145 protein-coding genes and 2 riboswitches are annotated in these 192,596 nt (G+C 37.9%); of the genes, 88 read left to right on the top strand and 57 right to left on the bottom strand.

The annotated features are described in order from the left end of the window. Positions 1 to 523 precede the first annotated feature (523 nt). Positions 524 to 862 (top strand): hypothetical protein, encoded by a 339-nt coding sequence (locus QM524_RS20405; protein ID WP_095161463.1) that lies wholly within the window; start codon positions 524 to 526, stop codon positions 860 to 862. Positions 863 to 968: 106 nt separating this feature from the next. On the opposite strand, the gene QM524_RS20400 is transcribed toward QM524_RS20405, so the two are convergent. The 3 genes from QM524_RS20400 to QM524_RS20390 all read right to left on the bottom strand — a co-directional run bounded on the left by QM524_RS20400 (position 969) and on the right by QM524_RS20390 (position 5,963). Then, complete coding sequence (locus QM524_RS20400) at positions 969 to 2,966, bottom strand: c-type cytochrome (RefSeq protein ID WP_283345968.1); 1,998 nt, start codon at positions 2,964 to 2,966, stop codon at positions 969 to 971. Positions 2,967 to 3,083: 117 nt separating this feature from the next. After that, positions 3,084 to 4,880, bottom strand: coding sequence for a 3-keto-disaccharide hydrolase (locus tag QM524_RS20395; protein ID WP_283345967.1), 1,797 nt, complete (start codon positions 4,878 to 4,880; stop codon positions 3,084 to 3,086). Between the two features lie 351 nt (positions 4,881 to 5,231). Beyond that, positions 5,232 to 5,963 carry a hypothetical protein gene (locus tag QM524_RS20390; RefSeq protein ID WP_283345966.1) on the bottom strand — a complete coding sequence of 244 codons (732 nt, stop codon included), beginning with the start codon at positions 5,961 to 5,963 and terminating at the stop codon, positions 5,232 to 5,234. 338 nt (positions 5,964 to 6,301) lie between these two features. Between QM524_RS20390 and QM524_RS20385 the strand changes: the two genes are divergently transcribed. Next, positions 6,302 to 6,799, top strand: a complete 498-nt coding sequence (locus QM524_RS20385; RefSeq protein ID WP_283345965.1) for a gamma carbonic anhydrase family protein — start codon at positions 6,302 to 6,304, stop codon at positions 6,797 to 6,799. A 206-nt stretch (positions 6,800 to 7,005) separates the two neighbouring features. Here the strand turns inward: QM524_RS20385 and QM524_RS20380 are convergent, their stop codons facing one another. After that, positions 7,006 to 8,244 (bottom strand): NupC/NupG family nucleoside CNT transporter, encoded by a 1,239-nt coding sequence (locus QM524_RS20380; RefSeq protein ID WP_095161466.1) that lies wholly within the window; start codon positions 8,242 to 8,244, stop codon positions 7,006 to 7,008. A 178-nt stretch (positions 8,245 to 8,422) separates the two neighbouring features. Further along, complete coding sequence (locus QM524_RS20375; protein WP_283345964.1) at positions 8,423 to 8,965, bottom strand: YfiT family bacillithiol transferase; 543 nt, start codon at positions 8,963 to 8,965, stop codon at positions 8,423 to 8,425. A gap of 1,780 nt (positions 8,966 to 10,745) precedes the next feature. Between QM524_RS20375 and QM524_RS20370 the strand changes: the two genes are divergently transcribed. The 3 genes from QM524_RS20370 (at position 10,746) to QM524_RS20360 (ending at position 14,810) form a co-directional block, all read left to right on the top strand. After that, complete coding sequence (locus tag QM524_RS20370) at positions 10,746 to 11,918, top strand: pyridoxal phosphate-dependent aminotransferase (protein ID WP_283345963.1); 1,173 nt, start codon at positions 10,746 to 10,748, stop codon at positions 11,916 to 11,918. A 141-nt stretch (positions 11,919 to 12,059) separates the two neighbouring features. Continuing rightward, entirely contained in the window at positions 12,060 to 13,607 is a 1,548-nt protein-coding gene (locus QM524_RS20365) for a flavin monoamine oxidase family protein (protein WP_283345962.1), read from the top strand. Positions 13,608 to 13,853: 246 nt separating this feature from the next. Next, complete coding sequence (locus QM524_RS20360; RefSeq protein WP_095161469.1) at positions 13,854 to 14,810, top strand: Hint domain-containing protein; 957 nt, start codon at positions 13,854 to 13,856, stop codon at positions 14,808 to 14,810. A gap of 696 nt (positions 14,811 to 15,506) precedes the next feature. On the opposite strand, the gene QM524_RS20355 is transcribed toward QM524_RS20360, so the two are convergent. Further along, a complete protein-coding gene (locus QM524_RS20355; protein ID WP_283345961.1) occupies positions 15,507 to 16,484 on the bottom strand; it encodes a GSCFA domain-containing protein in 978 nt (325 codons plus the stop codon). Positions 16,485 to 16,643: 159 nt separating this feature from the next. Then, a riboswitch (cobalamin riboswitch) is annotated at positions 16,644 to 16,850 on the top strand. 133 nt (positions 16,851 to 16,983) lie between these two features. Here QM524_RS20355 and QM524_RS20350 point away from each other — a divergent pair. From QM524_RS20350 to QM524_RS20340, 4 genes are all read left to right on the top strand, one after another. After that, positions 16,984 to 18,945 (top strand): TonB-dependent receptor plug domain-containing protein, encoded by a 1,962-nt coding sequence (locus QM524_RS20350; RefSeq protein ID WP_283345960.1) that lies wholly within the window; start codon positions 16,984 to 16,986, stop codon positions 18,943 to 18,945. A 357-nt stretch (positions 18,946 to 19,302) separates the two neighbouring features. Continuing rightward, positions 19,303 to 19,947 carry a Dph6-related ATP pyrophosphatase gene (locus QM524_RS20345; protein WP_095161671.1) on the top strand — a complete coding sequence of 215 codons (645 nt, stop codon included), beginning with the start codon at positions 19,303 to 19,305 and terminating at the stop codon, positions 19,945 to 19,947. Further along, the gene (locus QM524_RS26040; protein WP_388047023.1) at positions 19,941 to 20,159 is read left to right on the top strand and encodes a cysteine-rich CWC family protein; all 219 of its coding nucleotides are present in this window, start codon (positions 19,941 to 19,943) and stop codon (positions 20,157 to 20,159) included. The genes QM524_RS20345 and QM524_RS26040 overlap by 7 nt, the downstream gene beginning before the upstream one ends. Next, positions 20,146 to 20,664, top strand: coding sequence for a PAS domain-containing protein (locus QM524_RS20340; RefSeq protein WP_095161474.1), 519 nt, complete (start codon positions 20,146 to 20,148; stop codon positions 20,662 to 20,664). Before QM524_RS26040 ends, QM524_RS20340 begins: the two co-directional genes overlap by 14 nt. A 147-nt stretch (positions 20,665 to 20,811) precedes the next feature. Here QM524_RS20340 and QM524_RS20335 read toward each other — a convergent pair whose 3' ends face one another. Then, positions 20,812 to 21,204, bottom strand: a complete 393-nt coding sequence (locus QM524_RS20335) for a hypothetical protein (RefSeq protein ID WP_283345959.1) — start codon at positions 21,202 to 21,204, stop codon at positions 20,812 to 20,814. 472 nt (positions 21,205 to 21,676) lie between these two features. Here QM524_RS20335 and QM524_RS20330 point away from each other — a divergent pair, with 472 nt between their 5' ends. Together QM524_RS20330 and QM524_RS20325 are read left to right on the top strand one after the other, a co-directional pair. Beyond that, a complete protein-coding gene (locus QM524_RS20330) occupies positions 21,677 to 22,048 on the top strand; it encodes a hypothetical protein (protein WP_095161476.1) in 372 nt (123 codons plus the stop codon). 224 nt (positions 22,049 to 22,272) lie between these two features. Continuing rightward, a complete protein-coding gene (locus QM524_RS20325; protein WP_283345958.1) occupies positions 22,273 to 24,945 on the top strand; it encodes an MGH1-like glycoside hydrolase domain-containing protein in 2,673 nt (890 codons plus the stop codon). Between the two features lie 264 nt (positions 24,946 to 25,209). Here the strand turns inward: QM524_RS20325 and QM524_RS20320 are convergent, their stop codons facing one another. Beyond that, positions 25,210 to 26,436 (bottom strand): MFS transporter, encoded by a 1,227-nt coding sequence (locus tag QM524_RS20320; protein WP_166579440.1) that lies wholly within the window; start codon positions 26,434 to 26,436, stop codon positions 25,210 to 25,212. Between the two features lie 747 nt (positions 26,437 to 27,183). Between QM524_RS20320 and QM524_RS20315 the strand changes: the two genes are divergently transcribed. From QM524_RS20315 to QM524_RS20290, 6 genes are all read left to right on the top strand, one after another. After that, positions 27,184 to 28,371 (top strand): Gfo/Idh/MocA family protein, encoded by a 1,188-nt coding sequence (locus tag QM524_RS20315; protein WP_318532848.1) that lies wholly within the window; start codon positions 27,184 to 27,186, stop codon positions 28,369 to 28,371. 160 nt (positions 28,372 to 28,531) lie between these two features. Beyond that, the gene (locus QM524_RS20310) at positions 28,532 to 29,467 is read left to right on the top strand and encodes a polysaccharide deacetylase family protein (protein WP_283345956.1); all 936 of its coding nucleotides are present in this window, start codon (positions 28,532 to 28,534) and stop codon (positions 29,465 to 29,467) included. A 54-nt stretch (positions 29,468 to 29,521) separates the two neighbouring features. Then, complete coding sequence (locus tag QM524_RS20305) at positions 29,522 to 30,667, top strand: Gfo/Idh/MocA family protein (RefSeq protein WP_095161481.1); 1,146 nt, start codon at positions 29,522 to 29,524, stop codon at positions 30,665 to 30,667. A 16-nt stretch (positions 30,668 to 30,683) separates the two neighbouring features. After that, on the top strand, positions 30,684 to 31,154 hold the full coding sequence (locus QM524_RS20300; RefSeq protein WP_283345955.1) for a four helix bundle protein: 471 nt from the start codon (positions 30,684 to 30,686) through the stop codon (positions 31,152 to 31,154). A 55-nt stretch (positions 31,155 to 31,209) separates the two neighbouring features. Further along, entirely contained in the window at positions 31,210 to 32,262 is a 1,053-nt protein-coding gene (locus QM524_RS20295) for a sugar phosphate isomerase/epimerase family protein (RefSeq protein WP_283345954.1), read from the top strand. 296 nt (positions 32,263 to 32,558) lie between these two features. Continuing rightward, on the top strand, positions 32,559 to 32,993 hold the full coding sequence (locus tag QM524_RS20290; protein ID WP_283345953.1) for a hypothetical protein: 435 nt from the start codon (positions 32,559 to 32,561) through the stop codon (positions 32,991 to 32,993). Here QM524_RS20290 and QM524_RS20285 read toward each other — a convergent pair. Continuing rightward, the gene (locus tag QM524_RS20285; protein WP_283345952.1) at positions 32,968 to 33,726 is read right to left on the bottom strand and encodes a glycosyltransferase family 2 protein; all 759 of its coding nucleotides are present in this window, start codon (positions 33,724 to 33,726) and stop codon (positions 32,968 to 32,970) included. The two genes, QM524_RS20290 and QM524_RS20285, sit on opposite strands and share 26 nt — an antisense overlap. A 14-nt stretch (positions 33,727 to 33,740) precedes the next feature. Continuing rightward, positions 33,741 to 35,003, bottom strand: a complete 1,263-nt coding sequence (locus tag QM524_RS20280) for a glycosyltransferase family 4 protein (RefSeq protein WP_283345951.1) — start codon at positions 35,001 to 35,003, stop codon at positions 33,741 to 33,743. 674 nt (positions 35,004 to 35,677) lie between these two features. Here QM524_RS20280 and QM524_RS20275 point away from each other — a divergent pair. The 7 genes from QM524_RS20275 to QM524_RS20245 all read left to right on the top strand — a co-directional run bounded on the left by QM524_RS20275 (position 35,678) and on the right by QM524_RS20245 (position 42,552). Continuing rightward, positions 35,678 to 36,622 carry a 3-oxoacyl-ACP synthase III family protein gene (locus QM524_RS20275; RefSeq protein WP_095161486.1) on the top strand — a complete coding sequence of 315 codons (945 nt, stop codon included), beginning with the start codon at positions 35,678 to 35,680 and terminating at the stop codon, positions 36,620 to 36,622. Positions 36,623 to 36,884: 262 nt separating this feature from the next. Then, the gene (locus tag QM524_RS20270; RefSeq protein WP_166579446.1) at positions 36,885 to 38,639 is read left to right on the top strand and encodes a phospho-sugar mutase; all 1,755 of its coding nucleotides are present in this window, start codon (positions 36,885 to 36,887) and stop codon (positions 38,637 to 38,639) included. Positions 38,640 to 39,085: 446 nt separating this feature from the next. Next, positions 39,086 to 39,616: a hypothetical protein gene (locus QM524_RS20265; RefSeq protein WP_095161488.1), complete on the top strand. Its 531-nt coding sequence runs from the start codon at positions 39,086 to 39,088 to the stop codon at positions 39,614 to 39,616. A 90-nt stretch (positions 39,617 to 39,706) separates the two neighbouring features. Beyond that, positions 39,707 to 40,426: a LolA family protein gene (locus QM524_RS20260; RefSeq protein ID WP_283345950.1), complete on the top strand. Its 720-nt coding sequence runs from the start codon at positions 39,707 to 39,709 to the stop codon at positions 40,424 to 40,426. Next, the gene (gene yidD, locus QM524_RS20255) at positions 40,407 to 40,826 is read left to right on the top strand and encodes a membrane protein insertion efficiency factor YidD (RefSeq protein ID WP_283345949.1); all 420 of its coding nucleotides are present in this window, start codon (positions 40,407 to 40,409) and stop codon (positions 40,824 to 40,826) included. The genes QM524_RS20260 and yidD overlap by 20 nt, the downstream gene beginning before the upstream one ends. A 24-nt stretch (positions 40,827 to 40,850) precedes the next feature. After that, the gene (locus tag QM524_RS20250) at positions 40,851 to 41,726 is read left to right on the top strand and encodes a tetratricopeptide repeat protein (protein WP_283345948.1); all 876 of its coding nucleotides are present in this window, start codon (positions 40,851 to 40,853) and stop codon (positions 41,724 to 41,726) included. 40 nt (positions 41,727 to 41,766) lie between these two features. Then, positions 41,767 to 42,552, top strand: a complete 786-nt coding sequence (locus tag QM524_RS20245) for a hypothetical protein (protein WP_283345947.1) — start codon at positions 41,767 to 41,769, stop codon at positions 42,550 to 42,552. Between the two features lie 67 nt (positions 42,553 to 42,619). Here QM524_RS20245 and QM524_RS20240 read toward each other — a convergent pair whose 3' ends face one another. The 5 genes from QM524_RS20240 to QM524_RS20220 form a co-directional block, all read right to left on the bottom strand. Continuing rightward, a complete protein-coding gene (locus tag QM524_RS20240; RefSeq protein ID WP_229242194.1) occupies positions 42,620 to 43,078 on the bottom strand; it encodes a TM2 domain-containing protein in 459 nt (152 codons plus the stop codon). Positions 43,079 to 43,374: 296 nt separating this feature from the next. After that, positions 43,375 to 44,976, bottom strand: coding sequence for a peptide chain release factor 3 (locus tag QM524_RS20235; protein ID WP_283345946.1), 1,602 nt, complete (start codon positions 44,974 to 44,976; stop codon positions 43,375 to 43,377). Between the two features lie 191 nt (positions 44,977 to 45,167). After that, on the bottom strand, positions 45,168 to 46,646 hold the full coding sequence (locus QM524_RS20230; protein ID WP_166579451.1) for an APC family permease: 1,479 nt from the start codon (positions 46,644 to 46,646) through the stop codon (positions 45,168 to 45,170). A 147-nt stretch (positions 46,647 to 46,793) separates the two neighbouring features. Beyond that, on the bottom strand, positions 46,794 to 49,751 hold the full coding sequence (gene secDF / locus QM524_RS20225) for a protein translocase subunit SecDF (protein ID WP_283345945.1): 2,958 nt from the start codon (positions 49,749 to 49,751) through the stop codon (positions 46,794 to 46,796). 200 nt (positions 49,752 to 49,951) lie between these two features. Continuing rightward, positions 49,952 to 50,317 (bottom strand): hypothetical protein, encoded by a 366-nt coding sequence (locus QM524_RS20220; protein ID WP_283345944.1) that lies wholly within the window; start codon positions 50,315 to 50,317, stop codon positions 49,952 to 49,954. 194 nt (positions 50,318 to 50,511) lie between these two features. On the opposite strand from QM524_RS20220, the gene nadC reads away from it, so the two are divergent. From nadC to QM524_RS20190, 6 genes are all read left to right on the top strand, one after another. Next, positions 50,512 to 51,366: a carboxylating nicotinate-nucleotide diphosphorylase gene (gene nadC / locus QM524_RS20215; protein WP_095161498.1), complete on the top strand. Its 855-nt coding sequence runs from the start codon at positions 50,512 to 50,514 to the stop codon at positions 51,364 to 51,366. 317 nt (positions 51,367 to 51,683) lie between these two features. Further along, positions 51,684 to 52,673: a quinolinate synthase NadA gene (gene nadA, locus QM524_RS20210; protein ID WP_095161500.1), complete on the top strand. Its 990-nt coding sequence runs from the start codon at positions 51,684 to 51,686 to the stop codon at positions 52,671 to 52,673. 444 nt (positions 52,674 to 53,117) lie between these two features. Next, a complete protein-coding gene (locus QM524_RS20205) occupies positions 53,118 to 54,746 on the top strand; it encodes a tetratricopeptide repeat protein (protein ID WP_283345943.1) in 1,629 nt (542 codons plus the stop codon). A gap of 283 nt (positions 54,747 to 55,029) precedes the next feature. Then, positions 55,030 to 57,738 (top strand): TonB-dependent receptor, encoded by a 2,709-nt coding sequence (locus QM524_RS20200; RefSeq protein WP_283345942.1) that lies wholly within the window; start codon positions 55,030 to 55,032, stop codon positions 57,736 to 57,738. 20 nt (positions 57,739 to 57,758) lie between these two features. Next, complete coding sequence (locus QM524_RS20195) at positions 57,759 to 59,006, top strand: right-handed parallel beta-helix repeat-containing protein (RefSeq protein ID WP_283345941.1); 1,248 nt, start codon at positions 57,759 to 57,761, stop codon at positions 59,004 to 59,006. Positions 59,007 to 59,144: 138 nt separating this feature from the next. Beyond that, positions 59,145 to 60,191 (top strand): phytase, encoded by a 1,047-nt coding sequence (locus QM524_RS20190; RefSeq protein WP_283345940.1) that lies wholly within the window; start codon positions 59,145 to 59,147, stop codon positions 60,189 to 60,191. A 354-nt stretch (positions 60,192 to 60,545) separates the two neighbouring features. On the opposite strand, the gene QM524_RS20185 is transcribed toward QM524_RS20190, so the two are convergent. From QM524_RS20185 to QM524_RS20170, 4 genes are all read right to left on the bottom strand, one after another. Further along, positions 60,546 to 61,769 (bottom strand): Na+/H+ antiporter NhaA, encoded by a 1,224-nt coding sequence (locus QM524_RS20185; RefSeq protein ID WP_283345939.1) that lies wholly within the window; start codon positions 61,767 to 61,769, stop codon positions 60,546 to 60,548. Between the two features lie 575 nt (positions 61,770 to 62,344). Continuing rightward, the gene (locus QM524_RS20180) at positions 62,345 to 63,721 is read right to left on the bottom strand and encodes a sensor histidine kinase (RefSeq protein WP_283345938.1); all 1,377 of its coding nucleotides are present in this window, start codon (positions 63,719 to 63,721) and stop codon (positions 62,345 to 62,347) included. A gap of 1 nt (position 63,722) precedes the next feature. Continuing rightward, positions 63,723 to 64,400 (bottom strand): response regulator, encoded by a 678-nt coding sequence (locus tag QM524_RS20175; RefSeq protein WP_283345937.1) that lies wholly within the window; start codon positions 64,398 to 64,400, stop codon positions 63,723 to 63,725. Positions 64,401 to 64,814: 414 nt separating this feature from the next. Continuing rightward, positions 64,815 to 66,032 (bottom strand): cation:proton antiporter domain-containing protein, encoded by a 1,218-nt coding sequence (locus tag QM524_RS20170; RefSeq protein WP_095161520.1) that lies wholly within the window; start codon positions 66,030 to 66,032, stop codon positions 64,815 to 64,817. 411 nt (positions 66,033 to 66,443) lie between these two features. Here QM524_RS20170 and QM524_RS20165 point away from each other — a divergent pair, with 411 nt between their 5' ends. Next, the gene (locus tag QM524_RS20165) at positions 66,444 to 67,043 is read left to right on the top strand and encodes a peptidylprolyl isomerase (RefSeq protein WP_283345936.1); all 600 of its coding nucleotides are present in this window, start codon (positions 66,444 to 66,446) and stop codon (positions 67,041 to 67,043) included. Positions 67,044 to 67,395: 352 nt separating this feature from the next. Here the strand turns inward: QM524_RS20165 and QM524_RS20160 are convergent, their stop codons facing one another. Continuing rightward, complete coding sequence (locus QM524_RS20160) at positions 67,396 to 67,773, bottom strand: helix-turn-helix domain-containing protein (RefSeq protein WP_283345935.1); 378 nt, start codon at positions 67,771 to 67,773, stop codon at positions 67,396 to 67,398. Between the two features lie 375 nt (positions 67,774 to 68,148). On the opposite strand from QM524_RS20160, the gene QM524_RS20155 reads away from it, so the two are divergent. From QM524_RS20155 to QM524_RS20145, 3 genes are all read left to right on the top strand, one after another. Then, the gene (locus tag QM524_RS20155; RefSeq protein WP_166578986.1) at positions 68,149 to 68,850 is read left to right on the top strand and encodes an ATP-dependent Clp protease proteolytic subunit; all 702 of its coding nucleotides are present in this window, start codon (positions 68,149 to 68,151) and stop codon (positions 68,848 to 68,850) included. Between the two features lie 257 nt (positions 68,851 to 69,107). Continuing rightward, entirely contained in the window at positions 69,108 to 70,367 is a 1,260-nt protein-coding gene (gene clpX, locus QM524_RS20150) for an ATP-dependent Clp protease ATP-binding subunit ClpX (RefSeq protein WP_283345934.1), read from the top strand. Between the two features lie 235 nt (positions 70,368 to 70,602). Continuing rightward, positions 70,603 to 71,328 (top strand): alpha/beta fold hydrolase, encoded by a 726-nt coding sequence (locus tag QM524_RS20145; protein WP_283345933.1) that lies wholly within the window; start codon positions 70,603 to 70,605, stop codon positions 71,326 to 71,328. Positions 71,329 to 71,660: 332 nt separating this feature from the next. On the opposite strand, the gene QM524_RS20140 is transcribed toward QM524_RS20145, so the two are convergent. The 3 genes from QM524_RS20140 to ade all read right to left on the bottom strand — a co-directional run bounded on the left by QM524_RS20140 (position 71,661) and on the right by ade (position 78,528). Next, positions 71,661 to 73,100 (bottom strand): SusD/RagB family nutrient-binding outer membrane lipoprotein, encoded by a 1,440-nt coding sequence (locus tag QM524_RS20140; protein ID WP_283345932.1) that lies wholly within the window; start codon positions 73,098 to 73,100, stop codon positions 71,661 to 71,663. 61 nt (positions 73,101 to 73,161) lie between these two features. Further along, entirely contained in the window at positions 73,162 to 76,407 is a 3,246-nt protein-coding gene (locus QM524_RS20135) for a SusC/RagA family TonB-linked outer membrane protein (RefSeq protein ID WP_283345931.1), read from the bottom strand. A gap of 474 nt (positions 76,408 to 76,881) precedes the next feature. Continuing rightward, a complete protein-coding gene (gene ade / locus QM524_RS20130; RefSeq protein WP_283345930.1) occupies positions 76,882 to 78,528 on the bottom strand; it encodes an adenine deaminase in 1,647 nt (548 codons plus the stop codon). A gap of 112 nt (positions 78,529 to 78,640) precedes the next feature. Between ade and cmk the strand changes: the two genes are divergently transcribed. The 3 genes from cmk to QM524_RS20115 all read left to right on the top strand — a co-directional run bounded on the left by cmk (position 78,641) and on the right by QM524_RS20115 (position 83,993). Beyond that, positions 78,641 to 79,327: a (d)CMP kinase gene (gene cmk / locus QM524_RS20125; RefSeq protein WP_283345929.1), complete on the top strand. Its 687-nt coding sequence runs from the start codon at positions 78,641 to 78,643 to the stop codon at positions 79,325 to 79,327. Between the two features lie 184 nt (positions 79,328 to 79,511). Further along, on the top strand, positions 79,512 to 80,606 hold the full coding sequence (locus QM524_RS20120; protein WP_283345928.1) for an NAD(P)/FAD-dependent oxidoreductase: 1,095 nt from the start codon (positions 79,512 to 79,514) through the stop codon (positions 80,604 to 80,606). 129 nt (positions 80,607 to 80,735) lie between these two features. Then, positions 80,736 to 83,993 (top strand): hypothetical protein, encoded by a 3,258-nt coding sequence (locus QM524_RS20115; RefSeq protein ID WP_283345927.1) that lies wholly within the window; start codon positions 80,736 to 80,738, stop codon positions 83,991 to 83,993. A gap of 64 nt (positions 83,994 to 84,057) precedes the next feature. On the opposite strand, the gene QM524_RS20110 is transcribed toward QM524_RS20115, so the two are convergent. Then, the gene (locus QM524_RS20110; RefSeq protein ID WP_283345926.1) at positions 84,058 to 85,686 is read right to left on the bottom strand and encodes an ArnT family glycosyltransferase; all 1,629 of its coding nucleotides are present in this window, start codon (positions 85,684 to 85,686) and stop codon (positions 84,058 to 84,060) included. A 283-nt stretch (positions 85,687 to 85,969) separates the two neighbouring features. Here QM524_RS20110 and QM524_RS20105 point away from each other — a divergent pair, with 283 nt between their 5' ends. The 7 genes from QM524_RS20105 (at position 85,970) to QM524_RS20075 (ending at position 94,322) form a co-directional block, all read left to right on the top strand. Beyond that, positions 85,970 to 87,241: a glutamate-5-semialdehyde dehydrogenase gene (locus QM524_RS20105; protein WP_283345925.1), complete on the top strand. Its 1,272-nt coding sequence runs from the start codon at positions 85,970 to 85,972 to the stop codon at positions 87,239 to 87,241. 378 nt (positions 87,242 to 87,619) lie between these two features. After that, entirely contained in the window at positions 87,620 to 89,395 is a 1,776-nt protein-coding gene (locus QM524_RS20100) for a DNA polymerase III subunit gamma/tau (protein ID WP_283345924.1), read from the top strand. 507 nt (positions 89,396 to 89,902) lie between these two features. Then, positions 89,903 to 90,277, top strand: coding sequence for a BlaI/MecI/CopY family transcriptional regulator (locus tag QM524_RS20095; protein WP_095161546.1), 375 nt, complete (start codon positions 89,903 to 89,905; stop codon positions 90,275 to 90,277). A gap of 85 nt (positions 90,278 to 90,362) precedes the next feature. Continuing rightward, positions 90,363 to 90,878 carry an ExbD/TolR family protein gene (locus tag QM524_RS20090; RefSeq protein ID WP_283345923.1) on the top strand — a complete coding sequence of 172 codons (516 nt, stop codon included), beginning with the start codon at positions 90,363 to 90,365 and terminating at the stop codon, positions 90,876 to 90,878. 12 nt (positions 90,879 to 90,890) lie between these two features. Continuing rightward, on the top strand, positions 90,891 to 92,222 hold the full coding sequence (locus QM524_RS20085; RefSeq protein WP_283345922.1) for a M56 family metallopeptidase: 1,332 nt from the start codon (positions 90,891 to 90,893) through the stop codon (positions 92,220 to 92,222). 678 nt (positions 92,223 to 92,900) lie between these two features. Next, positions 92,901 to 93,737 carry an energy transducer TonB gene (locus tag QM524_RS20080; RefSeq protein ID WP_283345921.1) on the top strand — a complete coding sequence of 279 codons (837 nt, stop codon included), beginning with the start codon at positions 92,901 to 92,903 and terminating at the stop codon, positions 93,735 to 93,737. A gap of 276 nt (positions 93,738 to 94,013) precedes the next feature. Continuing rightward, positions 94,014 to 94,322 carry an isoamylase early set domain-containing protein gene (locus QM524_RS20075; protein ID WP_283345920.1) on the top strand — a complete coding sequence of 103 codons (309 nt, stop codon included), beginning with the start codon at positions 94,014 to 94,016 and terminating at the stop codon, positions 94,320 to 94,322. Between the two features lie 114 nt (positions 94,323 to 94,436). Here QM524_RS20075 and QM524_RS20070 read toward each other — a convergent pair whose 3' ends face one another. The 3 genes from QM524_RS20070 to QM524_RS20060 all read right to left on the bottom strand — a co-directional run bounded on the left by QM524_RS20070 (position 94,437) and on the right by QM524_RS20060 (position 97,090). Then, positions 94,437 to 95,546, bottom strand: a complete 1,110-nt coding sequence (locus QM524_RS20070; RefSeq protein WP_283345919.1) for an acyltransferase family protein — start codon at positions 95,544 to 95,546, stop codon at positions 94,437 to 94,439. 272 nt (positions 95,547 to 95,818) lie between these two features. After that, a complete protein-coding gene (locus tag QM524_RS20065) occupies positions 95,819 to 96,115 on the bottom strand; it encodes an autorepressor SdpR family transcription factor (protein WP_166578975.1) in 297 nt (98 codons plus the stop codon). A gap of 12 nt (positions 96,116 to 96,127) precedes the next feature. Beyond that, positions 96,128 to 97,090: an alpha/beta hydrolase gene (locus QM524_RS20060; RefSeq protein ID WP_283345918.1), complete on the bottom strand. Its 963-nt coding sequence runs from the start codon at positions 97,088 to 97,090 to the stop codon at positions 96,128 to 96,130. 344 nt (positions 97,091 to 97,434) lie between these two features. Between QM524_RS20060 and QM524_RS20055 the strand changes: the two genes are divergently transcribed. Then, positions 97,435 to 98,352 carry a hydroxypyruvate isomerase family protein gene (locus QM524_RS20055; protein ID WP_095161563.1) on the top strand — a complete coding sequence of 306 codons (918 nt, stop codon included), beginning with the start codon at positions 97,435 to 97,437 and terminating at the stop codon, positions 98,350 to 98,352. A gap of 291 nt (positions 98,353 to 98,643) precedes the next feature. On the opposite strand, the gene QM524_RS20050 is transcribed toward QM524_RS20055, so the two are convergent. Then, entirely contained in the window at positions 98,644 to 101,055 is a 2,412-nt protein-coding gene (locus tag QM524_RS20050) for a TonB-dependent receptor domain-containing protein (protein ID WP_283345917.1), read from the bottom strand. Between the two features lie 232 nt (positions 101,056 to 101,287). After that, complete coding sequence (locus tag QM524_RS20045; RefSeq protein WP_283345916.1) at positions 101,288 to 102,112, bottom strand: DUF5694 domain-containing protein; 825 nt, start codon at positions 102,110 to 102,112, stop codon at positions 101,288 to 101,290. 370 nt (positions 102,113 to 102,482) lie between these two features. On the opposite strand from QM524_RS20045, the gene QM524_RS20040 reads away from it, so the two are divergent. Beyond that, positions 102,483 to 103,694, top strand: a complete 1,212-nt coding sequence (locus QM524_RS20040; RefSeq protein ID WP_283345915.1) for a peroxiredoxin family protein — start codon at positions 102,483 to 102,485, stop codon at positions 103,692 to 103,694. Between the two features lie 321 nt (positions 103,695 to 104,015). Here the strand turns inward: QM524_RS20040 and QM524_RS20035 are convergent, their stop codons facing one another. The 4 genes from QM524_RS20035 to QM524_RS20020 all read right to left on the bottom strand — a co-directional run bounded on the left by QM524_RS20035 (position 104,016) and on the right by QM524_RS20020 (position 110,837). Further along, positions 104,016 to 104,525 (bottom strand): YMGG-like glycine zipper-containing protein, encoded by a 510-nt coding sequence (locus tag QM524_RS20035; RefSeq protein ID WP_283345914.1) that lies wholly within the window; start codon positions 104,523 to 104,525, stop codon positions 104,016 to 104,018. 495 nt (positions 104,526 to 105,020) lie between these two features. Then, on the bottom strand, positions 105,021 to 108,080 hold the full coding sequence (locus QM524_RS20030) for a PVC-type heme-binding CxxCH protein (protein WP_283345913.1): 3,060 nt from the start codon (positions 108,078 to 108,080) through the stop codon (positions 105,021 to 105,023). Between the two features lie 478 nt (positions 108,081 to 108,558). Then, entirely contained in the window at positions 108,559 to 109,812 is a 1,254-nt protein-coding gene (locus tag QM524_RS20025) for a tetratricopeptide repeat protein (RefSeq protein ID WP_283345912.1), read from the bottom strand. Between the two features lie 221 nt (positions 109,813 to 110,033). Then, positions 110,034 to 110,837, bottom strand: a complete 804-nt coding sequence (locus QM524_RS20020; protein WP_283345911.1) for a M48 family metalloprotease — start codon at positions 110,835 to 110,837, stop codon at positions 110,034 to 110,036. 522 nt (positions 110,838 to 111,359) lie between these two features. Here QM524_RS20020 and QM524_RS20015 point away from each other — a divergent pair. The 8 genes from QM524_RS20015 (at position 111,360) to QM524_RS19980 (ending at position 118,563) form a co-directional block, all read left to right on the top strand. Beyond that, on the top strand, positions 111,360 to 112,250 hold the full coding sequence (locus QM524_RS20015; protein WP_095161577.1) for an outer membrane protein assembly factor BamD: 891 nt from the start codon (positions 111,360 to 111,362) through the stop codon (positions 112,248 to 112,250). Between the two features lie 74 nt (positions 112,251 to 112,324). Next, positions 112,325 to 112,648 carry a DNA-directed RNA polymerase subunit omega gene (locus QM524_RS20010; RefSeq protein ID WP_095161579.1) on the top strand — a complete coding sequence of 108 codons (324 nt, stop codon included), beginning with the start codon at positions 112,325 to 112,327 and terminating at the stop codon, positions 112,646 to 112,648. Positions 112,649 to 112,781: 133 nt separating this feature from the next. Next, on the top strand, positions 112,782 to 113,984 hold the full coding sequence (gene coaBC, locus QM524_RS20005; protein ID WP_283345910.1) for a bifunctional phosphopantothenoylcysteine decarboxylase/phosphopantothenate--cysteine ligase CoaBC: 1,203 nt from the start codon (positions 112,782 to 112,784) through the stop codon (positions 113,982 to 113,984). A 35-nt stretch (positions 113,985 to 114,019) separates the two neighbouring features. Next, positions 114,020 to 114,931 carry a type IX secretion system protein PorD gene (porD, locus tag QM524_RS20000; RefSeq protein ID WP_283345909.1) on the top strand — a complete coding sequence of 304 codons (912 nt, stop codon included), beginning with the start codon at positions 114,020 to 114,022 and terminating at the stop codon, positions 114,929 to 114,931. A gap of 118 nt (positions 114,932 to 115,049) precedes the next feature. Next, complete coding sequence (locus QM524_RS19995) at positions 115,050 to 116,162, top strand: glycoside hydrolase family 130 protein (RefSeq protein WP_283345908.1); 1,113 nt, start codon at positions 115,050 to 115,052, stop codon at positions 116,160 to 116,162. 434 nt (positions 116,163 to 116,596) lie between these two features. Next, positions 116,597 to 117,142, top strand: a complete 546-nt coding sequence (locus tag QM524_RS19990) for a YceI family protein (protein ID WP_283345907.1) — start codon at positions 116,597 to 116,599, stop codon at positions 117,140 to 117,142. A gap of 186 nt (positions 117,143 to 117,328) precedes the next feature. Further along, positions 117,329 to 117,820: a DinB family protein gene (locus QM524_RS19985; protein ID WP_283345906.1), complete on the top strand. Its 492-nt coding sequence runs from the start codon at positions 117,329 to 117,331 to the stop codon at positions 117,818 to 117,820. Between the two features lie 56 nt (positions 117,821 to 117,876). After that, on the top strand, positions 117,877 to 118,563 hold the full coding sequence (locus QM524_RS19980) for an NRDE family protein (RefSeq protein WP_283345905.1): 687 nt from the start codon (positions 117,877 to 117,879) through the stop codon (positions 118,561 to 118,563). A gap of 218 nt (positions 118,564 to 118,781) precedes the next feature. Here QM524_RS19980 and QM524_RS19975 read toward each other — a convergent pair whose 3' ends face one another. After that, positions 118,782 to 119,810 carry an ATP-grasp domain-containing protein gene (locus tag QM524_RS19975; protein WP_283345904.1) on the bottom strand — a complete coding sequence of 343 codons (1,029 nt, stop codon included), beginning with the start codon at positions 119,808 to 119,810 and terminating at the stop codon, positions 118,782 to 118,784. 471 nt (positions 119,811 to 120,281) lie between these two features. Beyond that, a complete protein-coding gene (locus QM524_RS19970; RefSeq protein WP_283345903.1) occupies positions 120,282 to 120,905 on the bottom strand; it encodes a LysE family translocator in 624 nt (207 codons plus the stop codon). A 418-nt stretch (positions 120,906 to 121,323) separates the two neighbouring features. Here QM524_RS19970 and priA point away from each other — a divergent pair, with 418 nt between their 5' ends. The 9 genes from priA to QM524_RS19925 all read left to right on the top strand — a co-directional run bounded on the left by priA (position 121,324) and on the right by QM524_RS19925 (position 132,501). Beyond that, positions 121,324 to 123,828 carry a replication restart helicase PriA gene (priA, locus tag QM524_RS19965; RefSeq protein WP_283345902.1) on the top strand — a complete coding sequence of 835 codons (2,505 nt, stop codon included), beginning with the start codon at positions 121,324 to 121,326 and terminating at the stop codon, positions 123,826 to 123,828. A 153-nt stretch (positions 123,829 to 123,981) separates the two neighbouring features. Beyond that, the gene (locus QM524_RS19960) at positions 123,982 to 124,815 is read left to right on the top strand and encodes a DUF1295 domain-containing protein (RefSeq protein WP_283345901.1); all 834 of its coding nucleotides are present in this window, start codon (positions 123,982 to 123,984) and stop codon (positions 124,813 to 124,815) included. 183 nt (positions 124,816 to 124,998) lie between these two features. Further along, on the top strand, positions 124,999 to 125,385 hold the full coding sequence (locus QM524_RS19955) for a hypothetical protein (protein ID WP_283345900.1): 387 nt from the start codon (positions 124,999 to 125,001) through the stop codon (positions 125,383 to 125,385). Positions 125,386 to 125,765: 380 nt separating this feature from the next. Further along, positions 125,766 to 126,200, top strand: coding sequence for a hypothetical protein (locus QM524_RS19950; RefSeq protein WP_283345899.1), 435 nt, complete (start codon positions 125,766 to 125,768; stop codon positions 126,198 to 126,200). Positions 126,201 to 126,274: 74 nt separating this feature from the next. Continuing rightward, the gene (locus tag QM524_RS19945; RefSeq protein ID WP_283345898.1) at positions 126,275 to 126,802 is read left to right on the top strand and encodes a DinB family protein; all 528 of its coding nucleotides are present in this window, start codon (positions 126,275 to 126,277) and stop codon (positions 126,800 to 126,802) included. A gap of 440 nt (positions 126,803 to 127,242) precedes the next feature. After that, complete coding sequence (locus QM524_RS19940) at positions 127,243 to 127,938, top strand: CPBP family glutamic-type intramembrane protease (RefSeq protein WP_283345897.1); 696 nt, start codon at positions 127,243 to 127,245, stop codon at positions 127,936 to 127,938. Between the two features lie 59 nt (positions 127,939 to 127,997). Further along, the gene (locus QM524_RS19935) at positions 127,998 to 128,759 is read left to right on the top strand and encodes a DUF4262 domain-containing protein (protein ID WP_283345896.1); all 762 of its coding nucleotides are present in this window, start codon (positions 127,998 to 128,000) and stop codon (positions 128,757 to 128,759) included. Positions 128,760 to 128,943: 184 nt separating this feature from the next. Continuing rightward, entirely contained in the window at positions 128,944 to 130,299 is a 1,356-nt protein-coding gene (locus QM524_RS19930; RefSeq protein ID WP_283345895.1) for a M24 family metallopeptidase, read from the top strand. A gap of 255 nt (positions 130,300 to 130,554) precedes the next feature. Continuing rightward, positions 130,555 to 132,501, top strand: coding sequence for a tetratricopeptide repeat-containing sensor histidine kinase (locus QM524_RS19925; protein WP_283345894.1), 1,947 nt, complete (start codon positions 130,555 to 130,557; stop codon positions 132,499 to 132,501). Here QM524_RS19925 and QM524_RS19920 read toward each other — a convergent pair. Continuing rightward, entirely contained in the window at positions 132,498 to 134,552 is a 2,055-nt protein-coding gene (locus tag QM524_RS19920; protein WP_283345893.1) for a M48 family metallopeptidase, read from the bottom strand. The two genes, QM524_RS19925 and QM524_RS19920, sit on opposite strands and share 4 nt — an antisense overlap. A gap of 296 nt (positions 134,553 to 134,848) precedes the next feature. Between QM524_RS19920 and QM524_RS19915 the strand changes: the two genes are divergently transcribed. The 4 genes from QM524_RS19915 to pheT all read left to right on the top strand — a co-directional run bounded on the left by QM524_RS19915 (position 134,849) and on the right by pheT (position 143,563). Next, entirely contained in the window at positions 134,849 to 136,822 is a 1,974-nt protein-coding gene (locus QM524_RS19915; RefSeq protein ID WP_283345892.1) for a hypothetical protein, read from the top strand. A gap of 200 nt (positions 136,823 to 137,022) precedes the next feature. After that, a complete protein-coding gene (locus tag QM524_RS19910; protein ID WP_283345891.1) occupies positions 137,023 to 138,987 on the top strand; it encodes a transglutaminase domain-containing protein in 1,965 nt (654 codons plus the stop codon). A 4-nt stretch (positions 138,988 to 138,991) separates the two neighbouring features. Next, complete coding sequence (locus QM524_RS19905) at positions 138,992 to 140,908, top strand: DUF3857 domain-containing transglutaminase family protein (RefSeq protein WP_283345890.1); 1,917 nt, start codon at positions 138,992 to 138,994, stop codon at positions 140,906 to 140,908. Positions 140,909 to 141,139: 231 nt separating this feature from the next. Continuing rightward, positions 141,140 to 143,563, top strand: coding sequence for a phenylalanine--tRNA ligase subunit beta (pheT, locus tag QM524_RS19900; protein ID WP_283345889.1), 2,424 nt, complete (start codon positions 141,140 to 141,142; stop codon positions 143,561 to 143,563). A 191-nt stretch (positions 143,564 to 143,754) separates the two neighbouring features. Here pheT and QM524_RS19895 read toward each other — a convergent pair whose 3' ends face one another. The 4 genes from QM524_RS19895 to QM524_RS19880 form a co-directional block, all read right to left on the bottom strand. Continuing rightward, complete coding sequence (locus tag QM524_RS19895; protein WP_166550354.1) at positions 143,755 to 144,021, bottom strand: hypothetical protein; 267 nt, start codon at positions 144,019 to 144,021, stop codon at positions 143,755 to 143,757. 97 nt (positions 144,022 to 144,118) lie between these two features. Continuing rightward, a complete protein-coding gene (locus tag QM524_RS19890) occupies positions 144,119 to 145,060 on the bottom strand; it encodes a metallophosphoesterase (protein WP_283345888.1) in 942 nt (313 codons plus the stop codon). Between the two features lie 419 nt (positions 145,061 to 145,479). Then, on the bottom strand, positions 145,480 to 146,295 hold the full coding sequence (locus QM524_RS19885) for an aldo/keto reductase (protein ID WP_283345887.1): 816 nt from the start codon (positions 146,293 to 146,295) through the stop codon (positions 145,480 to 145,482). An 88-nt stretch (positions 146,296 to 146,383) separates the two neighbouring features. Then, a complete protein-coding gene (locus QM524_RS19880; protein ID WP_283345886.1) occupies positions 146,384 to 147,364 on the bottom strand; it encodes a phytanoyl-CoA dioxygenase family protein in 981 nt (326 codons plus the stop codon). 244 nt (positions 147,365 to 147,608) lie between these two features. Between QM524_RS19880 and QM524_RS19875 the strand changes: the two genes are divergently transcribed. From QM524_RS19875 to QM524_RS19840, 8 genes are all read left to right on the top strand, one after another. Next, complete coding sequence (locus tag QM524_RS19875) at positions 147,609 to 148,454, top strand: AraC family transcriptional regulator (protein ID WP_283345885.1); 846 nt, start codon at positions 147,609 to 147,611, stop codon at positions 148,452 to 148,454. 40 nt (positions 148,455 to 148,494) lie between these two features. Further along, positions 148,495 to 149,973 carry an ATP-binding cassette domain-containing protein gene (locus QM524_RS19870; RefSeq protein WP_283345884.1) on the top strand — a complete coding sequence of 493 codons (1,479 nt, stop codon included), beginning with the start codon at positions 148,495 to 148,497 and terminating at the stop codon, positions 149,971 to 149,973. A 123-nt stretch (positions 149,974 to 150,096) separates the two neighbouring features. Beyond that, on the top strand, positions 150,097 to 150,588 hold the full coding sequence (locus QM524_RS19865; protein ID WP_166579506.1) for a MarR family winged helix-turn-helix transcriptional regulator: 492 nt from the start codon (positions 150,097 to 150,099) through the stop codon (positions 150,586 to 150,588). A 182-nt stretch (positions 150,589 to 150,770) separates the two neighbouring features. Next, complete coding sequence (locus tag QM524_RS19860; RefSeq protein WP_283345883.1) at positions 150,771 to 151,556, top strand: PhzF family phenazine biosynthesis protein; 786 nt, start codon at positions 150,771 to 150,773, stop codon at positions 151,554 to 151,556. A 215-nt stretch (positions 151,557 to 151,771) separates the two neighbouring features. Next, positions 151,772 to 152,239 (top strand): GNAT family N-acetyltransferase, encoded by a 468-nt coding sequence (locus QM524_RS19855; protein WP_283345882.1) that lies wholly within the window; start codon positions 151,772 to 151,774, stop codon positions 152,237 to 152,239. Positions 152,240 to 152,465: 226 nt separating this feature from the next. Then, positions 152,466 to 153,347, top strand: a complete 882-nt coding sequence (locus QM524_RS19850; RefSeq protein WP_283345881.1) for an NUDIX hydrolase — start codon at positions 152,466 to 152,468, stop codon at positions 153,345 to 153,347. Between the two features lie 259 nt (positions 153,348 to 153,606). Then, positions 153,607 to 154,977, top strand: coding sequence for a nicotinate phosphoribosyltransferase (locus QM524_RS19845; protein ID WP_283345880.1), 1,371 nt, complete (start codon positions 153,607 to 153,609; stop codon positions 154,975 to 154,977). Positions 154,978 to 155,147: 170 nt separating this feature from the next. After that, a complete protein-coding gene (locus tag QM524_RS19840; protein ID WP_283345879.1) occupies positions 155,148 to 155,546 on the top strand; it encodes an NUDIX hydrolase in 399 nt (132 codons plus the stop codon). A 79-nt stretch (positions 155,547 to 155,625) separates the two neighbouring features. Here the strand turns inward: QM524_RS19840 and mgrA are convergent, their stop codons facing one another. The 5 genes from mgrA to QM524_RS19815 form a co-directional block, all read right to left on the bottom strand. Then, on the bottom strand, positions 155,626 to 156,615 hold the full coding sequence (mgrA, locus tag QM524_RS19835; protein ID WP_283345878.1) for an L-glyceraldehyde 3-phosphate reductase: 990 nt from the start codon (positions 156,613 to 156,615) through the stop codon (positions 155,626 to 155,628). A gap of 37 nt (positions 156,616 to 156,652) precedes the next feature. Beyond that, positions 156,653 to 157,654 (bottom strand): Gfo/Idh/MocA family protein, encoded by a 1,002-nt coding sequence (locus QM524_RS19830; protein ID WP_283345877.1) that lies wholly within the window; start codon positions 157,652 to 157,654, stop codon positions 156,653 to 156,655. Positions 157,655 to 158,099: 445 nt separating this feature from the next. Next, a complete protein-coding gene (locus QM524_RS19825; RefSeq protein WP_283345876.1) occupies positions 158,100 to 159,182 on the bottom strand; it encodes an aminotransferase class V-fold PLP-dependent enzyme in 1,083 nt (360 codons plus the stop codon). Between the two features lie 198 nt (positions 159,183 to 159,380). Further along, on the bottom strand, positions 159,381 to 161,294 hold the full coding sequence (serA, locus tag QM524_RS19820) for a phosphoglycerate dehydrogenase (RefSeq protein WP_283345875.1): 1,914 nt from the start codon (positions 161,292 to 161,294) through the stop codon (positions 159,381 to 159,383). A gap of 98 nt (positions 161,295 to 161,392) precedes the next feature. Continuing rightward, positions 161,393 to 162,370, bottom strand: a complete 978-nt coding sequence (locus QM524_RS19815; protein ID WP_283345874.1) for a YheT family hydrolase — start codon at positions 162,368 to 162,370, stop codon at positions 161,393 to 161,395. 283 nt (positions 162,371 to 162,653) lie between these two features. Here QM524_RS19815 and QM524_RS19810 point away from each other — a divergent pair, with 283 nt between their 5' ends. Then, positions 162,654 to 163,670 carry an Rpn family recombination-promoting nuclease/putative transposase gene (locus tag QM524_RS19810; RefSeq protein ID WP_283345873.1) on the top strand — a complete coding sequence of 339 codons (1,017 nt, stop codon included), beginning with the start codon at positions 162,654 to 162,656 and terminating at the stop codon, positions 163,668 to 163,670. A 74-nt stretch (positions 163,671 to 163,744) separates the two neighbouring features. On the opposite strand, the gene QM524_RS19805 is transcribed toward QM524_RS19810, so the two are convergent. Continuing rightward, a complete protein-coding gene (locus tag QM524_RS19805; RefSeq protein ID WP_283345872.1) occupies positions 163,745 to 165,097 on the bottom strand; it encodes a M28 family metallopeptidase in 1,353 nt (450 codons plus the stop codon). A 219-nt stretch (positions 165,098 to 165,316) separates the two neighbouring features. Next, complete coding sequence (locus QM524_RS19800) at positions 165,317 to 166,549, bottom strand: isocitrate dehydrogenase (NADP(+)) (protein ID WP_166550332.1); 1,233 nt, start codon at positions 166,547 to 166,549, stop codon at positions 165,317 to 165,319. Positions 166,550 to 166,979: 430 nt separating this feature from the next. Here QM524_RS19800 and QM524_RS19795 point away from each other — a divergent pair, with 430 nt between their 5' ends. Together QM524_RS19795 and purU are read left to right on the top strand one after the other, a co-directional pair. Continuing rightward, on the top strand, positions 166,980 to 167,390 hold the full coding sequence (locus QM524_RS19795) for a GNAT family N-acetyltransferase (RefSeq protein WP_283345871.1): 411 nt from the start codon (positions 166,980 to 166,982) through the stop codon (positions 167,388 to 167,390). A gap of 225 nt (positions 167,391 to 167,615) precedes the next feature. After that, the gene (purU, locus tag QM524_RS19790) at positions 167,616 to 168,461 is read left to right on the top strand and encodes a formyltetrahydrofolate deformylase (protein WP_166579776.1); all 846 of its coding nucleotides are present in this window, start codon (positions 167,616 to 167,618) and stop codon (positions 168,459 to 168,461) included. Between the two features lie 93 nt (positions 168,462 to 168,554). On the opposite strand, the gene QM524_RS19785 is transcribed toward purU, so the two are convergent. Continuing rightward, positions 168,555 to 169,010 carry a hypothetical protein gene (locus QM524_RS19785; RefSeq protein ID WP_166579777.1) on the bottom strand — a complete coding sequence of 152 codons (456 nt, stop codon included), beginning with the start codon at positions 169,008 to 169,010 and terminating at the stop codon, positions 168,555 to 168,557. 352 nt (positions 169,011 to 169,362) lie between these two features. Here QM524_RS19785 and ffh point away from each other — a divergent pair, with 352 nt between their 5' ends. Together ffh and QM524_RS19775 are read left to right on the top strand one after the other, a co-directional pair. Beyond that, a complete protein-coding gene (gene ffh / locus QM524_RS19780; protein WP_283345870.1) occupies positions 169,363 to 170,688 on the top strand; it encodes a signal recognition particle protein in 1,326 nt (441 codons plus the stop codon). A 75-nt stretch (positions 170,689 to 170,763) separates the two neighbouring features. Next, positions 170,764 to 171,123, top strand: coding sequence for a VOC family protein (locus tag QM524_RS19775; protein ID WP_095162051.1), 360 nt, complete (start codon positions 170,764 to 170,766; stop codon positions 171,121 to 171,123). Positions 171,124 to 171,184: 61 nt separating this feature from the next. Here QM524_RS19775 and QM524_RS19770 read toward each other — a convergent pair whose 3' ends face one another. Then, the gene (locus QM524_RS19770) at positions 171,185 to 171,700 is read right to left on the bottom strand and encodes a hypothetical protein (RefSeq protein ID WP_283345869.1); all 516 of its coding nucleotides are present in this window, start codon (positions 171,698 to 171,700) and stop codon (positions 171,185 to 171,187) included. A 567-nt stretch (positions 171,701 to 172,267) separates the two neighbouring features. On the opposite strand from QM524_RS19770, the gene rhaT reads away from it, so the two are divergent. The 5 genes from rhaT (at position 172,268) to QM524_RS19745 (ending at position 177,846) form a co-directional block, all read left to right on the top strand. Next, on the top strand, positions 172,268 to 173,320 hold the full coding sequence (gene rhaT, locus QM524_RS19765) for an L-rhamnose/proton symporter RhaT (RefSeq protein ID WP_095162058.1): 1,053 nt from the start codon (positions 172,268 to 172,270) through the stop codon (positions 173,318 to 173,320). After that, entirely contained in the window at positions 173,317 to 174,348 is a 1,032-nt protein-coding gene (locus tag QM524_RS19760) for a GntR family transcriptional regulator (protein WP_095162060.1), read from the top strand. Before rhaT ends, QM524_RS19760 begins: the two co-directional genes overlap by 4 nt. 142 nt (positions 174,349 to 174,490) lie before the next feature. Beyond that, entirely contained in the window at positions 174,491 to 175,351 is an 861-nt protein-coding gene (locus tag QM524_RS19755) for a LysR family transcriptional regulator (RefSeq protein ID WP_283345868.1), read from the top strand. 272 nt (positions 175,352 to 175,623) lie between these two features. Beyond that, entirely contained in the window at positions 175,624 to 176,481 is an 858-nt protein-coding gene (locus QM524_RS19750) for a shikimate dehydrogenase family protein (RefSeq protein WP_283345867.1), read from the top strand. A 108-nt stretch (positions 176,482 to 176,589) separates the two neighbouring features. Continuing rightward, the gene (locus QM524_RS19745; protein WP_283345866.1) at positions 176,590 to 177,846 is read left to right on the top strand and encodes an MFS transporter; all 1,257 of its coding nucleotides are present in this window, start codon (positions 176,590 to 176,592) and stop codon (positions 177,844 to 177,846) included. Positions 177,847 to 178,209: 363 nt separating this feature from the next. On the opposite strand, the gene QM524_RS19740 is transcribed toward QM524_RS19745, so the two are convergent. Continuing rightward, on the bottom strand, positions 178,210 to 180,129 hold the full coding sequence (locus QM524_RS19740) for a tetratricopeptide repeat protein (RefSeq protein ID WP_283345865.1): 1,920 nt from the start codon (positions 180,127 to 180,129) through the stop codon (positions 178,210 to 178,212). A gap of 487 nt (positions 180,130 to 180,616) precedes the next feature. Here QM524_RS19740 and QM524_RS19735 point away from each other — a divergent pair, with 487 nt between their 5' ends. Together QM524_RS19735 and QM524_RS19730 are read left to right on the top strand one after the other, a co-directional pair. Next, a complete protein-coding gene (locus tag QM524_RS19735; protein WP_283345864.1) occupies positions 180,617 to 183,433 on the top strand; it encodes a TonB-dependent receptor in 2,817 nt (938 codons plus the stop codon). A gap of 129 nt (positions 183,434 to 183,562) precedes the next feature. Continuing rightward, positions 183,563 to 184,885, top strand: a complete 1,323-nt coding sequence (locus tag QM524_RS19730; protein ID WP_283345863.1) for a T9SS C-terminal target domain-containing protein — start codon at positions 183,563 to 183,565, stop codon at positions 184,883 to 184,885. A gap of 172 nt (positions 184,886 to 185,057) precedes the next feature. Here QM524_RS19730 and thiH read toward each other — a convergent pair whose 3' ends face one another. The 7 genes from thiH to QM524_RS19695 form a co-directional block, all read right to left on the bottom strand. Continuing rightward, positions 185,058 to 186,170 (bottom strand): 2-iminoacetate synthase ThiH, encoded by a 1,113-nt coding sequence (gene thiH / locus QM524_RS19725; RefSeq protein ID WP_283345862.1) that lies wholly within the window; start codon positions 186,168 to 186,170, stop codon positions 185,058 to 185,060. Positions 186,171 to 186,178: 8 nt separating this feature from the next. Next, complete coding sequence (locus QM524_RS19720) at positions 186,179 to 186,943, bottom strand: thiazole synthase (RefSeq protein WP_283345861.1); 765 nt, start codon at positions 186,941 to 186,943, stop codon at positions 186,179 to 186,181. A gap of 132 nt (positions 186,944 to 187,075) precedes the next feature. Then, entirely contained in the window at positions 187,076 to 187,720 is a 645-nt protein-coding gene (locus tag QM524_RS19715) for a thiamine phosphate synthase (RefSeq protein ID WP_283345860.1), read from the bottom strand. A 27-nt stretch (positions 187,721 to 187,747) separates the two neighbouring features. Then, positions 187,748 to 188,371, bottom strand: coding sequence for a thiamine phosphate synthase (locus QM524_RS19710; protein WP_283345859.1), 624 nt, complete (start codon positions 188,369 to 188,371; stop codon positions 187,748 to 187,750). 361 nt (positions 188,372 to 188,732) lie between these two features. Beyond that, the gene (gene thiC, locus QM524_RS19705) at positions 188,733 to 190,592 is read right to left on the bottom strand and encodes a phosphomethylpyrimidine synthase ThiC (protein ID WP_283345858.1); all 1,860 of its coding nucleotides are present in this window, start codon (positions 190,590 to 190,592) and stop codon (positions 188,733 to 188,735) included. Between the two features lie 55 nt (positions 190,593 to 190,647). Next, positions 190,648 to 190,851 carry a sulfur carrier protein ThiS gene (gene thiS / locus QM524_RS19700; RefSeq protein ID WP_283345857.1) on the bottom strand — a complete coding sequence of 68 codons (204 nt, stop codon included), beginning with the start codon at positions 190,849 to 190,851 and terminating at the stop codon, positions 190,648 to 190,650. 62 nt (positions 190,852 to 190,913) lie between these two features. Next, positions 190,914 to 191,129, bottom strand: coding sequence for a hypothetical protein (locus QM524_RS19695; protein ID WP_283345856.1), 216 nt, complete (start codon positions 191,127 to 191,129; stop codon positions 190,914 to 190,916). Continuing rightward, positions 191,098 to 191,193: riboswitch (TPP riboswitch) on the bottom strand. Its footprint overlaps the gene before it by 32 nt. Positions 191,194 to 191,385: 192 nt before the next feature. Here QM524_RS19695 and QM524_RS19690 point away from each other — a divergent pair. Then, on the top strand, positions 191,386 to 192,405 hold the full coding sequence (locus QM524_RS19690; RefSeq protein ID WP_283345855.1) for a 2-hydroxyacid dehydrogenase: 1,020 nt from the start codon (positions 191,386 to 191,388) through the stop codon (positions 192,403 to 192,405). The last annotated feature ends 191 nt before the right edge of the window (positions 192,406 to 192,596 follow it).

Here is a 192,596-nt window from a genome sequence, read left to right as displayed (position 1 = left end):
TTCTATTATATCTTTGCTGAGTACGTAGTACATAAAAGGTTGCTTGGTATGGTTCGCAAAACAAATATCAGCAACCTTTTTTATTTTTAAGCAATTCTACCAAAAGTCAAGATGACTTCAAAAAGAATAACTGTTAATGTGAATATTTTTATATAAAATTAGAAAAATTATATTTTATAGGTGTTATTTTGCATAATTTCTTGGATTTTAACCGTAAAATTCCTATATTTATTTTAGGAGTTTAGATAATTATAATAATCAAAAACATACTCAATCATTCTAACTCCCTTTCTTTCGGACTACTAACACACAGAATCAAAGAATGCTCTCTAAAGTCCGAAACGCCTTAATTGTAATTTGCTCAGTATATTCTTTCCTTACTTGATTAACGTAGTTACCGTCTTGTAAATAAACTATGTTATAGTCAGAATCGATAATTGCTTTCTAGAAATTACCTCCATAGTCTCTCCCAACCGAGAGGCCTAAATTTATATTGTTTAATTTTAAACCTTAATACAGAGCCATGATTGATATTCACGATTTTTTCAAACGCACCTTTCCAGATGCTTTAATTGCTAATCCAAGCGTAGCTTCTTTGCATCCAATGAAACTTCGTTTGATTATCCACGGCGAGCGCGAAGGAGAGTGGATTGTTGATACGACAGGCGTACCAACGTGTTATGTAGATGCTGCTGAGCATTGTGAAAACTCGATTAAGATGTCCTATTCGGCATTTCAGAATTTTATCAAAGACCCAATAGGTTTGGCATCATCGTATGCTTCAGAGGGGCTAATAAAAGTGAATGGTCGTTTGAATTTGCTTCCTCATTTCTCTAAGTTATTTAAAGTAGTTAGAGGATAGCAATAACTCACATTTGTGACTGAGACCCATTGAATACCTTTAAAAACAAACGCGGCTACTCCAAAGGGGTAGCCGCGTTTGCTTGATTTATACTTTGGGTTACAATCTATTTCTTATTAAGATTGTTGATCCAAGCAGCAATTTTCTGAATATCCTTTTTAGGAACATGACTCATTGGTGCCATTGGCGTTGCAAAATCTGGCCAGTTTTCTGGTTTTGGTTCTGCAATCAAAGCTTCCAATTGAGCATTGGTATATTTACGTTTTGCTACTTCCGAATAAGCAGGACCTACAGCACGCTCATTTACTTTGTGACAAGCCAAACAAGTATGTTTTGTCAACAATGCCATAGCTTCTTTGTCAGAAATAATTGACGATACCGCAGCAGTTTTAGCACCAGCTTTTGGTTTAGCGCTACCTTTCATACCTTCAGTACTTGGAGCTGCTTCTTTCATCTGATTATCTGGTGTATTGGCAGCCGCACCCGCATCTACTCTTTCACGTTGAGCTCTTGTTTTTGGAGTTACCAACGTAATATTTGCTTTTGGACCAGTAGGAATACTATTCAAAGTATAGTAAGCGCTTCCGTGTAACAATGCCAAGCCATCTTTCGCAGATTTAACACCTTCTGGCTTGATATCGTGAATATAACCTTCACGAAGACCGTCTACTACGATTCTTACTTTCAAACCATCTTCCGATGCTTTTGCACCACGTACAGCATTATCTTTACGATCTACAATTGGGCTACCATACACTGGGTGGTATTTATAAGTATAGCTCGATACATCGTAGTTGTTTACATCCTCTGCTGTCTTTTTATCAACTGGCATAGTAAATTCGATTTCAAAACCATCTGGCATAGCGCGAACAGCTTTCATCTCGAAAGGAGTTTTTCCTGTGTAAACCAATCTTTCCAAACCGAAATCTTCTTTACCTACAGAACCCCAACCACGGTTGGTTCCACCTACATACATACCTTTGTCTGTACCCCATGACATACGCAATACACCCGAACGGAAGCCAGAGCGGAAGTCGAAAGAAGCACCTTGGTATTGTCCATTTACTTTTTCAAGAAATACACGAGCAATTTTTGACATACCTTGGTCACCTACAAAGATTTGACCAGCAAATGGACCAAATGCACCACTCGTTTCGTCAGCGATGATTTCAGAAGTAGACACTCCTAATACCCCGTGAGGCAACCATACTGCTGGTGATTTGATATTCATGTTTGGATATGTCTTATGAGCCATTTCATAAATGGTAGTCATTGGCTCATTTTTCACATATTCAGGTTTTACTTTCGGATCGTCGCGAGGATCAACTTTTGAGAAAATCATATCCGCACGCATCTTCACTGGCGATTCAGGACGGCTAGCCCATTGCAATGAAGCAGGGTGACCCAAGAAATCTCCTTTTTCAACATGAGTGATAAAACCAGAACCCATCCAGTCACCTTGGTTATCACCATAGAAAAATTCGCCATTCAACATACCAATACCGCAAGGAGAGCGCATACCAGCCGCATAAGGTTGCATATTGCCATCTTCGGTAATACGCATAGTCCATCCACGCCAAGGTACAAGAGATTTTCCTGCCCACCAGTCTGAGTTACCAAAACCAACGTTACCAGTTACATAGAATGCACCATCTGGACCAACTTTTGGACCAAATGAGTACTCATGATAGTGACCAGAAATAGGCCAAGCATATACCGTTTCATAGCGTTCTGCCTTGCCATCGCCGTTTTTGTCAACCAATTTCGTCAACTCACCACGTTGTGCGCAGTAAAGGCTTCCGTCTTTGTAAGCTAAACCCAAAATTTCGTGCAAACCACTTGCAAATTTACGATAAACAGGCTTGGTTGAAGTTGGGTTTTCGATGATATACACATCTCCACGACGTGTTGACACTGCAACATCGCCATTAGGTAAAGTTACCAAACCTCCCACTTCAAGAACGATACCTTCAGGGATAGGTACTTTTACGATTTTGTAATAATCATTTTCAGTTGGGCCATCTTGAGCAAAAGCCCCAGCACTCATACATCCTGCCAATAGGAGTGCCTTAGATACTGAGTTGAATACAGATTTTATTTTCATTGTTTTGAAAGTCAAAATTGATGTTTTTCATGCCAAAAGGTTTTCTTTTAGCTTAAAAAAGTAGTGAATCTACGTCCTATGTAAGCATTTATTTTATCAGCTTACCTAGACCAATTATTACCACATAATTGCGTACTGTACTTTTTCTGAAGCTGGTACAGTCAATACTTTCTGAGCACCTACCGATTCGATCGTAGCACCCGAAGCCTTGATATAGTAGCTTTTGCCGTCTACTGTATAAGTATCGTCAGCTACTTTGCTGATTTCGTTGCCCAAAGCCAAACGAACTACTTGTCCCGCTGGATTTTTGATATTCAAAGTACGAGTCAAATATTTATTTTCAGTAACACGAATCTGGTCTTCAACATCGCTACCCAACATTTTGTAACGGAAAGTAGGAAGGTCATTCGCATCTAAGTCATATCCTAATGGACGGTATGCTGCTGCTTCGGCAGGAGTATCTGTAGAAGTACCCTTGTCTGCACTAGCAACTAATACTGGACTATCAGGCAAAGTCAACAAGGCTCCACGAGCACGTGAAGAACCATCACCACGGTCATCCCACATTGGAGATGTATCCAAGAAATCACCTTTCCAGATTTGAACGATAGCACCGTTGTCTAGGTCATAAGTGTAGTGCAAGTTGCTTGGGTTACCTACATTTACTGAGTGAACCACACGCTTCAATTTTTTACCTTCTTTGAAAAGGTCTGTAAACGAACGGAATACGATTGGTTCTTTGGCATCTAACAAAATTGGATCTGCTGGAGGTCCTGCCAAGGTAGAAGCTAAGCTATGATAAGCCGTTGAGCGGAAACTTGGGCCTTGTACCCACATACCCAAGATTGGAGGCATCCAACCATCTGTTTTATATACAGTAATCTCTACTGGAACTTTACCCGCAGGTAAGTCCATTTCTGCAAAACGTTTATCTCTTGAGAAAGTCCACGCATCTGGCAACAATTCTTTACCATTTACATTGACATAATATTTGCCCGCAAGTTGGAATTCGAAAGAATGTTTTCCTGCTTTCGGAACATCAAGGGTTGTTGTGAAGATTTGAGCAAAATCATTGGTTTGCTTACTTACATCCCAAGACAAAGTATTGATAGTACCTGTAGCATCTGGTTTTTTCGAAAGGAAATCTTTTGGCTCCTTAAATTTGCCATAGAATACTTTGTAAGCGATAGGTGCCATTACAGCAGGTTTACCACTTAGGTCAGCTACTTTGAAGTTACGGAAAGCTACCGCACCGTGGTCACCTTGAATCATAAATGGACCAAGTGGAGCTTCATCTTCAGAGATAGGGCCGCCTGTAGGACCAGTCAATTCTACATTTTCATGTAGAACATAACCGTTTAACTTAATAGAAATCACCTTAGCATTTGCGATTTTTTTACCAGCAGCATCAAAACGAGGTGCTTGGAAAGAAATCTGCATATGTTGCCACAAACCTGGTGCTAAACAAGCATTGATACGTGGTGCATGACCTTCATAAAGGTATTCTTGTGGAATAAATTTGCGACGCTTATAGATACCACCGCAGTCACCATAAGCAGGCTTTTTTACGCCCCAACTGTCAAGCAATTGGATTTCGTAACGTCCTTGTAAATAAAATCCAGAGTTAGAATGAGATGCCATCATAAAGTCAAACTCTACATCTACGTCTCCGTATTCGGCAGCAGACAATAAATTTGCACGGTTGTTGGCGTCAGGGAGGTTGACCAAAATGCCTTTTCCAGCCTGAGTGGTCATTGTTTCATTTTTTGTGAGGTCGGCAGTTACGTCACCAGCGATTTGCCAGTTGGCTTTACCCGTTGGCTTCCAGAATGATAAATCATTCAAAGAAACAGTCTCTTGTGCGAAGCTTCCTAATGGCAAACACAAAGACATGACCAAAAGTAATTTTTTCATAAAAAGAGTTTTTGATATGAATAAAAATAGAAATTGGGAATTTGCCCTTAAATTTAACACTATACTTGGTATTTGTTATCCTGAAAAGCAAGAATCGGTAATAGGTTGTCGATTTCTCATAATTTCTGAAATGTAAAATGTACATTATGAGTACAAAACATATTTTACTGTGTAGAATACGGAGAAAATGATCTTTTATGCTTTTTGGTGAAGATTGTCTTGTGTATTGGCACTCGAGATGTACAACATAATATCGAATGTTCTGGGTGCTGTAATTGAAAACAGAGAAAAGAATACTTTAATAAACATAGGTGATACTTGACCTTAAGTCTTAAATCAGTTGTGAAAACTTTAATAGTAACTGTTAAAATATGTTTGTAGTAACTTGTTTTGCTTGATATCTACCAGATAAATAGTCTTCCGTTCTTCTGTTGTCGTATCTAAGCACTGGAATACAAAGCACTGTTGATTGATAGTTTTGCCGATTACTTTTGTCAACGGATTTTTATAATGCTCAAAACTCTGAAGTCTTTCAATGTTCGAGGCATCGAGTTCTACATTCTGTCTATCAGAAAGAAAGCGTAAAAATTGACCATGCTCTTGGACATCGATGGTATCAGCAGATTCAATTATTTTGATGGCCTCATCCTCTGATGGGAAAAAGCCCTTATATGAGCCTTTTTGAAATCCCAAAAGATTCGTCCAAAGTCTAATGGCAGTATTGTTGGCAGGGAAAACAAAAAGCTCAAAGCCTATGGGAATACAACCAGATGAAACGGATTCTACCCTTGTTTCTCGATCAATACCATAAAACAATTTTGGGCCACCAATGCTTAGCAAGCAGGCCGTTCCAGAGAAGTATTGGAAAGTGCTAAAAAGAAAAGCAAAGAGTGGTACAATAAACCAAGCGGAGAGTATCAGATACCATTTCGGTACCTTTTTTTTTATGATTAGATAAACTAAAATGGCAAGCCAAGCAAGCAGTCCGAAAGGAGATAAAAGGAATAACCAAAATGTTGCCCATGAAATAATTACTCCTACGGTTGCCCAATCGATTATAGTATTTTTTTCTTGTGTAGTCATTGAATAATAGGTTAAGATGAGAGAGGTGCAATATACCGAAAACTTACCATCTGTGACCCACGAGTATGGTTCTTTGGTTAATTTTCTAAGTTCATTAACCAAAATCAATTACCATATATTGTGTGTTAGAGGATAGGACATACCGGGTTGAGAGTATAATCTTGTGAACAATTAGACGATTTATTAAATCTCTGTAGGAAAATCTAGCTACAAATCTTCTACATAATGAATGTACTTTTCAAGCTAGAGGTTCTAGGAAGCGATTATTTCTAGTTCGTGTTAAGAAAGTTAAAAAAACTAAGAGAAGCTTGATTATAAAGTATTTAAAACAAAAAACTATGGAAAAAGTATTTATAGCTCCTAATGCTTCGGTGATGGGAGATGTTACCTTCGGGAAGGGCGTTTCGGTTTGGTATGGCGCTGTGATTCGTGCCGATGTTGAAAAAATTATTATTGGCGATAATACCAATATTCAAGATACCGCAGTGTTACATGCCGACCCAGGTGATCCCACTATCATAGGCGAGTCGGTTACAGTTGGTCATGGCGCTATTGTACATGGTGCAATAGTTGGCGATGGCTCGCTGATTGGTATGCGGGCTACGGTGTTGAATAAAGCCAAAATAGGAAAAGGCTGTATCATTGGTGCTCACGCACTTGTGACCGAAAAAATGGAAATTCCTGATTATTCTTTGGCTGTCGGGGCGCCAGCTAAGGTTATTCGTCAGCTTACTCCTGAGCAAGCTGAAAAGATGAAGCTTGGTGCTCAACATTATGTTGATATGGCCGAGCGCCATGATAGAGGGGAGTTTCCTCTAGTATCTATAACTGAATGAATTGTGTGAATATTTTTAATATGAATTTTACTAGTAGAGACGCAATGCGTTGCGTCTAAAGAGGTGTGATTCTGAGATATAGTATCAAAAAAGGCGTTCGAAAATCTTATTTCGAACGCCTTTTTTGATACTGTATCTATTAATTGTATCCTTCTGATTATGAGTTTATTCAAGTAACTGATATACTGTTAACTAATAACTTTCTTTTACAATAAAAGTCCTGCTAGAGTTGCCGACAAATAACTTGCTAATGTTCCACAAATTAGAGCCTTGAAACCTAGTTTTGCTAAATCAGCACGACGGCTAGGCGCTAGCTCACTAATACCTCCAATTTGGATAGCTACCGAGCTAAAGTTGGCAAAACCACAAAGCGCAAAGCTGGTAATAGCAATCGTTTTTGGTGCTAACGTATGCTGTTGCTTAATCAAGTCGAGATACGCGACAAATTCATTTACCACCATTTTAGTACCCATCAAGGCGCCTGCTGCTTCAATGTCTTTAGAAGGAACACCCATAGCCCAAGCAAAAATGGCAAATAATTTACCCAAAATAAAGTTGAAGCTTAGCTCTGGCAAACCAATCATAAAGCCAACTTTACCCAAAATCAAGTCTAACAATGCGATTAAAGCAATAAAACCAATCAACATCGCGATAACATTCATACCTACTTTCAAACCGTCACTAGCACCGCCAGCAATAGCATCTACTAAGTTAACGTGAGCTTTTTCAACTTTGAGTTTTACTGTCCCTTGAGTTTCTGATTCTTCTGTTTCAGGCATTACGATTTTCGAAATCACCAAAGCGCCCGGTGCTGCCATAATACTTGCTGCCAAAAGATACTGTGCAGGTACACCCAAAGCAATGTAGGTCGCCATTACACCGCCTGCAATACAAGCAAAACTACCTGTCATCGAAGCTAAAAGCTCCGAATTGGTCATTCCTTTGAGGTAAGGTTTAATCATAATTTGAGCTTCTACCTGTCCAACAAATGTACTTGCTACGTTTGATACCGCTTCAGCACCACTTACTCCCATCAACCACTTCATACCTTTGGCCATTACCGCAACTACACGTTGCATCAAACCAATATGATAGAGGATGTTTACCAATACTGCCACAAAGATGATTGTAGGTACAACTTTAAAAAAGAAAATAAATCCATTTTCTGGACCGAATACTTTACCCAAAAGCTCTTGCTTTACTAATGGACTAAATACAAACTCGGCACCTTTGTCTGACATTTCTAATAGGCGCTTGATTTTTTCACCTAACCATTGAAAAATGTTTTGACCAAGGTCAGTTTTTAAAATAAAAATAGCTAGTGAGGCTTGTAAACCTAGTCCCACACCAACTGTACGGTAGTTGATTGCCTTTCGGTTGTTCGACATCAAATAGGCGATTCCTAGTATCAATACAACTCCGATTAGTCCTGTAAAGCGTTCCATGTTTTATGTAATTAGACCGAGATTAGTGCTTAGTTTTATAGTTGATGAATTTTGCAAAAACAGGTAAAGATAGGAAAAAACTTCTAATTCTATACGAATAAATAGGCGATAGAGCTCAAATGACCTTTTTGAACAGAAAATCCCTGAAGAAATAATTTGTATTGCCCTTATTCTGTTTTTACCAATTCATCCGTTTGCGTAGTTCTATAATATGCGCTACATGGTGTCGCCCATGCCACGAATACATACCTGCCATTACGTTCAATGGATTGGTGTGGCGTGTAGCTGGATGAAATAATTGTTTATTAAAATCGGCCCTTGTCATATTTTCAAGCAACATTCCCCATCTCAGGTGTAGGGCTTCCAATAAAGTCAATGACCATTCGATAGGGGCATTTTTGCCATCAGATAGCTCTGCCCAAAGTTGTTCTTCATAGGGTCTTATCGTAGGAATACTCTCGGTGAGAGCTAATTTGAATCTGGTATAAGCATTGATATGTGAGTCGGCTACATGGTGTACGGTTTGTCTGACTGTCCAGCCGTCAGGTCGGTAAGGTGTTGCCAATTGTTCTTTGTTGAGACCTTCAACCGCATCCGTAAGCTGTTGAGGCAATCTTTTAATGTCAAGAATCCACTCTGCTAGTATAGATTCTGTTATTTCATGGGGTTTTTCAAACTGTCCAATCGGATATTTTAGTAATTCTATATCGTCTTTTTGCATAAGGTAAAAGTTGTTTATAACGAATTGATAGTCTTCTAGGATAGAAGGTTTCTCTAATATATCGATTTCAGTTGTAAAATAGCTAAACTAAAAGCAAAAATTAAGTAACAGGTCATTTGAAGATTAATTTGTTAAAACCAAAGCCTCAAGCCCCAAGGCTTTTACTTTAGTGGTATTACCTCTGCAAGATAACTCGTTTAAGTACAAATGCTTACTGCTATTTTGAAGACTGTATTACTTCAAAGTATCTTTAAGAAAATACTCGTCAGATGAATATGTTTTATAAATTCTTTGAATAGTTAAATTTATAAAAATGATACCTCTATTTATCTCAAAAAAGCACGGATAAACATCGAAAACTTTAGAATTATATTTTGATTTTTAGAATTTATTCGTAAAATAGTGTAAGCTTTTTCCAAAAACACAAAATATAATACTGATTTAAGTAGAGCTAAAAAGAGTGTAAACAGACCTACTAAGTAGTATTCCCTAGATTAGTTTAGTTCCTCAAACAATCCCAAAATCGCTTCAATTTATAAAAGTTTTAGGCTAGTCGGTAGGAGTCCATCTCTGACTATATTGATACGAATTTTATAGAACATCCTATAAATAGATACCCTTATTAAACTCAGTATTCACCCTTTAAAAAAAGACAGGTTATGAAACATTTAGACAAGTTACCTCCAGTGGTGTTAATTATGTTATTTGTTTTGTTGACATTGGTTAGTGCTTAATAAGTAATGCCATCGTCTTCTAAACACAGCGATATTTCATCGCTTACAACATGTAACGCCTTGCCTACGACAGGTGATTGGGGCAATCATCTGGACTCGTACCCATTTTGTAGAATTGACTTGATTACAATCTTATCAGCTTTTGCCGAGCTACATAGTTAATAGACCTGTGAAGTTGTATTTTACAGGTCTTTTTCTTTCCGAAATGTTTCATTCTTTTATAGCCTAAAAAATCCACTCAAATTCATTGCTACAATTACCTTCGGATATCACACCATGTTGATAGCTTGATTTAGACTTAGTTTTAGCGCTTAAAGCATTGCAAGTAAAAAAAATATTAAAATAATACAATTTTGTGTTTTGCGCATATCTTAAAATATCTTCTCTTTGATGCTTTGATTTAATCCTATTTTTGTTAATTTTACACAAATGAAATGCATTATGTGATTTTTCAAAACCTATTTTTTTAATTTTTGTAAAAATTTATTAAAAATTAAACAGTTTTTAATGTTGTTTTTGTAATTATTGATAAATTTGTCTTATTGAAAAAGTGCTATATGCTGTTTCATTTTTTTCCCTTAACTATCAAATTATAATCAACAAGCTAGAGCCGTACTTCATCCTTTGTTTCACTACTAACTAAGACGTGTTATGAAAACAGTACTCAAACTCTCAGACTACCTTAAAATGTTGTTGGCTGCCATTGGCGCATATTTTGGCGCATGGATTTTAGCCTAATGCTTGTTCATGTTGTTTGTGAGTATTCTAGAAGGGCGTCCTTCGCACATTTCTGCTCATTCGACTTTCTAGAATTCTCTCGCAACAAGTTTCTCAATTTTGACGAATAGGATATAAAACCCTAAAATAACCATATCAAGCTGCAGAATTTCATACTAGGTATGAGGTTTTGTTTTAAAGTAAAACAAGGTAATAATGACAGTCCTGCGTTAAAGATTATTGTGATCACATCGACAAACTCAACTGCATTATGCTTATCGATAAATAGACTATCATTACTCAAATCACTTCAAAAACAACGTCTTACCATGTCATTCAATATCAATCGCCGTGATTGGCTCAAAAAAAGTCTTATAGCTACCGCAGGTTTGAGCGCAGCCTCAACCTATATCCAACGTGCACAAGCAAATCCAACTGTAAGAAGAGAGTTGCAAATGAGTTTGTCGCCTGATTTTCAGTTAGAAAATTCGATTGTAGGAATCAATCCTCCTGTGGTAATGAAGGCTCGCTTGGGTGCGAATGAAAACCCTTGGGGGCCGTCGGCAAAAACTAAAGAGGCATTAATTGAGGCTGTTGGGGTATCAAATCGCTACGGTATGCAAAGCCGTGCGGCGTTGGTGAAGTTGATTGCAGAAAAAGAAGGTGTTCCTGAAAATTATATCTTATTGGGTGCTGGTTCTTCAGAGTTGTTGACAGCCTCTATGGTGGCTTATGGTTTGAAAGGAAAGATTATCTGTGGCGACCCATGCTATATTTCAGGTAATGAAGAAAAAATCCCAATGGAAAAAGTGCCATTGACTAAGGATTATCAATATGATTTAGATGCTATTGCGGGTCGCTTGAATGGCTCACAAAGTTTGGTATATATTACGAATCCTAATAACCCGACTGGCGCTATGTTGCCAGCAGATCAGCTTACTGCGTTTATCAACAAAGTTTCTGACAAAACTCCTGTGCTGGTTGATGAGGCTTATATTGATTACGCCAAAAATCCTAAGACGGACTGTATGGTGGCATCGATTAATGCAGGTAAAAATGTATTGATTTTGCGTACTATGTCTAAGCTATACGCTTTTGCTGGTTTGCGTGTGGGTTATGCTATTGCTAAGCCAGAAATTTTAAAAACAATTGCACCGTATTGCTCTGGAGGTTTTGATATTTCAGTTCCTTCTTTTGCAGCAGCAGTTGCGGCTTTGAAAGATACAGATTTCCAACACTTGACCTTAACGAATACTGCGGAATCAAAGAAATACCTTTATGATTTCTTGACAAAAGCAGGTTATTCTTATATTCCATCCTCAGCAAATTTTGTGTTGTTCCCAATCAAAATGAAAGGACAAGACCTTATGAGTAAGCTTATGGCAGAGGGCGTTATGGTAAGAAGATGGGAGTTTGACCGCCAACACTGGTGCCGTGTTTCTATTGGAACCATGGACGAAATGAAGGCATTTGCTGAAGCTTTCTCGAAAATCGCCTCTTAGATAATTGATAAAAGTCATCGATTTGGATTGTTGAGTAACCAATTGATTTTCTTATTTTTAATATTTTTTTCTAATAAAAAATCAAAGTTTGTTTATCAGCAAAGTACAAATCAAGCATTTCAATTATTAAGACACAACATTATGACGCGAAGAGATTTTATAGAAAGAACAGGTGCTACGAGCTATTTGACTTTGTTAGGATTAGGAATGATTCCAGAAGCAAATTCACAACCCTTGGATTTGCAAAGAGGAAAGGCCGATAAAAAAATTATTATCCTAGGAGCAGGTTTAGCTGGATTATGTTCGGCTTATGAGTTAACAAAATTAGGCTATCAAGTTACAGTACTAGAAGCACGCAGTCGCCCAGGTGGACGTGTTTGGACTGTAAGAGGTGGCACCACAGAAACTGAAATTGGAGGTCCCTCACAAACGGCACAATTCGATAAGGGACTTTATTTAAACGGTGGTGCGGCACGTATTCCGCACAATCACGAAACGACGCTCCATTATTGTCGTGAATTTAATATTCCGCTCGAAATATTCATGAATATGAACGAGGGTGCTTATTACTACAGCGATAATGGAACAGGTCCTTTGGCAAGCAAACGAGTAAAAATTCGTGAAATTCATGCCGACGTTCGTGGATACACAGGAGAATTATTGGCAAAGGCGGCTGACCAAAAAGCCCTAGACCAAGATTTGACCAAAGAGGATATCGACAAACTCATTGCATATCTGAAAGAGGAATGTGATTTGGATATTACCAAAAAATACAAAGGCTCAGAACGACACGGGTATTTGCGTCAGGGTGGGTATGGTGACCAAATCCCACAATTGGCAGAACCTCACTCGTTACATGACATTATTGCTGGCGGGTTGTTTCACCCTGCATTTTCGAATGTAAGTGAATATACTTTCAATCAGCAACCAGTTATGTTACAGCCCGTAGGAGGAATGGATGCTATCCCGTATGAGTTTGCAAAGCGTCTTGATGGAAAAATACAATATCAAACTGAAGTAAAAGAAATTCGAAAAACACAGCCAGGTGTTCGGATAGTGTATAAAGATAAAGCTGGACAAGAAAAAGAACTCAAGGCAGATTATTGTATTTGTACAATTCCTTTACCTGTATTACGCAATATACAAACAGACCTTTCATCAGATATTCGTCGTGCAATAGACTTTACGGCTTACATGAATACTGGTAAAATTGGGTTGCAGTTCAAGCGTAGATTCTGGGAGGAAGACGATAAAATATTTGGAGGTATTTCTCGTACCAATATGGATATTACCCAAATTTTTTATCCTTCCTACAACTTTATGGGTAAGAAAGGTTTACTGAAAGGCTATTACAATTTCCATGATCGAGCCGTTAAAATGGGTAATTTATCCATTGCCGAACGAGAAAAGGCAGCCTTAGAACAAGGAAGTAAAATTCACCCGCAATATGCTACCGAATTTGAAAGTTCCTTTTCGTTGGCATGGCAAAAAATTCCTTATTCGCAAGGAGGCTGGGCAGAATATACCGATGCACAACGCAAAAGATTGTATCCAGCCTTGATTAAGCCTGATGATGAGATTTACATGGCAGGAGAACATACCACACACCTTACCGCTTGGATGGCAGGAGCGTTAGAATCGGCCAAAGCTGTGGTAGATCAAATTCACCGCCGTGTCAATGCATCGTAAGAATTTTTGACCTTGTGTTTTTACTTTTTAATTAAAATTATTTTAAAAAATTTGAGATACTATTATTTGATAATCAATAATTTATTATATTTATAATTGTAAGATAATTTTGATTTAATAATGCTGTATTTCAAATAACTATTACACAAGTTTTCAGTAGTGATGAGTTATTTTCGAGGTTCAAAACCCCTCAACCACTTGTTACAATATCAAGTGCTTCATTATTGAAGACCAAAATTATTCAGTATGAAAAAAGTATTATTAGTATTTGGTTTAGTTTGCTCAACTCTTTTCGCCAAGGCTCAAGAAGTAGCTAAAGTGGGAATCAAAAATGCTGATTATGATGCGCTTAAGAAAATTGCAGTCAAAAATCCTGACAAGGATACATATATTAAAGAGGGAGCTTACGTATTGGATAACAGCAACCCACCATACATCTTCAAATTTTCAGATGGAAAAGAGCGTCGTATATATTTATACAAAGTCTTAGAAACTGCCGAAATGAAGGAAATGGGCTCCTTAATGGTTTTTACAACGCCAAAGGACGGTAAAAAAATCAGTTTAGTAGTTCCTAATCCAATGGCAGAAAAAGAAGTTTGGGGCAAATACATTGATGACCTAAAAGATGGCGAAAAAGCTGTTTCTGGATTTTCTTCATGTGTAGCTTTTGTATTGGCAAAAGAGTTTACAGGTGGCGCTTCAGGTGCTGAGCATGGCGCAGAAGACAAATACGAATATTGTTTTCCTGAGACGGCTGTCGTAACAATGGCCGATGGTTCACAAAAGTCTATTGCAGAAGTAAAAGCGGGTGAAGTTGTGATGTCTTATAACACTATAACAAACCAAGCTGAAACAACGCTTGTCGATGAAGTAATCGAGCACGATAATAAGTCTTTTGGAATCGTAAAAGTATTATTGAGCGATGCCGAAGACCAAGCGTTTGCTTCGACACAACCACTTTTCCAACTAACGGAATTGGAAGGTACAGCCAACCATCCAGTAATGACAACTACTGGTCACGCTAAACTAGGTAAGTTGAAAGTGGGCGAACAAGTTTTGATGTACAATAGCGATACGCATACTTTTAATCGCTATAAAGTATTTTCAACTAATTCAGACTATCGTACGGTCGAAAAGGTATATAACCTTCGTACCGCTAATGATAAATACCTCGTAAATTCTATCGTGGTATTAGAAAAATAAGTGAAATGGTTTAATGCACATCGAAGGTTTCGACCTTCAACCTAAATATTAGGCCTACCGAAAGGGACTTAATTTTTTTGAGATTGTTTTTGGATAATTTTTAAATCCTTTCTCTTCTAGGGAAAGGATTTATTTTTTTTATATGGGGTAATATCTGCTTTTTGAGGGTGTTTTAAGCGAAATTCATGACTTAAAGGGCATTTTCTCTAAAAGAATATTTTAGTACTAATCCAAGATTAGTTTTTGGTAAAAAAAGAGAGTGTAGAATTTTTTGTTCATTTTGTTTAAAAAAAAATTGTTAAAATTATATTTTATTCAAAAAATGCTATTACATTTGTAACGCTAAACAGTTAGCAATATTCAAAAACAATCTCGACAAAATATAAAGTGATTCTCTAGCTTAGAGAAAACAATTTGATTTAACAAAAGATTTGAATCCTGAAACGGATAGAAGCTTTTAAAGATATTTTCAGAGCGAATTTTAAAATGATAAAATTTTAGGGTCACCACAAGTGACAAACTATGAAAGTACCAATTTGATTAATTTACTAAACTCAAAACAACTATTTAACTTTGAAGCTCTGATAAGCCCCAGCTAACCACTGGGGCTTTTTTATTGAGTGATTTAGTGATTTTTTATTGAGTGAGTGTTTATATTTCTCTTCAAATTTTTCAATACAAATAACGAATATACAGTTAACTATTAACCCCTTTCGAGATTTGCGATAAAATCTGCTGTTGCTCTGCCGACACATCTACTTGGCTTTCTATTGCCTCTAATTGTTTTAAGACATTTTTTAAAAACTTCTGATGTGCTTCTGATGTAATATCGAAAGGTTTGTGAGTCAAAGCTTTTTTAATTTGTTGCCATTTGGGCAAAAAAGCTTGTAAATCATCTGAGAAATAGGTTTTTACGAACTGCTCAAAAATATATTGCTCCGCCACTTCATTCGGATGAATCATATCGGCTTTATAAAAACGATAATCACGGAGGTCGTCTATCATAATTTCGTAGGACGGGAAATACGTAACATTTTCATAATCAGCGCTTAAGTAATGACAGGCAGTTCGGAGAATTGATTTAGATAATTGATTTTCGGCTAGTCCTTCTTTGGTGTGTCGCACTGGCGAAACGGTAATAATGATTTTTAAGGAAGGGTTTAGTTCGCTTATTGCTTTGTGTACCTCGGCGAATTTTTTACAAATATCCTTCACACTCAACAAGTCCTTTTCGAATAAACTTGCAGGCATTTTATGACAATTGGCTACATAGCTTGGCGTAGCTTTGAGCTGATGTACAAATGCAGTTCCGAAAGTCAAAACCAAGAAATCATATTGCTGAATCTGAATTTTTGCTAGGTTATGATTCAATAATTCCTTTAAAGACGCTTGTTGAGTTGCAAAAAACTGTGAGTGAAAATCATAATGAAACCATGTTTGCTGGTGTTGTACAAACAGCCGCTCGTCGACGTTTTGATAGCTAGGATTCAAAAGTTTGAAAATCGACATGGGGTTAAACAAAGTACCAAAAGGGTTGACTTCGGTAGCAATTTTGTTTTCTTCAAGCTTTTGTCCAATAACTTGCGCAAAGCATGAACCGACCGTCAATACTTTGGACTGAAGTTGTATCTGAAAGGGCGATTTTTCTATCTTTATTGGCGTTCTGAATTCCATAAGGCAATTTTGACTGAATATTTTATAAAGGTAAAGTTAAGCAATTTAGGCTATGATAATTTCTAAAACCTGTTTAACCAATGCGCTAGTAGCCATAAAATGAGATTCTAAAATTGAAAAGAATTCAAGAATCTCTAATTCCCTCAATCACAATTCACTACCTTTGTGGCAGATATAGGTGCTTTATGCTTCAAATCTAGGAAGTGTCAAAGCTTAATAGGGAATTAGGTGAAAAACCTAAACTGTCCCCGCAACTGTAAGTTTCGTTTTGTGTCGAATTCAATCTTCATGGCCACTGCCCTTGCGGCGGGAAGGCTCGGAGTCGATGAAACAAGTCAGGAGACCTGCCTTTTTATCTATTCTTGGTACAATTTACGGTGGATGAATTGTTGCTGAGCGTTCGCTTTTCTGTTCATTTTCTATTCTTTTATATCCAATCATCAAACCTATTTTATAGGTTTAGGAATTGATATTTAGCTAGAAAACAATTATCAAATCAATGTTTAAATCTTTATTTTTCTGTTCGGGATTACTTTGTGTGGCAAGCCTGAGTATGGCTCAAAACAACGTAACAAACCTTAACGAAGTTGTAGTTACTGCCAATAAAGTACCCCAAAAGCAATTACAGACAGGAAAAGTTTTAACCGTTATTTCCAAAGAAATTTTGGAGCGGAATGTAGGCAAATCACTTGGAGAGATCCTCAATCAGCAAGTAGGTATGCAGGTAGTAGGCTCTCAACTAACACTTGGCGCAAACCAAGAAGTTAGTATTAGAGGCTTAAGTAATGGCTATGCTTTGTTGTTGATGGATGGCATTCCATTAAATGACCCTTCTACGATTGGTAATTATTTTGACTTAAACGTTATTTCAATCGACCAAATCGAAAGAATTGAGATTTTGAAAGGAGGGCAATCCACCCTTTACGGTTCGGATGCTGTAGGTGGAGTAATAAATATTATTCGTAAAAAAGCGAGTGCTAAGCCATTTAGCGCACAAGCTAATCTTTCGGGTGGAAGTTATGGTACATGGAAAGGTGCATTGAATTTGAGTGGTACGTTGAGTAAAAATTCAAGTTATGCCGTAGCATATACCAAGTTGTACTCAAAAGGTATTTCGCAAGCGGCCAATAAAAAAGATGATAATCTGAACGAAAAAGATGCTTTTAATCAAGATGCGTTTCGTGCTCAGTTTCAGCAAAAATTTGGTGCCAATCTTACAACCAAAGTTTTTGTAACAAACGAAACTTATCGTGCCGACATTGATAATGGTGCATTTAGTGATGATAAAGACTTTGTCGCAAATAGCCGAAGCACACAGATAGGAGTAGGCGCGGAGTATTTTGTAGGAGGAGGAAAATTAGTGGCCAATTATCACTACAACGACCTCAAACGTAGCTATATCAACGATTCTAACTATGTGGCTCCTGATGCGTATGACAAGTATTCGGCAAGTAATTATGGTGCTAAAACCAACTATGCTGAATTATATGGTAGTTGGAGTTTGGGTAAAAATATAACGTGGCTGGTCGGTGCAGAATATCGTGCTCAGAAAATGAACCAAACCTATTTATCTATCAGTGATTGGGGTCCTTATGAAGATGCACCACTAAGTGATGCCTTAGCCAATGTAAATCAAGTGAGTGGTTATACCTCGTTTACCCTGAATAATTTGGGTGGTTTTGGCGCTGAAGCAGGTGGTCGTTACAATCATCATTCTTTGTACGGAAATAATTTTACCTACACGCTCAATCCTTATTATTTATTGGGTAAAAACTTAAAAGTATTAGCTAACTTTTACTCAAGTTTCAAGTCGCCAACGTTGTATCAATTGTATTCTCCTTACGGCAATACAGCCTTGAATCCCGAAAAATCATTTACACAAGAAGGCGGACTCCAATTGTTTAGCAATAACCAACAATCCTATTTCCGTGCGGTGTATTTCAATACAACCATCAACGATGTGATTATTTTCCAGTCAATCAATACTGCGCCGTATGGCAAGTATGTTAATTTCAACAAGCAAGCAAGTAAAGGTTTGGAATTAGACGCTCAAGCACAGCTAGGCAAGTTTAATCTTTCGGCTACCTATACGCATCAAATTGGCGAGCTAACAACCAAAGTGGCAGGAAAAGACACGACTTACAAAAATTTGATTCGTCGTCCTGAAAATGCTTTTACCTTGAGTTTGGGATATCAGGCTAGTTCAAAATTGTATGTGAGTTCAACTTTGAGAGGCGTAGGTGCTCGTAAAGATACTTACTATGATAACGACCAATTCAAATCTATCAATGTAGACTTGGATGCGTATCAGTTATTAGATGTATATGGTGAATATCGCATCAATTCAAAAATTAAAGCGTACGCTGATTTGAGAAACATTTTGAATACCAAATTTGTAGAAATCACAGGCTATCAAACCCGCCAATTCAATGCAAGTATTGGTTTGAGTTTGCAGTTTTAAAATAGGTATTAAAGTGAACAGGCACAAAGGCACAAAGTGGCATAGTGAAAAGAGTTTACTTTGAAGTTTCTGAATTGAATATCCAATTTTAAAATAGGCATTAAAGAGAACAGGCACAAAGTGGCAAAGTGAAAAGAGTTTACTTTGAAGTATCTGAATTGAATATCTAGTTTTAAAAAAGGCATTAAATTGAACAGGCTCAGAGGCACAAAGTGGTAAAGTGAAAAGACTCCTTGTACTTGTTTCTGAATTGAATATCCAGTTTTAAAGATAATAGAGTGAACAGGCGCAAAGGTGCCAAGTGGCATAGTGAAAAAACTCTGTGCCTTTGTGCCTGTTCACTATGTCACTTTACTTATGAACCTCCTTTGCTCTTGGTCTGGTGGAAAAGATTCTTGTTTTGCTTTGATGCAAATGAATCAACGACCTACCGTAATTTTTACAACACTCAACGAATGGGGCGATCGCTCGCGTTCGCATGGTTTGAGCCCTGCTATTCTGGAAGCGCAAGCCAAAGCTATTGGTTGTCCAAGTGTTACAATTAGTACATCTTGGGAAAATTATACCGAAAAATATATCGCTCGTCTCAAGTCGCTGACTGAAGAATACCAATTGACAGATGCCGTTTTTGGAGATATAGACCTGCAGCCACATCGTGAATGGGAAGAAAAGGTTTGTGCCGAGGCACAGCTCAACTGTCACTTGCCGCTTTGGCAACAGGACCGTAAAGCATTGGTTTTTGCCATGATTTCTGCTGGTATCAAAACCATGATTGTATCTTGTAATGATACGTTGGGCGCATCTTTTTTAGGAAGAATCATCGATGCCAAGACAGTGGAAGATTTGGAGCAAAAAGGAGTAGATGTTTGTGGCGAAAACGGAGAGTTTCATACAGTAGTATTAGATTGTCCTTTGTTTCAACAGTCAATTGAAGTAACTCAGGGAGAAAAATTAGTTCATAACAATTATCATTTTTTAGAGTTATCATTGGTAGAATGTTGAAGATACATACCCATTGTCCACGTTGCCAACAACCATTTCAATGTAAAGCTGACGATATAACGCATTGCGATTGTCAACAATTAACATTGAACTACGAACAAACCCAACAATTGAGACAGTTGAGTTTGAAAAAATACGATGGACAATGTTTGTGCAACACTTGTATAAAGTCTCTAATCAAAAACCATTTTGAAGACCATGATGCAACTTAGTCCTAAAACCTTCTGCGACACTTTTTCAAGTGTAAACACCTCTATGCCAATTTTGACTGGCATGGAATTTATGCGTCGCCCTGCAAGACTCAGCGATGCATTATTGCATGAATATGAGTGCGTAAGTCGAATGGCGCACGTGCGAAAATGGGATTTTGATTTGTATCATTTCCGAGAGTTTATTCAAGACCCTCAACATGCTGTAGTAATTACCAATGGGCAACAAACCATTCAATGGGTAAATCATGGTTTTGCTAATATGACTGGCTATCAGATACAAGAAGCTTTAGGAAAGAAACCTAGTTTTTTGCAAGGAAAAGAAACCGACCCACTTACAAGGTCAGCTATTAAGGCCTGCTTATTGGAAGAAAAAAAGTTTGAAGGAAAACTCATCAACTATCGAAAAGATGGCGAACCTTATTGGTGTGATGTTCGCATAGAGCCTATTTTTAACGAGCAACAAAAACTCGTTAATTTCATAGCCTTTGAGGAAGAGATTGTTTGATATAAAGTTTAACGATTTAGTGATTATTTTAAAATTTTTATTCTCGCAATATAGGCGCAAACATTGCGTCTCTACTGGTTTCTTATTAAAAATAATCACTCATTCACTCAATAGTAAATCACTAAATTATGATAGATGGCTCCTGTTTTATATGGTAGCCACTTTTATCACCAAATGCCCTTTTTTGACACCATACGGCTTGTACGATATCCTTAAAAAGCCTCTTCCGTAGTAATCAATACTATAATCTAGGACTGTTTTTCCCTTTTTCAAGTTGAATCTATGTACAATATAGTTTGGATTATCATAATCACGAATCTCGATATAGGCTGGCGCATCTAGCTCACCTTCTATTTTTAGGGGTAAACTCACAAAGTCATGAAAAGTAGCAGCGGTGTCAACGTAAAATTGAGGTTTTTGAACGTCCTTGACCGAGATCGCTAAGTAATCGGGCTTTTTGAACAGAAGCATCCAAATACCAATGAAAAGAGCAGCATTAAGCACAATAGGCGCTATGTTACGTTTGATTTTTTGTAGCATGTAGATAAAGGTTAATAGATGAAGATTATGATAAAGATACACATTTGAGCAAACTTTGACAAAAGCTCCTTTTTTCAGAAACTATATTCTTGTTTTCTTTTTCTAGTAATAAACCACTAAATTGAGTAGTAATACTTATTTTATTTATGAGTAATTATTACCAATTTTGTAATAAGTTAATAATTCATCTCATGCTATCGAATTGTAAACTTTAACAGAGAAAAGACCGAACGCCCCCCGAAAAACGTTCGGTCTTTTATTTTTACATCTTATTCGCCCTTCAAACCAACTAAAATGATAAATTTTCTTGTAAAAACTGAAGAATCCTCTAACTTGTAAGTTGATTCATTTCATGTCCATTTGAGGTTTTAGAAGCCTAGCTCATAGAAATATTACCTAAGAAATAACGAGTTTTCAGCATCTTCCTCATATACTTTTTCGTAAACCATTAATCGTAATAACCCTACCTGCAATGAAAAAAATTATGCTTGCCCTTTGCTTTTGGCTTTTAGGAATCGTGTTTGCCAAGGCTCAGACAATCTATGTAAACGGTCAATCATTGAATGCTATTCGAAATGTGAATTATATCACAATTAAAGCCGAAAAAGCCTGGCTTGCAACCAAATTATCTGTTTTTCTTGATTATGGACAAGGTAATTCACCAAGAGAACAAGAAGTAACAGACGCCAACAGAAAACCTTTATTTTTTAATAGTAAAGTCGAAATATTCAATTTGATGGATCGCCAAGGATGGGAATTAGTGGATACTTACGAAGAGATAAAAGAAGGCAAAACCTTCATTTTACATATATTTAAACGAAAAATTTTACCACGTGTAAAATAAGCATATCTACCTAAAAGTCAGTAGTGATAGCTACTTAAAGAGATTAAAAAGCCTCAACTTTTAAAAGGTTGAGGCATTTTTTTTATCTTTGAAAAGATTTGCAATGTTTTGTATAACATGAGCAAGTTTTTGCAGAAAACCTTGAACTAATCAAATTAATTATACCACAACACCACTAGCTTTTAGCGAGATAGAAGTTAGTTATATCCCGAAATTGAGAATTTATGAGTAAAGTAGTAGTAAGTGCCGAAAAATTAAGGTTAAAAACTCGTGCCGACAACAAAGGATGGAAAAAATGGGGCCCATATCTATCTGACCGTCAATGGGGAACGGTGCGAGAAGATTATTCTCCTAATCAAGATGCTTGGAATAACGTAACGCACGACATGGCTCGCTCAAAAGCCTATCGTTGGGGCGAAGAAGGTATCGGTGGTATTTCGGATAACAAATCGTATATCTGTTTTGCACTTGCTTTGTGGAACCATAATGACCACATTTTGAAAGAAAGGTTCTTCGGACTAACAGGGAATGAGTCGAACCACGGCGAGGATGTAAAAGAGCTCTATTACTATCTTGACTCGACACCTACGCACTCGTACATGAAAATGCTGTACAAATATCCTATAGCAGCATTTCCCTATTCAAAACTGGTAGACGAAAGCCGTAAACGATCAAGATTAGAACCTGAATATGAACTGCTAGACACAGGTATTTTTGATAATGATGAATATTTCGATGTATTTATCGAGTACGCAAAATCGGATGAACAAGATATTTTGATAAAAATTACGGCACATAACCGTAGTAATAAACCTGCTCCAATTACTTTATTACCTACTATTTGGTTTAGAAATACTTGGTGTTGGGGGTACGAAAACTTCAAATACAAACCGATGTTGACAGGTGTGTCAAATAAGGTGATTGAAGTAGATAACAAAAGCGTAGGACACTATAAGTTGTATTGTGAAAAAGCAGATGAATTATTATTCTGTGATAACGAAACCAACTTCCAACGCTTGCATGGTGTAGCCAATAATGTACCCTATACCAAAGATGGTATCAACGAGTACATTGTTAATAAAAATAAAGCGGCTGTCAATCCTAACAATATCGGTACCAAAGCTTCAGGACGCTATACCAGAGTGGTAAAAGCAGGTGAAAGTGTAACGATTCGTTTGCGTTTATCCGACCATTCTATTATTGAACCATTCGGTGGTTTTGAAGATATTATGGATAAGCGTATTCGTGAAGCAAATCAGTTTTACGATGAATTGCAAGGAACTGTACAAGACCCAGAGTTACGTTCAATTCAGCGTCAGGCTTATGCAGGGATGCTTTGGACCAAACAATGGTATTATTACAATGTCAACGAATGGATTAAAGGTGACCCTTCGATGCCTAAGCCTTCGGACAATCGGAAGTTTGGTCGAAATTCAGGCTGGCGACACATGTATGCCGCCAACATTCTTTCGATGCCCGACAAATGGGAATACCCATGGTTTGCGGCATGGGATTTGGCCTTCCATACGATTCCATTGGCACGACTCGACCCTGACTTTGCCAAACGTCAGTTAGCCGTAGTATTGCGTGAATATTATATGCACCCGAATGGACAAATTCCTGCCTATGAATGGTCATTTTCGGATGTAAACCCTCCTGTGCATGCTTGGGCAACGTGGCGTGTATATGAGATAGATAAAGAAATGAATGGGGTAGGGGATGTCAAATTCCTAGAGCGTGTTTTCCATAAATTACTCCTCAACTTTACATGGTGGGTAAACCTTAAAGACGAAGGTGGCAATAACATCTTTGGTGGAGGTTTCCTTGGTATGGATAATATTGGGGTATTTGACCGCTCGGCTACTTTACCAACTGGAGGACGTCTTGAGCAAGCTGATGGTACAGGCTGGATGGCGATGTACAGCTTGAATATGCTTCGTATTGCCTGTGAAATTGCTGTTGAACGACCAGTGTATCAAGATATGGCATCCAAGTTTTTTGAACACTTCTTACATATTGCTGGTGCGATGCAAATGTTGGGTGGTTCAGAAATTAGTCTTTGGGATGAAGAAGATCAGTTCTATTATGATATGCTTCACATGCCAAATTCGCAGAGTATGTTGCTCAAAATCCGTTCGATGGTAGGATTAATTCCTCTTTTTGCTGTAGAAATTCTTACACCAGAAATGTTGGAAAAATTGCCAGATTTCAAACGTCGAGTGGATTGGGTTTTGGCTAATAGACCAGATTTGGCAGGTTTGATTTCGCGTTGGTACGAGCCAGGAAAAGGAGAAAACCGTTTGTTGGCGATTTTGCGTGGTCACCGTATGAAGATGATTATGAAAAAGATGTTTGATGAAAACGAATTCTTGTCAGAACATGGCGTTCGTTCATTATCAAAATATCACCTCGAAAATCCTTATCAGTTCCGAGTACATAACGAGGTCTTCAGAGTCGATTATACCCCAGCCGAATCTACAGGAAGTATGTTTGGTGGGAACTCCAATTGGCGTGGACCTATCTGGATGCCAATGAATTTCTTGTTGATTGACTCCTTGTTGAAATTCCAGTCGTATTATGGCAATGATTACGAAGTAGAATATCCTACCAATTCGGGTAATATGGTGAGCATCAAGCAGGCTGCTTTAAGTTTGGCAGAACGTTTAATCAAAATCTTTAGAACAGATGAAAACGGTAAACGCCCAATGTATGCCAATTACGAAAAAATGCAGACTGACCCACATTTCAAGGATTTGGTGTTATTCTACGAATATTTCCATGGTGATGATGGTAAAGGACTAGGTGCTGCTCACCAAACAGGTTGGACGGGTCTAGTAGCAGAATTGATTTTGATGGTGAATGAGGCGAATAAGGCAGAGATAAAAGAAATCTTATAAATGCTGAATTCTGAGTAGTGAATTAGAGCTGTACGTTCAGATATCGGATGTTGGATTTCGGAAGCCTAAGTTTCTATATTTTGCAAAAATCAAGATATTTTACTTTTTTCCGAAATCAGAAAGCCCAATAATTCAATCTTATTCTACCAAAAATGTATCAATAAAAAAGCCTTAAGCAATCTGCTTAAGGCTTTTTTATTGATACTGGCATTCAGAAACTTTAAACATGTTAAAAGAATCTAAGAGCAACTCATCAAAATATGCTTAGTGCGCTTTTGCTCCAGCTGGAGTTTGCTTACGCATAATGAAATACAATACTGCAAATGCGATAATCAAGATGAAAGGGAATACCGCCATATTGTCTAGTGTTGCTTGCCCAGCAGCTAAGTCAAGTTCTTGACCTGTTAAACCTTTGGCAGCAGCAGCAGCTTTTTCGTCATCTAACCATTTACCAATGATTGGTTGGAAAATTGAGGTAGAGAACATACCCATACCACCAATAATTGACATACCAAAAGCACCAGTACGAGGTAGGTATTCAGCCACAAAACCAATCATAGTTGGCCAGAAATAACATACCCCAATCGCAAAAATTACGGCAGATACATATACCATTGCACCTTCAGCTTGGCTCATCAAAACCACACCGATTGTTGCAAAAATAGCCGAACCTAGCAATACCCCCGTTGGGTTTAGGTTATGCACAATTGGACCAGCAAAATAACGACCTACCGCCATCAAACCAGTTACCAAAGCCAAAATCAACATTGGACTTGCACCTGCATGACCCAATACTGGACCGATCCATTGCTCAGGACCAAATTCAGAAATAGCAGTCAATGCCATACATGCCAACATGAATAGGTACAATGGCGAAAGCATCGCTTTGAAGTTTTGACCCGTTGATGCAGCACCTTCATCTTGACTTTCAGGAAACGCTTGTCCTAAAATCAAAGCAGCGTAAGCTACCGCAGGAATCAAAATGATACCAATTTGCAACTGCCAGCCCATACCAGCCGAAGTCATAAATTCAGAAATCAAACTCGCAATAACGATACCTCCAGGGAACCACATGTGGAAACGGTTCAACATTTTGGTTTTTTGATTGCCTTCGTACATATCAGAAATCATTGGATTACAAGCCGCTTCTACGGTACCATTGCCAAATCCAACGAAGAAAGTCGAAATCAATAAAGTCCAGAAACCACTTGCGAAAATGGTCATTACTAAACCTAATACGTGTGTAACAAATGCTACCCACATGATTTTTTTAGGACCTAATACATTGTAAAGAGGACCACCAACAATCATTGCGATAGGGAAGCCTAGAAATGCCATCTGGTTGACGTATCCGAGGTGCTCTGCATCAAGGTTAAAGGCTGTACCTAACTGCGTGAGGACACCTGCACGAATACCAAAAGCCATTGAAGTAGTGATTAGTGCAAAGCAACTCGCCAAAAACAATCGATTATTATTAACTGTTTGGGACATAATTGATTAAAGGGTTTAAGATTAATAAAAGGGACAGTGTTCTTATTTTATTATAATTCGTACTAAAAAAAATCCATGCCAAAAAAACAAAAAGATTTCCGTATTTACTAAATGACTTTGTAATAATTTTAATTAAAATTTGCAATCAAACGGTACAGAGCGGGCTAAATGTAGTATTTTCAAGTGTTTTTTTAGATTGCTTTTTCAAAAAGCATATTTTGGTGTTATTCCTCAAATCATTTCATGATTACGCTTCAGACAATAAACCATACTTATTAGAAGCAAATATTTGTATTCAATTATCAGAAATACAATTCCAACATTTAGCCTATGGCATAAAGCATATAGCTCTCAGCCGATAAAATTATATTACTTTTGTGCAATATTGTATCAAAAAGATACAGAAAGAGGAAGTAGTCTTATTTTTCAAATATCAATATTAGCTTTAGGCAAAAAATGTATGCCTGATTTTATTAGAATACTTTTATACTTTTGGCTTAGTGCACATAGCTTAATGCCTATTGCAAGTAAAATTGAAGTAGTTGTGGATATGAAATACTGATAAACTTTACATTCATCATTCACAACTCAGCATTAATTAATGATCCATTATTCTAATTATATATATCAATTATTATTTCAACCTAAAACTGTTGAGCCTTTAGAACAAGCTGACCTTGATTAGTCAGCCGAGCCGTTCAGAAGCTCGATATTTAATTAACGAAAAAAATGGCTAGAAAAATCAGAATGGGCATGATTGGAGGAAGTTTGGATGCCTTCATCGGAGCAGTTCACCGCAGAGGAGCCGCCTTAGATGGCGAAATCGAACTTGTTTGCGGAGCGTTTAGTTCAAATCCTGAAAAATCTAAAGCTACTGGCGAAGCGCTTTATTTACCTGCCAACCGTGTGTATGACTCGTACGAGGAAATGATTTTGAAAGAAAAAGAACTTCCTGAAGGCGAGCGTATGGATTTCGTTTCAATCGTTACGCCAAATCACGTACATTTTCCTGCTGCAAAGTTTGCTATCGAAAATGGTTTCCATGTAGTGATGGACAAACCGCTTACTTTGACGATGGAAGAGGCTAAAGAATTGACCGAAATTGTCAAAAATTCTGGCTTACTATTCGCATTGACGCATAATTATACAGCCTATCCAATGGTGAAAGAAGCACGTCAATTGATAAAATCGGGTGCTATCGGACAAATCCGTAAGGTAATTGTTGAATATCCACAAGGATGGTTATCGCAATTGGTGGAGGCTTCGGGTCAAAAACAGGCTTCATGGCGTACCGACCCCGCTCGTAGTGGGGCTGCAGGTGGTGTAGGCGACATTGGTACACATGCCGAAAACTTAGCTGAATATATCACTGGTTTACAAATTACAGAACTTTCGGCTGACCTTACGATTTTTGTGGAAGGTCGTATGCTCGACGATGACGCCAACATCTTACTTCATTTTGATAATGGTGCCAAAGGTATTTTGCACAATAGCCAAATCTGTAATGGCGAAGAAAATGACCTTAACATTCGTGTCTATGGTGAGTTTGGTGGATTGAAATGGCGCCAAATGGAGCCAAATACCTTGATTATGACAAATCAGGAAAATGGCTCGAAAATTATCCGTACTGGAGTTGGTAATTTATCTCCTCACGCACAGGCACATACGCGTCAGCCAGCAGGTCACCCAGAAGGCTATATCGAGACCTTTGCGAGTATTTACCGAAACTTTACTTATGCCCTACGTGCACACTGGGGTGCCGAAAGCAAATCAGGCACAGGTGGTGGCTTAGGAAAAGGTACTGGAGTAGACGGTTACGACCCAGATATTTATGATTTTCCAAGTATCGAAGACGGTTTGCGTGGTATGGCTTTCATCCAAACGGTTGTAAAGTCTGCCAACTCAGCAGAGAGATGGACAAAATTTGAGATCTAAAAAGAACTATCTCCAAGTCACAGATTTATGCTTGATGGCTTGGAGATATTCTGTAAATTTGAAGGCTGTTAAAAGGGTTAAGCCCACAGAAAACCATCTTTTTCTTTCATCCTTCATTACTTTTGTACAAAAAGTTTGGAAAAACTCGCTTGAGATTGTTATGAAATACTTCTTAACATTCCTGTTATTGGGACTTCTTTCTACCCGTTCATTGGCACAAATATCTCAGTATGAGGTATTTTTTGCTCAATATCAAAATGAGTTAGTCATTAGAAAATGGAAGGAAGCAGATGCTATCAAGTATTTAGTGGTAAATCCAGAAAATCTTAAAACGCATATTCTCAATAATATCGAAGTGCAGACTGTGACATGGAATAATGTTTTAAATCTTTTTGAAAAAACACCCTATATTCATGACTGGCAATTTGAAAAGCATAGAGACTATGAGCTACAAGATGCAGGAATCACCAAAGCAGATAGTACGCTACAAGGCTTTAGTTTGACGATAGACTTATGCCCATCGAGCAAACCATTGACTCGAAGTTTTTTCCAAAATGTAATTAAAAGTTTTGAAATCAGTGAACGCCCAGTACCGCTTACGATTACTATAACAGGTATTTGGATGCAAAAACATCAAGATGACCTTGACTGGCTCAAGCAACAAGAAAAAGTAGGTAATTTGCGTATTACGTGGGTCAACCACAGTTATACGCATCGTTACGACCCCAAGTTACCGCTAACTAATAATTTCTTGTTGGAACATGGTACTAATATCCTTTCGGAAGTTTTATTGAATGAACAAGCTATGTTATCAAATGGTCTAGTTCCTTCTATTTACTTTAGATTTCCAGGTTTGGTGTCCGACAAAAGCATTTTCGATGAAGTTTTGGCGCTTGGGCTTTTGCCACTCGGAAGCGATGCTTGGCTAGCCAAAGGCGAGGCCATCAAAAATGGAAGTGTAGTATTGGTACACGCCAACGGCAACGAACCTTTAGGCTTGGCGCTTTTTCAAAAAATGCTTCGAAAAAATGAAGGAAATATTAAAAGTAAAAAGTGGCTTTTATGGGATATTTCAAACTTACTATCCAAAGAGTGACCCTTTTCAAAAACAATAATTAATTATATCCCCAAAAAACAAATCGATTAACTCATGTCAAAAATCAAAGTAGGTGTCGTTGGTACAGGCTTTATTGGACCAGCTCACATCGAGGCCCTCAGAAGACTACCAAATGTAGAAGTTGTAGCACTTTGTGAAGTGAATATAGAATTGGCTACGGCTAAAGCTGCACAATTAGGTATCGAACGTCCTTGTACATTCGATCAATTGTTAGCTATGGAAGATATCGCTTGTGTACATATCTGTACGCCAAACTTCTTGCACTATTCTCAATCAAAGGCCGCTTTGTTGGCAGGTAAGCACGTTGTTTGCGAAAAACCATTGGCAAAAGACTTACATGAGGCTGAAGAATTAGTAGCACTTGCTAAAGAAACAGGTTTGGTAAATGCTGTTCACTTCAACTTACGTTATTATCCATTGGTACGCCAAATGAAAACAATGCGTGAGAAAGGTGATTTAGGAGAAATTTACTCAATCATTGGTTCATATCTACAAGACTGGTTGTTCTACAACACAGACTATAACTGGCGCTTAGAACCAGACAAATCTGGTGATTCTCGTGCTATTGCTGATATTGGTTCACACCTGATGGATATCATTGAGTATATCACTGGTTTGAAAACAGTGGAGGTAATGGCTGATTTTAATACAGTTCACAAAACTCGTAAGAAGCCATTAAAACCAGTAGAAACTTATTCTGGTAAAATGTTACAACCAGAGGATTATGCAGACGTTGAAATCAACACAGAGGATACTGCCAACGTATTGTTACGTTTCGATAACGGAAATAAAGGCTTAGTAACAGTTTCTCAGGTTTCAGCAGGTCGCAAAAACCAATTAAAATTGGAGATTTCTGGTTCAAATAAAACATTTGCTTGGAACTCAGAAGCTCCAAACGAATTGTGGTTAGGTAACCGTGATGCTGCCAACCAAGTGTTGATGCGTGACCCATCGTTGGCGTATGCAGAAGCAAGAGATATTATGACATTCCCTGGTGGTCACAACGAAGGCTTTCCAGATACTTCAAAACAATTGTTTAAAGAAGTATATGCTGCTGTAGCGGCTGGCAAACAACCAGAAAATCCAACGTTCCCAACCTTTGCGGATGGTTACAGAGAATTGCTTATCTGTGAAAGAATCCTAGACAGTCACAGAAGCCAAAGCTGGACGAAGGTATAGTGATGAATGGTGAATTGTGAATGAAGAATTGATTCCAACTTCACAATTCACTTTCTATTTACCACCTATTTTTGATATAAATATGCCATCAGATTCTACGGCATCAAATGCAAATGCATTTGGTGAAATACTATTTCAAAGAATAAAAGATTTTGGATTGAGATGTATTCCTGTCTGTGACAAGCTTTTCTCATCATCATTTTCTCCTTCTTGCACTAATATGGCCAAACAATTGGCTAGATCATCTTCCTCAAGTGTAGCTAACTACAGAGCTGTCAGAAGAGCAAGAAGTCATCGAGAGTTTTACTCCAAACTTTGTATAGTAATAGAGGAGCTAGATGAAAGTTTATTTTGGATAGAATATGCTATTGATGCCAAATTTATTCATTTTGAAAGAGCCGAATCTCTATTATCTGAGGGTAATGAAATATTAAAAATACTCGTTACTTCTCGAAAGACAAGTTCCCGATTACTTAAAGAAAAATAGTCTTTTGTGTTATAATTCATTCACAATTCACTCATTCACAATTCATAATTCGAAGATGAAAACAATCAAAGGACCTGCTATATTTTTAGCACAATTTTTAGATAACGCTGAGCCATTCAACTCGCTTGATTCTATTACTTCTTGGGTAGCTGATTTAGGTTATAAAGGTGTACAGATTCCTACTTGGGATGCTCGTGCGATTGACCTTCAATTGGCTGCGGAGTCAAAAACATATTGCGACGAATTGAAAGGTAAATTAGCCGATAAAGGTATCCAAATCACTGAATTGTCGACACACTTACAAGGACAGTTGGTAGCAGTAAACCCTGCCTACGACGTAATGTTCGATGGCTTTGCGCCAGATGCAGTAAAAGGTAATCCAAAAGCTCGTACCGAATGGGCTGTGCAGCAATTGAAATGGGCAGCGCAAGCTTCGCAAAACCTTGGTTTGAAGGCTCACGCTACATTCTCGGGTGCTTTAATGTGGCATACGGTATATCCTTGGCCACAACGCCCTGCTGGTTTGGTAGAACAAGGCTTCACAGAATTGGCAAACCGTTGGTTACCTATCTTGAATGCTTTCGACGAAGCTGGTGTTGATCTTTGCTATGAAATTCACCCAGGTGAAGACTTACACGATGGCGTTACATTCGAAATGTTCCTAGAAAAAGTAGGCGGTCACAAACGTGCTAACTTGCTTTATGACCCGTCTCACTTTGTATTACAATGTCTTGACTACTTACAATACATCGATTTCTACCATGAGCGTATCAAAATGTTCCACGTAAAAGATGCGGAGTTTAATCCAACAGGTAAGCAAGGTGTATACGGTGGTTATCAGTCATGGGTAAATCGTGCTGGTCGATTCCGTTCATTAGGTGATGGACAGGTAGACTTTGGTTCGGTATTCTCCAAATTAACACAATATGGTTACGATGGTTGGGCTGTATTGGAATGGGAATGTGCTATCAAAGATCCAGTTCAAGGTGCAACAGAAGGAGCTCCATTTATTGATTCACACATTATCCAAGCAACGTCAAAAGTATTTGATGACTTTGCAGGTGGTGGTGCTGATATCGAATTGAATAAGAAGATTTTAGGAATTTAATTCCTCATGTTTAGCAGGCGAATGCATTCGCCTGCTTTTTTATTTATTATGCCTGCATAATCGTTTTAGAGAATACACTTCCTTTCATACCCATGTTTCTTGGATAATAGCATATTGAAAGCCTTTCTACACAAATTTTGAAAGAAGCACAGAGGTAGAAAATAAAAATCAAATATTTGATTAAGGAAAATCAGGTTGCTTTTAATAAGGAATTATCAAATTTTGTATATTTTTATTGTAAAATAATTAATGAAATGCAATTTTTATTGACAATTCAATAATTAAACTATATGTATATGCAACTATTCCAATCCAACCAAGAAATCGAAACGTTAATCGAAAAATTCAATACTTGTAGCCTTCCCGCGGAGGCTTGGACGCATGAAGCGCATTTGGCTATGGGCGTTTGGTATTTGCGACAATACACGCTTACTCAGGCGATGTTATTGGTGCGTCAACGCATTATTTTGTTCAATAGCTCTGTTGGTGGACCCGTGAGTTTTGAGCGAGGGTATCACGAAACACTTACTTGGTTTTGGCTCAAGACGATTGAGGCCTTTCTTAACGAGTATGGACGTGAAAAAGCCCTATTAGATACCTACAACGCATTTCTCGAAAGTCCACGTGCCGATCGTAATAGGGCTTTGTTATTTTATCAAAAAGAAGAAGTCATGTCTTTAGAAGCCAGAGCTATGTTGGTATATCCTACCAATACTTCCCACCCTTGGTAATAATCAGTTTGATACCTCTAAAAAGGATTTGAACATGTGCCCCAATCGCTCCAAACACACCAAAATGCTTTTGTAATACTTTATAACGGTCAATTAGTGAACGTTTGAGCTGTTTATTCGAAATTCCTCCTGTTAAGTACTTTGCTACAACAAAATCCAAATAAACCACTTGTTGAGCTTTTTTGAGACAGGTAATTTCCCAATCTACATCAGCACTTAAGTTTTCTTGCCAATACACAGGTGCCACTCTTTTACTCGCAATAAAAGATTGATGACACACCAACATTCCCAAATTCATATCTCGCCACTGTAGGTCTTTCGGTAACCTATGTGGAGTTATCACCGAACGCAATCCTTGGATTTCGCCTTCATTATTCACAAAATAGGTATCCCCGTATAAAACATCCGTTTCTGGAGTAATTTGTTGATACATTTTTTCCACAACCGAAGGATCATTGATTTCATCTCCTGCGTTGACAAACCACACAAAATCGCCAGTTGCCATACGTTGTCCTTTATTCATGGCATCATATAAGCCTTTGTCGGGTTCCGAAACTAATAAGTCAACTCTCGAACGATACTTTTCCGCTATGGCAAGTGTACCATCTTTTGATTTGCCATCAATGATAATGTATTCAAAGTCTTGGCAGGTTTGTGCCAAAATACTTTTGATCGTTCGTTCCAAAAATGCCTCAGCATTGTAGGTTATGGTTATTATTGATATTTTTCTCACAATCAAAAAACGGATTAAAGAAGAGATTGATAAAGTGTTTCATAACGCTTGGCTACGACAGCCTCTGCATACTCGGATTCTACTTTTGAGCGAGCATTTTTACATAAATCCTCATAGTTGGGATGTTGTAAAATATGCGCTATTCCATTGGCTAAATCTTCAGCAGAAGGAGCTTTTGCCACATATCCTGTTTGAAGATGTTCTATCATTTCGGGAATACCTCCTGTTTCAAATCCTACCACTGGCGTACCACATGCCATAGCCTCCATGATGGTATTCGGAAGGTTTTCTTCCAAAGAAGGAATCACAAATACATCCGCAGCGGCATAGGTAGTCGCTATTTTCGAAAGATCAGATAGGCGACCTAAAACATTTACTTTGCAGGGAATATTTACAAAATCTGCTTCTTGGGCTTGTCCCATCACCAATAATTCTACACTATCTTTTAACGAGGGATTTTGTGATATTAAATGCTGAATTGCTTTTTCAAAATATTGAAAGCCTTTGCGCGCATCGCTGATTTTCATGGCAGCAAACAAGATATATTGTTTATCCTGTGCCAAATTAAGCTGTTGGCGAGCTTCTCGTTTATGTTGAGGATAAAAAAGCTTGGTATCTATCGGATTAGGAATCGAAATGACTTTTTTACCTTGTAATAAACTACTTTGTCGAGCTTTTTCAGCCAACCATTCGCTACAAGCCACGAGCGTCAAGTCCATTTGTTGGAATAATTCCTTTTTCCGAAGCCATACTTGATGCGATAGGTCATCGGAAGACGGTTTTCGCAAAAAGTGTTCACAATTGCCACAAGCTTGTTGATAACTTTCGCAAGTACCGCTATAATGACAACCTCCTGTAAACGCCCACATATCATGCAAGGTCCACACAAAGGGGCGATTGAGTTTGGCTAATTGGGTTAAGGATTGTACCGATAAAAAACCAAAATTTACCCAATGCAGGTGAAAAACTTCAGCATCCTTCACAACAGACTCAGAGGTGACATCTATGCCTATTTTAGCTTGCGAAAACACAAAGCGAACTGCTTTTGATTTTTCGTAAAAAGCAAACTGATATCGGTCGGCTGCAAAACGTGCCAAAGCAATATTTTGTTGCACCCAATTATTGGCAACAGAATATACCTCTGGCGCTTTTCCTTTTTTGTCTTGTACAAGCATACGTGACTGCACACCATGACGCCCAAGCGCCTGATGTAATCGAGAAGCAGCAATCGAGGCTCCTCCAAAAGTATCAAATGTGCTAAAAATAGTTACCCTCACAAACGTTTACTTCTTTTTGTGTTAATAAACTGAAAAGAGAATTGCCAAGGCTTAATAAATGTCTCTTTTATCCGTAAACCGTAAAACGGTTTACAAATATCCTTCGAGTTTATGTAAAAGCCTTAGCTATCCTGATATTTCTCTAAAAAGCACCCAAATGTCATGGTTTTGAGGGCTATTTTTGATTGCGAACAATGACAATCTATAGCAAACGGAATGATATTACCTTCTTTTTCTGACATTTATAAGTATTATCCAAAAAACATCAAAATAATACAAAAAATTATTGGATTTAAAGAAGTATAAATTATATTTATCCAATAATTTCTTGTACTATGCTGAAACATTAATTTCCTTTGTATAAAAATTCAATTCATAGTTTTTGCTTTTTGCTGTAATGAATTGAACTAAAATTCCCAACCATCTGTAGTTCAAAGGTATTGTATTAGTGATAAGCCTTGATAATCAGCTAGTCACATAATATTTACTAGGTAATGGAAATACGTGAGTATCAGTGCAAAATAGATGATTAAATGAGGCATTCAGCGATTGAAAATCTTTGATGTTTGTACCAATATGTAAACTTTCCCCTATCTAGCAAAGCCCAAAGTTAGCATCAACCTTGCAACGAAGTTGGACTGTATTTCATAATTAATATCTTAAACTAACACGTAATGTTCATTAACGCAATTGCAAGTTACCTGCCCGAACAAGTTGTTACGAATGCCTATTTTCAAGAACTCAATGGATTGACCGATGAATGGATTGTTGAGCGTACTGGAATTCGTGAGCGTCGCAAAGCATCGTCTGAGGAGAATACGCATACAATGGCATTGGAGGCAGCCAAAAAGATTACTGAAAGTTTACCTTACGACATTTCTGAAGTTGACCTAATTGTAGGTGCTACCTACACTCCACACGATAATATATTCACACTAGGCCACGCATTACAACACGCATTAAATATTTCTGAAATTCCAGTAGTAACCATTTCTTCTGCTTGTTCTTCATTACTCAATGCAATCGAAATAGTTCAGGGATATTTTGCTATGAACAAAGCCAGCAAGGCACTCGTAGTTGTTTCGGAGCATAACACTGCTTATAACAACGAAGACGATACCAAAGCTGGACACCTTTGGGGCGACGGCGCAGCAGTATTATCTATCTCTAAAGAAAAAGCGGGAGCGCAAAACTGGGAAATCAAAGATTTGATTACTGGTGGTGCTGCCAACGTAGGGAAAGCGTCGGAAGGTGTAACTCTGAAGCCACTTCACCGTGGTTTGATTATGCCTTATGGAAAGGATGTATTCATCAACGCTTGTACTTATATGCCAAAAGTAAGTAAGCAAGTAATGGAGAAAAATGGGTTGACTGTGGAGGATATCTCGTTTGTCATTCCTCACCAAGCCAACTATCGTATCACTAAAAACGTAGCTGGAACTTTGGGTGTTCCTGACGAAAAAATGATTTCAAATATCCATTATTTAGGCAACACAGGTTGTGCTGGCTGCGCTATTGCGATGGATGAAAATAAAGGCAAGTTCGAAAAAGGTAACAAAATCATCGTAACAGTATTTGGTGGTGGTTACTCTTATGGAGCTATGCTTGTTGAGATTTAAACTAAAAAATCGAAAAATATTTCAATTTTTTAAAGATTTCATGCAAAAATTAAAACCACTAAGTTGCTTAGTGGTTTTTTTATTGGACAAAAGAAAGACATATTACGGTTTTTGACCGAAATTATTAAATGGGGCTTCTCCTATTCAGAATAATTTTTATATTTGCTTTGATGTCAACCAAAAATTTTGCCTCAAAAATCTTATTGGCCTCAATTTTTAAACCAGATTATTCATTTCTAAATATTCTCAAATAGATAAAACTATGTCAACAGGTTTAGACGCTCTTACCAAGAAAAACATTGATACTTGGCTAACTGGTAACTATGATGAAGAAACAAAAGCTAAAATCCAGCAGTTGGTAGACGAAGGAAAAGAAACAGAACTTTCGGATTCGTTCTATAAATCGTTGGAGTTTGGTACTGGCGGTATGCGTGGAGAAATGGGTGTGGGTTCGAACCGTATGAATAAATACACCGTAGGAGCTGCTACACAGGGTTTTTCAAACTATCTTAAACAAAGTCTTCCAGACAAAGAAATCAAAGTTGCTATTGCTCACGATTCTCGTAACAATTCTCCTTTCTTTGCTCGTATTTGTGCTGATATTTTCTCGGCAAACGGAATTAAAGTATATCTTTTCTCGGCACTTCGTCCTACTCCAGAGTTATCATTTACGATACGTCATTTGGGTTGCGATGCAGGTTTGGTAATTACAGCATCTCACAACCCTCGTGAATACAATGGTTACAAAGCATATTGGAACGATGGTTCACAAGTGGTTGCTCCTCACGATAAAAATATCGTAACAGAGGTAAATAACATTACTTCGGTAGACGATATCAATTTCAATGGCAACGAAGCGTTAATTACGTTTATTGGTGAAGAAGTAGATAAAGAATACTTAAAAACTATTCAGCATAATAGTATCAATCCAGACGTAATTGCTCGTCAGAAGGATTTGAAAATTGTATATTCTTCTATTCACGGTACAGGTATTACTTTGGTGCCTCAAGCTTTGGCTTTGTTAGGTTTCGAAAATGTAAACGTGGTAGAAGCACAAGCCGAACCAAATGGAGACTTCCCAACGGTAGTATATCCAAACCCAGAAGAAACCGAAGCAATGACTTTGGCGGTAAACTTGGCTAAGGATATTGATGCTGACTTGGTAATTGCTACCGACCCAGATGCTGACCGTGTAGGTGCTGCCGTAAAAAATCCTCATGGCGAATGGGTATTGTTGAACGGTAACCAAATGGCTAGCTTAATTATCTATTATTTGTTGGGTGCTTGGGAAAAAGCTGGCAAACTAACAGGTAAAGAGTTTGTCGCTAAAACTATTGTAACTACTGAAATCATCGCAAAAATGTGTGCTAGCAAAGGCGTAAAATGCTACGATACTTTGACGGGCTTTAAATACATCGCTGCGGTAATTCGTGAATTAGAAGGCAAAGAGCAATTCATCGGTGGTGGTGAAGAATCTTATGGTTACTTGATTGGTGATGCCGTTCGTGACAAAGATGCTGTAGCTTCTTGTGCAATGATTGCAGAATTGACAGCTTATGCAAAAGATAATGGTAAGTCATTGTTTGACTTCTTGACAGAAATGTACCAAGAAAACAATTTCTACTACGAAGGCTTGATTTCTTTGACTAAAAAAGGAAAAGCTGGTGCTGAAGAAATTCAACAAATGATGGCAAATCTTCGTGCCAACTTGCCAACTTCTGTAGCTGGTTCGGAACCAGTAACGGTATTAGATTACAAAAACTTAACTTCGAAAGACCTTAAAACAGGCGAAATCACTGCAATTCCTGAAGGTTTGGGTATGGAGTCATCTAACGTAATTCAGTTGATTTTGGCAGATGGTTCAAAAGTTTCGGCACGTCCATCAGGAACAGAGCCAAAAATCAAATTCTACGTTTCGGTAAATGCGCCATTAGCAAATCCTGCTGACTTTGACGATACACTGGCAGCCCTAAAAGCGAAGGTTTCAGCAATTCAAGAAGATTTAGGATTGAAATAATGATATAAGTTAGTACGCAAAATAAAGCTTAAGATTGTGCTTTAAGCTTTCAGGTATCGGCTTTCGGCGGTGGGCTATGACAAAAATGCATGTCCGTGGTCGTTAAAACATTTTAACACTCTTTGCCTTGTGCCTGTTGCCTTGTCCCTAAAACACAAAACTTAAACGATTACTTAAGTTACTTTCGGTAAAAAGCGATGTTATCTTCATTGGTAACATCGCTTTTTTTTGACCATTTACTCATTAAATCATTCACTTTTCCAAGAATTATTCAGTAATTAGCACCAGAAGTCACTGCCAAACTTTTGGTTTGAATATCGTTTTTACTCTTTAAACTTATCTATCGTCGTTATTCGCCCTAAGTTCTACGGGCTTCAAATGTTGTTTTATTTTCATTAAAACCCATAAAACATTCATTTTGGTTTTATTCTAAACATTTCAAAATCATGAAAAAATTAAAGTTTTCAGCCCTTCTTTTTGCTCTTGTAGTATTGGTTAGCTTTTCTTCGCAAGCACAAACATTCAAGCGTGGTGACAAAATTTTGAATGCGGGTATTGGATTGCTACATTTTGGTGCGTACGCAAATGCCGAGTTCGCAATAGAGGACAATATTGGTATTGGTCCAATGGTAGGTTATACTTATTATAATTCGGGTTTTTTGACAGGTTATTCGGGAGATTATAGCTACGGGCAATTTAGAGTAGGTGCTAGAGGCGCATATCACTTGGGGGATGTACTTAATCTAGGCGATGACTCCATCGACCCTTATGTAGCAGTAGGAGCAGGCTTACTCTTCGATCGTAACAATTATACTTACAATACAAATACGGGTAATGTTACGTATGGAACAAGGACAACGATATTTATTAATCCACGAGCTGGCGCTCGTTTTCCATTGAGCAATAATCTTTCAGGTTTTGGAGAGGTGGGTTGGGGTGCCTCGTGGGTAACAGCAGGTGTCTCTTTTGGATTTTAGTATTTTCAACTATAGCTAAAGGTTAAAAGCCAAGTTTACTTTCATTTATATCAAGAAGAAAGTAAATTTGGCTTTTATTATATCTCGACTATGAATCAAAAAAAACGTTTTTATCTAGTTTTAGGCTTACTGTCGGTTATGTCGTTAGCCTTTTCTTTTTCTGCAAATACCGTTAAGAAAATCAGTATGATAATGGTTGCTCGTTCCAATAAAAATGGAAAAACTGCCACCATCAAATCAGAAATTGCCTATCAGGTAGCAGGAGGGAAGATGGTCAGTCACTTCACCCAACCCAATAATCAGTACATTATCAACAATGCCAAAGGTGAGGTAAGTATTTATGACCCTGCCAAGAATACCGTTATTCAACAAGTAAATTATATATTTAGTACAGAAACCACCCAGTTTTATTATTTCTTGAATAACCAAAAATCTGATTTGGGTTTAAGAAATATGGGTTTTACCAATAAGGCGACCAAATTTGAGAAAAACCTCATGATTAGTACTTGGATAGCGCCTGCTAAATTGAGTAAAAGTATTCGTTCGGTAGAATTGGTACATAATGGTGGAAATCCAATCTATACCAAATATATTGACGGAGAAGGTAAGGTGATGAAAAAGGTATATTATTATAATTTCCAGAAAGTAGGGGATATCGAATTTCCTTTAGCAGTAACACAAATTGATTTTTTTACAGCAAAAGATTCAGTTATTACCAAAACTTCCTACGCTGAGGTGAAAATTAACGAGGCTATCAATAATGAACTTCTCAATTTTACGATACCACTCAATGCCAAAGCACTTAAATAAGCTATTTTTCTTGGTATTAGGGCTTCTTATTGGCAATTCTCTTAAAGCACAGAGTTTAGATACAGACTTACAGCTTTTGGAGAAAAAAGAACAAGCCGAGCAAATACAAGCATCTATCATTGGAGGGAAGAAAGGTTTTCACCCTATTTCTTTTGTAATGAATGGTACTTTGACTTTTTATCAGAAAGTTATTTCTCCGCAATTTTCGGCCAATTGTCTCTACGAACTATCCTGTTCACGCTTTAGTCGGGAGGCTATTCGTATGTATGGACCGCTCAAAGGAGTAGCGCTTAGTGCTGACCGTTTGGCACGCTGTAACCGAATTAGTGGTACTACTATCAATCCTTTCAGGGTAAATGAGCAAGGCAAAGTCATAGACTCGCCTCAAATGTACAAGTAAGCGAACACTGTATTTTATTCCACTATGTCTGATAAGCTCTATATCCGATTTTGCTTTTGTCTTGGCTTATTGCTTTGCTCTAAATCGGGTATTTCTCAAATCACGAAAGATAGCCTCTTTTTACAACATTTGATTGGGAAAGAGCAATATAATGATGCAATTACCTTTACCAATCAACTTGAACGAAAATACCCTATCTCAACACAAGCCCAATTACAATTGGCTTATCAGAAAGGATTTGCCTTCTATTCGCTCAAACAGCTCGATTCGGCAAGTGTCTACTTCGCTAAAGTTTCTTCAGAAAGTCCCTTTTTCTCAAAATCTCAATTTTGGGCAGGATTATCAGATAGTTATTTGAGAGATTTTACAAAAGCAGAAAAATACTTTAAGGCTATCAACTCAAAAGATAGTCTCAATCGTTCGTTACAAACCTTTGAACTTGCAGGATTGGCACTTTTACAAAGAAATCAGCAACGTTTTGACTCTTTGTACAAGCATCTCGATCCCAATCTTTATGCTTTACAAAAACAACAAGCCAATTATTTGCTTTACCGAGATGATATTTTGAAACAACAAAAAAAATCAGGTTTCAAGGCAGGACTATTGTCAGCTATTATTCCAGGAGCGGGTAAGATTTATGCAGGTGGACAATTAGGACAAGGAATTTCTGCCTTTTTACAAAATACCATTCTTGGTTTACAGGCCTACGAAGGCCTGCGTAAAGATGGCGTTTCGAGTCCTAGGTTTATTATTTATGGAAGCTTATTTAGCCTTTTTTATATCGGGAATATTTGGGGAAGTGCTTTAAGTGTCAAAATAAAAAGACAAGAATTTAATGAAAAAATCGACGAGCAAATTCTATTTGATATGCATATTCCTTTGCGCACCCTTTTTAATTAAGGCGCAAAATAGCAATACAATTGTATCAAAAGCCGATAGTTTGTTTCGTCAACGACAATACGACGAAGCTATGTTGGGCTACGAACAGGCTTTTTTTGAACTCAGCGAATGGCCTGATTCAAGTCTTAGTGCAAAGCAGGTACAAGACATGAAAAATGCTTTTTTACTGAAAAAACTCTATTGTCAAAAAGCGGCACAAAAGTTTACGATGGCACTACAAACTAGTCAAAGGTTTGATTTGAGTAACCTTGACGATAAAGAACAAATACCGCTTCGATACGAAACGGTAGTGTGTAGTTTTTTGGCAGGACTTTATGATGACTGCTTTAATAATATCCAGCAGTTTAAGTATTTCGTGAAAGACAGTACACAACATACGCCAACCTTGCTTTGGGAGATACTCTCACTTACCCAACTAGCACGTTATGATGAAGCAAAAGTGCTTATTCCAGCTTATAATCAAGCTTTTCATACACAAATTAATGCAGAGGAGTTATTTGCTTTTGCCCAAAAACCAAAGTTTAGAAGTGTCAAAAAAGCAGAAGCTTTGGCCACTTTTGTTCCAGGCGCAGGAATGATTTATGCTGGAAATACGACTCAGGGAATTGTTTCGCTGGTGTTACAGCTTGGAACGCTCGGTTATGGTGCTTATAGTATCGTCAATGGCTATTACTTTACAGGTATATTCACAGGATTAGGACTTTTTCAAGCCTTTTATTTTGGTGGGGTTCGCAGGAGTGCCTATTTGGCTGAACAGAAGAATATAGCGTTAAAAAATCAGTATTATCAGCAAGTGAAAAAAGGACTTTTAGTAAATAGGAATTAGCCGTAAAAGAAAAAGCTGAAGGAGAACCCTTCAGCTTTTTTATTATTTTTGAATCAACCGATTCTTCTTATTTTCCTCCCCACATAAAGAATTTAGGGTTGTCTGTGTATTTGCCAATACCTTCGTCTTGTACCAAAGCGATTAACAATACTACCCAGTCAACAAATGCTACGATACCGCAACCACCCAAAGTAAGGATATAACCTACTCCAGTCAATGTAGCTGTACCCATGTAGAAACGGTGGATACCCAAGCCGCCTAAAAATGTTGATAAAATGAATGCTACAACAGGGTCTTTGCTTGCTGCAACAGAACTAGCTGGCATAGACGCTGAAGCTGCCAACATGTTGTTTTGAGTAGAAACTTCAGCATTTGAAGTAGGAGTAAGGTAGTTAACCTCTACACCTTCATTCAAAGTTGTTTCGATAGCAGCGTCATCCACAAAATACTCAGACGATGATGAAGCAAATGACTTAGTGCATACAGAAGCAAAAAGCATTGCTGATAAAATGATAGATTTTTTCATAATTAAGAAAGCTTTGTAATTGAACGATAATTAATAAAGCACTGCAATATATAGATAAATTCTCAAGAAAAATCAAAGAATTGTCATCTCTGAATAAACGGTAAAATAATAGTTTTTAAAGAAAGATTAACATCAATGATTTTCAGGGGTTTAAAAGTTTAAAATACAATTTTATTAACAAATTAGCAAGAATCCACAGTCATAGTTTATTTTGCATTTATACAAAAAGGCTCAAATTAACTTTTGCATTTGCCTAAATTAATCTGAGCCTTTTTATTGAAAATCTAATATATATTTTATGCTTCAGCAGCCAACTTAAATTCTGAAGTAAAGTGGAACTGAATATCAGGGTTATTCTGGATATTCATTCTCAAAATCCAATCAGATTCGGCTAAGAATACATAATTACCATCTTTATCTGTAGCAATTTGTTGTCCTTTCAAACGCACAAACTCTGCTAATTTTTTAGGGTCTTCAGAGGTAATCCAACATGCTTTAGCGATGTCACGATGATCGAAGCGACATTTTGCTCCATATTCATGTTCCAAACGATATTGAATTACTTCGTACTGGAGTTCTCCTACTGTACCTACAATCTTACGATTACCCAAATGGGTTTGTGTAAACAATTGGGCTACCCCTTCATCTGTCAACTGTTCAATCCCTTTTTCCAATTGTTTGGCTTTCATTGGATCAAGGTTGATAAGTTCTTTAAAGATTTCAGGAGAAAAACTTGGAATACCTTGGTAAAACATGCTTTCACCTTCTGTAAGCGTATCGCCAATCTTAAAGTTACCTGTATCATACAAACCTACTACGTCGCCAGGGAAGCCTTCGTCGATGACTTCCTTATCTTGCGCCATAAAGTTGTAAGGGTTGTTGAAACGCACGTTTTTGTCTAAACGCACATGCTTATAAAACTTATTACGCTCAAATACGCCCGAACAAATACGCAAGAAAGCGATTCTATCACGGTGTTTAGGGTCTAAGTTTGCGTGGATTTTGAAGATAAAACCAGAGAATTTTTTCTCATCTGGTTCTACAATACGTGTATCTGTTTGACGCTTCTGAGTCGATGGCGCGATTTGAGTAAATGTATCCAACAATTCTTGTACGCCAAAGTTATTAACAGCTGAACCAAAAAACACAGGAGCTACCTCTCCCGATAAATATGCAGCACGGTCGAAGTCGTTATAAACACCTTCGATAAGTTCGACATCTTCACGAAGCTGATTGGCATCACGTTCGCCAACGCGTTTGTCTAGTTCCTCAGACCAAATATCTACAGAAACAACTTCTTTTTCAATTTTGGTTTTGTTGGCACTAAACAAGTTCAATGACTTCTCGTAAAGGTTATATACCCCTTTAAAGTTAGCCCCAATATTGATAGGCCATGTCAATGGACGAACTTTGATACCGAGTTTTTGTTCTAACTCATCTAGTAGGTCAAAAGCATATTGACCTTCACGGTCCATTTTATTGATGAAAATGATTACTGGCGTATTGCGCATACGACAAACTTCCATCAATTTTTCAGTTTGTTCCTCAACCCCTTTCACACAGTCGATTACCAAGATTACGGAGTCTACCGCCGTAAGCGTACGGTAAGTATCTTCGGCAAAGTCTTTGTGACCTGGTGTATCGAGGATATTGATTTTTACATCATTATATTCAAAAGTCATTACCGAGGTTGCCACAGAGATACCTCTTTGGCGCTCGATTTCCATAAAATCGGAGGTTGCACCCTTTTTGATTTTATTTGATTTTACAGCCCCCGCTGTTTGGATAGCTCCCCCGAACAAAAGTAATTTTTCGGTAAGCGTAGTTTTACCCGCATCGGGGTGGGAAATGATACCGAATGTACGGCGTTTTTGTATTTCTTCTTGTAACGTTGCCATATTTAATAATCGACTGTCAAAATCGAAATGCAAAATTACAGATAAAAAAACAAAACCCACAGGTTTTTTGGGATTGAGTGCTTTGAATTTGAGTGAATTAAACGTCTTACTAAAATCAAAAGGCTCTAACAAATCAATGTTAGAGCCTTTTGAGTATATATAGACTCAAGCTCGAAGCTTAATTTTTATACCTACTTTTCATTCAAGTTACTGTTTGGTTTACCGTACAAGAAGTAAACAACCAAACCGATTAGCAACCATCCGAATGCTAGTTTTTGAGCCAAACCATCCAAGTTTAAAATCAAGAAAAGGTTTGTTAAGATACCAAGTGGAGCAACGATTTTCAAAGCTGGAGCTTTGAAGTCACGCTCTAAGTTAGGCTCTTTGTAACGCAATAATAATACTGCCAAACATACCATAGCAAAAGCAAACAAAGTACCGAATGAACACATATCGCTCAATACACCAATTGGAGTAAACGCAGATACAACTGATACTAAGAAACCTACCAAGATAGTACTTTTCCAAGGAGTACGGAAAGTTGGGTGAACCTGACGGAAGAAGTTTGGCAACAAACCATCTTTAGCCATACCTAAGAATACACGTGTTTGACCTAACATCATTACCAACATTACCGAAATCAAACCAGCCGTTGCAGCAGCAGTGATAATAAATACCGCCCAAGGTTGACCTACTTTGTCGAATGCGTAAGCTACAGGCGCTTTCAAAGCATCACCTACGATGTCTTTGTAGTTAATCATACCTGTCAATACCAACGAAACTAAGATATAAAGGATTGTACAAATTACCAATGAAGCGATAATGGCAAAAGGCATATCTTTCTTAGGATTGATTGCTTCACCAGCTTGTGTAGATACAGCATCAAAACCAATATAAGCAAAGAAAATAGCCGCAGCACCACTAGCAATACCACCCCAACCATAAGCTTCTTTCATAGAACCATCAGCGTGTTCTACCAATTCAGGAGCAGGGATAAATGGAGTCCAGTTAGCAGTATTTACAAAAAAGGCACCTACAATGATTACGAACAAAATCGCAGCCACTTTCAAGATTACAATAATGTTATTTGCACTGGCAGCTTCTTTGATACCTTTTACCAAAATATAAGTTACTACCCAAGTAATAATGAAAGCAGGTAGGTTTACACCCCAACCTACGTGTTCAAGCCCAGCAGACTTTGCGTAAGTTGCAGCAGAGAATGGGTCATTTTTTAAGTAATAAGGAATTTCGATACCAAATAAGTGGAGTAGCTTATTGAAGTACCCGGACCAACTCACAGCTACAGTCATTGCCCCCATGGCATATTCTAACACAAGTCCCCAACCAATAATCCAAGCAAAGAATTCACCGATTGTACCATAAGCGTAGGCATAAGCTGAGCCTTCTACTGGAAGTAGAGCTGCAAACTCAGCATAGCAAAGAGCTGCAAAAATACAGCCGATACCTGCTAATACGAATGATAATGCCAAAGCCGGGCCAGCATGATAGTGAGCGCCCGTACCAGTTAATACGAAGATACCCCCACCGATAATCGCACCGATACCAATAGCAGTCAAACTCCATTTACCAAGGACGCGCTTCAGCTCACTGTTTTTAATATCTGCCTCGTAAGCTGACATAGGCTTTTTGCGCCAAATACTGTTACTCATAAAGAAAAGGTTTTAGTTTATTTTATTGTGATTGAAGGTAATTACAGAACAGAATTGTATAAACTGTGTTTCAAGATAGTTAATATTTTGTCGTGAAACAAAAAAAGACCTCATAGCTTTTGGGTGCTATGAGGTCTTTGAGAGTAATTACTTAGAAGGGTTTGCAGCTGGCGCTACAGCTTTCTTCTTTCCTGTTCCAAGGTCAATAACGATTGGAGCAGCTACGAAGATAGATGAGTATGCACCAAATACTACCCCGATAAACATCGCAAATGAGAATCCACGTAGGATATCGCCACCGAAGAACAACAATACTGATACTACCAAGAATACAGTTGTTGCTGTCATTACGGTACGGCTCATTGTATGGTTAATAGACGTGTTGATAGTTTTGATAATCAACTCTTTGTCTGACAAGTCTGCATTAACACCGATTTCTTCACGGATACGGTCAAATACTACCACTGTATCGTTAATTGAATAACCAATAACCGTCAATACTGCAGCAATAAAGATTTGGTCAACTTCTAGATCCAAACCAAAGATACGAACGATACCTACCATACCCAATACTACTAAAGTATCGTGTAACAAAGCGATAACGCTACCCAATGAATACTGCCATTTACGGAAACGAATCAAGATATAGATAAAGATAGCAATTAAAGCATATGCGATAGATACAAATGACTGAGTCAAGATATCATCGGCAATAGTTGCTCCTACTTTAGATTCTGAAAGAATTACTGGTTTGTCAGCCGCAAATTGTGTCAAACCTTTTTCCAAAGCCGTACGAACTTTTTGGTTAGCAGCAGCAGATTCATCTTCTACCAAATAAGAAGTGGTAACTTTCATCTTAGTTGGTCCGTTGAATGTTTTTACTTCAACACCTTTTTCTTCGAAATCATCTTTCAATGCCTCTTTAATATCTGTTGCATCTACTGGTTTAGCAAACTCAACTACATAAGAACGACCACCTTTGAAGTCAACACCTAAGTTGAATCCACCTTGAGCAATCAATACACCCATACCCAAAGCAATTAAGCCCCATGAGAACCAGTAAGAGTATTTACGTTTGCCAATAAAGTCGAAATTCATTCCTTTGAATAGGTCTTTCGAGATAAATGTTTCGAATGTTACTTCTTTCTCTTTACCAGCAGCAATTTTACGTTGTACCATCCAGTCTACTAATACGTGCGACACGAATACTGACGTAAATACTGAGGTAACCAAACCAATACAAAGTGTTACACCAAATCCTTTTACTGAACCAGAACCGAAGATAATCAAGATAATACCAATCAAAATAGTTGTAATGTTACCATCCAAGATAGCAGAAAGCGCTTTCTCATATCCTAACTTAACTGATTCTAAAAGCCCAACACCACGGTGTAATTCTTCACGAATACGTTCGTTAATCAATACGTTGGCATCTACCGCCATACCCAAAGTCAATACGATACCTGCAATACCTGGCAATGTCAAAGCCGCTTGGATTTGAACTGTGATACCAGCAATAAAGAATACGTTGAACAACAAGGCAGCGTTAGCCATCCATCCTGGGTTACCATAGTAACCAATCATAAAGATGATTACTAAACCTAAACCGATAGCCATTGATAAATAACCTTGGTTGATTGCTTCCTGACCCAATGATGGACCGATAAAAGCATCTTCAACGATACGAGTTGGAGCTGGCAATTTACCTGCTTTCAATACGTTTGCTAAGTCTTTTGCTTCTTCTACAGTGAATGAACCAGAGATAGATGAACGACCGTTAGGAATTTCACCATTAATTACTGGAGCAGAATATACATAGTTATCTAATACGATTGCTACACGTTTACCAATGCTAGCAGCAGTTAAGTTTTTCCAAATACGAGCACCAGTACCGTTCATTACCATCGTAACTTCTGGGCGTTGGTTTTGATCGTAGTCGTTTGTAGCATCTACAATTACATCACCTTCCAAAGGAGCTGGTTGGTTTTCAGTTTTCTTGATTGCTTCCAATTGGATAATTTCGTCACCAGTTGTCGATGGAATACCTTTAGCATACCATACAAAAGTCAAGTTTGATGGGAACATCATTTTAACTTCTGGACGACGGAACAATTCGTTTACACGAGCCGTGTCTTTGCGCATTACACCCCAGTTTCTTCCTTGGTTGTCCAAAGGCAAGAATAATTTTGTCAATGCAGCACCTGCTGTAGTATCAGCTTTAGCAGTATCTTTCTTAGCAGCCTTTGGAGCCGACAGCTGACTTGCCAAACCTCCTTTTGTAGTATCTGCAGAAGCAGTTGCAGTAGCTACTGTAGCTTTGTTTGCTTTTGATTCAGCAGCTAAATATTCGCCTAACGCGTTTAAACCTTGTCCCCATTCGTTGATTTCAGCAACCTCAACAAACTCCAATTTAGCAGCACCTGCCAATAATTTACGAGCACGCTCAGGGTTGTCTACGCCTGGTAATTCTACTTGAATACGGTTTGTTCCTGGCAAACGTTGAATGTTAGGGTTAGCTACACCGAATTTGTCAATACGAGCTTGAATAATTTTGTAAACGCGATCTACCGCACCATCGATTTCTGAGTTAACCACTTTCTTTACTTGAGCATCAGTAGAACCTGAGTTCAATTTATCGCGGTTAATTGAGTTGGCAAAAATCGTAGCCAAACGTTGATTTGGAGCAACTTTAGCAAATTCTTCGAAGAAAATCTCATTGAAAGGCTTAGTCGAAGTTGCTTGTAATTTTGAAGCGTTTTCTAATGCTTTTTCAAAATTCGGGTCGTTGCTTTTTCCAGATAATGCACGTAGAATTTCTACAGGAGAAACTTCCAATACCGCACTGAAACCACCTTCCAAGTCAAGACCTTTGTGAAGAGCATAAGTAGTTACATCTTGCAATGTGAAGCCCAAATAAACTGGTTGCTTCCACAATGAATCGATATAACGAGTTTTTTTAGCTGGGTCGAGTTTACCATCTTTCGATGTTGCATACGCAATTGCATCTTCACGAACCGCATTAGCCTTCCATGTAAACGAAAGGAAGAACAAACATAGGGCTGAAATAATACCAGTCAGCCACACAATGGCACCTTTGTAACGCATTTGTTTTTAGTTATTTGAAAAATGAATGTGAATTACTTGTGTGTAACAGTTGCCTATTACAAGAATGGAAAAGGGTTTGGTAAGGGTGGAGTAAATGTTGAGCCTGAAGCTTGGGGAAATTGTGATACAAATGACCAATAAATTGCCCATGAAGCCTATAATGTTAGACTTTCAATCATTTAAACCAAGAAAAAAGGGAATCAGGGAGCATTGGTAGCAATAAAATGCTCAAATAGAATTTCGTAAAGAATATTAGGAGAAGTAACCTTCAATTGCTGACCCAGAGCATGAACCGCCACAGGAATCGCAACGCTAGGAATTGAAAAAACAAAGTCGCTAACAGTATCAAAACTAATACTTGGACTAGCGTGCATTACTGATAACTCACTAACCGAACATTCAGGAGTAGCTCCTTTTTGCTTTTTAGACTGCTCAGTTTTCGCTTTTTTTACACCAGAATAGTGTACCTGTGATACCGAAAATGTTTTACCAAATACGGTAAACATCAGCATCAAGCACACAAAAAAAGTGCTGAATAAACGCGATATGTGAGATGTTTTTTTCATTGTTGAACACAAAAGTAGCAAGTTTTATAGAAGTATCGCAAACTTTACACCAAATTTTACGTCTGTATAAAAAGAGACTTACCCAATTTTCTTGGGATTTTTATAATAATTTAGAGGTATTGCTTACAAAAAATTTCAAAAGTACAATTGAATAATTTTCTTACTTTTGGGGCATAAAACAATCTGTATCTAGCATGTTTAATTATTTAGAACCAACTTATATCAAAAACTTCATTCAAAATGCTTTGACTGAAGACGTCGGTGATGGCGACCATACTTCGCTCTCGACTGTACCGCATGATGCCATTGGACGTGCCAGATTATTGGTAAAAGATAAAGGAATTTTGGCTGGGGTCGAACTCGCCAAAATGATTTTTGCAGAAGTTGACCCTGAGCTTCAGGTTACAACTATCCTCGAAGATGGTACCGCCATCGACCGTGGACAAATCGTATTAACCGTAGAGGGTCGTTCGCAGTCGATATTGAAGGCCGAGCGCTTGGTACTCAATTGTATGCAACGTATGTCGGGTATTGCAACCTACACACGCTCGATGGTTAATTTGATTGAGGGAACTAATACCAAGTTATTAGATACCCGTAAAACAACGCCAAATTTTAGACTTTGTGAAAAATGGGCTTGTAAAATTGGAGGTGCCGTAAACCATCGCTACGCACTTTTTGATATGATCTTAATCAAAGATAATCACGTAGATTATGCGGGAGGCATTGCCAATGCGATTCGTCAGGCAAATGAATATTTAGTACAAACAGGAAAAAATCTTCAAATTGAAATAGAAGTACGTAACCTCGATGAACTACAACAAGTTTTAGCGATTGGTCAAGTTAATAGAATCATGTTGGATAACTTCAGTTTTGAAAACCTTCGTGAAGCAGTTCGCTTAATCGATGGCAAATACTTAACTGAGGCTTCAGGAGGTATCAACGAAACTACCATTCGCCAATATGCCGAATGTGGCGTAGATTATATTTCGAGTGGCGCATTGACACACCAAATCAAAAGCTTAGATTTAAGCTTGAAAGCGTACTAAGGAATAATGAAGAATTGTGAGTTGTGAATGTTTTCAGCGATTGTGGATTTGGGATTGCTGATTTCGGAAAAAATAGAAAAATGCATTCATTTTCATAAAAGTAGCTAAAGATGCATGTCTCAACTTCGCTTGGTATAGCTCACAACTCTATAATACTGGGTAGCATGAAAAATAAAGTATAGTATTTATCGGTTAGATTCTTCCGATTATGAATAGATACTAATAACGAATATATGGTTAACAAATAACCTACTTTCATCTATCTATCAAAGTCCGATATAATTTTTAACTAGACAACAATTCACCGATTAATAAAGATGAACTTACTAGACGAAGTAAATAAAGTAGGCTATGTGAGCCGTTCGGTACCTTTTAAGGGCACTGACTTAAAAGAAGAAATTTTAAAGCTTAAAAAGGAAAAAAATGCTGTAATCTTGGCTCACTATTATGTAGATGCTGAAATTCAAGATTTGGCTGACTTTTTGGGAGATAGCCTTGCATTGGCACAAGCAGCCGAAAAAACAGATGCCGACATGATTGTATTTTGTGGCGTGCATTTTATGGGTGAGACAGCCAAAATTTTGAACCCTAACAAAAAAGTCGTTATCCCCGATTTTAATGCAGGTTGTTCATTAGCAGATTCTGCTCCAAAAGAAGAATTCGCTGCTTTCAAGGCGCAATATCCTGAAGCTGTTGTGGTAAGTTATATCAACTGTACAGCTGACGTAAAAGCCATGACGGATATTATTTGTACTTCGTCGAACGCCCTTAAAGTAGTTGAATCAATTCCTGCTGATAAGCAAATTATTTTTGCGCCAGACGCCAACTTAGGAAGATATGTAGCGAAAAAAACAGGTCGTGATCTTATCCTTTGGGATGGAGCTTGTATCGTTCACATCGATATTTCATTAGAGAAATTGAAAAAAGTAAAGGAAGAAAATCCTAATGCTTTACTAATTGCTCACCCAGAATGTAAAGAAGTGATTCTTTCTCAAGCTGATTTTGTAGGCTCAACTACTGCTCTTTTGAATTTTGTGAAAGACTCTGATTGCCAAGAATTTATCGTAGCTACCGAAGCAGGTATTTTACATAAAATGAAGGAGTCTGTTCCAAACAAAAAGATTATTCCAGCCCCTGCCAACGAGAAAAACACTTGCGCATGCTCAGAATGTCCATATATGAAAATGAATACCTTGGAAAAACTCTACAACGCGATGTTTTATGAGTTACCAGAAATTCAGGTAGCAGAAGACGTTCGTGAACCAGCACTTAAGGCTTTGAAAGCTATGTTGGATATTAGTAAATAGAAATACTTTAGGACTTAGTCTATACAAGAATAGGGGCGCAGATGTGTCCCTATTCTTGTATAGACTAATATGGATTATGCCGTTGGAATTTGCAGATTTATCTGATTACTGGACAAAATTGAATATACTAGTTCAAGACTTAGTCTTGGACTCATTTTTTTAACAGTTTGAAACTGTTTTTATAAAATTCAGTAGAAAAGTATAAAAACCTGAATCATACTTTATCGTTTTATCCAGTAATCAACAGATTTCTATAAATACCACACAATTCTAAGAACTCTTTCAACAAGTTACGACTTTTCAACCCCTAACCCCACTTTGTGCCTCTGTGCCTTTGCCCCTAAACACCCCTCTTCATTAAATAATCATTAACAATATTATCTAGCTATTACGCTTTAGGAATCTTGGGGCAACTTTGTGCTGATTTTCAAATTCCCCTTTGATATGTTGTCTATAAAATCGCACACCAAATTTCTGCTAGTCCTTTGGGCTTTGGGTATTGTACTTCATGGTTCGGCTCAAACCCTCGATAAAGATACTTTTTACAGCGAAATACCTCATCCAGATACTAAACTACTGAAGCTAAAAGCCCAATACAACTCGGCTGTCGAAAAGCAACAAATGCTTGAGGCTGGGCTGTATCTGCAACAGATGGGGCAATTATGTTTTCATTTTGGGCATTATCCTCAAGCCTTAGAGCTTCATTTACAGGCCAATAAGGTGTTGAAAAGCCAACAAAAACCTCTTCTCTTGGCTGACAATCTTTGCGACCTTGGACTTTTGTATTATTACCTTCGCAATCCCAATGCGGCTCAGCAACAGTATCAGGAAGCTTTACAGATTTTTCAAAAACAAAAAGAGCCAAGCGGTATTGCTAAAACCTATGGCCGTTTGGGACATTTGTATGAAAAGCAAGGGAAATATCCTTTGGCACTTGACTTTCAGCGTAAAGCTATTAATGAATATCAAAAAGCTGGTAATCAGAGTGGTATTGCTAAAATTTATGAAAACCTAGGAAGTATTTTTGAAGATTTATCTCGGTATGACTCAGCCTATTTCTATTTCAACAAAGCCCTATCTGTCAACCAAGTAGCCAAAGATGAACTATCCCAAATAGAAGTTATCAACAACTTAGGAGATGTATTGCGCAAAACGGGAAAAACCCAAGAGGGACTTAATTATTCGAGAAAAGCGCTATTGCTTTCACAATCACTTAAAGAAAAATATCAGGAAGCTAGTGCCTACCGAGATATATCGAGAGCCCTGCACGATTTAGGACGTAACGATAGCGCATATTACTATCTTGAACTGAGTCGTAAAATGACCATGGATATTTACTCCGAAAAAAGTATGCAGCAAATGGCTGTGCTACAAGTGATGTATGATATTGCCAAAAAAAATGCCGAAATAGAACGTCTCGACCATGCCACCAAAACCAATCAAATAGTGGGTATCGCTGTAGCTGTGGTATTGGTTTTGTTAGGAAGTTTGGGCTTTGTGATTATGAGTCGCCAACGTATGAAAATTGCTAATGAATTACATCTTAACCAACAAAATCAAAAGGTATCCGAAACCGAACAGGCGTTGATGCAAGCGGCTTTGCGTAATCAGCAATTGGAGGAAGAGTATCTGAAAAATCAACTCGAGATAAAAACTCAAGAATTGAGCGCACACACTTTGCACGTCATTCAAAAAAATCAGCTTTTGCAAAAACTGTATTTGCGTTTGGAAGAAACCCTCAAAGATGACCGAAAAAATGTTTCGAAAAATCTGAAACAAATCATGCAGGAAATCCATCAAAGTTTTACCCATGACCACGATTGGGAACACTTCCGTCATGTGTTCGAACAAGTACACCAAAGATTTTTAGAAAAACTAAAATCTCATACCGAACAACTTACCTCCAACGATATTCGCTTGATTGCTTTACTCAAAATGAATCTTAATTCTGCCGAAATTGCCTCCTTATTAGGTGTATCACAAGATAGCTTGCGAGTGCTCAGATACCGTCTTCGCAAGAAACTCAATTTGGCTCAAGGAGAGAATCTTTCTTCCTTTATTCAGTCTTTATAATTCAGAAACGTAACGTTAACAATTTGATAATGTAACGTTTTTAAAATGAAAATATGTTGAATATCAGTTTGTTAGTGGCTTTTAATTCACGCTGTTGCTTTTTTGTTAACGCTCATTGTAACGCTGTTTCCTTTTTGTAACGGCACAAATTTGCAAATCAAAATAGACTTGTCGCACCTTTGTCACAGCAAAAACAACGAGGCTCTCGATGCTCATCCGTATTCAAGGTAAGTCTCAATCGACAATTATGTGCAAATATTTTATAATGCTTTGGTGTTGCCTAATGGCGCACATTGGATTTTCACAAAACTTTCAACTTCATGGCTCAGTTGCCGACCAACAAACAGGCGAACCGCTCGTTGGTGCTGTCGTAAGGGCTGTTCCACAAGGAGTTTATGATGTGGTTGGATTAGACGGAAACTTTCGTATCAAAGGACTCAAAAAAGGAACTCATACTATCAAAGTAAGCTATGTGGGTTATCAGTCTTTTGAGGAAACTATCGAAATTTCGCAACATACCAACCGCAAAATTCAACTTAAACCTCATGCTAATCAGACACTCGAAGAAGTAGTGGTGTCGGCTAATAGTGATAAATCTTCTGAACTTGCCGCTCGCTCCGCCGAACGCAATGCGCTACAGTTGATGAATATCGTTTCGGGAAAAGCCATCGAAATTTCACCTGATTTAACGGTTGCCAACTTGGTACAACGTGTTTCGGGTATCTCAATCGAACGAAATAGTAACGGCGATGGGCAATACGCCATTATGCGTGGTATGGACAAACGCTATAATTATACTTTGGTCAATGGTATCAAAATCCCAAGTCCAGACAATAAATATCGTTATGTACCTTTAGATATATTCCCTTCCGAACTGTTAGGTCGCTTAGAAGTAAGTAAATCACTTACGCCTGACAAAGAAGGTGATGCCGTTGGTGGTGTAATCAACATGGTGATGAAAGAAGCGCCAACACAACTAGAGCTAAAAGCCAATTTGGCTACAGGATACAGCGAGTTGTTTATGAATCGCTCATTTGACTCGATGAACAAAAGTTTGATTCATACCCAGTCCCCTTATGAGGCCTATGGAAAAACGTATTCGGCTACTATACAGGATTTTGCGAAAGGATTTTTAGATACAAAATCGGCTTCGCCTATGCCGAATGTCATTGCTGGTTTGTCGGTAGGCAACCGCTATATGCACAATCGTTTGGGGGTAATTTTGGCAGGAAGTTTCCAAAATACTTTTCGTGGTAGCAATAGTGATTTTTATAATTCGACAGTCTACGATACTGAAACTACGTCTCGAATTACCAGTTTGGCACAACGTAATTATTCAGAACAACAACAACGTTTGGGACTGCATGCCAAACTAGATTTTGCCCTCAACTCACGTACTAAATTACAGTGGTACAATGCGTTTATGAATTTGCAAAACTGGCAGGTTCGCCAAACCAAAACTACTGATTTTTCTTCTGGTGGCTATGACCCTGTGGCAGGCAATGCTGGTCTAGGATTTTCGACTCGTTTGAGATATACTCGACAAAGTATTTTTAATTCAACTTTACAAGCCAAACATCAGCTAAAACCTAATCTTTCGGTGAATTGGTCGGCGGTTTATTCCTTGGCAACCAACGCTTTACCTGAAAACACTTCTGTGAATTTTTTAGGAAAAAGAGAAAAATTTGTTGAAACACTTACCTATCCAACTGAAAGCGCTCGTCGTTGGGAGCATAATAACGACCAAGATATAGCGCTTTATGCCAATGTAAATTACCTATTCAAAGGCATTGATTGGAGTGCGGGTGGTTTGTTTAGAACTAAGCAAAGAGATAATTTTTATAACAACTATATCTTTAAACCTATTAATCCTTTTGCCCTTTATCAAACAGATTATAAGCAATATAGCGATTTGTCTTGGTCGTTAGAAAATCCTCGTGGGACAGTGGCTTCGGCACTCAATTACAAAGCTTCTGAACAAATTGGCGCAGCGTATATCATGGGAAAATGGAGCTCAAAAGAGTGGCAAATCATCACAGGAGTTCGTGCCGAGCATACTTCGCAAGGATATGATATGTTGTATCCATTGGGCGAGCTTCGTCCATCTGGCACGCAAGATTACTGGGATATTTTGCCAAGTATTCACACAAAATATGCTTTGGAGCATAATCAAAACTTACGTTTCTCTTATTTCCGTTCTATCAATCGCCCAGGATTTTTTGAAATTGTGCCAGGGAAAATTGTCAACGAAGAATACCAAGAACGTGGTAATCCAGACCTAAAACGTGCTGTTGCCGACAACATTGATTTCCGTTATGAGTATTTTCCTAATGCCTCAGATCAATTAATGGCTGGTATTTTTTATAAAAATATTCAGAATCCTATTGAATATACTTTGCAAGTGGACGAAACCCGTGGACAAGATGTGTTTTATACCCCAGGCAATTTTGGAACGGCACAAAACTATGGTCTGGAATTGGATGTGATTAAATACTTCCAAAACTTTGGTTTCAAAGCGAACTATACCTATACCAACTCTAATATTACGACGAAGAAGATGATTCGTATTCGTAATGCCCAAGGCAACCTAGAACCTCGTAGCGTTGACCAAACTCGTCCGATGTATGGACAGTCGGCACACGTAGGAAATCTATCTATTTTTTATAAAGATGGTAAAAAAGGCATTGATGCACAATTGGCAGCTTCGTATACAGGCGAGCGTATCAACACCGTATCTCAATTTTTGAACAATGACCTTTGGCAAGAAGCTTTTATCCAAATGGATGCGTCCATCGAAAAGAATATAGGGAAACATTGGACGATTTTTGCCAAGGCTAATAACCTTTTAAACACTCCAATGCGTGTTTTTATCAAAAATAGCAACCCTGTCAACTCGTCTATTCCAGAACAATCAAACCTTAGTAACAAAACTTTAATTCGACAAGACTATTATCAACGCAGCTATTTATTGGGCTTGCGCTTCAAACTTTAATTCTAATTTTTACAAAAAACATGAAAACTTCAAGCATTTTAGCAAGTGTCTTGTTGCTGGCATCGCTATGCACAAGCTGTACAAAAGACAACTCAGATCCTAAGCCAGAAGAACAAACTGTAGCGGGTGAAGTATCGGGTACATGGAAAAAAGGAAGCATTATTCAAGTAACTGGCGACATTATTGTTCCTGCTGGAAAAACGCTAAGCATTGAAGAAGGAGTAACCGTAGTGATGGACACAACGGCAAAACCAGAAATTATCGTTAATGGTAATTTATATGCTACAGGTAATGCGAGTAATCCAGTCAAATTTACGGTTCCAGAAACGGCTCGTACCACAAAATATAAATTCGGTAAGCTTTGGGGTGGAATTTTGGCTAGCAAAACTTGTACTGAATTAGTGTTAGACAATGTTATCTTAGAATATGGTGGTGCTACCACTACAGAAGCTTCTACTTCGGTAAAATTAGGTTTGTATAAAGCGGCTAGTGGCGAAAACGTACCAGCGCTTTGGTATTCAAATGTATCAGGTAAATTGGTGGTGGTTAATAGCATTTTCCGCAACTTCAATGAAGACTGTACTTATTTGGAAGGTGGTAACATTATTTTCTCAAATAATAAATTCTATACTACGGGTGTTACAGGTGGCGAAGCCATCAATATCAAATCGGGCTGTATTGCTGATGTAGCGTATAATTTGGTTTATAGCACTAATACCAACGCACTTAAACTATCCAATGCAGGTGACCGTACACCGCAAGCTTATGTGGTAGCATACAACAATACCTTGTTAAACACAGGCTGGAGACGCCCAACCATCAAAGGTGGTTCTATTTGGATTGAGGCTAGTGTACGTGCTGATTTGTACAACAACCTATTGACTAATTGTCGTTTCGGTATCAAACGTGATGTGAAAAAACCAGAAGATTCTCGTTCGGTGATTCAAAACAACTTGTACTATGGCTACAACCAGACGACGGTAGATCAGTTCCAACCAACAGCCGAAATCGCATCGGGCACAAACGAAGTTCGTGGTACAAAGGCGGGAGATAATGATCCTAAATTTGCTAACTATCCATTATCAACTGACGTCATGAATGCCGATTACAATAGCTCATGGGACTTCTCGTTATTATCTGGCTCGGCTGCTTTGAATAAGGGTATCACTACCTTTACGCGTAATTTCAAAACAGGTATTACTGCCAACGGCAAAACATACACTTCCCCAGAACCAGCTAATTATATTGGTGCATTTGGAGGGAAGTAGATTAATAATGAAGTGAACAGGCACATAGGTGCAAAGGCACAAAGGGTTTGGAGTTTTATAAAAGCTTCATTGAGTTAAAAATACTTTGTCACTTTATGCCTTTGTGCCTGTTCACTTTGAACAAAACCAACTTATTTCATGAAACTTCTCTTTAAATTATTATCCTTGAGCTTGATTGTTTCGACTGTTGAAAATGCTTGTGCTCAAACGATTATTAAACCCATTGTCATTACCGATTCTGTTAAACATGATACCGACGATCCTGCTATTTGGATTAACCCTCAGAACCCAAGCAAAAGCTTAATTATTGGTACCGATAAAAATCAAGATGGAGCGCTATTTGTCTTTGATTTACAGGGAAAAATCCAGTCAGACAAGGTAGTGAGAGGACTGAAGCGTCCTAATAATGTAGATATAGAATACGGTCTAAAAATTGGAGGTAAAAAAGTAGATATCGCCGTTACCACCGAGCGAATGAACCATCAGTTGCGTATTTATTCATTGCCCGACATGAAGCCTATCGACAATGGTGGAATTCCAATGTTTGAAGGAGAAACAGGAACAGAATTCCGTGATTTGATGGGGATAGCTTTGTACAAAAATCCTAAAGGGAAAATCTATGCTATGGTAGGTCGTAAAAACGGTCCTACAACAGGCGGATATATCTGGCAATATGAATTGTCGGATAATGGTAAAGGGCAAGTAAAGGCTACTTTTATTCGAAAATTTGGTACGTACAGTGGCAAAAAAGAAATAGAATCTATTGCGGTTGATGATGCCTTAGGATATGTCTATTATTCGGACGAAGGTATCGGCGTAAGAAAATACTATGCCGAGCCTTCAAAAGGCGATCAAGAATTAGCTTTGTTTGCTACAACAGGTTTCTCAGAAGACCACGAAGGAATTTCGATTTATCAAACATCAGTTCGTAAAGGCTATATTCTTGTCTCTGATCAAGGAGCCAATCAATTTCATATTTTCCCAAGAGAAGGTTCTGCTCAAAATCCTCACGAGCATCCAGAGCTCAAGGTAGTAAAAGTCGAGGCCAAACAAAGTGATGGTTCTGACGTTACAGCAGTACCCTTAAATAAAACCTTCAAAAAAGGATTATTCGTCGTGATGAGCGATGATAAAACTTTTCATTTTTATCGTTGGGAAGATATTGCTGGAAAGGATTTGAAATAAAAGCTTAAAACAATTGCGGATTGCGGATTTCGGAAGTAGGAGAGTATTCCTTCCTTTTTTCTAACATCTGAGTCAAAAAAGTAGGCTATCCTTCCGAAACTCAACATTTGGCATCCGATATGGATGATGCTTAAAATCCTTAGTACACTAATCACTCAATCATTCAATCACCAATCACTCAATAAAAAAAGAAACCCCACCAATATCGTATCGGTGGGGTTATCTGTGCTAACAATCGCAATATTTAAGAGTAGTTTGTTTTATGCCTAGTTTAGAAGTAAGCCAAACTCGAAACGGTATTAAATAATCAAATAAAGCCTGAAAATAGTACTCACTGTTTTCAAGAAAATCCTTTTAACTTCTTACATTTTTAGCAAAAAGTCTTGGTAAAGACCAATGAAATAAGTTCGCAATACTACTGGTTTTAAGAAAAATCAAAGTGCTCAAAATACCTGAGGTAAGTGATGCTATAATAACCCCAATTTTAATAAAATCTTTTATTTGTGTTTGGAGGTAGGAATGCTCTGTCATAAAAATCGCTATGGTAACTCCACTACCTGCCAAAATTCCCATTCCTAAAATATGTACCCAATTGATATGGTTGGGAAGCTGTGCTATGTTCAATCTAACAGCAAGCCATGTCGCTATCACAATTCCTAAGGGTTTACCTAGTAGCAGTCCAATCAAAACTCCAGTAACATGAGATTCCTGAAGGAATTCCAGACTTTCTACGTTGATAGTAACTGCTACATTAGCCAAGACGAATAGCGGAACTATCAGATAGTTTACTGGCATGTAAAGCCACCTTTTTAGTTCTTCTATTCGATGAATAGGGATAGAAAGGGCTGTAAAGATTCCTGACAAAGCGGGAGGTAATCCTGCCTGTACCATATTCCACCATATAAATGCTCCTATTAAAAGATTAGGAAAAATATGGGTGGTTTTAAAATATTTTAATCCAATTAATGCTAGAACACTTAGTAGGATAAGAACGATTTTTAGGCTTGCAACGGTTGGTAAATAAAAGGCCACTAATAATGAAATGGCTAATAAATCATCTATAATAACAAGAGCAACAAAAAAAACTTTAATAAAATTGGGTACTTTATTTCCCAATAACTTTAATATACCTAACGAAAATGCAATATCTGTAGTCGTAGGAATAATCCAACCTGTATAATTATTTTGCTTTTGGTTAAAAAAACAAAAAATGAAAACTGGCACCACCAAACCTCCAATAGCAGCTATTAATGGTAAGTGTGCCCGTTTGTAAGTTTGTAGTTCACCATAAACAAACTCTTTTTTCAAATCGAGACCAACTTCCAACATAAACAGCGTCATCAACCCTTTGTTGATAATATCTAGTGAAGATATATGCCCCAACTCTGGTATTAATGGCGACGACCAGAATTTGATATAGGCTGTTCCACTGAGAGGTATATTGGCAAATAAAAGGGTTAAAAACAAAGCGTTGAGTAGCAAAAATCCACTTAGTTGACCCGTCTGCTCAATCTCAACGATTGGGCTTGACACATCCTTGATAGGCTCAACTAAAACTTTGTGGATACGCTTTTTCATTTATACTTGGCATGCAACTAAAACATGCCTTTAAAGATGACTAGCTCGGAAGTAATCGTGCCTCGACCGACCTGAATACTTGTAAAATTATATGAGAATAGAGTGATGCAAAGTGTTTTAAACACCATCTCTTCAAAATCACTAATTGTTCGGTTGTACATTCTTGTAAACCTTTCTGTAATTCTTTTTTAAATAATAGAGGCGAAAAACTTACCTTTTTTAGAATTAACTTAATATAGTTTAAGCGAGAAATTTTCGTTCTCTTTACAGTTACTTCCATAAGTCAATAAATTAAGTAAATTGATTTTAGGAGAATTTCCTAGTAAGACAAATAGGTAGAGTCATTGCATAGGCGACACAGAATCAATAGCATGGTTTGTTGAGGGAAGTCCATAAAAAAAGCTTAACAAAGAAGTAAGGGGGCAACTGAGATATCAGACGAGAGCCAGTCAGTAAGCTAATGCCTCATATCTGCCTGCCCCACAACTTCGTTAAACTTCAACATATATTTCTCTTTCCGCTACAAAGTTGTCACTATAAAGTTAAAACTTTCTTAGACAGATATTAGAAAATGCTTAGAATGTGATGTTGCTTGGTAAAACGAGTGTAAATGTGGTGCCAATATTAGGAGATGACTTGACATCAACAGTTCCGCCATGCATACGAGCGATGCGTTCTACTAGCGAAAGCCCAATGCCATAGCCTTTGATGTCGGCGGTTTGACTGCTGCGATAAAATGGTTGGAAAATATAAGATAATTCTGATTCTTGAATGCCAATGCCTTTGTCTTCAATGGCAATTTGAATTTCATCTGGAAGGCAGCGTAAGCGTATAATCGCTTTTTTGTCAAACGAAAACTTACAGGCATTTTCTGCCAAGTTGACAATGGCCGTTTTTAATAAGGCTGAATTTCCTAACATACATAATCCGTCAGGATCTTCTGGAAGTTCATCAAAAAGAATTTCGATTTGATATAAAGCATTACTCTTGGTCAAAAGTCCACGCACTTCCCATAGGAGTTCATCTACTCGAACTTTGTCTACCAACAAATCTTGCTTAACGCCATCGACTTTGGTAAGTTTCAATAAATTTTGGGTAAGAGCAATGAGTTCTTGAATATCATCCAAAACTGAATACATGGTTTTCTGATATTCTTGAGGAGTACGAGTTTTGATGAGGCTTACCTCTAATTGCGATGACATTTTGGTCAAAGGATTGCGAAGCTCATGAGATACATTCGATACAAACATCCTTTGGAGCTTGAAGGTATCTTCAACACGATCGAGTAGCTGGTTAATGGTATGTGTTAACCTATCTATTTCATCTTGATTATCTTGCTGGTTAAGCCGTAGGTGCATGTTTTTGGGCACAATACTGTTGAGCTTTTGTCCCATGTCATCAATGGGGGCAATGGCTTTGCCTGCATAATACCAGCCTGCCGCCGAAACCCAAAGTATCACTATCAAAAACAATAAGACCATAATGAGTCTCATTTGTGCCAAAAAAGCCCTTCCATAATCATCAACCGCACTGGCTACTATAAAATAAGGCTCTGGTGTTTGGGTGTAATACAACCCCACACCATGATATTTCCCGTCTCGAAAACGATACTTTTTCTCCAACTGAATTTTGGTCATTAAGTCTTCTGTGAGAGGTAACCCTTTGCGGTCGTTGGTGGTAAATACCTTTTTCTTGTTTTGATTATAAATCGTGATGTTTTCGCTATGAAGAACGTTTTTGTTACGGTCTGTAATCGTTCTCAAAAGGGTAGAGTCCACATCGTCTACCACAAAATAGAGCTCGGCGGTAGTTTCGGTACGGTTTGAAAGTCGGCGATAAAAACTTTCGCTCAGGTAATATTGCGTATAAAGGTATATCGACAACAATACCGCTAGCAGTATTGTTGAAACAATAAAAATAAATCTTATGGTAAGACTAACCCTTATTTGCATATTATTCTTTTTTCAGTACATAACCCATTCCAAATACAGTATGAATAAGTTTTGTATCGAAGTTTTTATCGATTTTTTTACGTAAATAGTTAATATAAACCTCTACAAAATTGGTGCCTGTATCAAAGCCAATGTCCCAAACATTTTCGGCCAATTGTACTTTTGATAATACTCTGCCTTGATTGCGCATCATATATTCCAATAAAGTGAATTCTCTTGCAGTAAGTTCAATTACTTGCTCATCTCGAGTCACTACCTTGGTATCAAGGTTCATTTCTAGCCCCTCAAATTTAAGGGTTTGGTGAGTCATTAAAGTACTTGAGCCTCGTTTTGTGAGTGAGCGGACACGTGCTAACAGTTCTACAAATTGAAAAGGTTTTACTAAGTATTGGTCTGCCCCAGAGTCGAACCCATTGACTTTATCTTCCGTTTCGCCCAAAGCGGTCAGCATCAAAATAGGCGTTTGGATGCCCGATTCACGAAGCTCGCGCGACAATACAAAGCCATTGAGCCCAGGCATGATAATGTCTGTGATGATTAATGAATAATTGTTACGCATAGCCAACTGTCTGGCAATGAGCCCATCATAGGCTATATCTACCTCATAGAGGTTTTCTTCAAGACCTTGCTGAATAGCGTGTAAGGTTTTTGGTTCGTCTTCAACTACTAAAATTCTCATAGTTTTAAAATTTGATTGACATTAAGTAAAAGAAGTTAAGTTTCAGTGCTGATTTATGAATGTCAATTTGTCCTTGCCTAAAATATTTTGTACTCAAAATAAGATTTAAGATTGTGCTTTGGGCTATCAGGTAAGGGCATTCGGCTGGGGGGGGCATAAAAAGCATTTTAACACTCTATGCCTTGTGCCTTGTCCCTAAAATAAAAAACTTAAATCATATTCTGCACGATTACTTATACTCAAACAGAAATGAATTGCGAAAAATAGCCTTGCTAAAGGTTTTATTAATAGCACTTTGTGCCTCTGTGCCTTTGCAACTCTGTGCCTTTTGTGCATAATTACGCAGCTAAAATGTTGCTATTCTTTCAAAAGAACCACTTTTAGCCTACGGCATAAAGCCTAATGCAAACAAAATTATACAATTTCGCCTATGGCTTCATCATTGAGACTTCCCGAACTTCCCTTTTTCTCAGCCGTCATAATACCCAGCATCATCAACACACTGGTAATCAGAATGACAAAAAATAAAATACCATTATTAAATGTATTGAGCTTAAATTGTTGAGGAATCCCATAAAACAATAATATGGTAATCAAACCTCGTGGCATCAATAATAACTCTGGCATAGTATTTTTTTGTGACTGAATAAATCGAAGAAAAATAAATCGAATGACAAGTAAGGCCAAGACTACCATCGAGCCTGTTATCCACACTTCTTCTTGACTAAAAATTCCGACATTCATCGAATACCCAAAAAGTATAAAAAAGAAGGTTCTTATCAAAAAAGCTGTTTCTGCCGTAATTGATTTAAGGTTGTTTTCTACTTCATCAAACATATGCTGAGGAACACCTTCTACAATTATTTTGGGACGAATGACTTTTCTATTATTGATAAATAGTCCGAAAAATAAGATAATTAACAAAGAAGGTAAGTGTAATAATTTACCCGCCGCATATAGTACCAATAATACCGCAAACAATAGGAAATACTTCAAATGCAACGTAATTCTTGATAAAAGATAAATCAGACCGAGTGCTACTACTACCGACAATAATAAAGACCAAACAATATTGAAACCATAAAGTATACCTGACTCGATCGAAATACCTTCGTCGGCGATAAGGTAATTGAAAAATAGAATCCCAAAAATATCAGAAAAAGAGGCCTCATAAATGATAAATTCTCTTTTGTGTGGGAGCAAATTTTCAACACTCGGAATCACAATGGCACTACTGATAATCGACATGGGAGTGGCATATACCAGACAGTTACGAAATGTTTCGCCTGTTGCTTGCTGGATAATCAAAGCAATAGAAAAAGAAGATGCCAGTAAGATAAGTAAGGCCGCAAAAAATGCCTGTGCAATCATTTTAGACTTGTCTCGGCTCAACTCCAAATCAAGACTCGCCTCCAAAATAATCATAATCAACCCTACTACGCCCAGAATCTCAACCGTTTTGTTGACAAACGTTGCTGGTAGTAAGTTTTGTCCAAAAACTTGTCCTAGCAAAATCCCTGTTCCCAGCAATAATAGCACCGATGGAATCGCAAATTTTTTGGCAATGAGGTTGAATATATAAGATATAATGACACCGCCCGAAAGCAATAAAACAATTTCATAAGTATTCATAAATGTAAATGGTTAATGGTGAAGTGAAGTGGTAATTAGATGTTAATCGCCAACAGTATATCAGAACTCTACGAAGGAATTCTAACTATTGCGGATTGGGGATTTCTGATTTCGGAAATAAAGTGAAATACCTTTCTTATTATTTAACATCATTGTTTACTACGAAAAAATAATACCTTAAGCTTGTGTTCAAGAATGTCGACATACTTCATAGCATGCAAGAAATCCACGTTTGTTTTAAAAATCGTTAAGAAAAAATTAGAAATTGCTTAGAGAGGTTTAGGGATATGGGTTACTATAAATTTATTAAATCTTTATGAAAGACATACACAAAGATTGGTAAATTTGGTATCTTGAAGGTTAAAATAATGACTCTTGTGGCATCACTAAGCCTTATCAAATAGCAATAGAATGAAAAGAAAATTATATCAATATGGGATTTTGTTGGGACTTCTTATGAGTGTAAGTGCTTGCCGAAAAGATATGCGCTTATTCGACAAAGATGTACGCTCAACTTTAGAAGAGTTTGGTAAACAAAATCCTGAAACTAAGCTACAAGTAACTACACGTTTAGGAAACTTTACGATACAGCTATACGAAGGCACGCCATTACACCGAGCCAACTTTGTTCGTCTGGTAAAAGGTGGGTATTATACCGATTTATTCTTTTATCGAGTTGTCTATGAAACAGCTATTCAAGGAGGTGCCGAATGGATGTATCGTCTCGACTATGATTTGCCTACCGAAGTAGATACCTCCAAGTTTAGACACAAACGTGGAGCAGTAGCCATGGCACAATACGACCCAAGTATGAACCCCGAAGGCAACACTTCAGCAAGTGAGTTTTTTATTATCACAAATGCGGAGGAAGCTCGCAAATTTGATGGCATTTATACGGTAGTAGGAGAGGTGACAGAGGGAATGGATGTGGTCGATAAAATTAAGGAAGCAAGAGCTTTCAACGAAAAACCTGTTGATCCCGTAAAGTTTTCTATTCGTATTCTTGAATAAGAAACAATTGGGAGTTAGGGCTGTACGAAGGATTTCAAACTATTGCAGATTTGGGATTTCTGATTTCGGAAATACAGTAAAATACCTTTGTTTTTTGCAAAATATAGAAGATTATACTTCCGAAATCCAACATCCGATATCCGAAACAATTTTTATAATCCTTCGTACAGTACTAATTGGGAGTTGTGAATGTAGGATTTTGATTATCAGTTTTTTAGATTGTTAATCTGCAATTCAGTAATAATGCCTTAGGCTGTAGTCCGAAGGCAATTAGTCCAAAAGCTCATAAAAATCTATGAGTAATATTTTGCTGAGATCTGAAAGCTGAATGCCACATAGTTGAATTTGGCTATTAAAAACCAATCGGCTCTCGTTGTTTTTGCTGAAGAATACGATAGGCTTCTAAATACATTTGTTGTTCAAATTTTTCTTTCCAAAACTTGAGTTCTATTTCTAAGCGGAGGTTTTCGGCTTTGAGATGTTTGTTTTCTTCCAACAAATTATCTATTTGTGGCGATATGGCCAATTCTTTTTCTCCCCAAAGTACAGGTAGGTCCAACACTTTGGATAAATCTTGAGCACGCTTGATACTAAGCTCAGTTTTGCCACGCTCGATGTCGCCATAAGCAGTGGTCGAAATACCCAGCATATCGGCTACGTTTTCTTGTGAAAGCCCTTTGAGTACACGAGCTTTTCGGATTTTATCAGGAATAGAATCTTGTTGTTTCATATACCTTATTAGGTTGAGTTGGTTACGATGGACTAAGAAATAAATTTGGTTAGTCGAGTAAAATTTTATGAAAAAATATCCACTTTACCTTCGACTAATTAATCTAATAGCTCAATTTATATAATCCTTTGATTTACAAGAAGGTATTTTAAATACTTTTTGAGATACAAAAAAAAATAGCATGCGAAATCGTATTTTCCGAGAATTTATCTGAAAATCTGATTAGGATTTTTTCATAGATTTTGCATCTTTGTTTAAAAGAACTACCTCTTAGTTGCAAAACACTGTAAGATGACTTGAAAGTTCAACGACTATTTGCCTCGAACCATTTTACAGATTTTGAAGTTTACAGTTTAAAATAACGGTTATAAAATTATGTTTCACAAAGATTTAAGTTCAGAAGAATTCAGAAAATATGCTGTTCATCACAGAGGTTTGAATGGCTTAGCAGTAGATCAGTACATGAATCAGATAGGTGGGCAGAGCCGTCCATTTATTGAAGACATGACTCAATATATCATTGAAGAGCGCCCAATGCGTTTTGCTCAAATCGACGTATTCTCACGTTTGATTATGGACCGTATCATTTTTATGGGCGTACCTGTAGATGATTATATGGCAAATATCATTGTTGCTCAAATGTTGTTTATGGAGTCGACAGACGCTCGTAAAGACATTATGATGTATATCAACAGCCCAGGTGGTTCGGTATATGCTGGTTTGGGTATTTATGATACTATGCAGTATATCCGCCCAGAAGTAGCTACAATTTGTACATCATTGGCGGCTTCTATGGGTGCTGTATTGTTGGCTGGTGGTGCAGCAGGTAAGCGCTCGGCTCTTCCTCACGCTCGTATCATGATTCACCAACCATCGGGTGGAGCTCAAGGTCAGTCTCGTGATATTGAAATCACTGCTCGCGAAATCGTGAAAATCCGTAAGGAGTTGTACGAAATTTTGGCACATCACTCAGGAAAATCATTCGAAGAAATCGAACGTGATTCTGATCGTGACTACTGGATGCGTTCGGAAGAAGCGAAAGAATATGGTTTGATTGATGAGATTTTAACTCGTTAATCTTCGAAAACTTAAAGTACTAAGTGATTTATAGAAATTTTGTTATTCCTTTAAATCACCATATAAATGCTTACTCCTTTAAGATAGGGGTAAGCATTTTTAGTATAAATTCAGTACTTTTGTGAATGGTTGAACCAAACAGTTGCCTGAAGTACGTTGAAACAACTGCCATTGCGGGAACCCTTCTTTTTCAAATTGTATTTTACAAGAGTTGAGATATAGTAACAATCACACAACTCTCTTATTTTTTACATAGAATGAAACAACAACAACAGCCTCATTGTACGCTATGTGGTCGTGGCCAAAAAGATGTGCCATTGCTATTACAAGGTATGGAGGGTCATGTATGTAGTGAATGTGTCACTCAGGCTTATCAGGTAGTGCAGCAAGAAGCTAATCCTTCGTCACGTAGCTTTAAGGGTGACAAAAAGAAAGGTGGAGCTCGCTTCGAATTGGTAAAGCCGATTGAGATGAAAAAGTATCTTGACCAATATGTAATTGGACAAGATGATGCAAAAAAACACCTTTGCGTAGCTGTTTATAACCACTACAAAAGATTGATGCAACCTAAAACGGATGATGATGTACAGATTGAAAAATCTAATATCATCATGGTAGGTGAAACAGGAACAGGGAAAACGTATTTGGCTCGTACGATTGCCAAAATGCTTCAAGTACCTTTCTGCATTGCCGATGCTACTGTGATTACCGAAGCAGGTTATGTAGGTGAAGACGTAGAAAGTATCCTAACTCGTTTGTTGCAAGCAGCAGATTATGATGTTGCCAAAGCCGAAATGGGTATTGTCTTCATTGACGAAATAGATAAAATTGCACGTAAGTCTGACAACCCATCAATTACACGTGATGTATCGGGTGAAGGAGTACAGCAAGCCTTATTGAAATTGTTGGAAGGTGCTGTTGTAAACTGCCCGCCACAAGGAGGTCGTAAGCACCCAGAGCAAAAAATGATTGCGGTAAATACCGAGAATATCTTGTTTATCTGTGGTGGTGCATTTGACGGTATCCAACGCCATATTGCTAATCGCTTGAATACTCAGCCAGTAGGCTTCAAGAAAGGTGCTAATTTTGTGGATGAATTTGACGAACAGAATTTGTTACGTTATGTTTCTTCTCAAGATTTGAAATCATTTGGTCTAATTCCTGAATTGCTAGGACGTTTGCCAGTGCTTACTTCTTTGAATCCATTGGATGCAGAAACATTACTTTCGATTTTGAAAGAGCCTAAAAATGCAATTACAAAGCAATACGAAAAGCTTTTCAAAATGGAAGATATCGATATTCATTTTGATGACGACGCTTTGTTGTATATTGTCGAACAAGCGATGGAGTTCAAATTAGGGGCTCGTGGTTTGCGCTCGATTTGTGAAGCAATTATCACCGATGCGATGTTTGAGCTACCTTCGCAAGATGAAATTAAAGAATTTAATGTAACACTAGAATATGCGCGCTCGAAGTTTGAAAAAGCGGCTTTGCATAGAATGAAGAAGGTTGCATAAAATAAATTACGAATCCCCGAACACATTGTTTGGGGATTTTTTGTTATATAGTAATATTAGCTTTGGGCTTTTGGGAAAAAAAATAGGATTGAGTTTTTTTCAAATTCATAGTCTCTTTATAGCATTTCAAATGCTACTTTATGAAGAGTGAAGGTATTTTCCATATTTCTGAAATCAGAAATCGCCAATCCACAATAGCTAATCGCCATTCAATTATTCTCAAAACATTACGGATATGATACAGAAAAAAGTAGTAGTATTATTACATGGGTTTGGTGAGGACTCGACCGTATGGTTGGGAATAGTCCCTTACTTACAAAAGAGCTTACTGGTATTTACACCTGATTATGCCAAGGAGACTACCCTGAAAACAATGGATGATTATGCCGATTTTGTAGCAAAACAGTTACAAGAAGCAGGGGTAAGTCAATGCACTGTGATTGGGCACTCGATGGGAGGGTATATCGCTTTGGCGTTTGCTGAGAAGTATCCTGACATGATTACTGGACTTGGCTTATTTCACTCCACAGCTTATGGCGATTCGGAAGAACGAAAAGCATTACGTTTGAAAAATGTTGATTTCTTGAAAACGCATGGGACGGAAGTTTTTATCAAAAACTTCACCCCAAATCTCTATAGCGAAGAGTTTAATGCTCAGAACCCAGAGGTAGTACAAAAGCATATCGACTATTCGTCTCAATTACCAGTGGAAGCCTTGATGATGGCTATGGATGCAATGCGTATTCGCCCAGACCGCAGAGCGGTATTAACCAATGCCAAGTATCCTGTGATGATGATTATTGGCAAAAAAGATAAAAGTATTCCTGTGGCAGATGCACTTGAGCAATTGGCTTTGGCTAGTAATACTAGCTCATTGGTACTTGATACTGTTGGACACATGGGTATGTATGAAGAGCCAGAAGAATGTGTAAGGTTTATCAAGAAGTTCTTGTTGAGGTAAGCTAGTGCGCAAAATAGAATTTAACTTTTGTGCTTAAGGCTTTCAGGTATCGGCTTTTGGCGGTGGGCTTAGGGAAAAAGCATGTCTTTGTTTATTCAAAACATTTTAGAACTCTTTGCCGAGTGCCTAGGCATATAACTTGAACTATTACTTAAGCTATATATTACAAGTATATTTGTTATTCGACAGAGCATTAGGCAGAATAGCATCAATGAATTCGTGAGAAATTTATTGCCGATAGCTCATAGCTGAAAGCCAATAGCCCAATAATTCCCAAACAAAAAAGCTGGCTCGAAAGAGCCAGCTTTTTCTGTTACTATACTTATATGAGATTAGAATTTATCCCAGAAAAGTTTGGTGTTTACTTTATCCGCACCGATTGCAGCAGAAGCAGCTTTCCAGTTTAACTCATTAAGAGTTTGTTCTCCTACAGGGTAAGTAAAACGAGTTGGAATATCAGCATAAGTTTTGTTGGCAGGAACGTTAAAGATTGGGAAATCCAAACGTCTCCACTCAGTCCAAGATTCAAAACCGCGGTTATACAAAGCGATGTACTTTTGAGTAGCAATTTTTTGCTTGTAAGTACCAGTTGCAGTAGCATAAGCCACCGAACTTTTGGCAAGATATGCTGTAATATCTGCATCACTCACACCCCAGTAGCTCATCGAAGCTTTGATACCTTGGTTGTAGAATTGTTCTGCAGTTCCACCAACGTTGTATCCACGAGCAGCCGCTTCAGCAAGGTCGAAAGAGATTTCAGCATAGTCCATAATCAAACCTTCTAAGTCTGGCTTTTGGAATACATCACCAATGGCCGAGAAGTTAGTATAGTTACCACCTGCTGCATATGGACCACCTACATATTTACCATTCAATTGACCGAAGAATACCGAACGACGTGGGTCTGAAAGGTTATTCATTAAGTCAACCACTGTGTTTGCAGGAACATAGTCCTTACGTCCACTTTGAATCAAGTCAACCCAGATAGGGTTTGTATTTGGTACATTGCTGTAGTAAGTTAAGGCAGTGTTGTCACTGTTTGAAGAGAATACTCCTTTCGCAGCAGCTTCAACCATTGTTTTTGAGGTAGCAGCATCAACGTCAGCTAACATCAAACCCATTTTCAATTTTAAGCCATAAGCAAACTTCAACCATTTTGCCATGTCACCACCATATACCAAGTCAGCCGAACCAAAAGAACCAGCCGAAGTATTAACACCTGCGATAACGGCATCCAAACGCTTCGCTAAGTCAGCGTAGATTGTTTTGGCGTCGTCATATTTAGGGTTTACATTTTGTGGGTCTAAAGACTCAGAGTATGGGATATTACCAAATGTATCTACTAATTTTTGGTAAGAGTAGATGTTCAACAACTCGATAAGCGCCAACTTGTTTGTTTTTTCAATAGCCTGCTGAGTACCGATAGGTTTTTCAGCATTAACTAAAGCTTTAGCATCTTTCAAGTTGTTCAAGATATTGAAATAGAAACGCAACCATACAGCATCAGCAACTTTACGAGTTGTAATATCGTAGTTACTTTCGTCAGTATAAGTAGTTTGAGTCCATTGTTGAGCAAGCAAACGGAACACGTTACGGTTCACGTTTGTGTTTACCATTTGGTCAATAAGGTTTGTTTCTGCTGCGGCAAACACAGTAGAAGATGGCACAGAACCCGAGCTAGGGTGTTTTTTGTCGGTATTCAAATCTTCAAGATTACTCTCGCAAGACATCGACAACAGTGCTATAGATAGGAATGTTACAATTTTTTTCATTGGAATAATATCTTTTTTCGTTTGACAAAAACCTTCAATTAGTGTGTAATAAAGGTTTCGATTAGAACGAGAATTTAAGGCTTGCTCCGATTTCTCTAACTGAAGGATAAACACCTGATTGGAAACCTGAAAGGTTACCCGATGTCAAACCATCTTCTGGGTCAGCATAAGGTAAGTTTTTGTGGATAATCCAAAGGTTACGACCTACTGCAGATAATGTAGCACCTTTGATGAAGTTGCTTCCGCCGAATAGATTTGCAGGTAATTTATAAGAAACAGTTACCTCTCTCAATTTAACGTAGCTAGCATCATAAACGAAAGCAGCAGCAGGGTTTCTTACATATCCTAATAATCCGTAGTTTTCAGCACTTACACGTTTAGTGTTGGCAGTTCCGTCAGCTAATACACCTGGAACGATGTAACCACCGCCATTATCGATTTTTTCACGGATAGAAACACCGTTGTCGTTTAAGAATACAGTTTCTGCATATAAACCTGTAGCTCTACCGTAGTATTGGTCAAGAGAGAATACGCTACCACCTTTTTGGATATCAATTAAGAAGCTAAATGAAAGGGCTTTGTAGTTGAATGAGTTAGTAATACCCATTTTCCAATCTGGAGTAATGTTACCGATTACACTAGTTGCATCAGATTGTGAATAATAACCAGTAGTAGCAACTACTTTTTGACCATTTAGGTAAACAAAGTTAGTTCCTTTCAATACACCGTAAGGCTCACCTACAGTAGCGTTCAACGTAACACCACCTTGGAAAGAACCTAATTGCAAGTTGCTTACGCCATCATACAATTCAACCACTTTGTTGCGGTTCATGGTAAAGTTAGCATTCAATTTCCATGAGAAGTCGCCAGTTTGAACTGGGATAGCAAATGCAGACAATTCAATACCTTTGTTTTCGATGGTACCAGCGTTTACATATTTTTTGTCATAACCTGTAGCTTTTGAGATAGATACAGGCATGATTTGGTCAACTGATAACGTACGATACGCAGTGATGTCAAATCCTACTCTGTTTTTCAAGAACTTCATTTCTAAACCAATCTCAGCACTTTTTGTACGTTCTGGCTTCAAGTTCGGATTGTTCAAAATCGAACCTGTCGCGAATAATGTTTGTCCACCAAATGCATCTCTAGTATCACCGTTTAAGTTAGTTGGTTTTACATAAGTATTCAACAAACTCAAAGCAGGTGCAGTGTTACCCACTTCAGCGTAGTTTACACGAACTTTACCAAAGCTTAATGCAGGCCAGCTTTCTCCTAATTTGTTAGAGAAAATATAGCTCAAAGAAGCAGATGGATAGAAATAAGTATTGTTTGATACTGGTAAAGAAGAAGAAACATCACGACGAGCAGTAAGGTCTAAGAACAATTCGTTGTTATAACCCAAAGACGCATTAGCAAAAATACCTTCTTGGTAGATAGCACTTACGTTTTCTGAAGGAGCACTTGCAGCAGAAGCTGAGTTTGCCAAAGAGTAAATACCTGGTACAACCAAGCCACCTACTGTAGTAGCATACATAGAGCTAACTTCTGTTTTACGGATGTTTCCACCAACCATACCTTTCAAGTTGAAATTCTCAGACAAATCTTTGTGATAGTTGGCAAAGAAGTCATAGTTCATTTCTCTGAAAGTACGATCATAACGAGAGTATTTAGCAGTACCATTGTTGTTGATAGAACCAACTGCTACGCGTTCCTCTTGTTGCTCTGTATAAGTATCCATTGAGATACGACCCAATACATCAAAATCATTTGTGATTTTGTAAGTAGCAGTCACATTACCGAAAACACGGTTTCTCCAGTCAGTTTCGTAGTTGTTAGCGCGTTGCCAGTAAGGGTTATCCCAGAAAATAGGCTTGATTTCGCTTGGGTCTGTCCAGTTCCAAGTGATGTTTTGGCCAGTTCTTTCAAATGCTGATTTCAAATCTAAGATATCAACGTTTGTTTGGTACCACTGACGGAAACTAGACATAATGTTGTCTGAATAACCGTTGCTATAACGACCTTTAGCATCTTGACGAGCAAAGTTGATGTTGGTTGTAACAGTGAACTTTTTGCTAAAATCGTGGCTACCAGCAAACGAGAAGTTATTTTTCTGAATGCTAGAGTTTGGAAGAATACCAGTTTGGTCAAAACGAGTATATGATACACGGTAAGAACCGTTTTCGCTACCACCATCCAAAGAGATAGTTCCGTTGAATGTTTTTGCGTCGTTGAAGAATTTAGCAGGAGAGTTTGCTGCTGCTTGCCATGCGCTAGTTTTACCATACAGTGGTGAAGATGGGTCGAATGAACGCCAGTCATACACTTGTTTGTTAGGGTCAAATTTAGCACCCCAAGAAGCATCTTCTGACATTGGAACAACTAAATCATCTTTGCCATCACCATTGATATCTCTGTACAAAAACTTGTGAGAAGGGTCTTCGTAGTAGTTACCATAACCACCACCGTAGCTAGATTGGTATTTAGGGAAGGTAGATTTGTCGATAGAACCTACAGAATATCCCATGCTAACGTTTACACCTAAGCCTTGGTTTTTTCTACCTTTTTTAGTCGTAACCATTACAACACCATTGGCAGCTCTTGAACCATAAAGCGCAGTTGCCGCAGCACCTTTCAATACGTTGATTGACTCAATGTCGTCTGGGTTGATATCCGAAGCAGCGTTACCGTAGTCATAACCACCACCACCTTGAGCTGTCGAAGAGCTAGTAGTGTTTGAGTTATCGATAGGTACACCATCCACTACGAATAATGCTTGGTTGTTACCAGTCAAAGATTTGAAACCACGAACAACGATGTTTGTCGATGCACCCATGTTGTTGTTACGTTTGATTTCAACCCCTGATACTTTACCAGACAATGAGTTGATGAAGTTACTTTCCTTGGCAGTACTTACTTGGTCGCCTTTAACTTCTTGAGTTGCATAACCCAAAGATTTTTTGTCACGAGATACACCAAGGGCAGTTACTACAACCTCTGAGAGGGTAGAAGTACTTGGAACTAACTTCACATCAATCATAGATTGAGAACCAACCGCTACTGTTTGCGAAGTAAAGCCAACAGAAGAGAAAATAAGCGTTGTTCCGTTTCCTACAGAAATACGGTAAGAACCGTCAGCTACCGAAGTGGTACCTTTTGAAGTACCTTTTACTGAAATACTTACACCTGGAATAGGAGAACCATCTTCCGACGAGGTTACCTTTCCTGTAATTTGCCTGTCTTGAGCAAATGTGCTACCTAGCTGTGCCAATAATAGCAAAGCTGTTAGCAGTAAGAGTTTTCTCATAATAATTATTGGTTAAATTGTTGGTAAAATTTTCATAAACACGCACCTAAAAGGCGTATGAATAGTGGTTCATGCATATAATCATCACCATAGTACAAAATCGTACATGGCGAATATTATTCGTTTTATTAATAATTTATATAAGAGTGGTAAAGCTTGAGCTTAAGCTCAACTTGCAGATAAGAGGAATATGCAAATAGTTTAGTGCTAGCAAAAATTTGCTAGAAACGACGCTAATGATGCGTTAAATCCTGAAAAGCGTTAGGAAATTTGTTGTATGAAATTACATGAGGGTTGAAGTCGAACCCTATTCCATAAGATTCTTTAGCCCCAAGAGACGTACCGTCTGATTTTAGTTTGGTTGATTCTAGTGTAAAATTTTTCAAAATAATAGACTATTTAGTTAATCTAGCATTTTCAAATAATGTAGGTTATTCGAAAATGCTATGGTTTTTTAGTTTTGTTTCGATGAAGTTATATCTCCAAAGATGTCAACTCAAAGCGCTCGCCATCAAAAAGGCCAAGGTTTGAAAGCTTCAAATTTGGAATAACTAGGAGTGCCATAAATGAAAGACTCATAAAGGGTGATTTCAGGTTGGTTCCTAATTGTTTTGCAAATTTATCAATTTCCGAATAATTATTTGCTATATCATAGCCATTTTCTCCTGACATAAGTCCGGCAATCGGTAATGGAAGTATTTTATTTTGTCCGTCACCCGACACTGCTGATACTCCACCTTGTACCTCAATAATTAGGTTTACGGCATCAGATATGGCTTGTTCGTCGACGCCAACTACCACAATATTATGCGAATCGTGTGCCACAGACGAGGCAATAGCGCCTGATTTTAATCCGAAATTTTTTATAAAACCAATCGCTGGAGAGGCATCTTTATAGCGATTTACTACCGCAATTTTCAAAATATCTCGCTCAACATCCGAAACAATCGCACCATTTACGACCTTCGCTTGGTGCTCAGACTTCAAAGTTATCAATTGTCCATCTAGTACTTCTATGACTTTAATCATAGCATTATCAGGATTTTGCGCATTTACTACAAAATCTTCAGAAGTCTTTAACGAACAACTAAATTGGTTTTGTATTTCACTACTAAGATTTTGAATAAATGACTCTCCATGCTCTGCAATTTTTTCACCATTCAAATAGGTCGCCAAAATGTTAAAAGCAATAGGGTTGTCTATCAACACAAAATCGGCTGGGTCGTTTGCTCGCAACAGACCTACTGGCAATTGGTAATGCAACACAGGATTGACACAAGCTACTTGCAAAATCTCAAACAATAAATCTGGATATAATGCTAATGCTCGCTTTACTAGCTCGTTGATATGCCCTTCCACTAAATTGTCGGGATGTTTATCATCAGAACAAAACATCATATTGTTGTAGTGTTCGGGTAATAGTCCAATTAAGGCATCAAAATTTTTGGCAGCAGACCCTTCACGAATTAGGATTTTCATGCCGTATTTGAGCTTGTCGAGCGCTTCTTCGGCTGTAAAACATTCATGGTCTGTTTGACAACCAGCTTCTATATAGCGTTTGGCTGCTTCTCCTCTCAAGCCAGGGGCGTGACCATCTACGGGTTTGTTGTATTGTTGTGCCAAGCTAATTTTAGACAACATATCGAGGTCTCCGTTTAATACCCCAGGAAAATTCATGACTTCAGCTAAATAGCCAACTTCTGGATAGTTATCAAATAAATAGGCAATATCTTCGGGCGTTATAGTTGCTCCTGCAGTTTCAAAAGTGGTAGCTGGAACGCATGAGGGTGCCCCAAAACAAAACTTAAAAGGTACTTGGCGGGCATTTTCAATCATGTATTCCACGCCTTTTACTCCTAAGACATTACCAATTTCGTGTGGGTCCGAGATTGTCGAAACAGTACCGTGTACCACCGCCAGTCTGGCAAACTGTACTGGTGTAAGCATTGAGCTTTCGATATGCACGTGTGCATCCACAAAACCTGGGAGAATATAAGGTGTATTGGGTTGGGGAGTCGAAGCTAATTCAATGATTTCTTTGATATAACCACCTTCAATCGTAATTTGACAGTATGAAATATTTTTATCAAGTATGTTGATGAGGTTTGCTTGAATCTGCATAAGAGTATGGTTTTGATATTCAGATGTTTACAGAGTAAATGAGTTTAATCAACTTTTGTGATTCTCTCAACTCTGGTTCAAGTTACTTATCTTTGTACAAAATATCTATTCAATGAAGAAAATCATTATTGCTCTCGACGGCTATTCAAGTTGTGGAAAAAGCACCACCGCAAAGCGCGTGGCAGCTCAATTAGGATACGCTTTTATTGACACAGGTGCGATGTATCGTGCCGTTAGTTTGTATTTTCATGAGCATCATATTAGCCTTACAAATCCCAAGGAAATTGAAAAGGCACTGAGCGAGATTCATATTTCATTTCAGTTCAACGAGCACCGTGGCGCAAGCGATGTGTACCTCAATGGGTTGAATGTGGAAGGTGAAATTCGTAAGATGTATATTTCGCAAATGGTAAGCGAAGTAAGCGCTATCACAATCGTACGAAAAGCTATGGTTGCCCAACAACAAAAAATGGGAAAAAGTCGTGGTGTAGTAATGGACGGTCGTGATATTGGAACAAAAGTATTTCCTGATGCCGAAGTAAAAGTATTTATGACTGCCGATCCTGTGATTCGTGCCGAAAGACGTCAGTTGGAGCTTTTGCAAAAAGGAGAGATGATTGACCTCGAGGAGATTTTGGAGAACCTCAAGAAAAGAGATATTATCGATTCTACTCGTGAAGAGGGACCATTGGTACAAGCGGAGGATGCTATTTTGATGGATACCTCCTTTATGACTTTAGAAGAACAGGTTGATTTTGTGATTCAGTTGCACGATGCAAAAGTGGCATTGTTAGATTAATAGTAAAATATTGAACAATGTAATCTTTTAAAACCAAACAATACGATTGATAGTTAGTATTTTAAATAATAAAACCATTGATGCTGAATAATTAAGAAGTTATCAGCATCAATGGTTTTTAGTTTTTGAAAGAAGGCGACTATCTATATTGTAAAAAACTTTTTCTAGGTCAAATACTTTAGAAATGACAACAAAACATTACGATTATTTATTGGTAGGACAAGGACTTGCGGGGTCTTTATTAGGGTATAGCTTGGCAAAGCGTGGATATTCAATCATGGTATTGGACAATTACGAACAACCTTCATCTTCTCGAGTTGCCGCTGGTATTTATAATCCTGTTACGGGACGTAAACTCGTAAAAACATGGTTGGCGGATACGATTTTTCCTTTTCTCAAAACATATTATACTGAACTGGAAAAAGAGCTAGGGAAAAACTTCTTTCATCCGATGCCGATGTTTCGCCCGTTTCCCAATCAAGAGGTAAAGGATTTTCTTTTGCAGGAATCCGCTGTAGCCAACTATGGCGATTTTGGAAAATATCATACACCCGAGGAATCTCTCAAAAGTGTTGTAAAAAGCGAACTCGGAGGAGTAATGACAGATCATTCGGGTTGGGTAGAACTGCCTCTGATGTTGGATGCTTTTCGAGAATATTTTGAAAAAAAACAATGTTTGCTGCAACACTTATTCGATAATCAGGGTCTTCATCTTGAAAACAATACTTACCAAGTAAATAGCGAATTGACGCTGACCTTCAACAAATTGATTTTTTGTGAAGGTTTTTACGGACGTAATAACCCTTATTTTTCGTGGTTGCCGTTCAACCCCGTAAAAGGAGAAGTGCTTCGAGTAAAGTTTAAAGAAGACATTTCCTTGAAAGAAATGGTTAACCAAGGTGTCTTTGTGATACCACTTCCCAACGGACGAGCAAGGGTTGGCGCTACTTACAGTTGGCACGACTTGGATTGGATACCAACCGAAAAAGGAAGAGCCGACCTATTGGAAAAATACAATAAGCTCATGTTGGCAGACATTGAAGTGGAGGAGCAACTCGCAGGGGTACGTCCTGCTACCAAAGACCGTCGTCCCATTGTGGGTTTACATCCAGTACATACCAATTTGGGGGTATTTAACGGATTAGGTTCAAAAGGTGTTTCATTAGCGCCATATTTTGCCGAACAATTTGTTGACTTTTTGGTCAATAAAAAAGAACTTGACCCAGAAGTCAATATAAATCGTTTTGGTTCGTTATATTTAGGCCAAAAGCAATCTTAAGAAGTTACTCTAGGCGATAAGCAATAGGCGCTAAGCTTGGATTTGTGAAGGATAATCCAATAAGTTTGGTTCTCTAATACCACATAATTTAAAGCTTTTCGTAGCAACAATACCCAAGCTGAATCAACAATGAAAAAAACTATACTAGTACTATCTCTGCTAGCCTCGTTTTATGCTGATGCCCAAACTACTTTTCCTACACAGGAGCAGTTTGGGAAAAATAGAATTCAATACCGCCCATTTCACTGGAAAGTTTTAAGTACACAAAACTTTGAAGTGTATTATTATGAAGGCGGTCAGCAGAATGCAACATTAGCGATTCAAATGGCCGAATCAGAATTCGATCGTATTACCGACGTTTTGGGCTATTCTCCTTTTAACCGCACAAAGATTTTTGTGTATAACGCTACTTCTGACCTTAATCAAAGTAATGTGGGATTGAGCTTGTCTAGCGAAAAAGAGATTCGTGAAGAGAATTTGGCAAAATCTCGTATCGAAATTGCGTATTCGGGAAGTGCAACTATGTTTAGGAAAGAACTAACTCGTGAGATTTCAAGGGTGTTTATCCATGATATGTTGTATGGTGGAAGTATCAAAGAATCTTTGCAAAACTCCTTGTTGTTGAGCGTACCAGAGTGGTTTATTTCAGGTATTTCTCAATATATTGCTGAGGGTTGGAGTACCGAGTTGGACTCGTACATGAGCGACGCCATTATCAATAAGTTTATCAAACGCCCTAACCAAACTGCTGGGCGTGAAGCTGGTCTGATAGGACAGTCGGTGTGGAACTATATTGCAGAGCGCTATGGGCGTGAAAATATTTCTAATATTCTCAACCTTACCCGTATTATTCGTAATGAACAAACCTCTATTTCGAGTACTTTGGGAATGCCTTTTTCTAGATTTCTTAAAGAATGGAGAGAGTTTTATACGAGTAATGCCGAAGCTACAATCGCCAATTATACGCTTCCACAGTATGACTTCAAGATAGGACAACAAGCGCTGAATGCTCCCAATCGCCTTAATCAATTTAAAATCAGTCCAGACGGTAACTTTTTGGCTTTGACCCGCAATGATTTGGGCCGTTCGAGTGTGGAGGTGGTTAACCTCAAAACAAAACGTACCGAAACCATCCTGTCAAGTGGCTTCAAAACACTCAACCAGTCGATTGACCATACTTTGCCATTAGTATCTTGGACAAAAGGTGGTTCGTTGGCGGTAATTTTTGAAGACCGTGGAGACATGGTGTTGTATTTGTTTTCGGACATTAGTGAAAAAGATTTATCAGGTAAATTACAAACCAAAAGAGTCTTAAAGAATTTTGCCCAAATCAGTGATTTTGATATTTCGGATGCTGGAACTCAAATCGTGTTTAGTGCTGAAAGTAAAGGGCAAAATGACTTGTTTTTGCTAGATGTAGCCCGTTCTTCAGTTAGCCAATTGACCAATGACCTGTATGACGATTTGAATCCTCAATTTGTTGGAAGTGCAGGAAAAGTCGTATTTGTATCCAATCGTTTGAAGGACTCATTGGAGGTAGATAAAGGCACGCATAAGTCTGTTACAAATCCTTTCAAGTTGTTTTTGCATGAAGGAAAACCTAAAGCTGAGACTGTAAAGGTACTCGTTGATTCATTAGGTAATATCTCTCACCCAGTAGTTGCCGATGGCAATACGATATATTTTCTGAGTGATGAAAAAGGTATTCGTAACATCTATAAATTGATTGCAGGAGAAAATGAGCCTAATTTAGTTAGTACTTTCCGTACTGATATTATAAGTTTTGATTATGCTTTGTCAAGTAATAGCTTGGTGTATCGCTTTATCGATAATAATCAAGATATAATCGCTTATCAGAAAAATGCTGACTTGGGAATAAAGTCCAATATTCCATTTACCAATCGTAACGTCAGGCTGTTTGGTGCACCAATTGTAAATGCAGTAAAGCCTAATAATAACGCAACCAAACCGACAGAAACACCCAAAGAAAATTCAAGTCAGCCAAGTATCAAACTTTTACCTGGCGAAATAGATACGGATAATTATCAGTTTGATGATAATGCAACAGCCAAAGCGCCTGCTTCTAATACAGCCGACAAGAAGAATGATAGAAAAACTCGTACTGAACGGATTTTGTCATCAAAACAGGCCAGAAAAGATAACATAAAAATCAAAGGACCTACCGACTACAATAATGCTTTTGTGGTAAATGGTACAGAAACTGATTTTGTCGTTGACCCACTACCACAAAGAGGATTTGGATTGAATGCCAACCTAAAGATGAATGATTTGTTGGAAAATCATTTGTTGAAAACAGGGTTGTTCTTAACCCCAAATCTAAAAAATTCAGATTTGTGGGCAGAATATTCTTACTTGGCACAGAAAATAGATTACTCAGTAAGATTCGATAGAAGAACTACCAGCGACGATGGCGAAGTTCAGGATACCAAATATCGTTTAAATAAAGTCACTTTTAGTGCTGCATACCCAATCAATACCAACTCTAGAGTATCGATATCGACTAACTTTATTACGACGCGCTATTATGAGTTTGACCTAAACACAAGTGTGATTGCACCATATTTGCCAACAATCAATGCTGATTATGTTGGCGCCAGAGCTGAGTATGTGTATGATAACACGATTAGTCATGGGTTGAATCAATTAGAAGGAACACGTTTCAAAGTTCGCTATGATCATTACACAGGTGTAACGTCGGCTTCTGATGGTTTTGAAAAAATCAATGTAGATATTCGTCATTATATCCGCCTTGGCAAAGGAACGATTTTGGCATTTCGTGGAGCAGGAGGGCATTCTTTTGGAAATGCACCAAAGGCAACAGTCATGGGTGGTGCTGACAACTGGATTGGTCGTACCTATGAGGCTACCAACAATAAAAACAATCCATTTAATTCAAGTACTATCGAAAAAGATTTATTCTTCCTCGATTACGCAACACCTCTGAGAGGTTTTAATATGAACAAAATTGCAGGAAATAGCTTTATGGCTTTGAATGCAGAGGTTCGTTTCCCAATTGCGAAATACTTGTATTCGGGACCAATCTATTCTAATTTCTTTAAAAATTTACAGCTAACAGGCTTTACCGATGTGGGTACTGCTTGGACAGGAGTTGGTCCTTTTTCTCGTAGAAATGCTTTTAATACGTATGTATTACCAAACCTTACGCCTGCCCAAATCGCTAATGGTGAAAACATTCCATTTAGAGCAACTATTACCGACTTCCGTAGTCCGTTCTTAGTGGGCTATGGTATCGGAGCACGAACTACGATTTTGGGATACTTTGTGAAGTTTGATATTGGCTGGGGCTTAGAAAACAAAGAGGTAAAAGCACCAATTTCGTATCTGACCTTAGGGTATGATTTCTAGTAATAAAGAGCATAAAAAAGGGACTTCAATCTGATTGAAGTCCCTTTTTTATGCTCTTTATTACTTAAATGTCCTTAGGAACTCTCGCTTCATAAATCTGAAACAATCTATCTCCACAGGAGTTTTTGATAAGCTTCGTAGGCCAAATCTTGACTCCTTTTTGTTCTAAATAATGTAGAAAATCTTCCGTTTTTTTCTCTTCCATAGTCACATTATAGTCATAACGTGTTTTTTTAGCAATATCTGTTGCTATGGCTTGTACAATAATCACTGGTTTGGTACCATTGAAAAACTTTTGATTTTTGCCCCACCATTTCGAGAGTTCAGAAGGATATGGAAACAGTCGATAAGGCTCTGAAAACGTATTTCTTTTGTTGTCAACACCCAATAGCTGGGTATGTGTACCCCAATCTGTAGAGATAACCAAGCGATGCTCGTCTTGAGCAACATATTCAATCACTTGGTTGATTTCAGGAATAAAAATTTCAGTAACGCAGCTTTCATGATTGATATTTTGGAAAAACAACACATTCGTGAAAATATTCCAACCCACAGCAAGCGTTGTTATTCCAACAAAGGGGACTAATCCACCTACGTATTTTCCCAATTCATAAAAACTACTGAGTATGACGATAGGAAGCATAGGGTACATCACAAAACTATGCCAAACGTGAGTGGCAGCGGAGGTAATAATATATTGTAGAAAAATCAATAATATCAACAAAAGAGCTTGAGTATGTGACGAATGAAAGGATATATGTCCTTTCAAATACAACCAAACATTAATCAGCACACAGCTGAGAATAACAAGGTTCATGATTGTAGAAGAAAGAACTCCTGCGATACTCCAGCCAAAAACCTTGAAAATACTGTTTTGTAAAAGCAAATACTTGGTTTCTTTGAAACAGAATATTAGGCGTTCTTTTAAAAAACTGAGTGTTAATCCTCCTCCTTGCCCGTCGATATGAAGTTGTTTTAAGGTAAATAAAAAAAGAAAAACAAAGATCATATATCCTGCACCATAACGGAAAAAGTTAGATTGAAACAGACTTTTGAAGTCTAACTTTTTTAAGATAGGCATAACACTCGGAAGTTGCTGGAGAGCATACACCCCGAACACGGCGTTGGTAAACCAGATAAAATTAAATTTATTATAGACCCCAACAAACATCAAGGAAAATACCGTCAGGCCGTAGCGAAACCAATGACTGTTCGGATACGTTAACCATAGTAAGATGATCAGCTTGATAAACATTTCGATACAAGAAGGACCTTTGTCAAATCTTTGTAGCGTCAGAAAGGTTAAATCGAGAGACAGTACCAATAGTGTGGCAAGAGCGATACTTTTGTTGAAATACTTTGCCGTAATTTTATAACTAAGCCATAAATTGACACAGGCTAATAAAAGCATTGGAAGCCTAACACTTAGTACGTTTACGCCAAAAATCTTAAATATTGGCATATAAATCCATGCTTTCAACGCACCAATATAGAGGTAACAAAGCACCACCCAATCTTTAATCTTATAGATCACAAAGGTCTCTCCATCAAGGTCACCGAGTGAGGCATTAATGAATAGTGTTTCGTCGTATTCCAATCCGAAATACTGCAACTTGTAGAGCCCTAAAAAGATAAAAATAAGACTTGATAAAGCGATAATAGACTTACTTAGTGTCGTATGATTTTTTAGCATAAAAGTGTAAGTATATAGACTGATCCTACGAATTACTTGGTTCTAAAGTGGAAGATTCTTGCTCCCAAATATATCGTACTGATATTAAGATTTACGAATTGCAAAGATATTATACGTTGAGACTATTACTACAATCAAGTGAACAAAACACTTGAAAATAAAGGAGATTATGAATGCTTCCTAAACTAGTCTAACGATGTTGGTACTCGCTTATTTCTAGATTTTAAGAGGAGTTTTAGAAAATCTTTACGAAATTTGATTTAAAATTAATGTTAACCAATTTATGCAACTTGAAACCATCGAACTAACGTCTATTGTGCCAATTTTGGCCAAGACGCATGCGGCTTCGGCAGAAATCCGAAGACTTAGCGATCAACAAAAAAAGGATATTCTCTATCGTTTGGCAGAGGTATTGGTAGCCAATACAACGCAAATTATTGCAGAAAATGCCAAAGACTTGTTACGCATGGACCCCGCAGACCCCAAGTACGATCGTTTGATGCTTACCAAAAAACGTATTGCCGATTTGGCTGAAAGTATGAAGGATGTCGCTAATCTAAACGACCCTACTGGTGAATTACTTTTGTCAAAAGAACTTCAAAATGGCTTAAAAATTAAAAAAATAGCAGTGCCAATGGGCGTTGTTGGGGTGATTTTCGAATCCCGTCCAAATGTAACCGTTGATGTAACTGCACTTTGTATCCGCTCAGGTAATGCCGTGGTGTTGCGTGGGGGCTCTGATGCTTTTGATACCAATACCTATTTGGTAAGTCTTATTCATGATGTATTGCGTGAATTTGGAGTAAATACAGACGCTATTACGTTATTGCCAACCGACCGTGCATTTGTCAAAGAACTATTGACTGCTACTCGATTTGTCGATTTAATTATTCCTCGTGGATCGGAGTCATTGATTCAGTTTGTACGTCAAAATTCTTTAGTACCAACTATCGAAACGGGTGCTGGCGTATGTCACACCTATGTGGAAAAAACAGCTGATTTAGCCAAAGCAACCGAAATAGTAGTTAATGCCAAAGTATCTCGTCCTTCGGTATGTAACTCATTGGATACCGTGTTGGTAGATGAAGCGATAGCTGAAACATTTTTACCAAGCTTAATAGAAGGCTTTAACAAATGGAATGTAGAAGTTTTTGCCGATAATACAGCTTATGAAATTTTGGCAGAAGCAGGCTTCAAATCTTTACAAAAAGCAACAGAAGCAGATTTTGGCCGTGAATTTTTAGACTATAAATGTTCTATCAAAGTCGTTTCAGGCTTAGAGGAGGCATTAGACCATATTAGTAAATACTCTTCACGTCACTCGGAGGCGATTCTTTCAAAAGATACCGACCTTTGTAAGCGATTTGTACAGGAAGTAGATGCAGCGGCAGTATATACTAACGCTTCTACACGCTTCACCGATGGAGGACAGTTTGGATTAGGAGCCGAAATAGGTATTTCAACTCAAAAACTCCATGCCAGAGGACCATTTGCACTTGAGAAGCTTGTGACTGAAAAATGGATTGTAGAAGGGGATGGTCAAGTAAGATGGTAAGCATTTAAGGCTTTCGGCATTGGGCATTCGGCAAAAATGTATCTATTATAAAAAACATTTTAACACTCTTTGCCTTGTGCCTGTTGCCATATCCCTAAAATAAAAAACGCACGGTTACTTAATATCGACCATGAATTATCTTGAAATTAGGATGATTCTATAAATTTTAAAAAAGGCGTTCGAAATTAGCTTTTCGAACGCCTTTTTTAATTCTGTAAGACAAAAAATAACTAGGCTCCAGACGTGAAGTATTACGTCTCTACAAGTAAAATTAGCATAATCACTCATGCACTCAATCACAGTTCACTCAATTAAAGATGACGCATGTTTTTGATTCCCTCGTTTGTCAAATCGTCTTACAATTCCTAACTTGCATCTATGGAAAACTTCGTAGTCTCGGCTCGGAAATATCGCCCTGCTTTGTTTGATTCCGTAGTGGGTCAATCTCATATTACAACTACTCTCAAAAATGCTATCCGAACCAACCACTTGGCTCAGGCTTTTTTGTTTTGTGGACCACGTGGTGTTGGTAAAACTACTTGTGCAAGAATTCTTGCAAAAACTATTAACTGTCAGAATCTTACGCATGAAGCGGAGGCTTGTGGCGAGTGTGAATCGTGTAAAAGCTTTCAAAATAACGCATCTTTCAATATTCATGAACTAGATGCGGCTTCAAATAACTCAGTCGATGATATTCGTAATCTAATCGACCAAGTGCGCTATCCACCTCAATCTGGACGATATAAAATTTATATCATAGATGAGGTTCATATGCTGTCGACAAGTGCCTTCAATGCTTTTCTGAAAACCCTAGAGGAGCCTCCAACATATGCTATTTTTATTTTGGCAACGACCGAAAAGCATAAAATCCTCCCAACGATTTTATCGAGATGTCAAATTTTTGACTTTAATCGTATTCAAATCGGAGATATGACACAACATTTGGCCAATATTGCGGCCAAAGAAGGGATCATTGCCGAATGGAGCGCCCTCGAGTTGATTTCACAAAAAGCCGATGGTGGTTTGCGTGATGCGCTTTCGATGTTCGACCTTAATGTGACTTTTTCTAAGGACAATACTTTGCACTATGCCGAAGTATTAGAAAACTTACACATTTTGGATTATGATTATTATTTCAAAATGACCGACGCCCTCATGGAGTCGAAGGTGGCGGAGGCTTATCTACTTTTTGACGAAATATTGAAAAAGGGATTTGATGGGCATCAATTTGTGGTGGGCTTGTTGGAGCATTTCCGCAACTTATTGGTTTGTAAAGATCCTGTAACGGTAAAATTATTACAGGTTTCAGAGAGTGTTCAGCAAAAATATTTGGAGCAGTCGGCTAAAGCTAATTTTTCATTTTTGGCATCTGGATTGAGTATCGGTTCTCAATGTGATTTGAATTATAAATCAGCCAAAAACCAAAAATTACACGTAGAAATCACTTTACTTAAATTGGCTCATATTCCGCATGTGCTTAATTTGAGTGCACTCCCTACTGTGGAGGGTGGGGCTGGGGGAAAGCCTAGTATCGATAGTCCTGCTGTAGCTCAGCAGCCTATCAGTGCGCCAACGGCTACGTCTCAGGTGCCTAGCGCTGTGCCTTCTCAACCAAATAATGCTTCGGCTGGTTCTGTTTCGACTAATCCTGCACCTGTAGGTGCTATTCCAAAAGTAAATCTTGGGGGACTAAAAAGTACTGCTAATCTAGGAAAACCCGTTGGAGAAACGCCTAAAGTATCTTCGGCACCCATACCTGTATTAGAAGAAAAGCAGGTTGTTCAAAATAAAATTTTTACCAAAGAACAACTCAAAGTGCAATGGGATTCATTCGTGAAATGGCTCGAATCTCGTGAACGCTTCAGCGAGTTTGTAATTCTTAATAGGGATTTTACGCTAGAAGGAACCACAATTCATTTGGCTGTTGATAATGAAATTCAGGTAGAACTATTGACCACGGCATTACGTACAGAAGTACTTACGCATTTGCGTAAAGCCATGCAAAATAGTACGATTCATATTGAGGTATCGATTTTGAAAGAGGAGGAGAAACCTATGATTTATACCCAAGCCGAAAAGTTTAAGTTTCTAGCGAATAAGAACCCTGCACTCAATGATTTGAGAAATGCTTTAGGTTTAGATTATGATTATTAAGGATTAATACAAAAAATTACTAGTTCAAAGCTTAGTCTTGGACTAATTTTTTTAAACAGTTTAGAACCTGAAACAAACGATAGTCCGATACCTAGTATCGGACTATACAATTTTTTAAAAGATAAGAAACAGAATAGAGCTACACTACAAATTGATTATTCTCTTCTGATGATAAGTCTATTCTAATAACTTCCTTTTATTTCTATTTGTACCGTTCTAAGATTACCCACTAAAAAACAACCACCATTTCATTCCTAATTTCCTATTCTTTCTTCTTTTTTGAAAAAAAAACTAATCAAATAGTTGTTTAACTAAAATTTTAGTTTTAACTTCAACTCATTAAAACATGAGTACTCAAACAACAGGTATCTAATTATAAGTCATAAAGCAAAAAGAAAATATCTTTTGGCAGGCGGGTATCAGCTATGAGCCTTTGGTGGCTCTATATCAATTTGCTCGTTTCCAGAATACTAAATTGATTTTGCATACAACTTATAAACTACAATTATGCAAGAAATAGACAAAGAGTTAACTCGTGCCGAAGAGCAGATTATGCAGGTGCTTTGGCAAATCGAAAAAGGCTTTGTGAAAGATATTCTAGACTATCTACCAGAGCCCAAACCTGCTTATAATACCGTTTCAACAATTGTTAGAATTCTTCAGGAAAAAGGCTTTGTGAGCCATAAGGCCTATGGCAAATCACATGAGTATTTTCCTGTCGTGAGCAAAGAACAATACAGTACGTTTGCAACCGAAAAACTGGTTGAAGGCTATTTCGAAAATTCGTTTTCAAGTTTATTTTCTTTCTTTTCTAAAAAAGGAAAAATTGATGTGAAAGAAGCTGATGAGATTTTGAATTTGATTAATAGCATGAAAAAATAGGAGTTGAGATTATCACAACACTAAGGTTTCGACCATTGTTGCTATGATGCACTAACGGTCGAAACCTGATAACCAAACACTAGCTATGGCTGAAATTTCTACATCCGACAAAGGGGGCTCGCGACGCTCCCGACAATCTACGCGTGTTGATATGACACCGATGGTTGACCTAGGTTTTTTGTTGATTACCTTTTTTATGTTGACTACTACCTTATTGAAACCTGTTACCATGCAGTTGAGTATGCCTGATAAAACCACAGATAATTCTTCGGATATTCGAGAAAGCGAAACGTTAACGGTGATTTTGGACAAAGAAAATAAGGTGTATTACTATCAAGGTATCCCAACAGATCCTAATGTAATCCTTAAAACAACTAATTTTTCTGACAAAGGAATCCGACAAATATTATTTAATTACAAAGCTAAAATTGGAAGGCGCTTCACAGTAGTGATAAAGGCAACCGACCAAGCTCATTATCGAAACATGGTAGATTTGTTAGACGAACTGGCTATTACCAATAATAAGCAATATGCCATCGTTAATACATTGACAACCAACGAACAGAATTTATTATCGCTTCAATCTCGACCATCAATTTAACATTAACTGCGTATGAACTGGCTGCACTATTTACTCCAAGTGAATCTGTATCTGATTCTATTTTATGGATTTTATCATATTGTCTTGCGTAAAGAGACTTTCTTTTATCTCAACAGAGCTTATTTGTTGGCAACCTCTGCTTTGGCGTTTTTTATCCCAATGCTGCAGTTTACTTGGGTGCGTGAGCAATTAGTGAGTGATAGTGTGTATCATACTATGAAATATATCTACGACCCACAAATGTATTACACTCCAACCGAGGGTTTTGTACAACAAGGCTGGACTTGGGGCGATATGATTGCCGTCGTATATATAACTGGCGTTCTTATTGGTATTGGTCGAATGGGACTTCAAATGGCTTATTTGGGAAATTTACTTCGTGGAAAATCTCAAAAGAAGAACGTTAATAAAAGTGCATTTTCCTTTTTCAACTTCTTATTTGTAAGCAAGGATATGCCTATGCGAGATGTGATTATGCGCCATGAGCAAGTACATATTCGTCAGTTACATTCGGCAGATATTATGTTGTTTGAGCTTTTGGCAATATTTAATTGGTTCAACCCCGTTATTTATTTATACAAAAAAGCAGTTCGCTATATCCATGAGTTTATTGCTGATGAAATCACAAGTCAATGGGAGGAATCTAAGGAGGAATATGCGATGCTGCTGTTTCACGAGCAATTTGGTGTGCAAACCATACCGCTAACCAATAACTTTTTTAATGACTCTATGCTAAAACAACGTATTCAGATGCTGATGAAGGACCGTTCTGAAGACGATGTTCAGTGGAAATATCTATTAGTTTTACCTTTGTTGGGAGCTATGCTGATTTTGGCATCATCTAATTTGAGAGGTTCAGAAATGGAACAACGTCTCAATGTAAAATGGAGAGCCATTGTAGAAAAAGGAGGACAGGCTGTAGTACCAAGTAAATCTGGGAGACAAGTATTAGCCGAGTCAGGAATCAGTATTTCTAGTGCGACGATTATCAGTCCTGCTTTAGCCGAAGAACTACAAATGGAAGCCGATTCTATTATGAATGGCGTTGACCATCAGCCAGAGTTTAATGGGGGTATGCCTGCTTTTGTGGAATACTTACGTGCCAATTTGAAGTATCCAGAAGAAGCTCAAAAGGCAAATATGGAAGGGAAGGTGTATATCCAATTTGTGGTAAACAAAGATGGCTCAGCTGAAGATTTTAAAGTGCTAAAGTCGGCTGGAGAACCCCTTGATAATGAAGCTTTAAGGGTATTGAGGTCTGTCCCAAAATGGGTGCCAGGCACACATCAGGACAAATTAGTAAGATGTACTTTCGTCGTCCCTATTTCATTCAAAAAAGCATAAACATAGTAAGTTGTTTTACACCAATTCCAATAGCAATCAGCATTGAGCTTTCGGCTTTCGGTAAAAAGATAAGTATATATCAGCTATTACCTAATATTATTAGCTGATATATCCGAAAGCTGATAGCTCATACCTGATAGCCAATACTGAGTCCAACTTCCTACCTCTTTTGAGGTATTTTTTTACTAAATAACAACTAAAGAGTTAGTTCTACTATTGAAATGGCTACACCTTATAGACAAAGTGTGTAAATGACCAATAACTAGTTCGAGACTTTATCTCGGACTAGCTATTGCTTCAGTTTTCAAACTGTTTAAAAAATGAGTCCAGTACAAAGTCTTGAACTAGGCATTTCGAATAAAGGCATTTTTCATATTCTTAAAATCAGAAATCTGTAATAGTTGGGAAAGTACTAATTCTACATTAGTACTGGACGAAGGTTTAGCATTGTCTTTAAGATAAAATTGATGTAGTGGCAACTGCAAGAGTTGCACTACATCAAAAAATGCTAATGATAAGAATTCTTTTGAACAAAAGAAAATCCTTCATACAATCCTAATTCTACATTCACAATTCAATCATTCATAATTCGCCATTACCCCAACCTCATCTGAGGTAATTTTTTTTAACACAATAACTAAAAATTTAGTTTTAAATTCTTTTAAACTTCTCAATATCATGAACAGCAACTTATCAAATCAACAGCACGAGACTTTAGATGATATTATCTTCGAAGGTCGTAATAAGCTCTATGGTGCTTATTTTCTAAGACAAGAGTACAAACAAATTGTTAAAAGAGCCACTTTGATAGGCGTAGGGGCATTTGGATTGGCTTTATCGACTCCTTTTATTTGGGCCTCACAGAACTCACGAGATAAACGGGAGGTAGAAATTACCCTACAAGATGTAAAACTACCACCTGCGGAGGAAAAGAAAATAGAATTACCAGAGCCACCCAAACCTGAAACACCCGTTGAGCCAGTAAAACAAATTAAGTATCTAGCTCCTGAGATAGTAACCGATGAAAGAGAAATTGAATTGCCTCCAACACAAGAGGAGTTAGCTGAGAGTACAGCAGTGATTGGTACTGAAAATGTGGACGGAGCCGAAATCGAAATACCTCCAATTGACCCTGACCTTGCCAATACTAAGCCTGCCATAGAGGCGCCTGTGCATGTAGAAAAAGCGGAGGAAACGATTTTTACCGCAGTCGAAAGTATGCCAGAATATAAGGGTGGAATTCGTGCCTTGGGCGAGTATCTCAATAAGAATTTGAAGTTCCCGTCACAGGCGCAACGTGCAGGCGTAGGAGGAAAAGTATTTGTATCATTTGTGGTAACTGGCGATGGAAGCATCTCTCAACTGTCTGTAGCTAAGGGGATTGGCTTTGGGTGCGATGAAGAGGCGCTAAGAGTGGTGTCGAAAATGCCTAAATGGATACCCGGAAAACAGTCGGGAAGACCTGTCTCGGTTCGGTTTACTTTACCAATTACTTTTCAGATTATGGAGGAATAGTTCTAATTTAAAAATGTATGAGTTTCACACCTTCAAAATACCAGTTCTATACTGTTTTTAGTAGAGAGATTAGTTAAATTATAATTATTTTAATATAATTAATAATTAATTGTCTGGTTGTTAGGTTTTTATGGGAATATTTTTTGAATATTTGCGATAAATTTTTATCTTAGTTAAATAGATAAAGTACAATTTGAGTGTTTGGTAAAGACCATTTCACTCATTGGCAAATGAAAAAAGAAATCTAGCAATAACTCCTAAAAACTTATTATCATTATGGCAATTACAAAACAGTATTTGAAATCAAAACCAGTATGTAAAGTAACATTTGCAGTTCCTGCTGACGTAACAAACGGTGCAAAAGCAGTGAACGTGGTAGGAGAGTTCAATAATTGGGATGCCTCGGCTACAGCCTTGAAAAAACAAAAAGATGGTACTTTTAAAGGTACGCTTGAATTAGAAGCTGGAAAAGAATTTCAATTCCGTTATTTATTTGATAGCGCTATTTGGGCAAACGAAACAGAAGCTGATAAGTTTGTTCCAAACGGTATCACGTCTGACGAGAATTCTGTAGTTGTATTGTAATCATTCGAGCAGTAAGAAGGCGCCTCTTACTGCTCGAGTTGTTTATAGAAATGTATAAAGTAAATACTTGAAAGCCACAACCTCACTTTTGGTGTTGCTCTTTCAGTTTATTTACTAGACTTTGACAAAGATTTTTTTATTGTGCATGATCCAAAGTATGCCACACCATAAGCTTACGAGGATAATTGCTCCTGCAAGGGAAGCATTATAAGGGCTATCAAACCATGGCGTAATCCATGATTTGTATAACCAGACTTGAAGATTGACTTCTTCGCCTTCGGCATTCTGTAGTTTTATCATTCGTAAAATGCGCGGAATCAGACCCGATAAGAAGAATACTGTGATAGCGTTGACACCATATACCACGAATGGCTTGGTCCATCGTTGGTAGCCTTTGACATCAATAAGCCAGTACAATCCCACCCAAAAGCAAGTTGCCATACCAGCAGTCCAACACACGTATGAACTTGTCCACAAGGACTTATTGATGGGAAATCCCGCACTATCCCAAGCCCATCCGACTAGCATGCCCATGCATCCTATTAAACAGAGATTAAGAAGTTTTTTATGAACTTCTTGATCTCTGTTTTGCATATAATACCCTGCCAACATTCCTGCAATACCATTGCCAATTGCTGGTAAACTACTCAATAACCCTTCGGGGTCCCAAACTTTTGCTGCTTTATAAAGATGTGGAATCCCCAAAATCATACGGTCAAAATAAGCTCCAAGGTTAGTTTCGGCATATAAATTGGCCGCGCCAATGCCTGGTACAGGTACCACTGTCATAAGGATATAATACAAAATCAGTATGCCAGCTAGTATGCCTATTTGAGTACGAGGTTTAGTATAAAGGAAGAGGATAGAGCAACAGAAAAAGACTAGACTTATGCGTTGCAAAACACCCATGATGCGTACTACCGATATATCAAATTTTGGGAAAAGAGATAGAAAAAGCCCTAAGCCAAAGAGCTTTAAACTACGCTCTAATATTTTAAGAAGCGTTTTCGAGTCGGGTTGTTTATCTTTAAATGCATAAGAAATAGAAACCCCAACGATAAAAAGAAAGAAAGGAAATACCAAATCTGTAGGAGTACAGCCATCCCAAGCGGCGTGTTCGAGAGGCCAATAGATATGTCCCCAATCGCCTGGGTTATTGACCAAAATCATCATGGCTACTGTGAGCCCTCGAAAGGTATCGAGCGAGAGTAAGCGTTGTTTCATAAGTTGTTGTTAGAAGTGCAATTCTAAGATAGTTGTTATTGAGTGATTTAGCGAATTGTGGTTTAGTGATTTTTGAAAAAAATCTAGTTTTTCAAACTGATTACTGGACAAAACTGAATATCCTAGTTCAAGACTTAGTCTTGGACTCATTCTTTTAACAGTTTAAAACTGTTCTTAAAAAAATCATTGAAAAAGTCGATACACCTGAATCACACTTTCTCGTTTTGTCCAGTAATTAGCTTTTTAAAATCACTCAATCACAACTCGCTCATTCACAATTTATTGGGTGCTATTTCAACCTTCGAAATCTGTACCTCTGGCTTAAACTGCAATATCCATGCAAGCACTTCGTCCATCACGGTCATATTGAGCGAGTATTCGATAAACTGCCCTTTTTTGATAGCGACGACCAATTCGGCCTGTTTGAGCAGGTCGAGATGATGCGAAATACTGGGTTTCGACATATTGAATTGCTCGGCGATTTCACCAGCATTGAGGTCTTTGTCTTTGAGGAGCTCTAAAATTTCACGACGGGTGGGGTCGTTGAGCGCTTTGAATAAGGTATTCATAACTTAAATATTTTATCGGAGTTTCTTTATCCAGTTAACGATTCCTTCCATAAGTTGAGGTGCTAAAGGTAAATCTGGATTTTGATAATTTTGTTGTGATTCCTGTGGGTCTAGCGTGCCTAATTTGAGTACATGATTCATTTGTGGAATCATCAGATAAGTAGACTTTGGAGCAGCCTGATGCAAGGCTTGTCCTTCTTTTTCAGTAACTTGAATATCGGCATTGCCTTGAACAATCAAAATTGGGTTTGTGATTTTAGTAATTTCTTGGCTAGGATTATACCGCAACCACGAAATCATATAGGGCTGAATACTCGTGCGAAACAAGCTGAAAATTACCATATTTTGCATGAGTTTGGGAATAGTTTTACCTTGTTTGAGTGTTGCCAAATAATTTTTAACAGTATCCTTTACCGAATCAGGAATGGCTTGTGGACGAAGTTGCTCGTTGATTACCTCATCTATGCCTTGGGCAATACCAGATACCGAAATATAGCCATCTACCTTTCTTTTTTGTGCCAAAAGCATTCCTAATAACGAGCCTTCCGAATGTCCAAGAACAAGTACTTTACTAAATCGAGGGTCTTTGCGAAGTGTATCCAAAAATTGAGCTGCATCGTCGGCACCTGTCTCAAAACGCATATCTATTTCTTTGACAGCGGTATTACTACTTTTTCCAATACCTCTCTTGTCATATCTCAAGCTTGCTATTTGATTTTTTGCCAAGCCTTCTGCCAACAATTTGTAGGATTGAGCTTTTACTCCGAGAGGATTATTGCCGTCGCGGTCTGTCGGACCCGAACCAGCAATAATCAATACAACTGGCATAGGCTTAGTTGTTTGAGGTACTAATAAGGTTCCTTCAAGATTACCTTTGGTTTGTGGTAAAACCACGATTTGTTCTTGATTTTGAGCAAAAAGGTTGAACTGTGTAAATGCAACAGCCAGCCATAGATAGATAAGTTTTTTTGTCATGATAGGAAAAGGGGGAAATTTTTCTGAATATTAAGTATTTATCCGATGTTGAAAAGCTTAAAGATAGCTATCGTCAGAAGTATCTCTAGTCTCAAATAGTGTAGATTTTTGCATACTCAGCAGCGTTTGGGTAAAAATACATGAATCGGTAGTTTTAAAACACGAAACATAAATCTCTAAAGCCATTGAAAATTTGACAAGTTTAGCATTAAAAAAGGACAATCATCACACTTACATTTTCAAATTATCAAATCTTCAAATTACACAAATCCCCCAAAGCCCCGTCAGGATACAATAAGTTTTTCTGTATATTAGAACCCTCAACTATTTAACGCCCTTTTACCATGCAAAGACGTGATTTTACCAAAAATCTATTAGCAGCTTCTGCCGTAAGTACGCTTTCGAGCGGTGTGTTGGAAGCAAAAAATACTTCAGCTCAACCTGCTTTTAAACTCAAATATGCGCCTCATTTTGGAATGTTCGAAAATTCCGCAGGCAAAGATCCTATCGATCAACTTAAGTTTATGCACGAAATGGGTTTTCGTGCGCTTGAGGATAATGGTATGATGGACAGATCTGTGGAGGTACAAACAAAAGTCGGGGAAACTATGGCAAAGCTAGGAATGACCATGGGAGTTTTTGTGGTAAACTTTGATAACTGGCCATTACAAACTTCTTTGGCTTCGGGTAAAAAGGAATGGCGTGATAAGTTTTTACAAAGATGTAAAGAAGCCGTAGAAGTTGCCAAACGAGTGAATGCCAAATGGATGACCGTAGTGCCAGGTAATTACGATCGTAGTATCCCCATCGGAATCCAGACTGGACATGTAATTGAGTCTTTGCGTATGGCAAGCGCCATTTTCGAACCACATGGCTTGGTGATGGTGTTGGAGGCATTAAGCGATACCCCAGATTTGTTTTTAAGAAATTCAGATCAAACTTATATGATTTGTAAGGCCGTCAATAGTCCATCGTGTAAGTTTTTGTTTGATATGTGGCACATGCAACGTAACGAGGGACATATTATTTATAACATTGACCAAACGTGGGACGAGATTGGATATTTCCAAATTGGCGACGAGCCTGGGCGTAAAGAACCAACCACAGGCGAGATGAATTACAAGAATATTTTCAAACATATTAATGCAAAGTCACAAGCAACTGGACGTGATTTTGTTTTTGGCATGGAACATGGCAATTCGGTAAAAGGCAAAGAAGGTGAAATCAAATTGATTGAGGCCTATCGTGCTTCAGATTTATAAGATGATCTAAATTGAGTGGATGAGTGGTTTGGCGAATGAGTGATTATTTTAAGATAAGTTTCATTCAGCATTGTAGCATTAAAAAGGCGTTCGAAATTAGTTTTCGAACGCCTTTTTAATGCTACAATGCTAGATTTTACTTGGCTAGAGACGCAATCATTGCGTCTCTACTGCTAGCATATAAATTTTAACGTAATCACTCATTCGCTAAATCATTAAATCACTAAATTAGGGATGACTCATACTCTTATCAAAACTCCGCACTCCAAACTCAGCATTCAAAGCTCTTATTTAGTTTGCTTTCACACGATTAGATTCTGACTCGGAACCTGTTTGACGTGAGCGACTTGCTTTTAATTTTTGGTTACCAAAGCTATAACTAAACCCTAAACGAAGGTTTTGAGATGCTTCACGACTAAAGTATTTAAGGTTAATGTCTTGATATTCAATAAGCCCTCTTGTTTGTTCGGTATAAAATACGTCGTTCATCGCCAACGAAATCTTGCCTTTTCCTTCTAATACTTTGTATTGTAAACCAATTGTTAATGCTCCTAATGGGTTTAAAGTCAAAAACTCTTGTTGCGAACGAGTCATATACCAACCGCCCATTTCCATGCTTAGTTTGTTGGTAAATTTGGCGTTAATATTAAAGTAAGCCAACCAGTTTACACGAGATTGATCAAAGGTACCTCCTAAATAATTGGCATTGTAGGCATTGTATATCAATTGATTACCACCATATCCTGAAATTTTCTTTCCTATTTTGATTGGAAAGTTCAACTCTACAAAATAGTTTTTGTAAGTCGCTAAGTTTTCGGCAGTTGTATAGGTACGCTTCGTAGCAGGGTCTTGCTTTGGCGCATTATCCACTATGACATCGTTGGTATTGTTGTAGCCAAGGGCAAAAAATGGCTGTCCATCAAAGGTCAATTGCAATTTAATTTCGTTGGTCAACTGTGGTTTCAACAATGGATTACCTCTCGTAAAAGTCAAAGAGTCAATCTGGAATTCAAATGGGTTTTGTTGTTGATAACTTGGGCGGTCGATACGACGGGTAAATGAGGTCGTAATGGCTAAGCTTTTGTTTAGTTTATGCGTCAAGAAAATACTTGGAAAAAACTGCCAATAGTTACGTTCCAACACATTTTTATTTTCGACCTGACTAAAACCTGTTGCAACGGTTTGTTCTGTACGCAAACCCGTTTGAAGTTCCCATTTTTTACCAAAACTAGTATTGTAATTGACATAAAGCGCATTGATGTTTTCTTTATAGTTAAAAACATTACTTCGTTTGGTATCTAACACCTGTTCACGATAAAAACGCAAATCGTTGTCAATCGTTGCAAAACTCATTTTTCCCCCCGCTTCCAACTTGCTATCCTTCGAAATAGGATGTGTATAATCCAACTTTACTGTCATAAATTGCACAGGGTTATCCACACTCTGTGAATTATTACGACGCAAACCATTATCCAAAATCGTAATCAAATTTTGATTTTTGAGTTTGTACTGTACGTAGTCTAAATCCACGTTTAGCTCACGTCCTGTACTATCAAAAGTATGTTTCCAGTTGAGGTTATAACCAATATTATTACGAGTAGTAGGTTGGTCGTTAAGGGTTTCGAACTGACTGGTTAATTGTTTAGTTTCTGTCGAAAATACTTTTGTAATAGCTGTACTGTTGTTGCTACCCGAACGGTCAAAACCTGTAAGTAATATCCCGATGGTATTTTTCTTATCTAAATAATAGTCAGCGCCTAAACGAGCATTATGAACTTTGGCATCCCCAGGATTCATCATGATATTCGAAAACTCATCTTTACCAATTACACGGTCAATTTGTGTGAGTTGAAAAAACGTTCTATCTGAGTAAGTATAGCTTCCAAATACGTTCCACTTGCCTTTGCGGTGATTGAGCGAAAAGTTAGGAGAATATCCGCCAAAAAAGTCATTTTTACTACGATTTACGACCGTATTGTCGACCATTGCACCTCTAAAATTGAGGGCAACGGAACCATTTGTACCAAGATTAGCATTGCGTTTCATTACAATATTTATCACAGCACCACCCGCAGCATCATATTTGGCAGAAGGATTTTTGATTACCTCGATTTTTTCGATGCTATTACTTGGCAAATCTTTCAAAACCTGATTCATATCGGTGTACTGCGATGGTTTTCCATCAATCATAATAGATACCGAAGCTTTACCTGCAATCGTAATGCGATCTTGCGCAATAATTAGCCCAGGGACTTTTTGTAAAACTTCAATAGCAGTGCTTCCCACAGAGGCAGGACTATTAGCCACATTTACGACTAATTTATCGGCTCTTTGTTCCAAAAAGGGTTTCTGAGCGGTTACTGTTACTTCGTCTAAGGTCTTTGAACTTGTCTTTAAGATAATATTTTCGATGGTAACTGGTGATTGGTCTACAGAGAAAACAGCACTAAAGGCTTTTTGATAGCCCATCATCGAAATACTAATGAGGTAGCGACCTTTATTGATTGATTCAAAATGATAAACCCCAGAGGCATCCGTCAAGTTGGCTTTTACCATACTTGAATCCTTCGCTGAAAGGAGGGATACCGTAGCAAATTCGGCAGGCTGATTTTTTTCGTCAAAAACTTTACCCGTAATTTTTTGTTGAGCCAAAGCTCCAAATCCACAAAAGATAGATAGTAGTAGTGTGTGTAATAATTTCATTGGTTTAAATTTGTTAAAAGCACTTAGCCAAGTCCACTTGTAGGTTTAAAGAAGTTTGAATAAAAAAACTATGGCTACTAACGAATAGCACTTGGCGATGTGGCGAAATTTTAGTACAAAAGTTCAATAGAAATCGAAGATTCGGCGTAGCCAATTATGACCCTTGAATCTTGTACAAATGTTTTATAGAAGCACTTAAGTCGCCATATTGCCAATCCGATTTTAGCTGCGGTTATTTTAGGTAGTTAAATGTATTTTCAAGTTGAAATTTTGGACTTCTTTTTAAAAAATCCATAAAGAAAGCAGTGTGGGTTCCTCCCATTAAAATGAAAATTCTATCATCTTTTGTCATTGGGATCTGATTTAGATTAGAGAACATTACTAAATTTCTATGGTAAAATTTGCCTGCTTCGTCCGCTCCTTGTGCATGATTTTTACTGGAATTATATAATAATAAATCAGCATTAAAGTTTATAAGACTTTCCAAATATTGAGGATGATTATTCAATTTGAATAAATCATAAAAAGGAATTCCTTTTTCAGGATTTTTTGAATCATTCTCATCACTTAGTATAGAATATTTGCTTAAAGTAGTAGTATCTACACTGTTTACAACATTAATATTGTAGTTGTACTTTTCTTTAAAGTCGATTCCATAAATCTTTTTTGCTCCGCTAAGTCTTCCAACTTCATAAGCTAATAATTCTATTTCGTCTGGATTTACAAACTTTTTCGTTGGGTTTTTTAGATAATCTGAATACGAGATTTGTCTCAAACTATCATTTTTAGGTAAATCTTCAATAACAATTATTGTTGGCTTAAATTCAGCTAACATCTTAGCTAATTTTTTAATTTCTTGCTGATTCTTTTTGTTGTTTTCATCAAAATCTGTTGCGTTTGCATCAGAAGTTTCACCCATGTGAAAAGTTCCAACATTTAATACAGGTATTGCATCATCAAATTTAGTCTTGTATATAATTTTCTTTTCGTAAGGTACATTTTGTGCAAAAATATTTACTGTTGTCACAAAGAATAAGAATGTCAAAATCTGTTTCATTTTATGTAGGTTTGTTTTATAATCGTCGCTAACAGTACCTAGATGCAACAGAACAAAGTTAGGTTGCACACATCAATAAAAAATTTGCTTCGTGAAGAATGGAACGATAAATGGATAGGGGGCAAATTTATCTGCTTTAGGCTATATGCTGTAAGCAAAAAAGGTCCTGTTTGGTGGGGTTACTTAATTAGCAGTTTCTACTCAATTTAGGAACTCTCTGAAGGAATATTTGTTTATTCTATAAAACTTATAGATTAAATTTTTAATTTTAAAAAGAATTAAGTTTTCAATACAAAGTAATGACGCAATTATGGAAGAATGTCTTACTTTTTTGAAGTGAAAAATTGACACGACAACTAAAAACTAGCATATGAAATTACATAAAATTATAGCCTCAGCGGCTTTAGCAATAGCAAGCTTTGGTATCACAAAAGCACAAGTAGCTCCTAAGCAAGGTGTTTGGAGAGGTACTTTTAGTTTGTTTGAAGGAAAAGAATCTCCATTCAATTTTGAGTTAAAAGGCAAAGATGCCTATTTATTAAACGCTTCCGAGCGATTTGAACTAAAAGGAGTTACACAAAAAGGCGACTCATTATTTATACCTGTTGAAATTTTTGATGCTGTATTAGCTGCCAAAATCGAAAGTCCAACTACTTTGTCGGGGGTATTCAAAAAAGGTACTACTCGTATTCCATTCAAAGCATCGCAAGGTAGTCGCTATCGTTTCTTCGAAAAAGGAACACCTTCAAAGGCAAGTTTAGCAGGCAAATGGGAAGTGTATATGGGCACTGCTACAACGCCAGTAATTGGAGTATTTGAGCAAAAAGGTCAAAAAATTACAGGAACGTTCTTGTCAAAAACAGGAGATTATCGCTATTATGAAGGCGATATCAAAGGTGATGAGTTTTATCTTTCGGCATTCAGTGGCTCAAGTCCAGCGTTGATTATTGGAAAAATCGAAGGCAATACCATTACTGGTCAAAGTATTGGAGCTACAAGTGCACGACCATTGAAAGGGACAAAGAATGACCAAATAGAATTACCAGATGCGTATTCATTGACGAAAGTAAAAGATGGTAAACAATTTGATTTTACTTTTCCAGATGCTTTTACAGGGCAAAATACCTCATTGAGCGATGCAAAGTATAAAGGGAAAGTGGTTATTGTAACGATTTTGGGTAGCTGGTGTCCAAACTGTATCGATGAAGCCTCTTATATGGCGCCGTGGTACAAAGCCAATAAAAATCGTGGTGTAGAAATCATTGGTTTATCTTTTGAGCGTAAAAATGACCCAGCTTTTGCAAAAACTCGTTTGGAAGCTTTGAAGAAACGATTTGACATCCAATATGACATCTTATTTGCTGGTTTGGCAGATACGCAATACGCTTCGTCGGTATTACCTGCTTTGTCTGAGATTATTTCTTTTCCAACTACCATTATTGTGGATAAATCTGGGAAAGTCGCTAAAATTCATACAGGATATTCAGGTCCAGCAACAGGAAAATACTATGATGATTTTGTAAAAGAATTTAATCATGAAATTGATGAATTATTGAAGCAAGATTTGTCGACAGGAAAATAGACAGGAGCGAGTGTTTCAGCTTCATAGAAATATCAACATTGGTCATTTCGTATTGAGTGAGTTGTGATTTGGTGAATGAGTGATTGTTCTAAGATTTGTATTCTTTAAGCTGTAGAGACACAATACTTTTAGTCTTAGGTCAAGTTAGATATAACATAGAAATATCAAAAAAGCGGTTGAAAAATAATTTTCGACCGCTTTTTTGATGAATAATTATCAGATTTTGATGATGCCCTAGACCGTATGCAAATGGCATAAATGTTTTAGATATACTTGTTAGCCTACTGCAAAAAGCTTAGAGCCTAAAGCAGATAAAGTTATCTACTGTTTTTTATCTAAAATCGCACCTACACCTGCCCCTGCACCAGCACCTAATGCTCCGCCGATAACAGCTCCAGCCGCTCTATTTCTTTTGTTGACAATGGCGCCAGTTACAGCACCAACACCAGCGCCAATCAAGGCTCCTTTGGCAACTTTCGACATTTTACTTTTTTTCTTAGTTACTGTTGGCGTACTAGCCGTACTTGTCGAAGAGCTACTTGAGCTAGAAGTCTTTTCAACTTTGGCTGGACTACTATTGTTAGCACCAGAAATGGCAGCACTAGTGCTTTGAGCACCCTCGCCAGCTGATTGAGTCACCTGAGTGGTTGGTGTTGCTTTTTGCATTGAGTCAATCACCATTTGTTTTACTTCTTGCGCTTGAGCGACCATTTTCATCGAATCAATGGCAGCTTGTTTTGCTAATTCAATAGCAGCTTTATCATCTGTTTTTTGTTGGCAAGAAGCCAAGCCAAGAATGGCTGTTGCGAAAATCAAAATTAACTTTTTCATAAATTTTACGTGTTAGTATAAAGCAATTGATTACTTATGTGTTGTTTTAAAATAATTGCTTCATGAATGTTTGACAGTACAAAGTTGAAAACAGAAAAATCTGTTTCTTTGACATATTAACGTAATTACTACCCGTTTGGGTTTGCTCCTGATTGGTAATTGAGTAAATGGTCAGATTTTTCAAGGTGGATTATTCACCTGTTGAATTGAGTGATTTGTGATTGAGTGGATGAGTGATTATGTTAAAATTTGCATTCTAGCCTAGCCGTAGAGACACAATGATTGCGTCTCAATATTTGCGTCTCAAGCCAAGTAAAATCTTGCATAATAGCATCAAAAAAGCGGTCGAAAAAATATTTTCCGACCGCTTTTTTACTGAAATATTGAGTGGAAAATCGTTAGATGAAAAGCATTATTCCAAAAACATTGTTTTTAGACGCAAAGCATTGCGTCTCTACACTTGAATAACACATCTTCAACTTTTCAAATCAAAAACTATTTCTTTTTCAAAGTCATCAAAAACTCTACTAGATCGACTAATTCTTGTTGGGACATTCCGTCTGCTAAGCCTGTTGGCATCATCGAATTGCTTTGCATTTTCATCGACTTGATAGCGCTAGTCTTTAGATTTTGAACAATACCTCCAGGCATTTTTAAAACAACATCAGTTTCGGTTTTTGAAGCAACAATTCCGACTAGTTGCGTGCCATCTTTGAGTTTGATATCCCAACCTTCATAGCCAAAACTAATACCCGCATCTGGATGTAAGATGGCTAGATATTGCCCCTCTTTTGCCAATTTGCCACCTATTTCCGAAAGTTTTGGACCAAAATCCATTCCTTCACCATTGACTTGATGACATACCGAACAGTTGTTGGCAAATACCTGCGCACCATTTTTCGGATTACCTGTCAACGCAATGAGTTCTGAAATAGGAGGGAGCTTTTTGGTAGCGGTATTACTAGCACCTAAATATTTGGCAGCGTCGACACGTACCGAACGGCGCCATGCACGGCTTACGCCTTCTACGGCTACAGGAATAAACTCCTTCTTAATTCTTTTTGCTTTTAATAACTCTAAAACAAGGTCTTCACCATTGCCACTACCGCCCAAATAACGAGTAGCTTCACGATGGATATTGGCGCTATATTTTGGGTTAAACATGGCATCCTGTAATAATGTCAACTGAGTTTTTCCTCCATTCCAACGAATAGCACCAAGAATCTTAATGGCTAAATCTTCTTGTTTAGGATTATTGATGATATTTTTAGCCAATTGAATCCCTTGTGGAGATTTGAATAGAGCATTCCCCGCATCGCCAACTTTTTCCCCTTTTCCAATCATACTAATCAAGCGCTCGTTGCCTTCTGGTAAGGTATACTTGTCTTGTAATTGAACAAACTCTTTATCGTCGAGATTATTCATCAATTGCACTAAAGCGTTTTTGGCAATCGGCGAAGTTTTAACAAATTCTGCATCGAGATGGCTTAGTGCCAAACGATTAATTTGATTCTGTTCTGGCGAACTACCATTTAGCATACCTAAAAGTGCCGAAGATTTTTCAGGACCTTTTACAAAATCAAAAGCTCTAAAATAGCGTAAACGTTCTTTCAAGGCTATACTTGGGTCGGTTGCGAGAGAAGCTAACAGCTTTATGGATTGATTACTTCTCGAACGCCAAACAATATCTTTTCCAGAAGCAGAGTTAGTAGGATTTTGATTTTGAGATAAATAGGCGCTAAAACAAGCATCCCAGTTATCTTCGGCACCAATACCCAAGGCTTCCAAATACCAGCGGTCTTTACCATCGTGTTGCGAAGCCAAAGTTGCCCACAACTGGCTAGCTTTAGGATTCTTTTGTCCATACAAAGCAATCGCACACTCTCTTCGCACATGAGGGTCTGTGTCTTTTGCCAATTTTTCTACATAGTTTAAAATGTCTAATTTACCTTGACGAACAGCACGCAATCCAGCAATTCGAATATCAGGATTAGCGTCTTGAATAGCTAAATCAATATATTTTTGGGAATCTACCAATTTAACCAATGCCCAAAAAGCTCTAGCACGAACTCTAGGGTTATCATATTTCCAGTAAGAAACCAATGCACTTTCTGAGCTTTTTCCCATTTTGGTCAAAGCTTCCCACGCCAAGTAGCGAGTAGCAATATTAGGACTTTGGAGTGCTTTAGCTGCACCTTCAGGTGTGCTAAAATCTTGTTTGGGAACAGAATAAGGCGTTTGAGGAGGTGCAATACGATAGATACGTCCACGAGTTAAATCACCTGCTTGATGTCCTCCCACGCCCGGGTCATACCAGTCAGCCACAATGAGTGAGCCATCAGGTGCGACACATACATCGGCAGGGCGGAACCATTGGTCAGTTTCATTTTTCATGATATTCACAATTTGCGCCGAATATCCCGCACCTTTTTTCGTCACAGGGTAAGAGCGCACTACGTTGTGTCCTGGCTCACAGTGAATCATTTGTCCATAAAACTGTTTGGGTAGCAAATCTCCTTCGTATAAAACCATTCCTGTTGGTGAGCCCGAACCTGTCTGTAACAAGTTTGGTACTGTACCGGGGTCGTTCAAATGCCAGTGGCGCAAAGGAATTTCTTCCTCCATATTGGTGCGAGGATATCCCCACGAAGCACGTGTCATTTGGTCTTTATAGCCATAGTTACCATATTCCATCACAAAATTGATACGAACGCCTTTATTGCCATCATCGTCGTTGTCTGATTGCCACAGTGTTCCATACGAATCAACGGCAACTTCATAATTATTTCTAAAATTTTGTGCCAAACATTCTACTTCTGAACCATCGAGGTTACAACGGAAAAGCATTCCTTCTTGGAAGTTTTTTCGAGAAATTTCTCTTCCAAATTGGTCTTTAACAAGGTTGCCCTTGGCATCTTTTAACTGACGACCTTCATTCCCAAAGTTAAAATAGAGTTTTCCATCTGGTCCAAATACGAAAGTATGTACGCCATGGTCGTGTTGCTCACCCTCAATTCCTTGGAATAAAATCTCTTTTTTATCGGCTTTGTCATCGCCATCCGTATCGGTCAATTTCCAAACATAAGGGCTTTGAGAGACAATCACCACGTTGTTGAGTACAGAGATACCCAATGGAGCATTAATTTCTGGACCTTGATAAAACACTTTACTTATATCTGCTTTGCCATCACCGTTGGTATCTTCCAAAATCACAATTCTATCACCTTCTTTGTGGGTAGGGTTGCCCGTGATAGAAGGTCTATAATTGTAAGCTTCTAAAACCCATACACGACCTTTTGCATCCACATCAATATCGGTTGGATTGATGAGCATGGGTTCGGTCGCAAAAGTACTTACGGTAAGACCATCTACCATTTTAACCCCTTTGAGTGCATTATCAGGTAACCGTTTTTGATTTTCGGTCAGCAAAGAGTCTGCATAGTGATTGATAAATCTGCTACTGGGTGAAAACTGATAGGCTGTACCCAATAGTACACCACCGAGCAAGACTGTAGGAATCAGTACCTTAGATTTTTGAGAAAGTTTGTTTAACATAAGTTTTGGAAGAAAGGGCTTTGGTAAATTATGTACAAGGGAACAGGCACAAAGGCGCAAAGTGATTAAGGGTAAAATGTGAAAACACGGTAACGTAAGTGAGCAAAATTAGAATTAAGTTATGTGTTTAGGCACTAGGCTACAGGCACAAGGCAAAGAGTGTTAAAATGTTTTTAGTAACTACAGAAATGCTTTGTTCCAAAACCCACCGCAGAAAGCTAATACCTGAAAGCCGTAAGCATTAGACAAGCACAACTTTTTGCCTAATGCCTAAAACCTATTTCTAATTCTATGACCCACTAATTACTCAAATACGTGTCTTTTTTACACAATATCAAATATAAAAGTAAAATATTGGATTAAATCTATTTTAAATAGGATACTATGCTAAAAGTAAAAAGGAGATAACATTATTTTATGTGTCTTTACATGGGTTTGAACCAAGAAAAAAGGCTACCGTTTCCAGTAGCCTTCAAAACTAAATTTCTTCTTCTTTGATAACCCCCAAATTAATAAGCCAGAGATAAGCCACAAAGAGGTATTCATAGTAGGTAATAAAATTGCTGACCTTATGCAGGCTCGTAACTAGTATGATATTAAAAGCACCCATTAATATCAACAAGCCCGTAATAGACAGAGGAAGCCATTTTTTGTTTTTGATAAAACCCATAGAAAAACATTGAGATAGTGGGATGATAATCGTAAAACAAAACAATAAGCAGATCCAACCTGCGGTTGCTCCAGTGGTAAAGTAATAAATGGTGGAGGCTATTCCGCCTACTAAGCCTATTCCTACGATTTCGGAAGCCCTTTTTTCAGTAGGAGACAATGCCAAATTCCCGAATTTATTTAATCTTAAAAATAAATTCCCAAGCGGTTCTATAATCCAACTCACATAAAACACTACCACTACTAATAGATAAATAGGCAATATCCATGGGTATTGGTCACTCAAATCGCCAAGGTAGTTCGCACCCATCATCAACCCAATGATAATCGCTAACTGCACTAGTCCGTTATGTTTCGATAAGAAAAAGCTAAAGGCTAGAAACTGACGATAAATCCAGTTTTGAGACTTGATACTTTCTATCATTCCATGACGAGCAAATTTCATGTTCGGGTCAAGGCGTAGGGCTTCTGCAAAATGTGTTTTGGCTTGTTCTACTTCCTGATTTTGTAACAATGCCCAACCGATATTGGCATGGCTAAAAGCATCGTTTGGATTGTTGTACAAAGTTTCTTCCATGCTATCCTGCAACAACTCGGTATGCCCTAGTTGATTGAGGCAAATGGTTTGGTAGTTGAGACAAGCATTATTATCGGGTTCTAATTCAAGACCTTTATGGACATATTTGAGTGCCTCGCTCCAAGATTTTCTTTGGATATATATTGCAGACAATACTGCCCAAAATTCAGCAACAAAAGGGTTTAATTGAATGGCTTGTCGAATATAATCTTCGGCTACAGCAAGCTGGTCTTTTTGCAAAGCCATAGTTGCCTTCAAGTAGACGCCAAGTGCTGATTTGGGGTGATAGTGACAAATTTCGTCGGTAAAAAAATTAGCAGAAGTATAATCTGATAAAGCTAAATAACAGAGAACCAATTCCGCCAGAACAAATTCGTGGGTTGGTTCTAAATCTAGCGCTTTGGTTAATTCCGTTATGGCCTCCTTTGGCTTATTGTTAGTACGCAGTCGAACGCCTTGTTCCAGATAATGCTCGGCAGTATTCATTGCAAATAGTGTGTCTGATGGTTTATGGTAAAGGTAGGACGGTGTAAAAGGAAGTATTGAACTTTCTCACAAATCCACTTTTTACTGTATATAAAACTAAAGTTGATAGAAAATTAGTACAGAAACAGGAGAACAAATTGATGTTCTATAGGCTGTCAGTCGATAAGTTATAGCTTTCAAAACACTTTAGCCCTCTGAACCTTTGTGCATTTAAAGCTCATTTACCACTCTAACTTTCCTGTTTTTTTATATTGTTCCAAGGCTTTTTTGATTTCTTGAATTCTATGGTCAGGGTCGGGGTGGCTACTTTGGAATTCGGATGGTCGATTTGGTCCTGCGGCTTGTTTCAGCACTTCCATCACATCTACCATTTGCATTGGATCATAGCCAGCTTCAAGCATATATTTTACGCCAAATTTATCTGCTTCTAATTCGTCGCTACGACCATATTTGAGCGTAATCATTTTGCCAACATATTGAGCAATAGCAGCCGAATTATTATGACTGTAAGGGTCAGAGGTAGCTGTCACTGCCGCCGAAAGTAGTCCACTAGTAAGTTCGTCTTTAGCCATTTGTTGTGCCGAGTGGCGACCAATCACATGGCCAACTTCATGCCCTAATACCCCTGCTAATTGATCTTCAGTGGTGAGTTTTTTCAACAAGCCATACGTAATAAATATCTGTCCCCCAGGCAAAGCAAAGGCATTGATGGTATTGGGGTCGGCCAAAAGATAGAAATTGAACTGATAAGGCGATTTTGATGCTTCGGAGTTGTTTACCACCTTGCTACCAATTGTTTTGACCAAATCTTGAAGTTTTTGATTTTGGTATAACCCACCAAATTCGGCAGCCATTTGTGGTGCCGATTGTAAACCCATAGAGATTTCTTGCTGCGGAGTCATGGTTACAGCCTGTCTTTTTCCAGTAACTGGATTTACCTGCATTTTGGAAAAATAAGAGAAAATCGTTACGACAGCCAGTACTAAACCAACCAATAATCTTGAACGAAGATTGCCTAAATTCATGTTTGTCAAAGATTTTATAGAGAAAATAAGTATCAACTTAAATAGATGGTGAGAGGGCTTTCAGCTAATAGTAAAAAGTATCTGTAGCGATAAAAAACACTTCAAATCTATTGGTCTGCTACCTTTTACCTGACTACTCAACCAACTCACTTTCTTAAAAGTATTACATTTTAGAAAAATATACTCGCGTGCAAACGAACTTATTACTGTAATTTCAGGAAAATTAAGAAACTATCAAGTGCTTTCAAAATAATGACGAATTCATCGGTAGAAGTAACATTTGTATAGCCAAAACCTCAATCGCTGTTAAATAATGTTAAATCTTTATACGCTATGCTTGAAATAGTCGTTGAAATACAGAAATTTGAGTTTAGGCTATGGTATAAGCTTACAACTTGAATTGTGCTCGAGTAATATTCAACACAAAAACACTTTAAAGTCTGTAAATACCTACTCATTACAAGTAAATTGCCTAAGAACTTAACTTTCAAACTCAAAACTTTTTTGTAAATTTGCATTCTTATGCGAAAACATTTTTTATTATTCATATTTTTTGCCTTCATCTTAGCCTCATGTGGTAAATTCGAGAAAATCAGAAAACTTACTGATGAAAAGAAAAAATACGCAGCGGCTATCGAATATTACAAAAAAGGCGAGTACGACAAGGCTGGAATTTTGTTTGAAGAAATTCTCCCTTCCTTGACTGGTACCGATCAGCAAGAGTTGGTGACTTTCTACCAAGCATATTGTGATTACCACACAGGCAACTTTGAAATGGCAAACTTCCGTTTCAAACGTTTTGCTGAAACTTTTGCTCGTAGTGAGTATGTAGAAGAAGCGGTTTACATGTCAGCCTATGCGTTGTTCAAAAACTCGCCATCTTACAACCTCGACCAAAGTGGTACTTTGTCGGCTATCAATGAGCTTCAAAGCTTTATTAATAACAACCCAGATAGTAAGTTCCGTACCGAAGCATCAGATTTGATTAAGGATTTGCGTAAAAAATTGGAGCGTAAAGCTTACGAAAAAGCGAAATTGTATCATAAAACATCGCCTTTCAATATAGCATCCTTGAAGTCGTCGGTAATTGAAATTGCTAACTTTCAAAAGGACTATCCAGATTCAGAGTTTAGCGAAGAATTATATTATCTAAAAGTAGTATCTCAATACGACTTGGCGGTAAGTACGATTGAAACTAAACAGTTGGAACGCTACAGAGACGTAGTGAAATTTTACCAAGAATTGATAGATAAATATCCCGGCAGTAGTTATCTGAAAAAAGCAGAAAAGCTTTATGATATTAGCATGAAAGCTTCAGACCGCTTGGCAAAATTAGAAGAAGAATACAGAAAGGCACGCGAAAAAGAGAAATCAAATACTACGAAAGTAGGCGCAGCCGAAAATCAAAAATAATTTTTGAACCCTTTATTGGGAACGAGAGTTAATATATTGTTCAATTCAGTCAGAATTAAAATAGCATCAATAATATGGCAACCAATCCATCAATCATCACTAGAGATGTAGATAAACTTGCAATTAAAGCAGGTGGTAACACTTATGAGGCAGTAGCAATTATCTCAAAACGTGCTAGACAAATTGCCCTCAAAACTAAAGAAGAATTGAACGCTAAATTGGCGGATTTTGCTTCTTCAGTAGACAACTTGGAAGAGATTTTCGAAAACCGTGAGCAAATCGAAATTTCTAAGTTTTATGAGAGATTGCCAAAGCCAACATCTTTAGCTATCGACGAGTTTACAGAAGACAAATTTACTTTCCGTCTTCCTGGTCAAACTAGCCAAACTGAAGAATAAGATTGACAGCAACGACTTTGAAGTCTTGTTTCGATAACAATATTTTTCTTAAAAGGGTCAGATGTATTGCATCTGACCCTTTTATTTTGTTGTAAATTGCTTTCGAAAACAACAATTCTCTAAAGAATCTCAAATGATACTCAATAATAAAAAAATCCTTTTGGGGGTTTCGGGTAGTATTGCGGCTTATAAAATCGCTTTTTTGACTAGACTTTTGGTAAAAGAAGGAGCAGAGGTAAAAATAGTGATGACACAGGCAGCCAAAGAATTTATTACACCTTTGACCCTAGCAACACTTTCAAAAAATCCAGTTGTTTCAGAATTTGTCAAAGACTCAACGGGTACATGGAACAATCACGTGGATTTGGGTTTGTGGGCCGACGTAATGCTAATTGCTCCTGCTACAGCCCATACTTTATCGAAATGTGCCAATGGTATCTGTGATGATTTGTTGACAGCTGTATATCTGTCAGCTAAATGTCCCGTGTATTTTGCACCTGCCATGGACTTGGATATGTATCAGCATCCGAGTACTTTACATAATCTCGAAAAACTCCAAGAATATGGCAATACCATCATTCAAGCAGGTTTTGGAGAGCTAGCTTCAGGTTTGGTAGGCGAAGGTCGAATGGCAGAACCTGAGCAATTGCTTGAACATTTGAAGAAATTTTTTGCCTATCAACCAAGTTTGGCACAAAAAAAGGTATTAATTACCGCAGGTCCTACACAAGAAGATATTGACCCTGTTCGCTATATTAGTAATCACTCTACAGGTAAAATGGGATATGCTATTGCCAATCAGTTTGCTAAAGCTGGAGCAGAGGTGATTTTGGTGAGTGCCCCTACCAATCAGCCATTGCCAGATACCCATATTCATTTGGTAAAAGTGCGTTCGGCGCAACAAATGTTTGAAGCTACACAAACGCATTATTATGATGCGGATATTATTATCTTGGCAGCCGCAGTAGCAGATTATACTCCTGCAACGGTAGCAGATAAAAAAATAAAAAAGAAAGAAGCTACGTTTAATATTGAATTGGCTAAAACCATAGATATTGCCAAAACATTAGGTGCTGAAAAGCAAGAGCATCAAATCTTGGTAGGTTTTGCCCTCGAAACCGACAATGAGATGGAAAATGCCATCGGGAAGCTCAAATCTAAGAATTTGGATATGATTGTATTAAATTCTTTACAAAATAAAGGGGCAGGTTTTGGTCATGATACCAACCAAGTAACCATTATTACCAAAGATGGGACTTTGCATGAATTTAGTCTCAAAAGCAAAACGGATGTTGCCTCCGATATAGTGAATGCAATTCAGCAATTGAGTTTGTAGATATCATTTTTACCGTATAAACTAATAACGTATTTATGAAATCATTACTAAAAATAGCATTGATAGGACTGTTGGGGATGTTGAGTCAGGCTACGTACGCCCAAGAATTGAGTTGTACAGTGTCTATTAACACCGATCAGATTCAAGTCAATGAGCAACGCGGTGCTACACAGATATACAACGAAATCCAATCGGTACTTCAGGAATTTATGAATAACCGTCGCTGGACGAATGATAATTTTTTACCTGAAGAAAAAATCAAGTGTTCGCTCAATATCATTATCACTCGTGCTAGTGCCAGTGGTGATTATGAGGCAAATGCTCGTTTTCAAGTAATACGCCCAGTGTATGGCACCACCTACGAAACTGTAATTCTAAATTACATAGACAAAAGTTTTAACTTTAAATATTTGTCAGGAACGCCTTTGTATTACAACGACAACAACTATACCGATAATCTGACGCATCTTTTAGCTTTCTATTCGTACGTAGCTTTGACCTTTGATTATGATACTTTTAGTAAATTTGGAGGAGATAAATATGCTCAAAAACTGCTCAATGTTGTAAACCTTGCACAAAATGCAGGCGGCTCATGGGCTCCTTCTACCGATGTAAGAAGTCGCTATTTTTTAGCTGAAAATCTACTAAATCAGCAATTGCTTCCTATTCGTGAAGGATATTATAATTATCATCGCTTGGCTTTGGACAATTTTGGCACAAACCCAGTTGAGGCTCGTAAACAAATTACGACTTATCTTAATACAATCAAGCAGGCCAATGCTAATAAACCTGGGCAATTGCTCAGTCGTTTGATTTTTGAAGCAAAATCGCCAGAGTTAATCAATATTTATATTGATGCTCCAAGTGAAGAACGTAAAAAAGTAAGTGCTTTACTGTCGTCACTAGATCCTCTCAATTCTGACCAATATCGTAAGCTAGCTAAATAATCATATTTCAGTAAGCTCGAAAATTGCATAAGCCTGCCCTGTAGGGGTGGGCTTATTGTTTTATAGGGGCATTGTTGTAAATTTCGATTCTAATTCAATTCCTCAAATCCCCTTTTCTATGAAAAATACTATAAGTTTGGCATCGCTTGCCCTATTGGCTGGTGTAGGTTTAAGTAGTTTTATAAGCCATCTTTCTGATACTCCCAATTGGCAATTTTCGCCATTTACCAAAGTCGATGCCGTAAATCCAGTTTTGACGCCTTCCAATAAACAAGTTTTTACTTGCCCAATTCTAAAAAAAGAGGTCAAATGGGAAGAAAAAGACGTATTTAACCCTGCCGCTGTTGTGCGTGATGGCAAGGTGTATTTGGTGTATCGCGCCGAAGATAAAATCGGCAAATTTGCTGGAACGTCTCGTTTAGGATTAGCTATTTCTACCGATGGTTTGCATTTCAAAAAAGAAGCAAAACCTATTTTTTACCCTGAAAATGATGCCCAAAAACCTCTAGAATGGGAGGGAGGTTGCGAAGATCCTCGTATTGTCGAAAGTGCTCAAGGGCAATATATCATGACTTACACTTCGTACGATGGTAAAACAGCCAGACTAATGTTGGCAACTTCCAAAGATTTGCGCAAATGGACTAAGCATGGACTCGTTTTCAAAGCTCTCAAACATCATAATACATGGTCAAAGTCGGGTGCAATTGTGGTGGATAAAGTAGGAGACAAAATGATTGCTAAGAAAATTAATGGAAAGTATTGGATGTATTGGGGTGATACCGACTTGTTTATGGCAACGTCAACAGACTTACTTAATTGGACGCCAGTCGAAGATGCAAAAGGGCAATTAGTATCTGTACTGAAACCAAGGAAAGGCTATTTTGATAGCAAATTGGTAGAGCCAGGACCTTATGCTTTGTTTACTACAAAAGGTATTGTTCTACTTTATAATAGCGCCAACAATGGCCAAACTGGAGATAAATCTTTGCCAGATATGACTTATAGCGCAGGTCAGGCTTTATTTGATGCAAGTAATCCAGCTGTATTGAAAGACCGTTCTAAAAAATACTTTATGACACCAAACAAGCCTTATGAAATTACAGGTCAGGTGAATAATGTATGTTTCGTGGAAGGCATGGTCTTTTTCAAAAATCAATGGTTTTTGTATTATGGTACCGCTGATTCAAAAATTGCAGTTGCTACTAGCCAAGGAGTTCCGTCTTTGCATTGAGTAAATTATTTCACATCATTTATTTCGGATTTCTGATATTGGATTTCGGAAGTATAGCCTACTTTTTGACTAATAGGTAAAAAGTAGGCTATTGGTTAATAGTCTGATTACAGGACAAAATTGAAGTTTCTAGTCCAAGACGAAGTCTTGGACTTACTTTTTTAGACAGTTTTAAACTGTATTAATAACCTTAAGTGACGAAGTCCAAACATCTGAGTACCCCTTTTTCATTTTGTCCAGTAATCAGGTTAATAATATATCTGTTATTCAATCACTAAACCACTTAATTCGGTATGATTTGTATTTAAAAATGAGAAAAAATTCCCAGTACAATATCCCAAATCCTCAATCAGAAAACTCCTTCATGCTTTATTTGCATACAACTCTCGTTATTCTTCATTAACTTGTAGTGTATTTTAAGCCCAATCACGACTATGATTTCTTCTAAGATTCGTTTGTTCGTTTATCTTTCTGTTTTTTGGATGAGTATTGGTGCAGGCTATTCGCAAGTATGGCATCCTGTAAGTTCTAATGTTACCTTCAAAATCAAAATGCTTGGCGCTGAAGTAATTGGAAAACTGTCAGGGTTTCAGGGTACTATCCATTTTGACCCCGAACATCTGGCTCAATCTGTTATCTATGGCTCGGTAGAAGCTCAAACTATTGATACCGACAATAGTTTGAGAAATAGGCATTTGAAAGAAAAAGAAGGCTTTTTTGAAGTAGCTAAATACCCTACTATTACGATGAAGTCACTCAAAATAGAAGCTAACGGAGAGGGGTTTATCGGTACTTTTGCTTTGACGATGAAAGGGATTACTAAAAATATCCGACTTCCATTTTCTTTTATCAATGAAGGAGAAAACGCTATCTTTAAAGGCTCAACTACCATTAATCGTAGAGATTGGCAAGTAGGCGGCGGAACGATTGGTATGAGCGACAATGTAGAAGTTTCGATTGTATTGAATGTGAAGAAGTAATTTTGAGGGGATAGGCAAAAAGGTATTAGGGTCAAAGGCAACGGGCACAAAGGCACAAAGTGTTTAATTAGGTAGAGGATACATATTTCATAAAATACACTTTGTGCCTGTTGCCTTATTACCTTATCCCTTTCTAAAGATAAATTGATTAATTAGACGACCTAGAGGGTCATTGAACTATTAAAAATGTTACCACAAACAAACGTAGAAGTTCTTACGCAGCTTACCGATTTACTTGGTAAGATGAGTGATGAACAATATAAAAAACCTCTCAAACAACTTCATGATAACTCTATTGGGCAGCATGTGCGTCATATAGTAGAGTTTTATCAGTGCTTGCTCAAAGGCTATATCTCTGGTACAGTCAACTATGATAACCGTGAAAGAAAAGCTCAAATTGAGACGGATAGATACTTTACCTTGCAGGTACTAGGGGCTATTATTGGCAAACTTACTTTCTGGGAGGAAGATAAAGTATTGTCTTTGGCTACTAGTTATGATGGGGAGGAACTTTTGGAGATGCCTACCAGTTTTAATCGTGAGTTGGTATATCTTATCGAGCATACCATTCATCATTTGGCGATTATCAAAATTGGTTTGAATGAGGCTTTTCCAATGATCGAAATTCCTGAAAACTTTGGTGTTGCCTATTCAACTATTCGTTTCAAAGAAAAATAAGTTTCAGAGGCTTAGGGCTTTTGAATTGCCCATCGCCTAAAGCTACTATTACAACCATGTGCGTTTTGACATTTGTGCCGAAAGGGGAGCAACATTTTATTCTGACTAACAACCGAGACGAGGCAACTGCCCGTCCTAAAGCTATACCGCCACAAGCATATCAAATCGGAAATACAGACGTCTTTATGCCTAAAGATGCTCTTGCAGGTGGTACGTGGATTGCTACTTCCGACAATTTTACTTTATGTTTATTGAATGGTGCGTTTGAAAATCATAAGCACCAACCTCCTTACCGACAAAGTAGAGGAACCATTATTCCTGCCTTTTTCGAAAAACAAAATCTTAATGCTTTTTTAGAAGATTTCCTTTTTGAAGGTATCGAAAACTTTACGTTGATTGTGATAGAACATCAAAGTAAACTTGTCCTTACCGAAATCAGATGGGATGGAGAAAGATTATTTGTTGCTGAAAAAGATGCACAAATGTCTCATATATGGTCGTCGGCAACGCTGTATAATGCCCAAATACGCCATGAAAGAGAACAATGGTTTGAGCAATTATTACATCAATATCCCGCAGGGATAAGTGCAGACGTGCTATTAGATTTTCATCAAAATGGCGGTAACGGCGATATCCAAAACGATATGCGTATGAACCGCAATAATACACTAATGACCCAATGTATTATGCAAGTGGTCAAACAAGCAAACGAGGTACAGTATCAATTTGTAGATTTTGTGTAAATACTCTTCTCTCAGGTAAAAAAAAGTTATCGGTTAATAGTATATCAGTAATCATAATAGGTTTGTAATCAGAAGGATACAGTTGTTATGTGTCACAGGTATATTATTAATTTCCCCTGTTATTTACGCAGATTCAAACGATATTTTGGGGGAGTGATTATAAGAATAATCACTCATTCACTCAATCTCAATTCACTTAATAGATAACTCCCTCCTCATCACTTCCCAAAGTGTTCTTTGATAACTTTCCATAACACCTTGGTCGGAACGGGTTTGATTCCTAGTTTTTGCTGTTGGATAGAAATATTCGCAATGATGCGCCAATGATAGGCCAAATCCTTGTAAGCCTTCAAAAGTTTATATTCTGGGTCGTAGATATGCCCAGGCTCGGCACTTACGCCGTTAAGCTCCATCACTCGGATATACTGCCCTTTGTACAAATCCTGAATCGAGCGTACACGCATATCAAATCTGCCGTAATGAAAACCCTCGATAGGTTTGGCAATTTTATTAAAAACTTCATGTAATTGTTTATTGATTAATTCATTGCCATTCAGAAATTTAGTGCCTCTACAATGGTTTCCAATAGGTTCTAATAAAATTCTCTCATGACGCTGTGGAATTTTATAAAAATCCATACCCAAACGCTTTTTCATACTTTCCAATTGAAAACGTGCACGAGTACTTTGTTGCATCAAGGTTTCGATACTTGATGTTCCGTCCCCAATCACCGACAAAAATTCTTTTTTTACAACAGAACTCACATAACCCTGTTCCTCGTTTGGAAGGCGATAATACAACACCCCCAGCTCAATATCATAGTCGATATATTCTTGGATAATAAAGTCGATAGGATGGCTATCAAAATAGTTTTTGAGCGCTTTTTCATCCGCAATTTTCTCTACTTCTGTACCTCTTTCACCTACATTGGGCTTACAAATAAGCGGATATTCCAGTGTTTTGATTTGTTCTAACACAAAGTCAAAAGAACAACCTTGTGTAATAAAAACCGTTTGAGGAAGATATTGCGCAGGAATTTGCTTTAGAATATCTATTTTGGATTCACCAAAAAAACCACCATAGTCAATGCATGGATCAGCATTGGTAAAAAAGGTCAAGGATTTTGTTCGAAAAGCCTGATAAAGCCAATAGGGGATAAGTGGTAGATAAAAAGCCCACCATGTCCAATATTCGTAAGTAAAGAGTTTTATAAGCCATAATGGCCATTGTGTTTTTTTAGAAGTCATTTTTTGTATAGTGAACAGTTTCTCAGGCACAAAGGCAAAAAGTGTTTTTGGTTTTTTGAAAAGTGAACAGTTACTCAGGCACATAGGCACAGAGTGTTTTTTGTATAGTGAACAGTTACTCAGGCACAAAGGCACAAAGTGTTTTTTGTAAAGTGAACAGTTTCTCAGGCACAGAGGCACAGAGTATTTTTTGTATAGTGAACAGTTACTCAGGCACAAAGGCACAAAGTGTTTTTTTGTATAGTGAACAGTTTCTCAGGCACATAGGCACAGAGTGTTTTTTTGTATAGTGAACAGTTGCTCGGGCACATAGGCACAGAGTGTTTATTTGTGAACAGTTGTTCAGGCACATAGGCACAGAGTGTTTTTTGTCTAGTGAATAGTTACAAAGGGTATAGGTGTAATGTGCTGATAATTAGTATTTTATTTTCACAACTCACAACTCACAATTCATCATTCACCATTAACAATTCACAGCTCATTCAACAATTTCCCTCCTTGTGCTACAGCCATAATGATAAAAATATATGCCATCCATTTCTGGACGGTTTCTTGTTGAATTTTTGCAAAAATTTGGTCTTTGTATTTTAAGGCCAGTTGACTGTAAAAGTAATTAAGCAAAAAAGCGCCGAATGAAGCTCCCATTGCAAAGGCAATTTTATCAGAATATGTCTGAACTTTTAGCCAAGAAAAAGTTTGATAATTAATCAATACAATCATCCAAAACGGCAAAAGTTGTGGATTGAAAATGGATAGCATCAAACCTTTCCAAAAATGAGCTTTTGAGGGATTGGTTCCCATATCTTCAGTATGTGCTTGCTGTTTGCTGATCCATGTAAAATACGCCAATATTAACAGTAAGGGTACTACTCCCCATTGCAGATAGGTCAACAACCACGGATAGTACTGAAAAATCACTAACCCTTCTGCCGCCAATAAACTGTAAACAAACTCAGGAATGCATCCACCTACATTCATTTTTAACGCCCCTTTGGGATTATCATGCAGACTTAATTGTACCACTGACATATTGAGCGGTCCAGGCTGAAGCGAACCCATAAAGCTAATAATCGTGGTACAGAGGAAAATGAGCATGTTTTATTGAGTGATTTAGTGAATGGTGAATTAGTGATTTGTGAATATTTTTTTATTTGTAGGCACGCAATATCTTGCGTATCTAATCTAGGATATAGTTGAAATATATTTTCAATTTGCCCAATACCCTTTTTTATCATTGATATTTGATGTATTAGACGCAAAATATTGCGTCTCTGCGGGAGAAAAATCCCCTCACCACTACCAATCTGCGTCTTCGTTCCGCAACTTTTCCCTTTTGCTTAATCCCTATCCTCTCATCACCTATCACTTTGTGCCTTTGTGCCTGTTGCCTTTGTCCCTCAACTCTCCCCTTTTTGCCTAACCCCTATCCCCTCTAAGAAACAAATCTACACCAAAAGCATAGTTTAAGAAAGTCGGCGAGCCGACCAAAATGATTTTTACTGTAAATTGCATTATGTTATTGCAAGAAAACACCCTAGATTTCCAAGAGGAAAACACCGTCTTTGCCGATGTGATCGTGCCTGTAGCGGTGCCAAATTTGTTTACATACCGTGTCCCTCGCGATTTTGCCCAGCATATTCGGGTGGGAGCAAGGGTTATTGTGCAATTTGGAAAATCTAAAGTAGTAACTGCTGTTATTGCTCGTTTACATCATCAGCCTCCCCAAAAATATCAAGCCAAATACATTCTCGAATTATTGGACGATGCTCCACTGGTTACACCACAGCAAATAGAGCTATTTCAGTGGATTGCAGATTATTACATGTGCCATGTGGGCGAGGTACTCAATGTGGCGTTACCATCTGGACTCAAAATATCAAGCTTGTCGAAAGTACAATTCAATCCAGAATTTGACCGCCCAGAACTCCTCACTGAGCGAGAGGTAGTAATCATAGAAGAACTCAAAAAGCATCAATCGCTTACTTACGATGAATTAGCACGTTTTGCAGATGTCAAAAATGTCTACCATCTCATTAAAGCATTGGTGCAAAAGCAAGCGATCATTGTTTTTGAAGAAGTTAAGGAAAAATATACGCCCAAAATTATTCGCAAAGTACGGCTTAACCATTTTTATGAGGAGGCAGGCTATTTGACAGCTTTGCTGGGTGAACTTGAAAAAACGCCCAAACAGTTAGAAGTAATTTTACAATACTTGCGATATGTGCCTGTATTGCGCACGCCCGCACTCAATGGGAAGGGTTTGGAGAAAAGTACCCTAACCAAAGCCGAGATTTCCGATAGTTCTTTGAATACCTTATTGAAAAATGGTATTCTCGAACAATTCGACGTGATTGTAAGCCGATTTGAGGAGGATGTAGATTTTGTGGAAGCTCCAACGCCTGAATTATCTGAAGCACAAAAGCGAGCATTGACCGAAATCATGCAGTCTTTTGAAGAAAAAGATACCGTTTTACTGCATGGTATCACGGGAAGTGGCAAAACTGAGGTATATATCAACCTAATCGAGCAGGTTTTGGCAGGTGGTTCGCAAGTCCTTTATCTATTGCCTGAAATTGCACTTACGACCCAAATTGTGGTGCGTTTGCGCAAAGTATTTGGGGATAAAATGGGGATATATCACTCTAAGTTTTCGGATAACGAGCGAGTAGAAGTCTGGAAAGGAGTTATTTCTGGTAAATTTCAGTTTGTGATTGGCGTACGCTCTGCGGTGTTTTTACCCTTCGACAACTTAGGCCTCATCATCGTGGATGAAGAACACGAAACTTCTTACAAGCAATTTGACCCTGCGCCACGTTATCATGCTCGTGATGTAGCGGTGGTGATAGCGCATAAGCAAAAAGCCAAAGTGTTGCTAGGTTCGGCTACGCCTGCCATCGAAACTTATTACAATGCCTTGACCGGGCGCTATGGTTTGGTAACGATGAAACAACGTTTTGGCGATGCCCAATTGCCAGATATTCGTCTAATTGATGTGAAATCTGCTCGCAAGAATAAGCAAGCCAAAGGCGATTTTTCGACGATGATGCTCGATGCCATTCGACTAAATTTTGAGCAAAAAGAACAAACCATTTTGTTTCAAAACCGTCGTGGGTATTCACCTTATATTCAGTGTGATGACTGCGATACAATTGTGTCTTGTCCCAACTGCGATGTGAGTTTGACCTATCATTATCGTGAGCAAGAATTACGCTGTCATTATTGTGGTTATCATGAGTCGATGCACCGTACTTGCCAAGCTTGTGGTTCGGTCAAATTACGGACTCGTGGTTATGGAACTGAAAAAATCGAAGAAGAATTACAACTACTTTTCCCCGAAGCCAAAATCGCCCGTATGGATTTGGATACCACACGTACCAAAACGGCATTTCAAACTTTGATTAATGAAGTAGAAAAAGGAGCAGTAGATATTTTGGTAGGTACGCAGATGGTATCGAAAGGATTGGATTTTGAAAAAGTGAGTTTAGTCTGCATTTTCGATGCCGACAAAATGATTAATTTTCCTGACTTTAGGGCTACAGAAAAAGCTTTTCAGATGCTAACTCAAGTAGCAGGGCGTGCAGGACGCAGGTCGATTCGTGGCAATGTTTTGATACAAACCAACAATACTAAGCAGCCAATTTTACAACAAATCATCGATGGTGATTATGAAGGAATGTATGCGCAAGAGATTGCAGAGCGTGAAACCTTCCGTTATCCACCTTTTACCAGATTGATTAAGATTATTGTCAAACATACCGACGATGCCGCTGCCGACAAAGTAGCCAAGGATTTAAGCATAAAGCTTATCGAAAAACTTAGTGCAGCACGAGTTTTAGGACCAGAAAGACCGCTTGTAGAACGAATTCGTAATCAGTTTATTTATGAAATTATGATTAAACTTGAAAAGAACCTGCCACTCAAAGCAGTCAAAAATTATATTTCTGAACAAATCGAAACCATCTCAGTTGGAAAAGAATATAAAGGCTGTAGTATTATTGTCGATGTGGATTGTGGGTAGGCTTTGAGCTTTTGGTTATCAGCTTTCAGGAAAGATACACAATCAATGATGAATCTTTCCTGAACCTTCCAACAAATAAAATCCAAATAAGATATAAAGTTCGTATATCGCTAGGCGGATACCTGCTACTTAAACTTTGCTTCCTATATCATTATGAAAAATATCTTATTGCTTGTGATGGCTATTTCTTTGTTGGGCGGAATGGTCGTATTATCTTACTTTTTTACTCCCTTGGCTTGGGGAGCTGGGCTGTTATGGCTTTGCCTCACCTTGCTTTGGCTTTGGAGTTTACGCATCAAGGACTCCAGTATTATTGATTCCTTTTGGGGAATGGGCTTTGTGATTTTGGCATGGCTGTGGTACGGACTTTTACCTGATACCAATCCGAGGGCTTTGGTGTTATGTGTATTGGTCTCTATTTGGGGAATACGATTGTCAGCACATATAGCAGTTCGTAATCATGGAAAAGGAGAGGACTATCGCTATCAAGCCTTCCGCGAAGCTCATGGGGATAAATATTGGTGGAGGTCATATTTTAGGGTATATTTATTACAAGGCGTATTACTTTGGTTAATCTCTTTACCGCTATTTTTTACCCAACAAACACCCTTTATGGGCTGGACATGGGTCGATGCTTTGGGTGGCATCATCTGGTTGGCAGGCTTTGTATTCGAAGCCCTTGGTGACTGGCAATTAGCTCAATTCAAAGCCAATCCAAAAAACAAAGGCAAAGTATTTGATAGTGGTTTGTGGCAATACACCCGTCATCCCAACTATTTTGGCGATGCGGTATTATGGTGGGGATATTTCTGTTTTGCCATTGCAGCAGGAGCTGGCTGGACTGTTTTAAGTCCTCTATTGATGACCTTTCTGTTGATGAAAGTCTCAGGCGTAGCCCTACTCGAAGAAAGACTCGTAGAAACCAAACCCCAATACCTCGACTACATGAGCCAAACCCCAGCATTTTTTCCTAAGTTTTGGAGATAGGGGTGTAAAATAAGGGTGGGAGTGAGGAATTGTTTGAGCAAATTATTAAATTGAAAGAAATAACATAAATGTGAATTGCAATTGTACGTTTATGTGCTGGCCTATAAAGCCTAAAAAAGCTATGACATTGGATGTATATGTTGATTATGGGTGGTGAGATGAAAATAAAATAACACTTAAAAATTGATACAGTCTGATTACATAAAAGACCTTTTAGATTTATTGCTTGATGTTGATAATGATGGAATTCAAGCGAGAAAGCAAATACCATTTTTATCTGAGATGCATTTTGATTATACAGGTAGTGGACTATTTGTTTTTTTTGAAAGTACTCAAGGTATTGAAAATTATAGAGTTGAAAAAGTTAATTTGGTATTAGATGGAGTAATAATTCAATCAGAAGGGTGCCATTTTAGCGCACAAGGAATATTATTTTTCAAGAATGGATTTATTGACTATCTAGAAATTTGGTGTTACGAAGGAGAGTATCCTCAAACGGAGTTAAAAACATACACTATATCCCAAGTTTGGAATAATTCTAAAAATCGTATCATTACAAAGTTACCCTAAAGATATAAGTCATGACTGTCTGTACTGCTCAGAGTATGATGCTTTATATCAATACAAATCAAAAGTGCCTATTAGTAGAAGAGAGGCTGATATTCTTTTCAGAATCCTATTAAAAAGAGCTCGATTTAAGTGGGCTTATTTATATTACTTTTTTGTTAGATTATTTGGAGGATTTTACGGGAAATGGAATTACAAAAAAGCTCAAGATGAAGTTAAAATAGAACAGTATTCATGGCTGAGGAAGGATGGATAGTGATTGGCTAATATAAAATTTTTTCAATAAAATTTATTGATAGCCAGTGTCTTGGCTATGATAGTGTGCCTTTTTGAAAAATTATCTTAACCGTTTTGGAAATTTAAAACCTGTTAAATGCTACACCATGCACCTTGAAGACTTCATAAAATTTGTTGATAAAACAATTGATGAGTTAATTCTTTATGCACAATTACATGCAGGAAAGGATTATGCTGATTATGAATTGGAATTTGTGTGGGGAATGTACGGCTCACAAATAGTTGATGGCAAAGAAAATATAATATATGAGATAACGGATCAAGTTTTTGTCTCTCCAGATAAAATCTATCCATGCGTAGATTTAATTATCGAACAACTTACTCCAGAAAAACGACTAAGAATTCTAGGACATAGGGCTGGATATGAGCCTAGAGAGTTTGGAATCGGATGGAGTAACAGACCTGGTCCTTTTATTTACGGGATAGGAAAAGGGATTTTGACAGGACTTGTGGATACCAATAGCCCAGAATTCAGAAAGAAATTGATAGATATGGGACTTTTATATGATAAACAAGCTTAAGAGGATGTAAGTCTTGAAATGCTGTTCAATTCAATGCAGAAATAATCTACCTTTAAACTATATAAAAACGCTTCATGAACAAACCCCTCCAACAAATACTATGGAATCAGTTTGGCGCAAGTATTGATATGCTCATCAATGTTGTGGCAAATTGCCCTGATGACTTTTTTACTGCTCATAGACGTTTTTACTATATTGCTTTCCATAGTGCCATTTTTCTGGATTACTATTCAACTATTCCTCCGAGTGATTTTTCTCCTTTGCTTTCCTTTACTCAAAAAGAAGAACAAGATAGACCTCAAGACTCAATCGGTGATTTTATTCCTGACAGAGATTACAGCAAACAAGAAATCGTAAAATATCTAAGACAAAGTAGAGAGAAGTGCAAACAGCTTGTAGAAGGTTTGACAGAGGAAAAATTACAGGAGAGATTCAAAGAAGGTGACGAGCCCGATGATATGGATTATCCGATGTTGGAAATCATACTTTATAATCTCCGACATACCCAGCATCATACCGCACAACTCAATATGCTCTTACGCCAACATCTTGATGTACACACAGAATGGTCGTTTAGAGCAGGAGATATTCAGAAAAACTGAACAAAGTTTGGTGTCGGATCTTCAGTGTGTCAGCTTCTCATTTTTGGATATTTGTATGATTTGATCATGCTTTTAACCCTTCTTGAGCTGAGTATAGCATTACACAACGAAGCTCAAGAAGGGTGTTTTGTTTTTTATAATCTATAGACTCATACTACCCCAATAGTCATGTGGACTAACGAAATAATCGTCTCTCTTCTTTAGGGAACTTCCTCTAAAGAATCAAATGCACAGATCTAACACAGGTATACTGTAAGTTGTGCACTGTTAATGGAGTAAAGTAAAGCATATTATTTCTTTAAACTTTAAACCTGTAATTTTTAGGAAAGCTTACATATCTTAACGATAAGTATTTGTGAAGATACCGAGGATGTGGGATAAATTGCTATATTTGAATAGGCAGATTTTTCTTTCAAGTACATTTAAAAACTTCACAAAATATGACAAAATCTACTACGCTACACATTCTTACATTTTTTGGATTGGCCTTTGGTCTAACATTTGCCTTTAGCAAACTTCCGCCGATTATATTATATGATATCGACTTCAAAGAAATCCTGTGTGGTATGGGGCCTTTGCTGGGAGGATTAGTTTGTTATCAGGTATATGGGATATCTACTTCCTATTCAGTTGCTGGAACACAGCCTATCAAAATTTGGGCTATGGTAGGATTAGTTTCCTTAACGTTTCTACTAACGAATACTGGTACTTCATTGAGTACTAGCTTACCCTTTATGCTTTCTCAAATGTTGTACTGCTTTGGAGAAGAATACGGTTGGAGACATTATCTACAAACTGTTACTAACCCACTCCATAAATGGCTTCAGCCATTTGTCATCGGATTAATTTGGTTTGTTTGGCATTTTGCTTGGTTACCTGAGCCATTAAAAGCATTGCTAGGTCAAAACTTCAATGCACCATTACCTATCGGCATTATTACAGGCATTGTTTCGCTAGCCTTGTTTTCAATGTTTTTGGGATGGACTATCCAAAAAACAGGTGCAGTGCTAATACCAACATTAATACATTTTGCTACGAAATCAAATTCTGGCACTCTCTTGGCAACCATAATTGTTGTTGTCCTTGGCATTATTACTTGGGATACTTTTAGCTTGGGGAAGGCGATGCGAAAATAATTCTTATCAAATGTCAATTCTACATTAATATTTAAGCTACTTTTTGTAAACCTATAAAAATGAAAAACGAACCTCATTGTATCAATAAAAACGACTTACTCGAACGAACCAAGCAAGATATTGTGCAATTTGGGCTTCAGGTAATATCGGTTACCTCAACTGACTATTCGCCTTCTTTTTCTTACAGTATTGGCTTGACCCAAACATACCAACATCCCGAAATTATTTGCTTTGGATTGTCTAGCAGTTTAGGTCATGAAATAATCAATGACATTGCTTCTATGATTAAAAATGGAACAATATTCGAAGAAGGGGAAATTTATACAGATATCTTTCAAGATAGTAGAGCTACTTTTTTATCGGTTGATGCAAGTAATTTGGAATATTATTTTGGCGCAGGACTAAACTATTATCAGGATAAATCTTTTGAAGCTTTGCAGCTCGTTTGGACTGACCGAAATGATTTATTTCCTTGGGAGGATAATTTTGAAGAGGAGTTTTTGTATCAACAGCCTTTACTCGACAGAAATACAGCATTCAAGTTTAATGAGCCGCCGCATTTGAGCATTTTTACGACTCGCCAGTGGCTTGAAGAACATAAGCCGATTTTAAGGGTGGTACATGATCATGATGGTGATTGGCAGTTTTTGACAGGAGACCAAATACCCAAAGATATACGAGTCGTATCTCTTTCTGAAATAGTTCGCAGTGACCATACCTTAAATGAGGTCTTCGACCTAGAATACGGCGAAGATGCCGAAAGAGCATCCGTTGGTGAAGCATGGGAAAGAAATTCACTAGAAGAATATGAGGAGGAGTAGAGGATTAGGTTAAAGATAAAGAACGTATTTCTAAACCTTGCTAAAAATAACCGTATTCAAAAAATTAAATTGTTCTACATCACTTCACCCATTTTCAAAACTCATGTTTCTGGTTTAGATTTAGGGAAAATTCACACTATCAACAAATTGTGGTGTTTTCACCTCAACTTACTTCCAAACTATCATGAGAAAACTTTTCCTAATGCTGGCAGTCCTGCTCGGTATTGCTCCTGCTTTTTCACAAGAAATCCCTAAAATTTTACCACTGAAAGAACGTGCTGTATTACAGGATGAATTGCTTGATGAGCGTTTCAAAAGCGTATTGCCTAATCTGATGCGCAAAAATGGAATCGATATGTGGGTCATCATTGCTAGAGAATACAACGAAGATCCTGTTATCAAAACCATGTTGCCATCTACTTGGCTCAATGCTCGTCGCCGTACCATTTTGGTTATCTATGACAAAGGTGAGTCACAAGGACTTGAGGCCTTGGCTGTGGCTCGTTACAATGTAGGCACTATCTTCAAATCGGCTTGGCAACCCGAAAAAGAAGCGAATCAATGGAAGCGCCTTATACAAATCATCGAAGAAAGAAAACCTAAGAAAATCGCCCTAGACGTATCTGAGCAGTACGCACATGCCGATGGTTTGAGTCACTCAGAACATGAAGCTTTGATGAGCAATATGCCTGCTGAGTACAAAAGTAAAGTTACTTCTGCTGAGCGCCTTTGTGTGGGCTGGCTCGAAACTCGTACGCCACGCGAAATTGCTTTGTATGAAATGTTGGATAGAATCACCCATCAAATTATTGCGGAGGCATTTTCTGAAAAAGTCATTATTCCTGGGGTAACTACTACCGACGATGTGGTGTGGTATTTACGTGAGCGTGTGGCTGAGTTGAGGCTAGATACATGGTTTCACCCAACGGTAGATATCCAACGCCCCGACCCAGATAAAGTCAACTGGCCGTATGACCGTCGTCCCGATGTGGAGGTAATTATGCCAGGTGATTTATTGCATTGCGATTTTGGGATTACGTATTTACGTCTCAATACCGACGTACAAGAAATGGCGTATGTCTTGCGCCCCGATGAAAAACAAGTGCCCGATTATTTGAACAAAGCCTTTTCTGCGGGCAACAGATTACAGGATATCATGACTGGATTTTTTAAGGTAGGAATGACGGGCAATCAGATTTTAGCGCTATCGCTTCGCAAGGCTGAACAAGATGGTGTTGTAGCTCAGATTTATTCGCATCCAGTGGGGTATCACGGACATGCGGCTGGTCCTGCCATTGGAATGTGGGATATGCAAGGTGGTGTGCCTGGTACGGGAGAGTACTCCATTAATGAGAATACAGCCTATGCTGTCGAACTAAATGCCAAGGTAAAAATACCTGAATGGGGCAACAAAGAAGTACGCGTAATGTTGGAAGAGCAAGGGCTTTTTATCAACGGAAAGGTACATTATATTGACGGACGCCAGAAAACCATACTCACTATTCCGAGGCGACAAAAAATAGATCATTTAGGTCAATAATGACTTAGAAAAAAGGGTTTGAGAATGATTTTTCAAACCCTTTTTTTGTAAAAAATGAATCTTATTAAATGGTGTAATTAGACAATGTAATATTTTTGAATAAAATTTACTTTGATTAAAATGGATATTTTGCGTTTGTGTATTTGTGTGTTGGTTTTTTTAGCTGAGATAGATGAAGAAATTCCTTGTGGTTTCGGAAAAACTCTGTAACTTACTTTTGATTCCGAGCTTATTAAATATTCTAAGCATGAGCTAATGTTTTTAAGATTAATACTTTTAACCGTCATCATTACTCCGTATACCACTTTTTCACAACAAAAAAAGCTAGATAGCTTACTTTTGGTGTGGAAAAAAGACTCTGTTCGTATAGCTCAAGCTCCTGATTCAAATGATGTCAAATTATTGAATTCGATAGGCTATGAATACATGCAGAGGGCATCGGCTAATACCATAAAACTTTCAAATACGGCCTTTATTCTTGCTGAAAAAATCAAATATGATAAAGGACAAACAACAGCTCTTGCCAATCTTGCTCGATATTATTATGTCAAATGTGATTATGAGCTTTCGTTAAGATATCTTCTAAAATCTTCAGCCATCAGTGACTACATTCAGGATTTGGATGGAAAAGCTGGTATGACCAATCTTTTGGCACTTATTTATCTTGCTCAAAAAAAATATATTCCAGCCAAGAAAGAACTATATACAGCTATCAGTCTGAATAAAAAGCTCAATAACTCTCAACGGTTAGCAGCAAACTACTTCAATCTGGCTCTGGCAAGTAAAGAGCTCAAACAGTCAGATAGTACCTATTACTATATTCAGTTATCCAAAAAACTTGCTGTTAAAAATAATGATGATCATCTTATTGCGATGTGTAACAATCGTTTAGGGGAATTCCATTGTTCTAAAGGTCGTTCAGAAGAGGCTGTTTTTTATTATACTTCAGTCATTAAGAATCCAAAGTACCAGAATGATTGGGAGAATAGCTTTGCCTACACAGGTTTAGCCAAATGTTTTTACTCAAAAAAGAAGTACAACGATGCCGTTTCATATGCCCATAAAGGTTTAGAACTGGCCCAAAAAACCAATACGCTTTGGGATATCCACATGGCGCTTAAGGTGCTTCACGAAGCTTATCACGCTGCAGGAAAAGATGCTTTAGCTTACAAATATCAAACTTTAGAAAAGCAGTATAGTGATAGTCTTTCTAATGAAAAAACAGAAATTGAGTTAACAAGCTTATCCCTCAAGCGCAAGCAGGCCGAAAATGATGCTTTGATGCGTAGAAATCAGGTAGTACAGCAAAAGGCTGCAAATAGCCAAATGCTGATGATATTAATTGCTTCGGTTTCGGCATCTTTATTTATTATTTTAGGATTGAATATCTGGAATACGCGTAAAAAACAGCGCTTGTATGATGATATTCAGGAAAAATCTGAACAAATTTTAGCCCAAAGCCACTTGATTGAAAAACAGAACGCAGAGCTTTTGGAGTCAAATAGAACAAAAAATAAGCTTTTTTCGATTATAGGTCATGATTTGCGTTCGCCTTTTGCTACCATCTTGGGCAGTTTTAAAATGTTTAAAGCTGGGTATTTGGGTGAAGCTGAAAAAGAAATGATTTTAGATAAAATCTATGAACAGGTAAGTGCTACTTCCGAAATGATTGACCACTTGTTAACTTGGGCTAATAGTCAAAAAGAAGGTCTAAAAACCCAAAAGCAAGAGTTCTGTTTGAGCCAAAAAATGGAACAGATTATGGAGGTGTTTACTAATACTGCCGAAAGCAAACAAATCTCGCTTACACATGAGTATGCCGAGCCTGTGTATATATTTGCCGACCCCGACCAAGTTCATATCCTTTTTCAGAATCTTATAGCCAATGCTATCAAATTTACCAAGCCCCAAGGAAAGGTAGAAATATCATATCAAACAAGCTCAACCCATTTGTTGGTAGTTGTGAAAGATAATGGCATTGGAATGTCACCAGAAAAACTCTCTCAATTATTCACGATGACTGGCAAAGGGATATCGACCTATGGAACCAACTATGAAAAAGGCTTAGGTATAGGATTGTCTTTAGTCAAACAATTTGCTGACCTTAATGGTGCTAGTATTTCGGTAAAAAGCGAAGAAAATAAAGGGACAGAATTTATCATATCATTTAACATACCCATTTCTATGGAGAAAACTGTTTAATTCAATGGTTCTTTCAGGTATACTAATTGCTCCTGCAAAAAGCTTCGTTTTTCTTCAAAAAATACCTTCCATTCCATTTTTTCGAAGATTTGTATGGCCGTAAAAAGAATATTTAGCGCTTTTGTGTCGTATTCTGGATTACTAAAATAAACAAAAGTCCCATCCAAAAACGTTTGACAAGAAGCTCGGTCTTCCTCTTCCCAATAGGATTGCCAGCGTCCCACTTCGAGTAAGTGTTGAAGAGCCGATTTAAGTTCTTTCTCGATTGGAATAAAATCTTCAAACTGCTGGGTGATTTCTTCAAATGGGGTATTTACATGAGTAAACTGCAAGGCAATATATATTTTTTGAACTAACTCATAATTTTGCTCATGTAGGTGCTTAGTTTCTGTGAGTAATGATAATGCTGTTTCGTATTGTTCTCCATGACCCTGAGCTGTAGCACGTTGAAAACTGAGCACCGAAACCTTTTGTTCATGCTCAAACAAGGTTTTTGTACCCGTTTCTAAGGCTTTTTGTAAATCTTCGAGGAGCTTATTAATCTCCGATTTCGCAACTCTTTTATTGTCATATTCGATAAAATCTGGTAGTTCAGTCGATGCCGTAAGTTGATGAAGCTTGTTAATATCATTGTTCAGAATCGTTATAGCTTCCAACTTGTTGAATATTGCAGCTGAAAATAGGCTTTCTGGTTCAATTTTGGCATTTTTTAAAGATTCTTCTAATGGCGCAGGATGACGCCAATCAAAATATCCTTTGTATTCGGGCGCATAGCTGTTATGTGTTTTTTCTTCCTGTAGGTTATCCACAAATTGTTCATAACTCACCAACTCTGTAGCTTTATCGTATTGCACCAATGCAAATAATTGTGCTGTTTGATGTTGCAAAATATCCTGTGGGTTTTGTAATAAATGAATTGCTAAATCACGATGCACTTGTTGCTGCTGGATATTGAGTTTGTGAAGATGTTGTACTCTTTCATTCATGCTCGGGTGAGTTGCCCATTGGTCTTCAACCACGAGTTTGGACTGGTTAATTTTATCAAACTTTTCCAAAGTAACTTGCGGTAACTCTTGGAAAATAGGTACCTCATTGGCTTCGGAAATTGATTTCATAACCCAGCTCTGTTGTGGATAAATATTGTTAGTAATCTGCGCTTTACTGATATTTCTTTCATAATAATTTAAAACAGTATAATAGGCAGTATTTGACAAATCAATTCTTAAAAGGGCATTTGCCAGTGCATCAGACCCTGCCACATGGGCAGCGATGGCATCGGCATGAAACTCCATTTCTCTCGAAAGTTTGAGGTAATTAAGATTAATTAGTTTGTAGAAAAACTGAAGGATTTTCTGGATACCGATAATGATATAAATTGCCACACGCACTCCCAAGCTTATAATCCAATGAAGATTTGCCCATTTGTCAATCAAAGATCCAAACGAATCATTTTGAAATAAAAGGTTGTGAATTACCTGATTGGCATAATACACATAGCTACCGATTTTCATAGACTTTTGAGAAAAGTGCCCAAATTCATGAGCTAGCACTGCTTTTAGCTCATCTTGGGTCATGCTATTCATCAGTCCAATACCTATTTGAAGGTTCTTTTTAATCGGCAAAAACATACTCAAAAAGTTTGAGTCATAAAACACAGAAGCATTGACATCGGCAGTGAGATATACTTTTTTAGGAAAACTCGTACCTACTTGCATGACGATTTCGTCGATAAGCGCAAAGAGCTGTGGCTGGTCGTTTCTTGTAATTTCGGTATAGCCATCAAGATTAGTTTTATTTTTACTGAAGACAAATTTCACCAGAAAAATCAAGACTAATATTCCAATGCTGATAATACCTGCCCCCAGAAGGATTGTCCAGATGCTCACTTTTAAAGCCATTATACTTATTCCAAGCATACTAAGTACCGCTGTTAAACCAAGAGCAAGGAAAAACAAGGCGATATAAACCACTATAAAAATGAAGATAGATATGGAGGCTTTTAGTGCCGCATCTTTGAAGGTTTTTGATGGAGGAACAACAATTGTACGCATGGTGAAACTATTGAGTTGGAACTAGATTTAGGGCAATATAATCAAATGAAGGTTGTTACAAACATACTGTAATATTCAATAAAACAAACACGCATGGAGCTTTTAAATATTAAACGAAATGTTATTTTATATTCTTGAAAAAGTCTAAAATAAAGTATAGCAAATAAGCAAAAATATTTTTGATAAATAGCCTTAATAGCCTCTTAATCAGAATCCCTAAATATTTATATACAAATTGTTGCTGAAGTTTTTTATTTTCTCTAAAATTGAATAAATAAACTAACTTTTCATACAAAATGAATTATTTTTCTGCACTTAAGTTTAAGGTATTGCTAATTGCTTTAATCTTCAGTTTTAATGGCCTTATGGCTCAGAAATCTCCGATTAAATTCGGCGATATTCCCACATCAGACCTCGAAGCCAAAGTTTACGCTATCGACTCATCTGCCTCAGCGGTGATTCTTTGTGACTATGCAACCTTGACTTATGCCTACTATTCTTCTGGTCTAAAGACCATGTTTACTCATCATCGTCGTATCAAGATATTAAAAAAATCTGGTTATGACTGGGCTACCTTCGAGACAATGACCAGAGGAGGAAGCCAAGAATCTATTTCAGGGATCAAAGGGGCAACGTACCGTTTGGTTGGAGGTAAAGTTCAGGTTGACAAATTGGAAAAATCAGCCATTTTTGAGAACAAATCTGATAAAAACTTTACATCTCACAAGTTTACACTTCCCAACGTTCAGGAAGGAAGCGTGGTAGAGTTTACGTATCAGATACAATCCAATTACGATACCGAGATTCCAACGTGGCGTTTTCAGCACTCTATTCCTACTCTCTGGAGTGAGTATTGGGTAAATGCTCCCAATTTTTACGTGTTTAGATTGCACACGCAAGGGTATGAGCCTTTTGTTATTTCAAAGCAAGACCAATCGAGTATCATGCTTGAAGGCTCAAGTTATGCAAGTACCGAATATCATCTGGCGGTAAAAGATGCTCCTGCTATCAAAGAAGAGCCTTATACGACTACGATAGAGGACTTTACTGCTAAAATACAGTTTGAAATCGCAGCCTATGTGCCACCCAATGGCATTAGTAAAAGTTTTTCCTTAACATGGGAAAATTTGGATGCAGCATTATTGGGCTATGACTCGTTTGGTAAACTTGCCAAACCTGATGGCGCCGTCAGAGATATTGTACCTTTTCTAAAACGGACAGATTCAGATACTTTAGCACATTTAAACAAAGTACTTGATTATGTTCAGAAAGCTGTACTCTGGAATGGTGAGGCTAGTATGTATGGATCCAATACTCGTAAAAAAGTATTAGAAAGCAAGCTAGGAAACTCAGCAGACTTGAATCTTTTGTTGGTAGCTATTTTGAAAGAACTCAAATACGAAGCTCAACCCCTGATTTTAAGCACACGTAATCATGGTATGGTCAATGAGTCGCAGGTACTAGAAAAACGCTTTAATTATGTGGTAGCTGGCGTTTTGATGCCTAATCAGCAATGGTTGTTATTAGATGCCACCGATCCTATGTGTAAAGCAGGTAGCGTGCCATTTCGTTGTCTTAATCAGCAAGGAAGAATCGTGGCATCGGGCACTGGAGAATGGGTTGAAATTACCCCGAAAGAAAAATATACTGCCGCCCAAAGCGTATTGGTCACCGTAAAAGCCAATGGCGATGCTGAGATAAAGGGAGATTTACTTTTTCAAGGGTATGCAGCTATGGCTATGCGCAAAGTCTATCAGAAGGAAGGTGAAAAAGCTTTAGGTGAATACCTGAAAAAGGAATATCCCAACCTTCAGTTCAAATCCTTCAAAGTGACAGGTCAGAGCAAATATGAAGATGCTTTTACTATTTCTATTGATGCCGAAGTATCAGAAGCTGTCAATATCCTTGGGGAGCGTATGTATATCAAACCTAGCTTTGGCTTAATCGATACCGAAAACCCTTTCCATAATAAAGACCGCAAGTTTCCTGTCAACTTTGGGTATTTGCAAGACGATCTTTCTACCATTATGATCAATCTTCCTGAGGGGTATGCGGTAGAAGAATTGCCCAAATCAGTAAAAGCTGTTACGCCCGACAAAATGGTCAATTATACATATCAAATACTTGCCAATGGCAATCAGATTGCATTTATGAATAAGTTATTTGTCAAGAAAACCTATTTCTATGCAGAAGAATATCACGATTTAAGACAAGTATTTGATTTGATAGAACAACGTAACCTCCAACAGATTGTGTTGAAGAAGAAGTAAGCCTGATAATAGATACATCGACCCTACAACTTTGAGAATATCATAGCCATGATTTACCAATTTTTCTATAAGAAAGATTGGTAAATCATGTGTTTTAAGCGCTTCGGTTTTCTGCTTTTCTCAAAATATCTTTTCTGAATTGTTCAATTCAAAATCAATTCTATCCGAGCATATTCTTTCCCAAATAAACCTTAACACTAATGAAAAAAGTAACTATTTTACTACTAATGCTTTCGATGGCTTTTATGGCCAATGCCCAACGAGAACTACCCACCTTTCCTGATGTAAAAGTAGAGGATTTGAAGAAAAAAGAATATGCCAAGGATTCTTCTGCTGAGGCTTATATCATGATGAATTATGGAAATGGATGGGTTTATAAAAACTCGGAAGGAGGATATGAAATCGCCTATCAATACTTTACCAGAATCAAAGTCTTGAAAAAAAGTGCTTTCGAACGTGCCACAAAAACACTCTTCCTCTACAAAGATGATAACCAACAAAATATAGAGACAATCGAAAACGTAAAAGGTAGAACCTACAATTTTGCAAATGATGGAATAACAATTGAAGAGCTCGATCCCAAGGACGTATTTAAAGGAAAATATGACAAATCTTATGATAAGGTAAGTTTCACTTTACCCAAAGTAAAAGAAGGCTCCATCATTGAATATTCTTATGTGGTTCGGTCGCCGTATCCTTTCAAACCTAAGGATTGGTATTTTCAGTATAATATCCCTTGTGAGCGAAGTGAATATACCTTTAGTTCTCCAACCAATTTGGCTTATCGTATTTTGATGCAGGCTTGTGATGGAAAACTTTCATTTGATAAATGCGCAACCGCCGACGAGTATCGCACTTGCCAATGGTTGATGTTGAATGTTCCCGCCCTCAATCGTGAAAAGTATGTTGCCAACTTGGATGATTATACTCGAAAAATCCACTTTGAGCTGGCTGAATACATTGTGGATGGCATGAGTAAACCTAAAAACCTTTCCATAGATTGGCCTGCTTTTGACAAGCAATTATTAATTGACGAGGATTTGGGGGGAAGAATTGGTAAAATCTCAGCTTTTGATGCCACGGCTCAAAGTCTCAAAACCCAAAAAACAGATACGCTTGAATTGGCAAAAGAAGTTTATAAATATGTGCAAAGTAATTTTACTTGGGACGGTAATAAATATCTATTTACCAAAAACCCATTGAAGGAAGTATTCAAAAATAAAACAGGCTCAGGTACTGAGCTGAATTTATTGCTCATTTCGCTACTTCGTCAGGTCGGAATAGAGGCCAATCCTGTAGTAATTAGCACCCGTGAGCATGGTCGGATATGGAAAGATTATCCTATGATTACTAGATTCAATTATACTTTAGCTCATGTCAATATCAAAGGGAAGGACGTCTTGTTAGATGTAACTGATAAAAACCTTCGCTGGGGACTATTACCAAGTTTTTGTATGGTGGGCGAAGGTCGTTTATTAATTAGTAATAAATCTCAATGGCTTCCTATTCGTACACCTGAGAAAAGTGGAGAAATGATTAATATGGAATTTACATTTGGAGAAAAAGAATCAGAACTTGAGAGCCAAATTACTTATGCTGGGGTCGGGTACCAAGCCATCGACTACCGCACCGAATACAATACTTTAGGCAAGGACAAGTTTGCAGAAAAATTTCGTAAAAAACTTTCTACTATCGACAAAGCTTTGGTAGAATTTGAGGGCTTTTCAAGTACAGATACGGATGTTCAGCCTGTAATAGCTGTGACAGGGAAAAATCCAGAGGGATATAGTGTTGTGAATGGGAAAATTTACCTTAAAACCATTCCTTATGATGGCACCACCGAGCATCCTTTTGTTAGTACCGAAAGAGCTTTTCCTATTGATTTTACCTATCCTACCGAAGAGACTATTACCTGCAAATATACCATTCCTGATAATTATGCAGTCGTAGAACTTCCTAAGGCTATTAGAGTAACACTTCCCGACGATGGCGGTAGATTTAACTTTTCGGTTGCTCAATATCAAGGCGGTGAAGTCATAATCGTAACCAGCCAAATACAACTCAAAAAATCAATTTATGGTGTAGACGAATATCAAGCCATCCGTACGGTTTATGACCATATTGTGGCTAAACACAATGAAATGATTGTTCTTCAAAAAAAATAATACTATGATGCTCACTACACGATTACTAAAAGTTTTCTTACTACTATGCTTTGTTTATCCTATTACTGCTCAAACAGTGGTTTGGAATGTACAAGGTATTCCAGAAAAATTAAAGGAAAAAGCTCATGCTGTAATTCGTACAGATGAGAATGTTTTGTTGGTGAAAAATGAAGGTTTTTTAACTCGAAAAAAACATACAGTTATCACCATTCTCGACGAAGAGGGACTCAAATATGGGCATCTTTATATTGACTATAATAAACTTTCGAAAGTGACCGACCTCGAAGGCGTACTTTACGATGCTGCTGGCAATAAGCTTCGTAAGCTCAAAAAAGAGGAAATAAACGACATAGGTAACGTATCAGAGACCAATCTCTTCGATGATTATCGTTATAAATCGGTACAATTCAACTATGCGAACTTTCCATTTACGGTAGAGTATTCCTACGAAGTGTCCGATAAGAGAATGGCCTTCTATGAATCATGGTTTCCTGGAGATGATACCGACGATGTGTCAGTACAAGCCAGTAGCTTACAAATAGAGATGCCTGCCAATATGCAATTACGATATAAGGAAATCAATGGCGTGGCATCGGTCGAAAAATCTCAGAATGGTGCTAATACGGTGTATAAATGGAAAGTTAGTAATCTCCCGATTAAGGCTCATGAGCCTTATGCTCCAGCTTGGTCTGAGCGTGGCCCGGGCGTATGGACAGCTCCTGCTACGTTTGAAATGGATGGTTATAAAGGTGATTTTTCTACTTGGCAAAAAGTTGGAGAGTTTGATAATTTGCTCAACAAAGGAAGAGAAACCTTACCTCCTAGAGTAGTGAATGAAATCCAGACACTTGTCAAAGGAGAAACGACACAAGAAGCAAAAGTTAAAAAGGTATATGAATACCTTCAACAACATACCCGATATATTAGTATCCAGTTGGGTATTGGGGGCTTGCAACCTTTTGAGGCATCTTTAGTAGCCGAAAAAGGATATGGAGACTGTAAGGCACTAAGTTTTTTTACAAAAGCTATGTTGAAAACTATTGGTATCGAGTCTCATTATGCGTCAATTAAAGCAGGGGGGGCCACAGCGGATATTCTGACAGACTTCCCAGCGCAACAGTTTAACCATGTGATTTTGTGTGTGCCAATGCCCAAGGATACCATTTGGCTTGAGTGTACCTCTCAGACAAATCCTTTTGGATACTTATCCAATTTTACCGCTAATCGACATACGCTCTTAGCAACACCGAGTGGTGGTGTTTTAGTAAAAACTCCAGCTTTATCTGCAAAAGACAATCAAGTGAGCCGAAAAGTTAAAATGGAATTAGGTGCTGATGGTTCTGCAAAGGTAAAGATTGATGCCAGCTTCAAAGGTATTTTTTATGATGATATGATAGGGTTAATTCATGAAAATAATCAAGAAAAGACCACTACATCTTTGCTGAAAAACTTCTATTTGGGTAATGCTCAATTAAGCAAAATTGCTTTGCAGGAAAATAGAGATAAAATCCCAAGTGTTCAAGTTGCTTTTGATGCCGATTTAAAAAAACTAACCTCTCCAAGTGGGTCGAGGCTGTTTGTTACTCCTGATATCTTCTTCAAAGAAGACGGTGTACCATCATCAGGCTCCGAGCCCCGTACGATGGATGTCGAGTTATTTAATAATATCTCTTATAACGACGAGATTGAAATTCAACTTCCGACTTACCAAGCGGTGGAGGCATTGCCAACCGATGTAAGCTTCACGTCAAAATTTGGAACCTTCCAAGTAAAGTACCAATTACAGGGCAACAAATTATTATTGACTCGCAAGTTTACACGCAATAATGGAAAATATAAGGCTAACGACTTTGCAGAATTGATTGATTTCTATAAAAAAATCTCAAAAGCAGACCGAGCGCAAATGGTTTTGAAGTTGTAAAAACCCTTTAATAATCCCTTAATGACCAACTCCGTAAGTTTTTCAAGAACTTACGGAGTTTTTGTTTTGGTCAAGCAAGTACAAAAAGCGTAAAACTTGTAACTTTGCGCTCTCAAATACAAATACGGAAAAACAACAACTCATAATATCATTACTCAAGTATCAAAACACTTTCCCAATACTTGAGTAAACAAGATTGCACTAGCAAGGTATTATCTAATTTTATACACAATGAAAATTTCACTTAATTGGCTTAAACAGTTCATCGAAATTAATGAATCTCCCGAAGAGCTAGACCAAATGTTGACAGGTACTGGTTTGGAGGTAGAGGGTATCGAGCGTCACGATTCTATCCCAGGTGGGTTACAAGGCTTTGTTGTTGGCGAAGTACTTACTTGCGAACGATTTATGGTGAAAGAAAAACAGTTGAGCCTTACTACAGTAGATATTGGTCAAGAAACTCCCTCTCAAATTGTTTGTGGTGCCGCCAATGTTGATGCTGGTCAAAAAGTGATTGTAGCAACCGTTGGAACAACTCTTTACGACAAAGAAGGTAAGCCAGTGTTTGCTATTTCGAGTAAGAAAACTTACGGACATTTATCTGAAGGGATGATTTGTGCTGAAGACGAAATTGGTATTGGTTCTTCGCATGATGGTATTTTGGTATTGGATACAGATTTGCCAAATGGTACGCCTGCCACCAAATACTTCAACCTTGAAGCAGATTATATGATTGAAATCGGTTTGACACCAAACCGTGCCGATGCTGCATCTCACTGGGGAGTAGCTCGTGATATTAAAGCTGCTACTGGTCGTGAAATCACTTTGCCATCTATTGAGGCTTTTAAAGTAGATAATAACAATTTTCCAATCGAGCTTGTCGTGGAGGATGCGCAGGCTTGTCCTCGTTTCTGTGGGGTAACTATCGATGGCGTTGCTGTAAAGCCTTCACCAGAATGGTTGCAAAATGCCTTGATTACCATCGGTTTGCGTCCTATCAATAACATCGTTGATATTACCAATTTCATTTGTCATGGCTTGGGTCAACCAATGCACGCTTATGATTGGAGTGCTATCAAAGGTCAAAAAGTAGTGGTGAAAACTCTACCAGCAGGTACTAAGTTTACCACACTTGATGAAGTTGAACGTACTTTAGGCGAAACAGATTTGATGGTATGTAACGCTGAAGAGCCAATGGGTATTGCGGGCGTATTCGGAGGAGCAACTTCGGGTATCAAAGACGAAACAACTCGTGTATATTTGGAGGTAGCGTATTTTGATCCTGCTTCTGTTCGTAAAACAGCACAACGTCATGGTTTGAAAACGGATGCTTCTTTCCGTTTTGAACGTGGTACAGATCCAAATGCTAAATTATATGCTTTGAAATACGCTGCCTTGTTGATTCAAGAATTAGCAGGCGGTGTCATTGCTTCCGAAGTTTCGGATTTCTATCCAAATCCAATTCAAGATTTTGTAGTACCTGTAACATACAGAAATATTGATAGATTGATTGGTAAGCAATTAGGAAAAGAGCTTATCAAGTCTATTTTGGTATCGTTGGATATTCAAATTACGGAAGAAACCGAAGCTGGTTTCACTGCAATTGTTCCTCCGTATCGTGTAGATGTTACGCGTGAGGCTGATATTATTGAAGAAATCTTACGTGTGTATGGTTTCAACAATATTGAACTTTCAGAAAACTTAGGAACTGACTATCTTTCTGATTTCCCAGCGAAAGATCGTGATAAATTGCAATGGAAAATTGCAACAAGTTTGGCTGGAAGTGGTTTTTCTGAAATTATCACTAACTCATTGACAAAGCCTTCTTACGCTGCTTTGATTCAGAGTGATTTACAAGGTGAAAATGTTGAAATTCTAAACAAGTTATCAGAAGATTTGGCGGTAATGCGTCAATCAATGGTTTTCTCTGGCTTGGAAGTATTGGCTCACAATATCAATCGTCGCCAGAAGGATTTGAAATTGTTTGATTTCGGAAAAACTTATCACAAAGTCAACGAGAAATATGTTGAAAAACGCCACTTGGCGATTTACTTAACAGGTAATATTTCGGCAGAAACTTGGCAGGCAAAATCTGAAAAGATTTCATTCCACACTTTGGCGAATGTAGTTACTAAGTTGTTGAAAAGCTTAGGTTTCAAAGATTTCCAAACAAGACCAATCGAAGGTTCTGCTACTTTTGAATATGGTTTGACGTACGTAATCAACAAGAAAGAATGTGTTAGTCTGGGCTTAGTAAAAGCAAAATTGGCGAAGGCTGCCGACGTAAAACAATCTGTATTCTATGCTGATTTGGATTGGGATTACTTGTTCAAACAATACAAAGAAAACGTAGTATTTACCGAATTGTCTAAATTCCCTGAAGTTCGTCGTGACCTTTCATTGGTATTGGACAAAGAAGTTACTTTTGACCAAATCCAGAAATTGGCGAAACAATACGAGAAAAACTTGTTGCGCCAAATCAACGTATTCGACGTATATCAAGGCGAAAACTTGGGCGAGGGCAAAAAGTCTTACTCAGTAAGCTTTATCCTACAAGACAACGAACAAACATTGACAGATAAAGTAATTGACAAAACAATGGAGCGTTTAATGGCTGGATTCGAGAAAGAAATCGGAGCAGTAATTAGAAAATAAATTAGCTCTAGGCTTTTGGTTTATGGTAATGGGGTTTCGGCTTTCAGCCTAAATCCTACCACTACAAAAAAAAGCTGAGAAGATACGTCTTCTCAGCTTTTTTTTGTAGTTCATTTTATCAGTAAATAAAATTATTTATAACTGTTTCTGAAAACAGATACACCAGTAACAAATAAACGTTTACTAATGAACTATTGTAAGGCAGTACTCTTTTGGATAAGGTCTTCAATCTCCAACAAAAGCTTTTTACCAAATCCTGACCATGAGTTCATGGTGCCGTTCTGAAAAAGTTCAACCAACTGATCAAAACTCACTACATTGTGGTCTTGGAGGAAACGCTTTAAGTTTTTACTGGCGCTAAGCGTTTCTAAAAAATTTCCTGCGTTTAGTTTCTGCTCCTCGTACTCTTTAATAATCCTGAGTGCATTTAGATATTCAGAATGAGAAATTGTAGGCATTGCTGTTAATCAATAGTTTTGTGTTACACCTAAAAAGTTGTACCGTGTGCTAGTTCTAGATTCCAATGTGCTAATATACGACATTTTATGTTCCAACTTATGGTACAATTAGTTTATCTTTCGAATATAGCACTTTTCCAGTACTATCCACAAAGCTTGTGGTAATCAAATTATCCTTGATTTTGACCGATGTAAAAGCTGGAGTATTGGTACCAAAAAGCAAATAAGGATGTTCTTTGCGTACAATATCATTGGCATAGGCTGCTCCGCCACTTACCAAAAGCTCTGTGTCTAGGTCTGGTGCTTTGAGGTATTGGCTATTATGGCTATGGCTCGAAATATATAATTGTACTTTGTATTTGTTCAAAAGAGGTTTGATAATACTAATAATTTCTGCTTGATCGCCTCTTCCTGTTCCTGCCGAATACATAGGATGATGTCCTACTACAATTTTAATTTTTTCCTTACTCATACTCAAAGTACTATCTAACCATTTTAACTGTTTTTGAGTATCCTGAGACAAAATATCTGAATGCATAAAAGCATTTGTTCTGTGTTCATTAATCAGAGGGGTAGTATCAATAATTACAAATCTGACATTATTGTTGTTGGCCATTTCACGCACAAAAGTGTAATATCTATTAGGTAAAATCCATCGTTTATTGATTTTAGCATAATCAAGCTGTGCCGTAGGATTACCCATGTAATCATGATTACCAAGGGTTATATACCAGTTTTTCAAAATATTAGAACCACTATATACTTGTTCATAAGACTGTTTCCAGTGTGCATCGTTGATGTCGGCTACACCATTTTCATAAAAGTTATCACCCGTCGAGAAAATAAAGTCAATGGGTGTCAGCTTAGCCGATTTATCCATTTGTTTAGCTATCGAAGTCTGAGCATATTGTCCCATTCTTCCCCAGTCGCCCACAATATAAAAAGAGGTTTCCTTAGGTAAATCCACGGTTACTTCTTGTTTACAGCTCCAGTAAATTCCAATAGCAAGAATAAAGAGTAATAAGGTAAATTTTCTCATGTTGAATTTTCTTATTGGCGAATTTTAGATTTATACAAAATTCGATTCATTTTCGATAAAAAAGAAATGTATATGTCTGAAAAACAATAAAAACTATTCAACGGAAGGAGGGAGAGAGGGAACAGGCACAAAGAGGCAAAGGGATTTTTTGTAGAGACGCAATGCTTGCGTCTAGGATGGGGAACAGGCACAGAGGCACAGAGGGATTTTTGGGTAGAGACGCAATGCTTGCGTCTGGAGGGAACAGGCACAAAGGTACAGAGGCACAAAGGGGGTTTCAGTAGAGACGCAATGCTTACATCTAGTATTTGATAGCTTTTTTCACACTTTGTGCCTTTGTGCCTCTTTGCCTTTGCTCCTATACCATCCCCCTGCTCCTTTGCTCCTATACCATCCCCCTGCTCCTTTGCCCCTAAAAATCAATAAAACATCTCCATAGGATCATCGACAACTCTCAATTGTTCATCAAAACTATCAATCAAAAGCATATCTTCAGAAGAAATAACAAAATCAAATACATCAAAATTTTCTCGTATGCGTTTAAGATTGGATGATTTCGGAATAGTAGAAACCCCATGCTGGAGTGCCCAGCGTAAAATGATTTGGGCGGGACTTTTGCCGTATTTTTCAGCCAAAGCCACAAGTCTTGGGTCATTCATCTTTTGTCCACGAATTAAAGGCGTATAGGCTTGCAACTGAATACCTTTTACTTGACATTCGGTTAATAAATCTTCAAGAAATAAATAGGGACTAAACTCCACTTGGTTAACAGCAGGTATAATATTGGCATATCCAGAAAGTTCCTCTAAAAATGGAGAAAGGTAATTTGCCACCCCAACCGAGCGCACCAACCCCTCTTGATATAGATGCTCAAGAGCCAACCATGTTTCTTTTCGAGTTGCTTTCACAGGCCAATGCACCAAATACAAATCGATATAATCAATCGAAAGTTTTTTGAGACTTTGCTCAAAAGCCTTTAAGGTATTATCATAACCTTGGTCGTTGTTATGGACCTTGGTTGTCACAAACAATTCGCTTCTCTGGATATTACTTCGACGTATGGCATTACCGATTTCTATCTCATTTTCATACATCGAAGCCGTATCAATTAATCGATAACCTGTCTCAATCGCCCATTCCACGGCCTGCTCCGCTTCTTGATTGTACATATCATATACGCCAAGTCCTAGCAAAGGCATTGTTTGTCCTGTATTTAAAGTTGTATATAACTGCATGGTTTTAGATTATTTGTGTATTGGAGATTGAGTGATTTTATTAAATATTCCTCGACAAAAATCACTCAATCACAACTCATTCAATCACTCAATAGCTATCAAGTCCAAGTAATTTTTTGCCTAAATCTGATAATACTGCTGTTTCGTAGCGGTCTCTTTCAAAGTTTCTTGGGTCGCCTGGGAATGCGTATCCTTCAGGGGCGATACGGTTTTTCCATGAGTTGATTCTCCAATTTTTCAAAGCCTCGTTATCTTCCTCGGCTGGCATCATCGAAATATATTGAGCAATACGCACCTTATCTTCACTCTTATTTGGACGAATGCCATGTGGCTGGGTACTATTAAAAATAAGCAAATCGCCAGCTTCTAATTTTACCTTTACAAAATGCTCTTCTAGACCCGTGGTGTCAGGCTTAAATCTATCTCTATCTTCTGGCTGAGTCAATTTCCAAGTATCATAAGTACGATATAACTCAGGAATACACTGAAAACCTCCCATATTTTCGTCCGTTTGGTCAGCCAATGCTAAAACTCCCTGTACATTTTGAGGGCGAGTTTCGGGGTCATAGTCCCAGTGGATAAAACCCTTGAAAATATGATTTGGTCGCATCGGGAAATTCAAATTCGCTCTGTCAATGGTTACCCACAATTTTTCGGTACCCCAAACATCCACAAAAGCATCGTAGACACGTTGTGCCTGACGGTTTTCCCACAACAACTGATGGTTATAAACCTCGACCATGCCACTACCCACTAGTTCCTTCATCTGCATTTCGGCTCTCGGTGCTGAATACCAAGTGTCAGGATTCGTAGGATCTTTTTCCTCAAACTCCCAAAGAAATGCTGCTGTCTTTGCGGCTTGCTCACGTGAGATGGCATTTTTAATGACTACATATCCATTATGAATCCAAAATTGCCAATCTTCTTCGCTCAATACACGTAAGGGTTTGCCATTGCTACGATCGTTCAAACCGATTTTGCTACTGGTCGCAGTCGAAGGGTTTCCCGGAATATCTTTATGATTTTGATTGGCCATCATTGTAGGGGCCATTGTCGGAGTCATTTGCATGGTCTTGTTAGTTTAGTAATATCTGTTGTTGAAATTGTTATACAAATTTATCCAGTTATTCTGGTCAAAATCTTGGCTAATAATTGCCATTTTTTGAACAATTTTGATTTTTTGGTAAATAATGGTCTATCAATGTATGAATAAAGTTCAAAATTTGACAAATTCGTACCAAGCTCACAAGCTAGTTGAGTGTGCTTAAACGGTATTTTGAAGATTTTGTCTTAAAACCCATTAGTAGTGAACTATGAAACTCATTCTAGAAGAATTTGCGCCAGACTCTAATAGCTCTTTTCGGATTATGCAAAATCCAAGATTGAGTCAGATTTTTTATTGGCATTTTCACCCCGAAATTGAGCTGGTTTATATCGAAGGTACTGATGGGACTCGGCATGTGGGCGAGCATATCTCGCGCTATAGTTACAATGATTTGGTGTTGATAGGCTCTAATATTCCACATCTCAATTTTGATTATATGGTCAAAACAGAGGACTATGAAAAAGTAGTTTTGCAATTGAGCCCGTCATTTTTGGGAAATGGACTTACCCAAACGCCCGAACTCAAAGGAATCGCTGAGCTGTTTGAGCGTTCTCAATATGGTATTGCTTTCGGTGAAAATGTAAAGTTAGCATTGGCTGAAAGAATGAAAAATATCCGAACAATACCGCCTTTCGATCAGTTTTTGGAAGTGCTCAGTATTTTTCAGTTACTTGCCAGTACGACTGAATACGAACTTTTACACGAAAAACCTGTAGAAAATCAATACAACAAAAAAGACCAAGAGCGTATCAAACGCCTGTATCAGTTTATTGATGAAAATTATCAGCGTAAAATAGAGTTGAGTGAAGTCGCCGAAATGACCAATCTGTCAGAAGCGGCTTTTTGTCGCTATTTTAAAAGAATGACACGCCTGACTTTTATCGAATTTTTGAATCATTATCGGGTCAATCAAGCCAAAAATTTGTTGCTTTTAGACAAAAATGTAACAGAAACCTGCTTCGATTGTGGTTTTGAAAGTATGTCCTATTTTAACAGAACTTTCAAAAAGCTGACTGGAGTCAACCCTTTGGCATTTAAAAAGCATTATTTTTGAGACTTGTGTAGATTAATCTATGGTTAACCAATAAAATAGAATGACTCCTTTTATAAGTTTAGAAAATACAGCACTCAGAAAATTTGAAAAAATTGTCGTCCGTAACCTCACTTGGCAAATAGAAGACCAACAGCATTGGGCTATTGTAGGCGAAAATGGTTCGGGTAAAACCACCTTATTGGAAGCCTTGGCTGGTAAAATTCCATTTGTGGGAGGAAAAGTAAAATTCCATTTTCTGGAAGAAGGACAATTGCTGAAAGATAAAATCGAGTTGGTATCCAGAGATTATTCTGGAAATCGCATCCTCAATTCAGCAGCACAATATTACCAACAGCGTTTCAACGTGTATGATGCCGAAAACTCGCCAACAGTTCGTGAGTTTTTGACAGACCAAATGAAACCTATTGGCACAATTGATGAAAAATCGGTTCAATTACCCCCTTCGCCATATACCGAAGAAGAGCTTATGAATGCCGCAAAAGTTTTGCGTATTGAACATTTGCTTGAACGTAAATTAATGACCCTTTCGAACGGAGAAACTCGTCGTACCTTACTGACTCGTTCTTTCCTAAAACGTCCTAAAGTGATGTTATTGGATACCCCATTTGTGGGCTTAGATGTCGCTTCCAGAGCCATATTGCATGAGGCAATTAATGCTATTTCGCAACATGGCACACATATCATTTTGGTAACTACGCCCGATGAAATTCCAACCTGCATTACGAATGTTTTTGAACTCAAGAAAAGTACAGAAACCGAAACTACACAGGAGGTCAATTTAGATCATGATCTATTGGAAGAACTTTTGGCATCGAGCACAAGCCAAGATAACTTCGAATACGCTGTCCGTATGCGTAATGTGAATGTAAGTTATGGAAACAAAAAGGTACTGAATACGCTCAATTGGGAAGTAAAACGTGGTGAAAAATGGGCTGTATTAGGACCAAATGGTTCTGGTAAATCTACGCTACTAAGTCTTATTAATGCCGATAATCCACAAAGTTATGCCAACGATTTTGATCTTTTTGATCGTAAAAGAGGTTCGGGAGAGTCGATTTGGGATATTAAAGGCAAGATAGGCTTTGTATCGCCTGAATTACATTTATTTTTTACCAAGCGTACAGAAGTATTTAAAGCTGTTGCCTCTGGGTTGTACAATACCAATGGTTTGTATCAAGCATTAAAACCTGGACAACAAGAATTAGCCGAAAAATATCTTCGCTTGTTGGGCATTGAACACTTGTCTCAAAAGCGTTTTTCAGAAATTTCTACGGGCGAACAACGTATGGTTTTGTTGGCAAGAGCTTTGATTAAGAATCCTCCATTATTAGTTTTAGACGAACCTTGTCAGGGGCTTGATCAACAACATATCCGTTATTTCAGGGATTTGGTAGATGAAATTTGCGTCAAATTGAATAAAACTTTGCTGTATGTAACACATTATGAAGGTGAGATACCAGCCTGTGTATCAAAAGTGTTAAAAATGACAGAAGGTAATGCCGAAATTTTAGATAGATAGTATTTTGACAGTCGGTGAGGAGCAGTCAACTTTGAGCCGACTATCATAAAATTCTTATCTTTTATTTTTTTAGTTAAAATAAATAATTAATTTAGTAACTAGTTACGTAACTGATTACATAAAATGGATATTATAAAAGAATTAGGTCCTTTGGCGATTGCGAGTAGGATGAAACGTCTTGCTGAATTGGTTTTTAAGCAGGCCATTAATGTGTACCGTGTACACGGTATCGATTTTGAACCCAAATGGTTTCCTCTTTTTTACTTGTTGTCACAAAAGGAGTCCATCGGTGTGATGGAAGCATCGGAGTATCTCAATATTTCACACCCTGCTGTTATTCAATTTGTGAAAGAATTAGAAAAAAAAGGCTGGGTAATGTCCGAAAAATCGCCTGAAGATGCTCGTAAACGTATCTTGAAACTAACAGAAAAAGGCTGGGCATTTTTACCGCAGTTGCAAGAAATTTGGGACAATATCAAAACGGTTAACCAACAATTAATCAGTAAAGAAGCACATGATTTGATGCGTTCTGTGGAGGCATTCGAGCAGTATTTTTTGAAAGATGGTTTTTATATAGACTACTATCAAAAATATATAGACGAGAAATCGAAGTAGCTCATAGTAAGTATTAGTGCTGAATTATGAGTTGTGAATTGTGAATGTAAAATTTTAATTATCAATATCTTACATCCTCAATCGATTAAATCTTATTTTGCACGATTACTTAAGTAATAGAAAAGAAGGAAAGTTCTCTCAAAAAGCAATCACCCAACTACATAAACTTCAACTTTAATACAATGCAAATTCCTATTTATCAAGTAGACGCTTTTTCTTCTAATGTATTTGGAGGAAACCCCGCGGCAGTTTGTCCACTCGAATCGTGGTTGACAGACGACTTAATGCAAAAAATTGCTTTAGAAAATAATTTAGCCGAAACAGCCTTTTTTGTTCAAGAAACAGATACCCGTTTTCATATTCGTTGGTTTACGCCAACGGTAGAGGTTGATTTGTGTGGTCATGCTACCTTGGCAACGGCACATGTATTATTTACGGAGCTAGGTTATGAGCACGAAGTTATCGAGTTTTTTTCAAGAAGTGGAATTTTGACCGTACAAAAACAAGGAGATTTATTGGAGCTGAATTTTCCAGCGGATGAAATCAAGGAAGTGGAACCACTACCAGCTTTAAATGAATGTTTAGGCGTAAATATCCTTCATACCTATCGTGGAAAATCGGATTATATGGTAGTACTCGAAAATGAAACATTGGTGTTAGAACTTCGTCCTGATTTGCGACAAATGGCAACTATCGAAGCCAGAGGAGTTATTGCAACCGCCAAAGGTAGCAAGGTAGATTTTGTGTCACGCTTCTTCGGCCCACAATCAGGGATTGATGAAGACCCAGTGACGGGTTCGGCACATACTACTTTGACACCTTACTGGGCTGAACAACTCGGCAAAACAGAACTAACAGCTTGGCAAATATCTCCTCGTAAAGGTGAATTATGGTGTAAATTAGAAGGCGATAGAGTCAAAATTGCAGGAAAGGCAGTTCTATATCTTAAGGGGCAAATCTTTGTGTAGGCTTTAAGCTCTCGGCTATAGGCATTCGGCAAAAAAGTTTCTTTGAATTCATGGGGAATATTTTACCGAAAGCTCATAGCTGAAAGCCGAAAGCTTAATGTTTGAATTTGCCCACTAAGTTAATTTGAACGTACCAATCTGATGATGAGTACAATCCAATAACTGACAACTTTTTTATAAAAGCTTACGGCTCAAAGCTATAGCATGATAGATTTATGACAAAGGAATCAATACAAATCGAATCATATCAACCTCAGTATAAAGAGGCATTTAAGACTTTGAATTTAGAGTGGATTCAAAAGTATTTTAAGGTAGAACCACACGATGTGGAGCAACTGGAAAATCCTGAAAAATATATTTTGGAAAGTGGAGGACAGATTTTTTTTGCCCTCTATCAAAATCAAGTAGTTGGAACAGTAGCTTTAGTCAAAAATAGCGATACCGATTATGAAATGGCTAAAATGGCGGTAAATCCACAATATCAAGGTATCGGAGCAGGAAAGGTTTTGTGTGCGCATACGATTCAGGCAGCAAAAGATTTAGGAGCAAAAGTTCTATGGTTAGTTTCCTCGACTCAGCTTACTCCAGCTTTGACGATGTATCGCAAATTAGGCTTCGTCGAAGTTCCGATTGGCGAAACCGAATATTCTCGTGCAGATATTAAAATGGAGATAGTGTTTTAGAAATTTTAGACAGGTATTTCTGTTTGAGAAAAAGCGCCGTAAGTACGAAAGACTTCAATATAATTGGTGTTCTTTCGTATCTATGGCGCTTTTTTAGCGATACCCTAAATTTTAAAGGTAACCTATTTTAGGCAAGGACATTTTGATAAATGAATAGGCTAGGAAACCCTTCTTTTCAAGAAATGGTTGTATTTTTAAAGTACTCAATGAAAAATAGACCAAGAGTATGACTCAAAATACCTCATCAGTTTTATACGCCGTAGTGGTTGGCACTTTTCAACAAATCGAAATAGGAGCTTTTGAAAAAGCCTTTATCAACCAATTACAAAATCAATATCCCGAAGTGGTTCTCGTAATTGCATCAGCGCCTATTCCTTCTAGCAAAAATCACCCTTTAGATGTAGAAACCCGCAGGTTGATGTTGGAAAAGGAATTTCCAAACGCTAAGATTGCGTCCTTCAAAAAGCAAATTTCTGCGCAAGCCACCTCACAAGCCTTAGAAAGTGCTATTGCTCAGGCTGTTGGGGAAAGTGTTAATCGTCAACTATTTGTCTTCAAGGAAAGCAACAATTTCACCCAGTACGAGCTCCCTTATCCATTCGAATGGGTTGAGTTGCCCGAATATGCACCACACATCATTGGCGACGCCGACCGTTCGCAAGTAGCCTATCGCGCAGGTGTATTCCAAACCGTTCGAGCGCAATATCCGAAAGTGTTTCCAACCGTTGATGTTGCCATTGTTTCTGGTGATAAAGTTTTACTTGGCAGAAAACCCCAGCAAGCACTTTTTAGATTTATCGGAGGGTTTATCGACCCCGAAGACGATTGTTTCGAAGATGCAGCCATCCGAGAAGCCGAGGAGGAAACAGGTTTGAAATTAACCAAAGCTCGATACATTGGTACTGCCAAAATAGATGATTGGCGATACAGAGAAGAAGTAGATAAAATCATTACTAGTTTTTTTGTAGCCGAATACGAAGGAGGGACTCCCACAGCACAAGATGATATTGAAGAGTTACGCTGGTTTGATATTATATCGCTGACAGAGCAAGATTTTGTAGAAGAGCATCGTGTGATTTTTAAATTGTGGGAAAAAAAGGGATTCTAAGGATTGGGGATATCGGATTTTTGATTTCGGATTCTTTAGCACGTGGTTGAATTATTTTAGTTACCAAAATATTTTACAGAATGCCCAAAGCCTATAAGAAATATTTTTCTTGATAAGTTCTTTACTACATCAAGAATTCTATCTTTGTTTTTTAATAAAAACTTAACGTAAGCTAAATTCACCAGACTTAAGAAATCGGCTTGATAGCCTTTAGTTTACTACTATAAATACAGCTTTTCGAAGCCCAAACCGAGTTGATATGCAAAATAATATCCTCCTACTCACCGACAGCTACAAGCTGAGTCATTACAAACAATATCCTTCTGGAACTAGTCATATCTACAGTTATTTCGAGAGTCGCGGAGGAAAATTCGAACAAGTTACCTTTTTTGGATTGCAGTATTTGCTTAAAGAGTATTTGGCAGGAGAGGTCGTTACGCAAGCAAAGATAAATCAAGCTGCCAAGCTTTATGCAGCGCATTTTGGCTCAGAAACGCTATTCAATCGTGAAGGTTGGGAATATATTCTCGAAAAATATCAAGGTAAACTTCCTATAAGAATCAAGGCCGTTGCCGAAGGTGCAGTTATTCCGACACATCATGTGCTCATGACCGTCGAAAATACCGACCCAAAATGTTATTGGTTGAGCAATTTTTTAGAAACTTTATTGGTGCAACTATGGTATCCATGTACAGTTGCTACCACCAGCAAGGCCGTTCGTTCATTGATTTTATCCTATTTAGAAAAAACAGGAGACCCAAGTCTTATTGATTTCAAACTTCATGATTTTGGTTTTAGAGGAGTATCTAGTGTCGAAAGTGCAGGTATAGGAGGAGCAGCGCATTTGGTAAACTTTATGGGTACAGATACCGTAACCGCCTTGACCTTTATCCAAGAATATTATCAGCCCTACAGTATGTTTGGTTTCAGTATTCCTGCTGCCGAACACAGCACTATTACGAGTTGGAAACAAGAAGGCGAACTAGAGGCCTATCGTAATATGCTTGACCAATATCCAGAAGGGTTAGTGGCGGTTGTGAGCGATAGCTACGACGTGTATCACGCCTGCGAAAAACTTTGGGGTGAAGCTTTGAAGGAAAAGATTTTAGCTAGAAATGGTACTTTAGTAGTTCGTCCAGATAGTGGCGTTCCTAAAGATGTGGTGCTGAAAGTGACAGAAATTCTTGGTGAAAAGATAGGTTATACCATCAACGAAAAAGGCTATAAAGTATTAGTGCCACAAATCAGAGTAATCCAAGGTGATGGTGTCAACTATGAAAGTATTGGCGAAATCCTTGAAAATCTTGCTGTAAATGGTTGGAGTGCCGATAATATTACTTTTGGGATGGGAGGAGCACTTTTGCAAAAAGTACATAGAGATACCCAAAAATTTGCCTTCAAATGCAGTTGCGCCACAGTCGACGGACAAGACCGATTGGTATTTAAAGACCCAATTACCGACCACGGTAAAAAGAGTAAAAAAGGACGTTTGAAACTCATTTTCAAAGACAATGAATATCATACAGTAAACCTCGACGAACAAGGAGAGGACTTACTCGTGACAGTTTTTGAAAATGGAGAAATCTTGAAAGATTATACTTTTGACGAAGTGAAGGGAAATAGTTTATAAGTAATGGCACAAAATGATATTTATTTATGTGTTTAGGCACAAGGCACTAGGCAAAGAGTGTTAAAATGTTTCTAACGACCACAGACATGCATTTTTCCTAAAGCCCACCGCCCAAAGCTGAAAGCCGAAAGCTCAAAAATTGCCCACTAACTTAGTAATATATCTTGAATATGAAGGTTATAGATAAACTTGCTTGGATAGAGTTACAGAATCAATCTATCCTTTCCACAAAAAGTTATGGGAAGGATAAGTTCTATATTCCAGGCGGAAAAAGAGAAGTAGGAGAGACCGATGAGCAGGCTTTGCTTCGAGAAATAGAAGAAGAATTGAGCGTAAAACTTCAAGCTGAAACCCTAAATTATATAGGTACTTTTGAAGCACAAGCTCACGGGCATCCTGAAGGTGTTGTGGTTAGAATGACCTGTTATTCAGGAAAATATACAGGCGATTTAAAAGCCAGTTCAGAAATAGAAGAAATCCAATGGCTCAAATACACAGACCAAGACAAAATTGCAGAAGTTGACAAGTTGATTTTTGGCTATTTAAGAGAAAGGGGTTTGTTGGATTAAACTCTTTTTCAAAAATATAAAAACACCCTTCCTAATTCGCTCAAAGGCATCAGGAAGGGTGTTTTGCATTAGTGAAAATCTATTTCAAAATCGTTTCGATTTTTTCTAATTCTTCTGCTGAAAAGTTGGTGTTGTTAAGGCATTCCAACGAATCTAATAATTGAGATGGTCGGCTAGCACCTACTAATACTGATGTTACTCTAGGGTCTTTCAAAATCCATGAAAGAGCCATTTGCGCTAAACTTTGTCCGCGCTCTTGAGCGAGAGTATTGAATTGCTGTATTTGCTCTAATTTTTCAGGCGTAATCATCGCCGTTTTCAAGAAACCATGAGGCTTGGCTGCTCTGGAGTCTTCTGGTACGCCTTGAAGATATTTGTTGGTCAATAAACCCTGTGCCAATGGCGAGAAAGGAATACAACCAATGCCTTCTTTTTCCAGAGTATCTAATAATCCACCTTCTACCCAACGTTCTAACATCGAGTATTTGGGCTGATGAATTACACAAGGCGTGCCCAATTGCTTGAGAATAGCGCTTGCTTGAGCTGTTTCTTCAGCTTTATAATTTGAGATACCTACATACAAAGCTTTTCCTTGACGAACAATCAAATCTAAAGCCGCCATAGTTTCTTCTAAAGGCGTATTTGGGTCAGGGCGATGGTGATAAAAAATATCTACGTATTCCAATCCCATACGCTTAAGACTTTGGTCTAGGCTAGCGACAAGATACTTTTTCGAGCCCCAATCGCCATAAGGACCAGGCCACATCGTATATCCAGCTTTGGTAGAAATAATCAACTCATCACGATACGGTAAAAAGTCTTTTTTAAGAATTGTTCCAAAATTTTCCTCTGCCGAGCCTGGAGGAGGTCCGTAATTATTGGCAAGGTCAAAATGCGTAACGCCTTGGTCAAAAGCCGTATGAAGTATGGCACGGTAGTTTTCGAAGGTATCTACTCCTCCAAAATTATGCCATAAGCCCAACGAAAGCGCTGGAAGTTGTAGTCCACTGCGTCCACAACGACGATACGTCATGTCGCTGTAGCGTGTAGGATTAGCAAGGTAAGTCATTTATGAAAAATAGAGTTTAGCTGTAAATCAATTTGTATTATACCTCTTGAGGATATTTTAAGCCCACTTGAGCACGAATTTCGTCCATAAGTTCCATCAATTCTAGACTAAACTGTAAAGGAAGTTTATCGTTTTCGATACGCCCTTCTGCCAAACAACGCTGTACATCGATAGCTTCATAGCTATAGCCCCAGCCATTACGTTCGGTTGCTATTTCTTGAGGTTCTTCGCCTTCGATAGTTAGGGTAAAACCAAAAGTTTCATGGAAACGACCATGAATAAAGATTTTGCCTTTTGTACCATAAATCGTACAAGTCGTATCTGTTTTAGCGGCTAGTGTTGAAAATAAAGAGGCCGTTGCGCCACTAGGAAATGCCAATGAAATAGACATATTCATATCTACGCCTGTAGGTGCCATAACTCCGACTGCTTTTACTTGAGAAGGAATTCCCAAAAGTAGTTTACTAATAAATAAAGGATAAATACCAATATCCATCAACGAACCACCAGTCAATTCAGGGTTGAAAAGACGACTTTTTGGGTCATAATTCGCCAAAAAGCCGAAGTCAGCTACGATATGTTTGATTTCTCCAATGGTACCATTTTCAATAATCTCTTTGATTTGATTAATAGCAGGATGGAAACGTGTCCAGATAGCCTCCATCAAGAATACTTGTTTCTCTTGGGATTTAGCGATCATACTTTTTACCATTTGGCTATTGATAGCAAATGCTTTTTCGCATAATACAGGTACACCAGCTTCGAGGCACATGAGTGTATTTTCACAATGCTGCGCATGAGGTGTTGCAATATAAATCACATCGACAAGACCACTGTTTGCTAGTTCGTCATAGCTACCAAACGTGTTGGGACAGTTGTATGGCTTGGCAAATTCCTGTGCTTTTTCGAGGCTACGAGAAGCTACCGCATTGAGTACAGCGTTTGGAACACTCATGAGGTCATCAGCAAATTTTTCAGCGATTTTTCCACAGCCAATAATTCCCCAGCGAGTAGGAGAGGTTGAGATTGTATTTTCCACGGGAGTAGGTAATTTGTTAAATTGAGGATAGAATTTTGAGGAGTGATAATGATTGTGAATCACTCATAATATGTGCCTAAAGATAGGGACAAACAAGTGAACAGACAAGCTACGATGTCCGTCCTATTTAGCGATTGAGCGGATGAATGATTATTTTGAATAAGAATTTTACAGGTAGAGAGGTAATACTTTACGTCTAAAGTGATTATGTTCTTGAATGCATCATCAAAAAAAGGCGTTCGAAAAACTAATTTCGAACACCTTTTTTATCCTAAAATTCAAGATAATGCATTAGGGATGTTTAGACTAACTGCTGTTAGATTTCAGAAGTATAGCTTAATTTTTGACTGATATTTTGCGAAAAATTAAAGAATAAACTCCTGTTTCCAAAATTAGAAATCCCAAATCTACAATAGTTTGAATACCTTAGCATTCGTATAAAGAACTATAGCTTTTTCATTACCTCGATTAAGCTTTCGACTTGCTCGATATTAACCGCTGCAAAGTTGGCAATACGAAGTTGTGTAGCTTTAAAATCGCCATAACCCGAGCCAATAACCATATTATCAGAAGTTTTGACAGCATCGATAATGTCAGCGGCAGATTTTCCTACGGTATTTACTACTACTACTGTTTGCGAACGGTGTTCAGGATTTTGTACGAAAATGTCTAGGTAATCACATTTTGTAGCAAAATCGTAAAGCATTTTCGCTTTGCGCTCGGTTTCTTTACGAATCATTTCGATACCAATTTTATTCATGTCTTCGGCTACTTTTCCTAATACATAAATCCCCATTACGTTTGGTGTTTCTGGTGTTTCGAATTTCTCGAAGTTTTTCCAAAGCGAAGGTAAAGTATGATAAGTACCGATGATACCATCGTTTTTCTTTAATGATTTAGCTTTATCGAGCATACTTTGATTGGCAATCCAGCAGCCCAAACCAGCAGGCATCCCAAATGATTTTTGTACAGAGAAAAACGCTGTATCTATCAATTCAAAGTCTAAATCAGGATATGGAGCCGACGATACCATATCTACAGCAACGAATTTATCTTTATTGCCACGTTTGAGTTTATGAATCTCAGAAGGGCGCATTTGTACACCCGAAGACGTTTCGTTGGCAGTGGTACAAATTAATTCTGAATATTGTGGTACTTCGATTTCCGCATAGTCAAATCCCTCTCCAAATGGTTTTTCGTATTTGTGAGCAAATTTGCCTAGTTCTCCAGAGAAGTCGTAAAATTTCTTTGAAAAAGAGCCATTTACCAAGTGGAAACTTTCAAACTCTACGGTGTTTTGGATGATTCTCTCCCAAATTTCTGTTGCAGAGCCAGTAAAGAAAATACCCGATGATTCAGGGATATTCATCAGCGTACGAAGTTGCTCTACCGTATGCTGATAAATCTTACGAAACTGAGCAGAACGGTGCGAGATAGACCCTAATTGAAGGTCAAACGCATCGCGATAGTGTTGTTCAACAGTTGGAAAAAGTTCGGCTGGACCTGGGGTAAAGTACGTTTTACGCATGAATCAATAGTTCTTTAATCTTGTTCAGTAAATAATGGATTTTTCAAATTGGTTTTGAATTTCAGTAACTTCAAATAAGAGTTTGAAATCCTGACTTCCACAAGCAAAATAGGATGCTACTTCAGAGTCAACTTATGACTAGGGATAAAAAACTTGTGCCACGAAATACGTGGCACAAAGATATCAGAATACAAGATTTTAATACAACATTCTAAATTTGATGGTATTATCTAAGCCTTTTAGCTCTTCTACAATCTCGTCTGCATACTCTTTTGCTACGTCAGTGATAACATAACCGATGTTGTTGGTTGTTTTGAGATACTGACCTTTGATGTTGACATTGTATTTGGCAAAAATACCGTTGATTTTAGCCAAAATACCTGGAACGTTTTGGTGAACGTGCAACAAACGGTGTGCATCTTCCAATGCTGGTAATTGCAATTCTGGGAAGTTTACCGAACCATAAGTGCTACCGTTGTTCATGAACTGCAACAGTTTACTAGGTACAAATTCACCGATATTTGCTTGAGCTTCTTCCGTAGAGCCACCAATGTGTGGAGTCAAAATGACTCTTGGCAAACTACGCAATTCGTTAATAAACTCCTCATCGTTGGTTTTTGGTTCGTACGGGAATACGTCAACAGCCGCTCCCCAAACTTTACCCGATTTCAAGGCATTTACTAAAGCTGGAATATCTACTACATGACCTCTTGAAAGGTTGATGAAGATGACATTGTCTTTCATCATAGCAAATTCTTTTTCTCCAATAATGTTTGAGTTAGTCTTACGACCATCAACGTGCATAGAGATAAAGTCAGAAATGCTTAATAGTTCTTCAAGAGTTTTACATTTTTTGGCATTACCCAAAGCCAATTTATCAACAGCATCGTAGAAGTAAACTTCCATACCCATTGCTTCGGCAATAACCGAAAGTTGAGTACCAATGCTACCATAACCTACCAAGCCGAGCTTCTTACCGCGGATTTCGTAAGAGTTAGTCGCAGATTTGTCCCAAACCCCTTGGTGCATTTTATTTGACTTCGTAAAAATGTCACGAGTCAACATAATCATTTCACCAATGGCTAATTCTACCACCGAACGAGTGTTAGAATATGGTGCATTGAATACGGCGATACCACGTTTTTCACATTCAGCTAAATCGATTTGGTTTGTACCAATACAGAATGCTCCAACGGCCATCAAACGACTAGCATTTGGATGCTCAAGCACACGTTTGGTAAGATTAGTTTTAGAACGTAAACCTAAAATTGAAACACCTTTGATTCGCTCGATTAGTTCTTCTTCGTCCAAAGCACCTTTCAATAACTCTACTTGAAAACCTTCATTTTTGAAAGCTGCAACAGCTTTTGGGTGAACGTTTTCCAACAATAAAACCTTGATTTTTGATTTTGGATAAGATTGAGAACGGCTCAAGCCATTGATATATAGGAATTCGTCTAATGAAGCTACAACCTCATCAGCTTTTTCTACAACTTTTTGACGCTCAATGTTTTCGATGAAAGCGAAGAACTTATTAGCCAAACCAGACTCACGAAGTTCATAGTCGGTATAGCCATCACCAATTGCATATACATCGCCTTCTAATTGCAAGGCTTGAAGTAATTTTACTTTACCTTTATCTTGAGAAAGTAAGTTGCTTTCGTCATAACCCGTGATGTTTCCTTCGGCATCGTAAGTAAATGTATTAGCAAAAACATTTTCTTCTTTTACGCCCATTGACACAGCTACAGGAACAATGAAATCCTTGAAACCACTCGACACAATGTAGATATTTTCACGATACATCGAGATAAACTCTCTGTTACGTGCAAATGAGTCGGAGATTTTACCCATCAAAAACTCAATCAAAGTATTTACATGGTCGCGGTGTGCTGGCAATAAGGCAACTCTCGCCTTCAAGGAATCAGCAAAACCAATTTCACCCAACATACCTTTGTCTGTAATCGCTTTGATTTCACCGACAATTTTTTCGCTGTCTTTGTTTCCTGCCAATGCAATGGCCGCTAATTCGTCAAGACCTTCTACCTGCGTGAAAGTGCTGTCAAAATCAATGACGAAATTTACTTGATGTTCTGCTGTTTTAGTCAACATGTTCTTACTGTATGTCGCAAGTCAGGGGTCAAAGCCTTTTCCTACGGATTTGAAACTCTAGTTATTTATATATTGGTTAACCTATTTGGTACTCGTTGCTAGTTTTTGGATAAAAAGCTTAATGCTTGATATTCCGACCAGAGGGTTTCCTCATAGCCTTTTTGCATAAATCCGCAATGTCCACCTTTTTCAGGAGCTTGAAAAAATACCTTTTCTAAGCGACTGACTTTATCGAAAGGAAAACATTCTTTCGATAAAAAAGGGTCATTTTGGGCATTAATTATTAAAGTGGGTATTTGAATTTTTTCAATAAAATACAGGGAACTATTTCTTTGATAATAGTCTTCTGCATCTTTAAATCCGTGAAGTTGTGAAGTGTAATAGTTGTCAAAATCACGCAGGGTGCGTATTTTTGACAAGTTTGTAGTGTTGATATTTTCAGGAAAGTAAACAGCCTTTTCTTGGATTTTTTTGGTAAGAGTTTTATTAAAACGGCGGGTATATACCCAGTCTTGCCAACTTTCCATTTTGGAGCTACTTCCAGAAAGGTGCAAAGGTACGGAAAATGTTACAGCCTTTTTGATTTCAGGACGAAGATTTTCGCCATTTTCACCCAAATACTTCAGTGTAAGATTGCCTCCTAAGCTGAAGCCCATCAGGTATATTTCCTTATAATTTTGTGCAGCGTATTTGATTACCAAGTCTAAATCATCAGTGGCGCCGCTATGATAAAAACGAACTTGCTTGTTGATTTCTCCCGAACAGCTACGAAAATTCCAAGCCAAACAGTCAAACTGATGTTGGTTAAACAACCTGACCATGCCCGTGATATATTGTCGAGTAGAATCGCCTTCGAGACCATGGGATAAAATCAAAAGTGGACGCTGTGAATGAGTTTCGTTAGGATTTACTTTTGACCAATCCAAGTCCAAAAAATCATGGTCAGGAGTTGATAAACGCACACGCTGATAACTTATCCCATCTACTTTACGAAACAAGGAAGGATAAATGGTTTGGAAATGACCATTTGGCAGCCATAGAGGAGGCTGGTAATCAGAGTGTTTTACAACTGGCATTTTGTTTCAGAATTAACACTTGAATTTAGGAGTATTCTTTGAATAGTTGAATGTTTTTGCGGAAATTCATAATTTTTTATTGGAAAAAGTCTATTTCGTGTTACAGAGAGTCAATCAAACAAATATCTTGATTCGGATGTATTTACTTTTTACAGAGATATAATTGAATCATAGGAGAATAATCATTTTGTTTTAAAATGCTGAAAATCAAATCCATATATGAGTGGAGACTAAGTCATAAAAATTGTCTAACTTTGAATTTTAGAACTACTCCTTTATAAACATGAAAGCAAAATATCTTAATCCATTTACAGACTTCGGGTTTAAAAAAATCTTTGGTGAGGAAGCCAGTAAGCCACAACTTATTGACTTCCTGAATTCCCTTTTGCCCGAAAGAGACCAAATCGTAGAACTCACCTTCAAAAACAATGAGCAATTAGGCTTTACGCCCTACGACCGAAAAGCCATTTATGATATCTATTGTGAAAATCAGAATGGTGAAAAGTTTATCGTTGAGTTGCAAAAAGCCAAACAGAATTATTTCAGAGAAAGAACCATTTACTATTCCACATTCCCGATTCGAGAACAAGCAGAAAAAGGTATTTGGAACTACAATCTAAAAGCGGTGTACTGCATCGGAGTACTAGATTTCACCTTTGATGATTACGAATCTGAACCTGAAAAATCAGAAGTCGTTCATACCATCAATCTCAAAAATCAGCATGGAAAGGTCTTTTATGATAAATTGACTTATATCTATCTGGAAATGCCTAATTTCAAAAAAGAAGAACATGAGTTGGCTACAAGACTAGATAAATGGTTGTATTTTATCAAAAACCTCGAAGACTTTCAGAACATTCCAGAGTTGTTTAAAGATGAAGTATTTACTCACGCTTTTCAAGTCGCTGAACTAGCCAAAATGGATAGGGAAGATTGGGAACGATACGAATACAGTCTTAAAGTATTTAGAGACAATAAAGCCACCTACGATTATGCTGTCGAAACAGCCCATGAGGAAGGACTCTTAAAAGGTATGCAGGAAGGGTTAAAAGAGGGTTTAAAAGAGGGCATGGAGAAAGGAATTCAAGAGGGAATGGAAAAGGGAATTCAAGAGGGAATGGAAAAAGGAATTCAGGAGGGAATGGAAAAAGGAATTCAGGAGGGAATGGAAAAGGGTATCCAAGAGGGATTGAAAGAAGGACAACGAAATATTGCTCGCCAAGCTAAAATGATGGGACTTGATATTGCCAGTATACAAAAATTAACAGGACTTTCAGAGGAAGAAATTACGAATTTATAGTTTAAATGGAAGAGCCAAGAATCTCAGCATTAACACTGATTTCTTGGCTCTTTTATCAACACACCTACAGAATCTTACATTCCCACTTTTGGCAATATAGGTAAACTTTCGTTACCATCTTCGCCAACAGCTTGTACAGCAAAGAAATAATGGTCTTTCGAATAAGGAATATTGATGCCATTTTTAGTAGTAAAAATTTTCTTTTGCCAGAACGGTTGATAGGTTTCACGAACTAAGACATAGTACCCTTTTACCTTGCCAGATTTGGGTGCTTGCCAAAATAAAGTAGTACTGTTGGTCAGGGATTTGGTATCAATGGTAACATTCTGGGGTGTGGTTGGAGCTTTTGCTAGGTTAGCCAACGTTGCTAAATTCATAGCCGTATTTTTTCTTAAATATTCAAAATCCATAAACTCTGGTAAATCGCCATATTGAGTACCTTTTTCAGTGCGTAAATCTTGGTGCTGATGATCAAAGTTTTCGTTCATTTCAGTGACACGAACTGCTGCAAAACCACGATTTACAAATGGTGTATGGTCGCCACCTCGTAAAAAACGGTCGTTGCGATATACCATTACTACCTCCAAATTATCGACATATCTTTCTCCAATTTCCTTCGCATAACGTGCTAACTGACGAGCTTTTCCATCGTTTTCTTGTCCCATATTGCGAATACCTGTTGCTTTTTTGTCAAGTTCAAAAGCAGGAAGTCCTTCGCTAAAAATACGAACACGAGTATTGTCGATAATTCTAGTCTCATTGCTATTATTCGAACCCACAATATCATTGTTCATAATGGCCTCGATATTCCATTTTTCGTTGACTGCTTTTTGGGCTAAATAATCAGCACCAAGAAGTCCTTGTTCTTCACCACTCACTACCAAGAAGATTACGGTAGCAGGAAATTGTGCTTTGGCCATCACACGAGCTAGTTCAATCACTGTAGCTGTTCCTGAACCGTCGTCGTTGGCTCCTGGGGCGGTAGCTTCTCGATTCATGACATTGGTTACACGGCTGTCGATGTGTCCCGAAACGATAAATATACGGTCGTCGTTCGGGTCTGTTCCTTTCAAAATTCCCATGACGTTGCCCATATCTTGGTCTTTATCGACACGCTTGCCATCTGGTTTGAGCACCCACGAATCAATCATGGCGGTCATGCGACCACCTGATTGTTTGGCGTATTCTTGGAATCGGCTTAATACCCAACGTCTTGCAGCCCCAATCCCACGTTTCTCTTCAGTAGTGGTACTCATGGTATGACGAGTGTCAAAACTTACCAATTTCTTGATATGTGATTGCAAACTATCAGCATTTACTTCAGCAACGAGTTGTTCGATGGCTGGATCACGCTGAACGATTTTTTGAGCGTTAGCTTCTGTAAAAAGTGCAAAGGATAAAATTAGCGGGAGGTAGTGTTTTTTCATGAATGATGAAGCATTTTAATGAGTGAAAATTCCAAGATAGCATTTTTCTCTAAAAAAACTGTCTGTTAGAGATATATGGCGTTGGTATAGAGATAACGATTGATAACTTGTAGATGTTTGAAAAAGAGTGCTAGTAAACTTGAGGATGAATATGCATAAAATAAAAAGCCAGCCTAATCATACGAATAGGCTGGCCTCTCAAAACTATTTTAGCAAAAATTATTTTGCTAAAGCAGCTTTCAAATTCTCGTCGATTGCTGCCAAGAATTCTTCAGTATATAAGTAGTGTTCTCCATGAGAAACTTTGTTTCCGTGGATACACACTGCTAAGTCTTTAGTCATTTTACCTGACTCAACTGTTTCGATACATACTTTTTCCAAAGTTTGGCTAAAGTTGATCAACTCTTGGTTACCGTCTAATTTACCACGGAATTCCAAACCACGAGTCCAAGCAAAGATAGATGCAATTGGGTTAGTAGAAGTAGGTTTTCCAGCTTGGTGGTCACGGTAGTGACGAGTTACAGTTCCGTGAGCGGCTTCAGCTTCCATTACAGTACCATCTGGCGTAACCAATACTGAAGTCATCAAACCTAATGAACCAAAACCTTGTGCTACTGTATCTGACTGAACGTCACCATCGTAGTTTTTACAAGCCCATACGAAGTTACCATTCCATTTCAAGGCAGAAGCTACCATGTCATCGATCAAACGGTGTTCGTAAACTATTCCTGCTGCTACAAATTTCTCTTTGTAATCAGCTTGGTAGATTTCTTCAAAAATATCTTTGAAACGACCATCGTATTTTTTCAAGATGGTATTTTTTGTAGATAAATATAAAGGCCATCCTTTGCTCAATGCCATGTTGAAACATGAGTGAGCAAAACCACGAATAGACTCGTCAGTGTTGTACATTGTTAATGCTACACCGTCGTTTTTGAAGTTGAATACTTCAAAAGTTTGTGGTTCAGAACCGTCTTCTGGCGTGAAAGTAACTGTTAATTTACCTTTACCTTTTGTCAAAAAGTCAGTTGCTCTGTATTGATCACCAAAAGCGTGACGACCAATCATAATTGGAGCAGTCCAGTTTGGAACTAATCTAGGAACATTTGAACAAACGATAGGCTCACGGAACACAGTACCATCCAAGATGTTACGGATTGTACCGTTTGGTGATTTCCACATTTGTTTCAAGTTGAATTCTTTTACACGAGCTTCGTCTGGTGTGATAGTAGCACATTTGATACCTACACCGTATTTTTTGATAGCCTCAGCTGCATCAACAGTAACTTGGTCATTGGTTTCGTCACGGTACTCCATGCCCAAGTCATAATATTTGATATCCAAATCCAAGTAAGGAATGATTAACTTATCCTTGATGAATTTCCAGATAATTCTAGTCATTTCGTCGCCATCAAGCTCAACGACAGGATTTTCAACTTTAATTTTTCCCATTTTTGTATGAAAACGTTATGCGTTATTAATGATGCGTGAATAGTTTGCGCATTTCGACTGCAAATGTACGGAATGTTATGATACGTAGGGAACATTATTAGGTGAGAATCAATAGTTTTTTCAGAAAAGCATTGCTAAAAAATATATAGTTAGCATTTTTTTCTTTAGGTTTGAGCTTTTTCAAATATCCTAAAATGCTAAAATAGAGGGTAACTATTGTCTTGTAGCTTTGGGGCTTATCAATTTTAAATATCCATTTAAGGTTGTACGAAGGATTTTCAGCTATTGCAGATTTGGGATTTCTGATTTCGGAAATAGAGTAAAACACCTCTATTTTTTACAAAATATAAAAGATTACACTTCCGAAATCCCACATCCGATATCCGAAATAAACAGTTTTATATTCCTTCGTACAGCGCTAATATCCATTATGACCCATATAGTCCATCAAATATCAGCATCTCAAACTTGGCCAATTCGTCATAAAGTTATGTGGCCAGATTATCCTTTAGACTTTGTCAAAATCAAAAATGATGAAGATGGAATTCACTTTGGCTTGTGGCTTGATGCTGAATTAGTATCTGTGATTTCTTTATTTATTGAAGGTCAAGAAGCACAATTTCGGAAATTTGCTACACTCGAACATTTACAAGGAAGAGGTTTTGGCTCGGCGCTGCTAGGTCATTTGATTGATTTTTCGAAAAAACATAAAGTACAATTACTTTGGTGTCATGCCCGCACTTCAGCCTTGCCATTCTATCAAAAATTTGGACTCGATGCCGTTGGAGATACATTTATAAAAGAAGGTATCGAATATGTAAAAATGGAAATACAACTGTAGATGTAAGATAGATTTGAAGATTTGGAAATTTGAAGATGGGCTGAGGCTATCTGTTGAGTATCTCAACTTCTCGTACGACTCAAATCATTCTAGGCTATAGTTTTTGTATTTTAATTCTGTAACAATTAGCGATTTAGTAAAACGAATAAGTAATTTTGCGGGCTGTTAAATTCTATTTTGTGAAAGCGGCATAGTTTAACTGTTAGCCATTATAAAAATTTTGAAATGACGGATTATATTCTAAGAATTGATTGCCCCGATGAAAAAGGGCTTGTACATAAAATCACAGGAGTACTATTTTTTAATAACCTCAATGTAGAAAGAACCGACGAATTTGTCGAAAGAGATACCAATCAGTTTTTTATGCGTGTGGCCTTTTCTGGGAATTGCGACCCTGAAAAAATTGAGGACGGATTAAGAGGTATTTTGCCCAATGGCGCTAATATTGACCTTTCCAAAAAAGAAATCAAAGATGTAGTGATTTTGGTAACTAAAGAGCATCATTGCATCAGTGATTTATTGATTAGAAATGAGTTCAAAGATTTGCCAATCAATATTTTAGCAGTAATCGGCAATCATGAAGTATTACGTTCCTTAACTGAGCGTTTTGGTATTCCTTTCCATTATATTCCAGCCAAAGGAACCGACGAAGCGTCGAGATTGGAGCATGAAAACCAAATCCATGAATTGTTAGCTACCTACAGTTTTGATTATTTGGTATTAGCCAAATTTATGCGTGTGTTAACCCCATCTTTTACTGAACGTTATACAGGAAAAGTCATCAATATTCACCACTCATTTTTACCAGCGTTTATTGGTGCTAATCCATATCGTCAGGCGTATGAGCGTGGGGTAAAGATTATTGGTGCAACGGCACACTTTGTGACCGACGATTTGGATGAAGGACCGATTATTTTCCAAGATGTGATTTCTGTAAACCATACCAAAACGGCTACCGAAATGGCTGCTGCTGGTCGTGATGTTGAAAAAATTGTTCTTGCCAAAGCGCTTAAGCTAGTACTAGAAGATAGAGTATTTATTGCAGGAAACAGAACGATTATTTTTGAATAAAATCAAAAAGTAAACAGCGTTATAGTAAAAAAGGCACAAAGTGTATCATAATCACTTTGTGCCTTTTTTTACTATAACGCTTTGTTCCTTTATTTAATCTACCGTCTGGATTTGTCGATTAATTGACAACACCTCTTTGCCTCCAACCTTTTCACACACCAAATCTCCACTGGTAATAAGAAAATGTTTAATGAAAAATTGATTATTCGTTTTTACCACAAAAGTATATTCTCCGTCCTCAAGCCCTGCTAAGTGCAAATTGAGCATCACATGAGAATCTTTTAAATTGGCTTCTTTTTGTTCAATGAAATCTGCAGAATTACGTGGCCTTAAGTAAGTCATAATTGACTCAGACTGTGTATGATTTATGAGAATTTTATAAATCAAAGGATTTTTTTCGTCTTGATGAATATCCACAAAAAGCCCTGCTTTTTCAGCTTTTTTTACTTCTTTATGGCGAGCTTCGTCGATGCTGATAAATTGAGCTTTTGATAGAAAACTTGAACAGATTAGGAAAACTACGTAAAGGATGAATTGAGGTGCTTTCATATTAGTATTGTATGTATTTGGTGAAACAAAAAAGTTTTATTGGTGCTGTAAATACTTGTAATACAATAAATTGAGTGCACAAAATTATTTTAGGGAGATAGGTATATCAATGACAATAAAAGGTGAACAAAAACAATAATTATCAAGGATTGTAGCAAGTCAAACTCATTGTTTGTCTGCAAGCCACTGTAAATCTGATGGGAAGGATATAAAGTTTGTAAGTATAAATTGGAGGTAGGTATATCTATTACAAGATAATAATTAGCAATTTATGAAACTACTAATGCTTAATTTTTTTTGTACCTTTGCGGTTCTATAGAATGAACTATAAGATTTTTAGCTATAACCGACAATGTTTGAGAATTTAAGTAATAAACTTAATACCGCAATGCGTACCCTTAAAGGTAAGGGACGTATCACGGACGTTAACGTAGCCGCTACAGTGAAAGAAATCCGTCGCGCTTTGATGGATGCCGATGTTAACTACAAAGTAGCGAAAGAAATTACCGACCGCATCAAGGATGAAGCGATGGGTCAAAAAATCGTGATTGCAGTTGACCCAGGTCAGATGTTGGTAAAAATTGTACATGATGAGCTCGTAAAATTGATGGGTTCTCAAGTACAAGGTATCAACCTCAAATCAGACCCTTCTGTTATCTTGATTGCTGGTTTGCAAGGTTCTGGTAAAACTACATTCTCTGGTAAGTTAGCTCAATACCTCAAAAAATCGGGTCGTAACGTACTCTTGGTAGCTTGCGATATTTACCGTCCTGCGGCGATTGACCAGTTGAAGGTATTAGGTGAGCAAGTAGAAGTAGAGGTTTATTCTGAACCAGAAAACAAAAATGCTGTACAAATTGCCCAAAATGCGTTGGAGTATGCTCGCAAAATAGGTAAAAAAGTAATCATTGTCGATACTGCGGGTCGTTTGGCTGTAGATGAGGCTATGATGAATGAGATTGCAGCAGTAAAAGAAGCTATCAAACCATCTGAAACCTTGTTTGTAGTAGACTCTATGACAGGTCAGGATGCAGTAAATACTGCAAAGGCATTCAACGACCGTTTGAATTTTGACGGGGTAGTTTTGACCAAGTTGGATGGTGATGCTCGTGGTGGTGCGGCGCTTTCTATTCGTCACGTAGTTGAGAAACCAATCAAGTTTATCTCGACAGGTGAGAAAATGGATGCTCTTGACCAATTCTACCCAGATCGTATGGCTAGCCGTATTTTGGGTATGGGTGACGTGCTTTCCTTGGTTGAAAGAGCTCAAAATGCCTTTGACGAAGAAGAAGCAGAGCGTATCAATAAGAAAATCCGTCAAAACCAATTTAGTTTTGAGGACTTCTACTCTCAATTGCAACAAATCAAGAAAATGGGTAATATCAAAGATTTGATGGGTATGATTCCAGGGATGGGGCAAGCTATCAAAGACGTTGATATTTCGAATGATTCTTTCACACCAATTGAGGCAATTATTCAGTCAATGACCCCAAAAGAGCGTCAGAAACCTGAGTTATTGGATATGTCTCGCAAGAAACGTATTGCTGCTGGTTCGGGTACTTCGGTTCAACAAATCAACAACTTGTTGAAGCAGTTTGAAGAAATGCGCAAAATGATGCGTATGATGAACCGTGTACAAGATGGTAAAATGAAATTGCCTAATTTCCCTAAAAGATAGGTATTAAACTTTAGTATCAGTTTTTGAACAAATGCACATACGTTTTGGCGTGTGTGCATTTGTTTTTACAACACTATGAAAATCAAAGAGATTAATCATATCGCCCTTTTTGTCAAGGACCTAGAGGCGTCGAAAGAGTTTTATGGAAATGTATTAGAATTGCCAGAAGTAGCTCGTCCAGCTTTTGATTTTGAGGGAGCTTGGTATGCATTGGGTACGCATACTTTACATCTGATTGCAGGGCGTACCGATGACATTATCGTTGGAGGTACAAGACGTAATCATTTTGCTTTAGAAGTAGAAGATATTGAAGAGTGCGAAGCCTTTTTGAAGGCTAAAAAAATACCCATGGTAGGACCCAAAATGCGCCCAGATGGTGTCCCCCAAATTTTTATCCAAGACCCTGACGGTTACTGGATGGAGTTTACTTATTGAGTGACTGAGTGGTTGAGTGATTATTTTAAAATTCAATTAAAGTAATCACTCAACCACTCAATTATTCTACTTGCGACAAATTGATTAATGTTAAAGCTTTTTGGGCTTCTTCTGGTTTTTGCGTCCCAATGAGTAAAGACATTTTATCTTTAAAAACCAATTGAATTCCCATATCTCCAGCTATATTCAAAGCGCCACCTGCATTTCCAAATCCTACTCGATAACCCCAGCCACCATATTCTGATAGTGGAGCATATTTTCGTACATAAACTTCCTCAAGCATATCCCATTGATAGATTCTGAAGCTTTTTTGAAGTGGAACAAATCGTACATAAATACCATCCTCATATATGCTTGTTTCTAGACAAAAAGAGCGCATAAATAGCGTAAACGCTAACATCGCTAATACGGCAATCCATAATCCTGTATTACTCATGGGGTGGTCCCCAAAAGGAATTTTTAAATAGATTTGTTGAATCCATCCATAAATGAAAATACCGTTGGTGACAAACAAAATCAACCACATCCACCATTGGTTAAAGCGTTGTTTCTCAGTAAAAAGAGGTTGTTTTTCCATAAGTTTAATCATATATAGATTGGAGATTAAATACAATTGAGGAGAAAGAGAGGGTTTTTATCAAAAATAAACTGCCTCACAATAAAGTCAACAATCTTATGAACGACGATAGTAACATGTTTTTTATCGTTGTGCTAACTTTTATTTTTCTTATAACTACCCGACTACTTCCCTTGAATAATGATATTTATTGAAATGTCGACTACACTTAATGGAATATACAAAAAATTGTTTTTCAAAAGAATAGCTTCTAAGGATTAAAAACTAAATACTTATTAAAGTACAACTCTCTTGTAGTCACAGTGATATATTGTTTTGATAGAAGACAAAAAAATAGGATAAATTTCGAGTAGAAAAATAACCCATAGTTATTTTAAATATAAATTTTGGTAATTAAAAAACTGCAATATTCAAAGATGCCTTAGGACAGTTATAAGGTGCATGAAGGGTTATATTTGTAGAATAATATTTGTTTTTCAATAATCAAACTTCATATAATCACAATTTTAAGGTTTGCAGGTTGTTCCACATCGACGTAAATCTTAGACTATGTAAAAAGACCTTTTTATGGAATCTATTCTTGGCGTTATTTTCCACTCGGTGGGTGGTTTTGCTTCTGGGAGTTTTTATATCCCTTACAATCGTGTTAAATCATGGGCATGGGAGAGTGCTTGGATTGTGGGTGGTGTTGTATCGTGGCTATTAGTACCATACTTGGCTGCCTATCTTACCATTCCTGATTTTATGACGATTATTAAAACGACCGATCAAGGTGTGATTTTTTGGACATTTTTGATGGGCTTACTTTGGGGTATCGGTGGTTTGACCTTCGGTTTGGCTATGCGTTATTTGGGTATGTCTTTGGGTATGTCTATCGCCTTGAGTTTATGTTCTACATTTGGTTCTTTGTTACCTGCGGTATATCGTGATGTATTTACTAATGACGTTGAGGGAACTTTCTCATATATGATTAGTCATACTGGAGGACAAGTCGTATTATTAGGTATTTTGGTTTGTTTAGGTGGTATCATGGTTTGTGGTAAGGCTGGGATGATGAAGGAAAGAGAACTTACCGAAGAACAAAAAACAGAAACGATTAAAGAATTTAACCTTACCAAAGGGCTTATCGTAGCTACGATTTCGGGCATGATGAGTGCTTGTTTTAACTTTGGTATTGAAGCTGGAAAGGCCATGGCCGAAACAGCAGTAGCAAAAGGCTGTAATCCATTATTCCAAAACAATGTTATCTTTGTAGTGGTACTTTGGGGTGGATTTGTGACCAATTTTGTATGGTGTATGTATCTTAACACACGTAACAAAACATTTGGTGACTATTTAAACTCAAAAGCTCCTTTAAAGAAAAACTATGCTTTTGCAGCGGTTGCTGGTACAACATGGTTTTTGCAGTTTTTCTTCTATGGAATGGGCGAAAGCAAATTAGGTAATGGCGCTAGTTCATGGATTTTGCACATGGCAACTATTATCCTAACTTCTAACTGCTGGGGTATCGTATTGGGTGAATGGAAAGGTGTTTCAAAATCAATTTTCCGTACTATTTTAACAGGTATTGGTATTATCCTTTTATCGGTGATTATTGTCGGTATTGGTAATTCTCTATGAAAAAAGAGCGTTTTTTAGAACATTTGAATATTGATGAATTTTCGGCAACCCCGAAATATCAGCAACTTGTCAACTCGGTACTTAGTGCTATTAGACAGGGTATCCTCACTACTGGGGATTTATTGCCCTCGATAAACGAACTAAGTATCGAGTTCGATATTTCACGTATTACTGTCGAAAAAGGCTATAACGAACTTCGTAAGTTGGGCGTATTGACGTCGTCGCCAGGAAAAGGCTATTTTGTGGCAAGTACTTTTTTGTCACAAGAACTCAAGATTTTCTTGGTATTCAATAAGTTGAGTCCACACAAGAAAATCATTTATGATGCTTTTGTCAAAACACTGGGCGACAAAGCGGCTATTGACTTTTATATTTACAACAACGATTACGTACTTTTTAGTAAACTACTGGGACAACAAAAAAGCAATTATACACATTATGTTGTGATTCCGCATTTTATTGATGAGGAAGAAAAAGCGTATAAATTGCTAGATCAGCTCCCCAAAGACAAACTGATTATTATTGATAAAAAAGTCAAAGAGATTCAGGGGAATTATGGGGCTGTGTATGAAAACTTTGAAAAAGATATTTTTAACTCATTGAGCCAAGCTTTGGATGCTTTGAGTAAGTACCACACTATTAAATTAGTCTTTCCTGAGCATAGCTATTATCCTCAGGAAATCTTGAAAGGCTTCAAAACTTTTTGCAGTAACTATGCCTTCAACCATCACATTGTGCATGATTTGGCTGAGGAACCTGTCAACGAAGGAGAGGTTTTCATTAGTTTGATGGAAGATGATTTGGTGCAGTTATTGGAAAAAATTATCGTATTAAATCTGACTGTTGGCGAGCATGTAGGTATTATTTCTTACAACGAAACACCACTCAAAAAGTTTATTATGAAAGGCTTAACAACCATCTCTACCGATTTCGAGGCTATGGGTGTTACCGCCGCCAAATTGGTACTTAACTCTTCGAAAGAACATATCGAAAACCCCTTTTATCTCAATATGAGAGGCTCATTATGATTTTGGATTTCGGATATTTGATTTCGGATTTTATCCTGTTTTTTATACAGGATAGAGGTGCATTTCTAACTCCGAAATCCGCAATCTCAAATCCGCAATCCAAAATAGAAGTGTCCCTTCCTATCACTCAATAAGCATCCACATGGAGTTACGACAACTCAAATATTTTCTTGAGGTAGCACGAGAGTTGCATTTTGGTCGAGCAGCTGAAAACCTTTGTATTTCACAACCTGCATTGACCAAACAAATCAATCTTATTGAGCAAGAACTAGGTATTGAGTTGTTTGATAAAAACAAAAGACAACTACATAAAAAAGTAGAATTAACCGAAGCAGGATTTTTTCTCCTAAAAGATGCCTCAAGATTTACGGAGCAATTTGACCGTATGTTAGAGAATACCAAAAAGTTGGGCACAAAATCAAAGCAAATTAGCTTAGGATATTACCGACTTTTCCCAAAAACGAAAGTCATTGAGTTTACTCAAAAAGTACAAGAATGGTATCCTGATTCTCTCATAAAATTGGTGGAGTATTCTACCGCTGAGGCTGTACAAGAAGGATTGATACGTGATGATATAACCTTGGGAATTACTCATTTTCCACTCCTTTTTCCCAACCTTTCGCCTAGATATACCGAGCCAAACTCTTTGAAAGTGCTCTTATCGAGCAAACATCCCTTAGCCAACTACAAGAAAATCAAAATCGGACAGTTACGTAACGAACGTTGGATAGAAGTTCAGCGCAATTTATATACGCTTTATGACGAAATTGAACGCCGTTGCAAGACTGCGGGCTTTCATCGTGAGCCACAAATTGTTCAAGAAGTGTCTAGTATTGAACTACTTGTAGGTTTGGTGGGCATGGGAATGGGCGTAGCTTTGGTCAGTTCGTCTTTACCGATTACTGACGATTCGGTAGTGTTAAAAGACCTTACATTTAGTGATAACCCAACCTATGCGACCTTTGAAATCACTCATGCGATTGTCTGCAAGAAGGTTGGATAATTGATTTCTAACTTTTGCAAAACGTATTATTTCTCCAAAGTATTTTATAAAGACATCCCAAAACTCCTCACTAGTAGCTCATCCTTCCAAACTTCATAATGTATCATTTTGATTTATTAAATCGATTTCATGATATTGTTTAGCGAAAAGATTCTATATTGAGCGATTAATCATGTAATTTTAAAAGCTAAAACTGTTCCCAATTCTAACTAATAATTATTCCTTTGCTTAAAGGATAGACAAAGACTTTCGTTTTTTGTTCTTATTCACACATGGATACAATCGATACATTTGCTCCCGAAATTGACGGTAAAACTTTGGTATTTGCAACCCCAGGCTATCCTGTCAAACAGATTCGCTTACCTATTTTGATGAATCAAGTTTTTCCTGCATTAGGCATCAATGCCATTTGGATTCCTATAGAAGTTGAGCCTGCCAATCTTTCTAGCATTTTTACGGCTTTTAGACATTTTAATAATTTCAAAGGAATGACGATTGCGATTCCATATAAAAATCCTTTGGTAGATTTGGTCGATGAAGCTACCGAACGAGCAAAACGTTCAGGAAGTGTCAATCTGATTCGATTTGACGAAAATGGTCGCTCATACGGCGATACCGTCGACGGTCTAGGCTTTGTAGTTGGCCTTGAAGCCAAAGGAGTTATTTGTCAAGGAAAAAGCGTGTATTTGGTGGGTACGGGAGGAGCGGGTTGTGCATTGGCGGTGGCGCTTTGCGATGCAGGAATTGCGACTTTGTATTTGAATGATATTTTTCCTGAAAAAGCAGAAGCACTTGCCGAAAGATTACGTTCTTATTATCCCGAAATCAAAATACGGGCACAGCATACACCACCAAGTGATATAGATTTGGCGATTAATGCTAGTAATAGCGGATTACAACCTAATGACCCTTTGCCATTCGAACCAGAATCGTTTGGGAAACATACCGTCATTGCAGACATTATCATGAAACCTAAAGAGACCGTTCTTTTACAAAAAGCTGCATCTATGGGGTATCAAATCCATCACGGACATCATACACTCGATTATCAGGTTTCGTTATATTTAGATTATTTTGGTATTGAACACGACCCAAGTGTAGTGCTAGAATTGGTACAGCAAATACCTTAGTGAAATGGGAGAATAGGTTATCAGTTAATGGTATATCTGTTATTTGAAAGTACTCACAATTCACAACTCATCATTCAGCATTATTATTTATATTCCTAAACTAAAACTATGAATACCAAACCACAAGGTAAAATACGTTGGACAATCTGTGCGATGATTTTTGCTGCTACCACTATCAATTTACTTGACCGACAGGTATTGGGTATTTTGGCAAGTGACTTACAAAAAAAGATTGGCTGGAACGAAATTCAGTACGGCTATATCGTGAGTGCATTTCAGTTATCTTATGCGATAGGAATGGCCGTTGTAGGGCGTATTTTGGATAGCATAGGCACACGATTGGGCTACACACTTACCATTTTGTTGTGGAGTTTGGCGTCGATGGCACATGCTTTTGTGGGTACACCCATGGGGTTTGGTCTAGCTAGAGTATTTTTGGGCTTATCAGAATCGGGTAATTTTCCTGCGGCCATCAAGGCTACTTCGGAATGGTTTCCTGCACATGAGCGCTCGATTGTGGCAGGTATTATCAATGCTGGCTCGAACATGGGCGTAATCGTAGCAGCTTTATTGGTTCCTTTATTGACCATACAGTTTGGTTGGCAAGCCACCTTTATTATGACAGGTGCATTGGGGTTTTTGGTAGTCATTTGGATGTGGAGCTATTATCGCACGCCCGACCAGCACGCAAGTGTAAGCGAGGAGGAGCTCAAGTATATTCAGTCAGAACAACAAGCCGTAAAGCCCATTGCTTGGCGAGAACTTTTGAATTATAAAGCCCTTTGGACTTTTACTATCATGAAGTTTTTGATTGACCCAGTATGGTATTTTTATCTGTATTGGTTACCTAAATTTTTGGACAAAACCTTTGGTATTCCCCTTGGCAAACTAAGTTTACCCTTGATGACCGTTTATCTATTGTCAGATGCAGGTAGTGTGATAGGAGGGTGGTTTCCCACATGGCTGATTCAAAAGAAATCATATAGCATTGACAGCGCACGTAAAACTGCATTTTTGGTATGCGCTTGTGCAGTATTACCCATGTTTTTCGGTAGTTATTTTACGAATTTATGGTTTGCAGTCATCATGGTAGGAATTGCCTTGGCAGCACAACAAGCATGGTCTTCCAATGCCTATACCCTTGTGTCAGATATATTTCCGAGCAACGCCGTGGCAACGGTCGTTGGATTTGGCAGTATGGCAGGCGCTTTAGGAGGCGTATTATTTTCGATGATTATAGGTTGGGTATTAGAAAAAACAGGGAGTTATACTCCTCTATTTGCCTACGCCGCCAGTGCCTATATGATAGCCTTTACGCTATTGAAATTGCTGATTCCGAAGATTGAGAGGGTTGAGATTGTATAAATTTAGTGATTTAGCGAATGAGTGATTATTTTTAACTAGTAGAGACGCAATGCTTTGCGTCCAAAGAGGTGTCATTTTGAAATATAGTATCAAACATGAGTCATCCCTAATTTTTAGGATTGGGATTATTCTCCAAATTTTTATCAAAAAAGCGGTCGAAAAATATGTTTTCGACCGCTTTTTTGATGCTACTATGCTAGATATGACTTGGTCTAAGACGCAATCATTGCGTCTCTACTGATGGAAAACAAATTTTTACATAATCACTCAACCACTCATTCACTAAATCGCTAAATTCGAATGACTCATGTTTGATGAATAGTTAGGGAATCATCCAAATGTCAACATTCTCTCAATTAAAATTTACCTCTTCACTCCCAAAAGACTCAATGCCTGAGTAGCTTGTGGATGGTCTGGTTTTAATTGTAAACATCGTTTAATATCAATAATTGCAGCCTCCAAATGACCTAGTTTATGATGAGTTACACCTCTATTATAAAAATGCTCAGGGTTTTGACTTCCGTATTGGTCTATGGCTATGTTGAAGTTTTTGAGGGCTTCTTCTGTTCTGTTGGTATTAAGTTGTGCGGTCGCCAAAGAACCGTAGTTTACACCAATACGCTTATTTTCGGGCATAGTGAGAGCCTTTTCCAAATCAGGAAGTGCTTTGTCTGGCATCTGCGCATTGAGGTAAGTATTTCCTCTATTGAGATAAGTATCCGCTGATGGAAATTGCTGAATAGCTTTGGTCAAATATTCTATTGCTTTAGGATAGTCACCTTTGCGCTCATAAGCCGAAGCAAGATTGCCCAATGGTGTAACATCAATTTTGTAACCCAACTGAATCGCCTTTTCGCTGTAGGCAATCGCCAAGTCTAAATTGTTCTCTTTTGCACCATAATATTGTCCTGCGGCACTGTAGGCTCTGTCGTCTTTTTCTGGTGCGAGTTCTATTCTACGAGAAAATAATGTTCCTGAGTTTTGCCATGTACCTACTTGTTTTCTAGTAATGATAAGCAAAATTCCTAACCAAACGATACAGCCTGCCCATACAGCCTGCTGCATTTTGGGATTTTCTATTAATTTTGAAATACCCACCGCTAGCATAAAAAACAAACCTATATAGGGCAAATAAGTATATCGGTCGGCCATAATAGCGCCACCCACTTGCAGAATTTGAAGCACTAGAATGATAGTTACCGTAAAAAAGCCAATCCCAAAGGCGATGAGTTTATTGCGTTTGATATTAAATATTCCCCAACCCCAAATTCCGAGCATTACTACCAATCCCAAATAATACTCAGAATGAAAAAGTGTTGGGTCTTCATACATGTACATTGAGCGTAATCCAATAGGAGCTACCAAGTGCACCCAATACATCATAAAACCGTATCCTGCGTAGGTAATCGTTTTGAAATAGCTAATATCTTCTGGTTTGAAAGCCACGCCTGTTGCCGCAATTGGGTGAATCATTCCTCCCAAATTTCCTCCTCCTTGTATATTGATGGCTATTAGACCGAATACAACCGATACCACGAAAAACGGGATTTTTTCCACAAAAACTTTTAACGAAAACTCCCTATTTCGCCAATAATCAAAAAGCAATAGGACTAGTGGAAAAATAACAGCTTGTCCTTTCGATAAGCATGAGGCTATGTATAGCACAAAAGCAAAAGCCCAATGAATTACTTTTTGACCTTTATCGATGTATTTGAAGTATTGTAAACTGCCCAACAAAAGGAAAAATACATATAAAACGTCCTTGCGTTCCGAAACCCAGATAACCGACTCGACACGCATGGGATGAATGGCAAAAAGTAGAGCGGTAAGAATGGCAATAAATTTCTTTTGACGTTCGCCTGTCTCATAACTTTCAAGAAGTTTTTGAGCCAATATCCAAACAAGAATTACATTTAGAAAATGAATAAAAGTGTTGGTTACGATAAATGCCCGTGCCGATTCTGCTCCTGACATCGTGGCATTGAGCATTAATGACCACATCGTTAATGGATGATAGTTGCTGGCTACATGGCTTTGCCAAGCTTCGAGCCAATGTCCTGATGGATGGGTAACTAGGATATTTTCGACTACATATACGTGGTCGTCCCAATCTACAAATTGATTGCTAAAACCACCGCTAAATCCAAGCAATACAACAACTGCAAATACGATGATGGTTAAAATGGTATTTTTTGAAGTACCCGAAGGCGTTGCTATAACCGTTTCTGAAGTCTCTTTGGGTGACTGTGTTTCTACTTTTGGCGATTTATTTTTCTTTGACATTTTTTGAAAAAGGTAAAAAGGCAGGCTAATGCTGAGGTTAGGAACCTCATTGTTCTTACAAATTTAACTTTTACTACGATACAATAATAGTAAAATATTTGAGCAAGAACCATGCTAAAGCGGGTTTTAACTAGGACTGAAAAATACATCAATGCTATGAAGATTCTACCAAACTGTATCTTTTGGGAAGGATTACAAAAAGAAACTTGACGCCAAACTTCTAGCTTTTCGGTCATTTATCTAAAATTCTTAACAAACTTAATTTTTCCGTAATGTCAGTTTTAAGTATTTTTTGCTAGAAATAGTTAAATAAAATACTCATATAATACCTTTTGTTAAGCCAATATTTCCAATGTTAACAGAATGTTATTAAATGGATATTATCCTTAACAGTTTGTTTAAAATTCACAAACACAGAGGTAATATTCAAGTAATAATTTTGTTGCGTCGAATATTTAGAGACATTTCTATTTAATACACAATCCACATGCAACGCAAATTTTTACTCAGCACAATTGTACTTTTATTCACAACCTTAGTGTCTTTTGCTCAAACAGGAAGTATCAAAGGTAGCCTCAAAGACGCAAAATCTAACGAGCCAATGTTAGGAACTGCGGTAAGAATAGAAGGAACACAAATCGGTACACAAACAAATATGCAAGGCGAATTTGAATTATCGCGTGTACCTGCTGGAGTTCACACTGTAGTTTTTTCATTTGTAGGTTACGAAAACAAAGTGATTTCAAATGTAAGAGTTGAGGCAGGAAAAACAACCCTAATCAACACAACGATTGCTGAGGCCAACACTACACTCGATGCCGTTGTAGTACGTGGTACTAAAAATAAAGGAACTGAGGTTTCAGTTATTACAGAAATTAAAAAAGTAGAACAAATTGCCGTTGGTATTTCTGCACAGCAAATCCAAAAAACACAAGACCGTGACGCTTCGGCGGTTGTACGTCGTGTGCCTGGAGTATCTATTCAAGATGACCGTTTTGTGATTGTGCGTGGTTTGAACGAACGTTACAATACAGTATTGCTCAACGATGCTATTACGCCTTCTACTGAAGTAGATACAAAAGCTTTCTCTTTCGACTTGATTCCTTCTTCTGCTATCGACCGTATGTTGATTTTCAAATCGGGTTCGGCAGACCTTCCTGGTGAATTTGGTGGTGGTGTAATCAAGATTTATACTAAAACTATCCCTGATGGAAATTCTTTCACAGCTGGTTTTTCATTAGGACATCGTAGCAATACTACTTTTCAAACAGCTACTTCGTATAAAGGAAGCGGTACAGACTTCTTAGGTTTTGATAATGGTTTAAGAGGTTTACCGTCATCTATCCCTAGCACAAGTACAATCTTATCTGGTGCTAACACTCCTGCTGTAGTAAATGCGTTCAAATCTTTGCCAAGTTATTTCAACCAAAGCACCTTATCCGTATTGCCTGACTTTAGAGGTAACTTAGGAATGACACGTCGTTTTAATGTAGGAAATTTTGAATTAGCGACTATCAATGCCATCAACTACAGCTTTACCCATCAAAGAACGCCAAATATTGAGTTTTATCGTTACGCTTACAATGCTGATGCTGGTAATACTGCTAGTGAAAAGGAGTTTGCTTACAACGATAATGCTTATTCAGAAAACGTTAGAGTAGGTGTAATGTCAAACTGGGCTTTGATTATTAACCCAGCCAACAAAATCGAATTCCGTAATTTGTTTAACCAATTAGGTTCAAAAGAAACTGTTTTGAGAAATGGTTATAACAACAATAATATTGAGTTGAAAAACTACTCGATGACCTACGAACAAAAGAGTATCTATTCAGGTCAGTTGAGTGGTACGCATGAGTTGTCGGATATGACAAAATTGACTTGGACGGGTGGTTATGGATACACAAACCGTCAAGAACCAGACAACCGTCGTTTTACTTCTAGCCGTACATTGGGTAGCAACGATCCATTTACCATCAATATTCAACAATCACAAAGCCCGACTCTGCAACAGGCGGCACGTTTTTACTCAGCATTAACTGAAAATGTAGTATCTGGACGTATCGATTTAGAGCACCGTATTGGTAAAGCTGACGCAACAGAGAAAGAATTGATTAAGCTTCGTGCTGGTACATATCTCGAAAAGAAAGACCGTAATTTTGCTGCTCGTTGGTTTGGTATCGTAAATGCTAACAATGTTGGTGATGCAATTTTGACACAATCACCAGATAAATTCTTTGACCCAGCTAACTTGTCTACAACTGGATTGTTTTATAACGAAGGTACTGGATACGAAGATGCTTACAAAGCTCGTAACGAATTGTATGCTGGTTATGTAAACGCTTATGTTCCTTTCTCAAGCAAATTCAATGCTTCGTTTGGAGTAAGAGCAGAACAAAACCGTCAGCAGTTAGTAACGCTGAAACGTGGTAGTGGTGAAAAATTAAATGTTGACAGACCATTATTAAGCTGGTTGCCTTCTGTAACACTTTCTTATGTATTGAACGAGAAAAACCAGATTCGTGCAGCCTATAGTCAAACAGTAAACCGTCCTGAATTCCGTGAGTTAGCGCCATTCCCTTATTATGACTTTAACTATGATGTAACTCGTGTAGGTAACTCTGAGTTGAAAACAGCAACAATTGCAAACTACGATTTACGTTACGAATTCTATCCATCTGAAGGTGAAGTAATCTCACTTGCTGCATTCTACAAGCAATTTACTAACCCAATCGAAGCAAGAATTTTGAATGCAGGTTCGGGTATTGCCTTCGGTGTTGGAAATGCAGAAAAAGCATTCAGTAGAGGTTTGGAATTAGAAATGCGTAAATCATTGAAAGGCTTAGCAAGTTCAAAGTTTGTAGATAACCTAACACTTTTATTGAACGCTTCAATTATTGATTCTGATGTAAAAACAGGCTTCAGCGGACAATCTTCAGACAGTCGTTTCTTACAAGGTCAATCGCCATACTTGATTAACGCTGGTGTTTATTACAACGATAACGAAAGTAATCTATCTGCCAACATTCTTTACAACGTAGTAGGTTCTCGTATTTTCTTGGTAGGTGATGGCGTAGTATTCCCAACAGTATACGAAATGCCAAGAAATGTAATTGACTTAAACCTTACAAAAGGTTTTGGAAAGCATATCGAAGTGAAAGTAGGTATCCAAGATTTGTTGAATCAACCATTTAGATTCTACAACGATACTAATAATGATAAGAAGATTGAAACTGGTAAAGATGATGTCTTCAGAACATACAAACGTGGTACTACTTCAACAATCGGGGTTAGCTATAAATTCTAATCTGAGAGGAGGATTGGTTCATCTGTAATCAATATATACTGAACTTTTGTAAAACCGTACACAAACTTTTTTTAACAGAATAAACAAAGCCATAGCTTAGCTATTTTGTAAAAGCCAATATCAGAAATCATGAAAAATATACATAAACTTCTTTACATCACTGCCATTGCTTTAGCAACTACTTCATGTGGTAAATTGGAAAACGATTTTCAAGAACCAACACCAGTAGCAAGTCGCGAAATGGTAGTAGTAAAAGGTTCTATTACATCAAATACAACTTGGACAGCTGACAAGAAATACCTTTTAAATGGTTTTGTGTACGTAGAAGAAGGCGTAACACTAACGATTCAGCCTGGTACAATTATCAAGGGTGATTTGCCAACAAAAGGTACTTTGATTATCAAGCCAGGGGCTAAAATTTTGGCTGAAGGTACAGAAGATAAGCCAATCGTGTTTACTTCTAACCAAGCAATCGGACAACGTAAAGCTGGTGACTGGGGTGGTGTAATTATTTTAGGAAAAGCTAAAGTAAACAAGACGCCTATCACCATTGAAGGTGAAAACGTAACAACATTTGGTGGAACCAACGATGCTGATAACTCTGGTATTTTGAAATACGTACGTATCGAATTTGCAGGTGTTGCTTTCGAAACAGATAAAGAGGTTAACGGTTTAACACTTGGTGGTGTAGGTTATGGAACAAAAATCGACTATGTACAAGTTTCTCACTCGGGTGATGACGCTTTCGAATGGTTTGGTGGTGCTGTAAATGCCAAACACTTGATTTCGTACCGTACGTTGGATGATGATTTTGATACAGATAATGGTTTCTCAGGAAATGTACAATATGCAGTTTCACTCCGTGACCCATTAGTAGCTGACCAGTGTAGTTGTTCTGACTCAAACGGTTTTGAATCTGATAATGACGGTTCAGGCTCGACAGCATTGCCTCAAACCTCTGCTAAATTTGCAAACGTGAGTATCTATATCGCCAACGGTACAGTTGACAAAAAATACCGTTCAGCTTTCCGTATCAGACGTAACTCGGCTTTGAGTATTTATAATACCGTGGTAAATGGTGCATTTCCAAAAGCTGGTTTAGAATTAGAAGGAACGTTGTCACAAGACAACTTCAAAAATGGTAAGTCGGATTATAAAGGAGTTGTAATTACAGGAACAACTACTCCGATTTTGAACGTTGAGACAGCGATGTTTAATGATGCTAATCGCAAAAATGCTATTAGCTGGTCATTAACAGATTTAGGTTTACAAGCAGATTTCAACCTTTTGGGTGCTCCAAAATTCACCCCACAAAAAGGTTCAAGAATATTAGCTGATGGCGTAGTATTGCCAACAGGTTTCGATTCAGCGAGTTTCAGAGGCGCTTTTGATGGCTCAAATGATTGGACTCAAAAATGGACGAATTTCAATCCTCAAACTACTGAGTACTAAAAGACAAGAAGTCCGTTAGGATTTTTTATATTGGTGTAATGAAGAAAAGCTTAAGGTTCTGCCTTAAGCTTTTTTGGTGTTATGGAATAAAATTTGAATTACTAGTTCAAGACTCACTCTTGGACTGAACTTTTTAACAGTTTAAAACTGGTACCATAAATGTGCATTTATCTCATTGCAAAAGTCTATCCCAATTCTTCCAAACAGGTTCATAGCCCTGCGCCTGAATCACCGAGGCAATTGCCTGTGGTGAGCGCTCATCACTGATTTCAAATTGTTCCAAAGATTCTGGTTCAACCACATAACCGCCTGGGTTGGTTTTGGAACCAGCACTCATCGATGTAATACCGAGTTTGATAATATTGTCTCTAAAAATCTCATTTTCTCGGGTAGAAATAGATAATTCTACTTCTTCATCAAAAATGCGATAGGCGCAAATCAATTGAACTAACTCTCTATCTGACATTTCTACTTTGGGCTCTAAACCACCCGAAAATGGTCGAAGCCTAGGAAAAGAAATCGAATAAGTACTTTGCCAATAAAGTTTTTCAAGATATCGAAGATGTAATGCTGTAAAAAAGCAGTCAACCCGCCAATCTTCCAAGCCTATGAGTACTCCCAGACCCATTTTGTGAATCCCTGCTTTACCTAATCTGTCAGGGGTTTGGATTCTGTACTGAAAATTCGATTTTTTACCTTTGGGATGATGTTTTTTGTAATCCTCCTCATGATAGGTTTCTTGATATACCAAAACTGCATGTACACCTTCAGCGACCAAAATTTCATATTCGTCTTGGTCGAGGGGCTGTATTTCGATAGATATTTGCGAAAAGTAAGGCTTTATCAATTGAATTACTTTTTGCAAATAGGGCACACCAACTGTCTGATTAGCCTCACCAGTGACCAAAAGAACATGCTCATAACCCATGCGTTTGAGCACGGCAACTTCTTGTAAAATCTCTTCTTCGGTGAGCGTTTTTCTTCTGATTTTGTTGTCAAAACTAAACCCACAATAGGTACAGATATTCTGACACTCATTGGAGAGATACAGCGGAACATACATCTGAATAGTTTTGCCAAAACGCTTTTGAGTTAGCCTATGGCTTAGTTGAGCCATTTCTTCCAGAAAACCTGTAGCAGCGGGTGAAATCAAAGCCTTGAAGTCTTCCAAATCTCGTTTGCCTGATTTTTGGAGTGCTCGTATGACATCCTGAGGTGTTTTTTGATAAATACTCTCACGAATTTCGTCCCAAGTATATTGTTGAAAAACTTGATAAAAGTCCATATTTTCCACTAATTCAAAAATGTCGTTAATGGGCTACTTGCCACCGCTTGTTGTTGCATAGGCGCCAATTTGGCCTCATACGCCATACGTCCAGCCTCAACTGCATATTTGAATGCCAAACCCATTTGTACAGGATTTTCAGAAACGGCAATAGCTGTATTAACTAATACCGCATCTGCACCCATTTCCATCGCCTTAGTTGCATCCGAAGGTGCTCCAATTCCAGCATCCACGACTACAGGTACGCGGCTTTGTTCGATAATTATTTCTAAAAAATCAATCGTTTTCAAGCCTTTATTACTGCCAATCGGCGATCCTAAAGGCATAACTGCCGCTACGCCTACCTCTTCGAGTCTTTTACACAAAACAGGATCGGCATGAATATAGGGTAAAACCACAAAACCTAATTTTACTAACTCCTCGGCCGCTTTTAGCGTTTCAATAGGGTCGGGCATGAGGTATTTAGGGTCAGGATGAATTTCGAGTTTAAGCCAGTGGGTTTCCAAGGCTTCACGGGCAACTTGTGCGGCAAAAATGGCTTCCTTAGCATTGCGGACACCAGAGGTATTAGGTAGTAAATTGATACAATCGTGCTGAAGATATGACAGAATATCATCTTCTTTTTCTGTAAGATTAACTCGTTTGAGGGCAACCGTTACCAATTCTGAACCTGATGCCAAAATGCTCTCTTCCATGAGAGAAGCACTACTAAATTTTCCAGTCCCTGTAAATAACCTAGACTGAAAGGTTTTATCTGCAATTTGTAAAGACATAGCTGAGTAATGAGAAAGAGGATTTCAGATATTAGATATTAAACTAGCCGTGTTTCGGATATCGGATGTTGGATTTCGGACGTATAATCTACTTTTTAATTACATTGTCGAAATCAGAAATTCCAAATCTGCTCATTTCTCGCTCACCGCTAAGTTTAACAAACTCAATAACTCTTGTGTGACTGCTGAAGGATTTTCGGCAAGATTTACCAAGGAAGATACCGCCACACCGTGTAAACCTACTTCCAATAAAGCTTCAATATCGTCTGCTTTTACGCCACCAATACCAACTACAGGTAGATTGTGGCCTAAAGTTCTAAATTGAGAAAGAATACGCTTATATCCCTCTAATCCTACGATAGGACTTAGGTTTTTCTTGGTATCCGTAAATCTCAAAGGTCCTAATCCAATGTATTGTACTGTTCCACTAGCCACATGCTTAAGCATATCTTGGAGGGTATTGGCAGTGCCACCAATAATCATCTTTTCACCTACAATCTGGCGAGCTTCTAAAGGCGACATATCTTGTTTGCCTAAATGCAAACCCTCCGATTGTATTTTCGCAGCTATATGAGGGTTGTCATTTACAATCAATTTTGCCCTAAAACTTTTACATACTTCTTGGGTGCGTAAAGCTGTTTCGAGCCATTGGGATTCTTCTTGAGTTTTTACTCTCAACTGCACCCAGTCTGCACCACCTTCACAGGCACGTTGTGCTTGCTCCCAGTGAGGAATATGTGCGAGATCTTGGGTTATATAATGAAGTCTTGAAATCATCGTGTTGTTAAATTTTGAGCTTTGGTTCTAGGAACTCAAAGCTGTTTGTATTTCGGAAAAGGCTTCTACAGGTGAGGGTGCTTGCCACACACTACCCAATAAGGCTACTCCAGTGATATTTTTATTTTTTAGCAAATGAATATTGTTTAACTCAATGCCACCTAAGGCTACAATAGGAGGGACCTTGTTATACTTGAATACAAAATCCTCTACCGCTTCTGGCGAAATAGCAGCTTTGTAGCCCGGTTTTGAAATACTATCGAAAAAGGGACTGAGAAATACATAGTCGAGTTTTGAAGGCATTTTCAGTATTTCTTCAAACTTATGTACCGAAGCGCTTACTGTTAAACCTCTTCGCTGTACTGGGCGAATATATTCTTTTAATTGTCCTTGCTCCTGTAATTCCTCCCAAACGTGCGTAGTAAGATGAATCCCCTTGATATTGTATTTTGCCATCAATTGATATTGACTATGTAGTACCAATCGCTTCATATACTGCGGTTTAAATTGTCGAATGAAATCTTCAATTTGTTCCAAAGAGGCATTGGGCTTACGCACATGTAAAGTCGATAGACCAGCTTCAAAAAGTTGTTCTAATAGCTGAACTTCATCAGGGATAAATTCTGGGGGTGTGAGCAGGAGTATAAACATGATGTTAAGTGTTGGGTGATAAGTTTTGAGTAATAAGATTTTTGTATCAATGCCTAAAATACGTTGCCCTCAGATGACAGTATGCTGAGGCAAAGCAATGATTGATAACTTCAAAATATACAATACTTTTCAGAAAATAATGTTTCCGATTAATGGAATTATTATGAAGTTTTTAATGCTCTAAAATCCTTAAAATAAGCCTTTTGGTTTTTCTTAAAGATCAAGTTTCTTTTCTATGCTCTATTATTAGCTTTATTTCAATCATAGAAAATCAACGCTACATTCTTCTGTATTTTGTTGAATTGAAGGCAACCTATTTTAGGCAAGGACAACACATCATTCAAAACTCCCAACACATCACTTACAAATATACCTCAGCGCCTTTTTCTACGAATTGTTGTGCCTGAGCTTGCATGCCTAAGTCAATAGCTTCTGCTTCGGAAATACCCTGAGCTTCGGCATAATCACGAACTTCTTGTGTGATTTTCATAGAACAAAAACTTGGTCCACACATTGAACAGAAATGGGCAATTTTAGCGCCATCGGCAGGTAAGGTTTCATCATGAAATTCACGTGCTGTATCTGGGTCGAGCGAAAGGTTGAATTGGTCTTCCCAACGGAATTCAAAACGTGCTTTGCTCAGGGCATTGTCACGCACTTGTGCTCCCGGATGTCCTTTCGCCAAGTCAGCGGCATGGGCAGCAATTTTATAGGTGATTACTCCGTCTTTTACATCTTTTTTGTTAGGTAAACCCAAGTGTTCTTTTGGTGTTACATAACATAACATGGCACAACCAAACCAACCAATCATTGCGGCACCAATACCTGAGGTAATATGGTCATAGCCTGGGGCAATATCGGTCGTCAATGGTCCAAGCGTATAGAATGGGGCTTCATGACATTCTTTTAGTTGCTTGTCCATATTTTCTTTAATCATGTGCATTGGTACGTGCCCAGGCCCTTCAATCATGACCTGAATATCATGTTTCCAAGCGATTTTGGTCAACTCGCCAAGAGTTTCAAGTTCGGCAAATTGTGCAGCATCATTAGCATCGGCAATACTTCCCGGACGAAGTCCGTCGCCCAATGAGAAGCTCACGTCGTACGCTTTCATGATTTCACAGATTTCCTCAAAATGGGTGTACAGGAAGTTTTCTTTGTGATGCGCCAAACACCATTTTGCCATGATACTGCCTCCACGAGATACAATTCCTGTCACACGTTTGGCCGTAAGTGGCACATAGCGTAATAGCACGCCTGCGTGTATCGTAAAATAGTCAACTCCTTGCTCAGCTTGTTCGATGAGCGTATCTCTAAATAGCTCCCAAGTCAAATCTTCTGCTTTTCCACCAACTTTTTCGAGTGCTTGATAAATTGGTACTGTGCCAATCGGTACTGGAGAATTTCGGATAATCCACTCACGGGTTTCATGGATGTTCTTACCTGTCGATAAATCCATGATAGTATCTGCGCCCCAACGACAAGCCCAAACGGCTTTTTCTACTTCTTCCTCGATACTTGAGCTTACGGCTGAGTTACCAATATTAGCATTGATTTTTACCAAGAAATTACGTCCAATAATCATTGGCTCACTCTCTGGGTGATTGATATTGGCAGGAATAATGGCACGTCCAGCGGCGATTTCGTCACGTACAAACTCAGGCGTAATTGCGCCTTTGGGTGTATTGGCTCCAAAGCTGTAGCCTTCGTGCTGATGACCTAAGCTTTGTAAAGATTCTATTTTTTGATTTTCACGAATCGCAATGTATTCCATTTCTGGAGTAATAATGCCCTTCTTGGCATAGTGCAATTGCGTTACATTTTGTCCAGCTTTTGCTCTTCTTGGTTTAGCCAAATAGTTGAATCTTAGCTCATCTAAAGATTGCATATTCAAGCGCTCTTGTCCATATTCTGAACTAATGGCATCTAACTGCTCAGTATCACCACGAGCAATAATCCATTCTTCACGAAGCTTTGGAAGACCTTTTCTTACGTCGATTTCAATATTCGGGTCGGTATAAGGACCTGAGGTATCATAAACTGCTACCGAAGGATTTTTAGTAAAAACATTTCCCGAAATTTTGGTATCCGTCAAACTGATTTCACGCATAGCAACCTGAATATTGTGCAATGCGCCTGGCACATAAATCTTACGAGAATTTGGAAAAGGACTACGGCTGATAGCTTCTGTCGAAGGCGCTACCTCATTACTTTTTTTCATAGGAGAATGATGAGTTAAAATACATAATGTTACAATAGGATTGGAGTAAGGAATTTTATCCTCCCTGACTTGCTCGAATAAGCGTTACATGATCATTTTCTTCGAAAACATGGTTTTGCCATTCGGATTTTGGCAAAACCATATCATTGACCGCAATGGCCAAACCTTTGACTTGAGCCAAATGAAATTGTTCGAGTAAGTCTTCGACTTTGAAGCTGGATGCTACGTCTGTAGCTTCTGAATTGATAAATAAGGTCATGTTTGTAAAATATTAAATACCAACGCGACCCTTAGGAGTGGATTAGACAGAACGGTTTTTGATTAAATAATTTTGCGAGCGAATGCGACTTTGCTCGGTACAGGATTGAAGCGCCATTTATCAGATACAGCCCAAAACAATAGGTCTGTAAAGGACAAATTATCCCAACAATTTCCTACATCATTAATCAAAAACTTCAGCTTGAAATATTTTGGAGATAGCCCACCAATGGCTATTCTACGAAAAGTATTTTGCTCTGCTTTTTCCTTCGCAACCATTACGCTGTTCAGGTTCAAAGGGTATAATCTCAGCCCGTATATTAAGGCACCCCTAAAGTCTGCTACAAACTTAAAGGACGTTTTTGAAAGAAAAAAGAGAAATGTGTTTTTTATTTAAAAGCCGCCATGATGTTGCGTGGATGAGCATAAGTAGCTAATAGACTGATAAATGTCATGGGTAAAAATGAGATAGAGGGGTAATTTTGACATATAAAAAAGGCTAAACCTTCTTTTGTTAACCAAAATTCTATCCCGTATGAAAGCGCTGATTTATAGTACTAAAGAGTTTGAAAAAGCCTCTTTACAAAATGCCAACCAACAAAAACACGATATTACCATCACAGGAAAACCCTTGAATATGGATACCGTGAAAATGGCAGAAGGATTTGATGTGGTAGTGCTTTTTACCAACGACGATGCCTCAGAACCTGTACTTCGTGCCTTGAATGATTTGGGCGTAAAATATGTAGCCACCCGTTCGGTGGGTGTTGACCATATCAATCTTAAAGTAGCAGCCGAGTTGGGCATTCGTGTGGCTAATGTTCCGCATTATTCGCCAAATTCTGTGGCCGAGCATACGGTGGCATTAATGATGGCGCTGAATAGAAAGCTCATCATGGCCGATACGAAGGCTCATAACTACCAGTTCGATTTGAGTAGCTTGATTGGGTTTGATATGTACCAAAAAACTGTCGGAATTGTGGGCTTGGGTACTATTGGAAAAGTAGTGGCAGATATTCTGAAAGGCTTTGGTTGTAAGCTGTTGGTGTATGACAAATACGCTGAGGAGGCCGACGACTACGAAGGAGTAACTTTTGTGACACTCAATGAATTACTGGCAACTTCGGATATTATTACGCTTCATGCACCCCTGACAGAGGAAACCAAATATATGATTACCCAAGAGCAAATTGCCAAAATGAAAACAGGTGTTATGCTTATTAATACCAGTCGCGGAGGCTTAGTAAAAACTGAAGATGTCTTGCATGGATTACGTGATGGGAAAATTGGTTATTTAGGTTTGGACGTTTACGAAAATGAAAGAGGTATATTCTTCAAAAATCATTTTGAAACGGAAGGTCGTGATGAGTTATTAACTGATTTGTTGAATTTCAACAACGTTATTATCACAGGACACCAAGCATTTTTGACCAATGAAGCATTGACAAATATTGCAGATAAAACTATTCAAAATCTCGACGAATGGCAGTTGGGTACACCTGAAGAATGTAATGCAAAAGTGGGGAAAATACACCCGCTTGAAGAATTACAATAGACTGTACGAGTTCTGAATTGTCCTTGCCTAGAATAGATAGTACATTTCTTTTCCTCTTAGCACCCTAAGAGGAACATGAGTCATCCCGAATTTTGTTGTGCGAAGTAGCACCATAGCATGTTTTGGATGGCCGTTCTCAATCGATAAATCGGTGTCAAAGCATTTTGGCACCGATTTCCTGTTCTATGAGC

Origin of the sequence: Flectobacillus roseus (assembly GCF_030056595.1) — a bacterium.
Taxonomy (GTDB): Bacteria; Bacteroidota; Bacteroidia; order Cytophagales; family Spirosomataceae; genus Flectobacillus; species Flectobacillus roseus.
This window is presented reverse-complemented; position numbering and strand designations above follow the sequence as displayed.

Bases quoted from the DNA above. Each gene is read 5' to 3' on its own strand.
- QM524_RS20175 (WP_283345937.1), bottom strand. From the start codon at position 64,400: ATGAGAATTTTAGTAGTTGAAGACGAACCAAAAACCTTACACGCTATT.
- QM524_RS19945 (WP_283345898.1), top strand. From the start codon at position 126,275: ATGAACAAACCCCTCCAACAAATACTATGGAATCAGTTTGGCGCAAGT.
- QM524_RS20160 (WP_283345935.1), bottom strand. From the start codon at position 67,773: ATGAAACAACAAGATTCTATTCCTGATAAAATCCGAAAAGCTCGTGTA.
- QM524_RS19785 (WP_166579777.1), bottom strand. From the start codon at position 169,010: ATGAAAGCACCTCAATTCATCCTTTACGTAGTTTTCCTAATCTGTTCA.
- QM524_RS19960 (WP_283345901.1), top strand. From the start codon at position 123,982: ATGAAAAATATCTTATTGCTTGTGATGGCTATTTCTTTGTTGGGCGGA.
- QM524_RS19865 (WP_166579506.1), top strand. From the start codon at position 150,097: ATGGATATTATAAAAGAATTAGGTCCTTTGGCGATTGCGAGTAGGATG.
- QM524_RS19815 (WP_283345874.1), bottom strand. From the start codon at position 162,370: ATGCCAGTTGTAAAACACTCTGATTACCAGCCTCCTCTATGGCTGCCA.
- QM524_RS20010 (WP_095161579.1), top strand. From the start codon at position 112,325: ATGGCAACCAATCCATCAATCATCACTAGAGATGTAGATAAACTTGCA.
- QM524_RS20065 (WP_166578975.1), bottom strand. From the start codon at position 96,115: ATGAATACCTTATTCAAAGCGCTCAACGACCCCACCCGTCGTGAAATT.
- QM524_RS19795 (WP_283345871.1), top strand. From the start codon at position 166,980: ATGACCCATATAGTCCATCAAATATCAGCATCTCAAACTTGGCCAATT.
- QM524_RS19940 (WP_283345897.1), top strand. From the start codon at position 127,243: ATGACAAAATCTACTACGCTACACATTCTTACATTTTTTGGATTGGCC.
- QM524_RS20320 (WP_166579440.1), bottom strand. From the start codon at position 26,436: ATGTCCCAAACAGTTAATAATAATCGATTGTTTTTGGCGAGTTGCTTT.
- rhaT (WP_095162058.1), top strand. From the start codon at position 172,268: ATGGAATCTATTCTTGGCGTTATTTTCCACTCGGTGGGTGGTTTTGCT.
- mgrA (WP_283345878.1), bottom strand. From the start codon at position 156,615: ATGACTTACCTTGCTAATCCTACACGCTACAGCGACATGACGTATCGT.
- QM524_RS20035 (WP_283345914.1), bottom strand. From the start codon at position 104,525: ATGAAAAAGTTAATTTTGATTTTCGCAACAGCCATTCTTGGCTTGGCT.
- QM524_RS19850 (WP_283345881.1), top strand. From the start codon at position 152,466: ATGACTCAAAATACCTCATCAGTTTTATACGCCGTAGTGGTTGGCACT.
- QM524_RS19925 (WP_283345894.1), top strand. From the start codon at position 130,555: ATGTTTTTAAGATTAATACTTTTAACCGTCATCATTACTCCGTATACC.
- QM524_RS20295 (WP_283345954.1), top strand. From the start codon at position 31,210: ATGAAAACAATCAAAGGACCTGCTATATTTTTAGCACAATTTTTAGAT.
- thiC (WP_283345858.1), bottom strand. From the start codon at position 190,592: ATGAAAAAAAGTAATGAGGTAGCGCCTTCGACAGAAGCTATCAGCCGT.
- QM524_RS20165 (WP_283345936.1), top strand. From the start codon at position 66,444: ATGAAAAGAAAATTATATCAATATGGGATTTTGTTGGGACTTCTTATG.
- QM524_RS20030 (WP_283345913.1), bottom strand. From the start codon at position 108,080: ATGTTAAACAAACTTTCTCAAAAATCTAAGGTACTGATTCCTACAGTC.
- QM524_RS20155 (WP_166578986.1), top strand. From the start codon at position 68,149: ATGTTTCACAAAGATTTAAGTTCAGAAGAATTCAGAAAATATGCTGTT.
- QM524_RS20270 (WP_166579446.1), top strand. From the start codon at position 36,885: ATGTCAACAGGTTTAGACGCTCTTACCAAGAAAAACATTGATACTTGG.
- QM524_RS19710 (WP_283345859.1), bottom strand. From the start codon at position 188,371: ATGTTTATACTCCTGCTCACACCCCCAGAATTTATCCCTGATGAAGTT.
- QM524_RS19805 (WP_283345872.1), bottom strand. From the start codon at position 165,097: ATGAAAAAACACTACCTCCCGCTAATTTTATCCTTTGCACTTTTTACA.
- QM524_RS19860 (WP_283345883.1), top strand. From the start codon at position 150,771: ATGCAAATTCCTATTTATCAAGTAGACGCTTTTTCTTCTAATGTATTT.
- QM524_RS20170 (WP_095161520.1), bottom strand. From the start codon at position 66,032: ATGAATACTTATGAAATTGTTTTATTGCTTTCGGGCGGTGTCATTATA.
- QM524_RS20100 (WP_283345924.1), top strand. From the start codon at position 87,620: ATGGAAAACTTCGTAGTCTCGGCTCGGAAATATCGCCCTGCTTTGTTT.
- cmk (WP_283345929.1), top strand. From the start codon at position 78,641: ATGAAGAAAATCATTATTGCTCTCGACGGCTATTCAAGTTGTGGAAAA.
- ffh (WP_283345870.1), top strand. From the start codon at position 169,363: ATGTTTGAGAATTTAAGTAATAAACTTAATACCGCAATGCGTACCCTT.
- QM524_RS20195 (WP_283345941.1), top strand. From the start codon at position 57,759: ATGAAAACTTCAAGCATTTTAGCAAGTGTCTTGTTGCTGGCATCGCTA.
- QM524_RS19825 (WP_283345876.1), bottom strand. From the start codon at position 159,182: ATGCGTAAAACGTACTTTACCCCAGGTCCAGCCGAACTTTTTCCAACT.
- QM524_RS20020 (WP_283345911.1), bottom strand. From the start codon at position 110,837: ATGAATTTAGGCAATCTTCGTTCAAGATTATTGGTTGGTTTAGTACTG.
- thiH (WP_283345862.1), bottom strand. From the start codon at position 186,170: ATGGACTTTTATCAAGTTTTTCAACAATATACTTGGGACGAAATTCGT.
- QM524_RS20075 (WP_283345920.1), top strand. From the start codon at position 94,014: ATGGCAATTACAAAACAGTATTTGAAATCAAAACCAGTATGTAAAGTA.
- QM524_RS20105 (WP_283345925.1), top strand. From the start codon at position 85,970: ATGCAACTTGAAACCATCGAACTAACGTCTATTGTGCCAATTTTGGCC.
- thiS (WP_283345857.1), bottom strand. From the start codon at position 190,851: ATGACCTTATTTATCAATTCAGAAGCTACAGACGTAGCATCCAGCTTC.
- QM524_RS20180 (WP_283345938.1), bottom strand. From the start codon at position 63,721: ATGCAAATAAGGGTTAGTCTTACCATAAGATTTATTTTTATTGTTTCA.
- QM524_RS20040 (WP_283345915.1), top strand. From the start codon at position 102,483: ATGAAATTACATAAAATTATAGCCTCAGCGGCTTTAGCAATAGCAAGC.
- QM524_RS20070 (WP_283345919.1), bottom strand. From the start codon at position 95,546: ATGAAACAACGCTTACTCTCGCTCGATACCTTTCGAGGGCTCACAGTA.
- secDF (WP_283345945.1), bottom strand. From the start codon at position 49,751: ATGCGTTACAAAGGTGCCATTGTGTGGCTGACTGGTATTATTTCAGCC.
- QM524_RS20340 (WP_095161474.1), top strand. From the start codon at position 20,146: ATGATGCAACTTAGTCCTAAAACCTTCTGCGACACTTTTTCAAGTGTA.
- QM524_RS20230 (WP_166579451.1), bottom strand. From the start codon at position 46,646: ATGAGTAACAGTATTTGGCGCAAAAAGCCTATGTCAGCTTACGAGGCA.
- QM524_RS19985 (WP_283345906.1), top strand. From the start codon at position 117,329: ATGTTACCACAAACAAACGTAGAAGTTCTTACGCAGCTTACCGATTTA.
- QM524_RS19920 (WP_283345893.1), bottom strand. From the start codon at position 134,552: ATGCGTACAATTGTTGTTCCTCCATCAAAAACCTTCAAAGATGCGGCA.
- QM524_RS19735 (WP_283345864.1), top strand. From the start codon at position 180,617: ATGCAACGCAAATTTTTACTCAGCACAATTGTACTTTTATTCACAACC.
- QM524_RS19715 (WP_283345860.1), bottom strand. From the start codon at position 187,720: ATGATTTCAAGACTTCATTATATAACCCAAGATCTCGCACATATTCCT.
- QM524_RS20310 (WP_283345956.1), top strand. From the start codon at position 28,532: ATGAAATACTTCTTAACATTCCTGTTATTGGGACTTCTTTCTACCCGT.
- QM524_RS20050 (WP_283345917.1), bottom strand. From the start codon at position 101,055: ATGAAATTATTACACACACTACTACTATCTATCTTTTGTGGATTTGGA.
- QM524_RS19845 (WP_283345880.1), top strand. From the start codon at position 153,607: ATGCAAAATAATATCCTCCTACTCACCGACAGCTACAAGCTGAGTCAT.
- QM524_RS20305 (WP_095161481.1), top strand. From the start codon at position 29,522: ATGTCAAAAATCAAAGTAGGTGTCGTTGGTACAGGCTTTATTGGACCA.
- QM524_RS19745 (WP_283345866.1), top strand. From the start codon at position 176,590: ATGAATACCAAACCACAAGGTAAAATACGTTGGACAATCTGTGCGATG.
- QM524_RS20015 (WP_095161577.1), top strand. From the start codon at position 111,360: ATGCGAAAACATTTTTTATTATTCATATTTTTTGCCTTCATCTTAGCC.
- QM524_RS19950 (WP_283345899.1), top strand. From the start codon at position 125,766: ATGCACCTTGAAGACTTCATAAAATTTGTTGATAAAACAATTGATGAG.
- QM524_RS19760 (WP_095162060.1), top strand. From the start codon at position 173,317: ATGAAAAAAGAGCGTTTTTTAGAACATTTGAATATTGATGAATTTTCG.
- QM524_RS19890 (WP_283345888.1), bottom strand. From the start codon at position 145,060: ATGAGAAAATTTACCTTATTACTCTTTATTCTTGCTATTGGAATTTAC.
- QM524_RS20190 (WP_283345940.1), top strand. From the start codon at position 59,145: ATGAAACTTCTCTTTAAATTATTATCCTTGAGCTTGATTGTTTCGACT.
- QM524_RS19880 (WP_283345886.1), bottom strand. From the start codon at position 147,364: ATGCAAATGACTCCGACAATGGCCCCTACAATGATGGCCAATCAAAAT.
- pheT (WP_283345889.1), top strand. From the start codon at position 141,140: ATGAAAATTTCACTTAATTGGCTTAAACAGTTCATCGAAATTAATGAA.
- QM524_RS19770 (WP_283345869.1), bottom strand. From the start codon at position 171,700: ATGGAAAAACAACCTCTTTTTACTGAGAAACAACGCTTTAACCAATGG.
- priA (WP_283345902.1), top strand. From the start codon at position 121,324: ATGTTATTGCAAGAAAACACCCTAGATTTCCAAGAGGAAAACACCGTC.
- QM524_RS20315 (WP_318532848.1), top strand. From the start codon at position 27,184: ATGGGCATGATTGGAGGAAGTTTGGATGCCTTCATCGGAGCAGTTCAC.
- QM524_RS20370 (WP_283345963.1), top strand. From the start codon at position 10,746: ATGTCATTCAATATCAATCGCCGTGATTGGCTCAAAAAAAGTCTTATA.
- QM524_RS19800 (WP_166550332.1), bottom strand. From the start codon at position 166,549: ATGGGAAAAATTAAAGTTGAAAATCCTGTCGTTGAGCTTGATGGCGAC.
- QM524_RS19970 (WP_283345903.1), bottom strand. From the start codon at position 120,905: ATGCTCATTTTCCTCTGTACCACGATTATTAGCTTTATGGGTTCGCTT.
- QM524_RS20405 (WP_095161463.1), top strand. From the start codon at position 524: ATGATTGATATTCACGATTTTTTCAAACGCACCTTTCCAGATGCTTTA.
- QM524_RS20380 (WP_095161466.1), bottom strand. From the start codon at position 8,244: ATGGAACGCTTTACAGGACTAATCGGAGTTGTATTGATACTAGGAATC.
- QM524_RS19975 (WP_283345904.1), bottom strand. From the start codon at position 119,810: ATGACTTCTAAAAAAACACAATGGCCATTATGGCTTATAAAACTCTTT.
- QM524_RS19995 (WP_283345908.1), top strand. From the start codon at position 115,050: ATGAAAAATACTATAAGTTTGGCATCGCTTGCCCTATTGGCTGGTGTA.
- QM524_RS20250 (WP_283345948.1), top strand. From the start codon at position 40,851: ATGTCTGATAAGCTCTATATCCGATTTTGCTTTTGTCTTGGCTTATTG.
- QM524_RS20240 (WP_229242194.1), bottom strand. From the start codon at position 43,078: ATGAAAAAATCTATCATTTTATCAGCAATGCTTTTTGCTTCTGTATGC.
- QM524_RS19750 (WP_283345867.1), top strand. From the start codon at position 175,624: ATGGATACAATCGATACATTTGCTCCCGAAATTGACGGTAAAACTTTG.
- QM524_RS20060 (WP_283345918.1), bottom strand. From the start codon at position 97,090: ATGACAAAAAAACTTATCTATCTATGGCTGGCTGTTGCATTTACACAG.
- QM524_RS19695 (WP_283345856.1), bottom strand. From the start codon at position 191,129: ATGGTTGCGAAGGAAAAAGCAGAGCAAAATACTTTTCGTAGAATAGCC.
- ade (WP_283345930.1), bottom strand. From the start codon at position 78,528: ATGCAGATTCAAGCAAACCTCATCAACATACTTGATAAAAATATTTCA.
- serA (WP_283345875.1), bottom strand. From the start codon at position 161,294: ATGTTGACTAAAACAGCAGAACATCAAGTAAATTTCGTCATTGATTTT.
- QM524_RS19855 (WP_283345882.1), top strand. From the start codon at position 151,772: ATGACAAAGGAATCAATACAAATCGAATCATATCAACCTCAGTATAAA.
- QM524_RS20085 (WP_283345922.1), top strand. From the start codon at position 90,891: ATGAACTGGCTGCACTATTTACTCCAAGTGAATCTGTATCTGATTCTA.
- QM524_RS20330 (WP_095161476.1), top strand. From the start codon at position 21,677: ATGAAAAAAATTATGCTTGCCCTTTGCTTTTGGCTTTTAGGAATCGTG.
- QM524_RS19810 (WP_283345873.1), top strand. From the start codon at position 162,654: ATGAAAGCAAAATATCTTAATCCATTTACAGACTTCGGGTTTAAAAAA.
- QM524_RS20400 (WP_283345968.1), bottom strand. From the start codon at position 2,966: ATGAAAATAAAATCTGTATTCAACTCAGTATCTAAGGCACTCCTATTG.
- QM524_RS20375 (WP_283345964.1), bottom strand. From the start codon at position 8,965: ATGCAAAAAGACGATATAGAATTACTAAAATATCCGATTGGACAGTTT.
- QM524_RS20095 (WP_095161546.1), top strand. From the start codon at position 89,903: ATGCAAGAAATAGACAAAGAGTTAACTCGTGCCGAAGAGCAGATTATG.
- QM524_RS19895 (WP_166550354.1), bottom strand. From the start codon at position 144,021: ATGCCTACAATTTCTCATTCTGAATATCTAAATGCACTCAGGATTATT.
- QM524_RS20275 (WP_095161486.1), top strand. From the start codon at position 35,678: ATGTTCATTAACGCAATTGCAAGTTACCTGCCCGAACAAGTTGTTACG.
- QM524_RS20115 (WP_283345927.1), top strand. From the start codon at position 80,736: ATGAAAAAAACTATACTAGTACTATCTCTGCTAGCCTCGTTTTATGCT.
- QM524_RS20200 (WP_283345942.1), top strand. From the start codon at position 55,030: ATGGCGCACATTGGATTTTCACAAAACTTTCAACTTCATGGCTCAGTT.
- QM524_RS20205 (WP_283345943.1), top strand. From the start codon at position 53,118: ATGTTGTCTATAAAATCGCACACCAAATTTCTGCTAGTCCTTTGGGCT.
- porD (WP_283345909.1), top strand. From the start codon at position 114,020: ATGAAATCATTACTAAAAATAGCATTGATAGGACTGTTGGGGATGTTG.
- QM524_RS20220 (WP_283345944.1), bottom strand. From the start codon at position 50,317: ATGAAAAAAACATCTCACATATCGCGTTTATTCAGCACTTTTTTTGTG.
- QM524_RS20045 (WP_283345916.1), bottom strand. From the start codon at position 102,112: ATGAAACAGATTTTGACATTCTTATTCTTTGTGACAACAGTAAATATT.
- QM524_RS19990 (WP_283345907.1), top strand. From the start codon at position 116,597: ATGATTTCTTCTAAGATTCGTTTGTTCGTTTATCTTTCTGTTTTTTGG.
- QM524_RS19720 (WP_283345861.1), bottom strand. From the start codon at position 186,943: ATGTCTTTACAAATTGCAGATAAAACCTTTCAGTCTAGGTTATTTACA.
- QM524_RS19870 (WP_283345884.1), top strand. From the start codon at position 148,495: ATGACTCCTTTTATAAGTTTAGAAAATACAGCACTCAGAAAATTTGAA.
- QM524_RS19910 (WP_283345891.1), top strand. From the start codon at position 137,023: ATGAAAAAAGTAACTATTTTACTACTAATGCTTTCGATGGCTTTTATG.
- QM524_RS20080 (WP_283345921.1), top strand. From the start codon at position 92,901: ATGAACAGCAACTTATCAAATCAACAGCACGAGACTTTAGATGATATT.
- QM524_RS19840 (WP_283345879.1), top strand. From the start codon at position 155,148: ATGAAGGTTATAGATAAACTTGCTTGGATAGAGTTACAGAATCAATCT.
- QM524_RS20145 (WP_283345933.1), top strand. From the start codon at position 70,603: ATGATACAGAAAAAAGTAGTAGTATTATTACATGGGTTTGGTGAGGAC.
- QM524_RS19885 (WP_283345887.1), bottom strand. From the start codon at position 146,295: ATGCAGTTATATACAACTTTAAATACAGGACAAACAATGCCTTTGCTA.
- QM524_RS19905 (WP_283345890.1), top strand. From the start codon at position 138,992: ATGATGCTCACTACACGATTACTAAAAGTTTTCTTACTACTATGCTTT.
- QM524_RS20395 (WP_283345967.1), bottom strand. From the start codon at position 4,880: ATGAAAAAATTACTTTTGGTCATGTCTTTGTGTTTGCCATTAGGAAGC.
- purU (WP_166579776.1), top strand. From the start codon at position 167,616: ATGACGGATTATATTCTAAGAATTGATTGCCCCGATGAAAAAGGGCTT.
- QM524_RS19755 (WP_283345868.1), top strand. From the start codon at position 174,491: ATGGAGTTACGACAACTCAAATATTTTCTTGAGGTAGCACGAGAGTTG.
- QM524_RS20135 (WP_283345931.1), bottom strand. From the start codon at position 76,407: ATGAGAAAACTCTTACTGCTAACAGCTTTGCTATTATTGGCACAGCTA.
- QM524_RS20390 (WP_283345966.1), bottom strand. From the start codon at position 5,963: ATGACTACACAAGAAAAAAATACTATAATCGATTGGGCAACCGTAGGA.
- QM524_RS20025 (WP_283345912.1), bottom strand. From the start codon at position 109,812: ATGAATACTGCCGAGCATTATCTGGAACAAGGCGTTCGACTGCGTACT.
- QM524_RS20185 (WP_283345939.1), bottom strand. From the start codon at position 61,769: ATGAAAAAGCGTATCCACAAAGTTTTAGTTGAGCCTATCAAGGATGTG.
- QM524_RS20365 (WP_283345962.1), top strand. From the start codon at position 12,060: ATGACGCGAAGAGATTTTATAGAAAGAACAGGTGCTACGAGCTATTTG.
- QM524_RS20335 (WP_283345959.1), bottom strand. From the start codon at position 21,204: ATGCTACAAAAAATCAAACGTAACATAGCGCCTATTGTGCTTAATGCT.
- QM524_RS19930 (WP_283345895.1), top strand. From the start codon at position 128,944: ATGAGAAAACTTTTCCTAATGCTGGCAGTCCTGCTCGGTATTGCTCCT.
- QM524_RS20350 (WP_283345960.1), top strand. From the start codon at position 16,984: ATGTTTAAATCTTTATTTTTCTGTTCGGGATTACTTTGTGTGGCAAGC.
- coaBC (WP_283345910.1), top strand. From the start codon at position 112,782: ATGATACTCAATAATAAAAAAATCCTTTTGGGGGTTTCGGGTAGTATT.
- QM524_RS19875 (WP_283345885.1), top strand. From the start codon at position 147,609: ATGAAACTCATTCTAGAAGAATTTGCGCCAGACTCTAATAGCTCTTTT.
- nadC (WP_095161498.1), top strand. From the start codon at position 50,512: ATGTTTAATTATTTAGAACCAACTTATATCAAAAACTTCATTCAAAAT.
- QM524_RS20055 (WP_095161563.1), top strand. From the start codon at position 97,435: ATGCAAAGACGTGATTTTACCAAAAATCTATTAGCAGCTTCTGCCGTA.
- QM524_RS26040 (WP_388047023.1), top strand. From the start codon at position 19,941: ATGTTGAAGATACATACCCATTGTCCACGTTGCCAACAACCATTTCAA.
- QM524_RS19690 (WP_283345855.1), top strand. From the start codon at position 191,386: ATGAAAGCGCTGATTTATAGTACTAAAGAGTTTGAAAAAGCCTCTTTA.
- yidD (WP_283345949.1), top strand. From the start codon at position 40,407: ATGCCAAAGCACTTAAATAAGCTATTTTTCTTGGTATTAGGGCTTCTT.
- QM524_RS19980 (WP_283345905.1), top strand. From the start codon at position 117,877: ATGTGCGTTTTGACATTTGTGCCGAAAGGGGAGCAACATTTTATTCTG.
- QM524_RS20235 (WP_283345946.1), bottom strand. From the start codon at position 44,976: ATGGCAACGTTACAAGAAGAAATACAAAAACGCCGTACATTCGGTATC.
- clpX (WP_283345934.1), top strand. From the start codon at position 69,108: ATGAAACAACAACAACAGCCTCATTGTACGCTATGTGGTCGTGGCCAA.
- QM524_RS20090 (WP_283345923.1), top strand. From the start codon at position 90,363: ATGGCTGAAATTTCTACATCCGACAAAGGGGGCTCGCGACGCTCCCGA.
- QM524_RS20265 (WP_095161488.1), top strand. From the start codon at position 39,086: ATGAAAAAATTAAAGTTTTCAGCCCTTCTTTTTGCTCTTGTAGTATTG.
- QM524_RS20120 (WP_283345928.1), top strand. From the start codon at position 79,512: ATGACAACAAAACATTACGATTATTTATTGGTAGGACAAGGACTTGCG.
- QM524_RS20110 (WP_283345926.1), bottom strand. From the start codon at position 85,686: ATGCTAAAAAATCATACGACACTAAGTAAGTCTATTATCGCTTTATCA.
- QM524_RS20260 (WP_283345950.1), top strand. From the start codon at position 39,707: ATGAATCAAAAAAAACGTTTTTATCTAGTTTTAGGCTTACTGTCGGTT.
- QM524_RS20325 (WP_283345958.1), top strand. From the start codon at position 22,273: ATGAGTAAAGTAGTAGTAAGTGCCGAAAAATTAAGGTTAAAAACTCGT.
- QM524_RS19935 (WP_283345896.1), top strand. From the start codon at position 127,998: ATGAAAAACGAACCTCATTGTATCAATAAAAACGACTTACTCGAACGA.
- QM524_RS20360 (WP_095161469.1), top strand. From the start codon at position 13,854: ATGAAAAAAGTATTATTAGTATTTGGTTTAGTTTGCTCAACTCTTTTC.
- nadA (WP_095161500.1), top strand. From the start codon at position 51,684: ATGAACTTACTAGACGAAGTAAATAAAGTAGGCTATGTGAGCCGTTCG.
- QM524_RS20345 (WP_095161671.1), top strand. From the start codon at position 19,303: ATGAACCTCCTTTGCTCTTGGTCTGGTGGAAAAGATTCTTGTTTTGCT.
- QM524_RS19775 (WP_095162051.1), top strand. From the start codon at position 170,764: ATGAAAATCAAAGAGATTAATCATATCGCCCTTTTTGTCAAGGACCTA.
- QM524_RS19740 (WP_283345865.1), bottom strand. From the start codon at position 180,129: ATGTCAAAGAAAAATAAATCGCCAAAAGTAGAAACACAGTCACCCAAA.
- QM524_RS20385 (WP_283345965.1), top strand. From the start codon at position 6,302: ATGGAAAAAGTATTTATAGCTCCTAATGCTTCGGTGATGGGAGATGTT.
- QM524_RS19915 (WP_283345892.1), top strand. From the start codon at position 134,849: ATGAATTATTTTTCTGCACTTAAGTTTAAGGTATTGCTAATTGCTTTA.
- QM524_RS19730 (WP_283345863.1), top strand. From the start codon at position 183,563: ATGAAAAATATACATAAACTTCTTTACATCACTGCCATTGCTTTAGCA.
- QM524_RS20355 (WP_283345961.1), bottom strand. From the start codon at position 16,484: ATGGAATTCAGAACGCCAATAAAGATAGAAAAATCGCCCTTTCAGATA.
- QM524_RS20290 (WP_283345953.1), top strand. From the start codon at position 32,559: ATGCAACTATTCCAATCCAACCAAGAAATCGAAACGTTAATCGAAAAA.
- QM524_RS20140 (WP_283345932.1), bottom strand. From the start codon at position 73,100: ATGAAAAAAATTGTAACATTCCTATCTATAGCACTGTTGTCGATGTCT.